The 230,686-nt window shown below is 52.4% G+C and carries 197 protein-coding genes and 4 tRNA genes (1 of these 201 running past the window's edge); 125 read left to right on the top strand and 76 right to left on the bottom strand.

The window, feature by feature from the left end; all coding sequences use genetic code 11:
- From HHO50_RS04555 to HHO50_RS04585, 7 genes are all read left to right on the top strand, one after another.
- A protein-coding gene (locus HHO50_RS04555; protein WP_255478597.1) for a Glu/Leu/Phe/Val dehydrogenase crosses the window boundary here: on the top strand, positions 1 to 1,382 show its 3' portion. Its footprint begins 43 nt before the window's first position; only the last 1,382 of its 1,425 coding nucleotides appear in the window; the start codon falls outside the window, past its left edge; its stop codon occupies positions 1,380 to 1,382.
- Between the two features lie 609 nt (positions 1,383 to 1,991).
- Positions 1,992 to 2,510, top strand: coding sequence for an RNA polymerase sigma factor (locus HHO50_RS04560; protein WP_181304827.1), 519 nt, complete (start codon positions 1,992 to 1,994; stop codon positions 2,508 to 2,510).
- A complete protein-coding gene (locus tag HHO50_RS04565; protein ID WP_181304828.1) occupies positions 2,494 to 3,132 on the top strand; it encodes a hypothetical protein in 639 nt (212 codons plus the stop codon). Before HHO50_RS04560 ends, HHO50_RS04565 begins: the two co-directional genes overlap by 17 nt.
- 664 nt (positions 3,133 to 3,796) lie before the next feature.
- Positions 3,797 to 5,284 (top strand): DUF5687 family protein, encoded by a 1,488-nt coding sequence (locus HHO50_RS04570; RefSeq protein WP_181304829.1) that lies wholly within the window; start codon positions 3,797 to 3,799, stop codon positions 5,282 to 5,284.
- A 38-nt stretch (positions 5,285 to 5,322) separates the two neighbouring features.
- Positions 5,323 to 6,015 carry an ABC transporter ATP-binding protein gene (locus HHO50_RS04575; protein ID WP_181304830.1) on the top strand — a complete coding sequence of 231 codons (693 nt, stop codon included), beginning with the start codon at positions 5,323 to 5,325 and terminating at the stop codon, positions 6,013 to 6,015.
- A 455-nt stretch (positions 6,016 to 6,470) separates the two neighbouring features.
- Complete coding sequence (locus tag HHO50_RS04580) at positions 6,471 to 7,073, top strand: hypothetical protein (protein ID WP_181304831.1); 603 nt, start codon at positions 6,471 to 6,473, stop codon at positions 7,071 to 7,073.
- Positions 7,074 to 7,178: 105 nt separating this feature from the next.
- Positions 7,179 to 7,871 carry a hypothetical protein gene (locus tag HHO50_RS04585; protein WP_181304832.1) on the top strand — a complete coding sequence of 231 codons (693 nt, stop codon included), beginning with the start codon at positions 7,179 to 7,181 and terminating at the stop codon, positions 7,869 to 7,871.
- A gap of 341 nt (positions 7,872 to 8,212) precedes the next feature.
- Here the strand turns inward: HHO50_RS04585 and HHO50_RS04590 are convergent, their stop codons facing one another.
- From HHO50_RS04590 to recF, 3 genes are all read right to left on the bottom strand, one after another.
- Positions 8,213 to 8,788, bottom strand: coding sequence for an acyl-CoA thioesterase (locus HHO50_RS04590; RefSeq protein WP_181304833.1), 576 nt, complete (start codon positions 8,786 to 8,788; stop codon positions 8,213 to 8,215).
- A gap of 112 nt (positions 8,789 to 8,900) precedes the next feature.
- Positions 8,901 to 9,227 carry a DUF721 domain-containing protein gene (locus HHO50_RS04595; RefSeq protein WP_255478599.1) on the bottom strand — a complete coding sequence of 109 codons (327 nt, stop codon included), beginning with the start codon at positions 9,225 to 9,227 and terminating at the stop codon, positions 8,901 to 8,903.
- Between the two features lie 311 nt (positions 9,228 to 9,538).
- Positions 9,539 to 10,651, bottom strand: coding sequence for a DNA replication/repair protein RecF (gene recF, locus HHO50_RS04600; protein ID WP_181304834.1), 1,113 nt, complete (start codon positions 10,649 to 10,651; stop codon positions 9,539 to 9,541).
- A gap of 138 nt (positions 10,652 to 10,789) precedes the next feature.
- Here recF and pdhA point away from each other — a divergent pair, with 138 nt between their 5' ends.
- The 16 genes from pdhA (at position 10,790) to HHO50_RS04680 (ending at position 31,692) form a co-directional block, all read left to right on the top strand.
- Positions 10,790 to 11,836 (top strand): pyruvate dehydrogenase (acetyl-transferring) E1 component subunit alpha, encoded by a 1,047-nt coding sequence (pdhA, locus tag HHO50_RS04605; protein ID WP_181304835.1) that lies wholly within the window; start codon positions 10,790 to 10,792, stop codon positions 11,834 to 11,836.
- Positions 11,837 to 11,933: 97 nt separating this feature from the next.
- Positions 11,934 to 12,656, top strand: a complete 723-nt coding sequence (locus HHO50_RS04610) for a tetratricopeptide repeat protein (protein ID WP_181304836.1) — start codon at positions 11,934 to 11,936, stop codon at positions 12,654 to 12,656.
- Positions 12,657 to 12,822: 166 nt separating this feature from the next.
- A complete protein-coding gene (gene ribH, locus HHO50_RS04615) occupies positions 12,823 to 13,305 on the top strand; it encodes a 6,7-dimethyl-8-ribityllumazine synthase (RefSeq protein WP_181304837.1) in 483 nt (160 codons plus the stop codon).
- 416 nt (positions 13,306 to 13,721) lie between these two features.
- Positions 13,722 to 14,105 carry a TraR/DksA C4-type zinc finger protein gene (locus HHO50_RS04620; protein ID WP_181304838.1) on the top strand — a complete coding sequence of 128 codons (384 nt, stop codon included), beginning with the start codon at positions 13,722 to 13,724 and terminating at the stop codon, positions 14,103 to 14,105.
- Positions 14,106 to 14,120: 15 nt separating this feature from the next.
- Entirely contained in the window at positions 14,121 to 14,684 is a 564-nt protein-coding gene (gene scpB, locus HHO50_RS04625) for an SMC-Scp complex subunit ScpB (RefSeq protein ID WP_181304839.1), read from the top strand.
- Between the two features lie 53 nt (positions 14,685 to 14,737).
- Positions 14,738 to 16,567 carry a pseudouridine synthase gene (locus tag HHO50_RS04630; RefSeq protein WP_181304840.1) on the top strand — a complete coding sequence of 610 codons (1,830 nt, stop codon included), beginning with the start codon at positions 14,738 to 14,740 and terminating at the stop codon, positions 16,565 to 16,567.
- A gap of 18 nt (positions 16,568 to 16,585) precedes the next feature.
- Entirely contained in the window at positions 16,586 to 17,302 is a 717-nt protein-coding gene (locus tag HHO50_RS04635; RefSeq protein ID WP_255478602.1) for a type III pantothenate kinase, read from the top strand.
- Positions 17,295 to 18,635 carry a hypothetical protein gene (locus HHO50_RS04640; protein ID WP_181304841.1) on the top strand — a complete coding sequence of 447 codons (1,341 nt, stop codon included), beginning with the start codon at positions 17,295 to 17,297 and terminating at the stop codon, positions 18,633 to 18,635. The genes HHO50_RS04635 and HHO50_RS04640 overlap by 8 nt, the downstream gene beginning before the upstream one ends.
- 339 nt (positions 18,636 to 18,974) lie before the next feature.
- Positions 18,975 to 19,541, top strand: a complete 567-nt coding sequence (gene lptC, locus HHO50_RS04645; RefSeq protein ID WP_181304842.1) for an LPS export ABC transporter periplasmic protein LptC — start codon at positions 18,975 to 18,977, stop codon at positions 19,539 to 19,541.
- Positions 19,538 to 19,696 (top strand): hypothetical protein, encoded by a 159-nt coding sequence (locus tag HHO50_RS04650; RefSeq protein WP_181304843.1) that lies wholly within the window; start codon positions 19,538 to 19,540, stop codon positions 19,694 to 19,696. The genes lptC and HHO50_RS04650 overlap by 4 nt, the downstream gene beginning before the upstream one ends.
- A 13-nt stretch (positions 19,697 to 19,709) precedes the next feature.
- A complete protein-coding gene (locus HHO50_RS04655; protein WP_181304844.1) occupies positions 19,710 to 20,975 on the top strand; it encodes a hemolysin family protein in 1,266 nt (421 codons plus the stop codon).
- An 83-nt stretch (positions 20,976 to 21,058) separates the two neighbouring features.
- The gene (locus HHO50_RS04660; RefSeq protein WP_181304845.1) at positions 21,059 to 23,164 is read left to right on the top strand and encodes a peptidylprolyl isomerase; all 2,106 of its coding nucleotides are present in this window, start codon (positions 21,059 to 21,061) and stop codon (positions 23,162 to 23,164) included.
- 166 nt (positions 23,165 to 23,330) lie between these two features.
- Positions 23,331 to 25,151, top strand: coding sequence for a tetratricopeptide repeat protein (locus HHO50_RS04665; protein WP_181304846.1), 1,821 nt, complete (start codon positions 23,331 to 23,333; stop codon positions 25,149 to 25,151).
- A 1,057-nt stretch (positions 25,152 to 26,208) separates the two neighbouring features.
- A complete protein-coding gene (recJ, locus tag HHO50_RS04670; protein WP_181304847.1) occupies positions 26,209 to 27,915 on the top strand; it encodes a single-stranded-DNA-specific exonuclease RecJ in 1,707 nt (568 codons plus the stop codon).
- A gap of 307 nt (positions 27,916 to 28,222) precedes the next feature.
- Positions 28,223 to 31,156, top strand: a complete 2,934-nt coding sequence (locus HHO50_RS04675; protein WP_181304848.1) for a prolyl oligopeptidase family serine peptidase — start codon at positions 28,223 to 28,225, stop codon at positions 31,154 to 31,156.
- Between the two features lie 164 nt (positions 31,157 to 31,320).
- Positions 31,321 to 31,692 carry a spore germination protein GerW family protein gene (locus HHO50_RS04680; RefSeq protein WP_181304849.1) on the top strand — a complete coding sequence of 124 codons (372 nt, stop codon included), beginning with the start codon at positions 31,321 to 31,323 and terminating at the stop codon, positions 31,690 to 31,692.
- 47 nt (positions 31,693 to 31,739) lie between these two features.
- Here the strand turns inward: HHO50_RS04680 and HHO50_RS04685 are convergent, their stop codons facing one another.
- Positions 31,740 to 32,495, bottom strand: a complete 756-nt coding sequence (locus tag HHO50_RS04685; RefSeq protein ID WP_181304850.1) for a glycoside hydrolase family 25 protein — start codon at positions 32,493 to 32,495, stop codon at positions 31,740 to 31,742.
- 181 nt (positions 32,496 to 32,676) lie between these two features.
- Between HHO50_RS04685 and lptB the strand changes: the two genes are divergently transcribed.
- The 3 genes from lptB (at position 32,677) to HHO50_RS04700 (ending at position 35,253) form a co-directional block, all read left to right on the top strand.
- Complete coding sequence (lptB, locus tag HHO50_RS04690) at positions 32,677 to 33,408, top strand: LPS export ABC transporter ATP-binding protein (protein ID WP_181304851.1); 732 nt, start codon at positions 32,677 to 32,679, stop codon at positions 33,406 to 33,408.
- Between the two features lie 130 nt (positions 33,409 to 33,538).
- Positions 33,539 to 33,694, top strand: coding sequence for a hypothetical protein (locus HHO50_RS04695; protein ID WP_181304852.1), 156 nt, complete (start codon positions 33,539 to 33,541; stop codon positions 33,692 to 33,694).
- 71 nt (positions 33,695 to 33,765) lie between these two features.
- Positions 33,766 to 35,253, top strand: coding sequence for a GH3 auxin-responsive promoter family protein (locus tag HHO50_RS04700; protein ID WP_181305244.1), 1,488 nt, complete (start codon positions 33,766 to 33,768; stop codon positions 35,251 to 35,253).
- Positions 35,254 to 35,573: 320 nt separating this feature from the next.
- Here HHO50_RS04700 and HHO50_RS04705 read toward each other — a convergent pair whose 3' ends face one another.
- The 3 genes from HHO50_RS04705 to gltX all read right to left on the bottom strand — a co-directional run bounded on the left by HHO50_RS04705 (position 35,574) and on the right by gltX (position 38,483).
- Positions 35,574 to 36,335, bottom strand: coding sequence for a TIGR00266 family protein (locus HHO50_RS04705; protein ID WP_181304853.1), 762 nt, complete (start codon positions 36,333 to 36,335; stop codon positions 35,574 to 35,576).
- 12 nt (positions 36,336 to 36,347) lie between these two features.
- A complete protein-coding gene (locus tag HHO50_RS04710) occupies positions 36,348 to 36,713 on the bottom strand; it encodes a hypothetical protein (RefSeq protein ID WP_181304854.1) in 366 nt (121 codons plus the stop codon).
- A gap of 231 nt (positions 36,714 to 36,944) precedes the next feature.
- Positions 36,945 to 38,483, bottom strand: a complete 1,539-nt coding sequence (gene gltX, locus HHO50_RS04715) for a glutamate--tRNA ligase (RefSeq protein WP_181304855.1) — start codon at positions 38,481 to 38,483, stop codon at positions 36,945 to 36,947.
- Positions 38,484 to 38,690: 207 nt separating this feature from the next.
- Here gltX and HHO50_RS04720 point away from each other — a divergent pair, with 207 nt between their 5' ends.
- Positions 38,691 to 39,662 (top strand): YihY/virulence factor BrkB family protein, encoded by a 972-nt coding sequence (locus tag HHO50_RS04720; RefSeq protein ID WP_181304856.1) that lies wholly within the window; start codon positions 38,691 to 38,693, stop codon positions 39,660 to 39,662.
- Positions 39,663 to 39,893: 231 nt separating this feature from the next.
- Here the strand turns inward: HHO50_RS04720 and HHO50_RS04725 are convergent, their stop codons facing one another.
- Entirely contained in the window at positions 39,894 to 40,277 is a 384-nt protein-coding gene (locus tag HHO50_RS04725) for a RidA family protein (protein WP_181304857.1), read from the bottom strand.
- Positions 40,278 to 40,325: 48 nt separating this feature from the next.
- On the opposite strand from HHO50_RS04725, the gene HHO50_RS04730 reads away from it, so the two are divergent.
- On the top strand, positions 40,326 to 40,727 hold the full coding sequence (locus HHO50_RS04730) for a hypothetical protein (RefSeq protein ID WP_181304858.1): 402 nt from the start codon (positions 40,326 to 40,328) through the stop codon (positions 40,725 to 40,727).
- 290 nt (positions 40,728 to 41,017) lie between these two features.
- Here the strand turns inward: HHO50_RS04730 and HHO50_RS04735 are convergent, their stop codons facing one another.
- Together HHO50_RS04735 and HHO50_RS04740 are read right to left on the bottom strand one after the other, a co-directional pair.
- Positions 41,018 to 42,286, bottom strand: coding sequence for a DUF1501 domain-containing protein (locus HHO50_RS04735; RefSeq protein WP_181304859.1), 1,269 nt, complete (start codon positions 42,284 to 42,286; stop codon positions 41,018 to 41,020).
- Between the two features lie 28 nt (positions 42,287 to 42,314).
- A complete protein-coding gene (locus HHO50_RS04740; RefSeq protein ID WP_181304860.1) occupies positions 42,315 to 44,339 on the bottom strand; it encodes a DUF1800 domain-containing protein in 2,025 nt (674 codons plus the stop codon).
- Positions 44,340 to 44,482: 143 nt separating this feature from the next.
- Between HHO50_RS04740 and HHO50_RS04745 the strand changes: the two genes are divergently transcribed.
- Entirely contained in the window at positions 44,483 to 44,920 is a 438-nt protein-coding gene (locus tag HHO50_RS04745) for a hypothetical protein (RefSeq protein ID WP_181304861.1), read from the top strand.
- 721 nt (positions 44,921 to 45,641) lie between these two features.
- Here the strand turns inward: HHO50_RS04745 and glmS are convergent.
- From glmS to HHO50_RS04760, 3 genes are read right to left on the bottom strand one after another with little or no spacing between them, the layout of a single operon-like run.
- Positions 45,642 to 47,480, bottom strand: coding sequence for a glutamine--fructose-6-phosphate transaminase (isomerizing) (glmS, locus tag HHO50_RS04750; protein ID WP_181304862.1), 1,839 nt, complete (start codon positions 47,478 to 47,480; stop codon positions 45,642 to 45,644).
- Positions 47,481 to 47,521: 41 nt separating this feature from the next.
- On the bottom strand, positions 47,522 to 48,931 hold the full coding sequence (locus HHO50_RS04755; RefSeq protein ID WP_181304863.1) for a DUF4270 family protein: 1,410 nt from the start codon (positions 48,929 to 48,931) through the stop codon (positions 47,522 to 47,524).
- Positions 48,915 to 49,727, bottom strand: coding sequence for a glycogen/starch synthase (locus HHO50_RS04760; RefSeq protein WP_181304864.1), 813 nt, complete (start codon positions 49,725 to 49,727; stop codon positions 48,915 to 48,917). The genes HHO50_RS04755 and HHO50_RS04760 overlap by 17 nt, the downstream gene beginning before the upstream one ends.
- 141 nt (positions 49,728 to 49,868) lie before the next feature.
- Between HHO50_RS04760 and panC the strand changes: the two genes are divergently transcribed.
- The 7 genes from panC (at position 49,869) to HHO50_RS04795 (ending at position 56,112) form a co-directional block, all read left to right on the top strand.
- Entirely contained in the window at positions 49,869 to 50,708 is an 840-nt protein-coding gene (gene panC, locus HHO50_RS04765) for a pantoate--beta-alanine ligase (protein ID WP_181304865.1), read from the top strand.
- An 84-nt stretch (positions 50,709 to 50,792) separates the two neighbouring features.
- Positions 50,793 to 51,140 (top strand): aspartate 1-decarboxylase, encoded by a 348-nt coding sequence (gene panD / locus HHO50_RS04770; protein ID WP_181304866.1) that lies wholly within the window; start codon positions 50,793 to 50,795, stop codon positions 51,138 to 51,140.
- A 12-nt stretch (positions 51,141 to 51,152) separates the two neighbouring features.
- A complete protein-coding gene (locus tag HHO50_RS04775) occupies positions 51,153 to 52,166 on the top strand; it encodes a lysylphosphatidylglycerol synthase transmembrane domain-containing protein (RefSeq protein ID WP_181304867.1) in 1,014 nt (337 codons plus the stop codon).
- 110 nt (positions 52,167 to 52,276) lie between these two features.
- Positions 52,277 to 52,762 carry a D-glycero-beta-D-manno-heptose 1-phosphate adenylyltransferase gene (gene rfaE2 / locus HHO50_RS04780; protein ID WP_181304868.1) on the top strand — a complete coding sequence of 162 codons (486 nt, stop codon included), beginning with the start codon at positions 52,277 to 52,279 and terminating at the stop codon, positions 52,760 to 52,762.
- A 26-nt stretch (positions 52,763 to 52,788) separates the two neighbouring features.
- Positions 52,789 to 53,469: a zinc metallopeptidase gene (locus HHO50_RS04785; protein WP_255478605.1), complete on the top strand. Its 681-nt coding sequence runs from the start codon at positions 52,789 to 52,791 to the stop codon at positions 53,467 to 53,469.
- Positions 53,470 to 53,883: 414 nt separating this feature from the next.
- Complete coding sequence (locus HHO50_RS04790; RefSeq protein ID WP_181304869.1) at positions 53,884 to 55,023, top strand: acyl-CoA dehydrogenase; 1,140 nt, start codon at positions 53,884 to 53,886, stop codon at positions 55,021 to 55,023.
- A gap of 168 nt (positions 55,024 to 55,191) precedes the next feature.
- Positions 55,192 to 56,112: an AraC family transcriptional regulator gene (locus HHO50_RS04795; protein ID WP_181304870.1), complete on the top strand. Its 921-nt coding sequence runs from the start codon at positions 55,192 to 55,194 to the stop codon at positions 56,110 to 56,112.
- A 1,629-nt stretch (positions 56,113 to 57,741) separates the two neighbouring features.
- Here the strand turns inward: HHO50_RS04795 and HHO50_RS04800 are convergent.
- The 6 genes from HHO50_RS04800 to HHO50_RS04825 form a co-directional block, all read right to left on the bottom strand.
- Positions 57,742 to 58,182, bottom strand: a complete 441-nt coding sequence (locus tag HHO50_RS04800; protein ID WP_181304871.1) for an STAS/SEC14 domain-containing protein — start codon at positions 58,180 to 58,182, stop codon at positions 57,742 to 57,744.
- A 206-nt stretch (positions 58,183 to 58,388) separates the two neighbouring features.
- On the bottom strand, positions 58,389 to 58,793 hold the full coding sequence (gene rnk, locus HHO50_RS04805; RefSeq protein ID WP_181304872.1) for a nucleoside diphosphate kinase regulator: 405 nt from the start codon (positions 58,791 to 58,793) through the stop codon (positions 58,389 to 58,391).
- A 222-nt stretch (positions 58,794 to 59,015) separates the two neighbouring features.
- Positions 59,016 to 59,183, bottom strand: coding sequence for a hypothetical protein (locus tag HHO50_RS04810; RefSeq protein ID WP_181304873.1), 168 nt, complete (start codon positions 59,181 to 59,183; stop codon positions 59,016 to 59,018).
- Positions 59,184 to 59,231: 48 nt separating this feature from the next.
- The gene (locus HHO50_RS04815) at positions 59,232 to 60,011 is read right to left on the bottom strand and encodes a geranylgeranylglyceryl/heptaprenylglyceryl phosphate synthase (RefSeq protein WP_181304874.1); all 780 of its coding nucleotides are present in this window, start codon (positions 60,009 to 60,011) and stop codon (positions 59,232 to 59,234) included.
- The gene (locus HHO50_RS04820) at positions 59,971 to 60,636 is read right to left on the bottom strand and encodes a hypothetical protein (RefSeq protein WP_181304875.1); all 666 of its coding nucleotides are present in this window, start codon (positions 60,634 to 60,636) and stop codon (positions 59,971 to 59,973) included. The genes HHO50_RS04815 and HHO50_RS04820 overlap by 41 nt, the downstream gene beginning before the upstream one ends.
- Positions 60,637 to 60,650: 14 nt before the next feature.
- A complete protein-coding gene (locus HHO50_RS04825) occupies positions 60,651 to 61,022 on the bottom strand; it encodes a phage holin family protein (protein ID WP_181304876.1) in 372 nt (123 codons plus the stop codon).
- Between the two features lie 236 nt (positions 61,023 to 61,258).
- Here HHO50_RS04825 and HHO50_RS04830 point away from each other — a divergent pair, with 236 nt between their 5' ends.
- Both HHO50_RS04830 and HHO50_RS04835 read left to right on the top strand, forming a co-directional pair.
- A complete protein-coding gene (locus tag HHO50_RS04830; RefSeq protein ID WP_181304877.1) occupies positions 61,259 to 62,347 on the top strand; it encodes a tetratricopeptide repeat protein in 1,089 nt (362 codons plus the stop codon).
- Positions 62,348 to 63,068: 721 nt separating this feature from the next.
- Positions 63,069 to 63,344 carry a hypothetical protein gene (locus HHO50_RS04835; RefSeq protein ID WP_181304878.1) on the top strand — a complete coding sequence of 92 codons (276 nt, stop codon included), beginning with the start codon at positions 63,069 to 63,071 and terminating at the stop codon, positions 63,342 to 63,344.
- Here the strand turns inward: HHO50_RS04835 and HHO50_RS04840 are convergent.
- Complete coding sequence (locus HHO50_RS04840) at positions 63,341 to 63,553, bottom strand: hypothetical protein (protein ID WP_181304879.1); 213 nt, start codon at positions 63,551 to 63,553, stop codon at positions 63,341 to 63,343. The genes HHO50_RS04835 and HHO50_RS04840 overlap by 4 nt on opposite strands.
- Before the next feature lie 642 nt (positions 63,554 to 64,195).
- On the opposite strand from HHO50_RS04840, the gene HHO50_RS04845 reads away from it, so the two are divergent.
- Entirely contained in the window at positions 64,196 to 65,338 is a 1,143-nt protein-coding gene (locus HHO50_RS04845) for a putative sensor domain DACNV-containing protein (protein WP_181304880.1), read from the top strand.
- 83 nt (positions 65,339 to 65,421) lie between these two features.
- Positions 65,422 to 66,195, top strand: a complete 774-nt coding sequence (locus HHO50_RS04850) for an HNH endonuclease (protein WP_181304881.1) — start codon at positions 65,422 to 65,424, stop codon at positions 66,193 to 66,195.
- On the opposite strand, the gene HHO50_RS04855 is transcribed toward HHO50_RS04850, so the two are convergent.
- Both HHO50_RS04855 and HHO50_RS04860 read right to left on the bottom strand, forming a co-directional pair.
- The gene (locus tag HHO50_RS04855) at positions 66,185 to 67,138 is read right to left on the bottom strand and encodes an HNH endonuclease (protein WP_181304882.1); all 954 of its coding nucleotides are present in this window, start codon (positions 67,136 to 67,138) and stop codon (positions 66,185 to 66,187) included. The genes HHO50_RS04850 and HHO50_RS04855 overlap by 11 nt on opposite strands.
- A 282-nt stretch (positions 67,139 to 67,420) precedes the next feature.
- A tRNA-Phe gene (locus HHO50_RS04860) sits at positions 67,421 to 67,496 on the bottom strand.
- 183 nt (positions 67,497 to 67,679) lie between these two features.
- Between HHO50_RS04860 and HHO50_RS04865 the strand changes: the two genes are divergently transcribed.
- The 6 genes from HHO50_RS04865 to HHO50_RS04890 all read left to right on the top strand — a co-directional run bounded on the left by HHO50_RS04865 (position 67,680) and on the right by HHO50_RS04890 (position 74,926).
- Entirely contained in the window at positions 67,680 to 69,032 is a 1,353-nt protein-coding gene (locus tag HHO50_RS04865; RefSeq protein WP_181304883.1) for a (Fe-S)-binding protein, read from the top strand.
- 96 nt (positions 69,033 to 69,128) lie between these two features.
- Positions 69,129 to 69,935, top strand: a complete 807-nt coding sequence (locus tag HHO50_RS04870) for a (Fe-S)-binding protein (protein ID WP_255478606.1) — start codon at positions 69,129 to 69,131, stop codon at positions 69,933 to 69,935.
- Between the two features lie 373 nt (positions 69,936 to 70,308).
- The gene (locus HHO50_RS04875) at positions 70,309 to 70,800 is read left to right on the top strand and encodes a hypothetical protein (protein ID WP_181304884.1); all 492 of its coding nucleotides are present in this window, start codon (positions 70,309 to 70,311) and stop codon (positions 70,798 to 70,800) included.
- 15 nt (positions 70,801 to 70,815) lie between these two features.
- Positions 70,816 to 72,744, top strand: a complete 1,929-nt coding sequence (locus HHO50_RS21425; protein ID WP_304621524.1) for an OmpA family protein — start codon at positions 70,816 to 70,818, stop codon at positions 72,742 to 72,744.
- A gap of 164 nt (positions 72,745 to 72,908) precedes the next feature.
- Positions 72,909 to 74,078: an AIR synthase related protein gene (locus HHO50_RS04885; RefSeq protein ID WP_181304885.1), complete on the top strand. Its 1,170-nt coding sequence runs from the start codon at positions 72,909 to 72,911 to the stop codon at positions 74,076 to 74,078.
- A 152-nt stretch (positions 74,079 to 74,230) separates the two neighbouring features.
- Positions 74,231 to 74,926 (top strand): DUF4476 domain-containing protein, encoded by a 696-nt coding sequence (locus HHO50_RS04890; protein ID WP_181304886.1) that lies wholly within the window; start codon positions 74,231 to 74,233, stop codon positions 74,924 to 74,926.
- A gap of 201 nt (positions 74,927 to 75,127) precedes the next feature.
- On the opposite strand, the gene HHO50_RS04895 is transcribed toward HHO50_RS04890, so the two are convergent.
- Entirely contained in the window at positions 75,128 to 75,604 is a 477-nt protein-coding gene (locus HHO50_RS04895) for a DUF4293 domain-containing protein (protein ID WP_181304887.1), read from the bottom strand.
- 276 nt (positions 75,605 to 75,880) lie between these two features.
- Here HHO50_RS04895 and HHO50_RS04900 point away from each other — a divergent pair, with 276 nt between their 5' ends.
- From HHO50_RS04900 to HHO50_RS04915, 4 genes are all read left to right on the top strand, one after another.
- Positions 75,881 to 76,324, top strand: coding sequence for a hypothetical protein (locus tag HHO50_RS04900; RefSeq protein WP_181304888.1), 444 nt, complete (start codon positions 75,881 to 75,883; stop codon positions 76,322 to 76,324).
- 203 nt (positions 76,325 to 76,527) lie between these two features.
- Positions 76,528 to 77,322: a tRNA pseudouridine(38-40) synthase TruA gene (truA, locus tag HHO50_RS04905; RefSeq protein ID WP_181304889.1), complete on the top strand. Its 795-nt coding sequence runs from the start codon at positions 76,528 to 76,530 to the stop codon at positions 77,320 to 77,322.
- Between the two features lie 827 nt (positions 77,323 to 78,149).
- Complete coding sequence (locus HHO50_RS04910) at positions 78,150 to 79,916, top strand: ABC transporter ATP-binding protein (protein WP_181304890.1); 1,767 nt, start codon at positions 78,150 to 78,152, stop codon at positions 79,914 to 79,916.
- A 132-nt stretch (positions 79,917 to 80,048) separates the two neighbouring features.
- Entirely contained in the window at positions 80,049 to 80,570 is a 522-nt protein-coding gene (locus HHO50_RS04915) for an effector binding domain-containing protein (RefSeq protein ID WP_181304891.1), read from the top strand.
- A 270-nt stretch (positions 80,571 to 80,840) separates the two neighbouring features.
- Here HHO50_RS04915 and HHO50_RS04920 read toward each other — a convergent pair whose 3' ends face one another.
- The 3 genes from HHO50_RS04920 to HHO50_RS04930 form a co-directional block, all read right to left on the bottom strand.
- A complete protein-coding gene (locus tag HHO50_RS04920; protein ID WP_255478607.1) occupies positions 80,841 to 81,086 on the bottom strand; it encodes a hypothetical protein in 246 nt (81 codons plus the stop codon).
- Between the two features lie 1,168 nt (positions 81,087 to 82,254).
- Positions 82,255 to 82,428, bottom strand: a complete 174-nt coding sequence (locus HHO50_RS04925) for a hypothetical protein (protein ID WP_181304892.1) — start codon at positions 82,426 to 82,428, stop codon at positions 82,255 to 82,257.
- Between the two features lie 410 nt (positions 82,429 to 82,838).
- Complete coding sequence (locus HHO50_RS04930; protein ID WP_181304893.1) at positions 82,839 to 83,243, bottom strand: hypothetical protein; 405 nt, start codon at positions 83,241 to 83,243, stop codon at positions 82,839 to 82,841.
- A gap of 412 nt (positions 83,244 to 83,655) precedes the next feature.
- On the opposite strand from HHO50_RS04930, the gene HHO50_RS04935 reads away from it, so the two are divergent.
- On the top strand, positions 83,656 to 84,078 hold the full coding sequence (locus HHO50_RS04935; protein ID WP_181304894.1) for a response regulator: 423 nt from the start codon (positions 83,656 to 83,658) through the stop codon (positions 84,076 to 84,078).
- Between the two features lie 613 nt (positions 84,079 to 84,691).
- Here the strand turns inward: HHO50_RS04935 and HHO50_RS04940 are convergent.
- From HHO50_RS04940 to HHO50_RS04975, 8 genes are all read right to left on the bottom strand, one after another.
- On the bottom strand, positions 84,692 to 86,056 hold the full coding sequence (locus tag HHO50_RS04940) for a sensor histidine kinase (protein WP_181304895.1): 1,365 nt from the start codon (positions 86,054 to 86,056) through the stop codon (positions 84,692 to 84,694).
- Between the two features lie 4 nt (positions 86,057 to 86,060).
- Entirely contained in the window at positions 86,061 to 87,104 is a 1,044-nt protein-coding gene (locus HHO50_RS04945) for an ATP-binding protein (protein ID WP_181304896.1), read from the bottom strand.
- Positions 87,094 to 87,507 (bottom strand): anti-sigma regulatory factor, encoded by a 414-nt coding sequence (locus HHO50_RS04950; protein ID WP_181304897.1) that lies wholly within the window; start codon positions 87,505 to 87,507, stop codon positions 87,094 to 87,096. The genes HHO50_RS04945 and HHO50_RS04950 overlap by 11 nt, the downstream gene beginning before the upstream one ends.
- On the bottom strand, positions 87,491 to 87,889 hold the full coding sequence (locus HHO50_RS04955; protein ID WP_181304898.1) for an STAS domain-containing protein: 399 nt from the start codon (positions 87,887 to 87,889) through the stop codon (positions 87,491 to 87,493). The genes HHO50_RS04950 and HHO50_RS04955 overlap by 17 nt, the downstream gene beginning before the upstream one ends.
- Before the next feature lie 11 nt (positions 87,890 to 87,900).
- On the bottom strand, positions 87,901 to 88,788 hold the full coding sequence (locus tag HHO50_RS04960) for an STAS domain-containing protein (RefSeq protein ID WP_181304899.1): 888 nt from the start codon (positions 88,786 to 88,788) through the stop codon (positions 87,901 to 87,903).
- A 347-nt stretch (positions 88,789 to 89,135) separates the two neighbouring features.
- Entirely contained in the window at positions 89,136 to 91,547 is a 2,412-nt protein-coding gene (locus tag HHO50_RS04965; RefSeq protein ID WP_181304900.1) for an ABC transporter permease, read from the bottom strand.
- Positions 91,548 to 91,558: 11 nt separating this feature from the next.
- Positions 91,559 to 92,248: an ABC transporter ATP-binding protein gene (locus HHO50_RS04970; RefSeq protein WP_181304901.1), complete on the bottom strand. Its 690-nt coding sequence runs from the start codon at positions 92,246 to 92,248 to the stop codon at positions 91,559 to 91,561.
- A gap of 240 nt (positions 92,249 to 92,488) precedes the next feature.
- A complete protein-coding gene (locus tag HHO50_RS04975; RefSeq protein WP_181304902.1) occupies positions 92,489 to 93,739 on the bottom strand; it encodes an efflux RND transporter periplasmic adaptor subunit in 1,251 nt (416 codons plus the stop codon).
- Between the two features lie 375 nt (positions 93,740 to 94,114).
- On the opposite strand from HHO50_RS04975, the gene HHO50_RS04980 reads away from it, so the two are divergent.
- The 14 genes from HHO50_RS04980 to HHO50_RS05045 all read left to right on the top strand — a co-directional run bounded on the left by HHO50_RS04980 (position 94,115) and on the right by HHO50_RS05045 (position 112,268).
- Positions 94,115 to 94,651 (top strand): YceI family protein, encoded by a 537-nt coding sequence (locus HHO50_RS04980; RefSeq protein ID WP_181304903.1) that lies wholly within the window; start codon positions 94,115 to 94,117, stop codon positions 94,649 to 94,651.
- 295 nt (positions 94,652 to 94,946) lie between these two features.
- The gene (locus HHO50_RS04985; protein ID WP_181304904.1) at positions 94,947 to 95,657 is read left to right on the top strand and encodes a pirin family protein; all 711 of its coding nucleotides are present in this window, start codon (positions 94,947 to 94,949) and stop codon (positions 95,655 to 95,657) included.
- Positions 95,658 to 95,664: 7 nt separating this feature from the next.
- Positions 95,665 to 96,600, top strand: coding sequence for a ring-cleaving dioxygenase (locus HHO50_RS04990; RefSeq protein WP_181304905.1), 936 nt, complete (start codon positions 95,665 to 95,667; stop codon positions 96,598 to 96,600).
- Between the two features lie 72 nt (positions 96,601 to 96,672).
- Positions 96,673 to 97,311: an alpha/beta hydrolase gene (locus tag HHO50_RS04995; protein WP_181304906.1), complete on the top strand. Its 639-nt coding sequence runs from the start codon at positions 96,673 to 96,675 to the stop codon at positions 97,309 to 97,311.
- A gap of 74 nt (positions 97,312 to 97,385) precedes the next feature.
- Positions 97,386 to 97,577: a GNAT family N-acetyltransferase gene (locus HHO50_RS05000; protein ID WP_181305249.1), complete on the top strand. Its 192-nt coding sequence runs from the start codon at positions 97,386 to 97,388 to the stop codon at positions 97,575 to 97,577.
- A gap of 41 nt (positions 97,578 to 97,618) precedes the next feature.
- Complete coding sequence (locus HHO50_RS05005) at positions 97,619 to 98,593, top strand: adenylate/guanylate cyclase domain-containing protein (protein WP_181304907.1); 975 nt, start codon at positions 97,619 to 97,621, stop codon at positions 98,591 to 98,593.
- Between the two features lie 306 nt (positions 98,594 to 98,899).
- Positions 98,900 to 100,279 (top strand): sigma-54 dependent transcriptional regulator, encoded by a 1,380-nt coding sequence (locus HHO50_RS05010; protein WP_181304908.1) that lies wholly within the window; start codon positions 98,900 to 98,902, stop codon positions 100,277 to 100,279.
- Positions 100,269 to 101,627 carry a PAS domain-containing sensor histidine kinase gene (locus tag HHO50_RS05015; RefSeq protein WP_181304909.1) on the top strand — a complete coding sequence of 453 codons (1,359 nt, stop codon included), beginning with the start codon at positions 100,269 to 100,271 and terminating at the stop codon, positions 101,625 to 101,627. Before HHO50_RS05010 ends, HHO50_RS05015 begins: the two co-directional genes overlap by 11 nt.
- Positions 101,628 to 101,954: 327 nt before the next feature.
- Positions 101,955 to 103,229 (top strand): carboxypeptidase-like regulatory domain-containing protein, encoded by a 1,275-nt coding sequence (locus tag HHO50_RS05020; protein ID WP_181304910.1) that lies wholly within the window; start codon positions 101,955 to 101,957, stop codon positions 103,227 to 103,229.
- A 550-nt stretch (positions 103,230 to 103,779) separates the two neighbouring features.
- Positions 103,780 to 105,816, top strand: a complete 2,037-nt coding sequence (locus HHO50_RS05025) for a transglutaminase domain-containing protein (RefSeq protein WP_181304911.1) — start codon at positions 103,780 to 103,782, stop codon at positions 105,814 to 105,816.
- 30 nt (positions 105,817 to 105,846) lie between these two features.
- Positions 105,847 to 107,760, top strand: coding sequence for a DUF3857 domain-containing transglutaminase family protein (locus HHO50_RS05030; RefSeq protein WP_181304912.1), 1,914 nt, complete (start codon positions 105,847 to 105,849; stop codon positions 107,758 to 107,760).
- Between the two features lie 80 nt (positions 107,761 to 107,840).
- Positions 107,841 to 109,856 (top strand): DUF3857 domain-containing protein, encoded by a 2,016-nt coding sequence (locus tag HHO50_RS05035; RefSeq protein WP_181304913.1) that lies wholly within the window; start codon positions 107,841 to 107,843, stop codon positions 109,854 to 109,856.
- Between the two features lie 171 nt (positions 109,857 to 110,027).
- Positions 110,028 to 110,711 (top strand): DUF2490 domain-containing protein, encoded by a 684-nt coding sequence (locus tag HHO50_RS05040; RefSeq protein ID WP_181304914.1) that lies wholly within the window; start codon positions 110,028 to 110,030, stop codon positions 110,709 to 110,711.
- A gap of 411 nt (positions 110,712 to 111,122) precedes the next feature.
- Positions 111,123 to 112,268, top strand: coding sequence for a Fic family protein (locus tag HHO50_RS05045; protein WP_219921443.1), 1,146 nt, complete (start codon positions 111,123 to 111,125; stop codon positions 112,266 to 112,268).
- A 93-nt stretch (positions 112,269 to 112,361) separates the two neighbouring features.
- Here HHO50_RS05045 and HHO50_RS05050 read toward each other — a convergent pair.
- Positions 112,362 to 112,435: transfer RNA gene (locus tag HHO50_RS05050), tRNA-Pro, on the bottom strand.
- 132 nt (positions 112,436 to 112,567) lie between these two features.
- Positions 112,568 to 114,355, bottom strand: a complete 1,788-nt coding sequence (locus HHO50_RS05055; protein WP_181304915.1) for an ABC transporter ATP-binding protein — start codon at positions 114,353 to 114,355, stop codon at positions 112,568 to 112,570.
- 147 nt (positions 114,356 to 114,502) lie between these two features.
- On the opposite strand from HHO50_RS05055, the gene HHO50_RS05060 reads away from it, so the two are divergent.
- From HHO50_RS05060 to coaE, 8 genes are all read left to right on the top strand, one after another.
- Complete coding sequence (locus HHO50_RS05060; RefSeq protein ID WP_181304916.1) at positions 114,503 to 115,603, top strand: Glu/Leu/Phe/Val dehydrogenase; 1,101 nt, start codon at positions 114,503 to 114,505, stop codon at positions 115,601 to 115,603.
- A gap of 475 nt (positions 115,604 to 116,078) precedes the next feature.
- Positions 116,079 to 117,251 carry a transcription antitermination factor NusB gene (nusB, locus tag HHO50_RS05065; protein ID WP_181304917.1) on the top strand — a complete coding sequence of 391 codons (1,173 nt, stop codon included), beginning with the start codon at positions 116,079 to 116,081 and terminating at the stop codon, positions 117,249 to 117,251.
- Positions 117,252 to 117,383: 132 nt separating this feature from the next.
- Positions 117,384 to 117,689 (top strand): YtxH domain-containing protein, encoded by a 306-nt coding sequence (locus HHO50_RS05070; RefSeq protein WP_181304918.1) that lies wholly within the window; start codon positions 117,384 to 117,386, stop codon positions 117,687 to 117,689.
- 8 nt (positions 117,690 to 117,697) lie between these two features.
- Positions 117,698 to 118,696 carry an isocitrate/isopropylmalate dehydrogenase family protein gene (locus HHO50_RS05075; RefSeq protein ID WP_181304919.1) on the top strand — a complete coding sequence of 333 codons (999 nt, stop codon included), beginning with the start codon at positions 117,698 to 117,700 and terminating at the stop codon, positions 118,694 to 118,696.
- Positions 118,697 to 118,727: 31 nt separating this feature from the next.
- Positions 118,728 to 119,276 (top strand): DUF1573 domain-containing protein, encoded by a 549-nt coding sequence (locus HHO50_RS05080; protein WP_181304920.1) that lies wholly within the window; start codon positions 118,728 to 118,730, stop codon positions 119,274 to 119,276.
- Between the two features lie 16 nt (positions 119,277 to 119,292).
- Entirely contained in the window at positions 119,293 to 119,622 is a 330-nt protein-coding gene (gene yajC / locus HHO50_RS05085) for a preprotein translocase subunit YajC (RefSeq protein WP_181304921.1), read from the top strand.
- A gap of 15 nt (positions 119,623 to 119,637) precedes the next feature.
- A complete protein-coding gene (locus HHO50_RS05090) occupies positions 119,638 to 120,618 on the top strand; it encodes a hypothetical protein (RefSeq protein ID WP_181304922.1) in 981 nt (326 codons plus the stop codon).
- 3 nt (positions 120,619 to 120,621) lie between these two features.
- Entirely contained in the window at positions 120,622 to 121,233 is a 612-nt protein-coding gene (gene coaE, locus HHO50_RS05095) for a dephospho-CoA kinase (protein ID WP_181304923.1), read from the top strand.
- Between the two features lie 517 nt (positions 121,234 to 121,750).
- Here the strand turns inward: coaE and HHO50_RS05100 are convergent.
- A complete protein-coding gene (locus HHO50_RS05100; RefSeq protein ID WP_181304924.1) occupies positions 121,751 to 122,917 on the bottom strand; it encodes a hypothetical protein in 1,167 nt (388 codons plus the stop codon).
- A gap of 734 nt (positions 122,918 to 123,651) precedes the next feature.
- Between HHO50_RS05100 and HHO50_RS05105 the strand changes: the two genes are divergently transcribed.
- From HHO50_RS05105 to HHO50_RS05135, 7 genes are all read left to right on the top strand, one after another.
- The gene (locus HHO50_RS05105) at positions 123,652 to 124,047 is read left to right on the top strand and encodes a hypothetical protein (protein WP_181304925.1); all 396 of its coding nucleotides are present in this window, start codon (positions 123,652 to 123,654) and stop codon (positions 124,045 to 124,047) included.
- Between the two features lie 359 nt (positions 124,048 to 124,406).
- Positions 124,407 to 124,685, top strand: a complete 279-nt coding sequence (locus tag HHO50_RS05110; RefSeq protein ID WP_219921444.1) for a heavy metal-binding domain-containing protein — start codon at positions 124,407 to 124,409, stop codon at positions 124,683 to 124,685.
- 54 nt (positions 124,686 to 124,739) lie between these two features.
- Positions 124,740 to 126,017, top strand: coding sequence for an efflux RND transporter permease subunit (locus HHO50_RS05115; protein ID WP_181304926.1), 1,278 nt, complete (start codon positions 124,740 to 124,742; stop codon positions 126,015 to 126,017).
- Positions 126,010 to 127,902, top strand: a complete 1,893-nt coding sequence (locus tag HHO50_RS05120) for an efflux RND transporter permease subunit (protein WP_181304927.1) — start codon at positions 126,010 to 126,012, stop codon at positions 127,900 to 127,902. Before HHO50_RS05115 ends, HHO50_RS05120 begins: the two co-directional genes overlap by 8 nt.
- Positions 127,889 to 129,139 (top strand): TolC family protein, encoded by a 1,251-nt coding sequence (locus HHO50_RS05125; protein ID WP_181304928.1) that lies wholly within the window; start codon positions 127,889 to 127,891, stop codon positions 129,137 to 129,139. Before HHO50_RS05120 ends, HHO50_RS05125 begins: the two co-directional genes overlap by 14 nt.
- Positions 129,117 to 130,460 carry an efflux RND transporter periplasmic adaptor subunit gene (locus HHO50_RS05130; protein WP_181304929.1) on the top strand — a complete coding sequence of 448 codons (1,344 nt, stop codon included), beginning with the start codon at positions 129,117 to 129,119 and terminating at the stop codon, positions 130,458 to 130,460. Before HHO50_RS05125 ends, HHO50_RS05130 begins: the two co-directional genes overlap by 23 nt.
- Positions 130,457 to 131,662, top strand: a complete 1,206-nt coding sequence (locus tag HHO50_RS05135) for an efflux RND transporter periplasmic adaptor subunit (RefSeq protein ID WP_181304930.1) — start codon at positions 130,457 to 130,459, stop codon at positions 131,660 to 131,662. Before HHO50_RS05130 ends, HHO50_RS05135 begins: the two co-directional genes overlap by 4 nt.
- Before the next feature lie 927 nt (positions 131,663 to 132,589).
- On the opposite strand, the gene HHO50_RS05140 is transcribed toward HHO50_RS05135, so the two are convergent.
- The 3 genes from HHO50_RS05140 to HHO50_RS05150 form a co-directional block, all read right to left on the bottom strand.
- Positions 132,590 to 132,664 (bottom strand) — tRNA-Val (locus HHO50_RS05140).
- Positions 132,665 to 132,801: 137 nt separating this feature from the next.
- Positions 132,802 to 133,179: a hypothetical protein gene (locus HHO50_RS05145; RefSeq protein ID WP_181304931.1), complete on the bottom strand. Its 378-nt coding sequence runs from the start codon at positions 133,177 to 133,179 to the stop codon at positions 132,802 to 132,804.
- The gene (locus HHO50_RS05150) at positions 133,180 to 133,359 is read right to left on the bottom strand and encodes a hypothetical protein (protein ID WP_181304932.1); all 180 of its coding nucleotides are present in this window, start codon (positions 133,357 to 133,359) and stop codon (positions 133,180 to 133,182) included.
- A gap of 662 nt (positions 133,360 to 134,021) precedes the next feature.
- Between HHO50_RS05150 and HHO50_RS05155 the strand changes: the two genes are divergently transcribed.
- From HHO50_RS05155 to HHO50_RS05165, 3 genes are all read left to right on the top strand, one after another.
- Positions 134,022 to 134,131: transfer RNA gene (locus tag HHO50_RS05155), tRNA-OTHER, on the top strand.
- A gap of 32 nt (positions 134,132 to 134,163) precedes the next feature.
- Complete coding sequence (locus tag HHO50_RS05160) at positions 134,164 to 135,351, top strand: AsmA-like C-terminal region-containing protein (RefSeq protein WP_181304933.1); 1,188 nt, start codon at positions 134,164 to 134,166, stop codon at positions 135,349 to 135,351.
- A 275-nt stretch (positions 135,352 to 135,626) separates the two neighbouring features.
- A complete protein-coding gene (locus HHO50_RS05165) occupies positions 135,627 to 136,283 on the top strand; it encodes a hypothetical protein (RefSeq protein ID WP_181304934.1) in 657 nt (218 codons plus the stop codon).
- A gap of 40 nt (positions 136,284 to 136,323) precedes the next feature.
- Here the strand turns inward: HHO50_RS05165 and HHO50_RS05170 are convergent, their stop codons facing one another.
- A complete protein-coding gene (locus HHO50_RS05170) occupies positions 136,324 to 137,319 on the bottom strand; it encodes an IS110 family transposase (protein ID WP_181304935.1) in 996 nt (331 codons plus the stop codon).
- Between the two features lie 578 nt (positions 137,320 to 137,897).
- On the opposite strand from HHO50_RS05170, the gene HHO50_RS05175 reads away from it, so the two are divergent.
- From HHO50_RS05175 to HHO50_RS05185, 3 genes are all read left to right on the top strand, one after another.
- A complete protein-coding gene (locus HHO50_RS05175) occupies positions 137,898 to 138,551 on the top strand; it encodes an ABC transporter ATP-binding protein (RefSeq protein ID WP_181304936.1) in 654 nt (217 codons plus the stop codon).
- Between the two features lie 214 nt (positions 138,552 to 138,765).
- Positions 138,766 to 139,959, top strand: coding sequence for a serine hydrolase domain-containing protein (locus HHO50_RS05180; RefSeq protein ID WP_370457522.1), 1,194 nt, complete (start codon positions 138,766 to 138,768; stop codon positions 139,957 to 139,959).
- A gap of 256 nt (positions 139,960 to 140,215) precedes the next feature.
- The gene (locus HHO50_RS05185) at positions 140,216 to 141,058 is read left to right on the top strand and encodes a TerB family tellurite resistance protein (RefSeq protein ID WP_181304937.1); all 843 of its coding nucleotides are present in this window, start codon (positions 140,216 to 140,218) and stop codon (positions 141,056 to 141,058) included.
- A 422-nt stretch (positions 141,059 to 141,480) separates the two neighbouring features.
- Here HHO50_RS05185 and HHO50_RS05190 read toward each other — a convergent pair whose 3' ends face one another.
- Positions 141,481 to 142,593 carry a mechanosensitive ion channel family protein gene (locus HHO50_RS05190; RefSeq protein WP_181304938.1) on the bottom strand — a complete coding sequence of 371 codons (1,113 nt, stop codon included), beginning with the start codon at positions 142,591 to 142,593 and terminating at the stop codon, positions 141,481 to 141,483.
- A gap of 71 nt (positions 142,594 to 142,664) precedes the next feature.
- Here HHO50_RS05190 and HHO50_RS05195 point away from each other — a divergent pair, with 71 nt between their 5' ends.
- Positions 142,665 to 143,039, top strand: coding sequence for a hypothetical protein (locus HHO50_RS05195; protein WP_181304939.1), 375 nt, complete (start codon positions 142,665 to 142,667; stop codon positions 143,037 to 143,039).
- A 217-nt stretch (positions 143,040 to 143,256) separates the two neighbouring features.
- On the opposite strand, the gene HHO50_RS05200 is transcribed toward HHO50_RS05195, so the two are convergent.
- On the bottom strand, positions 143,257 to 144,483 hold the full coding sequence (locus HHO50_RS05200; protein ID WP_181304940.1) for a Glu/Leu/Phe/Val dehydrogenase dimerization domain-containing protein: 1,227 nt from the start codon (positions 144,481 to 144,483) through the stop codon (positions 143,257 to 143,259).
- Between the two features lie 806 nt (positions 144,484 to 145,289).
- Positions 145,290 to 146,363, bottom strand: a complete 1,074-nt coding sequence (locus HHO50_RS05205; RefSeq protein WP_181304941.1) for an anhydro-N-acetylmuramic acid kinase — start codon at positions 146,361 to 146,363, stop codon at positions 145,290 to 145,292.
- Between the two features lie 107 nt (positions 146,364 to 146,470).
- Here HHO50_RS05205 and HHO50_RS05210 point away from each other — a divergent pair, with 107 nt between their 5' ends.
- Positions 146,471 to 146,779, top strand: a complete 309-nt coding sequence (locus HHO50_RS05210; RefSeq protein ID WP_066830613.1) for a helix-turn-helix transcriptional regulator — start codon at positions 146,471 to 146,473, stop codon at positions 146,777 to 146,779.
- A gap of 119 nt (positions 146,780 to 146,898) precedes the next feature.
- Here the strand turns inward: HHO50_RS05210 and HHO50_RS05215 are convergent, their stop codons facing one another.
- On the bottom strand, positions 146,899 to 147,852 hold the full coding sequence (locus HHO50_RS05215; protein ID WP_181304942.1) for a phosphodiester glycosidase family protein: 954 nt from the start codon (positions 147,850 to 147,852) through the stop codon (positions 146,899 to 146,901).
- Between the two features lie 293 nt (positions 147,853 to 148,145).
- Positions 148,146 to 149,420, bottom strand: a complete 1,275-nt coding sequence (gene hemA, locus HHO50_RS05220; RefSeq protein ID WP_181304943.1) for a glutamyl-tRNA reductase — start codon at positions 149,418 to 149,420, stop codon at positions 148,146 to 148,148.
- A 183-nt stretch (positions 149,421 to 149,603) separates the two neighbouring features.
- Between hemA and HHO50_RS05225 the strand changes: the two genes are divergently transcribed.
- Positions 149,604 to 150,791: a HAMP domain-containing sensor histidine kinase gene (locus tag HHO50_RS05225; protein WP_181304944.1), complete on the top strand. Its 1,188-nt coding sequence runs from the start codon at positions 149,604 to 149,606 to the stop codon at positions 150,789 to 150,791.
- Between the two features lie 43 nt (positions 150,792 to 150,834).
- Here the strand turns inward: HHO50_RS05225 and HHO50_RS05230 are convergent, their stop codons facing one another.
- A complete protein-coding gene (locus tag HHO50_RS05230; RefSeq protein WP_181304945.1) occupies positions 150,835 to 151,620 on the bottom strand; it encodes a carboxypeptidase-like regulatory domain-containing protein in 786 nt (261 codons plus the stop codon).
- A gap of 93 nt (positions 151,621 to 151,713) precedes the next feature.
- Between HHO50_RS05230 and HHO50_RS05235 the strand changes: the two genes are divergently transcribed.
- Together HHO50_RS05235 and HHO50_RS05240 are read left to right on the top strand one after the other, a co-directional pair.
- Positions 151,714 to 153,462, top strand: coding sequence for an amino acid permease (locus HHO50_RS05235; RefSeq protein WP_370457523.1), 1,749 nt, complete (start codon positions 151,714 to 151,716; stop codon positions 153,460 to 153,462).
- 154 nt (positions 153,463 to 153,616) lie between these two features.
- On the top strand, positions 153,617 to 154,039 hold the full coding sequence (locus HHO50_RS05240; protein WP_181304947.1) for a hypothetical protein: 423 nt from the start codon (positions 153,617 to 153,619) through the stop codon (positions 154,037 to 154,039).
- 20 nt (positions 154,040 to 154,059) lie between these two features.
- Here HHO50_RS05240 and HHO50_RS05245 read toward each other — a convergent pair whose 3' ends face one another.
- Together HHO50_RS05245 and dusB are read right to left on the bottom strand one after the other, a co-directional pair.
- Positions 154,060 to 155,004 (bottom strand): DMT family transporter, encoded by a 945-nt coding sequence (locus tag HHO50_RS05245; protein WP_255478608.1) that lies wholly within the window; start codon positions 155,002 to 155,004, stop codon positions 154,060 to 154,062.
- 180 nt (positions 155,005 to 155,184) lie between these two features.
- The gene (gene dusB, locus HHO50_RS05250; protein ID WP_181304948.1) at positions 155,185 to 156,183 is read right to left on the bottom strand and encodes a tRNA dihydrouridine synthase DusB; all 999 of its coding nucleotides are present in this window, start codon (positions 156,181 to 156,183) and stop codon (positions 155,185 to 155,187) included.
- Positions 156,184 to 156,239: 56 nt separating this feature from the next.
- Here dusB and HHO50_RS05255 point away from each other — a divergent pair, with 56 nt between their 5' ends.
- The 4 genes from HHO50_RS05255 (at position 156,240) to HHO50_RS05270 (ending at position 160,290) form a co-directional block, all read left to right on the top strand.
- Entirely contained in the window at positions 156,240 to 157,187 is a 948-nt protein-coding gene (locus HHO50_RS05255) for a CPBP family intramembrane glutamic endopeptidase (protein ID WP_181304949.1), read from the top strand.
- A 78-nt stretch (positions 157,188 to 157,265) separates the two neighbouring features.
- Positions 157,266 to 158,096 carry a phosphatidate cytidylyltransferase gene (locus HHO50_RS05260; protein ID WP_181304950.1) on the top strand — a complete coding sequence of 277 codons (831 nt, stop codon included), beginning with the start codon at positions 157,266 to 157,268 and terminating at the stop codon, positions 158,094 to 158,096.
- Positions 158,097 to 158,215: 119 nt separating this feature from the next.
- Positions 158,216 to 159,490, top strand: a complete 1,275-nt coding sequence (locus HHO50_RS05265; RefSeq protein ID WP_181305253.1) for a Glu/Leu/Phe/Val dehydrogenase — start codon at positions 158,216 to 158,218, stop codon at positions 159,488 to 159,490.
- Between the two features lie 113 nt (positions 159,491 to 159,603).
- Positions 159,604 to 160,290: a phosphatidylserine decarboxylase family protein gene (locus HHO50_RS05270; RefSeq protein ID WP_181304951.1), complete on the top strand. Its 687-nt coding sequence runs from the start codon at positions 159,604 to 159,606 to the stop codon at positions 160,288 to 160,290.
- Positions 160,291 to 160,569: 279 nt separating this feature from the next.
- Here the strand turns inward: HHO50_RS05270 and HHO50_RS05275 are convergent, their stop codons facing one another.
- Together HHO50_RS05275 and ribD are read right to left on the bottom strand one after the other, a co-directional pair.
- On the bottom strand, positions 160,570 to 161,052 hold the full coding sequence (locus tag HHO50_RS05275) for a GAF domain-containing protein (RefSeq protein WP_181304952.1): 483 nt from the start codon (positions 161,050 to 161,052) through the stop codon (positions 160,570 to 160,572).
- A gap of 197 nt (positions 161,053 to 161,249) precedes the next feature.
- On the bottom strand, positions 161,250 to 162,281 hold the full coding sequence (gene ribD / locus HHO50_RS05280; protein ID WP_181304953.1) for a bifunctional diaminohydroxyphosphoribosylaminopyrimidine deaminase/5-amino-6-(5-phosphoribosylamino)uracil reductase RibD: 1,032 nt from the start codon (positions 162,279 to 162,281) through the stop codon (positions 161,250 to 161,252).
- A gap of 77 nt (positions 162,282 to 162,358) precedes the next feature.
- On the opposite strand from ribD, the gene prmC reads away from it, so the two are divergent.
- The 7 genes from prmC (at position 162,359) to rfbA (ending at position 169,473) form a co-directional block, all read left to right on the top strand.
- Positions 162,359 to 163,216 (top strand): peptide chain release factor N(5)-glutamine methyltransferase, encoded by an 858-nt coding sequence (gene prmC, locus HHO50_RS05285; RefSeq protein WP_181304954.1) that lies wholly within the window; start codon positions 162,359 to 162,361, stop codon positions 163,214 to 163,216.
- Positions 163,217 to 163,355: 139 nt separating this feature from the next.
- Positions 163,356 to 163,949 (top strand): acyltransferase, encoded by a 594-nt coding sequence (locus tag HHO50_RS05290; protein ID WP_181304955.1) that lies wholly within the window; start codon positions 163,356 to 163,358, stop codon positions 163,947 to 163,949.
- A 7-nt stretch (positions 163,950 to 163,956) separates the two neighbouring features.
- Entirely contained in the window at positions 163,957 to 165,246 is a 1,290-nt protein-coding gene (locus tag HHO50_RS05295) for a nucleotide sugar dehydrogenase (protein ID WP_181304956.1), read from the top strand.
- Between the two features lie 9 nt (positions 165,247 to 165,255).
- Positions 165,256 to 166,278 carry a UDP-glucose 4-epimerase GalE gene (galE, locus tag HHO50_RS05300; RefSeq protein ID WP_181304957.1) on the top strand — a complete coding sequence of 341 codons (1,023 nt, stop codon included), beginning with the start codon at positions 165,256 to 165,258 and terminating at the stop codon, positions 166,276 to 166,278.
- 19 nt (positions 166,279 to 166,297) lie between these two features.
- Positions 166,298 to 167,344: a dTDP-glucose 4,6-dehydratase gene (gene rfbB, locus HHO50_RS05305; protein ID WP_181304958.1), complete on the top strand. Its 1,047-nt coding sequence runs from the start codon at positions 166,298 to 166,300 to the stop codon at positions 167,342 to 167,344.
- A 241-nt stretch (positions 167,345 to 167,585) separates the two neighbouring features.
- Positions 167,586 to 168,593 carry an SDR family oxidoreductase gene (locus HHO50_RS05310; RefSeq protein WP_181304959.1) on the top strand — a complete coding sequence of 336 codons (1,008 nt, stop codon included), beginning with the start codon at positions 167,586 to 167,588 and terminating at the stop codon, positions 168,591 to 168,593.
- A 4-nt stretch (positions 168,594 to 168,597) separates the two neighbouring features.
- Positions 168,598 to 169,473, top strand: coding sequence for a glucose-1-phosphate thymidylyltransferase RfbA (gene rfbA, locus HHO50_RS05315; protein WP_181304960.1), 876 nt, complete (start codon positions 168,598 to 168,600; stop codon positions 169,471 to 169,473).
- Positions 169,474 to 169,567: 94 nt separating this feature from the next.
- Here rfbA and chrA read toward each other — a convergent pair whose 3' ends face one another.
- The gene (gene chrA, locus HHO50_RS05320; RefSeq protein WP_181304961.1) at positions 169,568 to 170,743 is read right to left on the bottom strand and encodes a chromate efflux transporter; all 1,176 of its coding nucleotides are present in this window, start codon (positions 170,741 to 170,743) and stop codon (positions 169,568 to 169,570) included.
- A 100-nt stretch (positions 170,744 to 170,843) separates the two neighbouring features.
- A complete protein-coding gene (locus HHO50_RS05325; RefSeq protein ID WP_181304962.1) occupies positions 170,844 to 171,815 on the bottom strand; it encodes an isopenicillin N synthase family oxygenase in 972 nt (323 codons plus the stop codon).
- Positions 171,816 to 171,916: 101 nt separating this feature from the next.
- Between HHO50_RS05325 and HHO50_RS05330 the strand changes: the two genes are divergently transcribed.
- The 5 genes from HHO50_RS05330 (at position 171,917) to HHO50_RS05350 (ending at position 176,634) form a co-directional block, all read left to right on the top strand.
- The gene (locus tag HHO50_RS05330; protein WP_181304963.1) at positions 171,917 to 172,786 is read left to right on the top strand and encodes a hypothetical protein; all 870 of its coding nucleotides are present in this window, start codon (positions 171,917 to 171,919) and stop codon (positions 172,784 to 172,786) included.
- 314 nt (positions 172,787 to 173,100) lie between these two features.
- Positions 173,101 to 173,358, top strand: a complete 258-nt coding sequence (locus HHO50_RS05335) for a hypothetical protein (RefSeq protein ID WP_219921445.1) — start codon at positions 173,101 to 173,103, stop codon at positions 173,356 to 173,358.
- A gap of 175 nt (positions 173,359 to 173,533) precedes the next feature.
- Positions 173,534 to 174,634 (top strand): DUF3616 domain-containing protein, encoded by a 1,101-nt coding sequence (locus HHO50_RS05340; protein ID WP_181304964.1) that lies wholly within the window; start codon positions 173,534 to 173,536, stop codon positions 174,632 to 174,634.
- Positions 174,635 to 174,778: 144 nt separating this feature from the next.
- Positions 174,779 to 175,669 carry a carboxypeptidase-like regulatory domain-containing protein gene (locus HHO50_RS05345; RefSeq protein ID WP_181304965.1) on the top strand — a complete coding sequence of 297 codons (891 nt, stop codon included), beginning with the start codon at positions 174,779 to 174,781 and terminating at the stop codon, positions 175,667 to 175,669.
- Between the two features lie 59 nt (positions 175,670 to 175,728).
- The gene (locus HHO50_RS05350) at positions 175,729 to 176,634 is read left to right on the top strand and encodes a carboxypeptidase-like regulatory domain-containing protein (RefSeq protein ID WP_181304966.1); all 906 of its coding nucleotides are present in this window, start codon (positions 175,729 to 175,731) and stop codon (positions 176,632 to 176,634) included.
- 288 nt (positions 176,635 to 176,922) lie between these two features.
- On the opposite strand, the gene HHO50_RS05355 is transcribed toward HHO50_RS05350, so the two are convergent.
- A complete protein-coding gene (locus tag HHO50_RS05355; protein WP_255478609.1) occupies positions 176,923 to 180,015 on the bottom strand; it encodes a glycoside hydrolase family 3 N-terminal domain-containing protein in 3,093 nt (1,030 codons plus the stop codon).
- Between the two features lie 97 nt (positions 180,016 to 180,112).
- Positions 180,113 to 181,168, bottom strand: coding sequence for an LD-carboxypeptidase (locus tag HHO50_RS05360; protein WP_181304967.1), 1,056 nt, complete (start codon positions 181,166 to 181,168; stop codon positions 180,113 to 180,115).
- Positions 181,169 to 182,189: 1,021 nt separating this feature from the next.
- On the opposite strand from HHO50_RS05360, the gene HHO50_RS05365 reads away from it, so the two are divergent.
- Entirely contained in the window at positions 182,190 to 183,569 is a 1,380-nt protein-coding gene (locus tag HHO50_RS05365; protein ID WP_181304968.1) for a D-alanyl-D-alanine carboxypeptidase, read from the top strand.
- A 92-nt stretch (positions 183,570 to 183,661) separates the two neighbouring features.
- On the opposite strand, the gene HHO50_RS05370 is transcribed toward HHO50_RS05365, so the two are convergent.
- Complete coding sequence (locus HHO50_RS05370; protein ID WP_181304969.1) at positions 183,662 to 184,858, bottom strand: NlpC/P60 family protein; 1,197 nt, start codon at positions 184,856 to 184,858, stop codon at positions 183,662 to 183,664.
- A 423-nt stretch (positions 184,859 to 185,281) separates the two neighbouring features.
- On the opposite strand from HHO50_RS05370, the gene HHO50_RS05375 reads away from it, so the two are divergent.
- Complete coding sequence (locus HHO50_RS05375) at positions 185,282 to 185,761, top strand: GNAT family N-acetyltransferase (protein ID WP_181304970.1); 480 nt, start codon at positions 185,282 to 185,284, stop codon at positions 185,759 to 185,761.
- A 37-nt stretch (positions 185,762 to 185,798) separates the two neighbouring features.
- Positions 185,799 to 188,201 carry a TonB-dependent receptor gene (locus HHO50_RS05380; RefSeq protein ID WP_181304971.1) on the top strand — a complete coding sequence of 801 codons (2,403 nt, stop codon included), beginning with the start codon at positions 185,799 to 185,801 and terminating at the stop codon, positions 188,199 to 188,201.
- 257 nt (positions 188,202 to 188,458) lie between these two features.
- Here the strand turns inward: HHO50_RS05380 and HHO50_RS05385 are convergent, their stop codons facing one another.
- On the bottom strand, positions 188,459 to 189,751 hold the full coding sequence (locus HHO50_RS05385) for a M20/M25/M40 family metallo-hydrolase (protein ID WP_181304972.1): 1,293 nt from the start codon (positions 189,749 to 189,751) through the stop codon (positions 188,459 to 188,461).
- Between the two features lie 196 nt (positions 189,752 to 189,947).
- Positions 189,948 to 191,105, bottom strand: a complete 1,158-nt coding sequence (locus HHO50_RS05390; protein ID WP_181304973.1) for an AI-2E family transporter — start codon at positions 191,103 to 191,105, stop codon at positions 189,948 to 189,950.
- A 269-nt stretch (positions 191,106 to 191,374) separates the two neighbouring features.
- Between HHO50_RS05390 and HHO50_RS05395 the strand changes: the two genes are divergently transcribed.
- Positions 191,375 to 191,749: a hypothetical protein gene (locus tag HHO50_RS05395; protein ID WP_181304974.1), complete on the top strand. Its 375-nt coding sequence runs from the start codon at positions 191,375 to 191,377 to the stop codon at positions 191,747 to 191,749.
- 142 nt (positions 191,750 to 191,891) lie between these two features.
- Here HHO50_RS05395 and HHO50_RS05400 read toward each other — a convergent pair whose 3' ends face one another.
- Complete coding sequence (locus tag HHO50_RS05400; RefSeq protein WP_370457524.1) at positions 191,892 to 193,205, bottom strand: DEAD/DEAH box helicase; 1,314 nt, start codon at positions 193,203 to 193,205, stop codon at positions 191,892 to 191,894.
- Between the two features lie 265 nt (positions 193,206 to 193,470).
- Between HHO50_RS05400 and HHO50_RS05405 the strand changes: the two genes are divergently transcribed.
- Positions 193,471 to 193,974 (top strand): hypothetical protein, encoded by a 504-nt coding sequence (locus tag HHO50_RS05405; protein WP_255478610.1) that lies wholly within the window; start codon positions 193,471 to 193,473, stop codon positions 193,972 to 193,974.
- Positions 193,975 to 194,038: 64 nt separating this feature from the next.
- Here the strand turns inward: HHO50_RS05405 and HHO50_RS05410 are convergent, their stop codons facing one another.
- Together HHO50_RS05410 and HHO50_RS05415 are read right to left on the bottom strand one after the other, a co-directional pair.
- A complete protein-coding gene (locus HHO50_RS05410) occupies positions 194,039 to 195,544 on the bottom strand; it encodes an HTTM domain-containing protein (protein WP_181304976.1) in 1,506 nt (501 codons plus the stop codon).
- Between the two features lie 104 nt (positions 195,545 to 195,648).
- Positions 195,649 to 196,074, bottom strand: a complete 426-nt coding sequence (locus tag HHO50_RS05415; RefSeq protein ID WP_181304977.1) for a hypothetical protein — start codon at positions 196,072 to 196,074, stop codon at positions 195,649 to 195,651.
- Between the two features lie 181 nt (positions 196,075 to 196,255).
- Between HHO50_RS05415 and HHO50_RS05420 the strand changes: the two genes are divergently transcribed.
- Both HHO50_RS05420 and HHO50_RS05425 read left to right on the top strand, forming a co-directional pair.
- A complete protein-coding gene (locus tag HHO50_RS05420; protein ID WP_181304978.1) occupies positions 196,256 to 196,660 on the top strand; it encodes a thiol-disulfide oxidoreductase DCC family protein in 405 nt (134 codons plus the stop codon).
- Positions 196,661 to 196,989: 329 nt separating this feature from the next.
- Positions 196,990 to 198,369, top strand: a complete 1,380-nt coding sequence (locus HHO50_RS05425; protein ID WP_370457525.1) for an alanine/glycine:cation symporter family protein — start codon at positions 196,990 to 196,992, stop codon at positions 198,367 to 198,369.
- A 122-nt stretch (positions 198,370 to 198,491) separates the two neighbouring features.
- On the opposite strand, the gene carB is transcribed toward HHO50_RS05425, so the two are convergent.
- On the bottom strand, positions 198,492 to 201,305 hold the full coding sequence (gene carB, locus HHO50_RS05430; protein ID WP_181304979.1) for a carbamoyl-phosphate synthase large subunit: 2,814 nt from the start codon (positions 201,303 to 201,305) through the stop codon (positions 198,492 to 198,494).
- A gap of 383 nt (positions 201,306 to 201,688) precedes the next feature.
- Here carB and HHO50_RS05435 point away from each other — a divergent pair, with 383 nt between their 5' ends.
- Positions 201,689 to 201,871: a hypothetical protein gene (locus tag HHO50_RS05435; RefSeq protein ID WP_181304980.1), complete on the top strand. Its 183-nt coding sequence runs from the start codon at positions 201,689 to 201,691 to the stop codon at positions 201,869 to 201,871.
- A gap of 125 nt (positions 201,872 to 201,996) precedes the next feature.
- Here HHO50_RS05435 and HHO50_RS21500 read toward each other — a convergent pair whose 3' ends face one another.
- The 6 genes from HHO50_RS21500 to HHO50_RS05465 form a co-directional block, all read right to left on the bottom strand.
- The gene (locus HHO50_RS21500; RefSeq protein WP_181304981.1) at positions 201,997 to 204,960 is read right to left on the bottom strand and encodes an ATP-dependent DNA helicase; all 2,964 of its coding nucleotides are present in this window, start codon (positions 204,958 to 204,960) and stop codon (positions 201,997 to 201,999) included.
- A 328-nt stretch (positions 204,961 to 205,288) separates the two neighbouring features.
- Entirely contained in the window at positions 205,289 to 206,407 is a 1,119-nt protein-coding gene (locus HHO50_RS05445) for an alkene reductase (RefSeq protein ID WP_219921446.1), read from the bottom strand.
- A gap of 58 nt (positions 206,408 to 206,465) precedes the next feature.
- Positions 206,466 to 206,924: a MarR family winged helix-turn-helix transcriptional regulator gene (locus tag HHO50_RS05450; protein ID WP_181304982.1), complete on the bottom strand. Its 459-nt coding sequence runs from the start codon at positions 206,922 to 206,924 to the stop codon at positions 206,466 to 206,468.
- A 244-nt stretch (positions 206,925 to 207,168) separates the two neighbouring features.
- Entirely contained in the window at positions 207,169 to 207,408 is a 240-nt protein-coding gene (locus tag HHO50_RS05455) for a hypothetical protein (protein ID WP_181304983.1), read from the bottom strand.
- Between the two features lie 113 nt (positions 207,409 to 207,521).
- Positions 207,522 to 208,166 carry a DsbA family protein gene (locus HHO50_RS05460; RefSeq protein ID WP_181304984.1) on the bottom strand — a complete coding sequence of 215 codons (645 nt, stop codon included), beginning with the start codon at positions 208,164 to 208,166 and terminating at the stop codon, positions 207,522 to 207,524.
- A gap of 510 nt (positions 208,167 to 208,676) precedes the next feature.
- Positions 208,677 to 209,579: a helix-turn-helix transcriptional regulator gene (locus tag HHO50_RS05465; protein ID WP_181304985.1), complete on the bottom strand. Its 903-nt coding sequence runs from the start codon at positions 209,577 to 209,579 to the stop codon at positions 208,677 to 208,679.
- Between the two features lie 138 nt (positions 209,580 to 209,717).
- Between HHO50_RS05465 and HHO50_RS05470 the strand changes: the two genes are divergently transcribed.
- From HHO50_RS05470 to HHO50_RS05480, 3 genes are read left to right on the top strand one after another with little or no spacing between them, the layout of a single operon-like run.
- Positions 209,718 to 211,037 (top strand): TolC family protein, encoded by a 1,320-nt coding sequence (locus HHO50_RS05470; protein WP_181304986.1) that lies wholly within the window; start codon positions 209,718 to 209,720, stop codon positions 211,035 to 211,037.
- 19 nt (positions 211,038 to 211,056) lie between these two features.
- Positions 211,057 to 212,091, top strand: a complete 1,035-nt coding sequence (locus tag HHO50_RS05475; protein WP_181304987.1) for an HlyD family secretion protein — start codon at positions 211,057 to 211,059, stop codon at positions 212,089 to 212,091.
- A gap of 3 nt (positions 212,092 to 212,094) precedes the next feature.
- The gene (locus tag HHO50_RS05480) at positions 212,095 to 213,666 is read left to right on the top strand and encodes a hypothetical protein (protein ID WP_181304988.1); all 1,572 of its coding nucleotides are present in this window, start codon (positions 212,095 to 212,097) and stop codon (positions 213,664 to 213,666) included.
- A 435-nt stretch (positions 213,667 to 214,101) separates the two neighbouring features.
- Here the strand turns inward: HHO50_RS05480 and HHO50_RS05485 are convergent, their stop codons facing one another.
- Entirely contained in the window at positions 214,102 to 216,045 is a 1,944-nt protein-coding gene (locus tag HHO50_RS05485; RefSeq protein ID WP_181304989.1) for an LTA synthase family protein, read from the bottom strand.
- Positions 216,046 to 217,272: 1,227 nt separating this feature from the next.
- Between HHO50_RS05485 and HHO50_RS05490 the strand changes: the two genes are divergently transcribed.
- Positions 217,273 to 218,208 (top strand): hypothetical protein, encoded by a 936-nt coding sequence (locus tag HHO50_RS05490; RefSeq protein ID WP_181304990.1) that lies wholly within the window; start codon positions 217,273 to 217,275, stop codon positions 218,206 to 218,208.
- A 347-nt stretch (positions 218,209 to 218,555) separates the two neighbouring features.
- Here the strand turns inward: HHO50_RS05490 and HHO50_RS05495 are convergent, their stop codons facing one another.
- Positions 218,556 to 219,470 (bottom strand): pirin family protein, encoded by a 915-nt coding sequence (locus HHO50_RS05495; protein WP_181304991.1) that lies wholly within the window; start codon positions 219,468 to 219,470, stop codon positions 218,556 to 218,558.
- A gap of 362 nt (positions 219,471 to 219,832) precedes the next feature.
- On the opposite strand from HHO50_RS05495, the gene HHO50_RS05500 reads away from it, so the two are divergent.
- Complete coding sequence (locus HHO50_RS05500; protein ID WP_181304992.1) at positions 219,833 to 220,873, top strand: LLM class flavin-dependent oxidoreductase; 1,041 nt, start codon at positions 219,833 to 219,835, stop codon at positions 220,871 to 220,873.
- A 19-nt stretch (positions 220,874 to 220,892) separates the two neighbouring features.
- Here the strand turns inward: HHO50_RS05500 and HHO50_RS05505 are convergent, their stop codons facing one another.
- The 6 genes from HHO50_RS05505 to HHO50_RS05530 form a co-directional block, all read right to left on the bottom strand.
- Positions 220,893 to 222,119 carry a serine hydrolase gene (locus HHO50_RS05505; RefSeq protein ID WP_181304993.1) on the bottom strand — a complete coding sequence of 409 codons (1,227 nt, stop codon included), beginning with the start codon at positions 222,117 to 222,119 and terminating at the stop codon, positions 220,893 to 220,895.
- Positions 222,120 to 222,236: 117 nt separating this feature from the next.
- Positions 222,237 to 222,470: a hypothetical protein gene (locus HHO50_RS05510; RefSeq protein WP_181304994.1), complete on the bottom strand. Its 234-nt coding sequence runs from the start codon at positions 222,468 to 222,470 to the stop codon at positions 222,237 to 222,239.
- A gap of 22 nt (positions 222,471 to 222,492) precedes the next feature.
- Positions 222,493 to 223,452 carry a HipA domain-containing protein gene (locus HHO50_RS05515; protein ID WP_181304995.1) on the bottom strand — a complete coding sequence of 320 codons (960 nt, stop codon included), beginning with the start codon at positions 223,450 to 223,452 and terminating at the stop codon, positions 222,493 to 222,495.
- Positions 223,439 to 223,774, bottom strand: coding sequence for a HipA N-terminal domain-containing protein (locus HHO50_RS05520; protein ID WP_181304996.1), 336 nt, complete (start codon positions 223,772 to 223,774; stop codon positions 223,439 to 223,441). The genes HHO50_RS05515 and HHO50_RS05520 overlap by 14 nt, the downstream gene beginning before the upstream one ends.
- A complete protein-coding gene (locus tag HHO50_RS05525; RefSeq protein WP_181304997.1) occupies positions 223,761 to 223,991 on the bottom strand; it encodes a helix-turn-helix transcriptional regulator in 231 nt (76 codons plus the stop codon). Before HHO50_RS05525 ends, HHO50_RS05520 begins: the two co-directional genes overlap by 14 nt.
- A gap of 124 nt (positions 223,992 to 224,115) precedes the next feature.
- Positions 224,116 to 224,979, bottom strand: a complete 864-nt coding sequence (locus HHO50_RS05530; protein ID WP_181304998.1) for a restriction endonuclease — start codon at positions 224,977 to 224,979, stop codon at positions 224,116 to 224,118.
- A gap of 214 nt (positions 224,980 to 225,193) precedes the next feature.
- Here HHO50_RS05530 and HHO50_RS05535 point away from each other — a divergent pair, with 214 nt between their 5' ends.
- From HHO50_RS05535 to HHO50_RS05555, 5 genes are all read left to right on the top strand, one after another.
- Positions 225,194 to 225,946, top strand: a complete 753-nt coding sequence (locus HHO50_RS05535; RefSeq protein WP_181304999.1) for an FkbM family methyltransferase — start codon at positions 225,194 to 225,196, stop codon at positions 225,944 to 225,946.
- The gene (locus tag HHO50_RS05540; protein ID WP_181305000.1) at positions 225,946 to 226,245 is read left to right on the top strand and encodes a DUF4834 family protein; all 300 of its coding nucleotides are present in this window, start codon (positions 225,946 to 225,948) and stop codon (positions 226,243 to 226,245) included. Before HHO50_RS05535 ends, HHO50_RS05540 begins: the two co-directional genes overlap by 1 nt.
- 62 nt (positions 226,246 to 226,307) lie before the next feature.
- A complete protein-coding gene (locus tag HHO50_RS05545) occupies positions 226,308 to 228,725 on the top strand; it encodes a YfhO family protein (protein ID WP_181305001.1) in 2,418 nt (805 codons plus the stop codon).
- Positions 228,726 to 228,815: 90 nt separating this feature from the next.
- Positions 228,816 to 229,736, top strand: coding sequence for a 1-aminocyclopropane-1-carboxylate deaminase/D-cysteine desulfhydrase (locus tag HHO50_RS05550; RefSeq protein ID WP_181305002.1), 921 nt, complete (start codon positions 228,816 to 228,818; stop codon positions 229,734 to 229,736).
- A gap of 144 nt (positions 229,737 to 229,880) precedes the next feature.
- Complete coding sequence (locus HHO50_RS05555; protein WP_181305003.1) at positions 229,881 to 230,519, top strand: DUF4230 domain-containing protein; 639 nt, start codon at positions 229,881 to 229,883, stop codon at positions 230,517 to 230,519.
- Positions 230,520 to 230,686: the final 167 nt, after the last annotated feature.

Here is a 230,686-nt window from a genome sequence, read left to right on the forward strand (position 1 = left end):
TCCATTATTACTTTGACCAGGCAGCCCAACATTCCAAACTCCACCCCGGTATTATTGCGCAGATCAAGATCTGCAACAGTGTGTACAAGGTGAATTTCCCGGTAGAGGTAGACGGCCAGATACAGGTGTTTGAGGGAATACGGGCCCAGCACAGCCAACATAAATTGCCCACCAAGGGCGGAATCAGGTACAGCATGCAGGTAGACGAAGACGAGGTGGTGGCCCTGGCCAGCCTCATGACCTTCAAATGCGCCGTGGTAGACGTACCGTTTGGGGGCGCCAAGGGCGGCGTGAAAATCAACCCCAGAACGTCCTCGGTTGAAACTTTGGAACGGGTGACCCGCCGGTTTGCCTCAGAGCTCATCAAGAAAAACCTCATCGGCCCGGCCGTAGACGTGCCCGCCCCAGATTACGGAACCAGCGGCCGCGAGATGGCCTGGATTGCCGATACCTACCACGCTTTCAAGTTTGGCGAAACCAACGCCTTGGGCTGCGTAACCGGGAAGCCGGTAGGCCAGGGCGGTATCAGGGGCCGGAACGAAGCCACCGGTTTGGGTATTTACTTCGGGCTGCGCGAGGCCCTGCATGACGAGGCGGTGCTCAAGCCGTTGAACCTTTCCAGCGGGGTGACCGGTAAACGGATCATCATTCAGGGAATTGGAAACGTGGGCTACAACGCCGGCAAGTTCCTGCAACAAGACGGCGCCATCATCATTGGCGTGGCTGAGCGTGAAGGCGGTATCTACAACCCAGACGGCCTAGACATTGACAACATCTTCCATTACCGGAAACAGAATTCGAGCTTCCAGGGGCACCCCGGCGGCACGTTCATTGAAAATTCCGTTGAAATGCTGGAGTACGACTGCGATGTGCTGTTGCCGGCGGCCCTGGAAAACCAGATCCATATCGGCAACGCCGAGCGTATCAAAGCCAAGATCATTGCCGAAGGGGCCAACGGCCCGGTCACCCAGGAGGCCGAGCGCATTCTGCACGCCCGCGGCGTGGTCATTATCCCAGATTTGTACCTGAACGCCGGGGGGGTCACCGTGTCCTACTTTGAGTGGCTCAAGAACCTTTCCAACGTGCGGTTCGGCCGCATGGGCAAACGCGCCGAGGAAGCCAGCCTTAAGCGTCTGGTGAACACCATTGAGAAAACCACCGGCAAAAGCCTTTCTGCGGAAGAAAAGAAACTGATCATTCACGGTGCCGATGAGCGCGACTTGGTGTATTCTGGTCTGGAGGACACCATGATTACCGCCTACCAGGAAATGCGCGAGGTCACGCACCAGGTTAAAGCCATTACTGATTTGCGCACCGCCGGTTTCTATGCCGCTATTGAGAAGATAGGCGTAAGCTACCAGTCATTGGGTATTTTCCCGTGATGGGGAGAGGATAGCGGTTTTAAGGCTGTTTTCCTGAAAAGGCGGCCGAACCGGAAAGCCTCTTCAACCTAGGGTTGGGGAGGCTTTCCGGTTTACAAGGATGTTGGATTTATGCTTGTCCGCTTTCGCCTTATGGTGTTCCCCTGGAGGTACTGCTTTTTGCGTGGGTTCAGAAGCTTTGTTGTTTCATCTCTGGCGCTAAGCGCTCACGGCCGCGAGGCCCCGCCTTCTGCCTTTGAGCTGTGATCTCTCGCCTGGCCTTCAGGCCTGCCGCTTCCGCTCACGCCGGGTCGATCTCTAGGCGCTCAGCCCAATGGCTGGAAACGGAAATGCGTAGCCAGACCTCACAGGTTTTCAAAACCTGTGAGGTCTTCTGCCAAAACCGCTGGCGCGAGTCTCTGACTACCCTTGCTACACCGCAGTGAAACCACGCATTGCTGGATTTTCTTCCGCCTGGATTTACCCAAGGCCAATGACATGCTTTTCCATTTAAGGGCTATTTTCCTGAAAACGCCTCAAAAAGGGCAACTTATAAGTAGGCTTTTCTGATTTCGCGTGTAATTTACCGGCCCTCTACGCTACTAATAGCCACAACCTTTACGTACCACGTTGGAGAATCCGGCCTTACGCGCAGAATTTGTCAAGCTCATTGCCCAGGATCAAGCCCTGATCCATAAGGTGTGCAGCATGTACTGCCGGGATCACGAAGAGCGGAAAGATCTGTTTCAGGAGATTGTGCTGCAACTTTGGCGGTCTTATCCTACGTTTAAGCACGAGTCTAAGGTAAGTACCTGGATGTACCGGGTGGCACTGAACACCGCCGTCTCCAGTTTCCGGAAAGAAAGCAGGCGGCCTTACCACGGCTCCCTGTCAGACATGGACCTGCAGATTCCGGCCGCGCCAGATACCTCCCCTGAGTATGAACTGAAAATAAAATATCTCTACGCCGCTATTGACCAGCTCTCTCAGGTAGAGAAGGCGATTGTGATGCTGTACTTAGAAGATAGAAGTTACGATGAGATGGCTGAGATCATTGGCATTACCAAATCTAACGTAGGCGTGAAGTTGAACCGCATCAAAGCGAAACTAGAGAAGCTGTTAACCCCGGTGTATGATGAAATTAGATAGCCTCAAAGATACCTGGAAGGTGTACGCGGCCCAGGCAGCGGCGGCCCACCAGGTAACCGAGCACCAGATTGCAGGCTTATTAAAGGCCCGCACCGAAAATGCCTTGACCAAACTTAAACGCAACATCTATTTTGAGCTGGCAGTGCAGGCCTCTACGGTGTTGTTGTTTGGGGCCGGGGCGGTTTTCGCAGAAGATGACCCTGCGTTTCAGGTACTGTGCGTGGTGGTTATGGTGGTGTGTCTCCCGTTCCTGGGCTATTTCTGGGGGCGTCTGTCTTATGTGAAAGGACTGAACGTGACCACCGCCAACCTGCGGGCTACCCTCCGGAACCTTATTGAGATGCTGACCGGGCTCACCAGACTCTACTTCTGGACTAATATGTTGCTGGCTCCCCTGGGGCTGGCGGCCGGTCAGCTAGGATATCTTAAACTGGCCAAGGGTATTGACATCTCGCACCTGCCCTGGGAGCAAATGTACCTGCGCCTGACCATCGGGTTTGTGATTGGGGCCGTACTAGGCTATTTCTTCCTCAAGTGGTACATCAAGCAGATGTTTGGCGGCCATCTGAAAGCATTGAAAGCAGCTTACTGTGAGTTGGAGAGTGTGGAGGTGGCCGCGTAGGGTTTACTTGTTGTTTTAAAGGGTGTTTCTACCGTTGTCGTTTTCTGTGGATGATGCCTTTTGCCATTGCCATATGTGGGCTGGGTTTCACGAAATGCAGAAAAGCGTTTTAAAGCCGATTTCCATAAAGTAGGCTTAACGTGTGCTTCTTTTTCTCCTTTGTATTTTCCTATTCTATTTTGCTGCTGATGGCCAAGGGGAACCATGCTGCGTTGGTGAGTAGTGCTTTGTGCATGCCAATTGTTTTTGCTGGCGTAGCAGCCGGTTGATGCGAAACCCTTATGCTTGGTCTTTCCATCGTTGCCCTCCGTGCGCTCACGGCCGCGAGGCCCCGTTTTCCCCTCCCGCACTGCCCTTTCGGCCTGAGAAGTCTTTCTATCTTAGCTAGTGTCTGTCCAGGGCCAAAAGCGAGGCGCGCTCGGGGAAGACTGAAACTGGGGAAAGTAGTAAAGGCCATTGCAGCAAAGACAGTGCAGTTATTGGTTGTACAAGTTGTATTGCCTCTCTTTTTCTGCAAGGCTGATTCCCGTCGTGAGCAGGAATAGCGAACCTAAATAAGGAAATCTTCCTGCAGTTTTCAACAGAAAAATTGCCCCAATGCTGTAATATTTAAGCAGTTCGGGAGACTAACAGATCAAACAGCCTTTCTTACAACCCTACCGCTATGATCAGATTACTACTTTCTCACCAATGGAAAGAAGCCACCCGTTCCAGTGTATGGCAGAAGAACCTTGCCGTGAACCTGGTGCTGGGGTTCTTCATGCTCATTTTGCTGCTGTATGTGGTGGTGCTGAGCGTGTTCATGGACAAAATCATTGAGGCGGTTTGGCCGGGGAAAGATCCCGTGGCGGTTGTCAATGGGGCCTTGCTGTATTACTTTCTCATAGATTTGGCGTTTCGGTTTTTCATGCAGGAGTTGCCGGTGCTGGGCATTCAGCCGTATTTGCACCTGCCGGTAGGCAAAGGCAAACTGGTGCATTTCGTGCTCTGGAAATCCATTACCAGCCTCTTCAATTTCCTTCCGCTGCTGCTGTTTATTCCGTTTGCGCTCAAAGTGCTGCCAAGCGTGTATGGCATGGGCGGAGCCTGGATGTGGGTGCTGGGACTTTTCCTGCTCACGCTGGTCAATAACTTCCTGACCCTTTATTTCAAGCGGCTGTTGGCAGAAAAACCCCTGGCCTCCATAGGCTTTCTCTTGGCGGTGGTGGCGTTAGCCACGGTAGATTACTTGAACTACATTTCCTTGGGTGCCGCATCGGGGGCTTTCTTCAGTGCGTTAGGCGAAAATCTAGTCTGGGTGCTGGTGCCGCTGGCGTTGTTAGCGGGAGTATACCTAATGAACTACAACTTCCTGATAGCGCACACCTACCCAGAGGAAATGCGCATCCGGAAACAGTCTAAAGTAGGTGATTCTGCCGAGATTGGTTTTCTGCAGCGGTTTGGTGAGTTGGGAACCTTGATCAGCCTGGAACTGAAACTGATTCTGCGCCACAAACGGCCGAAGTCCACTACCATGATGTCGGTGTTTTTTCTGGCGTATGGGTTCATCTTCTACACCAACAAGATCTACACCGACGGTTTCGCGATGCTCCTTTTCCCGGGCATTTTCATGACCGGGTTCATGATGCTGAGCTACGGGCAGTTTGTGCCAGGCTGGCAAAGTGCCCATTTTGATGCCCTGCTTACCAAACGCCTGAGTCCGTATACCTTTTATCTGGCTAAATTCTGGCTGTTTGTGCCAGCCTGTACTTTCGCCTATCTCATCACGCTCTTGTATGGTTTCATGCCTGGCATCGGCGGAAAAATCATCCTCATCAACACGGCTTGTTTTCTTTATAACATTGGCATTAACACGTTTGTGGTGCTGTATCTGAGCACCTACAACAAAAAACGCATTGACCTAAGCAAGAGCGCTTCCTTTAACTGGCAGGGCGTGGGTGCCTCGCAGTTCATCATGATGCTGCCGGCCTTGGTACTCCCCATCCTTATTTATCTGCCGTTCGGGCTCATGGACAAACCTTGGTGGGGCATCGCCGCCGTGGGGGTGCTGGGCTTCCTGGGTTTTCTGTTCCACAAACAACTGCTGGGCGTGGTGGTGAAACGCTTTCAGCAAGAGAAATACGCCATTGCCGCCGGTTTCCGCCAGGCTTAGTTTTTACCTTGTTTTCTGAAAAATAGCCTCAAAACGATATGATAGAAGTTCGCGACCTCCAAAAGAATTACAACAGCGTAACCGTGGTGAACATACCGGCGCTTACCGTGCAGAAAGGGGAAACCATTGGCTTGGTAGGCAACAACGGCGCCGGCAAGACCACGTTCTTCCGGATGATCCTGGACTTGATCCGGCCTTCCAAGGGTGAAGTGTTCAGCAAAGGCGAAAACGTGCGGGCTACCGAAGACTGGAAACGGTACACCGGCTCGCACCTGGACGAGGGCTTCCTCATCGATTTCCTGACCCCGGAAGAGTACTTCGCCTTCATCGGGAAACTGAATGGCCTGACGCCCGGCGATGTGCAGGCTTTCTTAGACAAGTTCCGGGATTTCTTCAACGGCGAGATTCTGGAGCAGCGCAAGTACATCAGAGACTTCTCCAAAGGGAACCAGAAGAAAGTGGGCGTGGCCGCCGCCGTCATGTCTGACCCCGAACTGTTGATTCTGGATGAGCCCTTCGCCAACCTAGACCCTAGTTCCCAGATTCGGCTCAAAAACCTGTTGAAAGACCTGAAACGCCAGGGCATGACCCTGCTCATCTCCAGCCATGACCTCAGCCACGTCATTGAAGTCTGTGACCGCATTGTATTGCTGGAAAAAGGCCAGGTGGTAGAAGACATGAAAACAAATGAAACTACGTTGCAGCAACTGGAAAGCTACTTTAATGTCTAGAGTTGTTTATGGTTGGTGTGAGAAGCCGGTGCAGGAATGTACTGACTTTTTTGTGCGCTTCCGTCTTTGGCCGTTTTCATAAAACAGGCCGAAAACGGGAAATTAAAATGCACAGGGTTGGCTTACTATTTTAGGGTTTTGCTTTTAGCTGAACCAATACCGGTTTTTGCAAGCAGGAAAAGGAGTGAAGTTGTTTTTTTCTTTCTTGCAATTTGTATTAATGCATAAAAGCTACTTGCTGAACATGAGAAGTGTTATGGGTGAAACCGCCCTGAGCGGCTGGAATCTGGGGGTGGGGTCTTGGTGCTTTCACAGGAGCAGCAACTGGCAGCAGGTCTCTTTCTATTGCTCCGGATAGATCGTCTATTCGGCAGTCCAGTTCCGGTTATTGGGCGTTTTCGACTGATAAGCCGAATAGACTTCCGTATATACCATAGTTAGCTCAAATAATAGAAATGAAAGAAAAATTATTTATTACGGTTGCCTCATTCCTTTTCTGTATCAGCACATTTGCACAAAAGCCGGAAATGGTCTATTACAACAAAAGCTGGGGTCTATTGGGTAGTACAGAAACGCTCCTGATTCCGGATAACTCAGGCTATCTCTTACAGCGAATATACTTAGGAAAGTTGGCAGGCTCGACAATCGATACTTTGCAAATAAAAGAAGGGAAACTGAAAGGAAAGAAGTTTGAAGTTTCCCTAACTGACAAAAGAATGGCTCTACACTTCACTGGGAAGGACAGTTGGAAAAAGAATCTAAAATTTAAGGAATTCGATTCCTGCAGTACATTTGTGAACCAAAGGCAAAACTCATATTATTCTTGGAACTTACATTACGACTTAGAACAATCTGCCAAAAAGAAGCTAGGCAATTCAAATGCTAAATGGGAAAACAGGCCAAAGCACGATTTAGAAGTCTTTTCTGTAAATTCTGTCAAAAGCGACAAAAGTATTTTTAGTAGGATGTGTCATGAAGAATTCAAACAGATTGCGGATTCAGTCTACAAATCAAACTATGCCTTGCTCAATGATATCGCATTAGGAGAAAGGAATTAGTAAAAAATAAAAAATTACTTGAGCTAACACTGTATAAACGTCACCTCGGCCGACGGCCTCCGCCGCCGCTTACACGAGGCCGTTGCGCGAAAACAGAAAACAACAATGATAACAGCAAGAGACCTATTATATCAAGCTTTAGACTATGACGGGTTTTGGAATACTTCCAAAAGTAGGATAGCTTCCAGACCATCACAATTACGTAAACTTCAATTAGAAAAACTTTTGGTTGGTTTTGGCATATCAAAAGTTAATGCTAAAAGTCACCATGCCCAGGTAAATAACGAACACACCATACAAATGGTAGACGTTGTTTCTGGGCATCATTCTAAATCAATGAATAGAACTGAGTACATAAAAACTTTGAACAACTTCAAATATTTTAGTACTGGAGAATTTATTGCTGACGCTTCTAAAGAAAAGTATCAAGGTGTTATAGACGGAATTATTTCTACCGCCAAAAGTATTTTTCCAGAACAATTGGAAAAGATAAATGAACAACCAGTAAATCTTACGGCTTTGTTTCGTGATTTATATCATTTTAGGCTTAGCATATACCACATGGCTAAATACGACTTCAGTAAGAAAAGAATGAAACTGTTTTCAATTGAAGACGATTATGCTTTGTATTTGCGAACAAGGTTTATTGAATCAATGGATGCTAATTTATCCGAAGTTGATGAAATTGTTTGTCTGCTAATTGACCCTGAAAAAAGAAGCCTTGAAGAAAATGAAATTGATTACCCAAACCATAACTTTGAAATTATAGATAAGGAGTGGGAAAATAAAAGTCGTTGACGAAATCTCCGCACAACAGCAGCTTTATAAAAGCAGGGCGGAAGGATATGAATTGAACAAATTATCTTTAGTCAACAACAGCAAGGACATGGAGAGGCAGGACAAATTTCCCTGCCTCCATAAGGCTGTAAAGCGTTAGGTTTTATTTAACATAAAGTTGCCTATCGGCTCAACCTTCTGGTTCTCTCTTACTATATCCTATAGGTTTTACAGATACTATTTTGCAGACTATGTAGGAAGGATGATGCGGAAGCGTTAAGGAGAACAAATCTGAAAGCAAGTCACATCTAGGATAACGAGGCATTTTTGGCCTGTTTTTACCAAAGCAGGCCAAAAACAGCTTACAATTTAAACCCCAGTTGGCACCGTTGCCCGGCCAGTGTAGAAATATTTTGGCGCAATTCCAGATTAGTCTTAATTTCCTTGAACTCGCGCTCAGACCGGGCTTTGATTTCTTTGCGCTGGATGGCCTCCATGAAGCGGCGGGCATCATCGGGGGTTTCCAGGAGCAGGCCGGGTACCTTGGCGGGTTTGTCGTCTTCGCCCTTGGCGACCATGGTAAAGTAAGACGTGTTGGTATGCTTCACGAAACCGGATTTCACGTTCTCGGCAATGACTTTAATGCCTACCATCAGCGAAGTTCGGCCCACATAGTTGATGGAGGCCATCAAACTCACCAATTCGCCCACTTCCACGGGCTGCAGAAAGTTTACGCCGTCTACTGTTACCGTTACGCAGTAATTACCGGCGTGTTTGGCCGCACAGGCATACGCCACCTTGTCCATAAGCGACAGCAGAATGCCCCCGTGAATCTTCCCCCCGAAATTGGCATAACTGGGAATCATCAACTCGGTGAGGGTGGTGCGGGAGTGGGAAACTGGTCGGTAAAAGTCTGGTTCTTGTAAAAGCTGCTGCATGGCCGTTTGTGGGCTGTTTCCCCAAAAGTAAGGCAAAACGGGAGAATGGTAGTTCGGCTTCGTTCTTCTATTTCAAGGGAAACAGGATCAATGTTACCGCAATTACGGGCAATTAGAGGAAGACCACGTCGTCAATCACCTGTTCGCCCATCTCAGAATTGATCAAGACCATCACTTTCCCTCTGGCCATGTTCAATTCATGCTTCAGCGGGGCCGAAGTAAGGCGCACGTATAGTTTGCGGTTGCGCACAAACACTTCCTGGGTTTTCAGGGAGATGGCTTTGCCCATGATTTTCTCCCAGGAACTTACCAACCGCACCTCGCTCAGTTTCCCGTTCAGTTTATAGGCTTTCAGCATGGCATCAATGCTATCTTTCAGGGAGATAGTATCGGCTTTGCGCATGAACGGACTTCTGGGGTTAAGCGGACGCAGGGACATAAGGGCTCTTTTTTAGTGGTGCTACGGCGCTAAGGTACTGTATTTGCAGGCGCTTTGGTGAGGCTTTGAATAGATGAATTTACCCACTTGGTTATCCCCAAATCCAGGTCAGTTATGCACGTCGGTTTTAGGTCTGATTATCAGGAAACAAGCCTAAAACACCTTTCCTTCATACGAGAGTTGTCTTCTTTTTACGGTGATGCAGGAGATTTATTTAGCAAAGAGATGCTAGTGCTTGTTGGCAAAAGCATCAACTTAGGTGAACAGCTCAAATCGCAAAATGATGCTAAAAACTAACAACTAAACACTAACTACTCCTCCTCAATGGTCTCAGCGGTACCTTCTGAGATTCTGAACCGGCGGATGTTGGTAGAGAGCGGCCGTAGGATTTTGTCGGTACGTTCCAGGTGGGTATCGGTCAGGAAAATCTGGCCGAAGGTGTTGTTGGCTACCAGTTGCATGAGCTGTTCAATGCGTTTCTGGTCAAGCCGGTCAAAAATATCGTCTAAAAGCAACAGCGGTTTCTGGCCGTTTTTCTGGGAAAGTACCTCAAACTGAGCCAGCTTAAGCGCGATGACGTAACTCTTCTGCTGCCCCTGTGACCCAAAGTTCTTCACGCTCTTGCTGTCCATCAGAAACACGAAATCATCTTTGTGCGGGCCCACGGTGGTGCGTTGCAGCAGCAGGTCTTTGCGCTGGCTCTGGTCTAGTAAGTACGCGTAGTTCTGCCGGGTCAATTGGCTCTGGTACGCCAAGGTCACTACTTCATGGGAATCTGACAAGTGGCGGTAATGGCGCTGGAACACGGGCTCAAACGTTTCCAGAAAGGCGGCCCGCCGAATGCTCAACTCCGTACCCAACGGCATCAGCTGTTCATCCAGCACTTGCAGGTACTCCTTGTCTACGTAGCTCTTTTCATAGAACTGCTTCAAAAGTGAGTTGCGCTGTTTGAGTACGTACGTGTATTGGATAAGCAAATCAAGGTAGGAGTGGTCCAGTTGCGCCATGAGGCTGTCAAAGAACTTGCGGCGTTCTTCGCTGCCTTCCCTGATTAAATCGGTGTCATACGGTGAGATCAAGACCACCGGGAACTTGCCCACATGCTCACTCACGCGGTCATAAGGGGCTTTGTTTAAGGTGATAATCTTTTTCTGACCCGTCTTTAAGTAACACTGAACCGCACTTACTTTTTCATCGGTTTTAAACCGGCCTCGTACAATAAAGTAGTCTTCGCCCTCTTTGATATTTTGCAGGTCTGAGGAGGTAAAGGCGCTTTTGGTGAGCGAAAGGTAATGGATGGCATCCAGCAGGTTGGTTTTGCCGCTGCCGTTGTTTCCAATGAAACAGTTGATGTGCGAAGAAAAAGGCAAAGTGGCTTCCTCGTAGTTCTTGAAGTGCAGGACGTGTAGATTTTCGAGGAGCATGAACTTGTTTACAGATTTTTACTTAATTTCGCATGTTATAATACCTTACAGAAGGGAGCCCGGGCTAAATCTACTCTGAAAAAGCCGGTTGGCAAGCTCTGATTTTTTGACTTAACCCTTACGAACCAACATACAAGTATGGCAGAGACGAAAGCAGCGAAGACGAATGATGCGAAAACGGCAAAGGTAACCGCTGCCCCAGCATTTTCAAAAGAGACCTACATGCGCTGGTATGAGATGATGCAACTCATGCGCAAATTTGAGGAGAAAGCCGGCCAGTTATACGGCCAGCAGAAAATCAAAGGTTTCTGTCACCTTTACATTGGGCAGGAAGCCTGTGCGGCCGGTGCCATCACCGCCCTCACCAAAGACGATAAATGGATCACCGCGTACCGCGACCACGCCCACCCGCTCGGGTTAGGCACCTCGCCCAACGCTGTCATGGCCGAACTGTACGCCAAAGCCACCGGCTGCTCTAAAGGCAAAGGCGGTTCCATGCACATTTTTGACAAAGAGGTAAATTTCGTAGGTGGCCACGGGATTGTAGGTGCGCAAGTGCCGCTTGGTGCCGGTCTGGCTTTTGCCGAGAAATACAACAAGACGGGCAACGTGTCCATCACGTACATGGGTGACGGTGCCGTACGCCAGGGTGCGTTGCACGAGGCCTTCAACATGGCCATGCTCTGGAAACTGCCCGCCATCTTTGTGGTAGAGAACAACGGGTATGCCATGGGTACCTCGGTACAGCGTACGTCTAACGTGACCGAACTGTACAAGCTTGGTTTGTCTTATGACATGCCCTCTGAGGCCGTGAACGCCATGCGTTGCGAAGACGTGCATGACGCCGTAGCCCGCGCTGCTGAGCGCGCCCGCGCCGGGGAAGGCCCAACGTTCTTAGAATTCCGGACTTACCGCTACAAAGGCCACTCCATGTCTGACCCGGCTAAGTACCGCACCAAAGAAGAACTGGAGAACTACCGCAACCAAGACCCCATTGAGAGCGTGCGTTTCACCATTCTGGAAAACAACTTCGCCACGGAGCAGGAACTAGAGGAAATTGACAACAAAATCAAGGCGCAGGTACAGGAGTCAGTTGACTTCGCGGAGAACTCTCCCTACCCAGAGGCAAGCGAATTATACACCGATATTTACGTAGAAAAAGACTATCCTTACGTGATGGACTAAAAAACCGCGCCCGTGGGAACCCCGCATAACAATTTGGGGTTCAACGGGCAAGGCTTTTTCTCAAGAACAGCATCTAAATCCTATTTTATAATTACTGATGTCAAATAACACAATCAAGCGCGAAGACGAACTGAAGCGGGAAGGCGAGTACGAGCTATTGGAAAACCCAGATGCGCTAGCCGACCGACTGTTAAAGTCTGAGAACTTTGTGGAGCGTAACAAAAACCTGTTCATCGGGGTGTTTGTGGCGATTGCCCTTGCCGTGGTAGGCGGGTTCCTGTATTACCAGAACCAGCAGACAAAGAACCAAGAAGCCTTAGCCGCCATGTTCCAGGCCGAGTACTATTTAGAGGCTGATTCTCTGAACAAAGCCCTGAACGGCGATGGCCAATACGAAGGCTTTAAAACCGTGGCCGATGAGTACGGCAGCACCAAAGCCGGTAAACTGGCTAACTTCTATGCCGGAATCGTTTCTTTGAAACAAGGCAAATACCAGGAGGCGTTGAACTACCTGGAAGAATTCAAGTCTGATGACCTTTTGCTGCAAGCCCGCGCCTACAGCCTGCAAGGCGATGCCAACCTGGAGTTAGGCAAAAGAGAGGAAGCCGCTTCCCTGTACAAGAAAGCCGCTGAGCACAAAGCCAACGACTTTTTCTCACCGCAGTACCTCCTGAAAGCGGCCGTAGCCTATGAAGCCGGTAACCAGTTCACCCAAGCCATTGAGGTGTATGACCGCATCATCGCAGATTATCCGCTAAGCCCAGAGGTAAACGATGCCAAGAAATACAAGGCCCGTGCCGAGGGATTAGCCAAGAAATAAGGCTCTTTGGAGTTCCATCAAAACAGAGCGGCGGCCGGAATTATTTTCGGCCGCCGCTCTGTTTTTTTATGCAAATTTGCGTACAACCGTTTCCGGGCTGGTTTTGGCAAAAAGAGCCGAAAACGCAGAGCCCAGGGAAACCCAATCTCTTAAAACTCCTTCAAAAATGGCAAGCGCCCTTAAAAACCTCAGTGCCTACAACTCAGATAACCTGCCAGACATCTCTGGTAAGAAATTTGGCTTGGTGGTGGCAGAATGGAACAAAGAAATCACCGATACCCTGTGCAAAGGAGCCTATGACACCTTACTCCAGCACGGGGCCAAGCCCGAGAACATTTACCGGAATACCGTGCCGGGCAGCTTTGAGCTCACCCTGGGCGCCCAGTTCCTGGCCCAGAGCAACGAGATAGACACAGTCATCGCCTTAGGCGTCGTCATCAAAGGCGAGACCAAGCATGATGATTATATCTGCCATGCCGTAGCCCAAGGTCTCACCCAAGTGGCGCTCAAGTTCAACAAGCCCGTTATCTTTGGTCTGGTGACCACCAATGATGAGCAGCAAGCCTGGGATAGAGCCGGCGGCAAGCACGGCAACAAGGGCGTAGAAGCCGCGGCCACCGCCATCCAGATGTTGAACTGGGTAAGCTAAGCAAATCAGTTATTCTTTAGAACAGGAAGGCCAGCTAGACAGTAGCTGGCCTTCCTGTTTTCTTACAGGGGCAAATGAAGAACAATTGTAAACATGCTCTTACAAAAACAGGAAGATGTAGAATTCAGAGCGCCTGTTTAGGATAGAACTAACTTGGTTTAGGAGCAGAAAAGAGGAGAATGTAGAGACTTAAAGCTAATGTGCCATAAATTTTAGCTATCAATTTGATACTCTGTTTAGTTTTCCGGAATAATAGCTGTATTTTTGCGCAAAAATTAAGCAGCCGGAACTTTTAAAAATCAGAGGATTATATAAATTCGGTGTATTTCTAAACTGAGTAAATCTGCTGGAATAATGGACTGTCTGCTCTTGCATACTAACAAACTATAGCTTAACCGTTACGAACCCCTAAAGCCATGAGTGAAGAAAAACAGCGGTATTCCCAAGAGGAATTGAACGAATTTCAGGAAATCATCATTGAGAAACTAACAAACGCTCGCAGAGAGGTGACTTTTATTAAGGAAACCTTGAGCCGCCGGAACGATGCAGGAACTGATAATACCGCCTCTACTTCTAAAGTATTGGAAGATGGGGCAGATACGCAGGAAAAAGAAAGCTTGAACCAGTTGGCGTCCCGGCAGTTGAAGTTTATCCAGCAGTTAGAGAATGCCCTCATCCGTATCAAAAACGGAAGCTACGGCGTTTGTATCAAATCTGGTAAACTGATCCCGAAGGAGCGTTTAAAGGCCGTGCCGCACACGCAGCACACCATTGAGGCCAAGATGAACCGCAACGACTAACCAACCGCACCTAATTTGAATCTATTACTGAACCATCTTCAGGCGCTCATATTTTGCGCCACCTCGCCCGTGTCTATTGAAGATTTGCAGAAATGCCTTTCTGAAGCACTGGTGACCGAGGTGAGCGTGAGTGATGTATTGGAGGGAATTGAGCAACTCAATGCTCAATTCTCTACCGATGCCTTTGCCTTTCAGATTTACGCCATTGGCGGCGGGTATCAGTATTTAACCAAACCGGCTTATCAAGATTCGGTTAGTATCTTGCTCAAGCATAAGTCTAAGAAGAAGCTTTCGGCTTCAGCCTTGGAGACCTTGGCCATCATTGCCTACAAACAACCTATTACCCGCTCCCAGATAGAGCAGATCAGAGGCGTGAGCTGTGACTACGCCATTCAGCGTCTGCTGGAGAAAGGCCTTTTGGAAATCAAAGGCAAAGCCAACACCATCGGCCGTCCGGTTCTTTTTGGCACCAGCCAGAAGTTCATGGAGCATTTCGGCATTAACCACCTCAAAGACCTTCCGCAACTCAGAGATTTGGCCCCGGAAGAGAACACCATCGGTGAAACCGCCGACCTGTAATTTAGAATCACATCCTTTTATACAGTAGCGATACTGCAGTTTTTCACAACAACATGGCAAGAAACGAAGACACGCCCCAAGAAGGCAACGACCGCGCACGGGATAATTCTCGCGGCGGCGAAAGAAAAGTATTTGGCAGAGGCACCCGCTTTGACCGCCCGGCTCCCGGCGACCGCGAAGGTGGCTTCCGCAACCGAGACAGAAATTCAGACAATTCAGATAGACCAGCCGGTGACCGCGCCCGTTCAGAAAGACCGCGCCGCGAAGATGACCGTGACGGAGATGTAAACACCAACCGCGAAAACAGAGAACGCGCGCCCAGAAGAGAAAACGACCGCCGTCCCGGCGATTTCCGTCCGGCAAGCGGCTTTGAAAGACCAGACAGAGGCAACGACCGTCGGGACGACAGACCGCGCGGGGATAATGACCGTTCAGACCGTAGACCAGCCAGAGAAGGCGGGTTCAACCGTTCTGAAGGCAAAGACACCCGCAGCGGTGGTTCTTTCCAAGACCGCCGGGAAGGCAACAGAGGCCCGGCCCGGGGCGGGGAGGAACGTGGCGGCGAACGTCGTTCTTTCAATAACCGTGATGACCGGGGCGGGGAGCGCCGTGGTGCAGACCGTCCGTCTTTTGGCGCTGGCAGAGATGACAGCCGCCCAGCCCGTGGCGGTGACCGCCGGGAAGGAGGTTTCTCTTCTGACCGCAACGAACGCGGTAGTTTCAACCGCGGCGGCGATGACCGCAGAGAAAGAAGCGGAGACAGAGAAGGCAGCGGCTTCAACCGGGGCGGTGACCGCCGTGATGATAGAAGCGCTGACCGTCCTACAGATAGACGCAATGACGCTCCCCGCGAAAACCGGCCGTTTTCCGGAAATCGGGACGAAAACCGTTCTGAGCGTCCGGCCCGCCGAGAAGGTGACCGACCATTTGACCGCAACGCTCCCCGTGAAAACCGGGGCCGCGATGACCGTTCTTCGTCTTTCCAGAAACGGGATGACCGTCCGGAGCGCAGTAACAGCCGTCCAGACCGCCATGACCGTGCTGGCAGAGACCAAAACAGAGGTTCAAAAGAGGGCCGTTTTGGCCAAAACAATGAAGAAACGCAAGAAGCGCCTTTCTACAACCTGAAACGCTACGAAGAGCGCCGGAAGAAAAGAGATGACTCCTACGGAAACGAAGACCTGCGCCTGAACCGCTACATCGCTAACGCCGGTATCTGTTCTCGCCGTGAGGCCGACGAACTCATCGCCGCAGGCGAAATCAAGGTAAACGGAGAGGTGGTAACGGAGATGGGCTATAAAGTAGCGCCCACTGATACCGTGCAATACGGCCGCAAAACCCTGAGCCGCGAGAAAACGGTGTACGTGCTCCTGAACAAACCAAAAGATTTCCTGACCACTACTGATGATCCTGAGGGCCGTAAAACCGTGATGGATCTGATAAAGAATGCCTCCAAAGAGCGTATGTTCCCGGTAGGCCGTCTGGACAGAAACACCACCGGTTTGCTGCTTTTCACCAATGACGGGGAACTGGCCCAGAAGCTGACGCACCCTTCCAACAAGATCTCCAAGATCTACCAGGTGGAGCTGGACAAGCCCATTACCCAGGAAGATGTGAAGAAGATCCAGGAAGGCATTGAGCTGGAAGACGGCAAAGCCGAAGTAGATGACGTGGCTTTGTTAGGAGGCAGCAACAAATTCTTAGGCTTAGAAATCCATATTGGCCGGAACCGCATCGTGCGCCGCATCTTTGAACACCTGGGCTATGACGTAGTAACGCTAGACCGCGTGCAATATGCAGGCTTGACCAAGAAAGACCTGCCAAGAGGCAACTGGCGCTTCCTGTCAGAAAAAGAAGTAGTTCGGCTGAAATACTTTATGTAATCTGTCATCGTTCCTAGAATGCTGAATCTGGCAATAGACCGGGGGAACACCCGCATCAAGGCCGGTCTTTTCCAAGACGGGCTTTTGGTGCAACAATATACCTGCCCAGACTTTCCCGCCTTAGGGAAAGAACTGGCGGGAATTTCCCTGCAAAACGCCATTATGTCTTCGGTGAGTCAGGAATCCGCAGCGTTGGTGCAGCATATTCCGGTGACGGGGCACCGGGTTTTGTTCCATGCCCAGACCCCGGTGCCGGTGCACAACCACTATGGAACACCTCACACGTTGGGCGTAGATAGGTTAGCGGCCGCAGTAGGGGCACAGTACCTGTTCAAAGGGCAGCACTGCCTGATTATGGACGCGGGCACCTGCATTACCTATGACCTGCTAGACGCTGATGGTACCTTCCAAGGGGGAAGCATTTCGCCGGGCATTACCATGCGGTACCAGGCGGTGCATACCTTCACCGGCAAGCTGCCGCAATTGGAAGGTTATGAGCTACCACCCAGGCCAGGCAAAACCACCGCTGAGGCTATAAAAGGAGGAATTCTTTACGGCGCGGTGGCCGAGGCAGAAAGCATGATCCAACATTATGAGCGTCAATACAAACCACTAACGGTTATTCTGTGCGGCGGCGACGCCCCGTTTTTTGAAAGTACAGTAAAAGCACGCATCTTTGTCATTCCCGAATTGGTTTTAATCGGGTTAAACCGAATACTTGAGTATAATGTATAAGCCTTTCCGCGCTCTGTTATTGATCTCTGGCCTAGCAATTGGGTCACAACACCTACAGGCGCAACAGCTCTCCAACTCCCCTTATTCCCGCTTTGGCGTGGGCGATATGGTGCACGGCTCCACTTCCATCCGGAGTGCCGGCATGGGGCAGGTAGGGGTAGCCACCGGTAGTGCTGGTCTCATCAATGACCAGAACCCGGCCTTGCTGTACTACAACAGCTCCGTCACGTTTGAAGCCGCTGTGGCTTCTGAACTGAAACGGTTATCTGATAAAAACACCTCGCAGGTAGACGGTACCGCCAATCTGGGGTACTTGGGCCTTTCTTTGCCCATCTCCCGTAGGTGGACTACTTCTATTGGGTTACGGCCCTATAGCCGGGTAAACTTCTCTACCATCTCCAGTGCCCCGGTGGCCGGAGCCGAAGCCACGGTTACTTCTTACAATGAGTACACCGGCAGCGGCGGTCTAAACGAAGTGTACTTTGCGCACGGCATCAGAATCGCCAACGGCTTAACTGCGGGCGTGTCTGGGTCTTACCTGTTCGGGACTATTGACCGGCAGGAATCCACCATTCTGGTAGACAGCCAGGATTCTACCAGTGCGCTGCAAAAGACCTTGATTCACACCACCTCCAGGTATTCTGGCCTTGCGTTCAAAGGAGGGCTGCATTACCGGAGAAAAATAAGTGACAAAGCCAGCTTGGCCATAGGAGGAACCTACACCGGCAAAGCCAACATAGAAACCGACCGGCAGACCGCGCAGGAACGCCGGTATCTGGATGAGTCGGTTATCTCCAGCCTGGTGACGGACAGCCTGGAAGGCTATACCACGGTGCCGCAGATGTTACAGCTAGGCTTGGCGTATGACAACAACAAGAACTGGTCTGTAGGGGCAGATTATACCCGCGTGACAGGATCAAACTACAGAGGCTTCAGCTTAAACAAGGAGGCAGGCCGCCAGGAATTAGGCGACGGCTACAGAATTGGCGTAGGAACGGAAATCACGCCAGATGCCGGTTCTGTGAGTTCTTACCTGCAAAGAGTAACCTACCGTTTTGGCGGCTACTATGGTAATTCACAGATCAACGCCATCTCAAGAGGAAACACTGTTGCCAGCCCGCATGACCTGCAGGACATGGCCCTTACCTTCGGCTTCTCCCTTCCGTTGGGAAGAGGCGTACGGCCGCCAGATTATACCCAGGCTTTGCTGAACACCAGTTTTACGGTAGGCCAGTTAGAAGCCAAGAACACCGGACTGAAAGAACAGTACTTGCGGGTAAACATAGGCGTGACCTTCAACAACAGATGGTTTGTGAAACGGAAGTTTGATTAGAGCATGTTTAAATTTTGGTTTCGTAAGCAAAAACGGCAAGCGTGAGGTTCTGCGAAAACGGTTCTTGCAATGGCCGTTTGCCGCACGAAAGACCAAGTTTAAACATCCGAACCTGTTTAGAATGTTTCATTAACTGGCATTTAAAGAAATTCCTTTGGTGCAAGCGTCCACTTATGACATCGTTTTTAGCCTGCTTTTATGAAAACAGGCATAAAACTCTAAACAGCTTCATCCCTTAGCACTCAAGTTCACGTTACACTCCAGACAAAAGAAAGACAGATACCAGGCCCCTCAATCTACTGCTGATTTTTGGGTCTGGTATCTGAACCGTTTAAAGGAATGAGTACTTTGATTCAAATTCTGTTGAAAACATACGGGGGCACCAGAGCTTCTCTCTTAGCAGCGTTGCTCCTGAGCGCGTTCAGCTGGAGTTGCCAGCAGGGAGAAGAGACCATCAAACCCATTGAGTACAACGGCCCTTCCTCAGAAACCTACAACCAGGTAACCATTTACAGCGACTCAGCTAAAATGAAGCTGAAGTTGAGCGCCCCGGTAGAACAACAGCTACAGAACGGAGACATCATCTATCCCAAAGGCATGTACATCACCTTTTACGAGGAAGAAACGCCTACTACCATCATTACCGCCAAATACGGTCGGTATGACAAAGCCAAAGACCAATACTTTGCCCGCAATGATGTGGTGGTAAAGAACATTGTAAAAAAAGAACAGCTAAACACCGAGGAACTATTCTGGGAGCGTCAAAAGCAAAGCATCTTCACAGACAAGTTTGTACGTATCACCAGTGTAGATGAAGTAGTGACCGGGGTAGGCCTTACCGCCAAACAAGACTTCTCTGACTATACCTTAAAACAATTCTCCGGCTCTTTTGTGTTGAAACAATGAACTTAAAGCAAACCATATACATGGCGCTGGCCGTCGCTTTCCTGGTGATTGGCGTGCATCAATCCATGGTGAATGGGGTGGTGGAAAGTTATTGGATCATTATGTTATCTATTATCTTTCTCATGCTTTTCCGTATGAACAAGGCAAAACCCTGATTTTCCCTGCTTCATGGACTCTGACAATTCGTACATAGCTGCCGCGGCAGGACTTCTGCTGTTAGTGCTCTTCAGCGTGGCAGAGATAGCCATGCGGCAGATAGGGCGGGCTTACATCCGGTTACAGGTCACGGAGAACCCCAACTCCCTGCTGGGCTTTCTCCTGTGCCGCGAAAAAAGGACAATGCTCACCATCCAGTTAGGGCTGGGGCTGGGCTTGTTACTGCTGGGGCTTGGTTTGTTTGGGGGTTTTTCGGCTGTTTTTCAAAAATACCTCCCAAACCAGGTGGCCCTTGGGTTGGCAGGCCTCGCTACGGTAGTGGCCACATGGCTGCTGTTTCTGCTGTTGGGAATACTGGCAAGCCTGATTTCTCCGGCCCGTCTGCTCAAGGGCGTGGCCCCGTTCATCGCCTTTTCCTTTGTGCTGTTCTACCCCGTCACGTTGCTCATAAACGCCGTTTTAAGCCTGTTTTCTGAAAAAGACGGCGAAAATGACGCCGAAGTGTTGGCCAACGCGCTGGCGTATCAGCCTTTCGCCGTAAGGCTGCATACCCCCGATGAGATAGTGCTGGCGCCTTCCAGTGAGGTAGACAGCAAGATTTTCAACAAAGCCCTGGAGTTCAAGAATGTGAAGGTGCGGGAGTGCATGGTGCCGCGCACCGAGATTGACGCCATAGAACTGGAAGACGGGGTAGAGGCGCTTCGGCAGGCGTTTATTGAGACCGGCCATTCCAAAATCCTCATCTACCAAGACTCCCTGGATCATATCTTAGGGTACTGCCATCAGTTCTCGCTCTTCAGCAACCCCGCCACCGTTGAGGAAATCCTGACGCCCATGGAGGCCGTGCCCGAAAACCTGCTGGCCCGCGAGCTCTTTGTGAAATTCATTACCGAGCACCGCAGCATTGTGCTGGTGCTGGACGAGTTTGGCGGTACCTCAGGCATTGTGACCCTGGAAGACGTGATGGAAGAGATTCTGGGCGATATCAACGATGAGTACGATGAGGAAGATTTGCTGGAGCAAGCCCTGCCCGAACCAAACTCCTACCTCTTCAGTGCCCGCCAGGAAATTGATTACCTCAACGACAAATACAATCTCCACCTCCCCGAAGGCGACTATGAAACTTTAGGCGGCTTTATCTTGTCTGTACTGGAGGAAATACCCTCAGCGGGCGACGTAGTAGTGGTTCCGCCGTTTGAGATACGCATCCTTTCCATGGACGAGCACCGCATCAATACGGTACATCTTACCGTAAGGTTAGCCTCCCCAGAAGAATAACCTGCGTTATAGACACTTATATTTTGATTTTATCACATATTGCGATTATTTTGCATAACGCTTAAAATACGTTTACTACTTACATGGCATTAATTAACAAGATTAGGGAGAAGTCAGGGTTTGCTATTGGCGCAATTGCTATTGGCTTGCTCATTTTCATTGTGTTGGGAGACCTGCTAGGGCCTAATTCACGGTTGTTCGGGAACGATATGGTGGTAGGGGAGGTTGCCGGGCATGAAGTGTCTGTGCAGGAGTTTGAGGCCATGTTTGAGGAGGCCAGAAATAACTACGCCAGCCAATACGGGCGCCAGCCTTCAGAGGCAGAGACGGCTTCTCTGCGTGAGCAGACCTGGAACCAGTTAGTGTTCAAGTATGCCTTTGAAGAAGAGTTTGAGAAAGTAGGCCTGGGCATTTCTGAAGACGAGCAGGTAGACATGGTACAAGGACGTAACGTGCACCCCGCCCTGAAACAAATGTTCACTGACCCCCAGACCGGGCAATTCAACGTAGAGCAGGTAAAACAGACGTTGCGCAACCTGGGCAGCATGCCTCCAGAGCAACAAGCCGCCTGGCGTAAATACGAGCAGGATCTGGCCACAGACCGCCTGCGTAACAAATACTACAACCTGTTCACGTTCTCTAACTACGTGACCACCGAAGAAGCCAAGCGCTTCAACGCCGAGCAAAACACCAAGGCGAGCATCACCTCATTGTTTGTTCCTTACTTCAGCATCGCAGATTCAACGGTGAAAGTAACCGATGACCAACTGAGCGAGTACCTGAACAAAAACAAGAAGAAATTTGAAGTAGAAGAAGGCCGTTCCATCACCTACGTAACCGTGCCGGTATCTGCTTCCGGCGAAGACAGTGCAGACTACAGCAAAGAAACCGCTGAATTGGCTGCCCGTTTTGCCGCCACTGAGAACGACTCTCTGTTTGTGAAAGCAGAGTCAGATACTCCGTTCAACCCAGCCTACGTGCCCGCCAATGAGTTGCCGGAAGAACTGAAAACCCAAACCCTGGAGCAAGGCAAACTGTATGGCCCTTTCGCCCAGAACGGAAACTTCAGCCTGTATAAGATCATGGACGTGAAAGAAGGCGGCCCCGCTTCTGTACGCGCCAGCCACATCTTAATCAAGCCAGACAACACCACCCCAGAAGCCAAAGCCGCCGCGAAAGCCAAAGCCCAGGGTATCTTAAACCAGATCAAAGGTGGGGCGAACTTTGCTCAGTTAGCGGCCCAGCACGGTACTGACGGAACTGCCTCTATGGGCGGTGACCTGGGTTGGTTCACTGAGGGCCGGATGGTGCCAGCCTTTGAGAAAGCCGTATTTAGCGCTCCAGGGGTTGGGCTGTTGCCAAACCTGGTAGAAACCGACTACGGCTACCACATTGTGAAAATCACGGAGCCTAAAACTACCAAGACCTATCAGGTAGCACAGGTCACCCGCGCGTTAACCCCAAGCGACAATTCCCGTGAGTTCGCCTTCGGCCGGGCCGGTGCCATTGCCGCCAACAGCTCAGACCTGGAGTCTTTCAACAAAGCAGTAGCCAGTGAGAAAGGGGTGATGAAAGCCGAAGCCAAAAACATCACCGCGGCTGACCGGGCCGTGAACAACCTACAGAATGCCCGGGAACTGGTGCGTTGGGCTTTCTCTGAAGACACCAAAGAAGGTTCTGTCTCTCCGGTAATCACCATGGATGACCAATACGTAGTAGCGGTGTTAACCGGCAAACGCGAAAAAGGAACGGCCAAAGTAGAAGATGTACGGGAAGAACTAACTGCTCTGGTTCGCAATGAACTGAAAGCGGAGAAAATCAAAGACAAATTGGCTTCCCTTTCTGGCCCGTTAGATCAGATAGCGGGTAAATACGGCCCAGATGCCATTGTTCGTCCTGCCAATGACGTGACCTTGGGTGCCGCTAACATCCCGGGTTTAGGATTTGAGCCAGTAGTGGTAGGGAAAGCATTCGGCCTGAAACCAGGGCAGCGTACCGCGCCAATTGACGGAGAAGGCGGCGTGGTGATTGTGGAACTAGCCAGCATCAGCCCTGCCACTCCGGTTGCCGATGTAGCTTCTATCAAACAACAATTGCAAGGAACCCGCGCCGGACGTGTACAAGGTGCCCTGTATGAGGCCGTACGCAAGAACGCCAAGATTGAAGATAACCGCGTTCGGTTCTTCTAAGACCAACCGTTTATAAGAAACATTGCAAGAGCCGCGCCACCCAGCGCGGCTCTTGCGTTTTAAAGCTGTCCTGTTTGGCGTCTGTTTTTAGAAAAACGGGCTTAAAACAGTATATTGAATACCCGTAGAATACGTTAAGGGAGAATAGCTTAGCTGGAGAATAACCATGAAGAGATTATTGTTGATGTGGGCACTGGTGGTAGGATGCCTCACAATGGTTGTGCCGCCTAGTAGGGCCCAGGGAGTTCCAGAGCAGATGGCCTTGGCCAAAGAATACCTGCGCCAAAACGAATTCGGCAAAGCCGAGGCCCTGTTCAGCAAACTAATAGAGCATGACATCCAATTTGGCTTGGTGTACCCAGATTACCTTAAAACCCTGCTGGCCCTACGCAACTTCAAAGAGGCCGACAAACTGGTGAAGCGGGCGCAAAAGAAATATCCGGGCGTGCCCGCGTACGCCATAGATGAAGGGCGCGTCCTGCAAGCCGCGGGCAACGCCGCCGCCGCCGAGAAGGCCTGGGCGCAGGTAGTGCAAACCACCACCCCAGAGAATGTGTATGGCGTGGCTACCGCGTTCCAGCAGGCAGATCTGTTTCCCTACGCAGAGCAGGCCTACCTGAAGGCCCGGCAACTGAGCGGAAGCGAGAAGACATTCGCGGCACAGTTGCTACAGCTGTATGCTTACCAACGCAAAACAGATCTGTTGGTAGACGAAGTATTGCGGCAGGTGAAAAGCAACAGCGTGCCGCTGATGTATGCCCAGAACATGCTGCAAAACACCCTGCGTGACGAGGAATCCCTTGCCATGCTGGAGCAGCGGCTCATGACCGACGTGCAGGCCGAACCAGATGCCACGCCCGTACAGGAACTGCTCATCTGGACGCTGCTGCAACGCAAGGACTTCGGCCCCGCCCTGCTGCAAACCCGCGCGCTAGACCGCCGCACCCAGGGCGGAGGTGCCCGCGTACTTTCCATGGCCGACATCAGCCTTCGGAACAAAGATTACGAAACCGCCATTGAGGGCTATACCTACGTGATGCAGCAATACCGTTCCGGAGATTTGTACCCCATCGCGCGGCAGCGCATCATTCAGGCCCGCGAAGAACAGGTGAAGAATACGTTTCCGCTGGACAAAGAGAAGATAAAGCTGCTGGCGCAGGAATACGAAGCCCTTCTGCAGGAACTGGGCCGCAGCGACCGTACCGCCGAAGTCATCAAAGAACTGGGCGAACTGCAGGCCTTCTATTTAGAGGCGCAGCCGGAGGCCGTGAAGAACCTGCAGGAAGTCATTGCCATGCCCCGGGCAAAACCCAACGTAGTGGCCGAAGCCAAACTGATCTTAGCCGATGTGTACCTGCTACGCGGAGAACCGTGGGAAAGCACGCTGCTCTACAGCCAGGTAGAAAAAGCGCACAAAGAACAGCCGCTGGGCTATGAGGCCAAACTCCGCAACGCCCGGCTCAGCTACTACAAAGGCGATTTCGAGTTGGCCCAAAGCCACCTGGATATCCTAAAACTAGCCACCAGCCGCGAAATCGCGAATGATGCCCTGGACTTGAGTTTGCTCATCATTGACAACACGGGTATGGATACCTCTATGGCGGCACTCAAGGAATACGCCGCCATTGATTTCCTGGTGTTCCAGCACAAGTACCCCGAGGCGATGGCCGCCTTGGACAAACTGCTCACCAAATACCCCGGCCACAGCCTCACCGACGAGATCTATTTCCAGAAGGCAGAACTGCTGCAATTGGTAGGGCAGTTTCCGGAGGCCGCCCAAAACCTGCAACTGATCATTGACAACCCCAAATACGATATCCTCTCAGATGACGCGCTTTTCCTCTTAGCCAAACTAAACGAAGAGAACCTGAAACAACCCGAGAAAGCCCAGGAACTCTATAACCAACTCTTGGTGAAGCACCCAGGCAGCGTGTTTGTAGCCGAGGCCCGGAAACGGCTTCGGAAGTTGAGGGGAGATAAGGTCTAACAGCAAAGTCCCGGGTTGTTTTAAAGCTGATTTTCAAAAACCAGCCTGAAAACAACCCGGGGCTTTTACCCAAAGCAGGGAGGCGGAATGCGTAACCTTCCACCACAATAAGTACGGAGACAGCATTCCGTTATCCTATTTTTCCTCCTGGAAGGATCTTGTGGGCAAACCAGAATAGCCTTGATGGAGCGCAATTGCCGTTCGCCACCAAGATCCTTCCAGGAGGACAACAAGAAAAGTATGTCAAACTAATTGTGTCCGCGTACTTGGCAGGATTTGCCTTTTCCCCAACAACACGGTGGAGCGTACCCACTTATTTTCGGGTCATTTTTAGAAAATAGGCTGTAAGCGGTATTGGCGCAGACGCTCGCAGGTCTAAAGACGCTGCAAGGTCATTTGAGTGGGCGGTATAGCGTGGGGAGACAGAACCCACCCCTACCCCCCCTCTGAGGAGGGGAACACGCCTTACGCCTTTGAAGGAGAAGGGAATGCGTGCAAGAGACAAGGCAGTGCCTTCTACAGGTTCTATCAGAACCTCCCCTGCTACTTTCCCAGTTCCAGTCTTCCCCGGGCGCGCCTCGCTTTTGGCCCTAGACAGACAAAACTAAGAGCAAAGGACTTCCCGGGCCCAGAGGGCAGTGCGAGAGGGGAAGACGGCCCCCCGCGGCCGTGAGCGCACGGAGGGCAGCAATGCAACAACCAAGCGTAAGAGCCTCGCATCAGCCAGCCACCACGCCAGCGAAAGCAAGCTGCGTGCACAAAGAAAGCCACTACGCTTTTCAGGCCTGTTTTTCAGAAATCACCCCTAAAACGCTAGTCCCGGAAGAAGATAAACAGAATGGCCAGGAACAGGAAGAAAGACAGGTACATGAGGCTGTCTACCAAGCCATAGTCTTTGTACTTATGGTAAAACTCTTTTAATCTTTTCACGGGAGTAACGCTATATGGAAGGTTCTGTCGTTTAAAAACACCAAGGTACCGAAACGAGTGCCCGGTTCTCTCACAGATTTCGTATTTTTGTGACCTCATTTCACAGACCAAGCCGCAGCAACAACCGATGCAGAAACGATGGGTAGTAAAGGACGCGCCGGACGCCGCAAAAGTACAGAAGATAGTTGATAGCCTGAACATAGGCGCCACGTTGGCGGCCATTCTCTGCCAGCGCGACATTTGCACCTTTGACGAGGCAAAAGCCTTTTTCCGTCCCTCGCTGGAAGACCTGCACGACCCATTCCTGCTCAAGGACATGGACAGAGCCGTGAACCGGTTGGTAGAAGCCTTGCGCCAACAGGAACGCATTCTCATCTACGGCGACTATGACGTGGACGGCACCACCTCGGTCGCGTTGGTGTACGGATTTCTGCAGTCGTACTTCCAGGATAGGATTGAGTACTACATCCCAGACCGCTACGCCGAAGGCTACGGCATCTCGTTCCAGGGCATTGATTGGGCTCAGGAAAATGGGTACAGTCTGATTATCTCTCTTGACTGCGGCGTGAAATCCATTGACAAGATCGCGTATGCCAACACCAAAGGCATTGATTTCATTATCTGCGACCACCACTTACCCGACGATGAACTGCCCCAGGCCGTGGCCGTGCTGGACGCCAAACGTGCCGATTGCCCGTACCCGTACAAAGAGCTGGCCGGTTGTGGCGTGGGCTTTAAGTTCATGCAAGCCTTTTGTCAGCACCAAGGCATTAACGAGGAACCGCTTTTTGAGCTGCTGGATCTGGTAGTCGTGAGCATTGCCGCCGACATTGTGCCCATCACGGGCGAGAACCGCATTCTGGCCTACCACGGCTTGCAGCGCCTGAACAACGGCGTGCTGCGCCCCGGCCTGCAAGCCCTCAAAGAACTGGCCGAGCTGCGCAGTGAACTGGATATCACGCAAATCGTCTTCGGGTTTGCACCGCGCATCAACGCCGCCGGGCGTATGGGCGATGCCAAACGCTCGGTGGCCATGCTGTTGGCCAAAACGAAGGAAGAGGCCGATGAGATGGTGAAGAAGATCAATGTCTCCAATTCAGAGCGGCGCGGCCATGACACCAGCATTACCAAAGAAGCGCTGCAGATGATTGAGGAGGATGATTTCCTGCGCAGCGCGCGCTCTACGGTTTTGTTCAAAGAGAACTGGCACAAAGGCGTAGTGGGTATTGTGGCCTCGCGCTGCATTGAGAAATACTACCGCCCTACCATCATCCTCACCGAGTCTAACGGCAAAGCCACCGGCTCTGCCCGTTCAGTACATGGCTTTGACGTGCACCAGGCTATTGTGGCTTGCGCAGACCTGCTGGATCAATTTGGTGGGCACATGTATGCGGCCGGGCTTACCTTACCGGTAGAGAACGTGCCTGCGTTTAGGGCGCGTTTTGAGCAAATTGTGGTAAATACCATTCTGGAGGAACAGTTGGTACCCATGGTAGAAATTGACATGCCGCTGGAACTGAGCCAGATCAGGCCCAACTTCTTCAACATCCTGAAACAGATGGAACCCTTTGGCCCGGGCAACATGGCCCCCGTGTTCATGAGCACCTGCGTGTATGACACCGGCTCGGCCCGGGTGGTAGGAGACGCCCACCTGAAACTTCGCCTCACCCAAGACGGCGAAACCTTCTTTGACGCCATCGCCTTCGGCATGGCCGAGTACTACCCGCGCATCCAGAAAGGCATTCCGTTTGATGTGTGCTATTGCGTGGAGGAGAACGTGTTCCGGGGGACTACCACGTTGCAACTGCGCATCAAAGACATCCGCTTCGCGTAGGAAACCCAAGCGCGGTTTATAGCCCGTTTTTCCAAAACAAGGCCTAAAACAGAGATGAAGAAGGGGCCGTGCCTGGTGGTTGCCCTTTCCCTTCTGCCTGCTATGATTCCAGAAATGTACGGACAGGTCTCGACCTGTCCAAGGTTCACCGGCAACCGTGCTTTTCCTTCGTTTTAAGCCTGTTTTCCGGGAATTAGCCCTAAAACCGATGCGGCCAGGATTTAGCGGAGAACAAGTTCGCATCTGTGCTTCAAATAATATAAATTAGGCTTTCCTACCATCCTTCTACCTACAACCTTCACTTAGTATGAAACCTAAAATTCTTTTGGCGGGGCTCTTGCTGAGTGCTGGCGCATTTACCGCGCAAGCACAGACGCCAGCCAAGAAAGTGTTGACCCATGATGTCTATGACGCGTGGAAAAGCATTGAGGCAGATTCCCTTTCCCATGACGGGAAATACCTGCTTTATGCCGTAAACCCGCAGGAAGGCGACGGCATGCTGCATCTGAGAGATTTAGCCCAGAACTCCGGCAAGACGTTCCCCCGCGGGTACCGCAGTGCTTTTACCTCTGATAGCCGGTTTGCCATCTTTCAGGTAAAACCTACCTATGCCGCTACCCGCCAGGCCAAACTGAAGAAGAAAAAGCCCGAGGAGATGCCCAAAGACTCGTTGGCCATTCTGGATTTAAGCAAAGGGAGCGCGCAATATGTAGCCCGGGTGAAGGCTTACAAACTGCCTAAGCAAAACGGCGAGTGGCTGGCCTATCATTTAGAGGCTCCATTAGCTGCTAAAGCGGCTAAAGACACCAGCAAAGCTACTACGCCAACCCCCGCCGCCACGTCAGGCAGAAGCGCGGGTAGGGGCGCTGGGGCAGGTGCGTCAAGGCAGGAAGACCCAACGGAGTTGGTGCTGCGTCATTTGCCTACAGGCCAAGAATATCGGTTTGACCGCGTCACTGATTTCCTGTTCTCAGAGAAAGGTAACATGCTGTTCTTTGTGAAAGCCGGTAAAGATGCTAAAAGCAATGGAGGGGTGTTTTCTTTCAACACCGCCGCCCGTAAAACCATGCCGGTAGACAGCGGCCGCGTTACCTACAAGAACTTGATTTCTGACAAAGCCGGTGAGCAATTGGCCTTTGTTTCCAGCAAAGACAGCACGGGCAAAGACATCCGGTATTTTCAGCTGTTGCACTGGACAGCCAAAGACAACCGGGCCCGCGTGGTTGCCGATACTACTTTCAAAGGAATGCCTGCCAAATGGATGGTCAGCGAACACGCGCAGCTAGGCTTCTCAGAGAAGGGTGACCGCCTGTTCTTCGGCACTTTCCCAAGGCCCACCCAATACGAGAAAGACACCACCAAACTAGACGAGGACAAAGTTAGCTTAGACGTTTGGACGTACCGTGACCCGCTCATTCAGCCTATGCAGCTAAAGCAACTGGAGCGCGAACAGAAACGCTCGTTTTTGGCCGTGTATGATGTAAAAGGCAAGAAAATAGTACAGTTGGCTACACTGGAAATCCCAGATGTGTCTTTGAACCCCGGGCGTACCGCCGATGTGGCCGTAGGAAGCAGCAATGTGAACTACCTCATGAGCGTAGGCTATGACTCTCCTTCCCGGCAAGATGCCTGGCTTATTGATTTAAAAGACGGAAGCCGGAAATTAGCCGTGAAAGACACCCGCGGCACGCCAAGACTTTCGCCCGCCGGAAAATACCTGTACTGGTATGAGCCATCTGACAGTTCCTGGAAAGCCATGAGCGTGAAGTCTGGTACGCCGGTTAACTTGACCAAGAAGCTGAAGGTGGCCTTCTACGATGAGCAGAATGACATGCCCGCCCTTCCGGATGAGTATGGCCTAACCGGCTGGACGAAAGATGATCAGTACCTGCTGGTGAATGACCGCTACGACTTATGGCGACTAGACCCTACCGGAAAAGCAACCGGCATAAACATCACCGACGGGTATGGACGCCAAAACAATCTACAGTTCCGTTACCTGAGCCTCAATCCAAGCCAGCGCGTGGTACCGTCAGAAGACAAACTGCTGCTGCGTACCTTGAACCTCAAGACCAAAGATGCTGGTTTCTACACAGATTACGTGACCAAAGCCGGAGCTCCGCAGAAAGTCATGATGGAGCCATATAGTTTTGTCAGCGTTCGGAAAGCCAAGAACAGTGACCGCCTCGTTTTCCGGAAAGCCAGCTTCAGAGAGTACTCAGACCTGTGGGTAACCAATACCAATTTCAATACGCCGCAGAAAATCAGCAATGCGAACCCGCAACAAAGCGAGTATTTGTGGGGCAACGTAGAATTGGTAGACTGGAAGTCAGATGATGGCGTTCCGCTGGAAGGCTTGCTGTTCAAACCAGAAAACTTCGACCCGAAGAAAAAATACCCCATGGTGGTGTACTTCTATGAGCGCAACGCCGAGACGCTGCACAACTACCGCTCTCCGGCGCCTAGCGCTTCTACCATCAACATTCCGTTATTCGTGAGCCAAGGCTATCTGGTGTTTGTGCCAGACATTATCTACAAAGACGGCTATCCGGGCGAGAGTGCGTATCACAGCATTATACCGGGGGTGCAAAGCTTAGTGGCGAAGGGGTTTGTAGACGAAAAGAACATGGCGCTTCAGGGGCAGAGCTGGGGCGGTTACCAAGTGGCGTATCTGGTAACGCGTACCAATATGTTCAAAGCGGCCATGGCCGGAGCGCCTGTGAGCAATATGACCAGCGCCTACGGCGGAATCAGGTGGGAGACGGGCATGAGCCGCCAGTTCCAATATGAGCGCACCCAAAGCCGCATTGGCGGAACGTTGTGGGAAAAACCCATGCACTACATAGAGAATTCGCCGTTGTTCTATGCGCCAAAAATAGAGACACCGCTCATGATGATGGCCAACGACAATGACGGGGCCGTTCCGTGGTACCAAAGCATAGAAATGTTCATGGCTATGCGCCGATTGAACAAACCGGTTTGGTTACTGGTCTACAATGGCGAGGCCCACAACTTGATGCAACGCAAGAACCGCAAAGACCTCTCGGTGCGCATGTCCCAGTTTTTTGACCATTATCTGAAAGGAGCCCCAGAACCAACCTGGATGAAGAAAGGCGTTCCTACCCTGGTGAAGGGCAAAGAGTACGGTTTGGAACTAATTGAGGAGCCAGCCATTGCTACGCCAACTCCTGGCCAGCAGCCAACTACCTCTACTACTGCCCAACCTGCTACTATCAGGTAGTCGTTTTTAGGCTCATTTTCATAAAGTAACTCAAAAATGCCCAGTCTCCCTTGAAGAGTGCTGGGCATTTTTAGGTAGGCCTCAATCCTGTTTTCACGGCAGTTTACCAGAAGACAACTTTTCCCTGAAGAGTTCTGTACAGAAGTGGAGAAAAGGAAACGGATATGACAACATCACCTTCAGAAGATAAAAACATGGGCGGCATTGTAGCGGGCAGTTTAACCCAAAATGCTTCCATTAAGAACATCTTTGGGGAGCCCATAGAAACACAGGGAAAAACCATCATTCCGGTGGCACAGATTGCCTTGGGGCTGGGCGGCGGGTACGGGCAGGGACAAAGGAAAGCGGCAGAACCGGAAAACGCCGAAGGGGAAGGGTCTGGTGCCGGAGCAGGACTGTACACCATCCCCAAGGGGGTGTTCGAGATCACCGACAAGAAAACCAGGTTTATTCCGGTGGTTTCTCCCCAGACATTTCTCCTAGGAACAGCCTTGGGTTTGGTGATGGGCTGGCTCCTGGCAAAGCGAAGAAAGTAGTCTCCTCTGTCTGTTTTAACCCTAATTCCTGAAAAAGAGCCTGGAAACTATTTAAACTGCGCGATCACCTCCCTAGAGGGCAAAGCGGCGGGTACGCAATGGGCGCTCAGATCTTCCAAGTCGCCGTAGAACCAGTTCACGTCTACTGGGGCGTCAATTCCGCTTACAGTGCCTTTTTCAGAATACTGCCAGAAAGCCATCTTATCGCTGGGGTGGGTAGAAGGCTCTACGTTCTGGTAGCGGGCAATCCAGAAATGGTGGTTGGGAAAGTGGCCCCGCAACTTGCGGTCATAGAACCGCTGGTAGGTATAAATGATGGGCTTCACCCCGTAATGTTCTTCAACGGCAGAGAGCCATTGGCGGATATCGCGGCGCATGTGAGCATCAGGTATGTCCTCGGCATAAGTCTCCACATCCAACACGGGAGCAAGATCACCGGGCTGTAAAGAAACGGTATTGAGGAAGTGGGCAATTTGCTTTTCTACAGGCACCCACGGTAAGTAATAGTGATACGCACCGCGTTTGATGCCTTGCTGACGGCTTTGTTCCCAGTTTCTGTCAAAGAAAGGGTCTTTCAGGAAATCGCCTTCGGTGGCTTTAATGAAAGCGAAATTGATGTTTGAGTCTTTCACATGTTTCCAGTCTACCTCTTGCTGGTAGCGGGACACGTCTATGCCATGCAAATAGGAAGACGGGCCGGAACCCGCGCTAAGCAAAGTCAGGCAGAGAGTAAACAAGGCTGCCGCCACTCCCAAGGGGCGGGCAGCTTTCCTAAGCAGGAGAGACATAGAGAATGCAGACATGGGCTAAAGAGTAGTAAAAGGTATGGCTTAATGACAGCTTTTGCAACTATTCTCCCGTGTGGCCAAGCATATTATTTGATTAATTATACTCAGGACTAAAACCTTATGTTGCAAGGGTGCGTAGCGGTGGCACTTTCATGGTTCCATACCACATCTGAGGTTTATTCGTTACTTTTAGGCAATGATTTTACGTTCCGAAAACCTGTTCAAAAAATACAAGTCTCGCACGGTGGTAAACGATGTGAGCGTAGAGGTAAACCAAGGCGAGATTGTGGGGCTGCTGGGGCCAAACGGTGCCGGTAAGACTACCTCTTTCTACATGATTGTGGGGCTGGTAAAGCCAAACTCCGGACGTATCTTCCTGGATCAGGAAGACATCACCCAATTACCCATGTACCGGCGGGCCAAAAAAGGGGTAGGTTATCTGGCGCAGGAAGCATCGGTGTTCCGCGACCTGACGGTGGAGGAGAACATCTTGTCGGTGCTGGAGATGACGGATATGAGCAAGCAGGCGCAACGCGAGAAAGTGGAGGAACTGCTGGAGGAATTCTCGCTTACGCACGTGCGCAAAAACAAAGGCGTGGTGCTGTCTGGGGGAGAGCGACGCCGCACCGAGATTGCCCGCGCCCTGGCTGTAGACCCGTCGTTCGTATTATTGGATGAGCCTTTTGCGGGGGTAGACCCCATTGCGGTAGAAGAGATCCAGACCATTGTAGCCAAGCTCAAGACCAAGAACATAGGTATTCTCATCACCGACCACAACGTAAACGAAACGCTCTCCATCGTAGACCGCGCGTATCTGCTGTTTGAAGGCAAAATCCTGAAAGCCGGCACCGCCGAAGAACTCGCCGCCGATGAGCAGGTGCGCCGCGTGTACCTGGGCAAGCACTTTGAACTCAAGCGGAAGGTATGATTGATTGTTGGTTCTTGGTTCTTGGTCTAAGAAGTTAGACTCCTCTTTGTCATCCTGGAAGGATCTTGTGGGCGAACGGCAGCGGCGCTTGAACAAAGTCTTTCTAGTTTTCCAACAAGATCCTTCCAGGATGACAAAGAGGGGAGAGGTGGTTTCTTGGGCTAAAGCACCGGAGAGAAACCTATTAACCGAAGAGCAGTACAAGCACATATTCCAACGCTTGCAGCGGTTGCCCCTCTTGACCAATAGCCTCATCAAATTGACCAACAACAACCTGAAAACATAGCAAGATAAACAACAATCAACAACTAACAATTAAAAGGAGTGGAGATAATCAATTCGCTGGTGACGTGGGTAATGAAGAAGAGGATTCACCAGATAGACCTCTTCAGGAAGTACCCGCACGATGTGCAGAACGAGTTGTTTACGAACCTCATTACCACTGCCAGAAGCACTGAGTGGGGCCAGAAATACGGTTACTCAGATAAACTAAGCGTGCGCGAGTTTCAGGAGCGGGTGCCCATCTGCGCGTATGAAGACCTGTACCCGTACATTGAGCGCGTGATGCGCGGGGAAGACAATGTCCTGTGGCCCAGCAAAGTAGAGTGGTTCGCCAAATCATCGGGTACTACCAATGCCCGCAGCAAGTTCATTCCCGTTAGCCCCGAAGCCCTGGAAGACTGTCACTACAAAGGAGGCAAAGACATGCTTTCTATTTACGTGAACAACTATCCAGACACCAAGGTATTCGCGGGCAAAGCCCTTTCCATTGGCGGCAGCCATCACCCCAACGGTTTTAATTCCAATACCCGAACCGGTGATATCTCGGCGGTGATCATGCAGAACCTGCCCATTTGGGCCGAGGCCATGCGTACCCCGCCGCTCAAAGTGGCGCTCATGGATCATTGGGAAGAGAAGATAGAGAAGATGGTGGAGATCACCGTCAAAGAAAACGTGACCAGCCTCTCTGGCGTGCCCACCTGGACGTACGTGCTTTTAAACCGCATTTTAGAAAAAACAGGCGCAAAAGACATTACCCAGGTGTGGCCAAACCTGGAACTGTTCACCCACGGAGCCGTTGCTTTCGGCCCCTACCGCGAACTGTTCCGGCAGTTGATTCCCTCTGAAAAGATGAAGTACCTGGAGGTCTACAATGCCTCGGAAGGCTTCTTCGGGATACAGGATGAGCCCAGCCTCAAAGACGAGATGCTCTTAATGCTGGATTACGGCGTGTTCTACGAGTTTATTCCCATGGAAGAAGCAGACCAAGAGAACCCGAAAGTGCTGGCCTTAGACCAAGTAGAAGTAGGCAAGAACTACGCCCTGCTTATCTCTACCAACGCCGGTCTCTGGCGCTACAAGATTGGCGATACCGTTAAATTCACCTCCTTAGATCCGTACCGCATCAAGATCTCGGGCCGTACCAAACACTTTATCAATGCCTTCGGTGAAGAAGTGGTGGTGGAGAACGCAGAGACGGCTATCACCAAGGCCTGCGAAGCCACGGGTGCCACCATCACCAACTTCACGGCCGCGCCCGTGTATTTTGAAGGCAAGAGCAAAGGCGGCCACCAATGGATCATAGAATTCTCCCGGCAACCTTCCAGCTTAGAGCAGTTCACAGAAGTCTTAGACCAAACGTTACGCACTGTCAACTCAGACTATGATGCCAAACGCCAGAAAGACCTGGCACTGCAAGCACCGTTGATTACGGTAGCTCCCGCCGGTGCCTTCCTGAACTGGCTTCAGCACAAGGGCAAGCTGGGCGGGCAACACAAAGTCCCTCGCCTGGCCAACAACCGGGACTACCTGGAAGAGATTCTGGAGGTGAATAACCTACGGTAGATGTCATTTCCCTGTAGGAGCAATCCTGGTGGTTGCCCTTCACGGTTCCCGTTGCATCGGGCGTCTCCCTTCGGCTGCTTCCTCAATCTACCGGTGCATTTATGACTGGTTTTTACCCACGAACACAATATTATCGGCTACCGTGTAGGGCAACCACCAGGGATTGCCCTACAGGGAAATGCGTAGGGAGGCGAAGGGAAAACGTGAGGCAAGGCACTGCCTTATCTCACTCCTGTTTTAGGCCTGTTTTCTTCAAAAGAGCCCTAAAACCCAAAGCACCGCTTTGGGCGGTGCTTTGGGAAAAGATATATCTAGAACGATTACTCCAGGAAGCTGCTCAGCAAGCCACCTTCTTTATTGGCATTCCCGCCGTGCGGCATCAGCGCTTGGATCAGTTTCTTCACGGGCATAGACTGGATCCAGACGCGGCCGGTGCCTCTGAGGGTGGCCAGGAACAGGCCTTCGCCGCCAAAGACCATGGAGCGTAAGCCGCCCGCCCGCTGGATGTCGAAATCAATCCCGTTCTCATAGGCCACTACGCAGCCGGTGTCTACCCGCAGGGTTTCGTTGTGCAGGTGTCGTTCAATCACGGTGCCGCCCGCGTGGATGAAGGCCAAGCCATCGCCGGTCAGGCGTTGCATGATGAAACCTTCGCCCCCGAAGAAGCCCGCGCCCAGACGCTGGTTGAAGTGCATCGCAATTCTGGTGCCCAGCGCCGCGGCCAGAAAGCCGTCTTTCTGCACAATCAGGCCCTGCGGAAACTCGGTCAGGTTGATGGGCATAATGGTGCCGGGGTACGGAGCCGAGAAACCTACCTTCGCTTTGCCGTACCCGCGGTGGGTGAAGTGCGTCATAAACAAAGACTCGCCCGTGATGGCGCGGCTGCCCATCTGCACCAACTTCCCGAAAAAGCCGGAACTTGGGTTGGAGCCATCGCCCATTTTGGTTTCAAACTGGATGCCGTCTTCCATGAAGACCATGGCACCGGCCTCGGCTATCACGGTTTCCTGCGGGTCTAGCTCCACTTCCAGCACCTGAATGTCTGAGCCGTAAATGCGGTAATCTACTTCGTGGGATGTCATAAGGGTTTAGGTTTATTTTTTCTTCGGTTTGGAGTCAGATGGTTTCTCTCCTTTGCCAGAGATGTCCTCGTCTGCATCATCGTCTAAAGATGCCCCTTTTTTGAAGAAATCCTCCTCATTCTCTTCCTCGTCCACGGTTTCCTCAATTAGATAATCCTCGTCTTCTTCCTGCGCCCGCTTCTTGCCCTGGTCACCCACCAGTTTCTTGTCAGAGACGTTTCTGTCCAGGAAAGAATTCAACTGGTCAATGTTGAAGTTAGAGGTAATATCTCCCAGGGGATTGATCTTGATCTCGAAGCCTTCCAGCTCAGGATGCACCTTCGCTTTTTTCTCCGGCTTGTTTTCTGGTTTGTCCTTATCTGATTTCTTCTTTGCCATAGTAGTACAGTTTGCGTCCAGGCTGCAAAGCCGCCTGTTCTGGTGTTTTTACTACAAACGGGAAATCTGGAAGAAGGATAAACGAATTAAAAAGAATCCGCCGTCATAAGCAAGCAGTAGGGGCTTGTTTATGACGGCGGATGGAATCTTAAAAGCGTTTTAAGGCTGTTTTACGGAAAACAGGCGCAAAACGCAGACAAAGCGCTTCTCTATTTTAGAGGAAGGTGAAACTTAGGCGGCGTACTGGGCTAGTTTGGTCAACGCAGCGTCAATACGGCTTTCGGTTTCTTCTCTCCCGATGATCTCAATAATGGCCATCAAGTCTGGGCCTGCTTCTACGCCGGTGAGGGCAATTCTCAAGGCTTGCATTACCTGGCCAATCTTCAGACCGTTACGCTCTAAGATTTGCAGCAACAAAGCTTTCACCGCATCGGCGTTGAAGGCAGGCAAAGAGGCAAGTTCGTTTCTGAATTGCTCAAAAGCCCCGGCGGCCGCGGCCGACCATTTTTTGGCGGCTACCTGCTCATTGTACTGGGTGGGCGCCACGAAGAAGTAGGAAGCTTCTTTCCAGAAATCCTGCGGAAAGGTCACGCGCTCTTTCATGAGGCCCACAATCTTCTCGGCCCGCTCTGGCGAGCAGTCAATGCCTTGCTCCGGCAAAGCCGCCAGCAGGTACTGGGCTAACTCCGCGTCTGGTTTGGCGCGCAGGTACTGCTCATTGTACCAACGGGCTTTCTGAATGTCAAAACGGGTGCCTGATTTCCCGATGCGCTCAATGCTGAAAGCCTCAATCAATTCCTCCATAGAGAAGATTTCCTGCTGCGTGCCGGGGTTCCAGCCCAAAAAGGCCAGAAAGTTCACGAAACCGTCTGGTAGGTAACCTGCCTCGCGATAGCCGCTAGATTTCTCGCCGGTTACCGGGTCTACCCAGTTCAGCGGGAATACCGGGAAGCCCAGTTTATCGCCGTCGCGCTTGCTCAGCTTGCCGTTTCCGTCGGGTTTCAGCAGCAAGGGTAAGTGGGCGAATTCTGGCATGGTATCTTCCCACCCAAAATAGCGGTACAGCAATACGTGCAGCGGCGCACTGGGCAACCACTCCTCGCCTCTGATCACGTGGGTGATTTCCATCAAATGGTCATCCACAATGTTGGCCAGGTGGTAAGTAGGCATCCCATCAGACTTCATCAGTACTTTGTCGTCAATGGCCGAAGAATGCACCATCACCCAACCTCTGATCATGTCTTTCAGACGAACTTCTTCTTTGCGTGGTACTTTCAGACGGATCACATAAGGGTCTCCGCTTTCCAGGCGGCGCTTCACCTCATCCTCAGGTAGGGTGAGGGAGTTCTTCATGGTGGCGCGGGTGATGGCGTTGTACTGCGGGGTAGCCACTTTGGCGGCTTTGAGGCGCTCGCGCATTTCCTCCAGTTCCTCGGCGGTGTCAAAGGCGTAGTAGGCGTGGCCGGCGTTTACCAGTTGCAGGGCGTAGTCCATGTACATGGGCTTGCGCTCAGACTGGCGGTAAGGCGCGTGCGGCCCGCCGTGCACCGGGCTCTCGTCTAGCGTAATGCCGCACCAGGCCAGGGAATCAAAGATGTATTGCTCGGCGCCGGGCACAAAGCGGGTTTGGTCAGTATCTTCAATGCGCAGCAACATTTTGCCGCCCATTTTCTTCGCGAACAGGTAATTATACAGCGCCGTGCGCACCCCGCCAATGTGCAGCGGCCCGGTGGGGCTAGGGGCAAAGCGTACTCGTACTTCTCTTTCCATGTTGTATAGGTATGTCAATCGAGGTGCAAAAGTACGGTATTTCGCGCCTTTGGTAAAGCTTTTACGCGTAAATCCTTAGAAGTGTGCCAACTAATGCGCGAAGGCGGCAAGCGGAAACCTCTGCAATTCCAGCGGTGAAAAGAACTGTCACGCAAGAAGTTTGTAACCTGCCGCTATTAGTACGTATGAAGAAGGAAAACCAACCACATGCTCAAACGGAAGCTAACAGAAGCTTGGGGGATCATTGTAGAAGTCTGGCTTGATTTCCTGGACAATAACTCTTTTCAGAAAGGGGCCGCGCTGGCGTATTACACCATTTTCGCGCTACCGCCCATCCTCATTATCATGATCAACACCGCCGGGGCGGTTTTTGGGCGCGATGCCGTGCGCGGACGCGTGTATGAACAACTACGGGAATTGGTGGGAAGCCAGGGCGCGCTGGATATTCAAGACATGGTGGAGAACATCAGCCAGTCCTCTGACTTTACCTTTGCCACCGTAGTGGGGGTGTTTACCTTTCTGGTGGGGGCCACGGGCGTGTTTGTTTCTTTGCAGGAATCTCTGAACCAGATTTGGGGCGTAAAGCCGAAACCCCGCAATGAATACCTGAAACTGCTGCTGGATAGGCTGTTGTCGTTTGCCATGATCATGGCCATTGTTTTTCTGCTGCTGGTGAGTTTGATGGTACATGCCGCCTTAGTGGCCATTACTACTTTTCTGGCCGACCAGATAGATCCTTCGCTGTTGCAATTAACGCAGATAGCCAACTTTGTGCTTTCCACGGGCGTGGTGATGTTCCTGTTCGCCTTGATTTACAAATTCCTGCCCGATGCCAAAATAAAATGGAAAGATGTATGGAAAGGCGCGTTGGTGACCTCCCTGCTTTTCTCACTAGGCAAGTCTTTGATAGGTATATACTTAGGCAACAGTGATTTCGCCGGTATCTACGGCGCCGCGGGCTCGGTGATAGTGGTGCTCACGTGGGTGTTCTACACCTCCCAGATTATTTTCCTGGGCGCCCAGTTTACGCTGGTGTATGCCCGGCGCTACGGGGCCAACATTTACCCTTCCACCTATGCGGTACGGGTCATCAACAAAGAAGAGGAAATAGGGCATGCCCCCCTGAACGATGAACCCGGCCCCAACGAGGCCAAAGCCAAAGGAGAGGATTGCGATTAAATAAATTTGGAGATTTGGAGATGTGAAGATTTGAAAATTTGGAGATGGGTAGATGGAAAAATGTTTAGAAGCATTCCCCCATCTCCAAATCTCCCCATCTCCCCATCTCCTCATCTCCACATCTCCAAATCCCCCCATCTCCAAATCCCCCCATCTCCAAATCTCCTCATTTTCAAATCTCCCCATCTCCCCATCTCCCCATCTCCTCATCTCCCCATCTTCAAATCAGCGTTACCACTTCACCGCAATACAGGAGATTTCTACGTTCACGTCTTTGGGCAGGCGGCTTACTTCCACGGTTTCGCGGGCGGGCGGGTTGCTGGTGAAATAGCTGCCGTAGGTTTCATTGATCGCCCCGAAGTTGCCCAGGTCTTTCACGAAGATGCTGCATTTGACCACGTGGCTGAAATCCATACCGGCTTCTTGCAAAATGTACTGCAGGTTCTTCATCACCTGGTGCGTTTCGGTCTGGATATCGCCCTGCACCAATTGGCCAGTGGCTTGATCCAGCGGGATTTGTCCGGAGACATACAAGGTGTTGCCCGCCATTACTGCCTGGCTGTACGGCCCAATGGGAGCGGGCGCAGATTTGCTTTCTATAAGGTTGGTTGCCATAAACAAAAAGGTTAATTAGTATCTTTATGCCGCTAAAGGTACAGAAATATGAACACATTGGTTTTGGCGAGCGCCGAGCAGGAGGCAGAGGTGAGCCTGAAATTCTACAACAGAGCCTACCTCCATTTACAAGACCCCCAAGAACTGAAAGCCTGGCTTCCGCAAGCGGATTTGGTCATTGATTTACTGCTGCACGAACACCCAGAACGCCTGGCCCAATACAACCAACAAGGCAAAGGCGAGAAACTCACCGTCTTCTTCAACGCCAACAACCTAGAACTGGCCGATTTCGCGTCAGCCTATGAGCCCCTGAATTTCCATTTATGCGGCCTGCAAGGAGAGCCTTTGATTAACCGCGAAGCATTGGAAGTGAGCCTGCTGCGCGAAGAGTCGCAACGTGCCGTAGACAAAGCCTGCGTGTTTCTGGCCACGCTCTATAAGTTGGTGTAACCGGAAAAGGTACAGCCGATCAGTCACTGATTTCAGCCTGTTTTACCAAAACGAAGCCCAAAACAGGAGCCCTAGCTTGCATCCCGCGCGTGTGGAAACGGGCAACTTCTGACCACGGAAAGAAAGTCTTGAAAAGCGGCGAGACGCCGTAGATAACTCGCGTTCGCGTTTTGCGAGCGAGAAGGATGCGCTGCCATTTTAAGCTTAGTTTTGCCAAAACAGGCGTAAAACGGAAGTATGTAGTGTTTCTAAGTTCTTTTTCAGAAAACAGCCTTGAAACGGCCACTTACTTACCTGTGGCGCATCACGCCTATTTTTGGCCCAGTCCAGTCAGGAAACAGAACTTTGTCATTCTGGAGGTTGAGGTGTTTACCGGCTACTTCGCTGAAAACGCTCCTGAAATCGGTGGTGACGGGGAGGTCGCGGCCGTCTTCCAGGTTTTCTACGGCTAGGGGTGGAACGTTGCCGTGGACCAGGCCGCCGTTTACGTCATTGCCTAAAATGAACAGGCAGGAGCCGCGGCCATGGTCGGTGCCGTTGCTGCCGTTCTGGTGCACGGTGCGGCCGAACTCGGTCATGGTCATCACGTCCAAGTCATCTTGGTAGGCATCTAAATCAGTCCAGAAAGCAGTGATGCTTTGGCTCAAATCGTTCACGTTGCGGGCGAACGTGCCTTGGGCGGTGCCCTGGTTATAGTGCGTGTCCCATCCGCCAGATTCGGCGAAGGCTACTTCCAAGCCTACCTCCATTTTCACCAGTTGCGCAATCTGCTTCAAAGAATTCCCGAGGGGACTGTTGGGATACACGGCCTTGTTGGCCGGGATATAGTTTTTGGTGTCTGCCTTCTGGAGGATTTTAAGTGCCTCAAAACTTTCTTTCCCGGTTTTGTTCAGCAGCGAAGAAGACGTTTGGTCATACAGGTCTTCAAAGTTTCTGGACGCTACATTGGCGGCGTTTGGGTTCCCGCGCATCTGAATGGCAAAATCCTGAAGGTTGTTGATGGCAACCGCTGCGTTATCGCCGTAAAATGAACGAGGCAAAGAAGAAGTAAGGCTTACCGCCTGGAACGGCGTGGCGGCCTCATGGCCCAGCAAGCCAACCGCCCGGTTCAGCCAGCCGCTGGCCGTTCCTTTGTGGAAAGGCGTGCCGGCCTCCATGTAATCCTGGGCATCAAAATGGGAGCGGGTAGGATTGGGCGAGCCCACGCCGTGCACAATGGCCAGCCGCTTTTCCCTAAACAAAGGCTCAAAGGCGCGCATCGCCGGGTGCAGCCCGAAACGTCCGTCTAAGTCCAGGAGGGGGTTGGCAGAGGTCTTGGCGGCGGTCATAAACAAGCTGGGGCGGGCCCTCTGTAAATGGACATCGGTGAACGGCGTCACGGCCATTAAGCCATCCATGGCGCCGCGCTGGAAGATGCAGACCAGGATTTTGTTTTTCTTGTACGGCAATAAAAGTTTGCTGCTGCTGGCGGCCTGCGCCAGAAAATTAGGAATGCCTCCCAAACTGGCCGCAAAAAGCGCCAGTGCCCCTGATTTTATAAAACCTCTTCTGGTAGTCATCACACTCTTTTTTGATTCTGTTGATACATTACCTGCGCTGGAATTCGGGGGAGCCGATGATGATGCCTACCACTTGGGCTAACATGGGCGTGTTACCGGTATTGGTCTGTCTAACTGTGGTCATAGCAGGATCACTTTTCCCCAGGTTCTTTCTGCGGGCACCTTTCTTCGGTTTCTTTTGGGGAACCATCATCTCCTCGTCTTCCAACTCTAGCATTTCAGCTTGCGCGGCAGATGGATTCCTGTTGGCAGCGGCATCTACTTTTTGCCCGAAGCTGGGGTCTTTGAGCGAAGGCGTTAATCGTTTTATGGTCTCATCCAGGTCGCGCTCCGGCAGCAGGTATTTGCTGTAGGTGAGCAACGCTGCTTCGGCGCTTTTGGGTTCACGGTTTTGGTTGAGGGCCATCAAATCTATGGAAATGCCCGGAATTTTCTGCGAGGCCAGGGCCAATCCGAAGTTCATTCGATTCAATAGGGAGCCGGTATTAATCCAGTAAGCGCCTTTGTCCGGGAAGCCGGTGGGGGCCTGGTAGAAGTACATCCGCTCGCCCATTTTCGTGATCCAGGTGTAGAGTTGATAAGGAGCTTTTACCTCGGCATTCAGGCTACGCACCGAACTAATGGCCAATTCAAACGGCGACTTTGTTTTCTCCCGCAAGGCTCCTTTGCTCCAGAACTCGGGTGCCGTTACCATGGTCAACAGTACCTGTTGTATGTCGCCGTTCTTCTCCGTGAAAGTCTTGGCCATTTTGTCAATCAGGCTCTTGGGAGGCGCGTCATTCACAAACCGAACGGCTAGTTTGGTAGAGATAAAGGTAGCCGTGGCCGGATGATGGGCTAATAACTGAATCAATTGTACCCCTTCCTCGTACCCGCCATTGGCCGGAAAGGTGGTGCCCAGTACTACTTTCTGGCCTTTGTCATGCCGGTTGGCGGCAAACAAAAAGTCGCCTTCCTGCACAAAACCCTGCTTGGTCAACGCCGCCGTACGTTTGGGGTTGTTGATGGTGGCGCTAGCGTTATTCAAACTGTAACGGTCTACCGCAGGGTTAATAGTCCAGCCGGTTAATACGCGGGCGGCTTGGGTGACATCTTGCTGCGTATAGCCTCCGTCAACGCCCAGGGTGTGCAGTTCCATGATTTCCCGCGCGTAGTTCTCGTTCAACCCTTGCGCTTTCTTCGCCTTTTTAACTTTCTCTGCTACCTGCATCTGCTGCATGGAAGTGTCCTGGGCCTGCCTTTGCTCCAGCAGTTGCAGTTGGCGCTGTTGCCTTTGTTTCTGGGCCGGAGTAAGTGCTATGGTGGAGGTGGTGCTTTTAAAATTGTCTAAGTACGTGAGCATGGCCGGCGACTTAGCCGTGGCCAGCAAAAGCGTCTCAAACGTACGCAAAGCATTAGGCCGAATGACATCCCGTTCATACGAGGTCAGGTACAGCGCGCTGTTTTTATTGGTAAGTGATACGTTGAAATGGTTAAACCAGAAACTGCTGAGGACTTCCTGTAATTGGTTCTCTGAGTAAGCGGCTCTCAGAATTTTTTGATTGATTAACTCCTGGTACAGTACCCGCTGCGGTTTAAACCCTTTTTGCTGCATATACGCTTCCAACTTGCCTTTGTATTCCCGCTTGCTTTCTTTGTCTGCCGCCTCTATTTTGATGTCATCTTTAGCAATTATTCCCTCCTTGATAGCCATGCGCAGCACCTGCCCTCCTTGCGGGAAAGTTTGGGAAATTTGCTCGTTCGTCATCTTCAGGGTTTCAAACCGGGCTAATCTCTTATCCAAACCATGGTTTGGAAGTTCGGCCTGAAGCTGCTGCATGAACCACTTCTCCAGTCCCATTTCCACCACTGCCTCTACCTGTCCCGGCCTGGCCCCGTACGTAAAACGGCTGAGTAAGTGCGCGGCCGCCTGGCGTTCCGTTAACCCCGCTTTCTTGTAAGGAAACTTCGGGGTTTTGGTTGCCAACGTGTTTGTACCTCCGAAGGAAGATAGAGATAAACCTCCCACCACGAAGAACAGAACGATAAAAGAAAGTTTAAAAACGCTTTTCATATGCCGTAAAGGTGAAATGCCGGGAAAGGGGGAAATTACTTTCGGTTCAGAATGGCTACTCTCTTGAAAGTTGAGCCACTTTGTTTACAATAGATTAAAAAAGTGGTAAAAGGTTTAAAACCTGAGAATAAATTTTTGTCTGTATGTCTCTGCCTCTGTTAAAGTTAGGATTCTATTCTCTTGCAAGCGGGAGGGCAGATGAAGGAAGAGTCATTAAAGCGCTGCATAAACAATCCACAGGCATTCTAAAGTTAGCGACGGACGAAGGGGGCAAGGTTGAATGCGGGATTTCATCTTTAAAGGATAGCGTTTTGGGGCTGTTTTTCATAAAACAAGCCATAAACAGGAAGGGGGGAAAGTCCACTCTAACCAATCTCGGTTTTACCTCTTTTTACGTAAAACCTCTCATTCTGAAGCGTAATCCTTTAGGGAGGAGGCTGGGTAATTTAGGTTTTAAGGGCGTTTTTGTAAAAACAGGGCTAAGAGCATGTTTAAATTTCATCTTTGCGCTACAAACGGCCATAAAAAGAACCTGCGGAAGCGTTTTTCTGGTCATTTTCGCCAGCAAACCTGAAATTTAAACAAGGAAGCTGTTTAGAGTTTCTGGTCTGTTCTTATAAAACTAGCCTGAAAACGACGGTACAAGCATCTGCATGCGGCAGTGTACCGCTAAACCTCTTGTTTCTGGCCTGTTTTTATACAAATAGCCTCAAAACAAAAGTATAAACGGATGCTTGCCCCAGGGGAATTGTTTTAAATGCCGGTTAATGAAAACTCTAAACAGCTTCAAGCTCTAAAACAGCAAGGTGGGGGAAAGGACGTACCTACTCCCAATATCAAATAATTTGAGCGTGTTAGGCCCGCATCTGCTATGAAGTAGAATTCTGAGTGGGGAGGTTAGCTGATGTCTTACTAGGGCACGGATTTACTTGCGTGACTATTTTTCAGGTATTTACAACTGACCTTCCGCAGAAAGCGACCTCACCCCAGTCCCTCTCCAACGGAGAGCGAAGCCCCGCTGATGCGTTTTGGGGCTCTTTTGCGCAAAACGGGCCTAAAACGGGGACACCTGTGCGGTCTCCAAAACCTCACAGGTTTAGAGTCAACTGGCGCGAGACTCTAGTCTCGTGACATAGGAGGAAGCGAATCTCCAGACTCGCCGGGAACCACTGGCTTGATGGCGTAACATCAGTTATAAGTCACCAAAATAAATCCGCGCATAGATGCTAAAGTGAAAAAAAATATAGCAAACAAAAAGGGGAAGCCATTTGGCTTCCCCTTTTCACCTATAGAATGGTATTCTTATTCAACTGTCACAGACTTGGCTAAGTTACGCGGTTGGTCTACGTTACAGCCCCGCATGACAGCAATATGATAGCTTAACAACTGTAAAGGAATTACAGAAAGAAGAGGCATTAGAGCTTCATGGGTACTAGGCACCTCAACCACAAACTCGGCCATCTGCGGAATCACGGTATCGCCTTCGGTCACGATTGCAATTACCCGGCCTTTGCGGGCTCTTACCTCTTGTACGTTCGAAACAATCTTCTCGTAAGAACTGTCTTTGGTGGCAATGACCACCACGGGCATGTTCTCATCAATCAGCGCAATAGGGCCGTGCTTCATTTCTGCCGCTGGGTAGCCTTCTGCGTGGATGTAGGAGATCTCTTTCAGCTTCAGGGCACCTTCTAACGCTACCGGGAAGTTAAAACCGCGTCCCAGGTAAATGAAGTTGGTGGCGTCTTTGAAGATCTCAGAGATGGCTTGGATCTCTTTGTCTAGCTGAAGGGCTTGCTCTACCTTGGCCGGAATTTTCTCCATCTCCATCATCATGTGGCGTAGGGCAGAAAGCTCCATGGTGCCCCGCATCTCGGCCAACATCATGGCAATCAGGGAGAGAACCGTTACCTGAGCCGTGAAAGCCTTGGTGCTGGCAACCCCAATCTCTGGGCCGGCGTGGGTATAAGCGCCAGCGTCGGTGGCACGGGCAATAGAGGAACCTACCACGTTACACACCCCAAAAATCATAGCACCTTTTGACTTGGCTAATTCCAGGGCGGCAAGCGTATCGGCGGTTTCACCGGATTGCGAGATAGCGATGACAATGTCTCCCTCGCGAATCACCGGGTTCCGGTAACGGAACTCAGAGGCATATTCCACCTCTACCGGGATACGGGCGAACTCTTCAATCATGTATTCAGCCACCAGACCAGCGTGCCAGGATGTTCCGCAGGCCACAATGATAATGCGGTCGGCGTTTTTGAAGCGGGTGGCATATTCCCTGATGCTGGACATGGTCAGTTGCGTGTTCTCCGCTACCAGGCGGCCGCGCATGCTGTCCAGAATAGAACGAGGCTGCTCAAAAATCTCCTTCAGCATGAAATGCGGATAGCCGCCTTTTTCAATGGCTTCCAGTTCCAGTTCCAGTTTCTGGATGTAAGGCGTCTGCACCACGTCTTCTTTAGAGCGGATGTCCAATACGCCATCTCTGATCACGGCAATCTCGAAATCATTGAGGTACACTACTTCATTGGTGTACTCAATAATGGGAGTTGCGTCTGAGGCCAGGAAGTATTCTCCTTTGCCTACCCCAATCACCAAGGGGCTCCCTTTGCGGGCAGCTACCAATTGGGTAGGGGAGTCATGCGACAGAACCACAATGGCATAGGCACCCACTACTTCATGCAGGGCCAAGCGCACCGCTTCCGCCAGGGAAACGTTGCTGTTCTTCTGCACATCCTCAATCAGGTTGATGAATACCTCAGAGTCTGTGTCACTGTGGAATTCGTAGCCTTTGTTGCTCAAGTGCTGCTTGAGGGAAGCGTAGTTTTCAATGATCCCATTATGGATGATGGCGATCTTCTTGGAGTTGGAGTAATGGGGGTGGGCATTGGCATCATTCGGCTCGCCGTGGGTAGCCCAGCGCGTGTGGCCTATGCCAATGGTGCTGCTGGTGTCCTGGGTGCCAATATGGGCTTCCAGATCGGCTACTTTGCCTTTCTTTTTAAAAACTTTAAGATCGCCGTCATTTAGCAAAGCCACACCGGCGCTGTCATAGCCCCGGTACTCTAAACGCTTCAATCCTTTCAAAATAATGGGGCAGGCTTCTCTCTGTCCAACGTACGCTACTATTCCACACATGGTACTGTTTCTACTGTTTAGCTAGGGGTATATCTAATTTTTTATTGAGCAGTTGAATAGAAGAGTCTAAGCCTGATCCGGCGTTCAGCGCTAGGGCTTTGGTTTGCCTCAAGAATAGCCCGGTTCATGGTCTGCGCGAAATTGGTCGGCAGGGAACGCTCGCTACTCACGTTTGAAGGCAAAAGAATCAGCCCGTTGTTGGGTCTTCTGTTGTACAGCAGGCTCTGCATGTAGCTGGTGATGTTGACTACATAGACATAGCCGCCTTTTTTTCCTCTATACTGGAGGGTAGCCGGTGCGTTGCTGCCCTCTGCCAGCAGCACAATTGGAACTTCTTGTTGATTCAGGGCTATTCTGTTAGAAGCAGTGGCCTCCACCACGGAAATTACCGGCGGGAGCAACGCAGAGTCGCTTTTGGAGAGAACCGATGATTCCAGCACCGGAATAATCAGTTCGGCTTTGTTAACCGCCAGGTTTTTGTCTGAACCCGGAATATTCTGGCGCAGGTTCGCAATATAAGGCAGTTCTATCTTAGTGACTAAACCCGCACCCGCCTGCAAGTAGGTACGGTTGCCCGCATTGCTGGAAGACAAGCTGTTGGCGTTGTTGGTCAAGGAAGCCAGCACGGTTCCGGCTCTGTTTGCCTCAATCTGGTTGTAATACCGGTCTGTGAAGAGCAAAGTGGTGGTCTTGGCTATGTTTTTCTTGGACTTGTAATACAGCATCAGGTTGGTATTGTTAGAAATAGGCAAGAAACCAAGAATGCTCCCCTGCGGGTCAGACCCGTTGGCAGGCACCAGGGCCAAGCCATTGATGGTGCTGATAAACGCATCTCTGCTGGTGGTTTGCGCCAGTGTCCCAAGCACCTCGTTCGCGAAAGTGCCGGTGAGCTTTATCTTCACCAAGACCGGAAGCGTCTGACTGGTGTCTGTGGTGCTTCTGTACGTGGTGTTTGGCCGTGGGGTAAAGGTAATGGAGCCTACCGCCGTATTGTTGTACGTCAAGGCTTCATTGATGAAATAGGTCTCATCATCTCTAAAGGCCTGGGTAAGCCGATGCACATGCATGCCTATCGCTTTGGTGGTGTCACCAAAAGCGTAGTTATAATCCAGGTTGATGACCAAGGAGTCGGCTCCTCTGGAAACATCAATAGAATCTGGATGCGCCGGGAAGGAAACAGGGGCAAATTCGGCGTAGGTTCTGGCGGTCACGGTTCCAAAAACCGGATCAGAGATTTTGCCCACCTGTACGCGCTGGGCGCCCAAGCCAATAATGGAGTCTTTCAGTAAAACAGTTGAAGCTCTTACAGTAGAGGTGTCTGTATAAGAAGTCCCAATCTGGGTGCCAGGTTCCTGCAGTTCCAGGCCAATGGCAGTAGGGTCTTCGCAAGAAGCAAAAAAGAAAGAGGAAATAAAGAGTACAGCAGCTGCTTTACTAATTCGCAAGTTCATTATACAAGTTATAGTAAGAATCCAGGGTATTTTCGTCTGAGCTAATGGTGTTGATCTGCTTGGTATTGTTGTACTCCTGGAACATGGCGTTTAAGTTGTCACTGAAATCTTCGTTAGACTTAATGACCATGTCGGCGTACTGCATTCCCATTTTAATGAAAGCCCCAAAATCACCAGATCCCAGGTTCACCAGCATGTCATCTTCAATGTCCAGCATTTTGGCTTTTTCCAGCAAATCGCCCTCAAATTTATGGGTGAACTCACTGTTGTAGACCGAGAAAATAGACTTAGAGGTCTTGAAGATAGGATCGTTTTTGTAGGTGCTTTTGAGGTACAACGGAATCAAGCTGGTCATCCAGTCATTGCAATGCACAATGTCCGGGGCCCAGCCCAGTTTCTTCACGGTTTCCAGAACTCCCTTGCAGAAAAAGATGGCGCGCTCATCATTGTCTGGGTGAAACTTATTGTCTTTGTCCACCAGAACGGACTTCCGGTGGAAATAGTCTTCGTTGTCAATAAAATAAACCTGGAGCTTGGCATTTGGGATAGAGGCTACCTTGATAATCAGGGGTTTCTCCTCTTCGCCCACGGCAATGTTGATGCCGGAAAGGCGAACCACCTCGTGCAAACGGTTCTTACGTTCGTTGATCAAACCAAACCGAGGCACAAAAATCCTTACTTCCATCCCACGCTCTTGCATCGCTTGTGGCAACATCCTCAGGAATTCCGCTACTTTTGTGGTTTGCAGAAAGGGATCAATCTCAGTGGCCGCGTATAAGATTCTCAATTTGGACATAGGGTTGGAGTGATTAAATAAAACAAGCAATAGTAATTGCGAGATGCAAAATTAAGCAATTATCGGCTGATTCTCAATTTATTTGAATTAAATGATACCTTTGGCGTTTTTGGCTACACAATCTTAAACCGGGCAGCCCCCATGTTGCATCTTTCTTCTTTATCTGATATTCGGCGGCACACAGAACAGCTTCGCCGGCAGGGCCAACGCATTGGCTTTGTGCCTACCATGGGTGCGCTGCACGAAGGCCATCTGTCTTTGATAAGAGCGGCCAAAAGCCAGAACGATATCATTGTCTGCAGTGTGTTTGTGAACCCCACGCAGTTCAATAACCAGGAGGATTACCGCCTGTACCCCCGGCTGCCCGAGAAAGACGCCCAGATGCTGGCCCAGGAAGGGTGCGATGTCTTATTCTCTCCTTTAGCCGAGGAGATGTACCAGCACAAGTCCAAGCTTTCCTTTGATTTTGGCGAGCTGGAGCAAGTGATGGAAGGCGCGCACCGTCCGGGCCATTTCAACGGGGTAGCCATGGTGGTGAGCAAGTTGTTCCATCTGGTAAAACCGCACCAGGCGTTTTTCGGGCAGAAAGATTTGCAGCAGTTCGCCATTATCCAACAATTGGTGCTGGATCTGAGTTTTGACCTGGAATTGGTGTGTTTTCCTATCATCAGGGAAGAAGACGGCTTGGCCATGTCTTCCCGCAACCGGCGCCTCACAACAGAGCAGCGGGAAGCGGCCCCGCAGCTCCACCAAGCCCTGCAATTGCTGCGCACCCAACTACAGACCCTGTCTGTCTCTGAAGCCAAACGGGAAGCCGAGGCGTTTCTGGGCCGTTTTCCCCAAATCAAGCTAGAATACCTGGAGGTGGTGCACGCGCAGACGCTACAACCACTGCATGAGATTGCGGCGGATGTTCCTGTGGCGATTTGCCTAGCCGCTTTTCTGGGCGAGGTACGCCTGATTGATAATCTTTTGCTGTAAAGTGACGGTTGCTTCAAAAGGAACGTACCTGCCTGCTTGTATCATAAATAATCTCTAACTTTGTGCGTTTTTTAGATTGTTTTGATGCAGATTGAAGTTCTTAAATCCAAGATACACCGGGCCAAGGTAACGCAGGCCGAGTTGCATTATGTGGGAAGCATTACCATAGACGAGGATCTGATGGATGCGGCCAACATGGTTCCCCATGAGAAGGTAACCATTGTGAATGTGAATAATGGCGAGCGGTTTGAAACCTACATTATAAAAGGGGAGCGGGGCAGTGGCATGATCTGCCTGAATGGCCCGGCAGCCCGCAGGGTGCAGGTAGGTGATATCATTATCATTATTTCCTACGCCCTCATCAATTTCGCAGATGCCCGCAGCCACGAACCAACTGTCATTTTCCCAGACCAGCACAACCGGCTTGTATAAGCTTCGCCCGGCATGAAGAAAACCCTAAACGTACTCAAGTACCTGCTCCTGTTAGCGGTTTCGGTTTTCTTGATGGCCTATGCCTTGCGCAGTATCAACTTTACCGCCGTCAAGGCCGAGCTTGCCCAGGCCAACTATACCTGGATAGTGATCACCTTGCTTCTTTCAGTAGCGGGTTACGTGAGCCGGGCCATGCGCTGGCGCATGCAGTACATTCCACTGGGGTTTAAGCCAGACACGCAGCAGACGTATCATGCCTTGATGGTAGGCTACCTGGCCAACATCGTGTTGCCCCGGGCCGGGGAGGTGATCAGGTGCACGTTGTTGAAGCGCTCGGCAGATGTGCCGGTGAATGTTTCTCTGGGAACGGTTATTACCGAACGGGTCATTGATCTGGTGATGCTCCTCCTGTGCATGGGTTTTACGCTATTGCTGGAGTTTGAGCGCGTGAAAGATCTGTTCCTGGGGATTTTCTCTGAGAAATTCACTGTCCTGCAGCAGAACCTGCAGACGTTGTATCTGTTAGGTGCGGTGGCGCTAGTGGGTACTACCATCATGGTTTGGTACATCTACAAGAATATCTCCAGGCTGAAGCAAAACGCTTTCTTCAAGAAAGTAAGCGGTTTTGTGCGGGGCATCTGGCAGGGTATTTTCAGCATAGGCAAGATGGAGCAGAAAGGTGCGTTCATTTTGCATACCCTCTTCATTTGGGTCACCTATTATTTGGGCAGCTACCTGGCTTTTTTCGCGCTGCCGGGCACAGAGGGGCTTTCCTGGCAAGCCGGAATGGCCATTCTGGTGGTAGGCGGGTTGGGCATGTCGGCCCCGGTGCAGGGGGGCATTGGGGTGTACCATATCCTGGTGAGAACGGCGCTTCTGCTGTATGCCGTGCCCCTAGACAAAGGAATGGCCTATGCTTTGGTCACGCATACCACCGGCGCTCTGTTGGTGGTGGCCATGGGCGGCATCAGTCTGGTGGCCAGTCTGGCCCAGGCGAAGAAACAACCGGCCCGCCAAATCGCCTAGGCTGTTTCCAGCCTGTTTTTCTTATATCAGCCCAGAAACAGAAACCTGGCTTCTTCGTTGTGTCTAACGGGGCTTGTCTTCCATTACTCGTAATATAACCAAATCCTGCTATGCTTCCTTCGCAAGAGAAAATCGTCTCCCTTCCCCAGCTTTTGTCTGCCGTGGAGGAGTGGCGAGCCCAGGGCCAGAAGATTGTGTTCACCAACGGCTGCTTTGACATTGTGCACATGGGGCACGTAGATTATCTGGAGCGGGCGCGGCTTTTAGGAGACAAATTGGTAGTTGGGCTCAACACTGACCAATCTGTCAGTAAATTAAAGGGGTCTTCCAGGCCATTGCAGGACGAAATGTCACGTATAAGGGTAATGGCATCCTTTTGGTTTACAGATGCAGTAGTATTGTTTGAGCAGGAAACGCCGCTGGAATTGATTAAGGCAGTACAGCCAGACATATTAGTGAAGGGCGATGATTATGCCCTGGAGAATATAGTAGGGCATGAGATTGTACTGGCCAGGGGCGGAGCCGTAAAAACAATTCCGCTGGTGAAGGGGTATTCTACTTCACAGGTAGTAAGTAAGATATTGGAAAGCCAATAAGTGTTAACCTTAAAAGAGAGAAAGAAATGGGCGGTATTTGGATTATAATGATTGCAATGATGCTGGCCTCGGCACTGGTCAGCTGGACGTTGAAGAGTAAGTTTGAGAAATACTCCAAACTGGGGCTAAGATCTGGGTTAAGCGGCCGTGAGGTGGCGGAGATGATGCTTGCCGACAATGGGATTACGGATGTACGCGTTATTTCCACGCCGGGCCGGTTGACCGACCACTACAATCCGGCAGATAAAACGGTGAACCTAAGTGAGAGTGTGTACGAAAGCCGGAGCGCGGCGGCGGCGGCAGTGGCAGCCCACGAGTGCGGGCACGCCGTGCAGCACGCCAAAGCCTACACCTTCCTGAAGTTCCGCTCTGCCATGGTGCCCGCGTTGAGCATCGCCAGCCGGTACATGCAGTGGATTCTGTTATTAGGGGTGATCTTGATTCAATCTACTCCTATTCCGTTGGCGATTGGGGTGGCCATGTTCGCCTTAACCACGCTCTTCAGCTTTATCACGCTGCCGGTGGAGTTTGATGCCAGCAAACGCGCCTTGGCCTGGATGGATACCCGCGGCGTAGTGACAACCCAGGAGCACGGCATGGCCAAAGACGCCTTGAAATGGGCCGCCATGACGTACGTAGTGGCCGCTATTGGCTCACTGGCTACGTTGCTGTACTATGCTTCCCTATTGATGGGGCGTAGAGACTAAAAACTTTTAAGTCAGTTATAGGTAAGAGAGGAGGGCAGATGCCTTCCTCTTTTTTATTGAAGCTGTTTAGCGTTTTAGGCCTGTTTTCATAAAAGCAGCCCAGAAACGCCGGTGCAAGCACATGCTTAAGCCAGGGTACGGGTAAATTTCCTGTTTTAAGCCTGTTTCCCTAAAAGTAGCCCGAAAACGGTGGCGTAAGCGGACGCATTCCTTTATAAGCCAGTTGGTGGAAACACCAATCAGGTTCATTTAGATGAGTTCTGTTTCTAAGCGGGCAAGAAAGAAGCATGTATAAAAGCTAACATTTGTTAGTTTTGTTAGGAGGTTAAAATAAGTAGGCTGCTTGCATACTATATTTTGATTAATTTTGTTTACTATTCAACACACCACAAGTACTCATACTTAACGCATTATATGGACTTTAACTTAACGGAAGAACATTTAGCCGTGCAGGAAGCTGCCCGGGACTTTGCCCAGACAGAACTGTTGCCAGGAGTTATTGAGCGGGACGAGCACCAGAAATTCCCTGCGGAGCAAATCAAAATGATGGGCCAACTGGGTTTCCTGGGCATGATGGTAGACCCTAAGTACGGCGGCGGCGGCATGGATACTGTTTCTTACGTGCTGGCCATGGAAGAAATCTCCAAAGTAGACGCTTCGGCCTCAGTGGTTATGTCCGTGAATAACTCCCTTGTTTGTTGGGGGCTGGAAAAATACGGAAACGAAGAGCAAAAGCAAAAGTACTTGCCGCGCCTGGCAACCGGCGAAATCATTGGCGCCTTCTGTCTGTCTGAGCCGGAAGCAGGTTCAGACGCCACCATGCAGCGCACCACTGCCGTAGACATGGGCGACCATTACCTGCTCAACGGCACCAAGAACTGGATCACCAACGGCAGCACGGCAAGCGTGTACCTGGTCATTGCGCAGACCCACCCAGAATTGCGCCACAAAGGCATCAATGCCTTGATTGTGGAGAAAGGAATGCCGGGCTTTGAGATTGGGCCTAAGGAAAACAAACTGGGCATTAGAGGGTCAGACACCCACTCCTTGATGTTCACCGACGTGAAGGTGCCCAAGGAAAACCGCATTGGCGAAGACGGGTTCGGGTTTAAGTTTGCCATGTCTACCTTGAACGGCGGCCGTATCGGGATTGCCTCGCAGGCCTTGGGCATTGCCTCAGGAGCGTATGAGCTGGCCTTGAAGTATTCAAAAGAGCGCAAAGCGTTTGGCGTGCCTATCTCGCAGCACCAGTCCATCCAATTCAAACTGGCCGACATGGCCACCAACATTGACGCGGCCCGTCTGCTCTGCCTGCAAGCCGCCGCCGACAAAGATGCCCACCGCGACTACTCCAAATCTGGGGCCATGGCCAAAGTATTTGCCTCCAAAGTAGCCATGGACACCACCGTAGAAGCCGTTCAGATCCATGGTGGGTACGGGTTTGTGAAAGAATACCATGTAGAGCGCCTCATGCGCGATGCCAAAATCACGCAAATTTATGAGGGAACCTCAGAGATTCAGAAAATAGTAATCTCTAGGGAAATACTGAAATAAGAAATTGGTTTAACAACGTTAGAAGGGGAATTTTTAGTATATAGTATTTGTCTGTTTATAAATATAGAACTTTTCTGTTTGATAACTTAAAAGATTAGTACTAATTTTAAGGCGACAGACAACTTAAAAAATCAACATAAATTAAAACCTTTTAATAAGTGCCCCTACATGGAAGATTACAATAAGATAATTGAATCCCTGAAAGTGCGCTACATCAAGTCTAAAAACCTGATGTTACAGCAGCCGCTCACGGTGCGTAACTACTATGACGTTGGAAACAACCTGATCTTAGTGCACAACGGCATTGTCGCTTTCGGAGATGATAAACAAGTAGCGGAAGAAGGGCAATTGCTCTTTATTCCGGGCGGACGGAGTACCAAGCTTTATTATGGCGATACCGAGAGTAGGGTTATCTCCAATGATGACTACATCACCACCAAAGATAAGTTCTTCAAAAGCAACAATGATCTTGACCTCATCGGCGAAGCCGATGACAGCCACAGCTTTGTAAGCTTTGAGGCCAAGGTATTTGACTCTGTGAACTTCTTCACTTCCCTGGAAGTGCCTGCGTTTGTGATTACCAGCAACAAGTTGGCCACCCTGGTGATTAAGATTGTAGAGGAGAGCATGCAGGAATTGCCAGGCAAGGAGCGCATCATCAGCCTCTACACCGAGCAGATGGTGGTGGAGTTGATCCGCTATATCTTAAAGAACAAGATGTTTGTGGAGCAGTTGGCCACCAACAGCACCTACTTCAAAGACCCACGCCTCATTGACCTGTTCAACTACATCAAAGAGAACCTGGGCGGCGATTTGTCCAACAAAGTACTCAGCAACGTGGCCAACGTGTCTGAAGACTATGTAGGCCAGTACTTCAAGATGCTGACCGGGATCAACCCGCAGGATTACATTGAATACCAGCGCATGGAGCGGGCCGTGTTCTTGCTGCGCACTACCAAGAAAAGCATCAGGGAGATTGGAAAAGATGTGGGCTACAAAGACACCGCTTACTTCTGCCGTCGCTTTAAGATGATGTTCGGGATTCCGGCCGGTAAAATGCGCCGCCGTGAGTCTTCTATGAACGTGTAGTGATCTCATATGTGTGCATGAAGGAAAAGCCCGCCAAAAGCGGGCTTTTCTGTTTAAAGGGTGTTTTTGGGAAAAGAGCTCCAAAGCAAAGCCTTATACGATTCGTCTTATGGTAGGTAGCTACCAGTTATTGTTGGGTTTGTGGGGAGTGTGGGTAAAAAGTTAATGGAGGGCAATCTTGGTTTTGCGCCCCTTTTTAGATTGCCATTGGTCAAATTGATGCCCCTAATGTTTCCTTTCTGCGCATTAGTTTCTTTGAGGAGATTAGCAACACCTTTTGCTGTTCCTTTGGCTTGTCCACTTTTGCGTGGGTATGAGCAGGTGCACAGAATATGCTGTTCCCTCGGCATGTCCGTTTGTTTCGTGGGTGCAAGTGCTGTATTGTTTTATAGTTTCCGCTAAGCGCTCACGGCCGTGGGGCCCCGTCTTCCCCTCTCGCACTGCCCTTTCGGCCTGAGGAGTCTGTTCCACTTAGTAGAAGTCTGTCCAGGGCCAAAAGCGAGGCGCGCTCGGGGAAGACTGGAACTGGGGAAGTAGCAAGTGCAGTTGTTGAGCGGCTATTAATGGTATTTGTCTTATTCCCCTGTAAAGCCGTATTCCCCTCCTCGGAAGGGTAGGGGTGGGATTTGGCACTCCACCGCAATACCGCCAACCTGCTCCAGCAGATTGCGGTGGTGCTCGCGTTTGTATGTTTTGCTTCCCACCGCAATACCGCCAACTCACAACACCTTGCAGTGTCTTCAGACCTGCAAGTGTCTCTGCCAATTCCGTTTCAAGCCTGTTTTCCCTAAATCTCCTTTAGAACACGTTACCCTTCTACAGCAGATACTCCCCCTTTGAAGGGGGCGAAGGGGGATGTTTACACCTGCTGATCCACGTATTGCTGATACTAACACAATAACTCCCACTTAAAAGACCTCGTAGCGTCTTTAGACCTGCGAGCGTCTGCGCCAGCTCCGTTTCTAACCGCGCGCCAACACAAGCTGAAGGGCAGAACAGAAGCTCTCCTCCTACATTAGGAAGCTCATCTTGTAGGGAAACTTTTGCTAATGTCGCTGTTCGGGCCTAACCTGCCTGCTGCGGAGTTCCCCTCCGTAAGAGCGGGGATGGTGTTTTGCGCGTTTTGGGCCTGTTTTGCGGAAAACGAACCTGAAACGCACCAACCCATTTCCTCGGCCTGTCCCCCGAGGACGGGAGAAAAGCGGGTTAAGCTGTCCTTCCCCTACTTTGGCTTGTGGGGGATAAGCCAAGGGTACAAGCGGCTGTTTTTTCCCCTGCAAGATGAGATTAGGGGGTTGCGGGTGGTGGTAACCATGAAGCAAAAGAGCTTCCAGGCTGTTGAAAGGAGAAGGTGCTAGGGGGCTTACCTTCAGCTACTTCCTATAACTGAAATTCCGCGCTCCTGCTAGTGGTTCTCGGCGAGTCTGGAGACTCGCTTCATCCCGTGGCGTGAGACTAAAGTCTCGCGCCAGTTTACTTTCTAGCTGTCAGCTTCCGCGGTGCCGCCTGTTCCAAAGGCTTGGTAGTGTGCGCAGTTCCTGCGAGCGTCTCGACCAATGCCGTTTTAGGTCTGTTTTCCGCAAAACAGACCTAAAACGCAGCAGCGGGGTTCCCCTCGCCGGCGGAAGGTTAAATACTAAGATAGTCTCTGGTTTCTTTCCGCTGGAGGCGGCTCCTGCGGAGCCATGCCCGGGCGGTGGCCAGGTCTGCGAACACTTCCGCCTCAAAAGACTGAACATTGGCGTAGAAGGCATCGGCGGTGGCCTCCGCAAAGGTTTCTGGTTTAACCACCAACGCATAGTACTGCAAACCGGCCTTGGCAGCCTGCGGCGACCATTCCTCCAATGTCCAGTCCAGGGAGTGGCTCCAGGAGCCCACCATGTCACGGGTGTCTATGAGCATGGCGTTGTAATCGGCCTTTTCCAGGGCTTCGGTGTAGGCCTCCATGCCAGATCGCACCATCTCTGGAGTGGAATAGCCTTGCCAGCTGGCCTGAATCCATTGGTTCTCATGGTCTAAGGAAATGGTGAGGTACACGTTGCCAAAAGCATTCACAAGTTCTGATCTCATAACACTACGTTTAAATGACACATTGAAAATAGAAGGCAAACCGCAAGGGCTGCCGTCCATGCGGCAGCGAGGGTTGCCTTTGCCCTAAAACCACCTGTTTCTGGTTTTGGAGGTTTTCTCAAGAACCAAGCCAAAAACAGAAACGGGGGCAACAGGGCGGATACGGATGGGGGTAGAGCCGGGGAAACAGATGGCCGCGCAGGCTTTCAGAGAGACCAATCGCCGGCGGCCTCTGGTTGGTACATGACCTCCTCTACCTGGTAGGTGAGCAGACCGCTGGGGGTGGGGCATGCCACTTCCTGGCCTACCTGCCGCCCTAAGATGGCGCTGCCCACCGGCGACAGGACAGAGATTTTGCGGGTGGCCAGGTCTGCGTTCTTGGGGTAGGCAATGGTGAGTTCCAGCACGGTGTTGCTTTTCTTTTCGCGCAGGCGTACCAGTGAGTTCATGGTCACTACATCTACCGGCACCTCTTCGGGCGGAATAATTCTGGCCGTACGCAGTTCTTTGCACAGGTTTTCTATGTTGGCAGGTGCGCCGGCGGTACGTTGGGCCTGCACGAGCAGGTGCAGGCGCTCATAGTCTTTCTCGGTTAAAAGGATTGAATTCATAGGAATAGAATTTAAGTTTTCTGGTTAGATGAGCCCCATGGCTTCTGATGCCGCACGCGTGCAGATAACCTCCGCAAGGCGAGGGTTATGCTGGAATCTGGTTAAAAGCGGGCGGTATAGAATGGAACTGCCCTCAGGCGCAAAAAACCTGAAACTGCTACGTGAGTAGTTTCAGGTTTTTTGCGCCTGAGGGCAACGCTGGCGTGGGCCGGAGTTCCCGGCTTAGCTGTTAAAAGCTTTGGGGGCGGTAAAAAAGCAAAGGCAATAGCCGTTCAGGTCATCATGCTGGGAGGCATGATGCGACGCTGCTACCAAACCAATAAAAGGCTTGATGATAGTAGTTCGTATTTTACTGAAAGACGGCACGGTGTTCTTTATGGTAATTACCAAAGATAACCCTAAGATTCCTCAATAGCAAGCGAAAGGGCGCGCCGGCCGTTACTCCTGCGGCAACACCATATTGAACCGCTGCTTCACCTCGCTTACCTCTGAGATAAACTGGGGGCTTTTCTCAATGTGGTTGCCTACTACCAGAATATCGGCCCCGGCTTTCCAGGCGGCTTCGGCTTTCTCAGGGGTGTTTACGCCGCCGCCCACCAGAATGGGCACAGAAACAGCTTGGCGCACCGCTTGGATCATGGCGGCACTCACGGGGTACATGGCCCCGCTGCCGCCGTCTAAATACATGTACTGCAAGCCCAGCATCTGGCCGGCCAAGGCGGTGCAGGCGGCAATAGAGGGTTTGTCATGCGGAAGAGGCGTGGTGCCGCTCATGTAAGAGGCCGTGGTCTGACGACCCGAGTCCACCAGCATGTAGCCGGTAGGGTAAAGCGACAGGCCGCTGCTTTTCAACAAAGGAGCCGCCGCCACGTGCTGACCAATGAGCAGGTCTGGGTTGCGGCCCGAGATAAGGGAGAGCAGCAGCATGCCGTCGGCCTGGGCGTCTATGTACAGGCCGCTGCTGGGAAACAGAATGACCGGGATGGAGCTGTGCTGCTTGATGTAGCCTACAAAAGAGGCCTGGTCTGGGTTGGAGATCAGGCTGCCCCCCATGAAAAAGAAATCCACCTCATGCCGGTGGCTCAGGGCTAGAATCTCCTGGCAACGGGCTACGGTGAGGTGGTCAGGATCCAGGAGCACCGCCAATCGTTTGGGGCGGTTGGCGATGTCCTGGGTGCTAGAAGCCGGAAAGAGGCTGTGATTGAGGCGGTTGGGCATTCGTGAGATCGTCAGGCGGTAACTGGTAGCGGTCAGTGGTGTTCTCCACTAAAAGCGGTTGCGTTGGGTTAGGGTGCGGGGCGGTGGCAGAACTCTGCAGATGCTGTTCCACCAGTTTGGTGAGGTACACCATGGCCAAAGCCGCCAACTGCTGCTCCAATATCTTAAATAAATCTGATTGGAAAAACGCTTTGAGCCCAGAAGTTTCTGGTTTGCGTTTTTTGTTTTTGACCCGGCTGTACGCGGCGGCCACCGTGCCGGTGGCGGGGTGGTACACCGATGGGTAGGTGCGTTCAATGGCACTGTAGAGCGGCTCATCATCCTCTACGTCTGGAATAGTAGAAATCCAGTCGCGGTCTTCGGCGCCTTTGAAACGGGCCGGGTTCTCCAGGCGGCTGCCTTTCTTTTTCTTTTTGGGCTTGTCTTCTTTGCCTCGGCCAAAGGCCCTGCTGAGAAGATAGATACCCGCCAACACGCCGCCGGCAATGGCCACGCTTTTCCCTATTTGCTGACCCTGGTCTTTCAGGTCAGTGACATCGCTGAGTAAGGCATTTTTATATTCTTCTTTTTGGCGTTCCAGAAACTCCCTTGGGTCATCAAAAAGCGGATTGGTTAGTTCGCTCATGGCAGCAAATATAGTTAGATGGTTTGATCAGATTCATCGGTCTTGTAAATGGTATTCCGGAACGCCTTGTCGGCCATGCCCTGAAACACCTTCTTGTCTAGCCCCACCAGTAAAATGACGAGCAAGATAAGGTAAAAAAGAGTGACTATCCCGAAGCCCCAGAAACGGCTGTCCAGAAGGTCGTTCAGCCACATGGCCAGAAAGATGTTGAGGAACAGCAGCATCAACAAGCCCACCACCCCCAGCAACACCCCGTGGATGGTGCTTACAAAGATACTTTTCAGCTTAGTTTGGAGATCAAGTTTGACCAGGTCAATGCGGGTATCTATGTACCCCATCAGGTTTGCTATGATGCTGTCACTTTTGCTTTTGTCTTCGGTAGCCATGTGTTTTCAAGTTGAGGGTGCCTGGTAGATATACGGAACATCCAAGGAAAATATTCCAGAATTTACTTTCTCAGATTTTCATACGGAATAAGACTTCTTACGGATAAAAAAAAGGATAAGATACCTGTTGCCGTTTTAAGGCCGGTTTAAAGAAAAGAAGGCAAAAACAAGGCAAGACGTACCCACGCGGCAAGGCTATCTCGTACTTTTGCAGACAGCTTAGCCCCCCCGCATCTTTGAGCAAGAACTACTACCATACTTTAGGAGTCTCCTCCAACGCCTCCGCCGCCGAGATCAAAGCGGCCTACAAGCGCCTGGCCCTGAAATTCCACCCCGATAAGAATCCGGGCAACGCCCACGCAGAAGACCGCTTCAAGCAGGTGAACGATGCCTACCAGGTGCTTTCCAACCCGCGCCGCCGCGCCGCCTTTGACCTGCAGCAGCAGTTTGAACGGCACCGGCGGCAAACCCAGACCTACGCCTCTCCCCTGGACACCTACACCCGGAACCCGGCCGGTTTTAAGGAGCGCCATTACCGCCAACGCCCCAAGCAGCACACCCACTTCTCTTCCCGCGATCTTCAGATTATACTAGGTACCGTGGTCTTGACGGTGCTCCTGATCATAGGCGTGAATATTGGCTGGAACCAGATAGCCTCTGGCCGCGCCATGGAGCAGGCGCGGGAAGCCGAAAAGCGGCGCCTTTGGAAACAAGCCGATGCAGCCTATTCTGCCGCTATTGACTACAAACCAACCCTGCAAGAGGCCCGGCTGCGGCGCGCGGCCCTGCGGCTTACGTACCTGAACAACCCCACCGGAGCCATTGAAGATTATTCTGCCGTGTTGGAGGAAAACGAAAAGCCACGCGCCGCCTGGTACGCCGCCCGCGGAAAAGGCTACCTGCAAACAAAGGAATACCAGAAAGCCCTTCGGGATCTGAACAAAGCCCTTGCCTTAGACACCACCCACACAGAGGCTTACCTGAACAGAGGCATTGTGCACCTGCAACTGGAAGATGACTGGCCCGCCGCCGAAGCAGATTTAAGCCGTTTTCTGCAAAACGCCCCAGATTCAGCGGGCCTTGCCACAGAAGCAATGCTGTACCGTTCTTTCGCGTATTTCAGAATGCAGGAGATAGCCAGCGCCTGGGAAGACACAGAGCGGGCACTGCGGCAAGACTCGGCCAACGCCAAGGCCTTTTACCTGCAGGCCAAGATCAGGCAATCGCAGGGACAGGCGAAAAAAGCGTGCGCGCTACTGGCGAAAGCCGCCAAACTGGGGTTTGTCCTGGCCGCCGAAGAGATGCAATACCAGTGCCAGCCGTAGTGCCCGGCCATCTCTCCGTGCCACGTTTTCTTTCGTTTTACGGCAGCCTTGGAAAGGGAATGGTTTCACTCGCCCGCGTCCCGCGAGGGTGAGCTAAGTAAGTGAACAGAAATAAGTCTACCTTTTCTTCTCCTTGTCCTCCTGAAAGGATCTCGGGGGCGAGCGGTAGTACCGTCCAACCAAAGCTTTGCTAGTTAGCCCACAAGATCTCTCCAAGATAACAAAATGAGCATTCTGATTTGTCCTGCTACTTACCTTGGGCCTCTGGCCGAGGTGGGGTATTTTTTAATAAATTGTGTAGCGGCGAGACGCCGCATGTAGTTCACACTCGCGGGACGCGGGCGAGAGTTGCTGTTTTTAGGCTATTTTAAGAAAAACAGGCTTAAAATAGTACCCAGGAAAGAAGAAGATTAGATAATAAAACGACGGGCAAACCAAGTGAAAAAGACCATCGTTGTAGAGGTGAATCTGCTATCTCAGTTGCCGGGAAGGCTGCCTGTTTCTTATGGATAAAATCTCAGAACGAAGTGAAACAAGGACGGGGATTGCGTTCCTAAGCGACAGAAGATAACAGCATTACCAGGAATAGTACCGGGTGCAGGGCGAAGAAACAGGGAGAAATTTGCGCACTTCCGGCACCGGATCAAAATAAAAAAACCGTACCTTAAGCACTAAAGCAGTCTTTTAGAGCGTAAGAGAGTACAAAAAGGCCCATGCAGAGATGGAAATAAAAGTGAAGGAGTTCAGCCAATTGCCCCTGACAGATCAGATCAATTATGTGCAAACCACGGGTAGGTACCTACATGCCCGCCTGAAAGGGTGGTGCCACATCAGCTTATATTTCATGGGCACATTCTACGCCGAGGTCTGGCTTCTGGAGCATTGCGGCAGTATTGGCATGATCAGGACGTTCACCTCACAGGAGCAACTGGAGCCTTACCTAAAGACCACCTCCATGGACAAGCTGGTGCAGGAACTGCTGCGCGAAAACAGCTAACCCAGGTTTCTATCAGTACCGTTTTTAATCCCAGCCACGTACCTTACGGGGTTCTCCCTACCACATAGTCTTCCTACTCTATACACGCGCACCGCCTGTAAATGGGTTTCCAGCAAAGGCTGTAATTCTTTGAATGGTCGTGCCTCGGCTTGCCGTACCAGACTTCTGATCTGGATGGAGGCGTACCTGGTTCCGGAAGCATGACCCAACCGGTGAAGTTGTATGCGCCGTTAAGAGCTTGTTTAAATTTCATCTTTGCGCTGCAAATGACCATAAAAAGAACCTGCATTCGCGGTTGCGTCGCACCGTAGCGCGGCTCCAAAAACGCTTCTGCAGAACCTTTCTCTGGTTAGTTGAGCCAGCAAACCTCAAATTTAAACAAGCTCTGAGGTGTTTTGGGGCTGTTTTCAGGAAACCAGGCTAAAAACAACTGGTTTCCTGCGGCGGCAGAACGCAGAGCGTTGCCCAGTAGAGCGGAGGAGTGGCTGGTGCTGTCTGTACGCAGCTGGTGAAACAATTTGTGCCGGGGGCTTGTACACAGGCAAACTTAATGTAAGTTAGAATCTGAGATCAGCGGAAACTCTCCTCCTCGTAAGAGCTTGTTTGAATTTTGGCTTCGTAAGTGAAAACGGCCGGTTAAGGTTCTGCGGAAACCTGTTTTTGAGCCTCGTGGCGGTGCTGCGAAGGCGATAAAAGCGCGAACGCAGGTTCCCTCTAGGGCCGTTTGCAGCACAGAAGGCAACGTGTAAACATGCTCTAAAAGAGCACAGCCTTGTGATGTCGCACATTGGGGAGGAGAGAAATCAGTAAAGCCGCTACCCAGATTTCCTTTAAGAATCACAGCTGATTACATGATCCGAAAGACCACCTACGCTGCGGCCAGAACCGTAGCGCCTGCTATAGAAATCCATTTTGCCCAGCAACAGGCCGAAGCCCGCCAGCACGGCGAGTTAAATCTGGCCCCCATCCCGTCCGTAAAGATCATAGAAGCGTTGATTGACGTGGCTTTCTGGGCGAGCCTGAGAAAAGAAGAAGGACAGTCTCCCAGAATCTCCCTCGCTTTCTTGCCGCCTGAACAAGCCGGTAAACCACTTTTATTTGCCCAGCGGCTTCCGCTTACCGCCTACAACCTCACCAAGTTGGGGCCGGGCGTAGAACGGGCAGGCATTCACCTGGGCGTGTGGTTTGAGAAAGGCGACCTGTACATCTGGGGCACCACCCGCGAAATCCTCAGCTTTTGCTTTGTGTTGGATGTTTCTGAGCCGGGTTTGCTGGTGGTAAAGCATAGGCGGTTCCATGGGTTTGGCAAGTTCGCGAACGTAGCGGTGCTGAAAGGAGACGTGATCAAGATCATTGATGAGCACAGCGACAGCCTGCCTGATTGCCCCGAGGTGCTAACGTCTCTGCTGGGGTTCACTAACCCGTCTACCTGGAACGACTCGGTCAATATCTTGGTGCAGCTAGCCGTCTCTATGCGCGCGCACGGAAATGGCGGCACGCTGCTGGTAGTACCTACCGGCTCAGAAACCTGGCAGGAATCTATCGTAAAACCCATGCAATACGCCCTTTCGCCGGCGTTCTCTGCCCTAGCCGATTTGATGCGGCAGGAAAAGGAAGACCGCAACCGCAGTATCTGGCAAGGTGCCCTGCGCCGGGAAATTGACGGCGTAGCCGGTCTTACCGCCATTGACGGGGCCACCGTCATCAATGACCAGCATGAAGTCCTGGCCTTCGGCACCAAGATTGTGCGGGCCTATGGAAACCAACCCGTAGAGCAGATAGTAGTCACCGAGCCCGTTCTGGGAAACGAGGCCCTTATCATTCACCCCAGCAACAACGGCGGCACCCGGCACCTCTCCGCCGCCCAGTTTGTCCACGACCAACGCGACGCCACTGCCTTGGTCGCCTCCCAAGACGGCCGCTTCACCATCTTCAGCTGGTCTCCCTGCGAGATGATGGTACACGCGCATAGGGTAGATACGTTGCTGTTGTAAGGTGTTTTAGGGGTTGTTTTTGGGAAGAATGCTGAAAGTATTTGAGTAGTTATTTGTCTACGGCTGATCTTATTTCTTGATATATGAAGCAAGGCCAAAGTCTTTGGACTAGGGAAGAACTAATTTTGGCAATCAATCTGTACTGTAAATTACCCTTCGGAAAACTTCATAGAAATAACCCAGAAGTAATTCAGTTAGCACACTTGATTGGCAGAACTAGCAATTCTGTTGCTTTCAAGCTGGTAAACTTCGCGAGCTTAGACCCAAGTCTCCAAAAGAGAGGTATCAAAGGGGCTCAGAACACAAGCAAGTTGGACAGGGAGATTTGGAATCAATTTAATCAGAACTGGGATGAACTGCCTTATGAGAGTGAAAAGGTTAGGGCGAAGTTTGATCATTCAACAGTAGAGGAGGTCTATCAGATTGATGAAGCCGAGCTTCCGAAAGAGGGGAAGGTGAGAGAACAGATTGTCAAAGTGCGGGTAAACCAAGCTTTTTTCAGGCGTACTGTTCTTGCGGCATATAATTCTACTTGCTGTATTACCGGCATACAAATTCCCTCTCTGCTAATAGCTGGACATATAAGGCCGTGGGGAATTGATGAGAAGAATCGGCTGAATCCTAGAAACGGATTAGCCATAAATGCCTTGCATGATAAAGCATTTGAAGCTGGTCTTCTAACAATTACTCCTGATTACACTGTTAAGATATCCTCTACTCTTAAGGGAAAAGAAATTGCTATTGCCAAGGAAGACTATTTTCTAAAGTATGATAAAGAGAAAATAATCCTGCCCTCTAAATTCTTGCCAGATAGGAGCTTGCTTGAATACCATAATAATGAAAGGTTCATCCCTTAAACACCATCTCCCGGTGCCAAGTCAAATTCTCCACGCTCGGGTAATGGATCGCTCCAAAAGGTAAGTTCAGCCGTTTCCCTTCCAACTTCTTCAAAGCATAGGCATTCTCCTCATCTTCGGCAATGGTGGGCGAAACCACTACTTTCAACTGACGGTCTACTGTAATCAAACCCCGGTCAAAAGCGCGGTGCAGATTGGGGCACAAGGCGAGCCCATTGGTTACACGGTCATCGTTGCTTCGGCTGAAAGGCACAATATGGCAGGCGTCTACCATAGAGAAGCCGTGGGTAGAGATGAGGCGCATGCCGGTAATACAGCAGGTAAAGTTGTAAACTTGCGGCACCAGTTTCTTAAATAAGCCGCCTCTCACAAACTGCTGTTCTTCATCAGGTGCAACTTGGGTAATTGTATAGGTGGCCGCACTTTCATTCAAGATATAATTCTCCAAGTCATGGAGATAACCTCCTTTCTCTTTGCCATGCTGGTAACTTTGCGCAATGGTGGGGAAGTAACGGGCAAGCAAGGTGTTTCGCAGGATATTGCGGGTGTCTGGAGCCAGCAGGAGCGGGTAGAGATCCTCGGCGAGATACGCATACTCTACCAAGCCATTCAGCACACTAAAGCTTTTGATGGCCGAATATACTTCCTTGCCTGGCCAGGTCTTCACGAACCAGAAACCCTCCTTGCCTAAATGGTAAAAGGGCAGATAGAAATCTGGGTTGTGGCCAGTGGTCACCAGGAGCGCGAAGTTCTCTTTAAAAATGCCTACCAGTTCTGCCGTGATGAAAATCTTGTTTTCCCGTACTTCACCTTTCTCAAACAGGTCTATCAGGCTAAGTAGCAACACCGGTTTGTGTGGGGCCGGGCCGTACTTGGTGCCGCCTTGGCGCAAACGGGTGAATTTGTGGAGGTAGAACTTCAACGGATCCGGGGGAGCAGGCATGGCAGCTTTTATGTTCAGCCGGAAAGTAAAGGATAATCTGTCTTTTTACAATAACTGTTCCCAGATGATAGCATTCGTTTTACAGCGATTTTTTCGAAAACAGGGCTAAACTAAGAAGTAAAGCCTCATCCAAATATACACCCCAATAAGATACGTTGCTAGATTGCAAGAAGAGCGCACGTCAAGTCTAAACAAAACCTTTCCGTTTCTGCCCTCTTTTCCCCAAAACAGCCCAAAAACAAAAATCCCGCTCCATTTCTGAAGCGGGATTCTCTTTTCTGCTGGTGGTGATGATTGGAATCGAACCAACGACACAAGGATTTTCAGTCCTTTGCTCTACCGACTGAGCTACATCACCAGCACCTTTCTGGAAACCGTTCCGGAGGCGTTTCGCTGCCGTTCTGGTTAAAAAGTATGCAAATGTAAGGAGCCTGCGCGGATTTGCAAAACTTAAGGCAAAAAAATCTTTTATGCCCTTTTCAGAATACTTTGTTAAATTCGTTCGTAGTACAAGCAGTTTCCATGACTAAATTTCCTTTCTGTGATCAGTAATATACTCTTTTTGATTGTGGCGGCGCTAGGTATCGGTCTGTTTGTGTGGCAGATCCGTAAGATAACCCGCAACATTAACATGGGGCGTGACAAGAAGATATCTGGTGACGTTTCTGAGCGAATCAAGACTCTTTTACTGGTGGCGTTTGGCCAGCAAAAAATGTTTAAGCGGCCTTTGCCTGCCGTGCTCCACCTGTTTGTGTACGTGGGTTTCCTGGTCATTAACGTGGAGGTCATTGAAATTCTGATTGACGGGATCTTCGGGACGCACCGGGTGCTGGGTGTTCTGGGGCCCGTATACAGTGTGCTCATGGCCATCAATGAAGTCTTGGGACTGCTGGTGATTGTGGCCTGCGTTATTTTCCTGGCCCGCCGGTACGTGACCAAAGTGCCGCGCCTTACCCGTGGGGCCGAGATGCGGGCCTGGCCGAAGTTAGACGCTACCGTGATTCTGGTCACCGAGATTGTGCTCATGCTGGCCTTGTTCGCCTTCAACATCGCAGACCAGAAACTGGCGCAACTAGGCGGACACACGCTGCCGGGAGTTTTTCCGGTAAGCGGCCCCTTGGTGAACCTGTTCGGGAGCGACGTGAGTACCTTAACTGTCATTGCCGGTATTGGCTGGTGGGTGCACATTGTGGGCATTCTGGCCTTCATGAACTACCTGCCCAGTTCCAAGCACTTCCATATCATCACGTCTTTCCCCAATGTGTACTACACTAAACTGGAGCCGAAGGGCCAGTTCAGCAATGTGGAAAGCATTACGCACGAGATCAAAGCCATGCTGGACCCCAGCTACGTGGTGCCGCCTGCCCCCGAGGGAACCGATCCGCAGAAGTTTGGGGCCAAAGACGTGGAAGACCTCACCTGGAAACAACTGCTGGATTCCTACACCTGTACCGAGTGCGGCCGGTGCACCAGCGTATGTCCGGCCAACCTCACCGGAAAATTATTGTCGCCCCGCAAGATTGTGATGGATACCCGTGACCGGATGGAGGAGAAAGGCGAGTCGCCGCTCATCTTTGACCCGGCTAAGTACACCGAGGAATCAGAGCGCGTGAAGGCCACGGAGGAACGCACCTTGCTGCGCGGCTACGTGACGCCAGAGGAGCTGTGGGCCTGCACCACCTGCAACGCCTGCGTAGAGTCTTGCCCGGTGAACATCAACCAACTGTCTACCATCATAGACCTGCGCCGCTTTCTGGTGCTGGAAGAATCGGCGGCGCCGGCGTCTTTGAACACCATGTTCAACAACATTGAGAACAACGGCGCGCCGTGGGCGTTCTCGCCCAGTGACCGCTTCAACTGGGCCGACGATTTGTACACCGTTTCCAAAAACTAGCCTAAAAACAGAATCTTAGCTAACAAGCAGTAGTATTTGTGCGGCATGCCGAATAAATTGCACAGGAGCACATTTTCTACTTAGCACTTACCCTAGATGGCAGAGAAAAAACAGATACAAGTACCCGTCATGGCCGACCTGGCCTCCCGTGGCGAAACCCCCGAAGTGTTGTTCTGGGTGGGCTGCGCCGGGGCCTTTGACGACCGCTATAAAAGCGTTACCCGCGCTTTCGTGCGCATTCTGGAGCACGTCGGCACCAAGTACGCCGTGTTGGGCATGGAAGAAACCTGCACCGGAGACCCCGCCAAACGTGCCGGAAACGAGTTCCTGTTCCAGATGCAGGCCATGACCAACATCGCCACGCTGGACGGCTACGGCATTAAAACCATCGTCACCGCTTGTCCGCACTGCTTTAACACCATCAAGAACGAATATCCGGCCCTGGGCGGAAACTACGAGGTGATTCACCACAGCACGTTTTTGCAGAACCTCATCAACGAAGGCAAAGTGAAGATTGCGGGTGGCGGCGAGTTCAAGGGAAAGCGCATCACCTTCCATGACTCTTGCTACCTGGGCCGCGCCAATAACATCTATGAAGCGCCGCGTGAGGTGTTAGCCGCCTTAGACGCCGACCTGGTGGAAATGAAACGCAGCCGCGCCAACGGCCTGTGCTGCGGAGCCGGAGGTGCCCAGATGTGGAAAGAGCCGGAACCAGGCAACAAAGACATCAACGTGGAGCGCGCCGAGGAAGCCATCGGCACCGGCGCCACCATCATCGCCAGCGCCTGCCCATTCTGCATGACCATGATGGCCGATGGCGTGAAAAGCCATAACAAAGAAGACAGCGTGCAGGTGTTTGACATAGCCGAACTCATCGCGCAAGCTGAAGGCATTAATGCTTAGTACGTATCAGGTAGCAAGTATCACGTAGCATGACAAATGTTGCTTTAAGTCTCAACATTCGTACGTAAGTACAGAGACAAAAACACGTATATGATCATGTCATCCTGGAAGGGGCTCGTGGGCGAACTAGGAAGGCTTAAATAAGGTGCTATTACCGCTTGCAACCAAGATCCTTTCAGGATGACAAAAAAATGTTTGGAACTATTTAGTCCCAAATCAGATAAGAAGGTATTGAAAACCGCAAGCTATAACCTCGCGGCATGAACAAAGAAAAGCTGTTTAGCGGCTGTTTTCAGAAAAACAGCCGCTAAACGTACAATAACAGCAGGGAACAAGTCTTGTGTCTTGCTACCTGCTACTTGATACTACCAAAATGTACGTTCCTTTTGAACAATTGCCGGCGTATAGCCGAGTATGGGTGTACCAGATAAACCGACCGCTTACCTTAGAGGAGGAGGCGCGTTTGAACCACCTGTTACGGGATTTCGTAACGGAGTGGAGCAGCCACGGCCGCAATTTGCAGGCATCTTTCACCATCAAAGAGCACCACTTTCTGTTTCTGGCCACCAATGAAGAAGTGGCCTCGGCCAGCGGGTGTTCCATAGATAAATCAGTCGCATTTTTAAGGCAATTAGAACAGGAGTTTAACGTTCAATTATTTGACCGTACCCAGTTGGCATTCAGGCACGAAGGCGGGGTGCGGCTGATGCCCTTGGCGAAAATAAAAGCCGAGGTAGCGGCCGGCGCCTTGGCGCCGGATTCGCTTTATTTTGATACCTTGATTCCCACGGTGGGGGCGCTCCAGCAACAGTGGCCCAAACCGGCAAAAGATACTTGGCTGGCTCGGTACTTTCAGGGCCAATAACGCATAGGAATGCACATGATGCGACAGAACAGAACCCTTGTACTAGGAGTGGCCTTGTCTTTGGCAGTGGCGGCTTGCGGGCCTTTCCGGAGCTCCGTGCAAAAAGGCAACAAGAACTTTGACAAAGAAGAATACCAGCCCGCTATTGAGCACTACCAGGCGGCGCTGAGCAAAGGCCGCACCGGGGCAGAGGTCAACTTCAAGTTAGCCGAGGCTTACCGTCTCTCTAACCGTCTGCCGCAGGCCGAGCAATACTACAAAGCCGCCTTAGATGCCCGTAAAACCGAGGAAACCATGTTCCGCTACGGCATGGCGCTCAAGGCGAACGGCAAATACGAAGAAGCCGCCACCCAGTTACAGAGTTATCTGGCGGTAGCCTCTAACAAGACGTTCATCAAACTGGCGCAGCAGGAGGTAAACAACCTCAAGCAGGTCGCCTCTATTGTCAACACCCCTACCTACCAAATCGTGAAGCCGGTACCGGCTGCCAATACTGCCGCTTCTGAGTTTTCGCCGGTTATTCTCAACAACGAGGTCATTTTCTCCTCCAGCCGCGAGGATGTGAAGTACAAAGGCAATGGCGAAGGTTTCCTGAACCTCTACGTGGTGCCCGTCGCAGATACCGGAAATGCCGCCGCTTCAACGGTAAGGCCTTTTGCGGCGGCTTTAAATGCCCCGGAAGTGCACGATGCTTCTCCTGCTTTCACCAACGAAGGCCGCACCATGGTCTTCGCCCGCAGCAACACCGGCAAGAAGAGCGGAACCGCCAACGTAGACCTCTACATCTCGCAATACAAAACCGGCGAATGGTCTGAGCCGCGTCTTGCCAGTTTCAATGACCCGCTAGCCTGGGATTCTTCCCCCGCTTTCTCACCGGACGGCCGCACCCTATACTTCTCCTCTGACCGCCGGGGCGGACAAGGCGGCCGTGATATCTGGAAAACCACCCTGGATGCCGGAGGGCGTTTCTCCCGTCCGGAAAACCTGGGGCCCACCATCAACACGCCCGGCAATGAGTCGTTCCCGTATGTAGCCGCAGACAGCACCTTGTACATCGCCTCAGACGGACACCCCGGTTTGGGCGGATTGGATGTCTTCCGCATCAGCGGAGATTCTGTGATTAACATGGGTACGCCCATTAACTCCATCGGCGATGACTTCTCTATCCTGATTACCGGCGAAGACCAGGGTTTTTTCGCCTCTAACCGTGCTGGGGGACAAGGCGGCGATGATATCTACTCCTTCGTGAAACGCCAGCCTAAACTGGTCAACTTCTTCGTAGACGGCCGCGTACTGGAACGCAATGAAACCACCAACACCACCACGCCCATGGCGAACGTGCGGGTGACCTTGCAGAATGCCCAAGGCGAGAAAGTCACGGAAGCCACCGCCGACGCCCGCGGAAATTTCACCTTCCAATTAGATTCAGCCAGCGTGTATTCTGTCATTGCGGAGAGAAGCGGTTATTTTGCGGCTCGTCAGCCAGTAGTCACCCAAGGCAAAACGCCGCCACAGAGTCAATTGACGCAACCCGTAACAGACATCCGCTTAACCACCACGCTTACGCTTTCCAAGATTGTCCGGAACAGGGCCATTGTGGTGGAGAACATCTTCTACGACTATGACAAAGCCGATATTAGGGCAGACGCGGCAGTAGAACTGGACAAGTTGGTGCAGACATTGAGAGATAACCCCGCCATCACCATTGAGCTAAGTTCGCATACAGACAGCCGCGGCGTAGACATCTACAACCAAGACCTGTCGCAACGCCGGGCGCAGAGTGCGGTGAATTACATCATCTCCAAAGGCATAGACGCTAAACGCATCACGGCCCGTGGCTACGGAGAGTCCAGACCAGTCGTACGCAACGCCCGCACCGAGGCCCAGCACCAGCGCAACCGCCGCACTGAGTTCACCGTGACACGCATTGATGAACAGCAATAAGCGATTGCTAGTATCATCCGTTCAACATATCGAAATACAAAAGAAAAGCCTCCCATAACCGGGAGGCTTTCTTATTTTTGCGGCAGCAAAGGACAGAACTGCGTTTAGGGGCTGTTTTTGCCAAACCAAGCCGAAAACGGCCTTTGACCTCAACCACTACCACCATGGAAAACCGGTATCTGCAACGGGGCGTCTCGGCCTCCAAAGAAGATGTGCACAACGCCATCAAGCACCTAGACAAAGGCTTGTTCCCGAAAGCGTTCTGCAAAATCATCCCAGACCTGCTGGTGGGTGACCCCGAGTTCTGCAACATCATGCACGCCGATGGCGCGGGTACCAAATCGGCCCTGGCGTATCTGTATTGGCGCGAGACCGGTGACTTATCCGTCTGGAAAGGAATTGCCCAGGACGCCATTGTCATGAACACCGATGACCTGCTCTGCGTAGGGGCGACCGATAATATTCTATTGTCTTCCACCATTGGAAGAAACAAGAACCTAGTGCCCGGCGAAGTGATAGCCGCCATCATCAACGGCACCGAGGAAGTTCTGCAGATGCTCCGCGACAACGGCATCGGCATCTATAGCACTGGCGGCGAGACCGCCGATGTGGGCGACCTGGTGCGCACCATCATTGTGGACAGCACCGTAACTGCCCGCATGAAACGCAGCGACGTTATCTCCAACCATACCATTCAGCCCGGCGATGTGATTGTGGGTTTCTCGTCTTACGGCCAGACCACCTATGAAACCGAGTACAACGGCGGCATGGGCAGCAACGGCCTCACCTCGGCCCGGCACGATGTATTCGCTCATTATTTAGCCAAGAACTATCCCGAGAGCTTTGACCCGGCCGTGCCGTCTGATTTGGTGTATTCCGGGAACTGCAACCTCACCGATGTCAACGAGGAAACCGGCTTAACCGTGGGCAAGTTGGTGCTGTCGCCTACCAGAACCTACGCGCCGCTGGTGCAGGCCATCTTAAAAGACTACCGCAGTCAACTGCACGGCATGGTGCATTGCAGCGGCGGGGCGCAAACCAAGGTGCTGCACTTTACCCAGAACGTACACATCATCAAAGACAACCTGTTGCCCGTGCCGCCGCTGTTCCGGCTTATTCAAGGGCAGAGCAATACCAGCTGGCAGGAAATGTACAAGGTCTTCAACATGGGCCACCGGTTGGAGCTGTACGTACCGGAGGTTATCGCGCAGGATTTAATCAGCATCAGTCAATCTTTCAACCTGGAGGCGCAGGTGATTGGCAGGGTAGAGGCCAGCGAGAAAAACGAGCTCACCATCCAGAGCCCGTACGGCCAGTTTTACTACGAGGGATAAACCTTAGCATAGAAGAACACTTAAGAAGAATCCTTTCGGTTTAGGGGCTGTTTTTGGTAAAACAGCCCCTAAACCGAAAGGATTTTTTTGTCTCTATATAGGTTTGGCATACTATTGGATTTAGGCCTTTGTGGCTCTTACTCACTCCTGTTATGAAACGTCTCTACTTCCTTCCTTTTCTTTTGCTGTGCCTGGTGCCGGTGCTGCACGCGCAGCCTACCCTAGATGCCGCTCTACTGGTGGAAACCCAACGCGGCGAATATTTCCACCTGACCATTGGCGGCCGTCTCATCAATCCGGCGCCTTCTACCAGAGTTGCCGTCGCAGATTTACCGGCGGGCCGACACATCTTGCACCTGCGGGTATTGGGCAGAAGCCGCCGGGCGCAGAACATTACCGCAGAAATCATGTTACAGAGCGGTTTTGAAAGTGTGTATGTGTTGGCGCCCACGGTGCCGGGCCGGGCTTTCCCGTTGGTGTTGCGCAAAGTAGAGGACGTGCCTTTGTCTCAGCCTGCTGCCCCGCCAGCTACCGGAAATGACATCTGCCGCTACGTCATGGAAAAGCCAGATGTAGACCGTGTGCTGCGGTTCATGAAAGAAGAAGGCTTTGACGACCGAAGGCTGGAAATCGCCAAAGGCGAAATAAAATTGGCCGGAGGCATCATGACCGAAGACCTCTATTTGCTCATGAAAGCCATCAGTTTTGAAAACCGAAGAGTAGAGTTAGCCAAATTCGCGTATGATTATGTCTGCGACCGCCAGCGGTTCAGCCGCGTGTTAGATGCCCTAGAGTCCAGTCTCAATAAACGCGAGTTGCAGGATTTCGTTTATAAAGCGATAAAATAGACGCTGGTTAGAAGCACAAGACGTTATTCCCAGAAATCGGGCTCCTTTCCAGAAATAGCCCCTAAACAGAGCGGCTCCGTTTAGAAAAACGGAGCCGCTCTGTTTAAAGCATGTTCAAGGCTTCATGAAGCATAAAGCTTGGCAAGTAGAAATCTTGTGTTAACAACTGATAACTAACAACTGATAACTAACAACTATCTCTTACCGCAAACGATCCATAGAACGAACCAAATCTTCATCGCGCTTGATGAAGCGGTTAGCCAGCACGTTCATCAATAAGCCGAAGGCTGGCAGATAAAAGCCGGACAGGTATTCGCCCTGGGTCTGCGTTTTGACCAGGTCTTCGCCCACGTAAGACGAGAAGTAGAAGGCGCAACCCATCAGGGCGGCCATCACCAGGGAGTTCAGCAAGCCCAGTTTCATTTGGGTAAGACGGCTCTTGTACTGGAAAATCTCATACAGGGCAATCAAGCCGGCTACGGCGGCCAATATGGCAATAAAAATAGTGTTCTTGGAGTCAGCGCCTGCCCCTCCGTTCACAGGCCCCAATGAAAAAGCGGTTAAGGCGTATTCCTGACCATCGGCGGGGTTAGTCTTGGCCCAAATGGGCAAAAAGAACATGGCCACCATGGCTACTACAATCAAAAACAGGAAAACGCTCTGGACTCTCTGTATCATAAATTTGTTTTGGTTTCGGTATCAATCGCAAAACTACACAAAACTTGTGAATCAAGAATAGCCCTTATTTTATATCCTTCCGCCCGGTAGTAAAGTGAAAGATGTGGTATATGTGTTTGTCCAATAAAGGCTTAAGTTCTCTGTAGAGGAGGTGAACTGAACTGCCTGGCTTTTGCCTATCCCCGGAACGGCGGTCGGCGGTTCATAAAAGAGCGTTGGGCTTCTGTTTTTGGCATGAACGTTGCAAACCCAATGTTAACTCTAAAGCCTAAAAAGATGAAACGATTGGTACTGTTCAGTTTGGTAAGTTTGCTGTTGTTGGGGAATGAAGTAGCTTCGGCGCAGCCGATGGAAAAGAACCCTATCATGGAAGCCAGGGCGAAACAAGCTTCCAAAGCAGAGAAGCAGCGCGCCAAAGCACTAGCCAAGGCTGCCCGCCAAAACGAAGCCTACCAGCAGGAAATGGCGAAGGCCAAGGAAAAGTATGAACGTGACCAAATCAACCTGAAAGAAGATTATAACCGCAGGCAGCATACATTACATGATAAGCTGGCCAAATCTACCGCCGGAGCCAGGGCCTTTGAGCAGGAAGTGGCCCGCCTCAAAGCCGATTACGAGCACGACAGGCAGCAGTTGCAGGAGCGTTATGAACGCAAGCGTGACCAGCGGCAAACTGCCTGGCAGTCGCAAAGAAGCTCTGTCTCTTTGGTAAGAATGTAAAAAGTACTTGTAGGTATGATCCATCCGTCAGCCAGAGCGGCCTCTTTGAAAGGGGCCGTTTTTTTGTGCAGATAACTTTTTGGGAAAGAGCAGAGACCCGTTTTAGGGCTACTTTCTATAAAACAGCCACAAAATAGAGTCGCTTTCTCTTTGGGAATGAGGCAGGCCCCGGGACTCAGGACGTATTTGCGTATCTTTGTGGCATGCGGTATTTTTTAGAAGTGGCGTATGACGGCACCCGGTTTCACGGCTGGCAGACGCAGCCCAATGCGCTGGCCGTGCAGGAAGTGCTGGATGATTGTTTACGCAGGGTTTTCAGGTTAGCCCAGGTGGAGACGGTAGGCAGCGGCCGCACCGATACGGGCGTCCATGCCACGCAGCAGTGGGTGCACGTAGACCTGCCGCAGGTGGTTCAGCCAGAAGAGATCCAGTATAAGCTCAGCCGTATTCTGCCGCCAGATATTTCGGTGGGGCAGGTGCTGCCGGTTGGGCCCGAGGCGCACACCCGCTTTGATGCCATCAGTCGGACGTACGAATACCGCATCACGTTGCAGAAAGACCCATTCTTGGTCAGGTACGCCTACTATCTATCCAGAAAGCCCGATGTGGTTAAAATGAACGAGGCCGCGCTTGCCTTGCTGCAACTGGAAGATTTCACCACTTTCTCCAAAGTAAAAGGCGATACCAAACATTACCGCTGCACCATTACCCAGGCCCATTGGCAGGAAGAAGGCTCGCAACTCATCTTTACCATCAAAGCCAACCGGTTCCTGCGCGGCATGGTGCGGTTGGTGGTAGGCACGCTGTTAGACGTGGGCAAGGGCAAGCTGACCGTGGCGCAGTTCAGAGAGGTGATTGAGCGGCAGGATCGTCGTTTGGCCAGCGGGGCCGCCCCCGCGCAAGGGCTGTTTCTGCACCGCGTGGACTATCCGGTAGATTACTTCGCGCAACAGCGGGTGCTTTTTGAGCAGGCGGCGGAAGCTGCCATGGAAGAGTAGACTTTATCTTTGATTTCGCGGTTTTGTGCATGCCGTTTGCTGTTGCTAGCGTAGTGGCTGGTTTGTGCGGTGCCCTTATGCTGAGTTGTTTCATCGTCTCCCTCCGTGCGCTCACGGCCGCGGGGCCCCGTCTTCCCCTCTCGCACTGCCCTTTCGGCCTGAACTGTCTTTTGCACTTAGCTACTGCCTGTTCAGGGCCAAAAGCGAGGCACGCTCGGGGAAGACTGGAACTTGGAAAGGAGGAAGAAAGTGTTGACTGAACTTTCTTCCTCTTAGTACATCTGCTTTCTAAAGCAGATACTCCCCCTTTGGAGGCCCATCTTGTAGGGAAACTTTTGCTGATGTCGCTGTTCGGGAGTTCCACTCCCGAACCTGCCGGGGAGTTCCACTCCGCCGGGAGCCACGGGCAAAAGAAGGGGAGTGGAACTCCGGAAGAGCGGGTTGATTTTCTGGGATTTTCATAAACTAAATAGCCGCTCATTTTTCCCTGCAAGATTAGCTTTGAAGGGGGCGAAGGAGGATGTTTACACTAGTTGATCACCCGCATTCCTACAACTGCGTCTCCACATCTACGCAACACCACCCACTCCAAAGACCGCGTAGTGTCTTTAGACCTACGAGTGTCTGGGTCAGTAGCCGGAGTAAAGCTCCATTTATTCCGTGCTTTATTGCGTACTTTTGTGCCGGAAAGCGTACGTTCTTTCGGGGGCTTTTTCTGGGAAAGAGGCTCTAAACGCTTTTCCCTGGGTTTGTGCTGCACCTGCTTCTGCCTGTTCTACGTTAGCAGAAACGAAGTGGCACGTTTATCATACTAGCGACATCCATCCATGAGTGAAATAGGAGGCAGCAAAACCGGGAGCGCGTTTGACTGGGAAGTGCTGCGGAAGATATTCCGGTTTGTGAAACCGTACCAGAAGGTGTTTTATCTGGTCATTTTTTTAACGGTCGCCTCGGCGGTTTTGGCAACTGTCCGGCCATTCCTCATCCAGGAAATGGTGGACAAGCAGATCCTGCAATACAACTGGCAGGGCGTGAACCGCATGTTCCTGTGGCTTATTGTGCTGCTGGTGGCCCATACCGCCGTGTCATACTTCCACACCTACTTCGCCGGTTGGCTGGGGCAGTACGTGGTGCGCGACATCCGGGTGAAACTGTATGAACACATCCTCAAGCTTAGGCTGAAGTTCTATGACCGCACGCCCATTGGGACGCTGGTGACGCGTAACGTGAGCGATGTGGAAACGCTGTCAGACGTGTTTTCTGAGGGTTTGGCCGCCATGATAGGTGATGTGCTCCAGCTTATCTTCATCCTGATCTACATGTTCTGGATTGACTGGAAACTCACGTTGGTCAGCCTTTCCATGTTCCCGCTGCTCATCATTAGCACGTACATTTTCAAGGAGAAAGTGAAAGACTCGTTCCAGGAGGTGCGGGGCGCGGTGGCCAGGCTGAACGCCTTTGTGCAGGAACATATCACGGGCATGATGGTGGTACAGATCTTCAGCAATGAGGAGCGGGAAATGAAGAAATTCCAGGCCATCAACAAAGAACACACCCGCGCCAACATCAAGTCTGTTTTGTACTACTCCATCTACTTCCCGGTGGCCGAGGTCATTGGCGCCGCCGGAACGGGCCTGTTGGTGTGGTACGGGGCCAAAGGCGTGATTCAGGAAACGGTTACCTTGGGGTCGCTCATCGCCTTTATCATGTACATAGGCATGTTCTTCAGGCCCATCCGGCAGATTGCCGATAGGTTCAATACGCTGCAACTGGGCGTGGTGAGTTCTGAGCGGATCATGCGGTTGCTGGAAAGCAAGGAGATGATCTCAGACTCGGGCACCTATGCCCCCAAAGAAATCAAAGGCGCGGTGGACTTTGAGAACGTCTGGTTTGCCTACAATGACGAAGATTGGGTGCTCAAAGGCGTTTCGTTTGCCGTGCATCCGGGCCAGACAGTGGCGCTGGTAGGTGCCACCGGAGCCGGTAAGACATCTGTCATCAACCTATTGAGCCGCTTCTACGAAATCAACAAAGGTACTATCAAAGTAGATGGCCGGGACGTGAAGGAATATGACCTGGAGGTGTTGCGCCAGCAGATAGGCGTGGTGCTCCAAGATGTGTTCCTGTTCTCCGGCACCATCGCCGACAACATCAGCCTAGGCAACAAAGAAATCACCGAAGACCAGATGTGGGAAGCCGCCCGCCTGGTGGGGGCCGACAGATTCATTGAACGCCTGCCCGGTGGCCTGCACTACAACGTGATGGAACGCGGCGCGACCTTGTCTGTGGGGCAGCGGCAGCTGATTTCGTTTGTGCGCGCCATGGTGTACAACCCTAGGATCATCATTCTGGACGAGGCCACTTCCAGCGTAGATTCTGAGACCGAGGAGCTGATTCAGTTCGCCATTGGGCAGTTGATGCAGGGCCGTACGTCTATTGTGATAGCCCACCGCCTCTCCACCATCCAGAAGGCCGACAACATCATTGTGCTGGACAGGGGCGAGATCAAGGAAAGCGGCCGGCATGAAGAGCTTATCCAGTCGGGTGGGTACTACGCCCAGTTACACGAGATGCAGTACAAGAACTTTGTATAGAGAGTGCCCCGTTTTAAGGCTGGTTTTAGAAAAACAGCCTTAAAACGGGTGGGCCATACAAGCGAGGCATTGGTGTTTATAGGTTACCTTTGCCTTCTTTACAGCAGCTCAAAAGAAATAAGATAGAATCAAATGAGGAAGTTCTTGATTTACCTGGCGGTAATAGTTGGCGTGGCGTTGGTGGCGTACACGTACATGGGTGGCTTTGCCGAGGTAAAAGTTTCGCAGGCTATGTCATCGCCAGCGGTGATTGCCGGTAAATATTATGAGGGCAGCACAGATTCAGAGGAGTTGGGGCAGATTTACCAAGAAGTGGGCAAAGCCGTAGAGCAGAAGCAGCTCACCGGCGACTTTGCGGGCATTTACTACAACAATCCCAACCAAGAGTCTAAAACGGTGAAGGCCTTTATTGGGGTAGCCGTGCAAGATTCCAGCGTTGCCTTGCCCACCGGGTTTACGGTTAGGGCAGTGCCTGCGGGCAGGCCGGTGTTGAAGGGGGAACTGGATGCCAACATCACCATCGCGCCCAAACGCATTTACGGAGCCCTTTTTGAGTACGCAGAGGAAAACAAGCTTGCCTTGCAGGAGTTCTACGTGGAACGTTTCCCCGAGGGAAAACCTGCCGTGATTGAAGTAGCCTTGGCAAAGAAGTAAACGTCTGTTTTAGGGCTGATTTAGCGAAAACAGCCTTAAAACGTAGGGCAGGGCCTCTGGGAGTCATTTCCGGAGGCTCTTTTTGTAGCTGCTTTCAGTTGCTGTAAACTCTTGTCACCCTCTTTCGCAGGCGTACCCGCTGAAGCGGGCAGTTTATAGAAGTAATGCAAAAAAGAAGGATCAGCTTTCTACGGCTGATCCTTTCGTTTACGCGTCATGGCTTGCGCCTTATCTATTATAAATCATCCCCGTGTAGGGGTACAGGTTCTGTTAGCTGCGGGTATTCATAATCCTGAACGCCTCGGCTCTGGTAATCTCTTTTTCCAGCAGCAGTAGGTTGTTCGCATTAATGATCAGGAGCAGAAATTGGTTTTTCAGGTCATGGTAGTAAATCAACATGGTCAAGTCTTCATAACCACGTTTGAAAATATTTCTGGCCTTTGTTCTTAAATTATATAGTTCCAATTTTATCTGCCTCAGTTTACCTGCCATAACGCTCAGCCTTCTTTCTTCCATGGGCTTGTTGAGTAGTTATACTGAAATGGAGGTAATGGGGTTACGGTAAAATGATAGAATAAAATTGTATTATGCAGGTGTGATGCCTGGTTTAATTATATGTAACTAGCTTATGTGTTGAACATTGTGAAAAATATTTACTTGTTCAGGGAAATATTGTTTAGGCTTTTTCTTGGACAATGGTTAGCGAGTAAGAAAGTAGAAGAAGTTGCTGGTCGCTAATTCTCTGCTGCAGATGTATGTTGTTTGCAAGCAAGGAAAGGTAGGCGCTGCTTTGCCACACCCTTTGATAAATAACATTAGGAGCGGCCCCGCACAGAATGACCCATGGAATGTGAGACATTCTGTGCTTGCCTGCTGTTACGCACTCCTGCTGGTGGTTCCCGGCGAGTCCGGAGACTCGCTTCAACCCTAGTCACGGGACTGGAGTCTCGCGCCAGTTATTTCCATACCTGTGAGGTCTTTAAGACCTCACAGGTATTTGCGGTTTGGGTTCTTTTTATGAAAAACAGGCCCAAAACGCAGCAGTGGGGTTCTCTTCTACTGGCTCATCCCACCCCACAGGATTTTTGCGCGCATTTCGTTCCCCCTTTGAGGGCCTAGGATGACAAGGTCAGTTGAGGAACCCAGAACCATGGAGCAAAGCATAGAACCCCCGGGAGCAGCATCGGGAAGGCGTGAATCTGCACGAGTATTCATCCTCGGCCTTTAAAGGCTCATCTTGTAGAGAAAAATCTTTCCTTGCTGTTCGGGAGTTCTACTCCCGAACCCGCCTGCTGCGGAGTTCCACTCCGCCGGGAGCCACGGGCAAAAGAAGGGGAGTGGAACTCCCCGGCAGTAAGCTTTCGGAGTGGAACTCCGAAAGCGCGGTTTGATTCTCTGGAATCTTTTGGAAATAAATAACCGTTCCTTTTTCCCTACAAGATGAGCTTCAAAGGGGATATCAGATATCGTTCTTCACCATGCTGGACTTATGGGGTAGGGTCAGCTACTGGAGAGGGGCTAGGCTATCTCTAGCGGAAGGTCAGGGGGTAGTAAATCTGTTAGAAAGTGTTCGGCCAGGGGTGGAAGAATGGGGTGGCTGCGGGAAATAGGGAGGGGAAGGTGGGGCAAAAAAAGACCCCAGCACCGGTGAGGCGGGGCTGAGGTCTCTGTTCGTGATTCCTTTTCAATTCTCTGAGAAGGTATAACCACAGAAGTTATAGATCTCAGCCAGAGGGGCTACTGGTGGCATGGTTTCTTGCAGCACCAGCGGGGGATTATGGGTTGATTCAAAACCCCAGCGGTTGCGGTTGCAGTAATGCAACTCTTTCGGTAATTCCAGTTTTCGGTGTTGTCCCATGATATACCTCCTGCTATTAAGATTGAAATACTAGGTGTTACCCCTACCTAAACACGTCACTTTCAATAAATTTACTTTTAGCCCAGGCACCCTTGAACATCATTTACGCGCAGAGCACTTATGCCTGCCATGAAAAGAACTTAGGCGGATGGGTGCCACCGCTATCTCTTCTGGGGCACTGGGGCTGGCAATAGTGATATCACTAAAACGGCCCTTGGGCGAACAAAGAACGCTGAAAACAGTTCGGCAGTATCTCCTGCGGTTTGCATAGTCCTGCCCCCGGTATTATTTGTTTCCCCTACTTTACGGCTGCTTAGCAGGTAATGGAACTAGCCGGTTCCCTGCGGGCATGCCCAGGCATGAGGTCGTAGTTGTAGCGTCATTTGCTAAAAGCATGCCATAAACAGAGGCTAGATATGCCTCGTCAAATCTCTGATTCTGCTACGCAGTTGGTCAAGGTGGTTTTGCTGTTGCTTCTGCTTGTCAATTTCCTCCAGTTGGTGCAGCAGCACCTGCATCTCGGCTAAATAGGCAGATCGGTCTTTCTTTAATCCTGCCGGAGGTACGTTCTCGCCCTCTTTCCCTTCTGTTTTGAACACATTGCCTTCGCCATAGATCACCCACCGCGAGTTCAGGTCTGGCAACTGCTTTAGCAAGGCCACCAAGTCATCCATGCAATAGTCTTCTCCCTGCAGAATGCAGCCCACAATATCTGGAGGCGTTTGGGTGAGTTGGCTTAGTTGGTACACATCTACCTCTTTTATACGCATGTAGAAATTGAGTCTGGCGCTGGTCTGCTGAAGGTTAATAGCCATAGGGTGAGTAGGTTAGAAGTACGGGTAAACGGTACCGCCCGATCTTGGTACAAAGGAAATGGCGTATCAGGAGCGGTGTCAATTCTTTTTGCTCATACGCAATTTAAGGAACTTGCGTTGAAGTGCCCGCGTCTGCTAGAGGCAGGTTTTACCACCGGGGGCCAAGAAGAATCCCAGCGTTGTTATAGTACTTATTACAGGAAAGCCTCTCCAGGAAGAAGAAGCTTTTACGGCTTGAGAATCAGAAAATAGGGGCAAAAGAGAGGCGGTGGCAATAGAACATGGCCGTAAACACCTGCCTTTTAACTTGATAAAATTAAGTTAAACAAAGATTTACTAAACTTGTATTATATTTGTTCCATAGACACATACGGGTAATTCTGTCTTGCCCCCTCTATAACAAAGAATTTATATGAAAACCCAGTTTGAGCCGTTGGATCTGATCATGTTGGTAGACGATGATGACACCACCAACTTTGTGAACAAGCGATTATTGACCAAACTGGGGGTAGCCCGGGAGATTCTGATCAAAAAGAATGGAGCCGAGGCCTTAGAGTACCTGCAGAAGTCCGCCCAGGATGGCGCGGCATACCCAGACCTTATTTTCCTGGATATCAAAATGCCGGTAATGGACGGGTTCAGTTTTCTGGACGAGTACCATAACCTTGCGCTGTCTGAGAACGGCAGCATGATTATCCTGATGTTGACCTCTTCGGCCAGCTTTTATGACCTGGAGCGCCTGAAAGGCTATGCCTCAGTGAAGAAGCATTTCTCCAAAGCATTAACGGAGAGCGATGTCCGGGATATCATGAATGATTATTATAAAAAGAACTAGTACCCCTATTGAAAGACTGGTGCGCCTTAGCAGGAGACGGTGGAGCACCAGAACCCACCCCTGCCCCTCCAAGGAGGGGAATACGCCTTCTTCTTTATAGCGCGGAGTTATTTCGTGACTTTTGATAAAGCTTCAGTAAGTCACGGAAGTACTGCTGATGCGTTTTAGGGCTGATTTTCAGAAAATGGACACTAAACGCATCAACGTGCAGATCAGATGCCAGTAGAGACCAGGCGCTGCCTTGTCTCTACTGGCACGCATTGCTTCTACGGTTGGTTTTACTGCGGGTGCAGACATTCGCCCCAGCGTTTTGGGGCTGTTTTGGGGAAAATAGGCAAGAAACGGCAACTTCCGCGGCATAGTAAATGAGAGTTCCCCCACAAACTTCTGCTCCTTTCCCCAGTTCCAGTCTTCCCCGAGCGCTTACCGCCAAAGATGAAACAATACAGCACCTGCACCCACGAAACGAACGGACATCCAAGGGAACACCGTAAGGCGTGCACCTGCCAACCTCTCAATAGAAACTAGTCCCAAGCAGAGGCCAAAGCGCAGAAAAAGCCAATGTATAAGTAGGTCTTTCTCTTTGGTGGGGTACAAGGCTTCCTGATCTACTTTATGCAAGAGCACTTATCGGCTGGGGCACCAACTCTGGCTCAGAGGGCCAGGTGAAATGCATGGCGGTTCCCCGGCCTTCAGACTGCACCCATACACGGCCCTGCTTCTCCTGCATGATTTTGCGGACAATCGCTAACCCAATACCGGTGCTGCCCGGGTGGTTCACGTCGTTGGTGGTCTCAAACAACTCAAAGATCTTTTCCTGGTCTTCCGCCGGAATGCCCGGGCCATCATCTTCCACCACAAACTCCCAGTGCCGGTTCTTCTGGAACGCCTTCACCCACACGTGCCCGGCGGGCAGGTCATGGTACCTAAGGGCATTGCTTAAGAGGTTCCCGAAAATCTGCTGTAAGTAGATTTCCTCTGCTTCAATAACCGGTAAATCAGGGGGGATGTGCAGCTGGAACCCCGCTGGAACAGTGAGGCTGGCGATCACGTTACGGACTAATTGCCCTACTGAGACAGGTTTCTTCTGTATCTGTTGGCGGCCCGTGAGGGAGTACGCCAGAACGTCACTGATCAGGTGCTCCATGCGGGAGGTCTGCCTCTGAATCATGGGCATCACGGCCAGGGCCTCTTCTTTGTTGTCTTCCTCCAGTAAATCAGTAACCGCAGAGGCCAGGCCCAGGATATTTTGCAGCGGAGCTTTCAGGTCGTGCGTAATGGTATGGGCAAACTCGTCTAAGGTTCTATTTACCCGCTCTAACTGCTGGTTCTTGGATTCCCGTTCCTGGAGCAGGGCGTGGATCTCATGGTTAGAGGTTTGCAGTTCCTGGTTCAGGTGCTGGATTTCCTGCAATTGGTATTCGGCCTCAATGGTGCGCACCTGCAGTTGCTCCATAAGCTCAATGAGCTGCTTGTTCTGGCGTTTTATCTCGGCGTAAGGCGATATCTCAGACTCATTGTTGAAGTAGTTGGCCCACCCCTGGATGATGGCTTTGTTGATAGGCGGGTGGTTGGCCGGAATACGCTTCTGGAGCCGTACGCGGGTGCCCTTCTCAAAATCACTGTCCAGCGAAAAATAGTCCACCAGTTTGCGGGAGCTGTAGATGCCCTGGCCTTTGCCTCCGGCGGGGGGGTATTTCCTGTCCAGAATATCCTGCACGTTGGGGATGCCCCGGCCTCTGTCTGCGACAAACGCCTCCAGAGACAAAAGTCCCCGGTTCTCTACCATGCTAAACCGAATGGTTCCTTCCCCCACGTGCTCCAGAACGTTACGGCAGATCTCAGAGACGGCCGTGGCAAACTTGGTCTGCGAGGCAACGGGTAGCCCCGAGAACTCAGAAAGCTGCATGGTGCGTTTGTAGGCCAATACCACATCCAGTTCGTTCTGCAGCTTAATGATAGTGATAGGTTGATCCATGGGGTTAGTCAGTAGCCCGTACCACCACTACCAAAGTATCATCGGTGGTGCGGGTGTTGTCTTTGTAGAGTACTGCCGCTATCAACGTAAGATCATGCCTGGTCAGTTCCGGGTACTTGGTTAAATCCCAGCGGCTTTTCAGGCCGTCTGAGTGCAGAATCATGAGATTGCCCCGTTCCCAGGTAAGCTGTTGGTCATTGAGGGTGTTGGGCATGCTCATGCCCAGGGTGCCATTGTAAGAAAGCAGGCTTTTGGGCTTGTCAGGCATGATAAGACGGCCCGCAATATTCCCGATGCCGCAAAAAAGCAAGGTGCCGTCCTCGGCATTCCAGTGCGCCAAAGCCCCTACGGCTCCCCGGGTTCTCTTGATGGCGGCATGTACGGCCCGCAGCATCTCAGAAGGGGCTTGCTTGGGTTGTTGCTGAAAGGCGTGGAGGGCGTTGGTGGCGGCCTCGTGGGCATGTTCCCCGTGGCCCAACCCGTCCAGCACCATCAGGTAAGCGCCCTGGTGCGACAGGCGCAGGCCCCAGCCATCGCCGCTTACCTTTTCGCCGGGTTTGGGCACCAGCACCGCGCCCACCTGAAACTTTTGCTCACTTCTGGCCGCCCCCTTAGGGGCTTTCCCCTTCCGGTAAATGCGGGAGAGAATGACCGTGCCTACGCCGCGTTGCGAGTAGATGTCAAAGAAGTCTGATTGCCGTTTGATGGCACCCAGGCCCTGGCCCATACTGCCAAACGTAGAAACGCCGTCTTCCATCATGCGCTGCGGGTCGCTCATGCCGGGGCCGTTGTCCAGGCAAAGCAGCTCAATGCCGCAGGCTTTCCCGTTCTCCTGGCAAATAGGTTTGACTAAAAGCTCACCGCCTTTAGAGCTGGCATGTTTTACCAGATTGGTGGCCATCTCGGTTACCACTAGGCTTACGCGGCCTACTTCGGCTTCTGAGAAGCCAGCGGCTTCGGCTATCTTTCCAATGTCACGCCGGACAATGTTTTGGAAGGTGCGGTCTGCGAGCGGGAAGTAGTGATGTTCAGCGAAATTAAAGTCCATTTTTCCACCGGATAATTGTGACCGTGGTGCCTTTGCCGGGTTCGCTCTTGATGTCGAACTCGTTTACGAGGCGCTTGGCGCCTGGCAGCCCCAGTCCTAAGCTCTTTCCGGTAGAATAACCGTCTTTCATGGCTAAGGTTACGTCTTTGATGCCCGGCCCTTCATCTGTGAAAATAAGGCGCACCCCGGGTATGCTGTTTCGGCTGACAATCTCTAGCTGCGTGATGCCGCCGCCGCCGTAGCGCAGCATGTTGCGCACCAATTCACTGGCCGCCGTAATGAGCTTGGTTTGGTTTACCAGGCTCATGCCAATCTTGGTGGCCAGTTCTTTGATCCGGTTCCGGAACAAAACAACGTCCTGTTCTTTCTGGATGGAGAGCTTCTCTTTAGACAAAACTATCATAGAGGCCTTCTTCGTCAGTGTCTAGTTGGCCAATTTTGGTGCGCAATAGTTCCATGCCTTGCTCCACGTCTAATGCCGTGTGTACGCCAGAGAGGGTAAGGCCTAATTCTACCAGCGTTATGGCTACCGCCGGTTGCATGCCTACCACTACGGTGGCGGCATCCATGATTTTGGACATGGACGCAATGTTACCCAAGATGCGGCCCATGAAAGAGTCCACAATGCTTACGGCAGAAATATCAATCAATACTCCTTTGGCTTCGGTCTTGCTCACCATGTTGATGAGGTCGTTTTCCAGCGTGAGGGCCAGCCGGTCATACAAATCCACTTGGATGGTTACCAGCAAGAAGGGGCCCATCTTTAAAATAGGAATTCTTTCCATGGAGCGGCTGGTTAAAACCCGAAGTTCTGTTTAGAGCCTGTCTGGCCGGTTTGCGCAGCCTTTGTCACCTGTATGTTCAGCATGGCGAAAGACATCTTCAAGGCACTGGCCAACGAGGCTTTGGTGTAGATGTTGGTAAGGTCAATGCCCAAGTGCACAATGGTTTGGGCAATCTCGGCCCTGATTCCACTGATGATGCACTCGGCCCCCATCAGTCTGGCGGCGCTTACGGTTTTGATCAGATGCTGGGCTACCAGTGAGTCAACGGTTGGCACGCCAGAGATATCCAGAATGGCGATGCGGCTACCGGTGGCTACAATCTCCTCTAACAGGGCTTCCATCACCACTTGGGTGCGGGCACTGTCTAAGGTGCCAATGATGGGTAACGCCAGAATGCCCTCCCACACCCGGATAACGGGCGTAGAGATCTCGCTCATCTCATTGGTCTGGCGCAGGATCACCTCTTCCCTGCCTTTGATGTAGGTCTCCATGGTAACCAGGCTGAGGCTATCCATGATTTTGTTCATGGCGATGATCTCTTTGTAAAGGATGGCTGGCTCTTCTCTGAAGCGCTCTTCCAGCATCTGGCTCAGCACCTCTTTCAGGCTCAGGATGTACGAGCTGGTTTCACGGGGAGAGAAGCCCTGGCGTGCCCGGGAAATAGAAATCTCGTTTAGAATATCATGAATGGGCTCATACCCGGCTGAGTCTGTATCTTCGGCCTGCGCAGAGGAAAAGGCTTTGAGCAGCGAGGTCAGGAATTCTTCTGATTGCTGCTGCAATTCTGCCACACTCATGAGATCATCCCGCAGGGCGGCATCTTTGGTCTGGTTGGCCATCCAGACCTCCATGATTTGCTTTTTCTTTGCTTTCAGGGCAGCGGCGCTTTCTTTATTCATAAGGGGGTTAGTTGTCGGTTGGGAAGACAGTGTAACGTTTTACGCCTCTTTTTCAGAAAACAGCCCATAAACGGTGGGTGCGAGGCTTGCGGGTAAAAGTAAGAAATAAAGCGTCTAAACGGGCGAGATACTTTTTTGTTTTTAGAGCATGTTTAAATTTTAGATTGGTAAGCGAGAATTTAAACATGCTCTTAGAAAAGCCCTTGCCTGCCAGCGGTAAAAACGAAAGTCCCCGCCGGGAAAACCAGCGGGGGCTTTTGTCCAGAGAGTGGTGAGCCAAACCCAGGCAGGTGGCTGCCGTTCTGTTTTGGGGCTGTTTTAGAGAAAACAGCCCTAAAACAGAAGTTCTACTCCGTCTTGAGCGCCCGTACCGGATTGGAGACCGCCGCCCGCAGGGCCTGTACGCTCACGGTAGTCAAGGCAATGAATAACGTCAACGCTCCGGCCGCTAAGAACACCCAATAACTAATGTCTATGCGGTAGGTGAAATCCTGCAGCCATTTGTCCATGAAGTAATAGGAGATGGGGGCGGCAATGACAAAGGCTATCAATACCAAGGCGGCAAAATCCCTGGAAAACAAGGCCACAATGCTGCCCGAGGAAGCGCCCAGAACCTTGCGCACGCCCACTTCTTTGGTGCGCTGGGTTACCATGAAAGACACCAGGCCGTACAACCCCAAACACCCAATGAGAATGGCAATGACTGAGAAGATCTTAAAGAGGGTAGCCTGCCGCTGCTCTTCTTCATAAAAGCCGGCAATGGTGTCGTCCAGAAACTCATAGTCAAACACGTCATGGGGGTAGGCGGTAGACCAGACTTTCTGCAGATGGGCAATGGCAGATTTGGCGTCTTTCAGCTCAATTTTGGCGTTGACGCAATAGTAGAAGTAATTCCAGGTTGACATGGCCACGGGGTCAATGGTCTCATGCAGAGAGCCTACGTGGTAGTCTTTCACCACCCCCACAATGCGGCCTTCATTCTGCCCGCCGTTCACTACCATTTTCTTGCCTAGGGCTGCAGGGGCGCTTTTTTCCCCTACCTGTCTCAGGAAAGTCTCATTCACCACAAACTCATTGATGGTGTCAGACTTCGCGTACATGCGGCCCGCTACCAGCGGAATGTTGAACGTCTTGAGGTAAGACTCATCGGCAAACCTGAAGTTCACGTTGAAATGGCGTTCTACGGAGTAATCATCATAGCTGAAAGACATGTTCATGGTCACATCTGCCGAAGGCGGTGAAATGGCAAACGTGGTGGATTTTACACCCGGGTGGGCTTCCAGTTGCTGGCGCAGGGGCATTAAGTCTTCTGCTTTCTGGGCGGGCAACGGAATGGTGACAATGGCCTCTTTGTCAAACCCCAGGGGCGCCGTTCTAAAGAACTCCATCTGGTCATGTACTACTATGGTGCAGATGATGAGCACCTGGCAAATGGTAAACTGCAGCACCACCAACGCCCTGCGCAGGGAAAGACCTGCGGTACGGGCGGTGGCCACCTTGCTTTTCAACGCCGAGATAGGTTTGAAGCCAGAGAGAATGAGTGCGGGGTAAAGACCCGCAAAAAATGTGACCAGAATGAACACCGCCGCTAAAAAGGCGGCGGCCGCTGTATTCTCCAGAAGGGAGAAGGTGATGTGCAGAGCCAGCAACTGGTTCAGGTACGGCAACAGTAACTCTGTGAGCACCACAGAAACCAGCAGGGAGGCAAGGGCAATGACGCCAGTCTCGCTAAGGAACTGCACGACCAGCTGGCTTCGGCTGGCCCCCAGCACTTTGCGCATGCCCACTTCCTTGGCGCGGCGCATGGCCTGGGCGGTGGCCATGTTCACAAAGTTGATACAGGCAATCAACACCAGGAATGCCCCAATGGTGGCCAGTGCCCACAGCGTCTTCATGCTTACGGTGCGGTCACTGTAGTTGGAGTATCCCTCATGAAAGTGCAGGCTGGAAAGGGGCTGTAGCGTAAACCATTCCTTTTCGCCAGGCCTGCGGACACGGTATTTGTTCGCGATTTCATTGATACGGGCCTCCGCTTGCTTGGCCGAGGCACCAGGGGGAAGGGCAAAATACACCTGCTGACTGCTATTGGTGCTGTTCCAGCCGCTTGTGCTAAACGTGCTTACCTCTTTGCTTACCTCATAGGGCACTAGCATGACAAAAGGAATGTCTGTGTTGGCGGGGGCGTCTGGGATCACGCCTTTCACTTGCAGGTTGGTCTTGCCATTCATGCGCACCACCTTGCCCACGGCATTCCCCTCGGGGAAAAACTTTTTGGCAATAGATGCTGTGAGCAGAACAGAGTTGGGGTCTTTTAGCGCTTGCCTTGCATCTACGCCGTTGGTGGCAAAGTCAAAGAGATCAAAGAAGTCAGGCTCCACAAACATGATGGAACCTTTCTCCCTGAACTTTCTGGGGGCTTGGGTAGTGTCGCTGGGAAGGATGGCGAAGGTGCCGCCCTCTTCCTCGTGCATGTGGGTTGCCGGCTTCAACTCTGGGAGCGAGGCCTTGAGGGCGGCCAGCAGGGGAACAGGGGTGCCCGCCGAGGTGTGGTGCCCATTCTGGTCATCAGAGTCAATGTTGATGCGGTAGATACGGTCTGCCTTGCGGTGGAACCTGTCAAAGCTCAGCTCATGCCGTATCACCAGAAACAAAAGCAAACTGCAGGTAATTCCTAGCGCCAGGCCCACCACGTTGAGGCTGGTGTAGCTCAGGTTGCGGCGCAGCGTGCGCACGGCCACCAATAGATAGTTCTTAAACATAGTAACCGCTATTACAGGATAGCCAGTTCTTTCACATTCTCAGAGATGATCTGCCCGTCAAACAGGTTCACAATGCGGTGGGCGTAGTCGGCATCGGTGGGGGAGTGGGTGACCATCACAATGGTGGTGCCTTGCTCGTTCAAGGTGCCCAACAACTGCATCACTTCCTGCCCATGCGCCGAGTCCAGGTTACCGGTGGGCTCATCGGCTAAGAGCAATTTGGGCCTGGCCACCACGGCGCGGGCAATGGCCACCCGCTGCTGCTGCCCACCCGATAATTGCTGCGGGAAGTGGTTGCGGCGGTGCGCAATCTGCATCTGCTCCAAGATCTGCTCCACGCGCTGTTTGCGCTCGGCGTTGCCCACTTTCAGGTAAATCAAAGGCAATTCCACGTTTTCATACACCGTCAGTTCATCAATCAGGTTGAAACTCTGGAACACGAACCCCAGGTGCTCTTTGCGCAGATTGGCCCGCTGCCGCTCACTGAATCTGGAGATCTCCTTGTCCAGAAAATAGAACTCACCGCTGGTAGGGTTGTCCAGGAGCCCGATGATGTTCAGCAGCGTAGATTTTCCGCAACCCGACGGCCCCATAATGGCCAGGAACTCGCCCTGTTTCACGTGGAGGTTCACATTCACCAGGGCAGTGGTTTCCACTTCATCAGTGGTATATTTCTTCTGAAGGTTGACGGTCTTTAACATATAGCTTACTTGTTGATTGTTAATTGCTTATTGTTTTTGTGAAGTGTGTTTCCCCTTGCAGGAACCCTGTCTATGGCCCGGATTTACTTCCGTGCCTTGAGGAGTTCTCTATATTGTAAGGCACGGAAGTAAATCCGCGGCATAGTTGCGTGCCCAATTCAACGCAGGACTCAGAACTCAGAACTGGAGCTGAGGTAGTCTGTTTAAGGGCTACTTTCTTAAAAGTAGCCCTTAAACAGACTACCTCAGCTCCAACTTGTCTTTGTCATTGAAGGCGTCATAAGAAGAGACAATCACCTGCTCGCCGGGTTTCAGGCCTTCCAGTACTTCGTAGTACTCAGGGTTCTGGCGGCCCAGCCGGATGTTGCGTTTAGCGGCTACTTTTCCCGTTTCATCCAGAACGTAGGCCCAGGCGCCGCCGGTGCTTTGGTAGAAACCGCCTCTGGGCAGCAGTACCGCCGGGGCCGGATCAGATAATTGGAGCCTGATTTGCAAGGTCTGGCCTCGCCTGATGCTTTCGGGCACTCTGCCAATAAACTTCATGTCTACCGGAAACCGGCCGTTGGTTACTTCGGAGTACACCAGAGAGATTTCCAGCGGATAGGTTTGGCCGTTGTAAGTGAAGCTGCCCTGCTGCCCGGCAAACACGCGGCTCACGTAGTGCTGGTCTAACTCGGCTTTTACTTTGAAACCGCTCAAGTCATCAATCTGGCCAATCACCTGCCCCGGCTGCACGGGCGTTCCCAATTCGACCTGAATAGAAGAAAGTTGCCCCGAAATAGGCGCTTTGATGTACAGGTTCTTGAGGTTGTCTTCCATCATCTGCAGGTTGCGGCTGGTGCGGGCAATGGTGGTCTCCAACTGGGCAATCTGCTGGCGGGCATTGTTCTCCTCAAACTTCTGCGACTCCAGTTCAATGGCCCGCTCGGCTTTGAGGCGCTCGTATTCTCTCCTGAACCCGAAGAACTCCTGCTGGGAGACGGCCTTGGCTTCATAGAGGGAGATATTGCGCTCATACACATCTTTGGCCGCGTCTACCTGCGCGTCCAACGTGGTTAGTCGGCGTCTTAGGTTAAATTTGTTTTGCTGGAGGCTCAGTTTAGAACTCTGCAGGTTGTTGATGAGGTCGTTCATGAGCGTTTCCTGGTTCATGAAATCCAGCACCAGCCGGTTGTTGGTCAGTTTGAGGATAAGGTCGCCTTGGCGCACGGGTTTGCCGCCTTCCAGGTACTTCTGGTCTACGGTACCGCCTTCCACGGCCGGAATCATAATGGTCTTGATGGGGTGCACCGTGCCGTCTACCGGAATAAACTCCTGAAAAGAACCCTGGCTTACCGAGGCGATGGTGGTCTTTTGGGTCTCTACGTTCAGCTTGGAGCTGTTGTCGGCAAAGGCGATAAAGTAAGTGACCAGTCCAATCAGAACAACAGCCAGCGCGTAGCCGGCAATCTTCTTAGGGGGCCAGCGCTTCTTTTCTATGATACGATCCATGGGAATACACTCAATTTCGGGTTACCTCTGCCAATTGCTGTGCCATTTTCATAAGATGCTGAGTAACAGCCGGTATTCAAGATTGCTGCTTTCAAATGTGTCCGCTGGCGTACACTTTTTGTTCATGCCCGCACAGCCTCCAGCTACAATGGACACTCCTGTTTTGAGCTGGTTTTAAGAAAAACAGGCCTAAAACAGGCTAGGCAGAGTAGTTGGTTACACGTGAGGTGCTAAGGCCTTGACAAACCATTAAAAATAAATTTGAAACTTTCGCCTTCTTATGTATGTATATACATTAAATGTACATACATTTGTCTTGTTCTCCCAGGGGAACCATAGAAACAATCATTTTCAAACAAAATAGAAAGTAAGATTATGGCAACTACAAAATGGGCGCTAGACCCAATGCACAGCGAGGTTCAATTTAAAGTAAAACACCTGATGATCACCACGGTGACCGGTTATTTCCAAAGCTTCAACGTAGAGGCCGAAACCGCCGATGAGCAGTTCACCAGCGCCGGCAGCGTCATCTTCACCGCCGATGTCAGCTCCATCAGCACCAACAACGAGCAACGCGATACGCACCTGAAATCTCCGGATTTCTTTGATGCCGAGACGCACGCGGGCATCCGGTTTGTGGGCACCAACTATGAAAATATTGGCGGTGACCAATACAAACTGCACGGCGACCTCACCATCAAAGGCGTGACCAAACCCGTGACCGTGCATGTAGAGTTCGGCGGTATTGTGGTAGACCCTTACGGGCAAACCAAAGCGGGCTTCACCGTAACCGGTAAAATCAGCCGCAAGGAGTTTGGTTTGACCTGGAATGCCGTGACCGAGGCTGGAAGCGTGGTAGTAAGCGACGAGATCAAACTGCAGGCCGAGATCCAATTGGTGAAACAAGCCTAGAGTGCTTCTTTGGGCAAGAGCCGTTTTAAAGGTCTTTTGCCCAAAGTAAGCTAAAAACGAACTTGGCTTAACTTGTTCATTCTTAGGCGATGACCGTACAACCCTTCAAAAAACGGGAGTCATATAAAAGTAATGATTTCCCGCGCCCGCGTCCCGCGAGTGTGGGTTGCCTGCGGCCTCTGGCCGCTTCTATTTCTATCCAATGCGGCGGGACACCGGAGTTATCTCACACTCGCCAGAGGCGAGCGAATGTTAGGTTTATCATTACTTTTCCGGGACTACCCCCAAAACGTGTATGCAATTTGAGCGCTATAATCCCGCAGACAGAGGCCTGAAAGACCTGGGCTGGTTGCAAAGCAATTTCATCTTCAGCTTTTCTGGCCATTACAATCCGGTGCGGGCGGGTTTCGGGTTGCTGCGGGTTTTCAATGATGACTATGTACAGCCTGAGAATGGGTTCGGTATTCATCCGCACGCCAACATGGAGATTATCTCTGTGATGCTGGCGGGCTCTATGAACCACATAGATTCTTTGGGCTACAAAGAGGTGGTGCACAAAGACTGGGTGCAGATCATGAGCGCGGGCAGCGGCCTTCGGCACGAGGAGCATAACGTGGGCCAGGCTGAGGTCAATTTTCTGCAGATCTGGATAGAGCCCAAGCTGCAGAACATCACACCCCGCTACCAGCGCCGGTACTTTCCGGAGGAGAAGCGGGTAAACCAATTGACCACCATCGTGAGCAACGAGGAAGGCCAGGGCCACTGCTGGATCAACCAGAACGCGAAGCTCTCCTTAGGCTACTTTGCGCAAGGCCAGCCGCTTTCTTATCAGTTCAAGCCGTTGAACAAGGCCGTGTTCGTGTTCAATATCAGCGGTACGCTCCAGGTGAATGGCCAGCCGCTACAGCCGCGCGAGGCCATTGGTATTTGGGAAACAGATCAACTTTATTTCACTTTTGAAACCGATAGCCGCTTCTTACTCATCGAGGTGCCTATCAATCATTGATACTACCATGGAAAACCAGATTTTAGGTCTGCACCACATTACGGCCATCGCCGATCAGGCCAAAAAGAACGTAGATTTCTATACCAAGGTGCTGGGCCTGCGTCTGCTCAAAAAAACCGTCAACTTTGACGATCCGGGCACCTATCATTTGTACTACGGCGACGAGAAAGGCAGCGCCGGTACCATCCTTACGTTCTTCCCGTACGAGGGTGCCCGCCGCGGCAGCGCCGGAACCGGGATGGCCACCAACATTGCCTACTCCGTGCCCGAGGGCAGCTTTGATTTCTGGATCGACCGTTTTGAGAAATACAACGTCCTCTACAACAAGCCCTCAGAGAAGTTCGGGGAGAAATACCTGACCTTCCTGGATCCGGACGGCCTGAAACTGGAATTGGTCATCCCCAAAAGCCACGATGCCCGCACCGCCTGGGAAACCGAGGAGGTGAAAGCTGAGGTAGCTACCAAGGGCTTCCATGGCGTGACCTTGACTTTAAGAGACATCCGGCAGACCGCCGGGGTCTTGACCGAGCTTTTGGGCTACAAACTGCTGGAGCAAAGCGGCCACCGTTACCGCTACCTCAACGAGAACGTAGCCGCCGCCGCTGTCATTGACCTGGTGCAACTGCCCAACGAAGCCCGCGGGATTGGCGGGGCCGGTACCAACCACCACATCGCGTTTAGGGTGAAGGACGAAGACGTGCTCCTGCATTTCCAGAAGAAGATCAGCGGCAGCGGCCTCAACATCACCAACAAGATTGACCGCAACTACTTCTATTCGCTCTACTTCCGGGAGCCGGGCGGCGTGCTGTTTGAGATAGCCACTGATAACCCAGGCTTTGGGATTGACGAGCCGTGGGATCAGTTGGGCCAACGCCTGCTGTTGCCCCCGCAGTACGAGCCGCGCCGCACCGATATTGAGGCTGTTTTGCCAAAACTGGGCTAAAAACGGCAATCGTTTTCATTTACTCATGGAGTGGTTTTCCCTTCAGACAGCCACCTTTTGACTTGTTAACCCATGTATACGCACCAGAAGAAAGTCATCACCCAGGGCAAACCACTGGCGGAAACCGGTAAGGCCCTGATCATGATCCACGGCCGCGGTGCCAGCGCGGAGAGTATTCTTTCCTTAGCCGAGCATCTGCCGGTAGATGACTTTTCGCTTTTCGCGCCGCAGGCCACCAACCATAGCTGGTACCCGTACAGCTTTATGGCACCCGCAGCCCAAAACCAACCGGCGCTAGATTTGGCTTTAGAGCAAATAGACCATGTAGTGCAAAGCATTTTAGGCGAAGGAGTCAGCAGCCAGGACATTTACCTGTTGGGTTTTTCGCAGGGGGCTTGTTTGACCGCAGAATACGCCACCCGCCACGCCCAACAGTTTGGCGGCTTGTTGCTGTTCACGGGCGGTTTGGTAGGCCAGCAGTTGGAACCTACCCAGTACCAAGGCGATTTTGCCAGCACTCCGGTGCTCATTACCACCGGTGACCCAGACCCGCACGTGCCCGTGGGCCGGGTGGAAGAGACCGTGAAAATCATGGAAGAGCGCGGCGCTGTGGTGACCAAGAAGATTTACCAGGGCAGGCCCCACACCATTTTGCAGGAAGAAATAGACCTGGCCCGGCAAATTCTTTCCAAAGCAGCAGCAAATAGCTAAATTGAGCCTAACACTAGCTGTCAACCCCATGGACTTAGCTCACTGCCAATAACGAGGCCGCCCGCCGTTTTGAGATCACACTAGAAGGCCATACCGCTTTCATAGACTATAAACTGCGGCTGGGCGTAATGACCGTTTTACACACCCAAGTACCAAAAGAGAGGGAAGGCCGGGGCATTGCGGGGGCATTGTCTAAGCGTGCGCTAGAGTACATGGCCGCATACCTCAAAAAGCCCCCCGAGTACCAGTATTTAGTCAAGCACTAATGTTAAAGGCTAAAATAAAGGTGAACGTTAACTCAGTGGCTATGCCCTTCCAAGTAGATTTCAAAGGCGAGAAGATTGTTCCGGTGGCAGAAGGGCAGTCTATTCTTGAGGCGTCCTTAGCCGCCGGTATCCCGCATTATCATGCCTGTGGGGGCAAAGGACAATGTACCACTTGCCGGGTGCTGGTACAGGAAGGAGAGGAGCATCTTTCGGAGTTGACCAGCTTTGAGAAAACCATCAAAGCAGTCCGGAAATTCCCAGATAACATCAGGCTGGCCTGCCAGGCACAGGTAACCGGCGAAGGCGTAAAGGTGCACAGGTTAATAAAAGACGATACAGACCGTTACATTTTCATTAACAGTGCTGAAGAGAACAGCACTGAGGTCATGGGAGTGCGTAGAAAGCTCGCGCTGTTTTTCATTGATATTCGCAATTTCACCCCCTTTATAGAAGCGCACCCCCCTTTTGATGTCATCCACATCATGCGTCGGATTTTCACCCTCCTGCGGAACGCAATTGAGCAGTATGGCGGTAGAATTATTGATACCGCCGGAGATGGCCTGTACGCGGTATTTGGCCTGGAATCCAAGATCAAGAAGGCGGCCGAAGCAGCCGTGTTGGCGGGGCTCAAAATCATGGAAGATGTGAAAATCTTCAACAACACCTACATGCGTCCTTACTTTAACCATTTCTTTGAAGTAGGCATTGGCGTGCACGTAGGCAGCGTGATTTATGGCAATGTGGGCATTGGGCTGAATAATAACTTGACCGTGATGGGCTACCCGGTAAACATTGCCGCCCGATTGCAAGCTGCCACCAAAGAATTGAACAACAGCTTTGTGATCTCTGAAAGAGCCTTCAGTCTTTTAAAAAATCCGCCTTACGTGACAAGTAGCGCCAACATCAATTTAAAAGGAGTAAGTAGTGCCTTTGAAGTAAGGTTGATTGGGAAGCCTTTTCAGTACATGGCAACATTCTCAAAGCCAGAACAGGGGCCGGTAGGCAATTCGGGCTAAGGTTTTGCTTTAATGATGTTTTCCAAGTTGATCAGGTCTGTTCTAAGCCCCTTTTTTGGAAAACAGCCCAGAAGTAGGGGCAATCCCGGGTGGTTGCCCATCGCGCATTTTGTTATCGTGCGAAAAAGGCACCACCAGGGATTGCCCCTGCATAGTGCAGTGTTCACCAGCGGACACTTTTTGTTCAGCGGTGAACACTGAAATGTCCGCCGGTTTTGTAAATTCACCCTGCCAGCCGCAAAAACGCATTTCCCTCCATCTGGCACAGTTTAGGTTTATCTTTCTAAAAACGTAACCAAAACCGCCGTGGAACAGAGCCTGGGTAAAATCTTGATCATAGATGACAACGAGGACATTCTCTTCTCCGCTAAAATGCTGCTGAAGAAACATGCCCAACAGGTACTCATTGAGAAAGATCCGCGCAAAATCCCGTTCCTGCTCAACCAAGATACCTATGACCTCATCCTGCTGGACATGAACTTCCGGGAAGACACCACCAGCGGCAACGAAGGCTTTTACTGGCTGAAGGAAATCCTGGCGAGAGACCCCAGTGCCGTCGTGATCATGATTACCGCTTTTGGGGATGTGGAAATGGCCGTGCGGGCCCTCAAAGAAGGCGCGACCGATTTTGTGCTCAAGCCCTGGCAGAACGAGAAACTGATTGCCACCTTGTCTGCGGCGGCCAAGCTGAAGACTTCCTACAAAGAAATCACCACGCTCAAGAAAACGAACTCGGCGCTGGCCTCGCAACTGAGCCAGAACGTGAATTTGGTAACAGGGCAAAGCCCGGCCATGCAGCAGTTGTTGCACCTCATGAACCGCGTAGCCAAAACCGATGCCGATGTGTTGCTCCTGGGTGAAAACGGAACCGGAAAAGAAGTCATCGCCCGTAGCCTGCACCAGCAGTCGGCGCGCGCCGATAAGGTGTTTATCTCCGTAGACATGGGTTCCCTCACAGAGACGCTGTTTGAAAGCGAGCTTTTCGGGCACAAGAAAGGCGCTTTTACAGATGCCAAAGAAGACCGTGTGGGTAGGTTTGAGATGGCCAACGGCGGCACCTTGTTCCTGGATGAGATCGGCAATTTGTCCATGGCCATGCAGGCCAAGCTACTCACCGTGCTGCAACGCCGTGAGGTGATTAGAGTAGGCACAGGCCAGCCCATTCCCATCAACGTGCGGCTCATCTGCGCCACCAATATGCCCTTGCAACAGATGGTGCAGCAGGGCCGTTTCCGGCAAGATTTGCTGTACCGCATCAATACCATCGAACTCAATCTCCCTGCTTTGCGCGAGCGGCTGGAAGATCTGCCGCTGCTGGTAGACTATTTCCTGAATCGCTACGCCCAGAAGTACAAGCAGCCCGCCAAATCGGTGTCGGCGGCGGCGTTGGAGCGGTTGCGGCGCTATAACTGGCCGGGCAACATACGGGAACTGGAGCACGTGCTGGAGCGCGCTTCCATCATTTCAGAAAACCACATCCTGCAGCCGCAGGACTTCTTCTTTCTGCAGATGCAACCCCCCTCTTTTGCGGAAAACGTGCGCCAAACGCATAATCTGGACGAGGTGGAGCGGGCCACCGTGGTCAAGGCCATGGGCAAGCACGATGGCAATATTTCCAAAGCCGCCAAGGAGCTAGGCCTGTCCCGCGCCTCACTGTACCGCCGTCTGGAGAAGTATGGGCTTTAAGAACTTCCGGTTTCAGGTAATCTTGCGGGTGCTGCTGCTGGTAGCATCGGTGTTCCTGTTTTTCAGGCTCGATTTTAACTCTTCGTTGGTGGCTACGCAGGTGACCATGGGCATTTTGATTTTGGGGCAGACCGTTGCCCTGATCCTGTTTATTGAGCGCACCACCGAACGGCTCATCAAATTCCTGAACACCATCAAGTACGACGATTTCTCTGAGGTTTTCTCTTCGCGCGGCGAAGGGAAGGTTTTTGACGAACTCTACCAACGCTACAATGAGGTCATTGGGAAGTTTAGGGACATCCGCTCAGAGAAAGAAGCCACCACGCAGTACTTTCAAACCGTAGTGCAGCACATCGGCATCGGGATTATTACTTTCAAGAAAACCGGCCAGATTCAGTTGGTCAACAATGCGGCCAAGCGGCTGTTGCAGGTACCGCACCTTGCCCACGTGGAACACCTTCGCCCAGAGGCGCCGCAGTTGGTAGAGCAGCTGCTGCAATTGCCGGCGGGGCAGAGTGTGGTATTGCAGCTGAAGCGCGGCAAAGAGCGGGTGCCGGTGTCTTTGTTTGTGGTGGACTTGGTCATGCGCGGCGAAGACTTCCGGCTGGCGTCTATCCAGAACATCCAGCGGGAACTGGAAGAGAAAGAGATGGAAGCCTGGCAGAACCTGATTAGGGTGCTCACGCACGAGATCATGAATTCGGTGACGCCTATTTCCTCGCTGGCGGGCAGCGTGGCCGCTGACATTGCAGATTACCTGGAGGCGCAGCCCGGCAACCAGATCCAGTTGCAGCGCGAAGAAACCGAAGACATGGGCGCGGCCCTACAGACCATTGAGCGGCGCAGCCAGGGGCTGGTGCGGTTTGTGCAGGATTTCCGGAGCCTGGCCCGCGTGCCGGTACCCAGGAAACAGTTCTTTTGGGTGCCCCAGATGCTGAAGCAACTGCAGACGCTCTTTCAGGAGGAACTGGCCCATGAGAAAATCCAGCTGTTGGTTACCTGCCCTTCCGCCAACCTGCAACTGCTGGCAGACCGCGAACTGGTAGAGCAGGTGCTCATCAACCTCATCCGGAATGCTATTCATGCCCTGGCAGATCAACCGGTCAAAACCCTGCAGATAGAAGCGTTTGCAGACCAGGACAGCCGCGTGGTCATCCAGGTCACCGACAACGGCAGCGGCATTGCCGAAGAGGCGCTGGAGCAGATCTTCCTGCCCTTTTACACCACCAAGCCCACCGGCACCGGCATTGGCCTGAGCTTGTCCCGGCAAATCATGCGGCTGCACAAAGGCTCCTTAACCGTCAGTTCAGAATTGGGCGAGGGCACTACCTTCACGCTGCGTTTTTAGGCTGTTTTAGGGAATCTACGCAAAAAGAGAGCAACGGAGAGGAGGAAGCCCCGCTGATGCGTTTTAGGGCTATTTTGCAGAAAACGGGCCCAAAACCCGAAAACCTGTGAGGTCTCCAAGACCTCACAGGTTTAGAATCAACTGGCGCGAGACTACCGTCTCGTGCCAAAGGATGAAGCGAGTCTCCAGACCCGCCGGGAACCACCGGGGCAGGAGGGCGTTTTTAAGCTGTTTTAGGAAAAAGAGGCTAAAATCGGGAAGCCGGGGCTGTAGGAAATATGGGGCAGATGTGTATCTTTCCTGAGCTAAGTCTCTGCTATGTCTTTTATGGCCCTTAAACCTGCCCGCCTACCGTTCTTTCTGGTGTCTCTGTGGCTGCTTTGGTTCTGCCCAGAGCAGACCGCGTACGCCCAAAGCGGCGGACATGGAAGCGTGGCCGGAACCGTGGTAGATGCGCAGACAAAGCAGCCGCTGGGGTTTGCCACCGTCTTCATCGCCCAAACCACCTATGGCACCAACTCTGCGGAAAACGGTACCTTTAAACTGACTTCTTTGCCCGCGGGTAGCCATGAACTGGTGGTGTCTTTTCTGGGCTATGAAACCCTGTCGCATACTTTTACGCTGCAGGCAGGGCAGCAATTATCCTTCCGGTTTGAGGTAAAGCCCAAGGCCAATACGCTGCAGGAGGTGGTGGTACGGGCAGACACCAACTGGCGGCATAACTACGGCGTCTTCCTGAAGAACTTCCTGGGCCAATCGGCCAATGCGGCCCAGACCGAAATCATCAACGCCGAGGTCTTGTATTTTCACTTTGATCCGCAGGAACGGGTCTTAACCGCTGAGGCCGCCCAACCTTTGATTATTGAAAGCAAGGCTTTGGGCTACCGGCTGCACTTTGTGTTGGAGGCGTTTAGGGCAGATTTCAAGAATTCGCACGTTTTTCACGCGGGTCACCCCCGGTTTGAGGCCCTGAAGCCCCGCAGCAAGGCCCAGCAGAAACGGTGGGATGCGGCGCGGCTGAGAGCCTACCGTGGGTCGCTCATGCACTTTACGCGCGCGCTATACAACAATGCCCTGGAGGCCGAAGGGTTCAATGTAAGGCGGCTGCAGCGGTTACCCAACCCCAACAGGCCGCCGGAGGCAGAGATACAGGCCGGGTTAAAGCGGGCCAGAAGCCAAATGGGCGCAGGCATGACGGTCACCTATGCGGGGAATGAGAAAGAAGACAGCCTCACGTATTGGATCCGCATGTCCCGGTTGCCTAAGACGGTGGCTTACTTGCACAAAGATCCTGTTCCGTATGACCAGCTGGTGGTGCGGGAAGCCGGTAGCGGCAAGCGCCGATTGCAGTTTGTAGACCACCTGAACGTGGTGTACACCAAGGAGAAGGAAGAACTGAACTACCTGCACCAAAGCGCCTTCGCCAAACGCCGCACACCCACTTTCCAGACCTCCCTGCTCACCCTGTTGGAGCCTTACACCTATATTGAGCCCACCGGCATGATCCTGAATCCTTACTCACACCTGGTGGAAGAGTACTGGGCTTTTGAGAAACTGGCCGAGATGCTTCCCCTGGATTATACTCCTGCAACAGAAGAATAAACCAGGCAGCCTTAAAGCATATTTAAAATTTGCCTTTCGTGCTGCAAACAGCCATAGAGAGAACCTGCGTTCGCGTTTTCCTTGCCTTCGTAACGCTGCTGCTAGGCTCAAAAACCGCTTCCGCAGAACCTTAACTTGCCGGTTGAGCTTACGAATCCAAAATTCAAATAAGCTCTTATTGGAAAAGGACAAAATCTGCGGGAGCGGAAGAAATCACGCGAAATATTTTCTGGATTCTTGGCGCACATAGTAGTTTATAACTGGAATAGTTACATATTGTGTCCAAATTCCAGAGAGAAAATAATTTATCCTGTTTTGTGAAAAAGAGAAGGTAACTCAGCGGGAAGTTGGCGCGTGCGTTGCTTCGCCTTTACGTGTCTGTTGCCTTCAGTATAAAAGTATTACCCTATTCATGCGCGCTTCCAAGGGAGCCTTGCGGCGGGTTGAATTAGATATAAAAATAAGATTAATTCCTGTTTTCTCTTCAAGAGAAGCTATTCCTGTAGTACATACTATAACTTATTGAATACATACCTAAAACGCCCGCTCTATGCCCAACTCTACCCTTTTTAACACGCGGTCATACCTGACCGTGGCCTTCTTTCTTTTCTATTTTACGGCTTTCGGCCAGGAAACCCCGGTTAAATTCGGGAAGGTGACCGAAGAAGAACTCAACATGAAGGTGTATGACAAAGACACCAGTGCCGCCGCCGTTATCTTGGCAGATTACGGCCGTTCTTACTTCACCTACAACCAAGGTTTCAAAGTGAACTTTGAGCGGATTCTGCGCATCAAGATTCTAAAGAAAACCGGCTATGACTGGGCCAACATGGTGGTGCCCTACTACCAGCGGAACAGCAGAAAGGAGCTGGTAACCAACATCAAGGGAGTGACCTACAACCTGGAAGCCGGCAAGATGGTGAAAGTGAAAATGGAAGACAAAGCCGTTTTTGACGAGAAAGAGTCGGCTAACTGGTTTAACAAGAAATTTACCCTGCCGACGGTAAAAGAAGGGTCTGTGCTGGAGATAGCCTACACCGTTACCTCAGATTTTATCTTCAACCTGCGCGACTGGGCCTTTCAATCTTCTATTCCGGTGGTGTACAGTGAGTACCGGGCCTCTATTCCGCAGTATTTTGAATACAAACAGGTACCCCAGGGCTATGAGCCTTTCGTGATCAATGAGGCCTTGCCCGGAAACACTAATTTCACCGTGCGCTATAGTGGTCAGAATGTGGGGAGTGGGTTTAACTCCTCTCGTACTCCCGGTGGTTCAGAGACCATCAATGCCACTACCGTTGACCACCGGTGGGTGATGAAAGACGTACCGGCCATTGCGCCAGAAGCCTTTATCACCACGCTCAATGATTACGTGTCTAAGATTGAGTTTGAATTGGAGTGGGAGCGCTATCCAAATGAAATCCCTAAAAGACACGCCGGCAACTGGAATGACCTCACCGAAGAGTTGATGGCCGATGAGCAGTTCGGGCTGCAGCTGAACCGCACGGGTTTCTTCAAAAACGAAGTAGCGGCGCTGCCTGCCACCACAGATACCCTTACCCGGCTGAACACCATCTATGAGTTCGTGAAGAAATCAGTGAAATGGAATGGCCGGGGCGGTAAATACACCACCAACACCCTCCGCAAGGCCTTTGACACCAAAACCGGGAATTCGGCAGACGTTAACCTGCTGCTGGTGTCTATGCTGCGCGATGCCGGGTTTGAGGCTCATCCGGTGATTCTAAGCACCCGCGACAATGGGCGCGTTCCGTTCTCCCCGGTGTTGAGCAAGTTCAACTATGTGGTGGCCCATGTCAAGGTGGGGAACAAAGCAATCTTGATGGATGCCACAGATCCTTTGATGCCCTTGGGCTTGCTGCCTAAATACTGTCTCAACGGGCAGGGGTGGCTTGTCTCTAAAACAGCCAGCGATTGGGTGGAACTCCAGGCCTTAGACCGCACCACCGAACTGGTGAACGCCGAACTTCAGGTGTTACCCACCGGAGTACTAAACGGGAAAGTAACGGAGTCCAGAAGTGGCCTCTGGGCGGTGAGCCAGCGGCACAGCGTGCAGGAAACCGGCGAAAGCAAGTACCTGGAGAAACTGGTCAGCAACCAGAACCAGTTTGAACGCAAAGCGCCCGTGCTACAGAACCTTAAAGAAGTACACAAACCCTTTGGTGTGCAGTATGAATTAACCAGCGTGGGAGATGATCAAGCCAAAGACATCATTTACCTGAACCCCATGCTCTTGAAGGCCCAGCAGGACAACCCGTTCAAGAACGCCTCCCGCAAATATCCCGTGGACTTCGGGTATCCTACGGAAGAGGTCTACATCTGTAACTTTACCATCCCAGAAGGTTATGCGGTTGAGGAGATGCCAAAGAACATAGTGCTGGCCCTGCCTGAAAACGGCGGAAGGTTCACGTACATGCTACAGGTCATTGGGAACAGGATTCAGGTCATGAGCAAAGTGACCATCTCCAAGCCTGTTTTCTATGCCGGCGAGTACGAATACCTGAAGCAGTTTTACACCCAGATGGTGGCAAAGCACGCGGAGCAGATTGTCTTGAAAAAGAAAGGGTAATCTCGTTTATAGCCTATTTTTCTCAAAACCATGCAAAAACGATTTACAGTACTCCTGCTCTCCCTGCTGGTGAGTGCCACCTCCTGGGCCGGAGACACGCCTTCTTATGCGGCGTTCACCATCAATGCGGCCTTGTCTACAGGTGCTGATGCGGTGATCCGCACTGAGGAAACCACGTTTACCGTGAACTCACCCAAATCTGCCACTGAGAAAATAAAGGTGGCGATAACGGTGCTGAATGAAGAGGGGAAAAAGCACGCCCAACTGGTGGTGCGGTATGACAAACTCAGGAAGGTAGACTACATCAAAGGAGCCGTCTATGATATGCTGGGGAAGAAAACCGGAACTCTGAAAGCGTCTGATATCAAGGATTACAGCGCGAACGGTGACGGAACCCTTTTTGGCGATGATAGGGCAAAAGTGGCAGGGATCTCTCATGCATCCTATCCTTTTACGGTAGAGTATGAGTACCAGACCACTACCAGTAATATGTTGTTTTATCCTTTCTGGAGCCCGGTTTCAGCAGAAAAAGTAGCCGTAGAGCATGCTTCTTTTGTGGTAAACATGCCAACAGACATGGTATTGCGCTACAAAGAGCAACACATGCCGGGGCAAGCCAAAATAAGCCAGGAGGGAAACCAAAAGGTATACCGGTGGCAGGTAAAGGATGTGGCACCTATTGAAGAAGAAATGTACGGCCCTGAGTTCTTTGACATCATTCCGGTGGTAAGAACCGCGCCTACTGCTTTTGAGGTAGAGGGCTATGCCGGCACCATGGAATCTTGGCATACGTTGGGAGAGTTCCACCACAAGCTGAATGCCGGCAGAGACCAATTGCCGGAAGCAACCAAACAGCAAATTCTGGCGCTCACCAAAGGCATCACCAATCCCAAAGAGAAAGTAAAGGCTATTTACCAGTTCATGCAGAACAAGACCCGGTATGTGTCTATTCAATTAGGGATTGGTGGGTGGCAGCCCTTTGAAGCCTCTATGGTAGACAGCAAAGGGTATGGAGACTGCAAAGCCTTGAGTAATTATACCAAAGCCTTGTTGGAGGCGGCTGGCATTCCCAGCCATTATGCCATCATCTATGGTGGGGCAGACAACCAGCCGGTAATAAAAGATTTCCCCAGTAGGCAATTCAATCATGTGGTGTTGTGTGTACCCATGGCGAAAGACACTGTTTGGTTAGAATGTACCAGCCAGACAGATGATGCGGGCTATACCGGTTCGTTTACGGGTGATCGGTACTCGCTACTGGTTACCCCTACCGGCGGAAAACTGGTTTCAACACCGCGGTTCACTGCGTTAGATAATGTGCAGAACCGCGCTGTTAAAGTGAAACTTAACGCACAGGGGGCCGCCACCGGAGAGGTTTTCACCAATTACACGGGCCTTCAGCATGAGGGGCGTAACAGATTGGTTCAGAGTTATAGTCCAGAAGAGCAACTGAAATGGCTCTACCGAAACACCCAAATCCCCGCGTTCGAGATCAAGAGTTACAACCTGGAGAAAGTGAAGGACACGCCGCAGGTAAAAGAGAAACTGCAACTGGAGTTGCCCAAACTGGCATCGGTGAGCGGCAGACGCCTTTTCATTACCCCCAACCTCATGAACCGCTGGACGAGCGTGCCCGCCACAAACGAAAGCCGCAAGCAGGACGTGATCTGGCCCATGTCTTTCCATGACGTAGACAGTGTGGAGTACGACCTACCGGCCGGGTACAAAGCCGAAAACATGCCCAAGCCCGTGAAAATCGCCTCGGCCTTTGGCGAGTACCAGGCGCAGGTGCAGATAAATGGCAGTAAACTCATCTACGTGCGTCAACTTACCATGCACAAAGGCCGGCATGCCGCCGCCAAGTACATGGAACTGGTGAACTTCCTGAAACAGGTGTCCCGCGCCGACCAGCAGCAAGTGGTGCTGGCCGCCGAAGCCACCTGATTTTATCTGAGCCTGCAAGAAAGAAACTCCTTGCAGGCTTCTTTTGCCTCCAACCTCAAAGACTAACCCCTTTCCTCTATATGACCAACGTTTTAAAACCCTGGCTGGCCCTGCTGTTGTTTGTGCTAGGCGCAAGCACGCCCGGTTATTCTGAAGATCCTTTCAAGCTGGGCCAGGTTACGCCCGAAGAACTGAAGATGACCGCTTACGCCCCAGACACCAGCGCCGCGGCCGTGGTCTTGTATGACCTGGGCGAGTCTTCCTTCCTTTTCTCCAAAGGCACCCAACTGCAGTTCAAACGCATCACCAGAATCAAGATCCTGAAAAAGAACGGCCTGGATCAGGCCGATTTCGTTATTCCGTACTACCGCCGCGCCGATGGCAATAAGGAAGAGGTGCTCAACGTGAAAGGGGTGACCTACAACCTGGAGAACGGCGAAACGGTGAAGCTGAAGCTAGAGGACAAAGCCATCTTTGACGAAAAACAGGATGCCAACTGGTACCTGAAAAAGCTGACCCTGCCCGGCGTAAAGGTGGGTTCTGTGATTGAGTTGACCTACACCATCAAATCAGACTTTATCAAGCTGCTGCGGGAGTGGGAGTTCCAGCACACCATTCCGGTGAAGTGGAGTGAGTACCGGGTGGGCATGGTGCCTTTCTTTGAGTACAGCCAGGTCTTGCACGGGTTTCATCCGTTTCACATCAAAGACGCCAAAATTGAGCGGAAAACAGTAGCCATCACCTGGAAAGATGAGGTGGGCCTGGCCAATATTGAGCAAAGGGGGGCGCTCTCCATGTCGGTGGTGCAGTACCAGTGGGTCATGAAAGATGTGCCCGCCTTCACCCAGGAGCCTTTCCTTTCCAGCGCCAAAGACTACCTTTCCAAACTGGAGTTTGAACTCTCCAAAGTGCAGTACCCAGAACAGAAGCCGCAGTTTGTGTCAGGAGACTGGGAAAGTTTCACCAAAGAGCTCCTGAAGGAGGAGGAATTTGGCGGACAACTCACCAATACCGCCTACCTGAAGAAAACCGCCGATGGTTTGGTGGCCGGGAAAACCGATTCGTTGGCCAAGGTGAAGGCCGTGGTGGAGTTCGTGCAACAAAACATGCACTGGGACGGCAAGCACCGCATCTACACCGAGAACCTGCGCAAAGCCTTTGACAAACAACGGGGGTCTTCTTCTGAGGTAAACCTGCTGCTGACCGCTCTCCTGCGCGAAGCGGGCGTAGCCGCGCAACCCATGCTGGTGAGTACCCGCGAGCACGGCCGGCCAATGGTGGGTTCGCCCATGATCAGCAAGTTTGACTACGTGATTTCCTACGTGTCTGTGGGTGGCAAAAACTACCTGCTGGATGCCACTGAAAAAGACCTGCCCTTCGGGATGCTGCCTTTGCGGTGCCTGAACGACCAAGGCTGGGTACTGCAAGCCCCCGCCGGAAAATGGGTGCCCCTCACGGGCGTAGAGAAAAACGTGCAGTTGGTTTCCGGTCGGCTTAAAATACAGCCCAACGGCGAAGTAACCGGTACCTTAACCGAAGATTACCTGGGCGTGCCTGCCTTGCGCGCCCGTTCCGCCATCCGGAGCAAAGGACAGGAAACGTACCTCAAAGAGTTCGCCAATGCCGGGCCAGACTGGGTGCGGGAAGGAATAAAGATCCAGAACCTGGAGAACCTGCAGGAGCCTTTCAAGAAAGAGTACCAACTGAACAGAACCGGAGACAGTGCCCCGTCTTCGTTGCTCTACCTTTCGCCCATGCTCACCCACGGGCAGGACGAAAATCCGTTTAAACTGGCCACCCGCCAGTTCCCCATTGACTTCGGCACGCCAGTAGAAGAAACGTATATGTTCACGTACCAATTACCCGAGGGCTATGAACTGGAAGAGGTGCCGCAGTCTTCGGCCGTCACCTTGCCCGGCAACGCCGCTAAATTCTCGTATATGACGCAGATGGTCAACGGGCAACTGCAAATCATCAGCAGGCTCAACATCAACAAAACCTTTTTTGAGGCCTCTGAGTACGGGAACCTGCGGGAATTCTACAACCGGATGGTCGCCAAACACGCCGAGAAAATTGTGCTGAGGAAAAAGGGGTAGAGGTTGTTTTAAGGCCGTTTTGCTGAAAAAGCCCCTGAAACGACCCAAACAGATAGTCTCTGCTTATATGGCCACGTACAGGAGAAGCCTTGCCTATTGGTAAGGCTTCTCCTGTGAAAAGGAGAGGACTTATAGCCTGCGCTACAGAGGGAAGAAAATAAAAAGAGTAAGATGAAGGTAAGGCTGTTCCTGTTTTTTATACTAAGTGGGCTGTTCCTGTCAAAGGAGAGTGCGGCCCAACCAGACAACTACAATTACTGGCTGCAGTATTCCGGCTCGTATTGGTTCAGCCCCCGCTGGGTAGCCACCGCCAACCTGCAGTACCGCACCTACAACCCTATAAAAAACCCTCGGGTAATTTTTACCGGGGCTGAGGCTACGTACAACTTCAAAGAAGCACCTGTTTCCTTGACTGCCGGGTATGCCCATCTGTTTAACCGCAACTACGTCACGGCTGAAAAAACCGAGTTCGCCCATGAGAACCGGTTGTACCAATCCATCGCCATCCGGGGTAATCTCTGGAAGGCTGGCATCACGCACCGGTACCAGGTAGAGGAACGCTGGCTCACGCAAGGTTACCAAACGCGTTTCCGCTATTTGGTGGCTCTCCGCATTCCTTTGGGGCCGAAAGAGCAGGAAGTGCGCCCGTGGTACGGTATCCTGCGCAACGAGGTGAGGGTGATTATCCGTGACCAACCCTTTGACTCCAACCGCGTCTTCGGCGGACTGGGCTACACGTTCAGCAAGCACTTCACGCTGGAAGGTATGTGGATGTCTCAATTACATGGCGGCGGCACCAAGCACCAACACTTTGCCATGTTCACGCTCAAACATGATTTCGGGCAGATGGAGTAGGTCGTGGAGTATTGGTTTGGCTTTCTTATTTATTCAGTACGCGGGCAAAATTAGTTTGACTTACTTTTCTGTTGTCATCCTGGAAGGATCTTGGTCGCGAACGGCAATAGCGTTCCATCAAAGCTATTCTAGTTCGCCCACAAGATCCTTCCAGGATGACAAATAGTATAAAGTAATCCTGTCTCAGTACTTAGAAATATATAGTTGTTAGAAAGTTGAGTTATTACTTACTCAAATACTGGATGTTTGACACTATGCATATTGATAATGACATATGTGTTTGCATTAGTACTATCAAAGATGGTATTGACCGAAAGGAAACTAAAATTCATCTTAGTTTCCTTTCAGTGCCGAAAGGAAACTAAGATGAATTTTAGTTTCCTTTGTGCGTAAGTGTAACTAGCCGAATTTATGATAGAATTAGAAAGATATAAGTCAGGCCGTTTTGAGAAAGGTGTTGGAGGGTATAAGTACTTTATGCCCACTCTTATAAATGAGCAGTGGACTTGGAGTAGTCCTGAAGTTAACGCGTTATTAGAAAAGGCTGCTGTAAAGTTAGGGGAGCTGAACTCATTTGCCCGCATGGTACCAAACATTGGGTTATTCATTCATCTCCATGTTACTAAAGAAGCAGTAGTGTCAAGTAGGATTGAAGGAACTCAAACAAATATGGGAGAGGCACTTTTACCAGAAGAAGACATTTCTCCTGAGCGGAGAGACGACTGGAGAGAGGTGAACAATTATGTCAAAGCTATGAACATAGCTATAGATGAATTAGAAAGGCTTCCAATATCTTCTCGCCTTTTAAGGCAAACGCATGGCATCTTATTGAATAGCGTGAGAGGGGAGCATAAGCAACCCGGTGAATTTAGAACTAGCCAGAACTGGATTGGTGGGAGTAGCCCTTCTGACGCGGTTTTTGTGCCACCCCATTTTGAATACATTGGTCAGCTAATGAGTGATTTGGAGAATTTTCTCCACAACACAGATATTGCAGTTCCTGCCTTAGTCAGAATTGCTATTGCGCATTACCAATTTGAGACAATCCATCCGTTTCTAGATGGAAATGGGCGAATAGGGAGGCTACTGATAACTCTCTACTTGGTGAGTGAGCAAATCTTAAGCAAGCCTTTGTTATACCTTTCTAGCTACTTTGAAGAAAATAGAAGCTTGTATTATGATAACCTAACTTTTGTAAGAACTAAAAATGACATGACTCAATGGCTTAAATATTTCTTGGTAGGCATTGAGCAGACAGCTACAAAAGCAGTAAGCACCCTTCAGCAGGTACTAGAGCTAAAAGACAAGTTAGAGCAACAAATCACAGCTGATTTCGGGCGTAAATCAGGATCTGCACTGGTGGTGCTTCAGCATCTATTTCATAATCCTGTTCTCCATGTAAGTGATATTGTTGAGGCATGCCAGTTAGGTAAAAAAGCCGCAAACTCTGTAGTAGCTGACTTTGAAAGGATTGGGGTGCTTAGGGAAATGACGGGGCAAAGCAGAAATCGCGTTTTTGTTTTTGATCAATATTTAGATTTATTCTCTACAAGATAGGTTTATCCCTGTTTTTCAGAAAGCAGGGGTAAAACAGGAGTGCAGAAAAAAAGCCCGTTGCTCTGGAAAGAACAACGGGCTTTCTGCTTTTCGTCGGAATGGCAGGATTTGAACCTGCGACCTCCAGCACCCCATGCTGGCGCGATACCAGGCTACGCTACATCCCGATTAGTAGTATCTGCTGCAAATAAAACAAAAAATGAGAAGCCAGAAAAGCAGATGCAAAAATTGTCTGGTAAAATTTAAGAAAGAAACATGCGTTTTGGGCCTACTTTCCTAAAAACAGGCCCAAAACGGGTTTATTCCATGTCCTCGGTCTGGAGTTGGCGCTCATACAGGGCGCGGTACAGGCCGTCGGGTTCCAGCATCAGTTCTTCGTGGGTGCCGTGCTGCACTACTACGCCATCGTCTAAGACCAGAATGCGGTTGGCTAGTTTCACCGAACTCACGCGGTGCGAGATAATGATGGAGGTGCGGTTGGCCATCACGCGTTGGAGGCTGTTCAAAATGGCATTCTCCGTTCTGGTGTCTACCGCCGAGAGCGAATCATCCAGAATCAGAATTTTAGGTTCCCGGGCCAGGGCGCGGGCAATGGACACGCGCTGTTTTTGGCCGCCGGAAAGCGTGATGCCGCGCTCACCCAACACGGTGTCAAACTGCGCCGGGAAGTGTATGATGTTTTCGTAGACATCGGCATCTTTGGCGGCCTGTCGCATTTTCTCCTCGGGCAGGGCGTCTACCCCAAACCCGATGTTGTTTCTGATGGAATCTGAGAACAGGAACACGTCTTGCGGCACGTACCCAATCTGGCTGCGCAGGTTGGTGATGTTGTAGTTTCTTATGTCTTCGCCGTCAATCAGAATCCGTCCGCCGGTGGCGTCATACAGGCGGCACACCAACGCCGCGATGGTGCTCTTGCCGGAACCGGTGTTGCCAATCACCGCCAGCGTATCGCCGGGATTAATCTGGAACGATAGTTTCTTCAAGGCCTGGATGCCGGTATCTGGGTACACAAAATCCACCTCGTCAAAGACAATGGCCCCTTTGATGTCTTTCTCCAGGTTCTGTTGCGAGATGATATCGGTTTTGGTGTTCAGGAACTCATTGATGCGCTGCTGCGAGGCGGCCGCCCGTTGCACCAAGGAAGTCGTCCAGCCCAGCGCCGTAACGGGCCAGGTAAGCATGTTCACGTAGATGAGGAACTCGGCAATAACCCCCGGCGTAATGTCCCCGTTGATGACTTCCTTTCCGCCGTACCACACGGTAATGATGGTACTCAGGCCAATCAGAAACAGAATAAGCGGGAAGAACAGCGAGTTCACGAAGTTCAGCTCCAGCGATTTGTCTTTGTACGTGTCGCTGGCTTTGGTGAAGTTGGCGTGCGAATCCTGCTCCCGCACAAACGATTTCAGTACCCTGATGCCCGAGAACGCCTCCTGCACAAACGTGGTAATGCCGCTCAGGCTTTTCTGAATCTCGTCAGACTTCCGCTCAATGATGTTGTTCACGTAGTAAATGCTCACGCTCAGAATAGGCAGCGGCAACAGCGTGTAAATGGTCAACTCCACGTTCACCGAGAGCATGTACGGAATCACCATCAGGAACAAAACCAAGAGGTTGATTCCGTACATGATGGCCGGGCCCAGGTACATGCGCACGCGGCTCACGTCCTCAGAAATGCGCGCCATCAAATCGCCGGTGTTGTTGCGGCGGTAGAAGGAGAGGGGCAGGGTCTGGTAGTGGGCGTAGATTTCGTTTTTGAGGTCGTTTTCAATCAAGCGGCTCATGACAATGATGGTCTGCCGCATGAAAAACAGGAAAATGCCGCGTAACAAGGCCATGAGCACAATCACAGCCCCATAGAACAAGGTGCTGCGCGCGAAAGAGTCATACACACGCTCCTGCTGGGCGAAACCCTCGTGCAGTTGGTACATGGTAATGCCCTCGCGCACCAGGTCAAACGCGTGCCGCACCACCTGGGCTGGAATAATGGCGAAGATGTTGGAGACAATCACAAACACAATGCCCCAGAAGAAGCGGAACTTGTATTTGAGCAGATATTTATTGAGGTATTTAAGCGATTTCACAGGCTACGTTTAAAGAAAATACGTACTAACACTTGTTAGGAATTTTCTTGGTCTTCAAAAATATAAACCTAATTTTGCATCAAAATTACCGATTCGCTTCCCCAATATCTAACAAAAGAAAGTCGGTATTTCAAGGTAAAACAAATCATGATAGAAGTTAAAGAACTAACCGCTGAGCAGGAAACGTCCGTTTTCAGCCAAATAAGTGAATACAACCATGAGCAAGTGGTGTTCTGCCACGACCATGACACCGGCCTAAAAGCGATCATTGGCGTGCACAACACCGTGCTGGGGCCTGCTTTGGGCGGTACCCGTATGTGGACATACGCAACTGAGGCAGAAGCGCTGCGCGATGTGCTGCGTCTTTCACGCGGGATGACGTTTAAATCGGCCATCTCGGGCCTGAACCTGGGTGGCGGAAAGGCCGTGATCATAGGCGATTCCAAGAAAGACAAGACCGAAGCCCTGATGCGCAAGTTCGGGCGGTTTGTGAACAACCTGAACGGCAAGTACATCACCGCCGAGGACATGGGCATGACCACCCAAGACATGGCCTACATTGGCATGGAAACCAAGTACGTGGCCGGTTTGCCAGAATCACAAGGCGGCAGCGGTGACCCCTCGCCGGTAACGGCGTACGGAACGTACATGGGCATGAAAGCCGCCGCCAAAAAAGCCTGGGGCAATGACAGCCTGGCCGGAAAGAAAATCTCAGTACAAGGCACGGGCCACGTAGGGGGTTATTTGATTGACTACCTGGTGAAGGAAAACGCCCAACTGTTCATCACCGACATGGATCAGGATCGCTTAGCGCGCATCTCAGCTGCTACCGGTGCCACCGTGGTGGGCTTAGATGAAATCTATGACGTAGACGTGGACATCTATTCGCCGTGTGCCATGGGCGCCACCATCAATGACAATACCTTGTCGCGCCTGAAATGCCAGGTGATTGCCGGTTGCGCCAACAACCAGCTCAAAAACGAAGACGTGCACGGGCCCGCCTTGGTAGACATGGGCATTGTGTACGCGCCAGACTTCCTCATCAACGCCGGAGGTATCATCAACGTGTATTCAGAAGTGAAAAAACTGAACCGCGAGTGGGCCATGCAGCAGACCGAGCGGATTTACCACACCACGCTGAACATCTTCGCGAAGGCCGAGGCCGATGGGACGCACACGCAAAGAGCCGCCACAGAACTTGCGCAGAAACGCATTGATGACATAGCCAAAATCAAGCAAACCTATTAATTCCCACCTCCCAAAGGAGGAGTAAAGACAGTGAATGCGTTTTCGGACTGGTTTGAAAAAACCGGGCCGGAAACGCATTCTGCCTTTATAGCTTTTCCACTGCCGTAAGTTTCCAGATACGTGCCTATGGATGATGGATAATCTCTGACTACCCCCGCTGCGTTAGCAGCTACATTTCGCCATCCCGCTGGCTCAAAAGACCTCGTAGTGTCAGAAGGTTCTGCGAGCGTCTATGCCAATAGCCTTTCCGTTACGCCAATCATCAATACCCGTTTTGAGGCTGTTTTTTACAAAACAGCCTCAAAACGGCACAGCCTTGGAAAGGAAATAAAAAGAATACCGTTTGCTTCTTGGGCACCAAGTTCAGACCTTTGCGGCTGAATTGGGGACAGAGGCGTATAAGGCTGTAAGGCCAGTGCGTCAACCTCAACATTTACCGTAATTTTCACGTTCACCACGTTCTTTCCTTATTATCATGCTCAACCGCAGAATACTCCGAATCAAAGCGATGCAAGCCATTTACGCCTACGTGCAGGCCGAAGGGTCTGACTACCAGTTGGCCCTGGACTTGATTTCGGACAGGTTTGCCCCCGACCTGATGGCCATTGAGGCGCAGGACAGAAGAAAGCTGGAAGGCCAGAAGCAGATTGCCAGCCTGCTGTTCAAAGAATGGTACCAGACCCGCAAATTTGATACGGAAGAAAAAGACCGTGAAATCTTAGATGCCACCCAGGCCGCCGTTAACTTCTACCAGAACTCGCTCCGCAAAGACCTCAAGTTCTTCGGGAACCAGATGCTTGCCGCCGCAGAGGAAATCTATGACCGCTACCTGCTCACCCTAATGGTGGCCCAAGAACTGGTGCACCAGATAGAAAACGAAGAGCAGAAGGCCGCCACCCGGTTTACCGAACGAAAAGACGTGAACCTGCGCAAACTGCTGGACAACAAAGCCCTGCAAAAGCTGCTCGGCAACAAATTCCTGGAGCAGCGCGTGATCCGGAGAAACCTGAGCTGGGCCGGAGACATGGAGGTGATCCAGAAAATCTACCGCAACAACCTCAAGAAAGACGAGGAAGTGCTGGCCTATCTGGAGATGGTGGAGCCAACCTATGCCCAAGACCACGAATTGCTCAAACATATCTTCAAAAACGTTATCTTTAAGGACGAGAACCTGCAGACCCTGTTTGAGGAGAAAGACCTGAACTGGGTAGAGAACAAGTCGGTGGTGAAGAACCTGGTGAACAAATCCATCAAGATGCTGGAGGAGAACACCGATGAGCACCTCGCCCTGCTTGATCTGTCGGCCAGTTGGGAAGACGACAAGGCTTTCTTTGAGGAACTGTACTACGAGACCCTGAAGGACGACGAGAAGTACGAGGCCATGATCGCTGAAAGCGTGCAGAACTGGGATGTGGAGCGGGTGGCTTTGATGGACAAGATCATCTTGAAGATGGCCCTCTGCGAGATGCATATTTTCAGAAGCATTCCCGTGAAAGTGTCTATTAATGAATACATTGACATCTCCAAGGTGTACAGCACGCCTAAAAGCAAGCAGTTCATTAACGGGGTTTTGGACAAACTTTCACAGGATCTGCTCGCGAGCGGTGCCATCCGGAAATCGGGGAGAGGCTTGCTGGATAACAAATAATCCCGGCGGGTTTTCGTTCGTAAGAGTAGAATGGGCATTCAACGCTGCGTTTTGGGCCTGTTTTCATGAAAACAGGCCCAAAACGCAGCGTAGGCCCACAGATAAGAACCTATTAAACACTACCTATACACTATGGGCAAAAAAACCAATGCTATCCTTGCCTTTTCCAGCGGTATCGCCACAGGTGCGGTACTGGGCATCCTGTTTGCGCCGGAAAAAGGCCGTGAAACCCGTGATAAACTGAGTTTTCAATTAGAGAAATACCGCGCCAGGCTTTTAGAGCTTTCCAACGACCTGATTGCCGGAAGGGAAGAGCAGGGTTCTGCCGCCAAAACCGAGGGGCAGCGCGTGATCAAGGACGCCCGTGACAAAGCCGAGCGCCTTCTGATGGACGTGGACTCCCTGATCAATGAAATAAACAGTAAAAAGGAAATATAAGCCTGCCCATGACAACCGTTACCCTTATTCCCGGCGACGGGATAGGTCCTGAGATCACAGAAGCCGTGAAGGCGATCTTTGCAGCCGCACAAGTGCCCATTACCTGGGAAGAAGAAAATGCCGGTCAAACCACGTTTGACTCCAAAGGTGAGTTGATCCCGCAATCGCTTATTGACTCGCTGGAACGCAACAGAATCGCCTTGAAAGGGCCTATCACCACGCCGGTGGGCAAGGGCTTCAAGAGCATCAACGTGCAGTTGCGCCAGAAATTTGACTTATACTCCAACGTGCGCCCGGCCAAAACCACGGCCGGCGTGAAAACCCGCTTTGAGAACGTAGACCTGGTGCTGTTCCGGGAGAACACCGAAGGCCTGTACTCCGGTCTGGAAACCTATGATGAGCGCCTGGGTATCTCAGATTCTATTGCCCGCGTGACGGTAGAAGGCTGCCACAAAATTGTGCGCGCCGCGTTCCAGTACGCCGTGAAGCACAACCGCCCCAAAGTAACCGTCGCCCACAAAGCCAACATCCTGAAATCGGCGGGAAGGCTTATTCTAGAGGCTGCCGCCGATGTCTCCAAAGAGTTTCCGGAGGTGCAGTGGGATGAGAAAATCATTGACAACATGTGCATGCAGCTGGTAAGCAAACCAGAGCAGTTTGAGGTGATTGTGACCACCAACCTGTTCGGGGATATCCTTTCTGACTTGTGCGCTGGTCTGGTAGGTGGCTTAGGCGTGGTGTCTGGGGCCAACATTGGCGATGACATGGCCATTTTTGAAGCCGTGCACGGCTCTGCGCCGGATATTGCCGGCAAAGGTCTGGCCAATCCTACGGCGTTGCTGCGTTCGGCCCACATGATGTTGCAGCACATGGGCTTGCACGAACAAGCCGACAAGATTGAGAATGCGCTGGAGAAAACCCTGCTCAACAAAGAACAATGCACCCGTGACCTAGGCGGAACGGCCTCTACGTCAGAATTTGCGCAGCATATCATTTCTAATTTGTAACTTGTCCTATTCATTAATAGGCTTAATTTTTATGAAAAAGCAATTTATAATCGCGTTACTAGTAGCCGGCGGCCTTTGGACCTCTAGCTGCGAGAAAAAAGCAAGTACAGATGAGACCGCTACTGCCACGGAGCAGAACGCGTCTGAAGGCAGCGCCCCGGTGGCCGCCAACGATCCCGCTACCAACCCCAACGTGGCCAGCCAGGAAGCCGTGAACCCCAATGCCCCTAAACCGGTCATGACGTTCAAGGAAACCGAGTTTGACTTCGGGGACATCACCGCAGACAAAAAAGTAGAGCACACGTTCACCTTCACCAACACCGGTCAGGCTCCTTTGGTCATTGAGAACGCCTCTGCTACCTGCGGCTGTACTGTGCCGGAATGGCCACATGAGCCCATTGCCCCCGGCCAAACCGGCAAAATAAAGGTGGTATATGACCCAACCGGAAGAACTGGTCAGCAGTCTAAGCAAATCACCATCACCGCTAATACTGACCCGCAGATAAACCAGGTAAGTATCAAAACCAACGTCATCGGCACAGTGCCACAGGCAGGAGCGCAAGGGCCTGTTCGTTTATAATTCTTAGAACAACCTTATGCTAACCATATTATTGCAAGCCACCCCAGAAGGGGCAAACCTTTACTCTAATTTCCTGTTCATCGGGCTAATCATTCTGGTGTTTTACTTCTTTATGGTGCGCCCGCAGCAGAAGAAAGCCAAAGACCAGAAGAAGTTCCGTGAAGAGCTGAAGCGCGGCATGAACGTAGTCACCGTTGGTGGCCTGCATGGCCGTCTGCTCAGCGTAGACGATGACACCGTTTGGATTGAAGTAGACAAAGGCCTTAAACTGAAATTTGACAAAGTAGCCATTGCGGTAGAAGCCACCAGCCGGGTGAATGCCAATACCACCACAGAAACCACTTAACCCGTAAACACCACCTTGCCATTCAATAGAACAAAGCACGCCCTCCTCTGGTTACTGAGACCCTTTTCGCCCAAGCAGAAACAGTACTGGAGGGTGGTAGTGCTTTGTTTTCTTACGGCGGCTACGTTCTGGCTCCTGAATGCGCTAAACAAGAGTTACACGGCCCAGGTCTCTTATCCCATCCAGTTCAAGTATGACCCCCAGGCCCTGGTGCCGGTAAAACCGTTGCCTGAGGAGGTGGTCATCAACGTGACCGGGAAGGGATGGAAACTGCTCCGGAAAAACCTGCTGTTCAAGGTGAGGCCGGTAGAACTCACCATCCGGAACTTGCCGTACGTAAAGCGGTTGCCCGGCCCGGCATTACGCCCAGCTATCTCCAACGTGCTGGACGGCCTGAGCCTGAACTTTGTGGTGACCGACACCATCAGCTTTGATTTTGACCGCCTGGTCACCCGTAAATTCCCGTTGGCTATTGACACCAGCCAGGTAAAGGTAGCAGCGGGGTATGTGTTTTCTGGCCCTGCCCAGGTGCGCCCAGATTCAGTGACCTTTACCGGCCCAGAACAGATCCTGAACCAGTTTCCTAGCCCTTTCCTCTTAGCGCTTCCTTCTGAAAACCTCACCACGCCGTTTAACGGCGATGTGCCGGTAAACCATGAGTTTACCTCTTTGGTGAAAGCAGACGTGAGCGAGGCCGAAGTGCAATTCAATGTCATTGCCCTGGAGCGGAAAGAGATAATGGTGCAGCCCGTTCTCCAGAATTTTCCGGCGGGGTACCTTTTGCGGTTAGTAAACGGGCCCGTAGTGCTGCACTATTCCTATCTGCCCCAAAACCGGAGTTTAATGCAGCCTGATCTTTTTCAGGTCGCGCTGGATTTCCAGAAGTTCAACCCGGCAGATTCTACCATTGTGCCCACGGTGCTGCAGAAATCGCCAAACGTAAGACAGGTAGCGGTGATGCCCGGCAAAGTGCAGATTTCCTTAACGCCCCAGTAGCCCATGTTAAAAATAGGCATTACCGGCGGCATAGGCTCAGGCAAGAGCATAGTATGCAAATGCTTCCAGTTGCTGGGCGTACCGGTGTATGACTCTGACACCCGCGCCAAGTGGGTCATGAACCATGACCCCGAACTGCGCGAACAACTCATCTCCACGTTTGGGCCAGATACCTTTGATGCTCAGCAGCACCTGAACCGCCCCTACCTAAGCCAGAAAGTTTTCCATAATGCCGCAGAACTGGCAAAGCTGAATGGGCTGGTGCACCCGCAGGTTCGCAAAGACTTCTACCGGTGGGTTGACCAGCAGCCACAAGCGCCTTATATTCTGAAAGAGGCGGCCCTCATGTTTGAGTCCAACGCCTACACGCAGGTAGACCACGTGCTTACCGTTTCGGCCCCGTTGCCCCTCCGGTTAACCCGCACCCTCCAACGCGACCCGCACCGTACCACCGCCGAGGTAGAAGCCATCATGGGCAAGCAACTCTCAGAAGAAGAACGCGTCACCCGTGCCCCATTCGTGCTGTACAACGATGATACCCACCTGGTACTGCCCCAGGTAGCGCACCTGCATGAAACTTTCTTGAAGTTAGCTGCTGGCAAAAGCGCTTGCTAGTTTATCGGGATGCGTTTTATGGGGGTTTTTCTCATTTGAGCGTAAATCTGCTCGTGTACCTGCCTCCCCATGTGATAGCTCACCTGTTTTTGGGGGAGTTTGGGGAAAACAGGCTTAAAACGGAATTGGCGTAGACGCTCGCAGATCCTCCGGACGCTACGAGGTCTCTTGAGTAGGCGGTATTGCGTGAGGAGGCGCAGATGTAGAAATGCGTGAACCTACAGGTGTAAACATCCCCCTTCGCCCCCTTCAAAGAGGGAGTATCCGCTTTAGAAAGCATAAGTATCAAACCAATGGAAATGTGCTCTACAACTTTCCCCAGTTCCAGTCTTCCCCGGGCGCACGGAGGGCAGCAATGCAACAATCAAGCATAAGGGCTTCGCATTAACCAGCCACCACGCCAGCAACAGCAAAAGGCGTGCACCAAAAGCATCAAAGAAAACATACCATCTTTCCTTAGGAGAAAGCTATTCCGTTTTAAGGCTGTTTTATGAAAATCAGCCCTAAAACAGCAACCTTACTTAATAATTGGGTACCGGGTGAACGGTTTGGACGGATCAAATATCTTGCGGTAAGTGACGTGGGTTTTGTAGATACGGGCTCCTAAACCACGGGTTACCAACATCATTTTCGGGTTGAAATCTCCCACCCAGTTCATCTCAATCTCGCGGGCACCGTACGCGTTCAGGGGGCCTTGGGCATGCACGATCATGTAGGAATCCACTCCTTTGGCCTGGAATTCGGGCACCACGCCAAAAATGACCCCAAATACCTTCTTGTCTGTTCGTTTGTTGTAGCGCCAGCGGTGATAGAGAAACTTAAGCTTAGCAGCGAAGTTGAACTTGCCGTTCAGGTGTTTGAAGAGCTGGTTCAATTCCGGCAGCATGATGAAAAAGGCAATGGGTTTGCCTTCAAAATAAACGAAGTTGAGGAGCTGTTCCACCATCACGGGTTTCATGCTCTTCACCATCTTCATGGCCTTTTCCAGCGTCATCTCATTGATGCCCGAGTGCCCGGCCCATGCTTTGTTGTACACCTCCAGAAAATCCTGCGCCAGTTTTTCCAGGTTGTTTTTGGAAGGGTGTTCAAAACTGTAGCCGGGAATGGCATCCAGCGCTTCGGACCGTTGATACACCTTGTCGCCGAACCGGGCGTGCGTATCCATGTAATAGGTGTACTGCTTGAAATACACCTGAAACCCGTAATTCTCAAACAGCTGCTGGTAATAGGGCGCATGGTAAAACATGCCGTAATTGGGCTGGGTGAACCCCTGCACTAGGAGCCCCCACCACCGGTCTCGCTCCCCGAAGTTGATAGGGCCGTCCATGGCTTCCATGCCCTGCGCGGCTAACCAGTTTTTACAGGCATCAAACAGCATATTGGCCGCCGTCTGGTCATTGACACATTCAAAGAAGCCCATGCCGCCGGTCACGTACTCAGACGCATTCTTGGTTTTGTTGTTCACAAAAGCGGCAACCCGGCCAATGGTTTTTCCCTGGCTATCCTGAAGAATCCACCGGATGGCGGTGCCGTTCTTGAAGTTAGGGTTCTGTTTGGGGTCAAAAACCTGTTCAATGTCCTTGTCTAGCGGCCTGATCCAGTTGGGGTGGTCTTGGTAGAGGGCCGAAGGAAGATCTAAAAAGGCTCTGACGGTGGCAGCGTTTTTTACTTCAAGTAAGTGCATAGACGGGTGGGGCTAAGAAAGACAAAACTACGCAATTGCGGTAGAAGTGCCATGGCCACGCCACGCTCTCTTTGGGCAAGGCGGCCCTGCCTGGTGCTGTGGGCATGGCAGCACCAGGCAGGGCCGCTTTGAATGCATATTGCGGGTGATCATGCGGGCTAATGAAAGCCTCTTCTGAATATCAATGCCTGGCATGTATACGGGTTTGGGCATAATTGCCAACCTTTTTCCAGTAAGATGTGAGGGGCTTCTTCCGTGGTAGCCATCTGATATAACTATCTCTTCTCCTTTCAGGAGGACAAAATAGATAGCTCATTTGTCCTGCTACTTATAGGCTAAGTAACTGATGTTCCGTCCTCCTGCTGGTGGTTTCCGGCGGTCTGGAGACTCGCTTCATCCCCGGTCACGAGACCGGAGTCGCGCGCCAGTTAACTCTAAACCTGTGAAGTCTTGGAGATCTCACAGGTTTCCGCGTTTTAGGGCTGTTTTCCGAAAAGCGGCCCCAAAACGCATCCCCAACTCCTCTCCCACGAGTGGGGGGCGAGGCTTCAGCGGAAGGGCAGTCATGAAGTATCAAATGGTTGAAGTGCACCGATTTTTATAACTATAAACCAAAATTATATTAGAGCAGATTGCTCACCTCTGTATACTTTTGTGAAAAGTAGCATCAAACGTTTGGCAACTCTCTGTGGTTGTTGACGTTTTGGTATTGGATTATATCCTTTCCGCCCCACATGAAAGCACTGCAGAAATTTGTTCACCTAAGTTTGATGGTCGCCCTCTCCCTGGCTTCTATGGGCTTCCGCGGGGCTGTTTCGCAATGTTCTGGTGGGGAAGGGAGTGCAGTAGGCTTTTTCGCAGAGCCAAACTGTTGCTGCAAAAAGGCAGCGAAGAAGCCCATGGAAGCCTGCCATGACCTGTCCTGTGTCATGCAGCGGGGAGTGGCCACGCAGGCAACCTTTACTGCCGCTACCCAACAAATAGCCAAGGTTGAGAAGGAGCCTATCACGTTCCCTGACTTTGCCGAACGAATGCGGCCTTCCATTCTTGAAACCGAACCCCATTTCACTTTGCCGCCTCCGTCCTCCGGCAGGTTCATTGGCATTCTATATCAAACTTTCCTTATTTAGTATTCCCTTCCCTGTCTAGGAGCGCCAGCGATTCCTCTCTGTTCATGCTAAGTAAGCGGACAAAATTAGTTTGACTTACTTTTCTCCCAGACCGTAAATTCCTTAAGGCCGTTTTTTAAGAAAAGCCAGGATCCTTCTTGGTCATGTTGCTGGCGTTCATGCCCCGGTATGCCCGGTTCTTCCCTGTAGAACCAGCAGTTGGCCAGGGATGATCAGGTCTGGAATTTACGCCCGCCCTATACCCGTGTTTTGGACTGCATCACGCAGCCCTACAGTATTCCTCTTTGAGAGCTTCTGGCTGAAAGAAGCTCTCAAAGGGGAAAAACTCTCTTTTTCATTCATCTATACATTTCCATTTCATGAGAACCCTGAAATCAAACTTTGCCGTGGCCTTCTTTGGCCTAACCCTATTCTCCGCCTGCAACGGTTCCGCAACCGAGCCGAAAGCCGTAGAAGGAACAGAGACAAACCAGCAGGTGGCCGGGGTCACCTACACGTGCCCCATGCACCCCGAGGTGGTGAGCAACGAGCCCGGCAAATGCCCTAAATGCGGCATGTTCCTGGAAGAAGTGAAGTCCGGCGAGGAGCTGGACTCTGCTGCGGCCGCCCATGGGCATGAAGCGGGCGATCAGCATTGATTTTTTCCATTCCTTCTTCCCGGCGGCTAGGCCGGGGGATTTTCCCTCCAAGGCATGATTGCTAAACTAATTTCCTTCTCCCTGCGCAACAGATTGGTAGTCCTGCTGATTGCGGCGGGCATGTTCGGCTGGGGAGTGTATTCGGTGACCACGAGCAAGGTAGACGCCATCCCTGATTTATCGGAAAACCAGGTGATCGTGTTTACCGAGTGGATGGGCCGCAGCCCTCAGATCATAGAGGATCAGGTGACCTACCCGCTGGTGACCAACCTGCAGGGCATGCCGCAGGTGAAATATGTGCGCGGCGTGTCCATGTTCGGGATGAGCTTCATCTACATCATCTTTGAAGACCAGACCGATATCTACTGGGCGCGGGAAAGGGTGCTGGAGCGCCTCAACTACGCCAACCGCCTGCTGCCCCAGGGCGCCATCCCCACCCTGGGGCCGGACGGAACCGGCGTGGGCCATATTCTCTGGTACACCCTGGACGCGCCGGGCATGGATCTGGGCGAGCAGCGGGCCATCCAGGACTGGTACGTGAAATTCTCGCTCCAGAATGTGGCGGGCGTGAGTGAGATCGCCTCGTTCGGGGGCTTCCAGAAACAGTACCAGATCACAGTAGACCCCAACAAGCTAACTTATTACAACCTGTCGGTGCCGCAGGTGATGGCGGCGGTACGGGCCAACAATAACGAGGGCGGGGGCAGCAAGTTTGAGCTGAGCGACATCGGGTACATCATCAAAACCACCGGGTACCTTAAATCCACCGAGGAGATAGAGAACATCCCCATCACCACGCAGAACACCATTCCGGTAAGCGTGCGTGACATTGCCACCGTGCAGATGACGGGCGAAACCCGGTTGGGGATTTTTGACCTGAACGGCGAAGGCGAGGTAGTGGGGGGCATTGTGGTGATGCGCTACGGCGAGAATGCCGAGGAGGTGATCAGGAACGTCAAAACCAAGATGGAGGAGGTCTCCGCCGGGTTGCCCCAGGGCGTCAAGTTCAACATCGTCTATGACCGCAGCGGGCTGATCAATGAATCGGTGAACTCGGTGAAGACCACCCTGCTAGAGGAGATGCTGGTGGCCTCCTTTATCGTGTTCCTCTTCCTTTTCCACTGGCGCAGTGCGCTCATCATCATCATCCAACTGCCCCTTTCCATCGCCATCGGCTTTATCCTGTTGAATATGTTCGGGATCACCTCCAACATCATGTCCCTGACGGGGATCGCCCTGTCCATTGGGGTGATTGTGGATGACGCCATTGTGATGGTGGAGAATGCTCACCGGCATCTGGCCGATGCCCAAACCAAAGAAGACTATGGATAACGAAACGCGCCTGTCCATTATAGAGAAAGCCGCCAAGCAGGTGGGCCCCAGCGTATTTTGGAGTACGATCATCATCATCACCTCTTTTCTGCCGGTGTTTCTGCTGACTGGGCAGGAGGGGCGGCTGTTCAGCCCATTGGCCTGGACTAAGACCTTTATCCTGATTGTGGATGCTTTCGTGGCCATCACGGTTACCCCGGTGCTGCTTTCCCTGTTGCTCAAGGGCAAGTTCAAGCCAGAGAGTGCCAACCCCCTTAACCGCGCGCTGGAACGGGTCTATGGGCCTGTGCTGCGCTGGTGCCTGGAATGGCGCAAAACCACCATCGGGGTCAACCTCCTGGCCCTGCTCATGAGCATTCCCATGCTCATGAGCCTGGGCTCTGAGTTTATGCCGCCGCTGAATGAGAGCTCCATCCTGTTCATGCCGGTGACCCTGCCCGATATCTCCAACGCTGAGGCCAAGCGCATTTTGCAGGTGCAGGACAAGATCATCAAATCGGTGCCAGAGGTGGCGCAGGTGCTGGGCAAAGCCGGCCGGGCCAGCACCGCCACCGACAACTCCCCCATCAGCATGATTGAGACCATCATCCAACTGAAGCCGGAATCTGAGTGGCGGGAGGGGATGACCAAGGCCAAGATCATCGCTGAGCTGGACCAGAAGCTGCAGATTCCGGGCGTGATCAACGGCTGGACGCAGCCCATCATCAACCGCATCAACATGCTGGCCACCGGTATCCGGACAGACGTGGGGGTGAAGGTGTACGGCCAAAGCCTGGATTCCATCGCGGTGGTGTCAGAGAGGGTGCGCAATGCCCTGCAAAACGTGGAAGGCGTGGAAGATCTGTACATAGAGCCCGTGACCGGCGGAAAGTACCTGGAGATCCAAACCCGGCGCGGGGAGTTGGGGCGTTACGGACTGTCGGTGGATGACGTGAACAGCGTGGTGGAATCGGCGTTGGGCGGCATGACCATCGGGAATACCATTGAGGGCCGCCAGCGTTTCTCCATCAGCCTGCGTTTGGCCCAGGAATACCGCAACAGCCTGGGGCGCATCGGCCGCATTCCCCTCCAGTCGGCCACGGCTGGCACAGTGCCTTTATCGGCCGTGGCCGATGTGCGGTTTGTGGACGGGCCTCCCATGATCACCTCTGAGAACGCGCAGTTGCGGGGCGCGGTTCTGTTCAACGTGCGAAACCGCGATCTGGGCAGCACCGTGCAGGAGGCGATCCAGAAGCTCAACGGGGAATTGACAGACCTCCCGAACGGGTATCGGCTGGAGTGGAGCGGGCAGTGGGAAAACCAGATCAGGGCCACGCAGACCCTGAAGATCATCATTCCGCTGGTACTCCTCATCATCTTCCTGATCCTGTACTTCTCCTTCAAGTCCTTCAAGGAGGCCTTGCTTAACCTGGTCACCATTCCTTTCGCTTTGGTGGGCGGGGTATTCATTATCTATTTCTACGGCATCAACCTGTCGGTGGCGGTGGCGGTGGGGTTCATTGCCCTGTTCGGGATGGCGGTGGAGACCGGGATGCTGATGGTGGTGTACCTGAATGAGGCCATGAATGCGTTGGTGGCGGCAAAAGGGAATTCCAGCCAAACCATCAGCAAGCAGGACATCCGGGAATACGTCTTCCAGGGGGCGGCCAAAAGACTGCGGCCCAAGATCATGACCGTTTCCGTCTCGCTCTTTGGCTTGATTCCCGTGCTGTGGGCCACCGGGGTGGGGACAGATGTGATGCTACCCATTGTACTGCCCCTGATTGGAGGGGTGTTCACTTCTTCCATCCACATTCTGCTGGTGACGCCCGTGGTGTTTGAGATGACCAAGCTCTACGAGTTAAAGAAACACGGCAAACTAGAGATCTACGATGTTAAACACTAGAATATACGTATCGGCCTTGCTGCTGTTGCTGGCGGCGGGAGGAGCCTGCGCCCAAACCCCGGTGCTGCCCTTGGACACCGTGCTGAACCGAATTTACCGGAACAACCCCATGCTGCAAGAGTTTGAGCTTAGGGCCCAGGCGCAGAATGCCATGGCAAAGGGAGCCCGCAGCCAGATGGCCCCCATGGTGGGGGCCGGCGTGTTCATGTATCCCTACCCGGGGCAGACGATCATGGAGGAGCGGGACAAGGGCATGCTGATGACGGTGGTGGAGCAGGACATCACCAACCCCGCCAAGCTGAAGGCCCGGGAAAAGTACCAGCTTTCTAAGGTGGCCATGGAAGAGGCCGGGCGCGATAACACCTTCAACCAGCTCAGGGCGCAGGCCAGAACGGCTTATTACCAGTGGGTGGTGCTGGAAAAGAAAAATTCTGTGCTGCTGGAAAGCCAGCGCATCATGCAGTTCATGCTCAAGCTGGGCAAAGTCCGCTATCCTTATAACCAAAGTTCGCTGGGCAGTATCTACAAGGCCGAAGGACGGTTGGCGGAAGTGGAGAACATGCTGGTGATGAACGACAGCGAGATCACTAGGATGAACATCCAGCTGAACCTGCTGATGAACCTGCCGCCGGAAACCCGCTTCCGCATTGATACCACGGTTCAAACCTCGGTGCTGACGGTTCTGCCCGACACCGTCTCCTTAAGTGCCGCCCGCAGCGACATCCGCCAACTAGACCGCACCATTGAATCCATGCAACTCAACCTACGGTTGGAGAACCTACAGCGGAAGCCCGATTTCGGGATACGGTTCGAGAACATGATGCCCCGCGACAAGATGATGCCCCAGGTGTTCACCGTGATGGGGATGGTGTCTATTCCCATCGCGCCCTGGTCTTCCAAGATGTACAAGGCCAACGGCAAAGCCATGCACCTAGAGATACAGGGCATGCAGAAAGGGCGGGAGAACCTGATGAACGAGGCGCGCAACATGGTGGCCAGCATGGCTCTGGAACTGCAGACCAAGCGCATCCAAGTGCAGAACTACGAGCAGAAGATCATCCCGGCTTTGCGGCGCAACTATGAAACCACGCTCCTCAGCTATGAACAGAACACGGGGCAGCTGCCGCTGGTGATTGATGCCTGGGAAGCCTTGAACATGGCGCAAATGGAATACCTCAACAACCTGGAGCAACTCTACCTGATAGGTGTCAATTATGAGAAAGAACTGGAAAAATAAAGTAAGATGGCTGCTGGTTTTGCTGGTGCCACTCACTTTCTCCGCCTGCCAGGACAAAAGCCACGAAGAAGCCGAAGCTGCCCATGCCCTGGAATACACCTGCCCCATGCACCCGCAGATTGGGCAGGACAAACCCGGTTCCTGCCCCATCTGTGGGATGGACTTGGTAGCCAAACAGCTGGCCAATGCCCCCACCGTGGCCGTCAGCTCAGACCTGGATTATCTGCTGCAACCCACCAACCAAGCGGTGGTCTCCTCCATTCAGACCACCCAGCCGGTGCAGCGGCAAGTAGAGAACGAGATTACCATGAGCGGGGTGGTAACCTATGACACGCGCCGCCAATACCTGATTCCGGCCCGTTTTGGGGGAAGAGTGGAAAAACTGTACGTACAGTTCAACTACCAGCCGGTACGCAAAGGGCAGAAGTTGTACGATATCTACAGCCCAGAGCTGGTGACGGCGCAGAAAGAACTGCTGTACCTCCTGCAAAATGATGCTGGCAATTCAACCCTGATCGCCGGGGCGCGGCAGAAGCTTCGCTTGCTGGGTGCCACGGAAGCCCAGATCAAACAACTGACCCGGACGGGCCGGGAATCCTATACCTTCTCGGTGTACAGCCCTTACACGGGGTACGTGCTGGACCCTTCCGTGACGGCGGCTCCCACCCTTGCCCCTGCCAATGCTAGTAGTGGAGATGGAATGGGCGGCATGGGAAGCTCCTCCAGCCCGGGTGGTACTGCGGGCGGCGGAAGTATAACAGCGGCACCTGCGCAGGGTACGGGTTTTGCCATCCGGGAAGGCATGTACGTGACCACCGGGCAGGCCCTGCTCAAAGTGGTAGACGCCTCGCAGGTGTGGGCCCAGTTCAACGTGCCCAGCGGCTTGGTGGGCCAGCTCCGGAAAGGAACCCCTATCACCATCACCTTCAACCAACAGCCCGGCGGCGACCCGGTGCAGTCCACCGTGAACCTGGTGGAGCCGGTCTATGAGGCCGGGCAGAACTTTGCCCAGGTTAGGGCTTCGCTCCCGGCGCGGGGAAAATCCATTTTGATCGGCCAACTCCTCACGGGCAAAACCGCTTACAGCACCGGCGCAGCCTTATGGGTTCCCCAAGAGGCGGTACTGGACTTAGGCACCCAGTCCGTCGCCTTCCTTAAAGTCAAGGGGGTATTCAAGCCAACGGCTGTCCAGGTGGGGCAGCGCGCCCACGGTCAGGTAGAGGTGCCCCAGGGCTTAACTGCTCAGGACGTAATTGCCGCCAATGCCCAGTTTCTGGTGGACAGCGAAAGTTTTATCAGGGTAACAGACAACGACAGATGAAAAAGGCACAGAATACATTCCTCGTTTTCCTGGCGGCGCTCTTTTTGCTGTCCTGTGTTGAGCAGCACGAACACCACGAAACGGCAGAAGCGGGTACCACTTATACCTGTCCCATGCACCCCCAGATTGTTGAAGACGAACCGGGTTCCTGCCCCATCTGCAACATGGACTTAGTACCGGTGAAAAAACAGGCCCCGGGAAGTACGGCGGCGAGCATCATGTTGAGTGATAACCAAATGAAGCTGGGGAACATAACGGCCCGGCCGGTTAGAATGGGGCAGGTGGGAAGCAGCACGATTCTTACGAGCCGGTTGGTGGTAGACCAAACCCAGGCTGACCTGATCAGTAGCCGGGCCACCGGCCGTATTGAGAGGCTGTACGTGAAGGAGACGGGCCAGCCCATCCGGAAGGGCCAGCCGCTGTATGACCTCTACAGCGAGTCCCTGCTCACCCTGGAACAGGAATACCTGCTGGCCTTAGATCAGGTGCAGGCATTCCCCGGGGAAACGCAGTTCGCCTCCATCCTGGAGGCCGCCAGAAGAAAGCTCTTGCTGACCGGGTTGACCAATGCCCAGATCAACAGAATCGCCCGTTCCAAGCGCCTGGATGCCCGCATCACCTTTGCAGCCCCTGTCTCCGGCACGGTGACGGAGATAACCGCCGCCGAGGGAGTGTACGTGGCCGAGGGCAGCCCACTGTACCGGGTGAGCCGCCTCAACACCATCTGGGTAGAGGCCGAGCTGTACGCGCAGGAAACAAACCAAGTGACGGTAGGCACTCCCGTGGAAGTAACCGTCCCCGGGGTATCCACCCCCTTGAAAACCAAAATCTCCTTCATCAACCCCGAGTTCCGGCAGAACAGCCAGGTGGTGGTGGCCAGGGCAGCGTTGCCTAACCCCAAAGGGACATTGATCCCCGGCACCCAGGCTACCATCCATCTGCCAGCCCCAGTAAACCGGGCCTTGACCCTTCCGCTGGATGCGGTAATCCGCAATTCCCAGGGAGCGCATGTCTGGGTGAGAACCGGGGAAAACACCTTCAGTCCCCGGATGGTGACCTTGGGCGAGGAAAGTGCCCACCAGGTGGCCATCGCCAGCGGACTGAGCACCAATGACACGGTTGTGGTCACGGGGGCTTACCTGCTTTACAGTGAGTTCGTCTTAAAGAAAGGCGCAGAACCTGTGGCGGGCCACAGCCATTGACAAAGCAAGGGCCGCCAGTAGGTTAATTTGGCATGAAAGATTACAGCACTGATTACCAAGTTGGCCAGGATCTTCAACTTACTTCCATTCTCCTATAAGAATGATACGTGTGCAGGGCATTGGCAAACTTGCGGTAGGGTAATCTGACCTTCGCCGCGAGCCCTAGTCCCTCTCCTGGGGAGAGGAGCCCCGCTGAGGCGTTTTGGGGCTGCTTTTCAGAAAACAGGCTCAAAACGCGAACACCTGTGAGGTCTGTAAGACCTCACAGCAGTAGACCTACTATTATTGTTGTGCGCAGAGTTAGCGGGAGCGCTCTACGCACCCTTGGACAGCCAATCTCCTGATTGGCGAACCATCGGCGCAGACGCTCGCAGGTCTAAAGACGCTACGAGGTCTTTTGAAGCGGGCGGCATCGCGGAAGCAGTCAGTTAGAAAGTACTGGCGCGAGACTCCAGTCTCGTGACCGGGGATGAAGCGAGTCTCCAGACTCGCTGGGAACCACCGGCAGGATGGTGTAAAGTCAGGTTGGAGTAAAGTCAGGTTGGAGTACCATTCTAACAGCAGAATGGAAGGAAATGATTGAAATTATGGTTCAGGGAAAGCTCACATTATCCATCCTGGCCACCATTGAACAAGCTACCGGCTACAACCTGCTTTAGGATCTTCCCGGGCGGCGGCAGACACTGGAGGTACGGGTGAATAATGAACCGGTTAGTTGATGGAGGAAATCCTGCCCAACAAAAATCTTTCTATAACGATGGGGCTAGGGACAATTCTTAGAAATTGGGTTGCTTCTTAAGGAGAGGCGCAAGCCAAGCCGGCCAAATGCCTTGGAGCTTATTGTGAAAGCTGCCCAAAAAGAAGTAAAATGTCTGTAAATGAAAAAAGCACTTACAAGTTTTACCTCGTAAGTGCTTTTCTATGAAGTGGGGCGTGCTGGATTCGAACCAGCGACCCTCTGCTTGTAAGGCAGATGCTCTGAACCAGCTGAGCTAACACCCCTTCTTTTTATTTTTGAAGACCTTTTGTTCCCGTTTGATGATGCAAATATGGGGGATGTTTTTTTATCTACCAAATGATGTTCTCAAAAAATCGTTAAAATTTAGTAGAAACACTTCTTCATTGGAGACGTGCGTAGCTCAACGTATATTTAGCGGCTGAAAATCAGAAAGTTTGTGGGAAACAGGAAAAAGGTAACCCGATATTTTTTTTGGGGGGTAGCAGGAATTTTTTTGATCATGGCCTTGGCGGGTGGGGCGCTCGCTCTCTATCAAGATAAAATCATCCGGCTGTTTGTGGCCGAAGCCAACCAACACATCAAGACCAAAATTGCGGTAGAGAAGATAGAGGTGACCTGGTGGGAACAGTTTCCGCAGGTGGCCATTAGGCTGCAGAACGTAGAGGTGACGGAAGCCGTGCCCGGCAGTACCGCGCCTTTGGCCAAACTGAAGAACGTGTACGCCACCTTTTATCCCTGGGATCTCTTGGGCAGTTCTTACCGCATCAGGGAAATTCATTTAGAGGACGGGGAGGTACACGCCAGAATACTGGCCAACGGAAAGGTGAATTACCGCTTCTTCCAAAGCGCAGATACGGTACAAAGTGAGACCATGCAGTTCCACCTGCAGCACATTGTCCTCAAGCATGTGCACGTCACGTACCAAGACGCTCCCCGCAGGCAGGTGTATGACGTTCACGCGCGCGCGCTAAGGGCCGCGCTGGAAATGGAAGGATCAGTCCTGCAGCTGGAAGCCAGCGGGAACACGCGCATCAAGAACATCAGAATTGGGCTTAACGAGTTCCTGAATGGGAAAGAAGTGACTCTGGCTAGCAGGCTCAGCATTCATACAGAGCGGCAGACCATTACCCTTCAGCCTTCAGAGGTACAGATAGGGAAAGCAGTGTACCAGTTGGGCGGCCAGATTGCGTACCGGCAGAAAACGCAGGTAAACTTAACCGTGAACGGCAAGAACACCCAGGTGCAGTCACTATTGGCTTTGTTGCCAGCCCGGTATTCAAACCAATTTGGCCAATACCAAAGCGACGGCGATGTCTACTTCAAAGGCAAGGTGAAAGGCGAGGTGTCTTCCCAAAAGAACCCGTTCCTGGATTTTGAGTTTGGGGCTAGGGATGCCTCTTTTTACCACCCAGGCTCCCGGGAGAAAGTGGAAGGGGTAACGCTGGTGGGCCGCTTCACGAACGGGGCGCAGCGGAACAGCCAGACCTCCCGGCTGGAGGTCCGCCAGATACAGGGCCGCCTGCGCGGGAAACCCTTCAGCGGAGAGGTCATCTACCAAAACTTCGTCAACCCAGACCTACACCTAAACGTAAATGCCCAGCTAGACGTGGCCAGCGTTTTGGGGCTGTTTCCGGGAAAACACCTTGAAAAGGGAAGCGGGCAGGCGCAGGTGCGATTCGCCTTTACGGGGAACCTGCGCACGTTCCGGGCGAACCCTGTTAGCCCCGCCATTAAAGCCCGCGGCGAAGCCACGCTACGGCAGGTGAGTCTACAGTTTCGGCAGCATCCCATCTTGTTTAAGGGCTTCAATGGTACCTTGTTGCTTAAGAAGAATGACGTAGCGGTTTCAAAGGTCAAGGGCAAAATAGGCGACTCAGACCTTCTGGTGAACGGGTATTTTAAGAATGCGCTGGCCTGGCTTTTCTTTAAAGGGCAAAAGCTTAGGATAGAGGCCGATGTGGCTTCCCGGTTCCTGAACGTAAACCAGATTCTGGCGGCTTCCGCCGAAATGGGCAGTAGTGCCACGGCGGCGCCTGGTGAAAAAGGCGGCTCTGGGGCGTATGCCTTCAACATGCCAGCCCAGTTGGAGCTAGACCTGAATACCTCCGTCCAGCGGTTGACGTTCCGGCGGTTTAGGGGCCGTCAGTTGTCCGGGCGCATCCAACTCAAGGACAAGGTGCTGACCACGCCGGGCATGGCCATGCAGGGCGTGGGTGGGCGCTTTAGAGTAGCTGGTCGCATGGACGCCCGCAGCCCCCTGATTAAGGTGACTTCCACGGCCCACCTGGAGAACATCAACGTAGATAGCCTTTTCTACGTGTTTGAAGATTTTGGGCAGACGTTTATCATGCAGCGGCACCTGCGCGGTGAACTCACAGCCCAGATTACGTCAGACACCTACCTGGATCATCGCCTCAGGCCCCGCACAGACCTAGTGCGGGCCGAGGTCAAGACCACCCTCCGGAACGGGCAGTTGATCAACTTTGCCCCCATGCAGAAGCTCAGCCTTTTTGTAAAACGCGGGGAGTTGGCAAATCTTCGGTTCTCAGAGATGAAGAACAACTTTTACATCAAGAACCGCATCGTGTACATTCCAGAGATGGAGATCAAATCCAACACCAGCCGGTTGTCAACGATTACCGTCTCGGGCACGCACACTTTTGACCAACTCATGGATTACCGCGTGCGCATCCCGCTCAAAAGCCAGCGCCGCGACAAAGATGAGCGCTTTGGGGTAATCGCCACCAGTTCCGCCAACAACCCCAACCTTTTCCTCACCATCAAAGGCAAGGAGGGCAACTTCAAAGTGGCCTATGACCAGCAGAGAGTAAGGCAGAAAGTTGCCGCAGACCTGAAGCGAGAGAAAAAAGTAGTCAAGGATATCTTGCGGGGCAAGAAGAAAGAGGAAGAGAAAAGAGTAAAGCCTTCGGCGGAATACTTTGAGTTCTGAGAAAGAGGCAAGTGGCGTTTTAAGGCTTTTTTCTAGAAAGTAGGCTATAAACGTTGACGCAACTTATACTTTGAGAGCTATATATTATATTCGGTAGTTCAGTTACGGTTATCTGTCAAAAACGGATGTAAACAGGATGTTTCAGTCTAACCATAGGGCTGATAACCGGAGTTGTTCCTTATACAAGGTAGTTGGTGGTAATAAATAACATGAAAGTTTTATGGAAATTAGGCAAATAATGAATCTATATCTGACAAGCTATTTCCTATAACTAAATGAAAAAGATAATACTTACCATAGTCCTTCTACATCTTTATACATTCACTTTCGGTTGCATGTGTACTAAAGCTCCTGAAACTACCTTAGAAGACTGGGCGAAAAGTGATTTAATTCTTATAGGAAAAGCAACTGAAATAATTGAGAACTCAAGGTTATTCGACAAAGGTGGACAGCAACTAAGAATCATCAACTTCCAAATATTGGAGGGCTTTAAAAATATTGAGAAAGAGCAGAGAATAATTTCTTTTGACTATTCAGACAATTCCTGTCAGTATACTTTTGAGGTCGGTAAAACATATGTTATTTACGGACATCAAATGCCCTCTGGACTAGCTTTTACAAATTCTTGCACAAACACTAGGAAACTTCCCGACAGCTTCGCACAACTTCCAGCGATAAAAGAGCTAAGGGAAATTTCTAAAGAAAAGGACATTAAACAGCCGAAGGGGCAAACTTTCGCAATGATTGAAACCTCGACTTTAGAAAAGCTCCAAAGAGATGGTAGCGAACTTGCAGAGTCAAAGGATAGGATAAAGTATTTGTATTATGCTCTTGGCGTCTCAGCATTTTTTAATGTCATTTTAGGTATTCTGGCATATAAAAAGAGAAAAATTACTACCACCAACATTGTGTTCTATGGTAAAAGCAAGTAAAACCGCATAAATTTACCAAGAACCGATTCCTGAAGTCTTCTCACACCTGTAGGCACACGTAGGGCGTGTTGCGCTGGATGACGGCGAACATGCGGCTCACTATTTTGTTCTTGATGGCGTTCAAGACGGCCATGGGGTGCTTGCCCTCCGCCGTTTTCCTCTCATAGTACTTCCGGTACTCGTTGCCCGCCTTGATGCTGGTCAAGGCGCCCATGGTCAGGAGGGCCTTTATCTTCTTGTTGGCGATCTTGGACACCTTGGTCCTTCCTTTCACGCTGGTGCCTGAGCTGTACCTGAAGGGCGCAAGGCCTGCGTAGCAGGAGAACTTGCGCCAGCAGGGGAAGCGGGTGAAGCCCCTGGTGAGCACGAGCATCTGGTTGGCCGTCTGCTCACCCACGCCCGGCACCGTGCACAGAAGCTCCTTCTTCTCCCTCAGTTCCTGGCGCTCTGCGATCCTGCGGTTTATCTCCGCCTGCACCTCCTTCAGCTTCTTGTCCAGCAGCGCCACCATCTCCTTCTCGACCTTCAGCAGGAACCTCATGTCCAGGCAGCCCTCCAATACTTTCAATTCCTTGATTCGGGTCTTATGCGCCGACTTTTCCTTCAGCAGCCGCTCCCGCTGGGAGGAGAGCTGGCCCAACTCCAGAAGAAGGCATGGGGCGGCTTGGCCGAAGGTGAGCTCGTCCAGGTTCCTTTTCAGGTAGCGGGCGATCATCAGCGGGTCCGCCTGGTCGTCCTTGCCCCGGACGATGCCCATGGAGCGCCTGATGCGGTAGGCGTTCTCCGAGACGAATCTGAGCCCCTTCTCCGAGAGGAATCTGCCCAGGCCGACGGAGTAGACGCCCGTGTCCTCGAAGCCGAGGATAAGGCCGTGGTCCGGGCCGGGGCAGAGCTTGGCGGCCCATCTGGCCAGTTGGCCGAAGCCAGCCTTTGTGTTCTTGAATTGGGAGTGGCAGTGCCCGTTGTCGGGGAAAAGGGCGGTGGCATCCAGCGTTAGCTTGCTGACGTCGATGCCGATGAAAAGGTTTTTTTCCATATCTTTCTTCTAGGTTTAAAAGAAGGTCGGGCGACTGTCACCTTTAGCAGGCATGCAGGCCTAGTGTTCTATCTTGTCAGGGCCGACCGGAAGAAATGGGGAGAGGACTAACACAATGTAGGGGCATGAAAACCCATATAAACGTTTAGTTCTCCTCTCCCATTTCAAATATAGGAAATTGCACTCTCGCAGATGAGCAAATATAAAGGTATAAACGCCAGCATCGGCCGACGGCCTCGCCGCCGTTTATACTAGTCCGTTAGCAGAAATTAAAAAAATGAATATTAAATCTATCCGTATAATATGGACTTTCTACACAGCCTTTGCCGTACCCTCCATGGCGATAACATTGTCTTGCCTAAGCCTTAATATTGAGTCGGGTTTGCGGTTATACTCAATTATTTTCTGGTTCAAGGTAGCGACCCTTAGCTTGATGTTCCTTGCTGTGAACAGCTATAAAAAGCATGAGTATTTTTATTATTATAATTTAGGTGTATCTAAGGTGAAACTATGGGCCTCAACCCTCTCATTTGACTTTTTTATTTTCCTATTCCTAAACTTTCTGCCCTACTAAACCGATGATTCACAGACTAGAGGCAGACAGTATTCTTCTGGAATTGGGTGGCCGTAGAATTCTCTCGGATATCTACTTAAGTTGTGAGACAGGTAGAATAACAGGCCTGTTGGGCAGAAACGGGCAAGGGAAATCATGTCTTATGAAGGTGATTTATGGCAGCCTGGAATGTAGTCAATCAGTCCGTTTTGACGGGAAGTTCCAATCAGCAGCGTTTAAGCGGCCTGATTTATTGCTTTACCTCCCACAGTTCAATTTCATACCCGCATGGCTCACGCTGAAACGGGTATTCAGTGACTTCGGTCTCGATTATGCACCGTTCGAAAATAGGTTTCCTGAGTTTGCTGGCAGACACAAATCATCTATGAAAAGCCTCTCAGGCGGCGCCCGTAGGCTGGTGGAAATATATGCCATTGTTAAATCAAAGTCGCAGTTCGCCATGCTCGATGAACCTTTCACGCATTTGAACCCCATTCAAATCGAGAAAGTAAAAGAGTTTTTACTCGAAGAGAAAAGCAACAAAGGGTTATTGCTCACCGACCACATGTTCAGACACATTCTAGACATAAGTGATGATATGAATTTACTTACTGATGGCCGGATTCATTTGGTGAAAAGCATCGAAGAAATAGAAACACTTGGATATGCCAGAATATAACATGAACTCTTTTAAAAGCTAAGGGAATCAGGCAGTGATTTTATGGAAGTCAGCTTGGTAGTAGATGCTGGATTTGACGATAGCGAAAGCTTGTTTTAACAGCTTGCTACACCTAAACGTCAGCCCCGGCCTTCGCCCATCGTTTGGCATAGACGTAAACGAACATTTGACCTTGCTTGTTCAATGAACAAAAAATGGCACCAAGAAGAAAGCTGTGATACAAACCAAACCCATAAAAAAACTCCGCCACCAACTTCTTTCCTTCTTATGGCTGGGCCTCTTCGCCTGTCAAACCAACACAAGTACTACCTCCTCCCAAACCACTTCGGCGAACGCCAAGGTGTATTACCCAGCGAAAGGCGATAAGTGGGAGCAGAGAACCCCCGAGCAGGTAGGCATGGATCCGAAGCTGTTGGCAGAGGCGGTGGCGTATGCCCAAACCCAGGAAACCAAAATGCCCAAGGATTTCTCCACCCAGGAAGAAATTTTCGGGAAACTGCTGGGGCCAATTCCTAAAGACCGGGCGGGTACCAACGGCATCATCCTGCGGCACGGCTACATTGTGGCTGAGTGGGGCGACACCAAACGCGTGGATCCTACCTACAGCATCGCGAAGAGTTTTCTGTCTACCATTCTGGGCGTGACGCTGGACAAAGGCATGATCAAAGACATCCATGACCCGGTGGCTAACTACATCAAAGACGGCGGCTATGACTCAGGGCCCAACCGCAAAGTGACCTGGCGCCACCACGCCCAGCAGACCAGTGAGTGGGAGGGAGAACTCTTCGGGAAAACGCACACCTTTGTAGGCAAAGAGGAATTTGGCAACGGCGAACGCAAACCCCGTGGACTGAAGGAACCCGGTACTTTTTATGAGTACAACGATGTGCGCATTAACCGGCTGTCTTTGTCATTGCTGCGGCTCTGGAAAAAGCCCTTGCCCCAGGTGCTGAAAGAGCAGATCATGAACCCCATTGGCGCCTCAGACACCTGGCAGTACCTCCCGTACAAAAATTCTTACGTGGAAGTAGAAGGAAAAAGGCTGCCCAGCGTAAGCGGCGGTACCCGCTGGGGCGGTGGCCTCTGGATCAATACCCGCGACGAGGCCCGCTTCGGCTACCTGTTCCTGCGGCAGGGCAAATGGAAAAACCAGCAGATTGTGTCTCAAGATTGGGTACAGCAAGCGACTACGCCCGGCCCGCACGGCCCAGATTATGGCTACCTCTGGTGGCTGAACACGCAGAAAAAACAATGGCCCAATGCGCCAACTACCAGTTTTGCGGCCTTGGGCGCAGGTTCCAACACCATTTGGGTAGACCCTGAGCATGACCTGGTGGTGGTCTGGCGCTGGCACGGTACCAACGGAGACGAGTTTTTTAAGCGCATTCTGGCCTCGGTAAAAAAGTAAGGGCTGGTTTCCATTTGAGGTTTGCCAGCGAAAACGGCACAAAAAGGTTCTGCGGAAGCGTTCTTGGAGCCGCGTAGCAACGCTACGGGGCGACGCGCAGGTTGTTTGCAGCACGAAAGACAACGTTTAAACATGCTCTAAAGAGGAATGTGAGTGGCAAGTGGCGTTTAGGGCCTGTTTTTAGAAAAACAGGCCCTAAACGCCAACCCGTTTTTAACCAGATCGTTTGTGTAATTCTACACCAACGCATTGAACTATGGCTGAAGAAACCACCACCCTTTTAAAGGATTACTCTGATCAGGAAAAAGGAGCTTACCTGGGCGCATTGGCCACCATTGCCTCGGCAGATGGGCATGTGTCTGAAGACGAGATCACTTTTCTGCAACTCATGAGCGAGGCGGCAGAGTTACCAGAGAACTTGCAGCAGGAGGTTCTCTCCATCGCTAAAAATCCCTCGCAGATAAGCCTGCAACGGTGCCTGGATGTGCTCAAAGGCAGCCCGCTGCGGTTCTCTTTTGTCACCGATATCATCAGCTTCGCGAAGTCAGACGGACAATATACCCCAGATGAGCAGCAGCGCATTGCCGAGGTAAGCAACTACCTGGGCATTGACCAGAAGCAGTTCAGCATCCTGGATCAGTTTGTAGACAAAGCCAACCAAGCCCAGGAGCAGGGCGAAGACCCTACCTCCCCATCGTTCCTGAACAAAAGCGGCTTTGGCGACATGTTCAAGAAGTCTGGGATCTCACCAGGCATGGTAACCGGCATGCTGGGCATTTTGGCTCCTATTGTAATCAGCGGCATGATGAACCGCCGTCGGCCCCATGGATACGGTGGTGGTATGATGGGAGGAGGAATGATGGGCGGCGGCATGGGCGGAGGCCTAGGTGGTTTGCTGGGTGGCCTGTTAGGCGGCGGCATGATGAACCGCGGGGGCATGTACGGCGGCGGCCGAATGGGCGGCTTAGGTTCTATGGCCTCTATTCTGGGGGGCTTGGGTGGCCGAAGCGGTTACGGCCGGGGCATGGGCTCCGGCGGCTTAGGAGGCCTGCTAGGCGGTATTCTGGGCGGCGGTCGTAGAGGAGGATCAGGCTGGTAAGAAGAGGAATTCCTGCTTTAGGCCTGGTTTTGTAAAACTAGCCCCAAAGCAGGAATCTCTCTTCGTATTCACATCAGTTGATGGTGGCATTCTTATAGCCATACCAGCGGTAGGCGCAACCCTTGTGGTTGCCCTTTGCTGTTCACAAAAGCAGCACACAGGATGATACCGTCCTCTGTTTCTAAAGCTGTTGCTGTTACGCGTGTCAAACCAACGCCCATGTTTTTTTGCTACCGTGCGGGTAACCACAAGGGATTGCCCTACCTCTGTCATCCAATTCTTAACTCACAGGGAAGATCGAATACAAGAGAGGAATGCAAAACCGAAAGATTCATCTCCACATCTCCAAATCCCCACATCTCCAAATCTCCAAATCCCCACATCTCCAAATCTTCAAATTCCCACATCTCCAAATCCCCACATCACCCATTCTGCTTTACATACAGCGTTTGGGTGGGGTGCGCGAATTCAGCCCCGTGTTTCTCCACCATCCCCACAATCTGGTAATTGATTTCCTCTTTGATGTTGATGTACTCGTCCCAGTCAACGGTGTCTATGAAGTACAGCACCATGATTTCTTTGGCGTGCGGGCTTAAGTTCATGAACCGTACGCGGCCCTCCTGGTTGGTGCGCGGGTAGTTGTCAATAAAGTGCTGGATGTCTGCGACAATGGCCTTCAGCTGTTCAGAGGTGGTGCCGTAGGTAAGCATAATGTCAAACTTCACCCGCCGGAAGGTGCGCAGCGTGAGGTTATCCAGCGGTTTGTCAATCATGCTTTTGTTGGGCAGCGTCACGTAACTTTTCTCCAGCGTTCTGATGCGGGTGCTCCGGAAACCTATTTTCTCAACGGTGCCGGTGATCTCGCCCACCTGTACCAGATCGCCTACCACAAACGGATGATCCAGGAAAATGGTAAATGAGGCCAGCAGGTTCTCCAGGCTTTCCTTGGCGGCAAACGCGATGGCCAGACCACCCACTCCCAAACCCGCCACCATGCCCGCCACGTTCACCTTGAACACCGCGCCCAGAATAACGAAAAACCCAATAATGACGATGATCACCTTGGTGAAATCCACGAAGAACGGCACCAGTTGGTCATCCAGTTTGGAAAGTGTTTTGGCCGCCCGCTTGGAGAACATCATCCCGAAGAAATCTACCAGGCGCATGGTTACCCACGTAAGCGAGCAGATGAGGAAGATGCTGTAAATGCGCTGTAGAACCCGTTTTAGGCCCAGCTCCTCTTTGCCCGGCAACCCTAATTGGGGAGGGTAATTCAGCTGTTCAAACGCAACGTAGAGGAACACCAGAAACGCCAGCACTTCCAGAGGAGTCACCAACAGACGCTTGAACTCCTCGTTGGTGACTTCCTGATTGATGCGTTTAATGATCCCCTTAAAGAGAATGGTGGAAAGAAGCCCCGAAACAACCGTTTTAAACAGGAAGCCGCTCAGCATGATCCCCATGAAAATAAGGTACTGCTGCACCGTATTCCCCAGAAAAACAAAGCGTAGAATATCTGAAACCTGGTTCTGCATTCGTTAAATGTTTGCCCTCCTGCAACCAATGCGTGGGCGCAGGGGTCTTATAGGAAATGAAAGGCAAATCTATGAAACGAAACTTCTTATTCCAGCTTTTCGCCGGACTGCTGTTCTTCAGCTTTTCGGCCTGCCAGATCATAGATTCTGAGGCCGCGGAAGAGGAAGTCCCGCTGACCGGCGCACAGTGGCTGGCCTATTCTGAAATCCAGTGCGGAGGTAACCCCTGGGGTTACTGCAACACAAACCCAGACACAGAAGTCTGCGTGAAAAAGTATGTGCAAGACCAGGGTTTTACGGTGCTGGAGATGGCCATGGCACCAGCGCCTGCCGGTCTTATTGTCTGTGAAGCCTGTCACTGCCCCTCCGGCCGAACCTTCAACGTAAGGGTACAAGAGCAGGACGTGACCAAACTGTTGGCCGTGGGGTTTAAAAAGGTCGTCTAAAAAAATAATGATTTCACTCGCTCGCGTCCCGCGAGTGTGAGATTAAGTATATTCTTAAAGTTTCAAGGACTTTCGCCTTTCTAACTGAGATATTCGGCTCATTGGAGCACGGCATAACCGTAGTGATGAAAAGACGAAATCCTTCGTTTTTGCTTTGTTTTCCAGAAACTCGGCAAAAATGAAGGCTTTTATTTTGGAGATAATTTAACGACAGGGATTAAAGCAGTTGGCTCAACGCAATCTCAAAGCAGGTTTTGGCAATCTCGGTTTTCTGCGGATGTCGCTCATGGGCTTTCTCCAACGCTTGCCTAATGGTGCGGGAAATATCAGTGAAGATGGCCTCATCAGTGATTTCCACGTCTTGCTCCATCAGATACGCGAACACGCGGGCCATGCCGCAGTTGGCCACAAAGTCTGGGATGACGGAAACCTGCTGATCGGCGAACTCGCCGGTGGCTCCGAAGAAAATCTCTGGATCTTTGAACGGTACGTTGGCCCCGCTGGAAATCACTTCCAGACCGGCCCGCTGCATACGCTCCACCTGATTGGTAGACACCAACCGCGAAGCCGCCGCCGGAATGAAGATTTCCGAAGGCAAATCCCAGATGCGGGCGTTCACTTCCTCAAAAGAGAGCAGGTCATTGGCGAGTAACGAATTGCCCACGCGGTTGAGGAACAATTGGGTGATTTCGTCAAAAGAGAGGCCTTCTTCCTTGATTAAACCACCGGCCCGGTCAATTATACCCACCACTTGCACGCCCTCAGAAGCCAGATAGTAAGCCGCCGCGGCGCCCACGTTTCCCCAGCCCTGGATAATGGCCCGTTTGCCCTCCAGTTCGCCGCCCCACAGTTCATAATAGTGCGAAACGGCTTTGGCTACGCCGTAACCGGTAATCATGTCGGCCACGGTGTATTTGCGGGCGAGGGAAGGGGAGTAGTGGGCATCTTCCAGCACTTTGCTCACGCCTTGGCGCAACTGGCCCAGTTTGTTTATTTTCTGTGGCTCAGTAGCCTTGAAGTGTCCGTTCACAATGCCTTCCTGCGGATGCCAGAGGCCGTATTCCTCGGTAATGGGAATTACCTCATGGATTTCGTCCACGTTCAGGTCGCCGCCGGTGCCATAGTAGTTCTTGAGCAGCGGAAACACCACGCGGTACCAACGTTCCAACACGCCCTGCTTGCGAGGGTCTGCGGGGTCAAAGTTGATGCCTGATTTGGCGCCGCCAATGGCCGGGCCAGAGACCGTGAACTTCACTTCCATGGTTTTCGCCAGAGATTCTACCTCGCGTTTGTCCAGCCCTTTGCGCATGCGCGTGCCGCCCCCGGCCGCCCCACCCCGCAGCGAATTGATGACTACCCAGCCTTCGGCCTCTGTTTCAGAGTCTTTCCACTCAAAGACAATTTCGGGGCGCTTGTTCTCAAATTTGGCCAGTAGGTCTTTCATAGCAGCGTGCGGTGTTTTGGATGTCTGGGTTCAAAGGTACAGGATAACGGTTGTTAGTTAAAAGCTGATGGCGGAAAAGATGCCGATTTGCTGGTAGGTGTAATTTTCGTTTCAAGGCTGTTTTTGGAAAAAGAGGTTTAAAATGCTCTTGCTGCCAGGACATCCTTGAGCCAGCGAAGAAGCTAATGCATGTTCTTTTTATGCACGGAATATGCTGTTCCCTTGGCCGTTTAGTGCTTAGATATTAGTTTGTGCATGCCGTTTGCTGTTCCCTTGGCTTGTCCGCATGGTGCGTGGGTGCAGGTGCACGGAATATGCTGTTCCCTTGGCTTGTCCGCATGGTGCGTGGGTGCAGGTGCGGCTCTTTTCATAGCTTCCGCTAAGCGCTCACGGCCGCGGGGCCCCGTCTTCCCCTCTCGCACTGCCCTTTCGGCCTGGGAAGTCTGTCGCTCTTAGCTATTGTCTGTCCAGGGCCAAAAGCGAGGCGCGCTCGGGCAAGACTGGAACTGGGGAAAGTACTTGTAGAGACCAGGCGCTGCCTTGTCTCTACCACGCATTCCTATCTCCTCCAAAGGCGTATTCCCCTCCTCGGAGAGGTAGGGGTGGGTTTACACCAGCGTATCTACGCATTCCAGAAGCTACTGGTACAGACGCTCGCAAGTCTTTCAGACGCTACGAGGTCTTTTGAGCCGCCGCCATTACTGTGGGCATGCAAAAACTCCCCTCCTAGTTTTAGGAGGGGTGCCCGAAGGGTGGGGTGGTAAAATGCAGTTTGAGCCTCTTTTCAAGAAATCAGCCCTAAAACGCTAGTTCCAGTAGATGGCCCCGCCGCAATTGTCGTGCCGGGCACCGGTGACGCTGCGGAGGCAGTTGGGTTCCTGCCGCCAACGCAGTACCCCCAGAAACGCAAAGATGAGGGCTTCTTTGAAGTTGACCAGTTCGGGCTCCGGCACTACTACGTCATAGGTGGGGCCTAGATAAGATCTGATCTGCTCTACCAGAAACGAATTGAACGCCCCGCCGCCGGTCAGCAGCAAGTTCCCTTTTCCTTGCGGGGTGTATTGGTGCACAGACTGTGCGATTTGCCAGGCAATGTGGTGGCAGGCGGTGTGCAGTTTGTCCTGCACGGAAGCCCTGGATTCCTGTAGGGTGCGCAAACTATGGGTATCGGCCCACTCCTTCCCGATGGATTTGGGAAAAGGAGCCGTGAAATACCTTGGTTCATTGAGCTGGTCGAACAGGGCTTGTTGGAACTGGCCGGAGCGGGCCATTTCCCCGCCTTTGTCATACGGCTGGCCCAGTTGCTCGGCCAGGGGGTTCAAGAGCATGTTGCAGCAGGAGATATCAAACGCCACCCGGTGGTCTTGGCCTTCCTGCGAGATGTTGGAGATGCCGCCCAGGTTCAGACAGAAATCATACTCAGAAAACAGAAGCCGGTCGCCAATGGGGACCAGGGGGGCGCCCTGTCCGCCCAAGGCGATGTCTAGCGTGCGAAAGTCACAGACCACGGGAAGGCTGGCGGCGGCGGCCAGGTACGCGCCACTGCCCACCTGAAACGTGATGTGCAGCTGGGGCTGGTGAAAAACCGTGTGGCCGTGTGAAGCCACAAAATCTACGGCTAACTGGTGGCGTTCAGTGAAGTTCTTCACCAACTCGCCCAGGTAATGGCCATAGGCCCGGTGGGTGGCAATTATTTCGGCGGCGCTCACCTCTGTGAGGCCCGCCAGACGCTGTTCCCAAATATTTGAATATGGAACTGTTTCAGTATTAAGTATTTTATATATCCAATTATCTTCTTTATACGTAAATCTGCAATAAGCCAAGTCAACTCCGTCTAACGAAGTGCCCGACATGATACCTATAACATGGTAAGTCGCCATGCGTTAAAGTAACGTAATGTTCCGGTCCTAAGCAAAACGGGTTTCCCGGCGGGTTTTAAAAGGCGCGGTGGACGCGTTTATTGTAGTACTGTTTTTTGTGTGTCCTTATGAAAAGTTTATTATCCAGAGTGGAATCTAAGAAGATTGATAAGGCGGCGTCCATGCTGAAGGTATTGGCGCACCCCAAAAGGTTGGCCATCGTGGATCTTCTGGGTAAGGAAGACAAGATGACGGTGACGGAGATCTACCAGTACCTGGATCTGCCACAGGCCATCGCCTCCCAGCATCTGATCACGCTCAAAGACAAGGGCGTGCTCTCGTCGTTCAAGGTGGGCACCAAAATCTATTATTCCTTATCTATCCCCAAGCTGATTGATGTGATAGACTGCCTGGAGGAGTGTTGCGGCGATCTGTAGCCTTCCTGTTTGCCTCGTAGTCTCCCCCGCGTCAAGTAAGTAGTCCCCGGAACCGTTTCCAGCCTGTTTTCAAGAAAGTAGGCCAGAAACGGTTTTTATTTTTACCCAGGGGTAGGAATTTACTCTTTGTACTTGAGTACCAACACCGCCGGCACCGGTCGCTGACCTTCTTTGTCTGAGGGTTTGATGGTGTCCTTTCCTTTCACGTACAGCGCACTGGAGCCGCCGCCATCTAAGTTCAAGGCTTCTTGGCAGCCTAAGTCCACCATCAGTTGGGCCAGCTGGTCTAGCGTGGCGCCTTCGGCGATGCCTTTGTTGCGGCCTTCCACCATCAGGATAATCAGTTTGTTGTCGGGTGTGTAGCCCATGACGGTACGGGGGTTGGGGCCTCTGAAACTGGCACCACCACGCATTTCCTCCTCGGCGGTGATGTGCACTTTGCCGTTTTGCACCAGCACCGGGCCTCCGCCCACGGCGGTTTCCGGTTTCCAACGTCTTATGCCTTTAACCGTGCGTTTGGAGGGTTCCGGGGCGGGTTGGCCGTTGGCAGCTGTACCATAGGGCGCGGGCAGTTCCATGGTTTTCTTTTTCTTGCCCACGTTGTACGCCCAGGCCACATCGGCGGTGCGGTTCCGGAAGAACCCGATGGCCCCGGTGGTGGGGTGATACGTGAGCGTGTCAGGGCCTTTGGGGTTTTTGCGCTTTACAGAGGCTTGCGGGGCCAGCACGTTGCCGTTGTGGATGACCAGGTTGAGGTTGCTGTTATCGGCGAAGGAGAAGAACGTGGTGTTCACGACCGCTAGCACGTTGCCGGGTTCCTGGGTATAGTATTGCTGGGGCGTGTACCGCTGGCCGTTGCCTACTCTGGTGAGGACTTCCAGTTTGGGGTCTTTGAGGTCAGCTTCCAGGTAATAGGCTTTAAACGGTTTGCCGTCCAGCGAATCTGCCGTGGAGAACACTTTCACGGAGGCGGGCAGGCCTTGCTGGTGTTCTACGGACGGTGTCCATTTCACTTGGGCGAAACCGGTGCAGGAGAGAAGAACGGCGGTGAGGGAGAGAAGCAGCTTTTTCATGCCGCCAATATAAAGAGTTGGTTTGTGGTTTGGGTAAGGGTGCGGTAACTGTTTTTGGCCTGTTTTCAAGGAATCAGGTCAAAAACGTAGGGGCAATCCCTGGTGGTTGCCCTGGCGTTTGCTGATTTCTGATATCGCAGGACAGGTCGCGACCTGTCCGTACATGCTCTGGGAGATAAAATGGGGGAAGGAAAAGGGCAACCACCAGGGATTGCCCCTACAAGACACAAAAAAAGCGAGATGCTCCTTGAAAGAACATCTCGCTTTTAGGGCTGATTTTATGAAAACAGGCGCTAAACGGAGGCCTCAGAGGACTGTTTCTCTAAATCAAACAAATCAGTGAGGACGTCAATGAGGGTTTCGGCCTCGCCGCGTTTGCAGGCGGCTTTGAGTTGGAGTACCGGCAACTTGATGATTTTCTGCATCATGGATTTGGTGACATCGTCCATGTGCTTGGCTTCCTCCGGCGTAAGCTTTTTCATGAAGCGGGCCATCTCTTCCTGGCGGATGGTTTCCAGGGCGTTTTTGAGTTTCTGGATGGTAGGCGATACGTTCATCTCCTTGCTCCAGTCCTCAAACCCAGCGATGGATTCCTTGATAATCTGCTTTACCTGCGGTACGGCATCCAGGCGGCGCTGTAGGGCTTCAGAGGCTTTGTTCTGGATGGTGTCAATGTTGTACACCAACACCCCCGGAATCTGCTCTATCTGTGGCTCTACGCTGCGCGGAACGCTTAAGTCAATGAAGAATTTGTAGGTTAACACGTTCAGGCGGCTCACCATTTCTTTGGTGAAGAACGGTTCGTCACGGGCCACCGAGGAGATGATGACATCGGCCTCTTTCATGGCTTCTACCAGATTCTCAAACGGAACCATTTCCATGCCGCACTCCTCGGCCAGAATCTCGGCTTTGGCTTTGGTGCGGTTAGAGATTTTCACGTTCTGGAAATCTGAGTCATGCAAGTGGCGGCATACATCGGCCCCAATCTCGCCCAAGCCAACTACCAACACCTTCGGGTTAGGGATATCGGCCGTGAGGCTTTCTACCAATTCCAGGGCAGCGTACGAGGTAGAGGCGGCTCCGTCTCTGAAGGACGTTTCCTGTACCACGCGCTTGTTGGTGAAGAAGATGGTGTGCAGCAGGCGGTGCAGGAACGGGCCGGCGGCCTGGCTGTCCACGCTCCACTGGTAGGCGTGTTTCACCTGGTTGGAAATCTGCATGTCGCCCACCACCTGCGCGTCAAGGCCCATGGCCACGTTGAACAGGTGCTGCACGGCATCTGCGTGCTCATTCACGATGGTGAAGTAGTCCAGGTACTGGGAAATATTGGCAATGCCCTTGCTGATGCCCAACAGTTTCACGATGTCGTGGCTGTAGTCATCATCAGACGTATAATAGACCTCCGTGCGGTTGCACGTGGAAAGCACTAAAATGTCAGTTGCCTGAATGAATTCTTTGAGCGTTTGCAGGAACTGTCGGCACGACCCCTCATCCAAGGCGATAAGCTCTCTTATGTCTAAGGGAGCTTTTTTATGTGAAAGACTGACGGCTCTGAAGTTGTGAAGCATACGGCAGTTTAGAAATAGGATGCAAAATTACGGTGCTTACTTTTAAGAATGAATAATATTCGTATCTTTCTTCTATTTATACACATTACAAATTACGGTACGTAGACGCTTCTTTCTGCTATCTTCGTTTAGGGAGAACACCATCCTTAGACGGACGTATCTGTTCTAGCGTTGCCTTTGTACATGATTCCAACCTCCATTTATTCCAAGAAATCAAGGTTAAAGCTGCTCATCATCGCGATTGCGCTGTTCATTGGCGCGGCCACGGTCATTTACACCAACCTGCTGGTAGCCAAGCTGTCTGAGCGTGAGCAACAGTTGATTGACTTGTACGCCAAGGGGTTGCGCTACATGATTAACGCCGAGATTGACTCTGACAACCTGGTTTTCATTCAGGAGGAAATCATTGACGCGAACCGCTCGGTGCCCGTGATTCAGACCGACGAGAAAGAGAATGTCATCGCCTATAAGAACCTTGATATCCCCGAAAAGATTTCAGAGAGCCGCAAAAAAAGGCTTTTGCAGCGCGAAATAGCCAAGATGAAGGCGCAGCACAAGCCCATTGAGGTCTCTTACCAGCAGGAGTTCAAGAACTACATTTTCTACAAAGATTCTGAGTTGCTCACCCAACTGCGCTACTACCCCTACGTGCAGCTCACGGTCATCGCCTGCCTTTCGGTGATTGCCTACTACGCCTTCAGTTACTCGCGCAAAGCCGAACAGAACCGCGTGTGGGTGGGTCTGGCCAAAGAAACTGCCCACCAGTTGGGCACACCGCTTTCTTCTTTGATGGCCTGGTACGAGTACCTGAAAAGCAGTCCCCGGTTTGAGAACGAGCCTATCATTGACGAACTGGGCAAAGACGTGCGCCGGCTGGAGATTATCACGGAGCGTTTCTCCAACATCGGCTCGGTGCCGGTGCTCAAGGACGAGCCGCTGCAACGCGTGGTAGAAAACGCCATCGGGTACCTGCGCAACCGGGTTTCCAACAAAGTCGCCTTCGCCATAGAGTCTGAGTTTCCGCCCGAGACCACGGCCAAGGTGAACATACCGCTATTTGAGTGGGTGATTGAGAACATCTGCAAAAACGCGGTAGATGCCATGGAAGGCAAAGGCAGCATCACCTTGCGCCTGGTGAAATCCAACATCAAAGACGCCATCGCACTGGACATCCAAGACACTGGCAAAGGCATCCCCAAGACCAAGCAGGAAGAAGTATTTGTGCCCGGCTACACCACCAAGAAACGCGGCTGGGGCTTAGGCTTGGCGCTGGCCAAACGCATTATTGAGAATTACCACCAGGGGCGGCTGTACGTAAAGTCCTCTGAGGTAGGGAAGGGCACCACGTTCAGGGTGGTGTTGAATAGGTAAGGCGTTTTGAGGCCGTTTACAGGGAAACAGGCTTGAAACGGGTTTAGGAGAATAAGCTTTTTATTCTTTGGATCAAGCCTGTCTTCTTGGAGGCCGGTGGTGCGCTTTTGAATTCACGTTTGGGAGAATCAAATCCTGTTACCATCACTTCGCCAATGGATATTGTGTTACTTGTGTTAGAAAATAGCCTGACAATTATGTTGCCGTGTTTAGGGAGGTCTTTTAGATGTATTTCCTGGTATAAATAACCAATATGAGAAAATATAAGGTTTAACTCGTTTTCTGGGAAGGTATCAGGAATAGGTAAGGTGAATTTGCCATCCTTGTCAGTGGAAGCGGCAATAGCTGTGCCTTTAAGAAAGACCGTCACCCCAGGTATGTGTCCTTTTGTGGAAACGTCCAGAACCACACCCTTTACTATTCTGCTACTGTCAATGGTTAACGGCAAGGCTATTTTTGCGAATGTTTTGTTCTTCATGGCTTGAGAACCTTGCTCCAACGCAGGGAAAGAGGTGGATTCCTTGGCCTCGGCGGTCTTTACGCTCAACCAGGCGGCCATACCCAATGCAAAAGCTTGCCAAGTCCAACGCTGCCGGGCTGTTGGTACTCCCCGCATTTCTTTTTCCTGTTGGTCGCTCCGCAGCCGGGCGCACACGCGGCTATCCGCCTTCTCTAGCCAATTTACCACTTCCGCATCAGACATCGCCGTGAAATCCACTACCGTTTTGGAGCAGTTTTGGCAGAAACGGCCCTGAAACGCAGGCGTCATCGCATTCCAATCCTCATGGCAGGGCTGGGGCACAGAAACGGTGAGGCGGCGGGTGGGCATACGGGAGGGGTTTGTCTAAATATACGGGCCTGGCGGCACATTCAGAATATTTTCCTTAACTTTTCCCCTGAATTTCTACACCCAACTATACAAGTGAGTCTAAAAAGTCTTTTCCGCCGCAAGAGTCTGAACGCTGTTTTGCATACCCCGCCCGCCGATGTGGCCGCCCACGTTGGAACGGTAGACGAGGGGCTGGAACGTAATTTAACAGTCCGGGATTTGACCTCCCTGGGTATTGCCGCCATCATTGGGGCCGGTATTTTCAGCACCATCGGCAACGCAAGTTACGAGGGTGGGCCGGCGGTATCCATGCTGTTCGTGTTCACGGCCATCGCGTGCGCGTTCTCGGCGTTGTGCTACGCCCAGTTTGCGGCCACCATTCCGGTGAGCGGCTCGGCGTACACGTACGCGTACACCTCGTTTGGCGAGTTGGCGGCCTGGATTATCGGTTGGGCGCTGATTATGGAATACACGGTGGGCAACATTGTGGTGGCCATCTCGTGGAGTGACTATTTCACCGGCCTCATGAGCGGCATTGGCTGGGATATTCCGGCGTGGCTCACCATGGGCACGCAGAGTGCGCACAAAGGCTACGAAGAGGTAATGGCGCTCTTGCAATCCGGACAACCCTTGTCGGCGGCAGATCCGGTGCAGTTGGAAGCTTATAACACGTGGTTGGCCGCCCCTGACTTTCTGGGCGGGAAACTGGTGGTAGATTTGCCTGCTTTCATGATTAATGCCGTGATTACCGCTTTGGTGTACATTGGCATAAAAGAGTCTAAAAACGCCTCCAACCTGTTGGTGGTGCTCAAAATGATAGTGGTGTTGGTGGTGATTGCGGTGGGTGCTTTCTACGTGAACCCGGCTAACTGGAGTCCGTTTGCGCCCAACGGCATTGGTGGCGTGTTGAAAGGCGTATCAGCGGTATTTTTCGCCTACATCGGGTTTGACGCCATCAGTACCACTGCCGAGGAATGCAAGAATCCGCAGCGCGATTTGCCCCGCGCCATGATTTACGCGCTCATTATCTGTACGGTCTTGTACGTGATTATCACCCTGGTGCTTACGGGTATGGTGCCGTACAAAGAACTAGCCGTGGGCGACCCGTTGGCGTACGTTTTCACGAAAGTAGGCGTAGACTGGTTGGCCGGCGTAGTGGCGGTGAGCGCGATTTTCGCGATGGCCTCGGTGTTGCTGGTGTTCCAGATTGGGCAGCCGCGTATCTGGATGACCATGTCCCGCGACGGTCTGTTGCCGCCCGTCTTCTCTAAAGTGCACCCGCGCTTCAGAACACCGTCTTTCTCCACCTTGGTGACCGGGTTCTTCGTGGGCGTGCCCGCCTTACTCCTGAACATGGATTTAGTGATTGACCTCACCAGCATCGGGACGCTGTTTGCCTTCGCGCTGGTGTGCGGCGGTATTCTGATGATTGACCCGCAGGGCACCTCAGATGCCCGCTTCAAGGTGCCGTACCTGAACGGCAAGTTTCTGGTGCCGCTCATTTTGGTGGTGGCCGGTGTGTTGGTGATGCTCTACAACCGGGTAGCCATAGATGCCTTCTGGGGTGCCGTGGCCTGGAACGGCGGGTATGAAGGGTTCCGACACGAGATTCCTATGCTGTTTTTCCTGATTTCCTGTGTGCTCCTGGCCTGGGTTTCCTTCCGGAAAAACCTGTCTTTGTTGCCAGTGCTGGGCCTTTTGACCAACCTGTACCTCATGACGCAGTTGGGCGTGAATAACTGGATGCTGTTCACCGTCTGGTTGCTGATTGGTCTGGCTATCTACTTCGGGTACAGCTTCAAGCACAGTAAATTGGCCACCCGCACGCAAGCCGGGCAGTAATCCTGTCATCGGCTTTGCCGAAGCCAGTACGAAAAGGGGCTAAAAACGTTTGTAAATATTTCTTTCTTCCTGATCGGGTGGTATCTTGCGGATACTTCGGGCGAGGCGGCGAAAGCAGGCTAAGTGGTGGAGGTGTGTAAGAAAAGTTGAGGCCGTGGTTGAGAGAGATGTTTTAGAAAGTAACCTGCACCTGACGTACCGCAGAGACCTGGACATCCTGTTTCTGCGTTGGTATAGATATCCCACCTCGGCGCAACTGCGCGAAGGCTACCTGTCGGCGTTGGAGATGGCCCGGGAGGTGAAGGCCACCTACTGGATGTTCGACCTGCGCAGCCGCGGCAAGATTTCCGAAGAAGATGAATCCTGGATGCTCCAGACGTTCTTCCCTCAGATTGAAGAGGAGTTTGAGTACCAGGGCTATTTTGCCAACCTGGTCACGCCCACCCACTTTGCCCACATCCGGGATACTATCGGGCTGGATTATCTGGAAAACTACGGCAAGCTGACCCAATTAGGCGTTTTCCAGTCTGAGCAGGAAGCCGTGGCCTGGCTCCTGAAAAGCCGCGCCGACCGCTGAACTTCTCCGCTGTTTCAAGGCTATTTCGCCCGATTCACCAGTAAAACGCCCGCCAGAATCACGGCCATGCCCACGTAGTGCATCAGATGGATGGTTTCGCCATCGGCTACGCCCCAAATCAAGGCCACAATGGGCATGAGGTACGTGGAGGTGCTCGCAAACAGCGTGTTGGTCATGTGGATGAGCTTGTTGTAGAACACCAACCCAATAGCCGTGCTGAACACCGCCAGCAGCGTGATGTAGCCCAACGCCTCCCAGGCCGCCGGTTGCGTGGCCAGTTTCTCAAACGCCGAGGTGGTGCACAGATAAACAAACGCGATAGGCCCCACCGTCAACAACGCCAGACTCGCCATGGTGAGTGGCTTGATGCCCGCCAGGCAGTGCTTGATGACGTTCAGGCTGCCGCCATACAGCACCGTGGCCAGTACCACATACAGACCGTACAACGCATTGGACGAAGTTTCCTGGGCGCTGCCCGAAAATATCAGCACCGCCGTACCCGCAATCCCAATCAAAATGCCTACTACCCGCAGCAGCGTAATCTTCTGCTGAAAGAAGATAGCCCCAATTATGAGGGTGAACAGCGCCGTCAAGGAGTTCAGGACACCCGCCAAGCCACTCGCCAACTGCGTCTCAGCGTAGGCAAACAGAAATGCCGGAATCAAGTTGCCAATCAGCCCGCTTAACAACAGAAACTTCCACTGCCCCGAATTAGGCGCTTTCAGCCCCTTTAACGCGAAGGGCAGCAAGGCCAGCGTGGCAATCGTAATCCGGATAGCGCCCAGTTCATCCGATGAAAAAACGGCCAATCCTTTCTTAATTAGAATAAACGAGGTGCCCCAGATAAGCGCCAGGCCAATCAATATCACCCACGCCAAGGGCGGAGTAGAAGTAGAACTTGTATTAGTAGGGGAAGTAGCAGTAGTGGTAGACACAGAAGTAGCGTACTGAAAATGAAAGGGCAAAGGTAAGGGATGTGCAGGCGTTTTAGCACTGTTTTACTTAAAACGGCTCTGAAACGGGATTGGCACAGACCTGCGAGCGTCTGCGCCAACGACTGATGCCCCGGAAAAACAAAAATCCGTTTCAGAGCCGATTCCCGAGAATCAACCCCGAAACGGATTCCATAAAAAACTACAAAGACCTTACACCTCGGCGTACTCCATAGAATTCGCAATCTCGTCTAAGATGGCGTAAATCTCCTGCGGGTCTTCGGTCTGCACCAGACGGGTGCGGTAGCTTTTTACATTAGGGAGGCCTCTGAAATAGTTGGCGTAATGGCGGCGCATCTCAAAAATGCCCAGGCGCGGGCCTTTCCACTCCAAACCTTTGTCAAAATGCATCTTGCACATGGCAATGCGTTCCTGGATGGTAGGCGGGGCCAGCAACTCGCCGGTTTGCATGTAGTGCTTGATTTCCCTGAAAATCCAGGGGTAACCAATAGAGGCGCGACCCACCATAATACCATCCACGCCGTAGCGCTCTTTGTATTCTATCGCTTTCTCCGGCGTGTCAATATCCCCGTTCCCAAAGATGGGGATTTGGATGCGCGGGTTCTCTTTTATTTTCCGGATTAGCGTCCAGTCAGCCTCGCCTTTGTACATCTGCACGCGGGTGCGGCCGTGTACGGTGAGGGCTTTGATGCCGATGTCCTGCAAGCGTTCGGCCACTTCCTCCACGTTTTTGGTGGAATCATCCCAGCCCAGACGGGTTTTCACGGTCACCGGCAATCCGAACGGTTCTACCGCCTGCACAATGGCCGAGGTCATAGCCACCATCTTGGGGACGTCGCGCAGCAAAGCAGCTCCGGCCCCTTTGCAGGCTACATTTTTCACCGGACAACCGTAGTTGATGTCAATTAAATCAGGCCCTACTTGCGCTGAGATAATCGCCGATTCCCGCATGGAATCAATATCTGAGCCGAAAATCTGGATACCAATGGGTTGCTCGTAATCAAAGATGTCCAGTTTCTGGCGGCTTTTGGCGGCATCCCTAATCAAACCTTCAGAGGAGATGAACTCTGTATACATTAAGTCGGCGCCGTTGGCCTTGCACACCGCCCGGAAGGGAGGGTCGCTGACGTCTTCCATAGGGGCCAGCAGCAGCGGGAAGTCCGGAAGCTCTATCTTGCCGATTTTTACCACGTGATTGAGTTTAAATATTTCGCGTAAATTTACCTCATTAAAACCACTTCGCCTATATGAAAGGTTTCATCTCGCCTAGCCTGCATCCGTTTAAGTCACTTTTGCTGTTTACCGTGTTTGCCATGGCGGGCCTGTTCATCGGGAATTTCCTGGCGATGCTGCTCATTAAACTCTTCTGGGGCTTCGGGCTGATGGACATCTCCAACATGCTGGCCCGTCCCGCAGATTACCCCCAGAGCCGCAGTGCGTTGGTGCTGTTTCAGGGCGTGGTGCACTTGGTGGGTTTTACCATTGCCTCGCTGATGTTCCTGCGCGTGAACGCCCATCGGCCCGCCGCTTTTCTTTCGCCCAGGGCTACGGTGCCGTTTCATCTGCTGTTGGGCAGTGCCGTGCTCATGCTGGTCATTTTGCCGGCTGCCTCCTGGCTGGTGTACTGGAATGCGAATGTTGATTTCCCGCCGTTTTTAGATGCGTTTGAGCAATGGGCCAAGGCTAAGGAAGACCTTCTGCGCGAACTGACGCTGGAATTAACCAAGATAAACACCATTCCGCAGTTGATATTGGGCATGGTGGTGTTTGCGGTGCTGCCCGCCATTGGTGAGGAACTGGCGTTCAGGGGCATTGTGCAAAACGAATTACACCGCTGGTGGAAGAACCCGCACGTCGCCATTTGGGGAGCGGCCATCATCTTCGGGGCCATTCACATGCAGTTCTACGGCGTGGTGCCGCGCATCATGTTGGGCGTGTTGTTTGGCTATCTGTACTGGTGGTCGGGCAATATTTGGGTGCCTATCATTGGACATTTTATGAACAACGGGTTCATGGTGCTCATGATGTTCCTGGCGCAGCGCCGGGCCGTATCCATCAACGTGGAGTCAACGGAGCCGGAGTCTTTGACCTTGTCCCTAATTTCTATGGTGCTGACGGCCGTTCTGCTGTACGGTCTGTACACGGCGTTCCGCCGATTACCGGCCCCGGTGGAAGAGGACACCTCCCGTTTCTAAGCCATTTTAAAGGAATCAGCCCCAAAACAGCCGCCGGAGGTTTTTCTCCGGCCACTAGCAACCTACCAAGCCTTGTCCATGGAAGAAATCAGAAAACCATTGAATAACCTGCAACTGCGCCTATTAGCCGGGGTCATCGGTGGAGCCGTTTTCATTGGTGCCATTTACCTGAGCGAGTGGACGTTCTTCGTGCTGTTTCTGGCGCTCACGGTGCTGGGGTTGCTGGAGTTCTACCGGTTGCTCGCCGCCAAAGGGTTTCAGCCGAACCGGGTGATTGGCGCGTTGCTGGGCGTGGGGTTGTATGTGTTGGGTTTTCTGGTGAAGCGCGGCGATGTCTCCAGTGACTGGCTCTTTTTGCTGCCGCCGGTCATGCTGCTGGCCTTGGTGGCCGAGTTGTACCGCAAAAAAGAGCAGCCTTTCACCAATGTGGCGCTTACGCTGGTGGGTGTTTTTTACATAGCGGCTCCGTTTACCATGCTGCACGTACTGGCTTTTCTGCCAGGCAGATACAGTTGGCAGATTATTCTGGGCGTCATGTTCCTGATTTGGGCCTCAGACACGGGAGCCTACGCCGCCGGGAAAAGCTTTGGGAAAAATAAATTATTTCCGCGTATTTCGCCCGGCAAAACCTGGGAGGGCTGGGTAGGCGGTGTGCTGCTGTCTTTGGGCGTGGCCTGGCTGCTGTCTATGTTTTACCACGATTTAGCACTCTGGCACTGGCTGGGCGTGGCGGTGTTGGTGTCGGTGTTCGGGGTTTTAGGCGATTTGGTGGAATCCATGCTGAAAAGGAGCCTGGACGTGAAAGACTCCGGCACCTTGATTCCGGGCCACGGCGGTATTCTGGATAGGTTTGACAGCCTCATTCTGGTGGTTCCCTTTCTGGTGGCTTTTCTGGAATTGGTGAAATAAATATTACTTCGGGATAAAAAGGGCTAACGTTAGTTTCATGTTATAAATTTGGTAATTTTGCCGCCAATAAACCTCGCAGAATTATCAAATTTATAATTATGGCAGCATACAATAGTAAGATGGCCTACAAAGAACCCGCTCCCATTAAGGACAAGGAGAATCCGTTTGAGTCCATGATGTCCCGTTTCAACATTGCGGCGGAAGTGCTGGGCTTGGATGATGATACCTATGAAGTCCTGAAATCGCCTACCCGTCAGGTAATCGTGAACCTGCCCGTAACCATGGACGATGGCAGCGTGAAAGTTTTTGAAGGTTTCCGGGTAATCCACTCTAATATATTAGGCCCCTCCAAAGGCGGTATCCGCTACGACAAAGGCGTTTTCCTGGACGAGGTGAAAGCCTTGGCCGCCTGGATGACCTGGAAATGTGCCGTGGTGGATATCCCGTACGGCGGTGCCAAAGGCGGTATCATCTGTGACCCTACCTCCATGTCGGCTGGGGAGTTGGAACGCCTGACCCGCGCCTATACCGTGGCTTTGATTGATACCTTCGGCCCAGACCAGGACATTCCGGCCCCCGACATGGGCACCGGGCCAAGAGAGATGGCCTGGCTCATGGATGAGTACTCCAAAACCAAAGGCATGACCGTAAACTCCGTGGTAACCGGTAAACCGTTGGTGTTGGGTGGCTCATTGGGCCGCGTGGAAGCTACCGGTCGCGGCGTGATGGTATCGGCCATGGCCGCCATGGAAGTGCTGGGCATGAACCCTACCCAAACTACGGCGGCGGTACAAGGCTTCGGGAATGTAGGTTCCTGGGCCTCTAAGTTGCTGGCTGAGCGGGGCGTGAAAATCCTGGGCGTAAGTGATGTGAGCGGCGCGTACTGGAATGAGAACGGAATCAATATTGACGAGGCCATCGCTTACAAGAACGCCCACCACGGCCGTCTGGAAGGCTATGCCGGAGCAGAGCCCATCAGCAATGAAGAGATGTTGACCTCCAAGGTTGATTTGCTGGTGCCGGCGGCGGTGGAAGACGTGATCACTGCCCGTAACGCCGACCAGATCCAGGCCCGCCTGATCGTGGAAGGCGCGAACGGCCCAACGTCGGCGAACGCCGATACCATCATCAACGAGAAAGGCATCATGGTGGTGCCGGACATTCTGGCCAACTCGGGCGGGGTGACGGTTTCCTACTTTGAGTGGGTGCAGAACCGCCTGGGTTACAAATGGAGCCTGGACATGGTGACCGAACGCTCTGACCGGATTATGACCGAGGCCTTCAAGAAAGTGTACGCCACCTCCCAGAAATACAACGTGCCCATGCGGATTGCCGCCTACATTGTGGCCATTGACAAAGTGGCCCAGACCTATAAATTCCGGGGCGGTTTTTAAGCAGCGTTTCCCTTAGGAACGATTAATGACAACTAATCTTGCCGCCTCTCGTCTTTTTTTAGACAGGAGGCGGTTTTTTTTATATTTTTGCTGTTCAGCCCAACGCGTGTCTAATGAAGATTCATAAAGAAGGACGAAAGATTCTGTTTTTTACCCTGTTAGGATTGCTGGTCGTAAACATGGCGCTTTACTACTTCAACAGCGAGCACGTAACATTCAACAGAATCTTCTCCGGCGTTTCGTTTGTCGTTTTTCTGCTCATCCTGCAGTTTTTCCGCAGCCCTTACCGTAACCTGCTCCTGCATGAAGACCTGGTAGTGGCGCCCGCCGATGGCAAAGTGGTGGTGATTGAGAACGTGGAAGAGCCTGAGTACTTCAACGATGTACGCAAGCAGATTTCCATCTTCATGTCGCCCATCAACGTGCACATCACGCGGAACCCGGTGTCTGGCGTGGTGAAATATTTCAAGTACCACCCGGGCAATTACCTGGTGGCCTGGCACCCCAAATCCAGCACCAAGAACGAGCGCACCACGGTGGTGGTAGAATCACTGGCCGGCCCCGAAGTGCTGTTCCGCCAGATTGCCGGCGCCATGGCCCGCCGCATTGTCTGGTACGTGACCGAGGGCGATGAAGTAAACCAGGGCGAGGAGTTCGGGTTCATCAAGTTCGGTTCCCGCGTAGACATCTTTGTGCCCGTAGACACCGAAGTGAAAGTACAACTTGGTCAGAAAACCAAAGGCGGCCAAACCGTCATCGCGCAACTGAAAACGAAGCCTTCCGGGTCATTCTTCGGGTAGCCTTTTAGTATCAAGTAGCACGTATCACGTAGCAAGACTTTTTTAAATTGATAAAAAACGAAGAAGCCTCCTCCGGTAAGGAAGAGGCTTCTCTGTTTCAGGGCTGTTTTCAAGGAAACGGCCTCGAAACGCAATGGCGCAACAAGCAAGTACTATTGATGTAAGCCCAATAAGCCTCTTCCGGTAGGAACGCGGCCTCTTCGTTTCAAGGTTGTTTCCCTTGAAACGGGCCTGAAACGCAAATTCAGAAGTCATGCTAAGCACTACCTGATACTAGCCTCAGAACCAGTTCTCGGCCAGCTTCATGAGCTGCTCCAGGAACTTCCGGTCTACGGCATCGAAGTCATTGAGGCGGTCGCTGTCCACGTCCAGCACCATTTTCACTTCGCCGTCTTTGAGCACCGGCACCACAATCTCAGACTTGGAGGCGCTGCTGCAGGCAATGTGCCCCGGGAAAGCCTCCACGTCCGGGACCACAATGGTCTCGCGGCGGGTATAACAGGCCCCGCACACGCCCCGGCTGAACGGAATGCGGGTACAGGCCACCGGCCCCTGGAACGGCCCCAGCACCAGTTGGTCTTCCTTCACCAGGTACACGCCCACCCAGAAAAACCCGAAGGTCTGCTTCAGGGCGGCCATCACGTTGGCAAGGTTCGCGATTAAGTCGGTTTCTCCGGCTACCAGCGCTTCTATCTGGGGAAGCAATGCCTGGTATTTTTCTTCTTTGGAGAGGGTATCGTCAATGAATAGGTCTTCGGCCATGGAGTAATGTGCTAATTTTTGGATGTGCTAAGGTGCTATTGCTCTATGCTGCGCACTATTTTCTAGAACCACAAAGGTAGCGGAAGGAGTTTTGGGGAGCAAAGTTTCTGTTTAAAGCCTGTTTCCCAGGAAACAGCCCCAAAACGCAATCCCAGAAAGCTCCCCTCTCCGCGGGAGAGGGGCCGGGGGTGAGGTCCTTACGCATTCCGGTAAAACACCAGTTCATTGGTACCCACCATCCTTCGGGAAACGGACGGCAGAGCAGGCAACTGGGGGGCTTTGACGCCGTCGCCCAAGGTGACAGGACTTTTAATCACCCTGATCTCGTCCCACAGATCGCTTTGCAGCAGCGTCTCCAGCAGAGCCGTTCCCCCTTCCACCAGCACCGACTGCACGTTCCGCCGGTACAGGTCGGCCAGCATCCGCTCCAGGAAGATGCCCTCAGAAGACAGGGTGACAAACTCGGTCTGGGCCATCGGTTCCCTTTCCTGAAGGGTGTAGAGTAGCGTTGGGTGTGAATCGTCCAACAAATGATGGGTGGCGGGAAGCTGCAGTTGCTTGTCGATGGCGATTCTAAGCGGCGCCGGGCCGGGCCAGTGGCGCACGTTCAGTTGCGGGTTGTCGTGGAGGGCGGTGCGCGTGCCCACCAGAATGGCCTGCTCCTGGGTGCGCCATTTGTGCACCAGTTGCTTGGCCAGCGGGCCAGAAATCTGGCAGGATTGATAGTTGGGCAGCGCAATGAATCCATCGGCAGATTGCGCCCACTTCAGCACCAGGTAAGGACGTTTCTGGGTCTGGAAAGTGAAAAAGCGGCGGTTCAGTTCCTGGCCTTCCTGCTCCAGTACCCCTATATGCACTTTGCAACCCGCGTCTACCAGTTGCTGAATACCTCTACCCGCTACCAAGGGATTGGGATCGGTGTTGCAGATGACCACATCGCGCACGCCGTGCTGAAGCAGGAAATCGGCGCAGGGTGGGGTTTTGCCGTAGTGGGAGCAGGGTTCCAGCGTCACGTACACGCGGCTGTGGGGCAGCAGGCTTTTGTCTTGCACGCTGTTGAGGGCATTCACCTCGGCGTGCGGACCGCCGTATTGCTGGTGCCAGCCTTCCCCAATTATCTTCTTCTCGTGCACCACCACGCAGCCCACCATGGGGTTGGGGCGAGCCCAGCCTGTTCCCAGGGCTGCCAAGTCCAGCGCCCGCCGCATGTATTTCTGGTCTGTATTCATCTGCTGTATGTACGCACCACTTATTTTCCTTGCCCGAATATCGGGTGTTTTTTCAGAAATTGCCCAAAACTACGTGTATGCTAACCCTTGATGCTGTTTTAGAGAACCTTTCCTCCCGGTTAGAAACCCTTTACGAGAAACCAGAAGCCCGCACCATCGCCGAATGGACGCTGGAGCACGCGCTAAAGGCAAGCCGTTTTGAACTTCTGCAGCGCCGCAAGGAAGAAGTCTCGCCTGAACTACAAAAGCAGCTGCAAACCTATCTGGAACGGCTGCTACAGCATGAACCCCTACAGTATGTGTTGGGAGAAGCCTCTTTCTACGGTAGGGAATTCTACGTGAACCCGGCGGTGCTCATTCCCCGTCCCGAGACCGAGGAACTGGTGCAGCGGGTCATCAAAACCTACCAACATCAGCCGGAAGTGAAATTATTGGACATCGGCACTGGCAGCGGCTGTATTCCTATCACCTTGGCCGCCGAACTGCCCACATCGCAGGTGTGGGGCCTGGATACTTCTCCAGAAGCCCTCACGGTAGCGAAATCAAATGCGGAGAAGTTGGCTCAGAACGTGACTTGGTTGCAGCAGGATATTTTGCAGGAGATTCCCGTTCTAGAAACCCATTCCTTAGACGTGGTCATCAGTAATCCACCGTACGTGCTGGAAGAGGAGAAAAGCCTGATGCGGCAGAATGTGCTGGAATTTGAACCGCATCTGGCGTTATTTGTACCCAATGAAGATCCGCTGCTTTTTTACCGGAGAATCGCGGAGGTGGCGCAGCAACTGCTTAAACCCGGCGGGAAGCTGTTCTATGAAATAAATGAACGCTTCGCCCAGGAGACAAAAGCTATGTTGCAGCAGTTAGACTATCAGGACGTACAGGTTCACCAAGATTTACGCGGGAAGGACAGAGTAGCGGAGGCGGTTTGGCGGTAAATTGTTTTTTGAGGCGAGATGAATACAGCCGCTTTACCGGAAATTGTTATAAAAACCCCTACATTTGCGGCGGCAAAACCTGATACCCAAGTAGAACGGTTATTCGTAAAGAGCTCGTCTCTTTCAAAGTCCTATTTCCATGACAAATGCTTTTCTTCCGTACACTGCCCATGAAACCGCCGTCATTGACGAAGGCTGCCGCATTGGAGAGGGAACCAAAATATGGCATTTTTCGCATATTATGTCTGATTGCGTGATAGGTAAGCGGTGCAATATCGGGCAGAATGTGGTGATTTCCCCCGGCGTCATTTTGGGGGAGAATGTCAAAATACAAAATAACGTGTCGGTGTACACCGGCGTGGTGTGCGAGGACGATGTCTTTCTGGGCCCTTCCATGGTGTTTACCAACGTGCTGAACCCCAGAAGCGCCATCAACCGCCGGGGGGAGTACCTGAAGACCTTGGTGCAAAAAGGCGCCAGCATCGGGGCCAACGCCACCGTGGTATGCGGACATACCATAGGGGCTTTCGCCCTCATTGGAGCCGGCGCGGTGGTCACCAAAGATGTGCCTCCTTACGCGCTGGTGTACGGCAATCCCTCCAAACAACACGGCTGGGTAAGTGAGGCCGGTCACAAGCTCGCCTTTGACCAGCAGAATGAAGCCATTTGCCCGGAAACGGGCGAAAAATACTTTTTAGACAACAACGTAGTAACTAAATCATCCCTCAAATAGATTAACTGTGTACCAACAACTCCTCAACAAAGAAGCCAAACTGGCGGTCATCGGATTAGGATATGTAGGGCTTCCTATTGCCCTGGAGTTCGCCAAAAAGATAAGTGTGATTGGGTTTGACATCAACGCCCAACGGGTAGAGTTGATGAAAAACAACGTAGACCCAAGCGGCGAGTTGGAGTCTTCGGCGTTTGAAGGATGTGATATCACCTTCACCCATGACCTGGAAATACTAAGAGAGGCCCGGTTCTTTATTGTAGCCGTTCCAACGCCAATAGATGCGTATGCTTTACCAGACCTAAAGCCTCTCCTTGGGGCCTCTACTTCCGTAGGGAAAGTCTTGAAGAAAGGGGATTATGTAGTATTTGAATCTACCGTATACCCAGGCTGTACCGAGGAAGATTGTATTCCAGTATTGGAGCGCGAGTCTGGCTTGAAGTTCCCCGCTGATTTCAAAGTGGGGTACTCCCCGGAGCGCATCAACCCCGGTGATAAGGAGCATACGCTTACCAAAATCGTGAAAGTGGTGTCCGGTTGTGACGAAGAGTCGCTGGATGTCATCGCCAAAACATACGAACTGGTCATTGAGGCTGGGGTGCACCGTGCTTCTTCCATTAAAGTAGCCGAGGCCGCCAAAATCATTGAGAATACCCAGCGTGATGTGAACATCGCTTTAATGAACGAGCTTTCCATCATCTTTGACCGCATGGGCATCAACACCTATGAAGTGTTGGAAGCCTCTGGCACCAAGTGGAACTTCCTGAAATTCTTCCCGGGTCTGGTGGGTGGTCACTGCATTGGCGTAGACCCGTATTATCTGACCTACAAAGCCAAAGCGCTGGGCTATGATTCCAAAATCATCTTGAGCGGCCGTACCATCAATGACGGCATGGGCGCGTACGTGGCCAGCAAAGCCATCAAGATGATGATTAAAGAAGGCAAAGCCATTTCCAAAGCCAAAGTGCTGGTGATGGGCGCAACCTTCAAAGAGAACGTAGAAGATATCCGGAACTCCAAGGTAGCCGACGTGATCAACGAACTGAAAAGCTTCGGGGTGCAGGTTGATGTGGTGGATCCGTACGCGTCTTCTCAGGAACTGGAGCACGAATATGGTTTTGCCCTGACGGAGAACCCGAGCAACGACTACGATGCCGTGGTGGTGGCCGTGAACCACAGAGATTACGTAGGCCTGGAGGAAAGCTACTTTAAGAGCATCTCTTCAGATAGCCCTATTGTGATTGACCTGAAAGGGATTTATCGCGGGAAAATAAATACCTTGCCGTATTGGAGCTTATAAACGATTACTATGAGTAAGATTCTTGTTACCGGCGGAGCAGGCTACATTGGCTCCCACACGGTGGTGGAGTTGGCGCAGGCTGGCTATACCCCCATCATTGTTGATAATTTCAGCAATTCAGAAGAGCGCGTGCTGCAGGGCATTAACCAGATTCTGGGCAAAGAAGTGACCTGCCACCGGGTAGACTGCACAGATGCCGTCGCTTTACAGGAAGTCTTCTCAAAAGAAGGCGATATTGCTGGGGTCATTCATTTCGCGGCGTACAAAGCGGTGGGTGAGTCGGTGAAAGAGCCGCTCAAGTATTACCATAATAACATAACCGGACTTATCACGCTGTTGCAGGTGATGGAAGCGAGCAAGGTAACGCAATTGGTTTTCTCTTCTTCCTGCACTGTGTATGGAGTTCCGGAGAAACTGCCAGTAACCGAAGAAACCCCTACCCAGAAAGCGAACTCGCCGTACGGCAATACCAAGAAAATTGACGAGGAAATTCTCCAAGACGTAGCCAACAGCGGAAGCTATGCCGTGAAGTCCATTGCTTTGCGTTACTTTAACCCTGTGGGCGCGCATGAATCAGCGTTGATTGGGGAGTTGCCTTTGGGAGTGCCCAGCAACCTGGTGCCTTTCATCACGCAAACGGCTGCCGGTATCCGGGAGAGTTTAACCGTGTTCGGAACGGACTACGATACGCCTGACGGAAGTAATATCCGGGATTACGTGCACGTGGTGGATTTAGCGAAAGCACACTTGGCGGCCATCAAACGGTTGGAGAAATCAGACGCGGTGCCGTACGAGGTGTTCAACATCGGCACCGGAAATGGAAGCTCCGTGCTGGAGGTCATCAAAGCCTTCGAGAACGCCACCGGGCAGAAGTTCAACTACAAAATCGGGCCACGCCGGGCAGGTGACGTTCCGGCTATCTACGCCGATGTAACCAAAGCCACGCAGGAACTTGGGTTTAAGACCTCCTTGTCGCTGGAAGACAGTCTGGGAAGCTCCTGGGCTTGGCAGCAGCAACTCACGAAGAAATAAGAATTCAATACGTAATAGAATGAAAATATTAATTACCGGAGGAGCCGGGTTCATCGGTTCGCACGTAGTTCGGTTGTTCGTCACCAAATACCCGAACTATCAAATCTTCAATCTGGATAAACTGACGTACGCGGGAAATCTTCAGAACCTGACAGATATTGAAGACGCTCCCAACTACACCTTTATCAAAGGCGATATCACCGATCAGGAATACATCAACCACCTGTTCCAGGAATATCAGTTTGATGCCGTGATGCACTTGGCCGCTGAGTCGCACGTAGACCGTTCCATCACCGACCCGATGGCGTTTGTGCGCACCAACGTGAACGGAACCTGCAACCTGCTGCATGCCGCCAAAGAACTCTGGAAGTCGGATTTCACCGGAAAAATCTTCTACCACATCTCCACCGATGAGGTATATGGTTCACTGGGCGAGGAAGGCATGTTCACCGAGGAAACTGCCTATGACCCGCGGTCGCCTTACTCCGCTTCCAAAGCCAGCTCAGACCACTTCGTGCGGGCGTACTACCACACGTATGGCTTGCCGGTGAAAGTGTCTAACTGCTCTAACAACTACGGCCCCAACCACTTCCCCGAGAAACTGATTCCGTTGGCGCTAAACAACATCAAGAACAACAGACCGGTGCCGGTTTACGGTAAAGGCGAAAATATCAGAGACTGGTTGTACGTGATTGACCACGCCCGCGCCATTGATGATGTGTTCCACAAAGGCAAAGAAGGTGATACCTATAACATTGGCGGCGTGAACGAGTGGCGCAACATCGACCTCATTCACCTGCTCTGCGACATCATGGATCAGAAACTGAACCGTGAACCCGGCACTTCCCGCCAACTCATCACCTTCGTTACTGACCGAGCCGGCCACGACCTACGCTACGCCATTGACTCTTCCAAAATCATGAACGAGCTGGGCTGGGCACCATCCGTAACGTTTGAGGAAGGCTTGGAGAAAACGGTAGAGTGGTACTTGCAGAACGAAGAGTGGCTGAACAACGTGACCTCCGGCAGCTACCAGGAATATTACAACGAGCAGTATGCCCGCTAAAATAAAATGAAAGGCGTTTCGGGGCTGTTTCCATGAAAACAGCCCTGAAACGCCTTTCCTGTTTTGCCACTTGTCGTTTAGAAGGAAGTCATCTTCCGCAAGTGGTTTAAGTTAAAGTATAAAAGAGTACGTAGGAGTAGGCATTGATAAATGAGAACAGCGTTTCAGAGCCGTTTTACTCAAAACAGCCCTGAAACGCCTCGATTCCTAATTCTTAATTCCAAATTCTTAATTATCAGCAGTGTACGAACATCCTTTTCATAGCGGCTCTCTGGAGCAAACGTCGTTTCTAATCACCGGCGGGGCCGGATTCATCGGCTCTAACTTGGTAGAATATCTGCTGAAGTACAACGCCAAGAAAGTACGCGTACTGGACGATTATTCCAACGGCTTCCACAAAAACCTGAGAGCTTTCCAGGATAACGAAAGACTGGAAGTACAAGAAGGCGACATCAGAGACCTAGAGGCTTGTATGAAAGCCTGCGAGGGCATGGACGTGGTATTGCACCAGGCGGCTTTAGGTTCTGTGCCTAGAAGCGTTAAAGACCCGGTGACATCCAACGCAGTCAACGTGGGGGGCTTCGTGAGCATGCTCATGGCCGCCAAGGAGCAGAATGTGAAACGTTTCGTCTACGCGGCTTCTTCCTCTACCTACGGCGACAGCAAGTCGCTGCCTAAAGTGGAAGACCAGATTGGCAAGCCGCTGTCTCCTTACGCGGTAACCAAATACGCTAATGAGCTCTATGCCGATGTTTTCGGGAAAACGTACGGCATGGAAATCATCGGGCTGCGGTACTTCAATATCTTCGGGCCGCGCCAAGACCCTAATGGGGCTTATGCGGCGGTGATTCCGTTGTTCATTGATGCCGTGCTGAATAACCGCGGACCTAAAATGAACGGCGACGGCGAACAAACCCGTGACTTTACCTTCGTGGAAAACTGCGTGGAAGCGAACATTCGGGCGGCGTTAGTGGAGAACCCAGAGGCCATCAACCAGGTGTACAACATCGCCGTGGGCGATAGAACTTCTTTGAACGACTTGTTCAATATTTTGAAAGCGGAAGCCGGGGTTGACGTGCAGCCCGAATACGGGCCGGAACGCGCCGGAGACATCCGGGACAGCTTAGCCGATATTTCCAAGGCGCAGCGTTTATTGGGCTATAACCCGCAAATCAGAATCCAGGAAGGGCTGCAGAGAACCTTGGCCTGGTTCCGTGATAACCAAGATTTCATCTACAACCAGAAATAAGAGCATGAAAGGAATCGTCTTAGCCGGAGGCTCAGGAACAAGGTTACACCCGCTCACCTTGGCTGTTAGCAAGCAGTTGATGCCGGTGTACGACAAACCCATGATTTACTACCCGCTGTCCACCTTGATGCTGGCCGGGATAAAAGACATCTTAATCATTTCCACCCCGCACGACCTGCCCATGTTTGAGCGTCTGCTGGGCGATGGTAGCCAAATTGGCTGTAACTTCAGCTACCAAGTGCAGGAAGTCCCCAACGGACTGGCTCAAGCATTTGTGCTGGGCGCCGATTTCATCGGGAACGACAAAGCGGCCTTGATTCTGGGAGACAACATCTTCTACGGTTCGGGCATGAGCAAGCTGCTGCAAGCCAATAATGACCCCGAGGGTGGCGTGGTGTATGCCTACCACGTGCAAGACCCGGAGCGTTACGGCGTGGTGGAGTTTGATGAAAGCATGAAAGCCATCTCCATTGAAGAGAAGCCCAAGCAGCCGAAGTCCAGCTACGCGGTACCAGGCCTTTATTTCTACGACAATGACGTGGTAGACATCGCCAAGAACCTAGAGCCCAGCCCCCGCGGTGAGTACGAGATTACCGATGTAAACAAAGAATACCTCCGTCAAGGCAAATTGAAAGTGGGCATCCTAGACCGTGGAACCGCTTGGTTAGATACGGGTACTATCCAGTCATTAATGCAAGCCGCTACGTTTGTACAGGTGATTGAAGAGCGCCAGGGACTGAAAATCGGTTCCATTGAGGAAGTAGCCTACCGGATGGGCTTCATCAATGCCGAGCAACTACAGCGCGTAGCCGAGCCATTGCGCAAAAGCGGTTATGGGGATTACCTGCTGAGCGTCTTGAGAGAGCAGAACAGCTTGTAACATTACTAAACCTAAACGGAAAGCCCTGTGAGATTTAATCTTACAGGGCTTTCCGTTTTAAGGCTGTTTCCTTGTAAACGGCTTAAAAACACCCTTACCCCGGAAACACCAGGCCCACCACCAACCCCGCCAAAATCAATGCAGGGGCAGGAATTTTCGTCCATTGCAAAAGCGCAAACGTGGCCACCACCAACCCGAAATTGTATGGCGTGTTCTCAATGGGATGGTACAGCATGATGGCCGCCGCGCATACCATACCGCAGCCTACAGCATTGACGCCTTCCAGTGAGGCTTGAATGACGCGGTACTTCCGGAGTTCTTCCCAGAACCGAATCACGAAGAAGATGAGGAAAGTGCCCGGCAGGAAAATGGCAATCGTGGTCACCACACCGCCCAGAATCTGCGCTCCCCAACCGTACGGCCGCATAGACAGGGTACCGATGTAGGAACAGAACGAGAAAACCGGGCCGGGCAACGCCTGCACCAACGCAAACCCCGACAGGAACTCCTTGGAATTAAGATAGCCCTTGAACTCCACAAACTCGGTGTACATGACGGGAATCAAGACCTGGCCCCCGCCGAAGATAAGGCTGCCGTTCCGGTAGAAGTTCTCAAAGAGCAGCACGGCCCGCAATTGCGTAAATCGGCCGAGTAAGGCCGCTGCAATCAAAACACCCAGGAACAGCAGGAAATTGGCCCATTCCACCTTCATCGGTTTCTTCTCCAGTACGGGTTGGTTCTGGAACCGCAGGGCCGTCAAACTTCCGCCTATCAGCAACAGCAGCGGCAATACCCACGGCGACCGGAAAAAGAACGCCAGAATAGCCGAGATGACCATAATCACGATGCCGCCTTTGGTAAGCACCACCTTGGAACTGATGCGCCAGGCGGCAAAGGCCACAAAACCCACCGCCATGGGCTGGATAAAACGCGTGAAGCCCAACGGAGCGCCTCGGTCTTGCAGAAAGGAGATGATGAGGCCTGCGGCAATCATGATGACCGCGGCAGGCGCTATCCAGACCAGGAGCGTGAGGTAGGCCAGGTTAGGCCCGCCTACTTTAAACCCGATGGCGGTAATGGTCTGAGTGGAGGAGGGGCCGGGCAGAATCTGGCAAAGCGCGTTCAGTTCCAGCAATTCTTTCTCCGTGATGTAGCCTCGTTTTTCCACCATCAGGCGCAGCATCATGGCAATATGCGCCTGAGGGCCGCCAAACGCCGTGAGCGAGAGCGAAGCCACATCCTTCAGGAAGAGATAGTTACGAGGGCGCAATAGGCTAGTGGGTTGAGAAGCGTTTTAAGCCAGTTTTCTAAAAATAGGCATAAAAACGAAAGGAGCCCCAAAGGCCCCTTTCTATGTTTCTGAAAACAGATTATTTTTTTAATCCTAACTCTACCAAACGCTCGTTCAGGAACTCGCCGGCGGTGATGTCGGGGAATTGTTTCGGGTTCTGTTCGTCAATGCAGCCTTCCAGGCAGGTCAAGTCCATCTCAGAGCGCGGGTGCATGAAGAACGGGATAGAGAAGCGGGACGTGTGCATCAGCTCGCGCGGCGGGTTCACCACGCGGTGGATGGTAGACTTCAACTTGTTGTTGGTGTGGCGTGAGAGCATATCGCCTACGTTCACGATCACCTGCTCGGGCAGGGCCGTAATCGGAATCCACTTGCCGTCGCGGCGAAGTACTTGCAGACCATCGGCGGAGGCACCCATCAACAAGGTGATGAGGTTGATGTCGCCGTGCTCGGCGGCGCGAACGGCATCGGCGGGAACCGCGTCTGGGTTCTCGATGGGGAAATAGTGGATGGCGCGCAGGATGCTGTTGCCGTTGTGTACTTTGGCATCAAAGTAATCTTCAGACAAGCCTAAGTACAGCGCCAGGGCGCGGAGCACTTGCTTGCCGGCGGCTTCCAGGCGGCTGTACGCCTCCAGGGCTACTTCCTGGAACTCCGCTACTTCGGCGGGCCACACGTTGTCTGGGTATTCTTCTTTGATGGGGTCGTTGTCGGTTACTTCCTGGCCCACGTGGTAGAACTCCTTCAGGTCGCCGGTGTTGCGGCCTTTGGCGTGCTCTTTTCCTTTGCCCACGTACCCGCGTTGTCCGGCCAGACCGGGTATCTCATATTTCTGTTTTACGTCATCGGGCAGAGCGAAAAACTTCTTGATGGCCGCGTATAGTCTATCGGTCAGTTCATCGCTCAGGCCGTGGTTTTTCAACGCGGCAAAGCCGATGTTCTGGTGCGCATCGCCCATGCCCTGCACAAAAGCCGCCTTGCGAACCGGGTCGCCGGAGGTGAAATCAGCTAAGTCTAACGAAGGGATTTCCTCTAATAATTTATCGTTCATAAACCTGTCTTGACGTGTTTTTGAATGCCATTTAAAATATGCTGCAAGGTACGAAATTTCTATCTTTGAAACATTCTGCGTATTTATACGAAAACCCTACTATGAAAAAGAAACATCTATCTTTTATGGCAGTAGCCGTAACGCTCCTGGCTTCTGCCTGCGACGGAAAACGGTCTGTTGAAACCACTGAAACCAACCAAACCGCTACCGCAGACACTGCGGCGATGGTGCATGACACCGCCGGGGTGCAGCACCAGGGCGCGATGGGCACGCCCATGGAAAAAGGCGGCCTGAAAGTGTATTCCTACAGCAACTCGGTTGATTTCCCGGAGGCCGACCTGGACTTGAACCAACCCGAGGAGAACGGCAAAGTAACCGGCGACTCGGTGCAGTTTAACTACGAGGTGAAGAACTTCCAGCTAAGCCAGCAGACCACCGATGCGGGCACCCACGAGCACGCCAACTCCAAAGAAGGCCAGCACATCCACAACATCGTGGACAATGAGCCTTACACCGCGCACTACAAGCCAACGTTCAAGAAAGCGATTAAGCCGGGCCAGCACGTGGTCTTGTCGTTCCTGTCCCGTTCGTACCACGAGAGCATCAAGCACGACGATGCGTATGACCTGCGCGTCATCAACGTGGGCAACGTTCCGGCCAACACTGCCAAGTTCAACGAAGACGGCCAGCACCTTTTCTACAGTCGCCCAAAAGGCGAGTACAAAGGCGCTGATACCCGCAAAATCATGCTGGATTTCTACCTGGTGAACACCAAACTAGCCAAAGACGGAAACAAAGTACGCGCCACCATCAACGGCAACGAGTTCCTCTTAGACCAGTGGCTGCCGTACTTGGTAGAAGGCCTGCCTATGGGCGAAAATACCTTCAAACTGGAATTGATTGACGACAAAGGCCAAGTGATTCCGGGCCCGTACAACACCGTAGAACGCAAAATCACGCTGGCGCAATAACCGTTTCCAGCCCCAGCAAAAAAGCCGCCCCTAAACAGGGGCGGCTTTTTTGCTGGGGCTGGTTTGGGAATATGCGGGTGCAATGTGGTGTAGAGACAAGGCTTGTCTTGTTTCTACTAAGTCTGCCTATAATGGTCTACCTACTATGGCGCGGATTTACTTCCGTGACTTATGGAAACATGCAAGAAAGTCACTTCCGCGCCATAAGCAAACAGAAGTCAAAAAAAGGTGGTTTTAGAGTTCCCTTCTGTTTTAAGCCTCATTTCTGGAAATGGGGCAAAAAGTGCTATCTTCCTTCTGCTAAATAGCTATCTATGAAAAAAACAGCCGCTGGCGCCATGGTCTTGGTGCTTTTGTTCAGTTCGATGCCTTTGTATGCCCAAGAGATGGGAAACACTTACGTGAACAACCCCGTGGTGAAAAGCGGCGTCGGTTTGGGGTCTGTGTTGGCTGTCGTCACTTCCTGGACTAGAAACCGGTCTCTCTTGTGGGCCATTTTTCACGCTATCATTGGGTGGGTTTACGTGGGCTATTTCCAGATTACCAGGAGGCCAGAAGAGCGAAGATTCTAAGCACTGGCGCTACTTACCTCAAACATCACGTTGGTTGAGCCGCGCTTTTAATCGTATTAAATTCCCTAAGTAATTAGATAACGCACTGGTCTTTTCCGTTTCAAGGCTCTTTTACAGGAATGAGCCCCGAAACGAAAACTTACTTTTGGGCGAGCATCGTATTTACAACATGACCATGAAGAACCCTGCCATTCCCCTGACACTTACCTTTGACTCCACTCATAGTATCACCGCCACCGGCAAACACGTCCGCGACGGCCTTTCTACCGTGCTGCGTACTGGCGATTATCTCTGGCTCAGTTGCGACGAGCAGACCACGCTGGAGCGCCTGAAGAAAACCGGCGATCACACCTTCGGGGAGCACGTGCACTTTGACCTGACGGAGTACCTGGACTTGCCCGACAGCAAGAATTCTGAGATTGACATTGAAGGGCTGGCCGTGAGTGGCGGTTATCTGTGGCTGGTGGGTTCGCACAGTCTCAAGCGCAAGAAGCCTCGCAAAGAAGACCCCGTGAAAAAGCAGATAGAGCGCCTGGCCAAAGTGAAAGGCGAAGCCAACCGTTACCTGCTGGCCCGTATTCCGCTGGTGCAGGATGTGACTACCGGCGAGTACACCCTGTGCAAAGAATGCACCGATGCCGATGACGCTTCCAAAACGCTGCGGGCCGCACAACTGATAAGCGCCGGTGAAAAGAACCAACTCATGGAGGCCATCCAAAATGACATTCACCTCGCCCATTTCCTCCCGATTCCCGGGAAAGACAACGGATTCGACATAGAGGGCTTGTCCATTCACGAAGGACGTGTTTTTGTGGGCTTGCGCGGCCCAGTGCTGCGCGGTTGGGCCATGGTGCTGGAATTTGAGTTGGAAGACGCTGCCGAAGTAGGTTTCCTGCAACTGAAAACCAACGCCGAGGGCACGTTCTACAAAAAGCACTTCCTGCACTTGGCCGGACAGGGAATAAGAGAGCTTCGCGCCAAAGGCGATGACCTCTACATCTTGGCGGGCCCTTCCATGGATTTGGACGGCACCATTGCCGTATACCGCTGGCCCAAAGCCATGAGCAGTTCCCGCAGCGGCGAACAGGTGGTGCACCGGAAAGAACTGGAGCACCTGTTTGACGTGCCCCACGGCAGCGGCCCCACCTCGGGCCAGGACAAAGCCGAGGGTCTGGCCATCTATGATGATGAGCACCTGCTGGTCGTGTTTGACAGCCCCACCGATGCCCGCAAGCCCGACGAAAACAGCGTGGTGGCGGATGTGTATAAGATATAGCGAAACAATAATATTAAGTTCAGCAAATAAGCGGCAGCAGTGTACGTTGAAGAAGATGATTCCTCTTTTCAACTCTTCTGTTTCGGGGCTGTTTCCCTGTAAACGGCCCCGAAACGGATTTCCTTTTCCACTTTTCCATCCGGCATGAAACCAGCGATACTCCTGCTTTTTGTATTCCTTCTGTCTGTGGGCGTAGGGTTTGGTCAGGTGAAAGGCGTGGTCACTGATAAAGCCACGGGTAAGCCGGTGGCGTTTGCCAACATCTGGGTGGAAAATGAGAACCTGGGCACCACCTCCTCTGAGAAAGGCGAATTCAGCTTCAGCCAAACCAACCTATCAGGCAAGACGCTGGTGATTTCCTGTCTGGGATACGAAAAAACCAAAGTCACTATTCCGGCGGGAACGCTGCGGGTTTCGCTGGTGCCAACGGCCGTGGCCTTGGACGTGGTGACCGTGAAGAAAAGCACCAAGCGCCGCAAGTTTGTCATCAACCAGCTGGACGAGAACACTGAATACTCCTTCGGGAGCAACGGCACGCCCTGGATTGTGGCGCAATACATTCCGTACAAACCTGGGTATGCGGCCACACCTTTTCTGGACGAGATTTCCCTGGTGACTTTGAGCAATGTGAAGAACGCCACGTTCAAGCTGCATCTGCTGCGGGTAGGGGAAAACGGAGCGCCGGGTAAAGACTTGATTTCAGCACCACTGATAGGCGTGGCGCAGAAAGGCATCAAAACCGTGAAGCTGGATGTGAGCCAGTATGATGTACCGATGCCGGAGAACGGACTGTTCATCGCCTTTGAATGGCTCATCCTCAAGCAGAACCGCTACGAAGCCGTAGACCCCGAAACCGGAGCCAAAGAAGTCCCCGCCAGAGTCTCCTATGAACCCAGCATCCGGAGTTATGGCCCAGATAACCGCAGTCCCAACGGGTGGATTTACCACCAGGGCAAATGGGTAAGCACGAACCAACGCGAAGGAGACGCCATCACCTCGGCCACGCCGCACTTTCAACTCACGCTGAGTAATTGAGGAGGAATTTGTTCTGCTTTTGGCCTTATTCCTGAAAATCACCTCATAAACGGAATCCAATGAGAATACATCCCTGTGGGTTGGTTTTGTTGCTTATGCTTTTTGCCGAAACGGTTCTGGGCCAAGTTCAGGGAATCGTGGTGGATAAAGCCACGGGCAAGCCGGTAACCTACGCCAACATTTGGGTGGAGAACGAAAATCTGGGCACCACCTCTTCTGAGACCGGTGCTTTCTCTTTCGCAGATGCGTCTGCGGTGGGTAAAATGCTGGTGGTTTCCTGCCTGGGTTATGAGAAGGGCCGGTTTCCCATTAAGTCGGGTTCCATGACGGTGGAGTTAGTACCGGCAGCGGTGGCCTTGCAGGAGGTAACGGTAAAGCAAAGCGCTCAACGGCAGAAAGTGGTAGTAGGCAAGTTGGAGCGTACAAAGCCTGCGCACTGGTACGCCACTGGAGGTACCCCTTGGATTGTGGCAGATTTTGTTCCGTATGCGGCCCAGTATGAGGGAACGCCGTTTTTAGACCAAATTGCCTTTGTTCTGTGGAGCAAGGTAGACAAAGCCAAGTTTCAAATCAGGCTGTTAGAGGTCAGTGAGAATGGGCAGCCGGGCAAAGACTTGCTTCCTAAGCCGTTGATTGGTGTCGCTCCCAAAGGAATAAATATGAATGTAGCGCTAGATGTAAGCGAGTATAATTTACAAGTTCCAAAGGACGGATTCTTCATTGCGTTTGAGTGGTTCATCATTCCAGAGAATGGCTATGAGCACACGTATACGATGAAAGGAAGCAAAAAGAAGCTTAAGCGAACTTCTTATGAACCGAGTATCCTAACGCACCAATTACTGCAGGAAGAACGCAACGGTTGGATTTACATGAAAGGTAACTGGAACAACGCGGGCGTGAAAGGACATGATGGAGAAATGCACATGAACCGGGCTCCGCAGTTCCAAATCACGTTGAGCGATTGAGGATTTAGGTAGGGGCAATCCCTTGTGGTTGCCCTTTCAATTTGCAAAGTTAGGCCAACAAAGTTAAGGCCTATTTCCTCGGCAGAAGTACGCCGTTACAGGGTAACGAGGCTACATGGCTGGTCTGTAGCGACGTTACCCTGTAACGGCGTACGCATTGCTTCTTAACCCGATGATAAAAGGGCAACCACAAGGGATTGCCCCTACAAACCTCCTTTCAAAGCAAAAGGCCCGCTCTGTTAATTCAGAGCGGGCCTTTTGCCTTAATTAATTGTCTATAACTAAATCTTACCGTCCGGTAGTTGAAGTAGCCGAGGCAGGAGCTGTATTGCCATTCTTGGCTTTCGCCATGGCGTCATACACCACTTGCATCACCTGCGTGCGGGTGTTGAGTTTGCTTAGCACCGAGCTTTCGCGGGTGGGGTGCACGCGGTTGGACATGAAGATGTAGACAATTTGGTTCACCGGGTCTACCCAGCTGTAAATACCCGTAAAGCCGGTGTGGCCGAAGCTTTCTGCCGGGGCGCTTGGGGCGGCGTTTCCGTTGACGGTACCGGGTTTAGACGGACGGTCAAACCCGAGGGCGCGGTAGTTGTCTGGGCAGAACTGGCATTTGCTGAACGTGCTCACCGTTTTGTTGGCAATGTAGCGTTTACCAGCGTAGATACCGTCATTCAGGTACATCTGCATCACTTTGGCTAGGTCATTCGCGTTCCCGAACAAACCGGCGTGGCCGCTGACTCCGCCCAGCATGGCAGCTCCTTCGTCGTGCACGGTGCCATGCAACAGCTGCTTCCGGAACAGGGTGTCTACCTCGGTGGGCACGATGCGCGACAGCGGGTAGTGTTTGTAAGGATTGAACGTAAGGGTGGTAGCGCCCAGGGGCTCGTAGATGTTCTTCTTCAGGTAGGTTTCAAAGTCCTGGCCGGTGATGTTCTTTACTACCAACGGGGCCAGAATGAAAGACAAATCACTGTACACGTACCCCGGCTTCTCGTTCAGCGGCGACTCTTTGATTTGCTTGTAGATATCCTGGGCGTGGTCTTTGTGGATGAACAGGTTCTGGGCGACCCTGATCGGGAATTTGGCCGAGGAATCTGGGCTGAAGACACTGCTTTTCAACTCGCCGTTCTTCTTCAGCTCCTCTCTCCAGAACGGAATCCAGGATTTCAGGCGGGCCTGGTGGGTGAGAATGTCGCGGTACTTCAGGCTTTCTTTGTTAGAGCCTTTCATCATGGGCAGGTACTCGCCCAAGGTTCTGTCCACGTCAAACTTGCCTTCGCCGTTCAGTTTCATGTAGGCCGCCAGAGCCGTGGTGATTTTCGTCACGGAAGCCAAATCGTACAAATCGGTGTTCTTCACTGGCGTCTGGTTCTCGTAGGTATGGTACCCGAACGACTTGGCGTAAATCACTTTCCCGTTTTTAGCGACCAGCACCTGCGCACCTGGCGTGGCTTTGGCCCGAATGGCCTGGTTCACCAGGGTGTCAATCTGCGCGAAATCCTGTGACCGCAGACCAAGGGCCTCTGGTTGCGTGTAGGCCAGACGTAAACCGCCTTCGGTCTTCAGACCATTGGTCATCCTAAAGTAGTTGGACACGTTCACGGGCAGCTTGCCCTTGGCACCCACACCGCCAAAGATGATCTGGGCGGCTACGTCCTGGGTTAAGGCATTCTCCTGGTAGGTGGCCAACACGCCGTGCGCTTTGTCAATGTCCTCAAAACGGTTAAGGCTGTACACGTTCCCGAACACGCTCACAATGGTTTGCTTGGAACGGATCAGGTCTTTGAGGAACAGGTTCATCTCGGCGGTAATCCCGAAGGTTCCGTTGCCCGAGGCTTTCAGTTGCAGTCTGTGCACTCCTACCAGAATGGTGTTGTAGTCTTTCAGTTGTTCTTTCAGGGCCTGCAGATCGGCGATGGAGCTGGTAGGCGGCAGAAAGAAGTTGTCTACTTTGGCGTATTTGGCCAGGCTGCGCTGAAATTCAGTCTCGGTGCCGGTTCCCATGGCCAGCGCGGCAATCTTGAGCGTGTCCAGCGTTTTAATGGGCAGCACGTTGTCTTTGTTGCGGAGCAGCGTGAGGGAGGCCTCGGTTAACTGACGGTTGATGTAGCTTGCCGTGGGGTTGTTCAGGTCGGCGATGAGATTTTTGGTCTCAATGGGCTGCCACTTGTCCAGGCCCGCCCACTGTTTGGCGGCCAGCACTTTCTTGCAGCGGGCATCCACCTCGGCCTGCGTGATTTCCTTGTTCTTGATGGCTTTCTTCACCTCCTCAATGGTGGTTTTCACGTCCATGGTGTTCAGGAGCACATCATTGCCGGCCAAAAGGGCTTTCACGTCCACCACGCCGGGCGGGTAGAATTTGGCCACGCCTTGCATGTTCAGGGCATCGGTGAACACCAGGCCTTTGAAGCCCATCTCTTTCTTAAGCAGATCACTCACAATGTTCTTGGAAAGGGTGGAGGCCAGGTCTTTGGTGTTGTCCAGCACCGGAATGTTCATGTGCGCCACCATCAAACTACCCAGCCCGTTTTTCATCAATTCCCGGAACGGGTACAGCTCCGTGGAGTCAAGGCGCAGTTTAGAGAAATGTAGCACCGGCAAACCGTAGTGCGAGTCTACGTTGGTGTCGCCGTGGCCAGGGAAGTGTTTGGCGTTGGCCAGCACTTTGTTGTCTTGCATGCCTTTCACGTACGCCAGGGATTTGCTGGTCACGTTGTATTTGTCTTCGCCGAACGAGCGGAACCCAATCACGGGGTTGTTTGCGTTGTTGTTCACATCCACCACCGGCGCGAAGTTCACGTGAATACCCAACCGGCGGCACTGGCGGGCGATCTCGGCGCCCATGTCATAGATCAATCTCTCGTCTTCAATACCACCCAAACTCATCTGGTACGGGAACGACACGGTGCTGTCCAGGCGCATGCCCAAACCCCACTCGCCGTCAATGGAAATCATGAGCGGCACCTTACTTTCGCGCTGATAGCGGTTGGTCATGTGCGCCTGCCGCACCGGCCCGCCCTGGAAGAAGATCAACCCGCCCACCTTGTAAGTGGTGATCAGCCGACTGATGGAGTCAATGTGCACCTGGTTTTTGTTGGAGTACACCGGAATCATGATCAGCTGCGCGATGCGCTCCTCGGGCGTCATGGTCTTGAACACCGAGTCAACCCAGCGCTGGTTCGCGCCCAGATGCGGGGGATCAGTCTTGGGGTTGAACACCGGAACGGCAGGTTTCTTAGGGGCCGCTTTTTTGGCGGCAGCGGTCTTCTTGGGAGTCGCTTTGGCGGATTTGCGCTTGCCGGTCTGCCCGTGCAAGGAAATGGCACCTACCAGGAAGAGGCAAACAAGGGCGAGGGAAAGGAAACGATGTTTTTTCAAGGCAATAGACAAAAATAAAGAAGTGTAGGTAGCGGAAGTAGCTGCAAATTACGGCAATTATATCAAAAACAGACCCAAAGTAAGTTAAAGTTCAGAATCAAGCCACGGCACCCTGTAATAACCTGATGGTTCCGGCGGTGGCGTCTATTTCGGCCTCAGCCCCTATTGGAATCGTGAATTTATGCGTGATGTGCCCAATCATGGCGCCTGAGTACACCGGAATCTTCAACGGCTGCAGGTGCTGTTCCAACACTTCTTCCAGCGTGAGCGAGCCATAATTGCCATTACCGGGCCCGCAGTCTGAGCACTTGCCAAACACCACGCCTTTCACCTGATCCAGCACACCGGCCAGTTTCAACTGCGTGAGCATGCGGTCTACCCGGTACACGGCCTCGTTGGTGTCTTCCAGAAACAAAATGGCTTCTTTCCAGTTGGGCAGGTAGTCAGAACCGATGATGCCCGTGAGCACCGTCAAATTGCCGCCCACCAGCTTGCCCTTGGCAGTGCCGGGCGTGATGGTGGTGATGCGGTCTTTGGTGAGGGCCAGGTTATCACCTAGTTCTTTGGGATTTTCAAACAGCACCGGGCGGCCGTCAAACAGCACCCGCCGGAAAGAATCTACCGAAAACTTGTTCCAGGTAGCCGAACCCACCGGGCCATGAAAGGTCACCAAGCCCGTTTTGGCGTTGATGGCCAGGTGCAGCGCCGTGATGTCTGAGTAGCCGATGAGCGGTTTCGGGTTCTTCTGGATAGTTTTGTAATCCAGCAAAGGCAGCAATCGGGCGCAGCCCCAACCGCCGTGGATGGCCAGAATCCCCTGCACGCTTTTATCCGCGAACATGGCGTTCACGTCCTCGGCCCGCGCCTGGTCAGTACCGGCCAGATACCCGAACCGGTCGAACACGTGTTTCCCCAGCTTCACTTTCAGCCCCAGCGCCTCCATGGATTCCTTGGTAATCTGCACCACTTCTTTGCTGAACGCCGCCCCCGCCGGACAGATAAGGCCCACCGTATCGCCGGGTTTCAGGCGCGGCGGGACAATGGTTTTAGGCGATTTCTCTGGAGAAGGGCTGGAAACGAAGCTCAGCAGGGGAAGCGAGGCGGCCGCCATGGAAAGGGAAGCCAGCACCTCGCGGCGGGTACGGTTAGTCATGGTTGAACGGGTTTAGGGATGGCGGAATTCGTGCCGGTTAAAATAAAGAGATTGTTTCTGTTTCGAGCGTTTTCAAGCCGTTTTTTCAGGAACAGGCCTGAAACGTAAGTGGAGTGACGCATTCCGTCCCCTTTGAAGCTGATCTTGTAGGGGAAAATTGTTCTTTGCTGTTCGGGAGTTCTACTCTCGAACCTGCCTGGTGCGGAGTTCTACTCCGCTGGGAGCCACGGGCAGAAGAAGGGGAGTAGAACTCCCCGGCAGCTAGCTTCCGGAGTGGAACTCCGAAAGAGCGGTTGAGGCGTTTTGGGGCCGTTTTTCGGAAAGCGGCCCCAAAAGCATGAGCGGAAGCACTTCTTGTTTTTCCCTACCAGATCAGCCTTGAAGGCCTAGAATGAGTACTCGTGCTGATGTTGGCGTTCCCTAATCGTTCTCCTTTGTTTCATTGTTGCCGCTGAAGGCTCTTCCTCCCGCTTTGTCATCCTAGGCCTTCAAAGGGGGACGGAATGTGCGCAAAAATTTTATGAGTACGATCAGCCAGTAGAAGGGAGGAACCCAATTGATGCGTTTTGGGCCTGTTTCGCAGAAAACAGCCCCAAAACGCGGTTATTTAGATGGGTAGAAACCAGGCACGGTCTTGTCTCTTGCGCGCATTGCTTTCTGTCGTTAGACTTTTCTACGGATGTCCTCCCTCGCGTTTCGGGGCCGTTTTGCGGGAAACAGGCCGGAAACGGCATCGGCGCAGACGCTCGCAGGCCTGAAGACGCTGCGAGGTCTTGGGAGCGGGCGGCAGCGCGGAAGCGGGGAGTTGGAAAGTTACTGGCGCGAGACGGTGGCCTCGGGGCAACGCACGGCCGCTTCATCCCCAGACTTGCCGGTAACCATCGGCAGGATGACGGGGCAGCAGGAAGCTAAGCGCTTGAGGAAGATCATCTACAGGAAGTGAAAACCCTAAAATTTTCTGGTAAATTCTTGACGATACCGAATTCTTACGCTAATTAGAGGTTCTAAACCAGTTCCTGCTATGCACATCCAACTTTCCGGCTTCCGCTGGCTCCCGCTCCCGTGCCTTTTCCTGTTCTTTCTGTTAGGCTGCAGCACCGCCAGGCAAGCGCCGGCCGTTGTCACCGCGCCCACTCCGCCGCCCGTGCCGCCGTACGGCCCCCACGTCATCAGACGGCAAGTGCTGGAATCTGAGCTTGGGATAAACCGGTTCGTGGGTTTCGCTTTATATGACCCCGCTCTGGGCAAGATGGTGGTGGAACACAACGCCGATAAATATTTCGTGCCGGCCTCCAACACCAAACTGTTCACGTTCTACGCCTGCCTGAAGATGCTGGGCGACTCTATCCCGGCGCTCAAGTACGTGGTGCGTGGCGACTCGCTCATCTTCTGGGGCACCGGCGACCCTACCTTCACGCACATGGACCTGAAGAACACCAAGGCCTATGACTTCCTGAAGAACCGCAAGGAGAAGCTGTTTTACCTGGAGGCACCCTTCGCCAGTACGCCCTTCGCCAACAACTGGGGTTGGGACGATTACAACTACTACTACCAACCCGAGCGCAGCATTTTCCCCATCCACGGCAACATTGTGAAGTTCGCCCGCAAAGGAGGCCCCACCCAACGCTACACCACCACCCCGGCCATCTTCAAACCCACCCTCAAAACCGACACCGCCCGCTACCCCCGCAAGGATGCCTTCGTGCGGGCCTGGCGCACCAACGAGCTCACCTATTACCCCAAGCACGCCGCCGCCGATTTCTCCGTGGAAGTACCGTTCATCCCGTCGCCAGACATGACCGTGCGGCTGCTCGCCGATACCCTCAAAAAGAAAGTGACGTTGCTGAAGAACCGGGCTTTGCCCACCGGGGCGCAGACCTTCTACGGCCTGCCGTCAGATACGGTGTACAAACGCATGCTGCAGGTGAGCGATAACCTGTTTGCCGAGCAGTTGATGGTGCTTTGCTCCGGTACTCTGTCAGACACCTTGTCGGTGGAGCGCGCCATCCGGCACGTGGTGAAAAACTATTTATCAGACTTGCCAGACGCGCCGGTGTGGGTAGACGGCTCCGGTTTGTCCAGCATGAACATGTTCACGCCCCGCAGCATCATTGCCCTGTTGCAGAAACTACAGCAGGAGCGCCCGGCCGACCGCCTGTTGCCCCTCATGGCCACCGGCGGGCGCCCCGGCACTTTCCGGGCCATCTACAAAGCCGAGCCGCCGTTTGTCTTCGGGAAATCCGGCACGCTGGGGCACGTGCACAACCAGAGCGGCTACATCAGAACCAAAAGCGGGAAACTGCTGCTGTACAGCTTTATGAACAACAACTTCAAAGTAACTTCCGGCGACATCCGCAACGAGATGGTGCGCATCATGACCGAGGTGCACGAGAAGTATTAAGAGAACGAATCTTAGATTGAAAGCCCTGCTTTAAGGCTGTTTCTATAAAAACGGCCTTAAAACAGGGCTTTTGTATGAAGGAAAAGGAAATCCTACTGGAACAACGAAGCCGTGCGTAAATCTATGAGCGAGGCCTGGGGAGAGACCCGCTTGGCGCGCAGGAAGCGTTTGAGCTCAGAGGCGTCATGGTTGGGGGCGGCAGGATCCATGCTGTTGATGCGCACCCGGCCTGCCGAGTGGATGAACTCGTTGTTCCCGATCCACATGCCCACGTGCACCACGCGCTCATTTTTGCCGTCTTTGGCCGGTGACCCGAAGAAAAGCAAATCGCCGGGGCGCAGGTTCTGGAAGCCGTCTTTGGTGTCAACCAATTCACCTACGTGTACCTGCTGGGAGGCATCGCGGGGGAGCACCAGGCCATTCATGAAATACACGGTTTTGGTGAAGCCGCTGCAATCCACGCCTTTGAACGAGGTACCGCCCCACAGGTAAGGCAAGCCCAAAAGCCGTTTGCCGGTCTCCACCAAATTCTGTTCGGTAGGTTGGCGGGTGGCGGCCCAGTCAGTATATTTCTGCACTTCAGTAGAAGAGACAAACGCGGTACGGCCATCGGGAAAAGAAACCTCGTGGAATCCTTTGCCCTGGCTTTTCAGCACCATCACATCGCCGTACACCAAGTCAGAAACGGTGGCACCTTGGGTGTTTGGTGCGGCGTAGGCAAACCCGTATGGATTGGTGTAGAGCAGTTTTTCGCCTTGCTGCCAGGTAGCAAAGGTGGTTTCGTCCATGAGTTTGATGCCGCTGCCGTCTACCCAGGACAGGTACTTGTCTGGGGTTTGCACCAGGTACCAGCCGCTTTTCTGTTTCCAGACGCGTAACGGGGTGCCCATGGTGGCTTGGGTGGCTAACTCGGCCGGATGCTGGGGTTCTGAGCGCAGGTTGGCCACGGACAGCGTCACTACCGCAAAGTGGTTATCTTTCAGCCCGGCCTCTGGCAATACCTGAATCCTGTCCTGGAAAGAGATGCCGGCCGTCTGCAGCCGCTCCAGCAACGCGGTTTTGGCAGCGGGCATATTGGTCTCGCCGGTGAGTACAATTCCGTTGGTTTTCACGTCAAACAGCGCTACCCGTTTGTCAGGGGCAAACTGCTGGCGCACCGCTTCTACATGGGGCGCAAGCGCCGAAGGCACCACCGCAGGGGCGGCACCGGAGGAGATTTCTGAGGGTGTTTTGCTGCCCGCGCAGGACATCAGAAAGCCCAGGAATAAAACAGCGAGACTTTTTTTCATAGAAGTAGACCTAGAGGGCCAATATAAGCTTTTGGAGAACAGGTTGGCAAGTAATTCTTAATTAATTTTAAAAAGTGTTCTGCTCCATGTTGTTTCCGTCGCAGACAAGTCTTTCCAGCCTAGGGTACAAAGAAACTTTATAAGAAGGAGGCTATTTCCTGGTGAGTTGGTTGCCTGTATATCCGCGCGGCGGCAATCAACTTGTGTTTCTTCTTCTAAACCGGGAAAGAAGGCAAACGGTTCCTTAAGCGCACTTGCAGGCACTAGGGCAATGAATACACATAGAAATGAGAAGCCTTCGGGCGGCGGCACAACCCAACAAACCCGCAGGGTGTTGTGCCCGTTTTCAGGCTGTTTTCTAGGAAAGGGCCTGAAAACGCAAGGCGCTTTGCGTACCTTTGGGGCTTATATTGATTTAGTTTTATGAATTCCGCCTCTACCATCGCCCCCGTTTTAATTATTGACTATACTCCCGCCCATGCCGCACGTTTTAGGGAACTCAACCAAGCCTGGATTGAGCGTTACTTTGAAATGGAGGAACTTGACCATAAATCCCTGGGTGACCCAGACGGCTACATCATTGCCAAAGGCGGCCATATTTTCATGGCCGAGTATAACGGCGAACTAGTAGGAACCTGCGCTCTGATCAAGGTAGATGACCAGACCTATGAACTGGCCAAGATGGCCGTGACCGACAAAGCCCAGGGGCTGAAGATTGGGAAACGCCTGGGCGAGGCCGCCATTCAGAAAGCCAAAGAACTGGGAGCCGCCACCCTCATACTACTCTCTAACCAAAAATTGGAAACAGCCCTGCACCTGTACCGCAAACTGGGTTTTGCGGAGGTGCCCGATGAACTGAAAGAATACAAACGCGCCGACATCAAGATGGAACTGGCGCTCTAACTCTTAGATATCCCTCTTATTTCTTATAGTTCTTTTTATGAAATCTCTTCTATCTCTGTTGCTGGTGGCGGTACCTTTGGTGGCATCGGCGCAGAGTGCCGTGGTGCAAGACCGGGCGAATCTCCAGCCGCTGTCAGGCGTGCGGGTGGTGCCCACGCAGGGCGGTAGCGCCCTCCTCACAGATGCCAAAGGCCGGTTCAGCACCAGGGGGTTCCAGGAAACCGACAGCCTTCGGTTTGAGCGGACAGACTACCAGACCCGCACGTTGGCGGTAAGCCAATTGGCGGGCCTGCGGTACCAGGTTGGGCTCACAGAACGCAGCTATTCCCTGAACGAAGTGGTGGTGTCGGCCAGTAAATTTGAGGAGAAGCGCGCCGATGTGCCGCAGCAAATTCAGGTACTGAACGCGCGGGAACTAGCTTTCCAGAGCAACCAGACCACCGCCGATGTGCTGCAACAAACCGGGCAGATACTGGTGCAGAAAAGCCAGGCAGGCGGAGGCAGCCCCATTCTGCGCGGATTTGAAGCCAATAAGGTTCTGATGGTGATTGACGGAGTGCGCCTGAATAACGCCATTTACCGCGGCGGGCACCTGCAGAACGTGATTACGGTAGACAATGCGGCACTGGAGAAAGTGGAGGTGGTGTTCGGGCCGGGTTCGGTGGTGTACGGTTCAGATGCGTTGGGCGGCGTGGTGCATTTCTACACCAAGAACCCCGTGCTGGGTGACAGCTCGGGTACCCGCGTGACGGGCGGGGCCTTCACGCGTTACGCCACCGCCAATCAGGAGAAAACCGGGCACATGGATTTCTCAGTGGGCGGGCGCAGATGGGGAAGTTTTACCAGCTTCACCTATTCCGATTTCGATGATTTGCGCCAGGGCGCAACCCGCAATCCTCTCTACGGCAACTGGGGGCTTCGGCCTTTCTACCAAACGTGGCAAGACGGGGAAGATGTGATGGTGCCCAATAAAAACATCAACCTGCAAAGATTCTCCGGATACCAGCAGTACGATGTGTTGCAGAAAGTCTTGTTCCAGTCCTCGGCTACCACCTCGCATTTACTGAACCTGCAGTTTTCCACTTCCTCAGACATTCCACGGTACGACCGCCTCACCGAGGTAGATGCCCGAGGCACTTTAAACCACGGTGAATGGTACTACGGCCCGCAGGAGCGTTGGCTGGCGGCGTATACATTTGCGGCCCAAGGCCGAGGCTGGCTGGAGGATGTGCGCGTGACTGCCGCCTACCAGAGGGTGGAGGAAAGCCGCCACAACCGCCGCTTCAACCGGGGGCCGCTGCAGAACCGCTTTGAGCACGTGGACGTCTACACCCTCAACGCTGATGCCAGCCGCCTGTTGGGCGAACATGAACTGCGGTACGGCCTGGAAGGTACGTACAACAAAGTTTCTTCCCGCGCCTATGGTTCAGACCTTGTCACCGGTGCGCGCACGCCCTTGGATACCCGTTACCCCAGCGGCGGCTCAGACATGCGCACCGCGGCGGCGTATGTCACCCATACCTGGGAAATCACGCCGCGATGGATACTTTCTGATGGGATTAGGGTGAGCCGGGTAGAACTGAACGCCGATTTTAGGGACAAAAGCTTTTTCCCGTTTCCGTTTGATGAAGTAAGCCAAAAGAATACCGCCGTCAACGGCAACCTGGGCTTGGTGTATCAGCCGGGGCATGAGTGGCGGTTTGCCGCCGTGGCTTCCTCGGGCTTCAGGGCGCCCAACGTAGATGACCTGGCCAAGGTGTTTGAATCGGTGGCCGGGCAGTTGGTGGTGCCTAACCCCGACCTGAAACCAGAGTACACCTATAACGCTGAACTCACCATCGGGAAAACCGTGGCCCAAAGCGTGCGGGTGGAAGGCACCGGTTTCTACACCTGGTACCGCGATGCCATCACCACGCAGCCTTTCCTGTTCCAGGGACAACCCGAGTTGGCGTACAACGGGCAACGCAGCCGCGTGGTGGCCAGCGTGAACGCGAACAAGGCCTACGTGTACGGCTTCACCGGGTCTGTGAACGCAGACATTACCCAGGCCTTCCAATTAACCTCTACGCTCACCTACACCCGGGGCCGGATCAAGGCAGACCCGGTGAATACTCCCTTAGACCACATTCCGCCGGTATTCGGGAAAACGAGCCTATTTCTGACCTTGCCTAAGTTCCGCACAGAGTTCTTTGTGCAATACAACGGCTGGAAACAACTGGAGGACTACAATCCCGTGGGCGAAGACAACCTGCAATACGCCACGCCGCAGGGCGTGCCGGCTTGGTACACGCTGAACCTGCGGACTGCCTACCAATTTCACCCAAGACTGCAATTCCAGGCGGCACTGGAGAATATGCTGGATCAGTTTTACCGGGTGTATGCCTCGGGCGTGAGCGCGCCGGGAAGGAATCTGGTGTTGACTTTACGCGGAAATTTCTAAGCGGAAAAGCAGTTCTGTTTTGGGGCTGTTTTGCCAGAAACATGCTTGAAACACCCCTCCAAAAACATGCTTTCCAAGATGACAAAAGAGGAAGGAGTTTAACGAGAAAGCCTTGGCATCTCTTGCCAGGCAACCATGCAACGAGGCTCCGTTTCAAGGCTGTTTAACTAAAAACAGCCTTGAAACGGAGCCTCGTCCTTTTACAGTCTCTTTCCCAGCGTCTAAAATCTAACAACTGACAACTAACAACTAAAACCTTACTGCACCTGCGTTTTGTCTACGCGCTTAGGGGTTTTCTTGCCCTGCACAAAGTCTTTGGCACCCAGGGCGATGGCTTTGACCATGTTGGTCATGTGGGCCATGTCTAGGCTTTCCACTTCATCGTTCACGGAGTGGTAGAGTTTGTCCTGGTCAATCTGTACCGAGGAAATGGTGTGGGCCGGAACGCCCAGGCGGGCCAGGGTGGCATTGTCTGAGCGGTAGAACAGGTTCTGGCTGGGGTACGGGTCTGGGTGGAAGTTGTAGGCCGTGCCTTTCACGGCCTGCTGTAACAGCGTCCCGAAGTCTGATTTCTCAAAGCCGGTGATGTAGGCGCTGTTAGGCCCAAACTTGGAGCCTTTGCCAATCATCTCAATGTTGAACATGGCCACAATCTCATCGGGGTTCAGTTGCTGGGAGAAGTACTGGGAACCAAAACCACCGATTTCCTCGGCCGTGAAGGCCACAAAAATAAGGGTGCGCTCTGGTTTGGGTTGCTTCTTGAAGTGTCTGGCCAGCGTAATCACCGCAGTTGTGCCAGAGGCATCGTCATCGGCCCCGTTGGCGATGGAGTCACCGGCTACGGGTTGCATCACGCCAATGTGGTCATAGTGGGCCGAGAAAACCACGAACTCATTCGCCCGCTTGCCCGGAATCATGCCCGCCACGTTCGCCAGGGGCATTTCCTCTGCGTCATTCTTGATTTCAATGTTGAAGGATGTTACTTCAGTAAGCGGAGAAAGCACGAAGATGAGCGTGTTGCCTTTTCCCAGTTCCATCACCGGTCTGGCCTGCCGGAACGACCCGGCATAGCGCTTGAATATTTCCTGATGTTTGGGGTGCACCACTACCAGCACGTCTTTGCCCAACCTGCGGGCGGTGGTAAGGCCTTGCCTGAAATCATCGTTCTCGCCAATGAACACGGGCTTGGGGGCTTTTTCTTCCCACTCAAATTTGCGGTGCCCGGTGCTGTAAAAAAAATCCTCGGGGTTGAGGGACTGCTTGTTAAGGGTCACATCGGCTTTGCCGGGTTTTAAGGCGTACATTTTGAAGTCCTGCCGGAAATCTGTGTCGCCGGTTAAAGGCTTCAGCCCGATGGCTTTGAACTCATTGGAAATAAATTCGGCGGCTTTCTCAATGCCGGGCGTAAACGTCTGGCGGCCCATCATGTCATCGGCGGCCAGGGTACGGATGAGGCGGGTCACGTCTTTCTGCTGGATGCCTTTCTGCGCGAAAACCGCAGTGAGGGGCAGCAGGGCGAGGCAGAGGGCAAAGGCGTTCTTAAGAATCATAGGTTTGGCGAAGGTGAGATGACAACTGGAAGACGGGGTAAAGATAGTCTCTTCTGTAGAATTTAGCCTATACGGCTGCCTTTTGGATAGAATCGTTTGTTTTATCCCCCCTTGGCTGGCTTTCTGAGAGGGTAGCCGTTGGTTTTAAGGCTGTTCTATCTAAACAAGGCGTAAACTGGGGTTGAGGTAGGACGGTTTACGAGCCGGGTTCTGCTGGCATGTTTTGTGCATTGGTAGGGCGGTTTTCTTCCTGGGCAATGGCTTCTTCCTCGCCTTTCACCTCAACGCCGTGATCCCCCAGCACATCTTCAATGTAGAGCATTTTCACCAGCACCATCAAAACCGCTACCAAGGGCACGGCTAAGAGCAATCCCCAGAAACCGGCTATAAGCCCCAGCACCAACTGGCCCATAATGGTCAAGATAGGCGGCAGGTCAATGATGCGTTTCTGCACCAAAGGCGTGAGCACGTACCCTTCCAGGCTCTGGAGCACCACAAAAAACAGAATCACGGCAAGGGCTTTGCCGGGGTCTTGCACCAAGGTCAGCGCCACGGCGGGTAGCCCGGCTATGAAAGGGCCAATGTTGGGAATGAACTCCATAAGCCCCGCAAACACCCCCAGCAGCAGAGGCATTGGCACACCAATGATCCACAAGCCCAGGGTGGTAAGCGTGCCAATCACGGCCATGGCCAATAAGGTGCCTTTAAGCCAGCCCCACAGGGTGTACCGCAGCACATGGACGACCTCCCGGGCCCGGGGGCGGCGGGGCTTTGGCACCAGCCGGACTAACCCATTGGCGGTTTCCTGCGGCGAGATGGCTAAATAAATGCCTATCACCAGCACAATCAAGATATTGGCTAATACCCCAAAAGTGGAGTAGAAAACCGAAAAGACGTTTTTCATGACAGTGCCAGAGCCTTGCCCTTTCAAAAGTTGCTCCGGCGGCGGAATCTGTCTCAGTAACTGCTCTCCGTAAGGCAAAGATGATATCTTCGCTTTTAGCCCCTCTAACGTAGCCGGAAGGTTCTGGCGCAACTCTTCCCCTTGCTTAGACAGGGTAGGGCCTAAATACATGAGAAACCCTGCCAACAAGGCCACCAACAACAGACAGACCACCCCCAAAGACCACTTGTACGGCAACTTCAGGTGCCGGTGCAGGAAACTGCTGAGACCGTGCAGAAGAATGCCAAACAAGATGGCGGCAAAGAAGACCAGAAACACCTGAAACGCCAGCTTGATTACGGTGTAACCCAGAAAGAGCACGATCACCAGGAGTGCCACAACTAATACTTTGCGGAGGAACACCTGCAGGTGGTCTCGCGAGCCTGGGGTGGGAGAGACAGGAAGCGGCATAGGAATAGGGAATATGTATTTGGTTGTTTCTAAGGTCTTTTACGGAATAAAAGTCTAAAACGGTATATACTATCTGTAATATATTAAGGCCGTTGGGCGGTGCCTTTCCAGAGAAGATGGATCTGAAAAAATATAAGAAAAGTTAGAGGGGAACGCAACTATTCGGGCGCGTTTGCGATAAAATGAATTCGCCGCTCAAGCAAGACGGCGAGCCAGGGCGGTTTGCTTTGGGAACGAAACGATCTAAACATCTAACATCTTAAAAAATTATGGAAAATCAATTTAACAATCAGCCAGGTTCTGCAGCGCAAGATGCCACTTCTTACTCACAAGATTCAGCGCAGAACTCATCCAGCAACCAAGGAAAAGGCGGCATGATGGGGGCCCTTAGCAACATCCAGATGCCACAGTCTGTGAAAGACCTGGGAACTACCGTTTCCCGTTCATACAGCGGCATGAGCACTACCCAAAAAGTATTAGGTGGTGCGGCTCTTCTGGGTGCTTCTTACTGGGTAGCCAGCAACCAAGGCTGGATTGGACAAGCCAAAATGCCGAAGCTTGGCAAAGCTGGCAAGAAAAACAAAGCTTCTAAAAACCAGTATGCCTCTACTGACCAACATACTTCTGGCCAGTACGATTCTTAATCTTTTTAAGAATAGCTGACAACTAGCTAGAAAGAGGAGCACCGCTCTGAGAGTGGTTAACTCTTCTTAGAAACTAGTGTATCAGAAACAGAAAAGCCGAGCACTTTTACGTGTTCGGCTTTTCTGTTTTTAGAAGGAGCGTTTAGCTTCTGCCCCGGCCTCCGGATGGATTTCTGTTTCCGCCGCTGCTGCTCTGGCCGCCGGAAGAGGCCCGGCGCTGATCTGGGCGTCTGTTACCCTGGGCGCCGCCGCCTCTAGGGCCTCGGTTTTGCCCACCGTTGCCGCTGCCGTTTCGGGCTGCTTTATCCGTCGCTTTTCCGCCGGCCAGCGGAAGTTTGGCATAATCTACGTGGAAAGGCTGATCCTCTTCCACCGGAATCGTTTGTTTGGTGAGTCTCTCAATGTCCCGCAGGTAGGCCAGTTCGGTGTCATCGCAGAAAGAAAGGGCCATTCCCTCGGCACCCGCCCGCCCGGTACGGCCAATGCGGTGCACGTACGTCTCGGGTTCATTGGGTAGGTCTATGTTGATGACGTGCGTCAGGTCATCAACGTCAATGCCGCGGGCCGCAATGTCAGTGGCTACCAGGGCTTTCAGTTCATTGTTCTTGAATTGCGTCAATGCTTTCACGCGGGTGCTTTGGGCCTTGTCGCCGTGGATGGACTGCGCCGAGATACCTGCTTTGGAGAGTTCTTTGGCAATGCGGTCTGCGCCGTGTTTGGTGCGCGAGAAAACCAACGCCCGTTGAATCTCATCGCCCTTCAGAAGATGTTTCAACAACGCCCGCTTGGTGGTTTTATCCACGAAGTATATTTTTTGGGAAATTTTCTCAACGGTGCTGGATACCGGCGTCACCTCTACATACACCGGGTCGCGCAGAATGCTGGCCGAAAGTTTCTGGATTTCCTGCGGCATGGTGGCCGAGAATAGAAGCGTCTGCCGATTAGAAGGTATCTGGGCAATCACTTTGCGCACATCATGGATAAAGCCCATGTCCAGCATGCGGTCGGCCTCGTCCAGGATAAAAGTCTCTATGTGTTTCAGGGATAAAAGTCCCTGGTTCATTAAGTCCAGCAGACGGCCCGGGGTAGCCACCACAATGTCTACGCCGCGTTTAATCTGCTCTACCTGCGGTACCTGGCCCACGCCGCCAAAGACAACCGTGTATTTTATTTTGGTGTAGCGGCCGTAGGCCTGAATGCTGTCACCGATCTGCAGCGCCAACTCGCGGGTTGGGGTTAAGATAAGCGCTCTGATGGCTTTGGCCGGGTGTGCCGGGCCAGCCTCATGCAAACGCTGCAGCAACGGTAAGCTGAACGCCGCGGTTTTACCGGTTCCGGTCTGGGCGCAGCCCAACAAGTCATCGCCGTTCAATACCGGCGGAATGGCTTGTTCCTGAATGGGGGTGGGGTTGGTGTATCCCTCTTCCTGCAAGGCTTGCAAGAGAGGTTCAATCAAATTTAGTTCTGAAAAAGTCATTATAAAGAATAATGGCCGTAAAGTAGTGGCCAGGCATGAATAAAAAAGATACCAAGCTGGCACCTATCCTTAGAAGACACAAAGATAGGGAAAAAGATTCAGTCTCTGTTTTTGGCCTGTTTTGGGCAGACTAAGCCAGAAACAAGCCTCTGGGTTTAAGCGGCGTTGGGGCAGGACAACCTTCGCGGCTAAAAACGGTTTAAACCATGTAACAGAACAGGAGCACGCGTAAACTCAAAAGAATATGGAACGTGAAACTACCCCTAAGCGGAATAAAACTACCAGAAAGGCATCTAAGAAAAGGCTGAACAAATGGCTCCGGTCTGGCCTCAGCGGGTTGGCCGGGGCCGTTGCCGTTACCCTGGTGCATGAAAGTGTGCGCCGGTTTTACCCCAATGCCCCACGTATGGACATTTTGGGCATGCGGGCCATTGCCAAGGGCTTGCGCTACGCGGGCCAGACTCCGCCAGACCATGGCAGACTGCACACCTGGTCTCTGGTTGGCGATATTGTCTCCAATAGCTTATACTACAGCTTAACCGGCACCGGTAAGAAAGCCTGGTGGCGCGGTACTATCCTGGGTGCGGCGGCGGGCGTAGGCGGCGTGATTTTACCAGGCCCCATGGGCTTAGGTGTGGCCCCCAGCGCCAGAACCAAACAGACCCAGGCGCTCACCATCGGCTATTACCTGCTGGCTGGTGTAGTGGCCGGTGGCGTGGCTAAGTGGCTGCGGAAGGTGAAAGTGTAAGTAGTGGATGACTTTCAATAAAAGCCGTTTAGGGGCTGTTTTTCCAAAAGTAGCCCCTAAACGGCTACGGCTTGCAATGACAGAGCACCTCGCGCTTTACGGGCTCTGTTTTGTAGTTTGGGAGCGAGACTTCCTTCATGTAGATCACTGACAGCTCGTTGATTTGTTCCTGGGGAGGGTGAGACTCATTCCAGCGGCGCAGCAGGTAAAAACAGTAGTAAGGCCGCATGTACTCATTGGGCACAAACAGGTAATTCTCTGAGTATTTACGCCAGCGGTCGTTTTTGAAGAGGCTCACCACCGAGGCAGGTTTGGCGGTATCTGGTTCTTTGCCCTGTTGGTTTAGATCAACTTTATGCTGGCTGTTGGTGATTCCTTCCAGCACGTACCAGCCATCTTCTTTGAAAACGTTGGGGGCGAACATGCTCCAGTTCTGGTCTAACCTGGGCATCAGGGTGGCCCAGTGCAGATTAGCCGGTACCTGGAAAGAAGGCTTGCCCAGGGTACTCAGGTTCCACCAAAAAGCCAGCACCAAGCAAGCCAGCACCAGACCCTCTCTCATGTATTTGAGGTGGTAATCTTCTGCCCAGCGCGGCTGATTCCACTTCACCTTCATCTGCAGTTCTACCGGGGAGCGCATGCCTTTCCCCAGCCTGGCCCAGCGTTTATGCAGCTTGTTGTACCCTGCCCGCAGATACCGGTCTACCGTGTCCATAACCGGAGTAGGCAGCAACCCTATCACCGCCGAGATACTGATCAGGTAAAACAAACCCACAAACAAAGACAGACTGATGCCTATGTGCAGGCCCGCAATGACTACAAAGAACAGCATCCTGAACCACGTGGTACGCCACGGAATGAGCAACACAAAGGGCAGCCACAGCTCTGCAAAGTACGTGGCGTGCGTAAGCTGCTTCATGAGCAGCGGGAACTGGTAGAGAATTCGCCCCCCGGGCATCAGGATCTGGTCAATGCTGAGGGCGTAGTAAAGGGCGGTGCCGTCAGTAGTCCAGTCGGGCCCGCTTTTCAGTAATGCGGTGAACACGTACACCCAGGCCACCTGCAGAAGATAGGCCGCTGAGGCCATGCTGAGGTAGTGGGGCGATGTTTCTGAGGTAAGGGAACGGCGCGCATCTACGGAATAATGCCGGTGCCAGGGCAAAAACATTCCCCAGAAAAGCAGCATCCGGAGCAGGCTGTCGCCAGATTGGGTGATGAGCGGGTTGCGGTTGTGCAGCGAGACCAGCAGAATCCAGGAAATGAAGGTGGCCCAGCGGGTGTGATACCCCAGCAGAAGGCAAATGGCCGCCGCCGCCGCAAGAACAAAGAGAACCAGCTGAAACTGCCACAGGCCGCTTAGCGCATGCAAAGAGAAGAAGTACTGGTTCCAGGCATTGGCATGCAGCACATGCAAAGGCAACACGCCCATGTTGGAATAATGCGCCTCCATATCAGAAGCCCTGATGCCGATGTCCAATAACAAGACACTGGCTACCCATATCCGCATAAAAGAAAGTGCCCGGGTATCTGTATAGAATACGCGATGCAGATACTGTCTAAGTAGATGCATAGAGAGGAGGGTTGAAAAAAGAGGGAAAACAGAAAAGGCAAAACCATTGGGCCTTGCCTTTTCTTCCATATCACAACGCTTCTAAGAACGTTTATTCCAATTTACTAGCGGCTGGTAGTACCACCTGTAGTTCCGGTAGTGGTGCCAGTGGTTCCACCAGTAGTACCAGTAGTTCCGGTAGTAGTACCTGTAGTGGTGCCGGTTGTACCAGTAGTTCCAGTGGTGCCGGTAGTACCAGTGGTAGTACCTGTGGTTCCGGTTGTACCAGTTGTAGTACCTGTAGTTCCGGTTGTACCAGTTGTGCCAGTGGTAGTGCCCGTAGTTCCGGTAGTGGTACCAGTGGTGCCATAGGTAGTGCCTGTGGTGCCGCCGCCAGTGGTTCCGGTAGTACCGGTAGTAGTACCAGATTCGGTGCTCATGTCAGTAGAAGTGGTGTCTGTGGTGGTTTCACCGGTACCAGAGCATGACGTTAGTGCCGAAGCTGCTGTCATGGCGGCAACTGCGAACATGTTTACAAATGTCTTTTTCATAGTTTTGACAGGTTAATGAATGGTGATAAATGGTTTACTTTTTCAAGTTCATCGTTTTACGCACAGTTCTTAGAAAGGTGCCATATTTGAATGAAAATTATTCATTTGCAGAGAAGTTCTTTAACGATTACGTACTTTTACGCGTACCAATACAGACCTTCCTCTATAATCCAAAGGCTTTATGCTTCCTTCTTCCCCTACTATCCTGTTTGATGGCGTCTGTAACCTTTGTAACGGATTTGTGCAGTTTGTGATCAACCATGACCCTAAAAGTTATTTCCGGTTTGCGTCCTTGCAGTCTGAGGCAGGGCAGGAAGTACTAAGCACGCATGGCTTGCCAACTGGGCACTTCAAAAGTGTCTTGCTGGTGGAAAACGGACAGCTCTATACCCGTTCTGCCGCCGCGCTGCGCATTGTGCGCCGCCTAAGCGAAGGTTGGTCTTTGCTGTATGCGCTGGTGCTGGTACCTCCCTTCCTCCGCGACCCGCTCTACGACTGGGTTTCGCGTAACCGGTACCGGTGGTTTGGACGGCAGGAAAGCTGTATGCTGCCCACCCCAGCCCTGAAAGCCCGGTTTCTCTCCTGAGATGCCACGCATAAAAGGCATTGAGTAGCTTGGGGCTTTACTCCAGACGGCTATCAATGTCCCAAATCTTGCCTTCCTGGCAGGGTGAATGCGCGGTAAGGTAAACCGATAAACTGTTTTGGGGCTCATTTCCTGAAAACAGGCCCAAAACAGAGCGTATCTTCCCCAATAGAAACGGACGGAAACCATTTTGCCTACATTTTCTCTAGTTGATCTATAGAGATAACTGTTTTTAACCCGATTTTGTGAAAAGAAGTCAGAAACGGCACTTACTTTTACGCCCTGCTTTGTGACGGCAGGCTTATTCATTTTAATTTGATAGAAACGTAGTGGAAAAAATAGATGCTTTTTTAGCCCAGGCCAGTAATTTGGCCTGGGGCATGCCGTTGCTACTCCTGCTCATGGGCGGTGGTTCCTTCCTGATGCTCTACTGCCGCCTTATCCCGTTCCGGATGATGGGGCATTCCCTCCATATTCTGCAGGGGAAATACCAAGACCCTAACGCAGCCGGGCAAATCACGCCGTTCCAGGCCATGGCCAGCGCGTTGGCTTCTACCATTGGCATGGGAAACATAAGTGGCGTGGCCGTGGGCATTGCCATGGGCGGCCCCGGCGTGCTGTTCTGGATGTGGGTGAGTGCCTTTGTGGGCATGGCCACCAAGTTCTTTACCTGCACGCTCTCCATCATGTACCGGGGCCGCAACGAACTGGGCGCGGTGGAAGGCGGGCCCATGTACATGGTGACCGAAGGCTTGGGAAAGAAATGGAAGCCTTTGTCCGTTCTGTTCGCTTTTGCCGGTTTGTTCGGGACGTTGCCCATGTTTCAGGCCAACCAGCTTACCCAGATCATCACCGATGTGGTGCTGAGACCCAGCGGCATGGTGGGCGAAGACGCCTTTCTGTCTAATTTGTTTATGGGCATGGCCATGGCACTTTTGGTGTCTATTATTCTATTTGGCGGCCTCAAGCGCATTGCTGCCGTGGCCACCAAGCTGGTGCCGCTCATGGTGGTGCTGTACACCGGCTCGGTGCTCTACATCATCTTCTCCAACATAGCCGCCGTGCCAGATATGTTCGCGCTTATCTTTGAGGATGCGTTTACCGGTAACGCCGTTATGGGCGGGGCCGTCATGCAGGTCATTATCATGGGGGCCCGCCGCGCGTCCTTCTCCAACGAAGCCGGTATTGGTACCGCCGCCATGATGCACGGCGAGTCGCAGAACAACGAGCCGGTGCGCGAAGGCCTGGTGGCCATGTGGGAACCGTTCATTGACACCATTGTGGTCTGCACCATGACGGGGCTGGCCATTCTGGTGACGGGCGTCTGGGAAACGAACAGCGGCAACGGGGTTTCCATGACAGCCCAGGCCTTCGGTGCCGCCATGCCGCACGTGGGCAAGTACCTGTTGGTGATCTGCGTGTTCATTTTCGCGTTCACCTCGTTGTTCTCGTACTGCTACTACGGTTCTAAGTGCTTTACCTACCTGTTCGGGTTCAAATACCGCCGCCTGTACGACTACTTCTACATCTTTACCATCATCATCGGATCCATTGTGACCATTACCTCGGTCATCAATCTGGTAGATACCGCCTTCGCCCTCATGGCCATTCCTACCATGGCCTGCGCGCTGGTGCTGTCGCCTAAAGTGATGGCCGCCTCCAAAGATTACCTGGCGAGGTTGAAGGCGGGAAAGATCCAGCGGTTTTAGAACTGCGCGGAAAGAAAATCAATGTTTGCGTTTCGGGGCTGTTTTTAGAAAAATAGCCCCGAAACGCAAAAGGCTGCTCCGCTTGGAACAGCCTTTTCTAGTACTCTAGTTTTGCTACCAACTTACATACTCAGATACAGATTCCGCTCAGCGTAGATCTTGGTGAAGTAGTCGTCTTCCAGGTTGTCAATGAAGTAGATGGCCTCACCGGTAGATTTCATCTCCGGCCCCAGCTCCTTGTTCACCTCGGGGAACTTGCTGTGGGAGAACACCGGTACCTTAATGGCGTAGCCTTTCTTCACCGGGTTGAAGGTGAAATCGGTTACCTTTTTCTCGCCCAGCATTACTTTGGCGGCGTAGTTCACATACGGCTCCTGGTACGCTTTGGCAATGAACGGCACCGTGCGGCTGGCGCGTGGATTGGCTTCAATGATGTACACAATCTCATTCTTGATGGCGAACTGGATGTTGATCAAACCCACAGTATTCAGCGCCAAGGCGATTTTCTTTGTGTACTCGTCAATCTGGTTCAGCACGTTCTCGCTCAAGTCAAACGGCGGCAACACCGCATACGAGTCCCCAGAGTGGATACCGGCCGGCTCAATATGCTCCATCACACCTAAAATGTGCACGTTTTCGCCGTCGCAGATGGCATCGGCTTCGGCTTCAATGGCGCGATCCAGGAAGTGATCCAAAAGTACGTGGTTGCCGGGGCTGTCCTTCAGGATGTCCAGCACCTGGGCTTCCAGTTCCTTCTCATTGATCACAATCTTCATGTTCTGGCCCCCCAGTACGTAGCTGGGGCGCACCAGCAGCGGGAACTTCAGGTCTTTGCACACTTCCAAGGCTTCCTCGGCAGAAGTCACGCTCGCGAAGGGCGGGTACGGGATGTTGTTCTCCTTCAGGAGGGTAGAGAAGGCACCGCGGTCTTCGGCTAAGTCCAGGCTTTCATAGGTGGTTCCCATGATCTTGATGCCGTAACGGGTCAATTTCTCGGCCAGTTTCAGCGCGGTTTGTCCGCCTAGCTGCACAATAACGCCTTCGGGTTTCTCGTGCAGGATAATGTCATAGATGTGTTCCCAGAACACCGGCTCAAAGTACAGCTTGTCTGAAATGTCAGAGTCTGTACTCACCGTTTCTGGGTTGCAGTTGATCATGATGGTTTCGTACCCGCACTCACTGGCCGCCAGAACCCCGTGTACGCAGGAGTAGTCAAACTCAATGCCCTGCCCAATGCGGTTAGGGCCCGAGCCCAGTACCACCACTTTTTTGCGGTCAGAGACTTTGCTCTCGTTCTCGCCGTCAAAGGTGCTGTAGTAGTACGGCGTAACGGCCTCAAACTCAGCGGCGCAGGTGTCTACCATCTTGAACACGCGGTTGATGCCCATGCTGGTGCGTTTCTCATGCGCCTGGCTTTCTTTGCAACGCAGCAGGTACGCCAGCTGACGGTCGGCGAAGCCTTTTACTTTGGCGGTGCGCATCAATTCCACCGGAATGGTGTCAAGGGTGTATTTCAGGATCTCGCGCTCGGTGAGTTCCAGTTCCTCAATCTGCTGCAGAAACCAAGGGTCTATCTTGGTGACTTTCTGGATGGTGCTGGTGGCTACGCCGAATTTCATGGCGTCTTTGATGGTGAACAGACGATCCCAGCTAGGGTGCTCCAGGCTGTACATGAGCTGGTCATAGTTCGTTTTCTCCTTGCCATCGGCACCCAGGCCGTTCCGCTTGATCTCCAGGCTCTGGCAAGCCTTCTGCAGGGCTTCCTGGAACGTACGGCCAATGCCCATGACCTCGCCTACCGACTTCATCTGCAGACCAAGTTGTTTGTTTGCGCCTTTGAACTTGTCAAAGTTCCAGCGCGGTATTTTCACAATCACGTAGTCCAATGCGGGTTCAAAGAACGCCGACGTGGTTTTGGTGATGGAGTTTTTCAGTTCGTCTAAGTTGTAGCCAATGGCCAGTTTGGCGGCTACTTTGGCAATCGGGTACCCAGTCGCTTTAGAAGCCAGCGCCGAAGAGCGGCTCACGCGTGGGTTAATTTCAATGGCAATGATGGTGTCATCCTCGGGGTTCACGGAGAACTGTACGTTACAGCCGCCGGCAAACTGCCCAATACCGTTCATCATCTTGATCGCCAAATCCCGCATCTGTTGGTAGATGGTGTCTGGCAACGTCATGGCCGGGGCTACGGTAATGGAGTCACCGGTGTGAATGCCCATGGGGTCAAAGTTCTCAATGGAGCAGATGATGATCACGTTGCCGATGTTATCGCGCAGCAGCTCCAGTTCGTACTCTTTCCAGCCCATGATGCTTTGCTCCACCAGTACCTCGTGGGTAGGGCTGGCGTGCAGACCGCGGGTAAGCGCCGCATCAAATTCTTCTGGAGTATTCACAAAACCACCACCGGTTCCCCCCAGGGTGAACGACGGACGGATCACGAGCGGGAAGCCGATTTCCTGGGCGATTTCCTTGCCTTCCAGGAATGAGGTAGCCGTGTTGCCTTTGCAGACGTTCACGCCCAGCTCAATCATTAACAGGCGGAATTTCTCGCGGTCTTCAGTGGTCTCAATGGCGGCAATGTCCACGCCAATGATCTTTACGCCGTATTTTTTCCAAATACCGGCTTTCTCGCAGTCAATGGCCAGGTTCAACGCCGTTTGTCCGCCCATGGTAGGCAGAACGGCGTCAATCTGGTGCTTCTCCAGAATCTCAATGATCGACTTTTTCTCCAGCGGCTTCAGGTACACGTTGTCCGCAGTGATGGAATCGGTCATGATGGTGGCGGGGTTGGAGTTGATGAGGGTTACCTCAATCCCCTCTTCACGCAGGGAGCGGGAGGCTTGGGAGCCAGCGTAGTCAAATTCACAGGCCTGCCCAATTACGATGGGGCCGGAACCAATGATTAAGACTGACTTAATGGAATTATCTTTCGGCATTAGTAAAGCGGTATGTATAAATTGCCCAAAGTTAAAGTAGAAAGTTGAGAATTAGCCAATAATCTGCTTTGGGCGGGTGAATTATTCACTTCTTTGTCTAAACTGCTTGGAAATCAGCTTGAACGCAGAAGCCGAATTGGAACAACAAGAGAGTAGGGGAGAGTTCACCCGAAGCAGAAGAATGAAGAGCTAGGCTGCTGAGATGTACTTAGGAGCGAATATTGAGAGGAAGCTTGCGGTTGAATAGGTGCGTTTCAGGGCTGGTTTCTGAAAAGCAGGCCCGAAACGGTTAAGGTTACGAAAACGATACGCAGCACACTCGCGGGACGCGCGCGAGTGGAATCATTACTTTTTTGGGACAATTAAATTGATGTGAGGCTTCAATGGATAGAAAGCTTGAAGTTAATCAGGTGCGTTTCGGGACTGTTTTCTGGAAAATAGCCCTGAAACGTAACCGCTCTTCCGGAGTTCTACTCCGGAAGAAACCTGCCGGGGAGTTCTACTCCCCTTTCTTGCCCGTGGCTCCCGGCGGAGTGGAACTCCGCAGCAGACAAGTTCGGGAGTAGAACTCCCGAACAGCAAGAACCATAGTAGCAGCACTAGCCGTCATCCCTTACCTCTTTAAAGGGGAGCGAACGTGCAATGCAGGTGCGTTTCAGACCCAATTTCCAGAAAATAGCCCTGAAACGCTTTACGATGGCGAGAACGATACTCCCCGGCGCTCCCGCTCAGAGGCCAATTCCAGCTTTGGTAAGAGCGTTTTCAAAAGCCAGTGCTCCATTTCCTCACCCGCATGGAAAGGCGTGATGTCTACCGGCAATTCGTCTTTAAGGTGCTGCATACGGGCCGTGTGGTGCACCCGAGAATCGAGAATCACAAAAGCGCCTTTGTCTTTCTCGCGCCGCACCAAACGCCCGAAGCCTTGCCGAAGCTTGTGTTGGCTGGCCGGATAGTAGAATTTACTCCAGAACAGTCCACCCTCTACTTCGCGGCGGTGCGCCACCAACGGATTCCCCAGCGATGGATTAGGCAACCGGAACACAATTACCTGCGAGAGCGTGACGCCCGGGAAATCTACCCCCGACCACATGCGGTCAAGTCCCAGCAGCACCGAATGCTCTTCCTGCCGGAAACGTCTGATTTCCCATAGACTGGTTCCTTCCTGTTTGAGCAATTCAATGTCATAGGCGGGCAAGCGGGAGTGCAGCCAACGGTAAGCATCTTCCATGTCCCGTCGGCTGGTGAAAAGCACCAGCGTTCTGCCATTGAGGGCCACAATGCACTTGAACAGCGTTTCCATGGAGGTCTGCAACCAAGCCTGCTTCTGGTCTTGCGCCATCTTGTGTTCATAGCAGGGAATGAACGCGGGCACCACGGCGTGTACCTTTTCCTGCTGCTCATAGTTGAACGGCGAGAGGTAGCGTACTTCCTGCGCAAACGGCTCCTGGCGGCCCAACTGGTTCCTGAAGTACTGCGTGTTGCCGCCCACGTACAGCGTGGCCGAGGTGAACAGCAGACTAGGATAGACGTTCTGCAGCTTCTCCATCTCGTCCTGCAGGTAGTACGGCATCTTGCTCACCGACCAGTTCTGGCCGCTCTTTTCCAGTACATGAATCCACTTACGGGCCGGAAAATCGCTGGTGATTTTCTGGAGCGAATCAGCGAACTCGGCGGCTTTCTCTTTGTAGGTTTCCAGGCGGCTGAAGGTCTTGTCCTCGGGCTGTTTCAGGAGGCGCAGGATGCGGTCTATCTTACCGGCCACAAACTGGATGGCCGTGAGCAGCTCCTGCAACGCCTGTTCAATAGCGGCGCTGAATTCTCTCTTTACCCAACGGCCATTTTCCTCCAAGGCCACTTCTTCCTGCCAGCGCTGCTCGCCTTGAATAGGCAAGGCCTGAATGAGTTCACCGCTCGCTCTGATGGTGTCGCAGTCGCGGTGGATGGAATCAATCTCAGTTAATACCAGCTGGGCCGTTTCTGATTCCACGTGATTCACTACCCGTTCCGCCACAATGTCCAGGAAGCCTTTTCGGTAATCTTTGCCCAGCATTGGACGCAGCAACCGGGCTTCCACCACTCCCAGGCTGAAGTTCATGCTCAGGGCGCTTCGGGCGAAATCGGGGAACTGGTCGGCCTCGTCAATGATGCAGTGCTTAATCAGCTCGGTGAGCTTGGGCGGCAACTGCAGCAATTTGTGGTGATTGGTCACGATGATATCGGCCGCGTAGGCCAACTCCATGTGGCGGGCGTACGTGCACTTGGCGGGTTCCAGGCAAAGCTTGGGCACGCAGACTTCCTGCGCGTTGGCCTCCATGAGCAGGCGGTAGGTGTCTGGTAGCAGCGCCCTGATGTTCTGCGGAATCTCCTCCACTTCGCCCTGGGTGTGGTGCACGCGCAGCACCAAGTAAAGCCAGCTCAGCCCCTCGCGGATGGTGCCTTTTTCCTGCACCACCAACTCGTCATACAAATCCAGCAGGGCGGATATACAGAGATAGTTGTTCTTGCCTTTCACAATGGCAGGCCTTAAGTGCGTGTGTAAACCACCCTTGAAACGCAGCCGCGGAATTTCGCCCTGCATCACCTGTTCCTGCAGGTTCTTGGTAGCCGTGGCCACCACTACTTTTCGGCCGGGGTTTAAGCGCAGCAATTCGGCGGCCGCCATGAGGTAGCCCATGGTTTTACCGGTGCCCGTTCCGGCTTCGGCCACAAACGTGCCTTTGTCGGTGAGGGCCTTGTTGCAGAACTGGGCGTACTGCATCTGGGCGTAGCGCTCCGGCAGGCTGTGTTGTTTGTACCAAGCGTGCAGGGCATCATGAATGAGCTGGTCAGAAGGTTGGGCGATGTCTACCCGGGGTTTTACCGCGGTGGTGTCTGTCACGGTAGGCAGCCAGGAGGAAAGCAGCTTCCGGAGATGGTAGGGCGCCACCGGCACGGCTGAGGTAAGCGGCGGCGTGAGCCAGTGCAAGTCCAGCGGCTCCAGCGTTTCAATGTGTTCGGCGGCGGCTTGCAGGGTGCGCCAGGCGCTGCCCATGTACACGGTGCCCAAGTCCAGCACCTGCCGCAGGAGTTGGAGGAACAGAGGCGGGGCACCGAGTTCGTCTTCCGGGGTGCTGGGGATTTTATGCAACAGCACTTCTAGTAGTTTGAAAAGCTGGGTGTGCAAAGCCGCCAAGGCGACGTGCATGGGCTGCGAAGCGGGCTTTTTCTGGGCGGCACTGGAAAGCGCCACCACGTCTGCCAGCTCCATCAGGTTCAGGTGCGGCAGAAAGAACGAGGACAGCACGGCCAAATCGGCAAGGACGGGCGGCGTGGGCATGCCCGCCAGAATGTAATGTTTCAGCCAGGTTTGCTCATGCCGTTCCTGGAAGAAAAACACGTGCGTGAATGAACTCAGGTGTTCCTGCACCTCGGCTTTTACATCTTGCCAGAGGGGAGCGCTTTTCGCCTGTTCTTTGCTAATTTTGGACTGCTTCTGCACGCTGCGGCCAAACTCCACCTCGGGGTTGACGAACCATTCCTTCAGCACCGCATTTCCTTTTTGCAAAGACAATACCCCCACCTGCAGCAGCCCATGTTTGGAGCCATAGGAGCCAGTGGCGAATAAATGCACCAGGGCAAAGGATGGGGAAGCAGCTTTCATCAGGATCTCTTTCACACGTCTAGCAGAGGGCAAAGGTACTCTAAGCTAAGGGATTTGTGTCAAAATAGTACTGGATGCTAAGCTGGTTAGAGGGGATTGTTTTGAGCCTGTTTTCTGGAAGTAGGCTGAAAACTGATAAAGACTTTGCCGGTACTATGGCGCGGATTTACTTCCGTGACTCTCGCTGACGGTTCAGAAAGTCACGGAAGTAAATCCGCGCCATAGAAAAGATAAGAAGGGGATTTGTTTCAAGCCTCATTTCTACAAAACACCCCTAAAACGAAAAAAGCCGCACATAACGCGCGGCCCTTTTCTATATATGCAGTTGTGTTGTTCCTGATGATTAAACAGCCGAAACTTCCGCCAGGGTAGGGTAGTCGGTGTAGCCTACTGCGCCGGTGTTGCTGTAGAAGGTGTTATAATCCGGGGCGTTCAGCTCGGCGTTCTCCGCGATACGCTCTGCCAGGTCTGGGTTTGCGATGAACGGTCTGCCGTAGGCCACCAGATCAGCGAAGCCATCTGCCAACACTTTGTTGCCGGTTTCCTGCGTGAAGCCGCCGTTGATGATGAGCGTGCCGTGGTACAGCGGACGGAAGTGCTTCGCGATTTCCTTGATGGCGTAAGGCAACTCGGCTACTTTGGGAGAGGCCTCGGTGAGGTGCAGGTAGGCCAGGTTGTAGTCGTTCAGGCGCTGCACGATGTACTCAAACGTAGGGGCGGTTTCCTCGTCCACGGTGATGCCGAACTGCTCGTGCATGGACGGGTTTAGACGAACGCCTACGCGGCTCAGGTCAATCACTTCTTTCACCGCGTCCAGCACCTCAAAGAAGAAGCGGGCGCGGTTCTCAGCGGTTCCGCCGTAGGCATCGGTGCGCTGGTTAGAGCAGCGGCTGAAGAACTGGTGGAACAGGTAGCCGTTGGAAGAGTGAATCTCCACGCCGTCAAATCCGGCTTCTACCGCATTCACGGCAGCTTTCTTGAAGTCTTCTACAATGCCTTTGATTTCCTCGGTTTCCAACGCGCGCGGCGTCACGGTTGGTTTGAAACCATCGGCGGTGAACGCCTGGTCATTGGGATTGATGGCCGATGGAGCCACCGGTAAGGCGCCGTTGTGGAAATCTGGGTGCGACATGCGGCCCACGTGCCACAATTGCGCGAAGATTTTCCCGCCTTTTTCGTGGACGGCGGTAGTCACCCCTTTCCAGCCTTCTACCTGCGCGGCAGAATAGATGCCCGGGATGTTGATGTAACCGATGGCCTGCGGACTTACCGGCGTTCCTTCTGAGATGATCAAACCAGCACTGGCGCGTTGGGCGTAGTAGTGGGCGTTCAGCGCGGTAGGAACGTTCTCTGGGTTATTAGACCGGCTGCGCGTCATGGGGGCCATGACTAAACGATTGGTCAGTTGCAAAACGCCTTGGTGGTAAGGTTGCAGCAGCGGTTGATTCTCTATCTGATTCATCTTTTTATTTTGTGTTAAAACATAGGTTGTATATACAACTATCTAGGTAAAAAATATATTAGCGCTCGCGTTCTCTCAGTTTGTCCATCAGCTCGCCAACCTGGATGGCTTCCTCTTCGCTGATTTGGCTGTATTTCTCTTCCAGGTTCTGCATGATGGTGTCAGTCTGTTTCAGCAGTTCCAGGCCTTTTTCGGTGATCATGATGTCCACCTTGCGGCGGTTATCGGCGCACTGGCAACGGGTCACCAAGCCTTTCTCCAATAGTTTGTCTACCAGGCGGGTGGCGTTGGAGTCACGGTCTAGCATGCGCTCCTGAACCAAACCCAACGTGGCCGGATTAGGGTATTGTCCGCGTAAGATGCCCAGCACGTTGTTCTGCTGCAACGATATCCCATACTGCTTCAGTTGGCAGGAAAATGCTTTTTGCAGCCAGTTGCCCGTGAACATGACGTTCACCACCATGCGGCGGTAAGGGCTGCCAAATGTCTTCTGCTTCAATTCGTCCTCTAATTTCATGGGCTTACTGCCGTTGGTTCAGCAAATATACAGTGCTCTGTTGTATATACAATTATTGTAGGGGTATAGTTTCAGGAAGACCCAAAAAAGAGAAGCGTTTACATGCGCAAAATGGGAATTGCGTTTATGGCCTCTTTTAGGTAAAACAGCCTCAAAACAGCCTTGTAAGCAGGCTTAAGCCTGTATAAGAGACCTCTCCTTACTCCGCTTTTACGGTATTTCTAAGGTAACCTGGTTTCTGCGCCTAAACCAGTTTTGGCCCTGCCGGAGGAGCTATGTAACCAGTGGTAGCCGGAGATTCCACGGTGCTGTCCGGGTCGGCGTCTTCGGTGATGTCGGTGGTGGCATCATCGCGGTCTTTCGCTTCCTGATCGGCGGGCTTGTTGGTTTCACAGGCGGTTAGCAGAAACAGGCCGAAAACGGCGGCAAACAAACTGTTTTTCCAAAGAGAGTGGCTTGCAACTGGTGTGGTTTCCTTTTTCATAGCGGTAGGTTACGTCGGTTCGTGTTTTTGCTCTACGGAAAACGCAGGAATGTTGCCAAGAAAGCGGGCAGCCAAAAGTTACATCGGCTGCCCGCGAGGAGTGAACTATCCATTTATTGAGCCAATACCTGCTCCAGTGCCGGGGCAAGGTCTTCAAACTTGGCGTACCCTCGGGTGACCAGATACAGCTTGTCGCCGTTCTGCGCCACCATGGACGGGAAGCCCTGGATACCCCAAGCCTGCGCCTGGGCAAACTCCTGCTGGGCTATCAGGCGGTATCTCTCATCCGCAAAGCGCTCCCCGAACTGCTCTTCTGATAGGCCCGCTTCCTGCGCCAACGGCAAATAGGTTTCCATCTGGTTGAAGTCTTTGCCCTCTTTGAACTGCAGGTCTTGTATGGCTTTGGCGTATGGCACCTGTTGGTCTGGGTGCAGTTCTTTGAAGATGCTCAAGGCAATGGCGGGCGGCTCTGAGTTGGAGAGGTACGTGCCTTTGTCCAGCACCTCCCTGAAATAAGGTTCTCCCATTTTAACCCCGGTGATCTCACTGAGCCGGGGCAGGGCTTGTTTGATGTAGCTGGCCATGTTCCCCATGGGCCCCACGCGGTCACCTAGAATCATGCCGCCACTCAGCACCTCAAAATGAAATTTATCGGCGTACGCCGAATGCAGTTGCTCTATTTGTGGCCCCATGGCGAAGCACCATCCGCAAAGCGCGTCTGAGATGTAAAAGAGAGTGGGTTTGTTATTGGTAGTCATGAGTTCTGAGTCTTGAGTCAATAGTTGAACGGAAGATATAGAGAAGCGTTTTCGAGCTGTTCTCAGGAAAAGAGGCCGAAAACAGGCTTTGCAAAGGTACGGGGATGGAAACAACCGTCTTGTCCAGAGTCGGTTTCTGGAAGTAAACGGGTGTAACAGGACAAGTTGAACTATCTAGTTTCCAGGAGGGCAAGAAGAGATGTTGTTTGTGCCAGTCAATTGATAGTTGAGTTATTATATGAATTTTCTGGCGAAAGCGTAGGCTTGTGTCCACGTATATTCCAGAGCAGCCGGGAGTATGCTGGCGCCAGGGAATCTTCCTGCTTAGGGAAGGCTTTTCGTTCGGTTTGGGATACTTCCTACCCAACCTGAGCAGGGTGCTACTTTCCGTTTAGGGGCTGTTTTTCCAAAAACAGCCCCTAAACGGCGGCATGAGCCCACGCTTTCGCCAGAGAGAATGGCTTTTTCAGATCAGGAAGGAAATACCACACGGGTTCAGTTTCAGGAACCTTACCCCATCACCCTGTTCCTGAATTCCTTGGGCGAAACGCCGCTGTTGCGCTTGAAGAACTTGCCGAAGGCGGACTGGTCTGAGAAGTTCAGTTCCTGGGCAATCTGCTGGATGGTAAGGCCGGGTTGCTGCAGCAGCAGTTTGGCTTCGCTGAATAGCAGTTGGAACAGCAGGTCTGCCACGGTCTGGCCGCACAGCCGCTTCACAATCTGGGTGAGGTAATGGGGCGTGATGTGCAGTTTCTCGGCGTAGAACTCCACGTGGTGCTGGGTCTTGTAGTGCAGCACCAGCAGTTCCAGAAACCGCTGGAAATACAGTTCGTCGCGGCTTGGTTTGGCGGTGGGGTCTGGCTGCTCTGCCTGCTCAATGATGTTGCTCAACTCCAGGAAGAAGATGTGCAGGGCGTTCAGCACCATTTCCTGGTAATAAAGATGGCGCTGCACGGTGACTACCTCCTGGAGGAACGCTATGCGCTGGGCCAACAGCTCGCTTTGCTGGGGAGACAGCTGCAGCAAGGGGGTCTTGTGCATTTTTACCCCGTATTTCACCCGTTTGTACACCATCTCTGAGGAGAACATCGCCTCCACGTACTCTTGGCTCACATACAGTACCACGCCCTTAAAGTCAGGGCTTACCTCCAGTATCTTAAAGAAGTGCCCGAAGGAAAGCAGGATGATATTGTTCTGGCCCACGTCATGCGCCTTAAAATTAATCTCCAACGCGGCAGTTCCATTTAAAACCAGAATAAACATGGAAGACCTGAGATAGACGCGGGTGCCCACGTGCTGGTGCAACGCCGCAGCGGTCAGCTGCATGATTTTGACATTGGAAGGTTCTTCTGTAGTTTCAGAGGCCCCTTGGAACAATTCTGCATCGGTCTTGATGGCGGAGTCTTCTTTCATCTGGCCCAGGGTTAGGGGCTAAAGGTAAGCAAAATAGAAGGCGGTTGTTTCACTTTAAACCAATTTTGCCCAAGATGGGAAGAAGGGCGTGCGCCCCAAAAACCCGACCTTTGCCTTTAGATTTATTCCTGTAAATGTATGCACAAGGTTCTTCCTTTTCTCTTTACTTTTTTCCTAATCTCCGGCCTTCAGGCAGCGGTGGCGCAAGAGCCGCAGAAGCGCCTAGTGAGTTTGCAAGACTTGTTTCGGCTAGCCGATGAAAACAACCGCACTCTGAGAGTGGGCACCTACAGGGAGCAACTGGCCGAGGAGCAGATTCAGCAGCAGAAAAACCAACGGCTGCCGTCTATAGAAGCCTCGCTTTCCTTTACCTACAACGGCGACGGCTGGATTGCCGACCGCGATTTCTCCAACGGCATGCGCGCGCCCATCCCGTCTTTCGGGAACAACTTCGCGCTGGAGGCCACGCAGGTGCTCTACGCCGGTGGGGCCATCAAAACCTCAATTGAAATGGCGAAGCTGAGTAAGGTGATGGCCCAGCTAGACAAAACCCAAGACCGGCAAAACATCAGGTTCCTGCTGGCGGGGCACTACCTGGAACTGCAGAAGCTCCAGAACCAGAAGCAGATTCTGCGGCATAACCTGCAGCAGACCGACAAATTGCTGGCGCAGATTAAAAACAAGGCCAGTCAGGGAATTGCCCTCAAAACCGCCGTGACCCGTTTTGAGCTACAGAAGCAATCGTATGAACTGGCGCTGCTCAAATTGGAGAACAACGAGAAAATCATCCACCATGAACTGGTAGAAACCCTGCAGCTGCCCAAAGGCACCACCCTAGAAATAAACCCGGCAGTGGAACCTGCCCAGATGGAGACCTCTATGCCCGCGCCCTGGCAAAGCCTGGCTCAGGAGAACGCCCCCGTTTTGCAGCAAATGCAGGTGCAGGTGCAGCAGGCCCAGCACCAGGAGACCTTGGCCCGCGCCGATAAAAAACCGCAGGTGGTGGCTTTTGCCGGTGACCAGCTCAACGGCCCCGTCATGATTGAAGTGCCGCCGCTAGACAAGAACTTCAACTACTGGTATGCGGGCGTGGGCCTCAAATACAACCTGGCCAATCTATACAAAGCCAAAACAAACCTCACCGCGTCTAAGCTGTCCACCCAGAAAACCAGGGAAACCCAAGCCTTGGCACAGGATAGACTCATGACCGAGGTGGAAACTACGCGCATTAGGCACCAAGAGGCGCAGGAAGTCTATGAAACCCAACTCAAGAGCGTGCAGCTGGCCACCGAGAATTACACCGTCGTCTATAACCGCTACCTCAGTGACCTGGTCTTGATTACCGAGATGCTGGATGCCAGAAATGCCAAGCTGGATGCTGAATTGCAGGCCGCCAACGCCCAAATCAACATCCTGTTCCACTACTACCAACTCAAAAAACTTACCGGAACCCTTTAATCATTACAGACTCTTTTTTATGAATCGCAAAACCAAAAAGTTCATCTATAACCTGGCGGCGGTGGCCCTTATTGGGAGCGGTCTGGCCTACGTGGCGTCTAAGTTCATCCATTTGGGCAACGTAGCGTACACAGACAATGCCCAGGTGAAGCAGTTGATTGTACCGGTCAACGCCAGAGTGTCGGGGTTTGTGAAGGAAATCAGGTTTCAGGAGTACCAGGCCGTGCAGAAAGGCGATACCTTGGTTATACTAGAGGACGCCGAGTTCCGGTTCCGGTTGGCGCAGGCGCGGGCAGATTACCAGAACGCCTTGGCGGGCAAGCAGGTGGTGACCTCATCGGTGAACACCGCCCAGAACAATATCTCTGTCTCTAACGCTGGCCTGGCCGAGGTGAAAGCCCTGTTAACCCACGCCCAGAAAGAGCTCCAGCGTTACCAGAACCTGTTGGCCCAGGAATCTGTGACCCGGCAGGAGTATGACCGCGTGCACACCCACTTCCTTTCCCTCAAAGCCAAATACCAGGCCCTGCAACGCCAGAAACAATCTACGGTCTTGGCCAAAGACGAGCAGCGTGTGCGCCTTTCCCAGAATGATGCGGGCATTGCCTTAGCCGAAGCGGCTCTTGACCTGGCCAACCTGAATCTCTCCTACACCGTCATCACGGCCCCCACGGATGGCTACACCGGCAGAAAGAACCTGCAGGCGGGCCAACTCATTCAGCCCGGCCAAACCATTGTGGACGTAGTAGACCAGAACGAGAAATGGGTCATTGCTAATTACAAAGAAACCCAGACGCACCACATCAAAGAGGGCCAGGAGGTGGAATTGGTGGTAGACGCGTTGCCCAACGTGCGCTTAAAAGGCGTGGTGAAATCTATGGCCACGGCCACGGGAGCCAGCTTCTCAGTGATGCCGCAGGACAACTCGGCGGGCAACTTCGTGAAGGTGGAGCAGCGTATTCCGGTGCGCATTGAACTAACCCAGACTAACCGCCCAGAGCACTTACGGCAGCTGCGGGCGGGCATGAACGTGGAAAGTACCGTTAACTACTAGGCTATGCACGCTCCTTCCGGCCCTTTTATTATTCCGGCCATCCACAACGTGGTGCCCGAGAGATGGAAGCCTTTTCTGCTGATTCTCTTTGTCATTGTATTCCAGTTTACGGGCGGCATCTACCTGGCTACGGCCAACCAGATGGTGGGGGCCACCGCCTTGTTGCAGGAAGACATCTTAATGGCGGGCTACGCCTCCCTGGCGGGCATGGCGCTGGTGTTTACCTTCATGCTCAGGCTCAAGATGCGGTTCACCACCAAGCATGCCTTTTTGGTGTGCGGCGCGGCGCTTATTGTCTGCAACCTCATTTGCCTGTACACCCACAACGTGCCGGTGCTGGTGACCACCTGTTTCTTTGCCGGTATGTTCAGGATGTGGGCCACCTTTGAGTGCAATTCCACCATTCAGTTATGGCTTACGCCGAAGCGTGATTTGAGTATTTTTTTCTGCTTTATTTACCTGTTGGTACAGGGCAGTATTCTGTTGTCTGGCATTACGCATCTGTACGTGGCGCTTTTCTCCAACTGGCAGTACATCCATTGGTTTATTATGGGCGCGTTGCTGGTGGTCATGCTGGTGACGCTGCTGCTCTTCAACAGCAACCGGTTCATGCGGCCTTTCCCCTTGTTCGGGATTGACTGGCTGGGCGGGGCCATGTGGGGCCTGATCCTGCTGTGCGTGAATTTCATCACCATCTACGGCGAGCATTATGACTGGTGGCAAAGCCAGGAGATTCAGATAGCTACCCTTTTTCTGGCGGTGCTGCTGGCCTTGAATCTGTACCGGGCCTCGTTTATCCGGCATCCGTTCATCGCGCTGCAGACCTTTCAATACAAAGCGGTGTATTTGACGTTCTTCTTATACCTAGTGGTGGATATTCTTTTGGCCCCAGCCCATCTGGTGGAGTCTATATACTTTGAGAAGGTGTTGCAGTATGACGCCCTGCACCTGATGCAGGTGAATTGGATTGGCTGGGCCGGGGTGCTGGCTGGCGCGGTGTTCACGTACTATTTCTTCGCGTTAGCCAAGAACTCCTACAAATCCACGTTCCTGATTGGGTTTGCGGCAATTATGGCGTACCTGCTCTTGATGTACTTTTCTGTTGACTACCAAACCACGCAGCAAATGCTGGCGGTGCCTATTTTCCTCCGGAACTTCGGGTACGTGGTCATCGCCATCGTGCTCATCACCAACCTGACCAAAGTGCCTTTCCACCATTTCTTCCAGGCGGTGTCGGTGCAGGCGTTCATCAGCGCGGCCTGCGGCGGCGCGTTGGGTGCGGCGGTCTTGCACCACCTGTTCAACGGCATCGCGGCTAAGAACTTCCAGCTGCTGTCGGCTAATTTTGACCGCGTAAATCCGCAGCTGGCCAGTACCGCGCCCATACAGTTAGGTGCTTTGCTGCAGAATCAGGTGCTGATGGTTTCGTTTAAAGAAGTCTACGGCCTGCTGCTGATGGCCAGTATTGGGTGCTTTGTGGTTTTCCTGTTCTACAACTACCCATATGCCCCGGTAAAAGCCCTGTACCCCAGAATGCGCGCCATCAGGAGAATGCTGCGGCGGGAACTGGCGTAACGGAAAAGGAGAGCACACAGGCTCTCCTTTTTTGTTTTGGAAGGTGAATGGATTGTTCAGCCACCATGCGTTTCTGGGCTGTTTTCCGCAAAACAGCCCAGAAACGCATGGTGGCTAACTATAGCGCGGAAGTAACTTCCATGAATTACGAACTGACCTTACGCACTGCTGGTGGTGGTTCCCGGCGAGTCTGGAGACTCGCTCCTTTGATTCTAAACCTGTGAGGTCTCCAAGACCTCACAGGTTTCTGCGTTTCTGGCCCGTTTTCCGAAAAATAGCCCAAAAACGCATCGGCGGGGCTCCCCTCTCCACGGGAGAGGGGCTGGGGGTGAGGTCTCTCTTTCAGATTGTTCTGGAGAAGGCAAGTGTGTTTTTTGGCTCAGTTCCAGAAAAGAGCCCGAAAACAGAAAACAATCAGCAACCAACAATCAACAATTATTTCACCGTCAACCGGTTTTCCAGCATGCGGTTGTTGTACTGCTGAATGAAGGCTTTGAGCTTGTTCTCCATCGCGGTACGCACTTGGGGAAGTTCGTCTTTCAGGTTTTGCTTCAGCAATTTGTCTTGCTTGTAGTTGAACAGCCCCAGCGTTCTGGTGCCGTCAAACTGCAGGAAAAAGTCGTTCTCTGTCCACTGGTAGCCGCCCTGGTAACTGATGGCGAAATTGCCTTCCTGGGGGTTGAGCATGTTCTTCCCGAAGGAAAAATACGGCTGGTCGTAGCCTAGGTAGCCCAGCACGGTGGGCATGATGTCCAGTTGCTGCACCACGCGGTCTTGCTCCACGCCTTTGAAATTCGCATCGCCGGGGGCGTAGAAAAGGACGGGCACGGCAAAGTTCCCCAGCGCGGTCTGGTACTCGGGATAATAGGTGTAGGTTGCGGAATGGTCGGCGGTAATCACGAAAAGCGTGTTCTTAAACCACGGGGCCTGGCTGGCTTTCTGGAAGAACTTTCGCAAAGCCATGTCGGTGTACCCGATGGTCTCGAAGATCTCGTAGGGCCCTTTCTTGAATTTGCCCTGGTAGCGGGCCGGGAGCTTGAACGGATGGTGCGACGAGGTGGTGAACACCGCGCTCATAAATGGCTCCTTAAACGTGTTCAGCTTGCCGGCCATGAACTGCAGGAACTCCTCGTCCCAGATGCCCCACATGCCGTCAAAGTCATCGGGGTTGCCGTACTCGGTCATGCCGTAGTATTCCTGCACGCCAATGAGGTTCATGAACGCGTCAAAGCCCATGGAGCCGTTGGGCGCGCCGTGGAAGAAAGAGGTGTGGTAGCCTTTGGCGCCCAAGGTGCGGGGCAGGCTGGGCAGGTTGTTGCTCACGTACTGCGTCAGGACAAACGGCTCCTGGATGCTGGGGATGCTGGTGAGCACGCTGGGCAGCGCGTCAATGGACTTGCGGCCGTTGGCGAAGGAGTTCCAGTACACTTTGCTGTGTTGCATGAGCGAGTCCAGAAACGGGGTGAAGCCCGTGTAGGTGCCGTTTTCCAGGTGCCGGTTGTAGCCGCCCACCGCCTCCTTGCTGAAACTCTCCAGCACAATGACCACCACGTTTTTAGGTCGGAACTTAGCAGAGTCAGCGGGCTGATGGATGGGGTTGTACAGCTGCGCGACTTCCTGCTCAGAAAAGTATTCCACCCGCTGGTAACTGGTCTTGTTGATGGTTCTGATGATGGAGAAAGGCGTGTTGAGCACGATGTACATTTCCTGCGGCCGCTCCACAAACTCGCCGGCGTTGCTCAACGTGATGGGCCGCGTGCTGTGCCGGAACCCGCCGCGCATGGCCCCAATGCTCAGCCCCACCGTAAGCACCAGCAGCACCGTATGCCACGGATAATAGAACCATGGGTTATAGGTAGGCGCTTTCTCCAGTTTGATGCGGTTGTACAGCCAGGCCAGCAAGGCCACCAGCCCCAACCAGATTAAGGCCACATACCAAAAATCGACTAAGAAACTGGAAGCGAACCCGCCCCAATCCTCGTTCGCGAATTCCTTCACCACGCTGCCGGTGGTGCGGCGCAGCGTAAAGCGGTAATAAATGAAATCAATGCAGTTAAGCGCCAAGCCCAGGCTATTGAACACAAGGAACACCCACTTCACCACGGTTCGGTACACTGGGTGGTGCCGGAACCGGAACGGCAACACCATGAGCGCGATGAACAGCAGATTGGTGTACAGCACCGCCGCCAGGTCAAAGCGCAGTCCGCCCCACATGAGGTAAAGCAGGTCAGAGAAGGAGGTTTCGGCAAAGAAGCCGCGGTTGAAAAAGTAAAAGAGAAGCCGACACACGGTATAAAGCAGCATCACCGCCCCCAAAGCCAGCAGCATCGCTAGGTGCACACTCCGCCGCAAGGCCCTCGGCTGAAAAGATTTTATCATGTTCTAAGGTAAGAACCGCAAATTTACTGAACCTGACGCAGATATAGAAGCAAGGTGTAGAGGAGGGAAGCAACTTGTGAGGGAAGGCGAATTCTGGGGAAGATGTGAACCCAGGTAAGGGCTTTGCTTTCTGAGCGAAAGATTTGAGTTACAGGATGGGCTTTCTTGCCGCGTGCTGGTAACCACCCCCAGCCCCTAAAGTAGGAGGGGAGCTTCTGTTCTGCCCCTCAAACTGATGTTGCGTAGACGCTCGCAGACCCTCCCGGGCGCTACGAGGTCTTTTGAGTAGGCGATATTCGTTAGTACCCGCAATACGTGGATCAGCAGGCGTCAACACTCCCCTTCGCCCCCTTCAAAGGGGGAGTATCTGCTAACGTAAGGGTAACGTGTTCTAAAGGAGATTTAGGGAAAACAGGCTTGAAACGGAATTGGCAGAGACACTCACAGGCTTGGTAGACGCTACGAGGTCACGGTATGGCGGAGCGAAACAGAACCCACCCCTCCCCCTCCAAGGAGGGGAATACGGCTTTACAGGGCAATAAGGACAATATAACTTGTACAACCAATAGCTGCCACTGCCCTTGCTGCAATGGCCTTTACTCCTTTCCCCAGTTCTAGTCTTCCCCGAGCGCGCCTCGCTTTTGGCCCTGGACAGACAGCTACTAAGAGAAGAGAACTTCCCAGGCCGAAAGGGCAGTGCGAGAGGGAAAGACGGGGCCTCGCGGCCGTGAGCGCATACCGCCAAAGCTGGAACAACACAGCACTTGCACCCACGAAACGAACGGACAAGCCAAGGGAACAGCAAACGGCGTGCACCTGCTAATCAGCAGTTCCAGACAAATGCCAAAACGTAGAAACCAGCCAAGATACTTACCCGCAACGGTGACACCCTACTCCCTTGCCCCAAAGGCATGCTGAAGAGGACAGACAAAAACCGATCTTGCAACACCGGACACCTTTTAAGGCTCATTCCAAAAAAGAAGGCAAAAAACACCTTATCCCCGAAGGAATTCTTAAAGATAGTATTCTGCCAGAAAGGGCTGGAAACCAGCTGTGGAGAAGAGGCGAAGCCTTGTAGCTAAAGGAAAACAGATTAACTTTGGCCTGCATTGGCATGCTTTTGGCGAGAGGGCTTTAGTATAGGACGGCATCCGCTTTTCTGAGGTTGAATTCCGTTTCACGCGCCAAATCATTCCCGTATTTTCTTTCTGGTTTCTTAAAACAGCTATGCGTAGAGTTCTGAGTTTTAGTGGCTACTGGCAATTCTCTGCGGTAGTGTTGGTGGCGTTGCTGGCGGGTTGTACGGCCCCCAGGTCGGTGATCCATTCTGGACGGGTTACGCCGCATGGCGAGTTCAAAGTAGGAGCCAACTTCGGGGGGAATCTCTCTACGGAGCCCATTGGGCAGTTGAAAGACGTTACCGAAGATGCCATTGTGGCCCTGGCCAACCGCGATTCTGTGTATTATGACGGGTTGGTGCGGTCGGCCACCAAAGCCGCCATCGCCTATACCCTGGATCCGTTCGGGCCAACGTTTGATTTTTACGTGCGCTACGGGGTGCTGCCCCGGGTAGACGTGGGGTATAAATACGCCTCTGGCGTGCACGTGCTAGATGCCATGTACCAGTTCATGGGCCCGGTGGCCGGAGTGTCTACCCGAAGCGCCAATGAAAGGTGGTACGGCAGCGTGGGACTGCAGTATGCCGGGCAGAGCTCAAACATCTTAGATAAACTTTTCCTGGACAAGCTTTCGCCGGTGCTGCAATTCACCGCCAAAAGAAGAGACGTGCTGGTGCCGTTGGTGTTCAGTAGGTCGTTTGGGGCCGATGAGGAATTCGGGAATATCTCCTTCGGGGTGGCCTATAACCACACCTTTGTGGAATACGGCTTGGTACCGGGCAAACTCTATGAGAAAGTAGGCGGCGGCAAAGCCGTGCAGATTGAAGGCCTCACCAGAACGCAGAGTTTTCCGTCTTACGGCCTGTTCGTGAACGCTAAAATTGGGGCGAAGCGCATTTACCTTCTGCCCGCCCTTTCTATGTTCTACCAGAGCTACGGCACCTATGAACTCCTGAAACAAGAAAAAGCCGACTTCTCCGGCATCACCATTGTGCCTTCCATTGGGGTGCAGATTGGGCTGGGGCAAGGCAAGACCGGCAGGTAAAGCGTTTCTGTTTTAAGGCTGATTTCCTAAAAATAGGCCTAAAGCGGCTGCTTGTAGATGAAGTGAAATAACTTTTAAATCCTGTGGTAATTGGCGCAAAGCAACAGTTACCACAGGATTTTTGCTTTGACAGGAAGTCTGCCGCAAAATATAATGTAAGGTTTGCCTTTTGGCCGAACTGCTGCGGAGTTCTACTCCACGGTGAACCACGGGCAGTTTGCTTCCGGAGTGGAACTCCGAAGGAGCGGTGTTTCTGTTTTGAGGCTATTTTCCTGAAAATAGGCCTAAAACGCTTTCTGCTGTTCACCAGGCAGCTTCCTGAGCCAAGCCAGAAACGGTTTTCTCCCTCAGGAAAGAGCTTCGGGGGCGGGACTGCCGGCGGGGCGCGATTTGTCTTCGGGGAGCGGAATGAATTCCTGGTTGTCGGTGGGCGGTAACAGGATGCGGCCTTCCTTCCAGTCGGCTTTGGCCTGCTCAATGCGGTCTTTCCGGCTGGACACAAAATTCCACCAGATAAACCGTTGGCCCAGCGGCTCGCCGCCCAGCAGCATGAGCGTGGTGGGTTCTTTGGCTAAAATAATAGGGTCAACGCCTTTGCTGAAAACCAGCATCTGCCCCACGGTGTACGTATGTCCGGAAACCTCCACGCTGCCTTTGGCCACGTAAACGCCCCGTTCAGAATGCTCCTGCGGCAACCCGAAGCGCGCTCCCCGGTCCAGCACCACGTGCAGGTAGAAAAGCGGCGAGTGCGTCTTCACCCCGTTTCTAAGGCCGTAGGCATCCCCGGCAATCAGGCGCATCCAGACGCCCGCATCGGTGTAGATGGGCAGTTGCTCGGGCTGGTAATTGTCGAAGGCCGGGGCGGCTTCCTCGTCTTTCTCGGGCAGGGCCACCCAGGTCTGGATCATCTCCAGGTTGCCGCCCGCCAGCAGGGCCGGGTCTTCAAACCGCTCAGAATGCGCGATGCCGCTGCCGGCCGTCATCCAGTTCACCTCGCCGGGCCTTATGATCTGCTCCACGCCCAGGCTATCGCGGTGCATGACCTGTCCGCCAAGCAGGTAGCTGACCGTAGACAACCCAATGTGCGGATGCGGCAACACATCCAGGTTCGTGGCCAGGGAAGGCTGCACGGCTACCGGGCCCGCGTGGTCCATGAAGATGAAAGGGCCCACCATCCGGCGCAGGCGGAACGGCAGAATCCGGCGCACGTCCATTCCGGGGGCCAGCGCTGCTTTACGGGCTTCTATGACAATGTCCAGCATAAATAAGAAAAGTGGTTCGTTGCCTTAAGGAACTAAATGTCAGGCAGAATGACAAGCGGCACACCCGTTCAGCGGGATATAAAAGCTTATTCTCAGACAGTTCCTCTGGGGCAGCGTACGCTGAAAGGTCTGTTTTAGGGCTGTTTTCCCGAAAACGGGCTCAAAACCGGTTTTCCACGGCGGGCAGCCCCAGCAGACGCTTGCGCCGGAGAAACAAGCTCTGAGTTGGGGGGTACAGCGTTCCCCGCCGTTTCTGGGGCATTTTCTGAAAAACAGGCCCCAAACCGCAGCTTTTCCGTTTTTGTGCCGTTACAACAGTTTGTCTTCGTTCCTTTGCGCTACAAAAGAGAAGTAACCTCCCTATGGAAATCGGCATCACCACCTTCGTAGAAAACACCCCAAATCCCGCCACCGGTCAACTGCTGCCCCCGCACGAGCGGATGCGCAACCTGATGGAGGAAATCGCCCTCGCCGACCAGGTGGGGCTGGATGTCTTCTCCATCGGGGAGCACCACCGGTCAGACTTCGTTGTTTCCTCCCCGGCCGTGGTGCTGGCCGCAGCCGCGGTGAAAACCAAGCGCATCAGGCTGTCCAGCGCCGTGACGGTGCTCAGTTCCGATGACCCGGTGCGGGTGTTCCAGGATTTCGCGCACGTGGATCTGCTGTCTGAAGGCCGCGCCGAGATCATGGCGGGGCGGGGTTCCTTTATAGAGTCTTTCCCGCTGTTCGGCCAAGATATGAACGACTACAATGAACTGTTCTCTGAGAAACTGGAGCTGCTTATTGCCCTCAACAAAAGCGAGAAAGTAACCTGGTCTGGCCAGCACCGCCCCGCCATAGACAACCTGGGCGTGTACCCCAGGCCGTACCAGCCCGAGCTGCCCATTTGGGTAGCCGTGGGCGGCACCCCGGCCTCGGTGATTAGGGCCGCCCAGCGCGGCTTGCCCATGGCGCTGGCTATTATTGGCGGCCTGCCCGAGCGGTTTGTGCCATTCACTGATCTGTACCGGAAAACTTACCTGCAGGCAGGCTTTCACGCAGATAAACTGCAACTGGCCATCAACTCGCACGGCTACCTCGCCGATGACTCGCAGAAAGCCGCCGCTGAATTCTACGGGCCGTACGCCTACCTCATGGGCAAGATTGGGCGCGAGCGCGGCTGGTCTGGCATGAGCCGCGAGCAATTTGACCTCATGCGCGGCCCCGAGGGCTCCTTGCTGGTGGGCAGCCCGCAGCAGGTCATAGACAAGATACTCTGGGAATATGAGTTGTTCGGCAATACCCGTTATCTCTTCCATATAAGCGTGGGCACGTTGCCTCATGCCCAGGTCATGCACGCCATTGAATTGTTAGGAACCGTGGTAGCGCCAGCCGTGAAGAAAGCGGTGGGGAAACAGGGGTGATTTGCTGCGTTACCAGATCTTACAACCGCGCCGTAGCCGTATTCTGCTGGTTTAGGATGCTATCTGCAGGGGCCGGATACAGGAATTTGCGTAGTTCCTGCAGGTAACTGAAGCTGCCGTTGGGCAGATTGCTGAGGATAATGAGGGCGCTGTGCTCTTTGGGGTTACGCAACAAGTAGGTAGAAAAGCCGTGCCACAAGCCGCCGTGGTACACGGCGGTGTCGCCGTTGTCCAACGGCCGTATGCGCCAACCGAACCCGTAATCCTCCTCCTGTTTTTTCTTCTTTTTGAGAATAGAGCCGGTAAACGCCTCTTTCAGGGTTTCTTTGCTCACCAGTTTTTGGGTGTAGAGCGCCTGATCCCATTTGTAGAGGTCTTCTACGGTAGAGTAAATGCCTTTGTCGCCCAGCACGGTGTCTAGGTAATCTGAGGTGCGTTTCTGGCGGAAGCGGGTGTGGCCGGTGGCTATTTTGCCGGTAAGGGTGGCTACCTCTGGGCTGTAGGTGAAGGTCTGCTTCATCTCCAGGGGTTCAAAGATGCGCTCCCGCAGGAAAGTGGCGAAGGGCATTTCAGAGACTTTTTCCACAATAGAGGCCAAAAGGCTGTACCCGGTGTTGCTGTAGTCAAAGTGGGTGTTGGGCGGATAATACGGTTGGGGACGGTGCGCCACCATTAGGTTAATGACATCTTCGTTCGTAAGGTTCTTGTTGCGGTCTGGCCAGAGCTTGTCGCTGAAATACGTGTAGTTAGACAAGCCGCTCTGGTGGGTGAGCAGCTGCCGGATGGTAATGCCGTGGTACGGGAAGTTGGGGATGTACTGCTGCACGCTGTCCTTGTAGCTCAGTTTGCCCTCGTCTTTCAGCATCATGATGGCCATGGCCGTGAACTGCTTGGACACCGAGGCCAACTGAAAAGCGGTCTCCACGGTAAGGGAATCCTTCTTGTAAAAATCGGCAAGGCCGAAGGCATTTTTGTAGATGACCTGGTCATACTTGGTCACCAGCACCGTGCCGTTAAAGCCCCTTCTTTTGTGAAAATGCTTAAAAACGGAATCTAACTGCTGGGTCAGTTTCCGGACACTATCAGGCGTAAACGAGGCCGGAATAGCGATCTGCTCCCTGGTGTCATCATCGCCTCCCCACAAGCTGTTCTTCTTGCCTGACTCCTGGCAGCCGACCAGGAACAGACAGAAAACGGATGCAGTGATGCCGCTAAGAAGCAAGTGTTTTGTTTTGAGAAAAGCCATACCTGAAAATGCCAACACGAAAACGGACTCTAAAGATAAGGCAATGAAAGAAAATTTTACTATAAAAATGTTTCGGTGGTGGGCCAGAGAGGGGGGCCTGGTAAGTAAACTGGCAGATTATGGGTTCGCCAGAACTTGATCATAGTTGGATCCAATAATCGCTTTCACATCTCCACCAGGCCCGGGCCGCAGCACCTTGATGCCCAACGGCTTCATCATGTGCTGATGATCCTGCTCTGCCGTGCAATTTATAGGAGCGGGATAGTTGGCGGCGGTAGTACCAGTGGAAGCCTGCTGCGCGGAGGCAGAAGAAATGGTGAAGGCAAGTAGGAGGTAGAGGACTTTTTTCATGAGAGCCGGTTATGTCTTCAAGTCAGCTAGAAATCTCCAACTGGCGTTGCTTCACCTCCAGCAATTCATGGTAGTTTGTCTTTAGGTCTTCTGGCAGAAAGCTGATGTCAATAAAGTTGTGCCAGGCAGGAAGAGCTTTTGAAAATCGTTTGAAGATGTTCTGCATGGCTCGTGCTTCAATTCCGGCGGCACCCATAGCAATCTCAAAGTCCTTCCGTTTCAGTTTTCGCTTCTTGCCATTGAGGGTTAAAGCCAGTTCTTCAGTATCACCTTCTACCACTAATTCAGAGGCAACTAAATCATAGGCGGGGCAAAGATGATACTGCTGGTTTGGGTCTTTGAGCAGAGAGAAGTTTTTCAGGTGCATGTCATTATTGCCGGTCAGGAAACTGAAGAGTACCTGTTCATAAAAACTGATGCTATCAAATCCAGGGTTGGCGGTGTGCTTTAAAATGACTTTGGCTATTTGCTCATAAGAACCTTTGTACTTGTGCTCGGTGAGCCGTTCCGTCAATTGGCACATGTCTTCCATGTGTAGTTTTAGGTTTTTAGACCGGTCCACTCTTTTGGTGATGTACGCCAACTGACCCGAGGCTAACCGGATAAGAGAATGATTCACCGTCTTTACTTTCGCCAGCGCGGCCAAGTGCATGGTAACATCTTCAATCTCGGGAAGGTGGCGGTAATGCTGTGTCTGTGGTTTCAAGATATAGTCGCCCCACAAACCAACGATGGCAAATTTCTTAGAGGAGAAGTTATCCCGTAAAGCTTCAATGCTTAACGACAGCTTGGGCTGAACACCCGTGATAGTAGTCTGATTCTTGATAATCTGCTCGGCCAGGGCAAACATATCGGTATCTGTGTAAGGAAGCTCGGGAGGAATTGGAGTGCCATAGATGCTCTTGCTGCATTTAGGGTGGTACTCTGTTTCTGTCACTTTGAGTTCCTGGTAACAATACAAGCAACGGCTATTCTTCATCATTCTTCTCCTCCATGGCTACTACAGAAACAGCCCCAATACAATCTCTGCAAGTAGCCATCAGAATGCCCATGCGGTCTCTGGGGTTGAGTTTCCAGTTCTTCTCAGCGATGTCTAAAAGCCAGCCTTCCGGAATGAGGCCGTCAAAAAAAGGGAACAGCATATTGTTAAGATAGGGCTTTTGAGCAAGCGGTAGGGTGAGACTGATGGGTTCTGCCTGCGGAAGTGCGAGATAGGCTGCTTCATACCTGAAGTGGTAGCCCTCACTGTCTTCGATAAGAGTGCCTGCCCAGTGTTGGTACATGTAGATATTAGCCTTCTTCATGCAGTAAATCTTCTCTGTTGGCAGGCACTGCCCCTAGTTCATAGCCAAACAGCTTCAGTACTTGGTTTACTTTGTTCATTTGCAGCGATGATTTGCCTTGTTCCAAATCTCTCACAAACCGAAGGCCCACGCCCGCTTTAAAAGAAAGCTCCTCTTGGGTAAGACCTAAACGCTTCCTTCTTTCTTTGACAAAGCTTTGTAAGTTGTTTTCCTCCATTTTATACCCGTTGAGGTATAAAGATACGTAAAGTGTTTGACTTTATACCTTAACGGGTATAAAATGACTGATTGAATAGGTGTTTATACCCTATTGGGTATAAAATGAGAGTTCATTAGGAAACTTAAATGTTTTTAAACCAATCTGGTTTTATTTTTACCTCTTCCACTAATTCCACTATAACACCTAATCGTAGTTCTTTAAGTTTTTCAGCAAAGTCATTGCCGTCAATTAAATCTATAGGTATTGCTCCATCACGTTGGGCTTCTTTTTTTGCTTCACGTGTAAAACTACCTGTTGTCATAATCAAGCCTTTTTCAGCACGTCCGCTCATTGCTCCTCTAAAATCTCTGATAATAGATGAAGAAACAGAACCTTGATATCGTTTTGCTTGAAAGACAACGTGAAAAGAAAGTATGCCTCCTAATCGTATCATTCCTTTTCCATCAATTCCTCCATCATTAGTTTTTCCAGTTACTTCAACATTCACGAATCCTAATTCTCTCAATATTCTTTGACATAGCCTTTCAAACTGGTCAGGCTCAATACTTTTAATGGTATCTATTAATTTGCTTTGCCATGTAAATTCTTCAAGTTCTTCTGTCGTACCTTGAAGTTCTGTTGATTCTTTACCCTCTGTTTTCTTAGAAAGGCTTTCTTCACGGTCTTTCTTTATAACTGACCTTTTGACTTCCTCTTTATTAACTTCAGTTGTTCTTTGTCCTTCTTCAGTTAAAGCCCAAATTCCCCTTGAAGAATTCTCAAGTAACCCATATCTCTTAAGGTAATTTCTTGACCAAGCAAGGCGATAGGTTAGCTTGGTCGTGCTTTCTCTGTGGATTTCATTTGTAGCTTCTTCGGTTAGATTCAAAAGCCGTGCTACCTCTTCTTCAATTTCACTTACTGCTCCTGAACCTCCTAAATTCTTTAAAGCATTTAAAGTAGGGTTAAATAGGTCGTCGAACTTGTATTTAAAATGCTTGTCCATTAAATTCTGTATTTCTTCAAAGTCAGGTGATATATAGAAATTACTTTCTCTACATGTCTATCAGATTTTACTCATAAGTTTGATAGCTTTTCAAGTTACTGGATTAAGGTCAAGAAAGAAAAGAATCCAACTTCCATTTCCCGCCTCTTTCCTCAAAACAACCCCTAAAACGCACCCCTTTGTTTTCTCCCCCCAGATTCCTGAACTTTACCGCGTGAAACTTCTCCGCAAAATATTGGTCAAGGCGCTCGGGTTTGAGGGCTATCTGCGTCTGGTCAGCCGGATGTACATCATCATGGTGGGCTCGGGCCGGGGCCGTGAAAAGTACCCAGAGCTGTTCTTCCTGCGCAAAATCATCCGTCCGGGGTATACGTGCCTGGACATCGGCGCGAACCTGGGCTACTATTCCACTTTCCTGTCCAGACTGGCCGGGCCGAACGGGAAAGTGCTGGCCGTGGAGCCGGTGCCGTTGTTCGGGCGCATCTGGCGAGACAACGTGCGGGCCAGCGGGGTAGACAACCTCACGTTGCTGCCGTATGCGTTGGGCGGCGAGAACATCCCCATTGAGATGGGCACGCCCGTGCGCGACGGCCTGGTACACCACGGCATGACCAAAATCGCTAGTTCGGCGCAGGAGCAATACGCTCAGACCTACCAGGTGGAAATGCGCGTCCCAGATGAACTGTTCGCCGATTTAGACCAACTGGATTTTATTAAATGCGACGTGGAAGGCTATGAACACCAGGTGTTTGCCTATTTGCAGGAAACTATAAAACGGCACAAGCCGTTGATTCAGACAGAGCTCAACGGCACAGAGAACCGCCGCGCCGTGGTAGACATACTCACCCGTTTAGGCTATGCCGTGTACACGTTATCGCCTAAACACACGTTATCTGCCTGTAGCCCCCAAGAAATTGACGCCTACCAGGGCGGCGACTTTTACTTTAAACCAAACCCATACGCCTAGTGAAATTCTTTTTGATTATGCTGGCGGTGATGTTTCTGATGCGGTACTTGATGCCGTACATCATCCGCTTTCTTCTTAAAACGTTCGTGCAGAAACAAATGCGCAAAGCGCAGGAATACGCGGCTTTCCAAGGCCAGCCGCACGCGCAGCAAGCCTATAAACAGCAATACAGCCAGCAGAGTAGAAGCCAGTCTTCTGCCGATGGCGGCAAGGTGAAGGTAGCCTACGTGCCCGATGAGAAGCGAACGCCCAAAGACTTCCCCGGTGGCGAGTACGTAGAGTATGAAGAAGTGAAATAAACTGAGTATCTTTCAAGCCCGATGCCCAACGCATCGGGCTTTTTTATTGCAATCAAACCACAATGGCCTCACCTAAACTAGATTTCAACCGCCACGTGTTGCCGCACCTGCTGGTGCTTCTGTTTTTCCTGCTACTCATTGTAGCCTATTTCTCGCCCATTTTCTTTGACGGCAAAACCCTCATGCAGCACGACGTGGTGCAGTTCCAGGGCGGGGCCAAAGAGATAGCCGATTTCCGGGAACGCACCGGCGAGGAAGCCCTCTGGACGAACTCCATGTTCAGCGGCATGCCCGCCTACCTCATCAGCGTGCAGTTCTCCGGCGATTTGTTCCAGTACGTACACTCGCTTTTCACCGTCGGGTTGCCGCTGGTGGCCTCCAATATCTTCATCACGCTGGTGTGCGCCTATATCATGTTCGTGGTCTTCGGCCTGCGGCCAATGCTGGCGGCAGTTGGCGCTATCGCCTACGCGTTTGTGTCTTACAACTTCGCCATTCTGGAGGCCGGGCACAACACTAAATCACTCGCCATTGCCTACTTGCCGCTGGTGCTGGCGGGGCTCTGGTACGCGTACCGTAAAAACCTGTGGCTGGGTGCCGCCTTGTTTGCCTTCGGGTTGACCATGCACATCCGCATGAACCACTTGCAAATCACGTATTACCTGCTCTTCATCGTGCTCATCTTCGGCATTGTGGAGCTGGTGACCTGGGCCAAAGAAGGCCGCGTGGCGGATTTCTTCAAGCGCACCCTCCTCCTGGCCCTCGGCGCAGCCTTGGCCGCGGGCGTGAGCTTCGGGCGTATTTACACCACCGCCGAGTACGGCAACTATTCCATCAGAGGCGCTTCTGAATTAACGCAGGGCAAAGATGCCTCTGAGATGGGTACCGGCTTAGACCGCGAATACGCGTTCCAGTGGAGCTACGGCGTAGGCGAAACCATGACGCTTTTGGTGCCTAATTTCTACGGCGGAGCTTCGCAAAGTCCGTTGGAGAAAGACTCTGAGACCTATAAGCAATTAGCCCAAGGCGGCGTGCCCGAGGCGCAACTCCAGAACGCCACCATGCCGTTCTACTGGGGCGACCAATCCTTCGTGGGTGGCCCGGTGTACATGGGCGCGATTATCTGCTTCCTGTTTGTACTGGGCTTATTGGTCACGCCGCGCCGTTTGTGGATATGGCTGTTGAGTGCTACTATTCTGTCGTTCTTCCTGAGCTGGGGCAAGAACTTTGAGGCCTTCAACTACTTCATGTTTGACTACTTCCCGGGGTACAACAAGTTTAGGGCGGTAAGCATGGCGCTGGTCATTGCGCAGGTGACCATGGTGCTGCTGGCGGTGCTGGCTTTGTGCCGGGTGCTCCAGAACCAGCCGGTGGAGAACCTCCAGAAGAAACTCTTCACCGCGCTGGGCATCACCGGCGGGCTCTGCCTTTTGCTAGTGCTGTTCAGCGGCATGTTTGATTACGTGGGTGCGGTAGATGAGCAATTGGCCCAGTACCAGTACCCAATCCAGGCTATACGGGAAGACCGCGAATCTATGCTGCGCGGCGATGCCCTGCGTTCTTTGATTTTTATCTTGTTGGCCGCCGGCACGCTCTACCTGTACATCAACCGGAAAATGACGTCGTTCATGGCTACCGCCGTGATTGGCCTTCTCATTCTGGTAGACCTCTGGACGGTAGACAAACGCTACCTCAACAACGACGATTTCCAGAAAGACTACAGCAAAACGTACTTCCAACCCACCCCCGCCGACGTAGCCATCCTGCAGGACAAACAGCTGAGTTACCGCGTGTACAACGTGGCCAACCCGTTCAACGATGCCCGCACCTCGTACTTCCACAAGTCCATTGGCGGGTACCACGGGGCCAAGCTGCGCCGCTACCAAGACGTGATTGAGCAGCACATCGCCCAAGGCAACATCCAGGTCTTGAACATGCTCAACGCCAAGTACGCCATCACGGGTCAGGCAGAACAGCCGGTGCAGCTGATTCCCGGTTATTTGGGCAACGCCTGGTTTGTGCAGGAAATACGCGCCGTAAACTCCCCAGACGAAGAACTAGCGGCTCTTAAAGGCATTGACGCCAAGAACGAGGCCATTGTAGATGTCTCTAAATTCCCGAACGTGAAGCCGCAGACGTATACCACCACCGGTTCTGTCATCACCTTGGTGGAATATCAGCCTAATTACCTCAAATACGTGGTAAACGCCGCCCAGCCCGGCCCCGTGGTCTTCTCTGAGGTGTACTACAAAGACGGCTGGCAAGCGTACATAGACGGCAAACCGGTAGACCATTTCCGGGTGAACTACATTCTGCGCGCCATGAACGTACCGGCGGGTAACCACGCCATTGAGTTCAAGTTTGAACCGGAGGAATACGCGCTGGGCAATACCGTCGCCCTAATCTCCTCGCTGCTATTGATGGCAGGTCTGGTGGGTGCCGTGGTCTACGGCTTCAAAAGAAGACCGGCCAACGTTTAGTTGATTCAAGTGACAGTGCCCGTTTTGGGTTTGTTTTAGCAGAAACAGGTCAAAAACGGGCCCTGCTGTTTTCACGCCAGACGCACCTGTATGCCCGTTCTCCTGCAAGCTCTCTCTGACCCGCTCCTTACCCAAAAAGGAGTAGAACTTTCGGTGCTGCGCGAGGATCTGTTGCACCCAGGCATTCCCGGTAATAAGTGGCGTAAGCTGAAATACAACCTCCAGGCGGCGCGGGAACAAGGGTGTGAAATGCTGGTTACCTTCGGCGGGGCCTTCTCCAACCACATTGCCGCCGTAGCCGCTGCCGGAAAGGCGTTCGGGTTTGCCACCGTTGGCTACATCAGAGGCGAAGAAACGCTGCCTTTGAACCCCACGCTCCAGCAGGCTTCCGCTTGCGGCATGTACCTCCGTTACCTCAGCCGCACCGAGTACCGCCTGCGGAATGAGGCCCGTTTCCAGGCCGAAATTCTGAAAACGGCCCCAAAACCGTACTTGCTCCCCGAAGGCGGCACCAACCTCCTGGCCGTCAAAGGTTGTACTGAGGTTGTGACGGAGTTAACAGAGCCTTGGGATGTACTTTGCGTCGCCGCAGGCACTGGCGGAACATTGGCGGGAATGGTGGTGGGAGCCGGCGGGAACGGCAAAGTCATTGGTTTTCCTGCCCTCAAAGGCGGCGAGTTCCTGCAGGCAGAAGTCACCGATCTGGTGCAAACGTTCGCCGGACAGGCCTACCCAAACTGGGAACTGCAAACCAATTATGCCTTCGGCGGCTACGCCAAACACACGCCGGCACTGCTCACGTTTATGCAGCAGTTTCACCAACACCACGGCATTCTGCTAGACCCGGTGTACACCGGCAAGATGCTGTACGGCGTGTTTGACCTGGTTCGGCAAGACTACTTTGCTGTTGGAACGAAGATCATAGCGGTGCACACGGGCGGGCAGCAGGGCTGGGCCGGGTACGCGCAGCGGTACGGTTTGGCGTGGCCTACGGCCGATATTATCCAATAGCCGCAAGGTGCTTGTCCTCCCGTGAAAAGCAACTGACAAAACCGGAACCTCTTTCTAGGCTACTTTCCTGAAAACTGCCATAAAACGACAGGGCAACTTTCGGGGCGGTTTTTGCATATAAAAGAGGGTATCTACTTTTCTTCCATGCGACTCCTCTTTGTTCTTCGTAAGCTTATTCCCTGGGTTCTGTTATTGGTGGTGGGCGGTTTGGCCTGGCGTTTTTTGCTGGCGCCGGTCAAGAATTTCCTGAATCCTGAGAAGGAACCCGCCGTGGAAGTGACGCATAACACCATCCTGACCAAGATTGAGGAAATGGGCAAGTTGGAGTTGGTGCGCTTCAACTTCAAAGACGTGGTGGAGTACAAGAAGGAAGTGTCGCAGTTTTTGCCAGATTCCAAGGTGGCCTTGATTGTGGGCGGCGAGGCCGTGGGGTGTATTGACCTGCGGCAACTGCAAGCCAGTGACTTACAGTTTATTGGGGATTCTGTGCTACACGTGAGTCTGCCCGCCCCAGAAATCTGCTATTACAAGATAGACCATACGCAGTCCAAGGTGTTCGGGAAAGAGAATACGTACTTCCAGGATGCTGAGCTGGTGGACGAAGGCTACAAATACGCAGAAGCAAATGTAAAGCAAGCGGCCTTGAACAGCGGTATTCTACAGCAGACGTCGGTGAATGCAGAGAAGATTCTGAAACCGATGTTGGAGAGTATGACGGGGAGAAGGGTGTACTTGATGCCTCGGCAGAAGATGATTACCCCGCCGGTGCCGAAGAGAAGGTAAGGCCTCTACAGGAGATGATTTGGTTCCTGCTTGTTAAGTCGTTCTAGGCTAAGAAGTGGTGCTTATGATTTGAATCTCTTTTGAGCAGGCAGTTTGCTGTTGCTTTGGCTGCTTCTTGTGTGGTATTAGCTGGTGCACGCCTTCTATTATTCCCTTGGCTTATCTGC

The organism is Rufibacter sp. XAAS-G3-1, assembly GCF_013623775.1.
Classification (GTDB): domain Bacteria; phylum Bacteroidota; class Bacteroidia; order Cytophagales; family Hymenobacteraceae; genus Nibribacter.

What these genes read in the sequence shown, in the direction of transcription:
- HHO50_RS04565 (WP_181304828.1), top strand. Translation starts at nt 2,494, where the DNA reads ATGATGAAATTAGATAGCCTCAAAGATACCTGGAAGGTGTACGCGGCC.
- HHO50_RS04570 (WP_181304829.1), top strand. Translation starts at nt 3,797, where the DNA reads ATGATCAGATTACTACTTTCTCACCAATGGAAAGAAGCCACCCGTTCC.
- HHO50_RS04575 (WP_181304830.1), top strand. Translation starts at nt 5,323, where the DNA reads ATGATAGAAGTTCGCGACCTCCAAAAGAATTACAACAGCGTAACCGTG.
- HHO50_RS04580 (WP_181304831.1), top strand. Translation starts at nt 6,471, where the DNA reads ATGAAAGAAAAATTATTTATTACGGTTGCCTCATTCCTTTTCTGTATC.
- HHO50_RS04585 (WP_181304832.1), top strand. Translation starts at nt 7,179, where the DNA reads ATGATAACAGCAAGAGACCTATTATATCAAGCTTTAGACTATGACGGG.
- HHO50_RS04590 (WP_181304833.1), bottom strand. Translation starts at nt 8,788, where the DNA reads ATGCAGCAGCTTTTACAAGAACCAGACTTTTACCGACCAGTTTCCCAC.
- HHO50_RS04595 (WP_255478599.1), bottom strand. Translation starts at nt 9,227, where the DNA reads ATGTCCCTGCGTCCGCTTAACCCCAGAAGTCCGTTCATGCGCAAAGCC.
- recF (WP_181304834.1), bottom strand. Translation starts at nt 10,651, where the DNA reads ATGCTCCTCGAAAATCTACACGTCCTGCACTTCAAGAACTACGAGGAA.
- pdhA (WP_181304835.1), top strand. Translation starts at nt 10,790, where the DNA reads ATGGCAGAGACGAAAGCAGCGAAGACGAATGATGCGAAAACGGCAAAG.
- HHO50_RS04610 (WP_181304836.1), top strand. Translation starts at nt 11,934, where the DNA reads ATGTCAAATAACACAATCAAGCGCGAAGACGAACTGAAGCGGGAAGGC.
- ribH (WP_181304837.1), top strand. Translation starts at nt 12,823, where the DNA reads ATGGCAAGCGCCCTTAAAAACCTCAGTGCCTACAACTCAGATAACCTG.
- HHO50_RS04620 (WP_181304838.1), top strand. Translation starts at nt 13,722, where the DNA reads ATGAGTGAAGAAAAACAGCGGTATTCCCAAGAGGAATTGAACGAATTT.
- HHO50_RS04630 (WP_181304840.1), top strand. Translation starts at nt 14,738, where the DNA reads ATGGCAAGAAACGAAGACACGCCCCAAGAAGGCAACGACCGCGCACGG.
- HHO50_RS04635 (WP_255478602.1), top strand. Translation starts at nt 16,586, where the DNA reads ATGCTGAATCTGGCAATAGACCGGGGGAACACCCGCATCAAGGCCGGT.
- HHO50_RS04640 (WP_181304841.1), top strand. Translation starts at nt 17,295, where the DNA reads ATGTATAAGCCTTTCCGCGCTCTGTTATTGATCTCTGGCCTAGCAATT.
- lptC (WP_181304842.1), top strand. Translation starts at nt 18,975, where the DNA reads ATGAGTACTTTGATTCAAATTCTGTTGAAAACATACGGGGGCACCAGA.
- HHO50_RS04650 (WP_181304843.1), top strand. Translation starts at nt 19,538, where the DNA reads ATGAACTTAAAGCAAACCATATACATGGCGCTGGCCGTCGCTTTCCTG.
- HHO50_RS04655 (WP_181304844.1), top strand. Translation starts at nt 19,710, where the DNA reads ATGGACTCTGACAATTCGTACATAGCTGCCGCGGCAGGACTTCTGCTG.
- HHO50_RS04660 (WP_181304845.1), top strand. Translation starts at nt 21,059, where the DNA reads ATGGCATTAATTAACAAGATTAGGGAGAAGTCAGGGTTTGCTATTGGC.
- HHO50_RS04665 (WP_181304846.1), top strand. Translation starts at nt 23,331, where the DNA reads ATGAAGAGATTATTGTTGATGTGGGCACTGGTGGTAGGATGCCTCACA.
- recJ (WP_181304847.1), top strand. Translation starts at nt 26,209, where the DNA reads ATGCAGAAACGATGGGTAGTAAAGGACGCGCCGGACGCCGCAAAAGTA.
- HHO50_RS04675 (WP_181304848.1), top strand. Translation starts at nt 28,223, where the DNA reads ATGAAACCTAAAATTCTTTTGGCGGGGCTCTTGCTGAGTGCTGGCGCA.
- HHO50_RS04680 (WP_181304849.1), top strand. Translation starts at nt 31,321, where the DNA reads ATGACAACATCACCTTCAGAAGATAAAAACATGGGCGGCATTGTAGCG.
- HHO50_RS04685 (WP_181304850.1), bottom strand. Translation starts at nt 32,495, where the DNA reads ATGTCTGCATTCTCTATGTCTCTCCTGCTTAGGAAAGCTGCCCGCCCC.
- lptB (WP_181304851.1), top strand. Translation starts at nt 32,677, where the DNA reads ATGATTTTACGTTCCGAAAACCTGTTCAAAAAATACAAGTCTCGCACG.
- HHO50_RS04695 (WP_181304852.1), top strand. Translation starts at nt 33,539, where the DNA reads ATGACAAAGAGGGGAGAGGTGGTTTCTTGGGCTAAAGCACCGGAGAGA.
- HHO50_RS04700 (WP_181305244.1), top strand. Translation starts at nt 33,766, where the DNA reads ATGAAGAAGAGGATTCACCAGATAGACCTCTTCAGGAAGTACCCGCAC.
- HHO50_RS04705 (WP_181304853.1), bottom strand. Translation starts at nt 36,335, where the DNA reads ATGACATCCCACGAAGTAGATTACCGCATTTACGGCTCAGACATTCAG.
- HHO50_RS04710 (WP_181304854.1), bottom strand. Translation starts at nt 36,713, where the DNA reads ATGGCAAAGAAGAAATCAGATAAGGACAAACCAGAAAACAAGCCGGAG.
- gltX (WP_181304855.1), bottom strand. Translation starts at nt 38,483, where the DNA reads ATGGAAAGAGAAGTACGAGTACGCTTTGCCCCTAGCCCCACCGGGCCG.
- HHO50_RS04720 (WP_181304856.1), top strand. Translation starts at nt 38,691, where the DNA reads ATGCTCAAACGGAAGCTAACAGAAGCTTGGGGGATCATTGTAGAAGTC.
- HHO50_RS04725 (WP_181304857.1), bottom strand. Translation starts at nt 40,277, where the DNA reads ATGGCAACCAACCTTATAGAAAGCAAATCTGCGCCCGCTCCCATTGGG.
- HHO50_RS04730 (WP_181304858.1), top strand. Translation starts at nt 40,326, where the DNA reads ATGAACACATTGGTTTTGGCGAGCGCCGAGCAGGAGGCAGAGGTGAGC.
- HHO50_RS04735 (WP_181304859.1), bottom strand. Translation starts at nt 42,286, where the DNA reads ATGACTACCAGAAGAGGTTTTATAAAATCAGGGGCACTGGCGCTTTTT.
- HHO50_RS04740 (WP_181304860.1), bottom strand. Translation starts at nt 44,339, where the DNA reads ATGAAAAGCGTTTTTAAACTTTCTTTTATCGTTCTGTTCTTCGTGGTG.
- HHO50_RS04745 (WP_181304861.1), top strand. Translation starts at nt 44,483, where the DNA reads ATGTCTCTGCCTCTGTTAAAGTTAGGATTCTATTCTCTTGCAAGCGGG.
- glmS (WP_181304862.1), bottom strand. Translation starts at nt 47,480, where the DNA reads ATGTGTGGAATAGTAGCGTACGTTGGACAGAGAGAAGCCTGCCCCATT.
- HHO50_RS04755 (WP_181304863.1), bottom strand. Translation starts at nt 48,931, where the DNA reads ATGAACTTGCGAATTAGTAAAGCAGCTGCTGTACTCTTTATTTCCTCT.
- HHO50_RS04760 (WP_181304864.1), bottom strand. Translation starts at nt 49,727, where the DNA reads ATGTCCAAATTGAGAATCTTATACGCGGCCACTGAGATTGATCCCTTT.
- panC (WP_181304865.1), top strand. Translation starts at nt 49,869, where the DNA reads ATGTTGCATCTTTCTTCTTTATCTGATATTCGGCGGCACACAGAACAG.
- panD (WP_181304866.1), top strand. Translation starts at nt 50,793, where the DNA reads ATGCAGATTGAAGTTCTTAAATCCAAGATACACCGGGCCAAGGTAACG.
- HHO50_RS04775 (WP_181304867.1), top strand. Translation starts at nt 51,153, where the DNA reads ATGAAGAAAACCCTAAACGTACTCAAGTACCTGCTCCTGTTAGCGGTT.
- rfaE2 (WP_181304868.1), top strand. Translation starts at nt 52,277, where the DNA reads ATGCTTCCTTCGCAAGAGAAAATCGTCTCCCTTCCCCAGCTTTTGTCT.
- HHO50_RS04785 (WP_255478605.1), top strand. Translation starts at nt 52,789, where the DNA reads ATGGGCGGTATTTGGATTATAATGATTGCAATGATGCTGGCCTCGGCA.
- HHO50_RS04790 (WP_181304869.1), top strand. Translation starts at nt 53,884, where the DNA reads ATGGACTTTAACTTAACGGAAGAACATTTAGCCGTGCAGGAAGCTGCC.
- HHO50_RS04795 (WP_181304870.1), top strand. Translation starts at nt 55,192, where the DNA reads ATGGAAGATTACAATAAGATAATTGAATCCCTGAAAGTGCGCTACATC.
- HHO50_RS04800 (WP_181304871.1), bottom strand. Translation starts at nt 58,182, where the DNA reads ATGAGATCAGAACTTGTGAATGCTTTTGGCAACGTGTACCTCACCATT.
- rnk (WP_181304872.1), bottom strand. Translation starts at nt 58,793, where the DNA reads ATGAATTCAATCCTTTTAACCGAGAAAGACTATGAGCGCCTGCACCTG.
- HHO50_RS04815 (WP_181304874.1), bottom strand. Translation starts at nt 60,011, where the DNA reads ATGCCCAACCGCCTCAATCACAGCCTCTTTCCGGCTTCTAGCACCCAG.
- HHO50_RS04820 (WP_181304875.1), bottom strand. Translation starts at nt 60,636, where the DNA reads ATGAGCGAACTAACCAATCCGCTTTTTGATGACCCAAGGGAGTTTCTG.
- HHO50_RS04825 (WP_181304876.1), bottom strand. Translation starts at nt 61,022, where the DNA reads ATGGCTACCGAAGACAAAAGCAAAAGTGACAGCATCATAGCAAACCTG.
- HHO50_RS04835 (WP_181304878.1), top strand. Translation starts at nt 63,069, where the DNA reads ATGGAAATAAAAGTGAAGGAGTTCAGCCAATTGCCCCTGACAGATCAG.
- HHO50_RS04845 (WP_181304880.1), top strand. Translation starts at nt 64,196, where the DNA reads ATGATCCGAAAGACCACCTACGCTGCGGCCAGAACCGTAGCGCCTGCT.
- HHO50_RS04850 (WP_181304881.1), top strand. Translation starts at nt 65,422, where the DNA reads ATGAAGCAAGGCCAAAGTCTTTGGACTAGGGAAGAACTAATTTTGGCA.
- HHO50_RS04855 (WP_181304882.1), bottom strand. Translation starts at nt 67,138, where the DNA reads ATGCCTGCTCCCCCGGATCCGTTGAAGTTCTACCTCCACAAATTCACC.
- HHO50_RS04870 (WP_255478606.1), top strand. Translation starts at nt 69,129, where the DNA reads ATGGCAGAGAAAAAACAGATACAAGTACCCGTCATGGCCGACCTGGCC.
- HHO50_RS04875 (WP_181304884.1), top strand. Translation starts at nt 70,309, where the DNA reads ATGTACGTTCCTTTTGAACAATTGCCGGCGTATAGCCGAGTATGGGTG.
- HHO50_RS21425 (WP_304621524.1), top strand. Translation starts at nt 70,816, where the DNA reads ATGATGCGACAGAACAGAACCCTTGTACTAGGAGTGGCCTTGTCTTTG.
- HHO50_RS04885 (WP_181304885.1), top strand. Translation starts at nt 72,909, where the DNA reads ATGGAAAACCGGTATCTGCAACGGGGCGTCTCGGCCTCCAAAGAAGAT.
- HHO50_RS04890 (WP_181304886.1), top strand. Translation starts at nt 74,231, where the DNA reads ATGAAACGTCTCTACTTCCTTCCTTTTCTTTTGCTGTGCCTGGTGCCG.
- HHO50_RS04895 (WP_181304887.1), bottom strand. Translation starts at nt 75,604, where the DNA reads ATGATACAGAGAGTCCAGAGCGTTTTCCTGTTTTTGATTGTAGTAGCC.
- HHO50_RS04900 (WP_181304888.1), top strand. Translation starts at nt 75,881, where the DNA reads ATGAAACGATTGGTACTGTTCAGTTTGGTAAGTTTGCTGTTGTTGGGG.
- truA (WP_181304889.1), top strand. Translation starts at nt 76,528, where the DNA reads ATGCGGTATTTTTTAGAAGTGGCGTATGACGGCACCCGGTTTCACGGC.
- HHO50_RS04910 (WP_181304890.1), top strand. Translation starts at nt 78,150, where the DNA reads ATGAGTGAAATAGGAGGCAGCAAAACCGGGAGCGCGTTTGACTGGGAA.
- HHO50_RS04915 (WP_181304891.1), top strand. Translation starts at nt 80,049, where the DNA reads ATGAGGAAGTTCTTGATTTACCTGGCGGTAATAGTTGGCGTGGCGTTG.
- HHO50_RS04920 (WP_255478607.1), bottom strand. Translation starts at nt 81,086, where the DNA reads ATGGAAGAAAGAAGGCTGAGCGTTATGGCAGGTAAACTGAGGCAGATA.
- HHO50_RS04925 (WP_181304892.1), bottom strand. Translation starts at nt 82,428, where the DNA reads ATGGGACAACACCGAAAACTGGAATTACCGAAAGAGTTGCATTACTGC.
- HHO50_RS04930 (WP_181304893.1), bottom strand. Translation starts at nt 83,243, where the DNA reads ATGGCTATTAACCTTCAGCAGACCAGCGCCAGACTCAATTTCTACATG.
- HHO50_RS04935 (WP_181304894.1), top strand. Translation starts at nt 83,656, where the DNA reads ATGAAAACCCAGTTTGAGCCGTTGGATCTGATCATGTTGGTAGACGAT.
- HHO50_RS04940 (WP_181304895.1), bottom strand. Translation starts at nt 86,056, where the DNA reads ATGGATCAACCTATCACTATCATTAAGCTGCAGAACGAACTGGATGTG.
- HHO50_RS04945 (WP_181304896.1), bottom strand. Translation starts at nt 87,104, where the DNA reads ATGGACTTTAATTTCGCTGAACATCACTACTTCCCGCTCGCAGACCGC.
- HHO50_RS04950 (WP_181304897.1), bottom strand. Translation starts at nt 87,507, where the DNA reads ATGATAGTTTTGTCTAAAGAGAAGCTCTCCATCCAGAAAGAACAGGAC.
- HHO50_RS04955 (WP_181304898.1), bottom strand. Translation starts at nt 87,889, where the DNA reads ATGGAAAGAATTCCTATTTTAAAGATGGGCCCCTTCTTGCTGGTAACC.
- HHO50_RS04960 (WP_181304899.1), bottom strand. Translation starts at nt 88,788, where the DNA reads ATGAATAAAGAAAGCGCCGCTGCCCTGAAAGCAAAGAAAAAGCAAATC.
- HHO50_RS04965 (WP_181304900.1), bottom strand. Translation starts at nt 91,547, where the DNA reads ATGTTTAAGAACTATCTATTGGTGGCCGTGCGCACGCTGCGCCGCAAC.
- HHO50_RS04970 (WP_181304901.1), bottom strand. Translation starts at nt 92,248, where the DNA reads ATGTTAAAGACCGTCAACCTTCAGAAGAAATATACCACTGATGAAGTG.
- HHO50_RS04975 (WP_181304902.1), bottom strand. Translation starts at nt 93,739, where the DNA reads ATGGATCGTATCATAGAAAAGAAGCGCTGGCCCCCTAAGAAGATTGCC.
- HHO50_RS04980 (WP_181304903.1), top strand. Translation starts at nt 94,115, where the DNA reads ATGGCAACTACAAAATGGGCGCTAGACCCAATGCACAGCGAGGTTCAA.
- HHO50_RS04985 (WP_181304904.1), top strand. Translation starts at nt 94,947, where the DNA reads ATGCAATTTGAGCGCTATAATCCCGCAGACAGAGGCCTGAAAGACCTG.
- HHO50_RS04990 (WP_181304905.1), top strand. Translation starts at nt 95,665, where the DNA reads ATGGAAAACCAGATTTTAGGTCTGCACCACATTACGGCCATCGCCGAT.
- HHO50_RS04995 (WP_181304906.1), top strand. Translation starts at nt 96,673, where the DNA reads ATGTATACGCACCAGAAGAAAGTCATCACCCAGGGCAAACCACTGGCG.
- HHO50_RS05005 (WP_181304907.1), top strand. Translation starts at nt 97,619, where the DNA reads ATGCCCTTCCAAGTAGATTTCAAAGGCGAGAAGATTGTTCCGGTGGCA.
- HHO50_RS05015 (WP_181304909.1), top strand. Translation starts at nt 100,269, where the DNA reads ATGGGCTTTAAGAACTTCCGGTTTCAGGTAATCTTGCGGGTGCTGCTG.
- HHO50_RS05020 (WP_181304910.1), top strand. Translation starts at nt 101,955, where the DNA reads ATGGCCCTTAAACCTGCCCGCCTACCGTTCTTTCTGGTGTCTCTGTGG.
- HHO50_RS05025 (WP_181304911.1), top strand. Translation starts at nt 103,780, where the DNA reads ATGCCCAACTCTACCCTTTTTAACACGCGGTCATACCTGACCGTGGCC.
- HHO50_RS05030 (WP_181304912.1), top strand. Translation starts at nt 105,847, where the DNA reads ATGCAAAAACGATTTACAGTACTCCTGCTCTCCCTGCTGGTGAGTGCC.
- HHO50_RS05035 (WP_181304913.1), top strand. Translation starts at nt 107,841, where the DNA reads ATGACCAACGTTTTAAAACCCTGGCTGGCCCTGCTGTTGTTTGTGCTA.
- HHO50_RS05040 (WP_181304914.1), top strand. Translation starts at nt 110,028, where the DNA reads ATGAAGGTAAGGCTGTTCCTGTTTTTTATACTAAGTGGGCTGTTCCTG.
- HHO50_RS05045 (WP_219921443.1), top strand. Translation starts at nt 111,123, where the DNA reads ATGATAGAATTAGAAAGATATAAGTCAGGCCGTTTTGAGAAAGGTGTT.
- HHO50_RS05060 (WP_181304916.1), top strand. Translation starts at nt 114,503, where the DNA reads ATGATAGAAGTTAAAGAACTAACCGCTGAGCAGGAAACGTCCGTTTTC.
- nusB (WP_181304917.1), top strand. Translation starts at nt 116,079, where the DNA reads ATGCTCAACCGCAGAATACTCCGAATCAAAGCGATGCAAGCCATTTAC.
- HHO50_RS05070 (WP_181304918.1), top strand. Translation starts at nt 117,384, where the DNA reads ATGGGCAAAAAAACCAATGCTATCCTTGCCTTTTCCAGCGGTATCGCC.
- HHO50_RS05075 (WP_181304919.1), top strand. Translation starts at nt 117,698, where the DNA reads ATGACAACCGTTACCCTTATTCCCGGCGACGGGATAGGTCCTGAGATC.
- HHO50_RS05080 (WP_181304920.1), top strand. Translation starts at nt 118,728, where the DNA reads ATGAAAAAGCAATTTATAATCGCGTTACTAGTAGCCGGCGGCCTTTGG.
- yajC (WP_181304921.1), top strand. Translation starts at nt 119,293, where the DNA reads ATGCTAACCATATTATTGCAAGCCACCCCAGAAGGGGCAAACCTTTAC.
- coaE (WP_181304923.1), top strand. Translation starts at nt 120,622, where the DNA reads ATGTTAAAAATAGGCATTACCGGCGGCATAGGCTCAGGCAAGAGCATA.
- HHO50_RS05100 (WP_181304924.1), bottom strand. Translation starts at nt 122,917, where the DNA reads ATGCACTTACTTGAAGTAAAAAACGCTGCCACCGTCAGAGCCTTTTTA.
- HHO50_RS05105 (WP_181304925.1), top strand. Translation starts at nt 123,652, where the DNA reads ATGAAAGCACTGCAGAAATTTGTTCACCTAAGTTTGATGGTCGCCCTC.
- HHO50_RS05110 (WP_219921444.1), top strand. Translation starts at nt 124,407, where the DNA reads ATGAGAACCCTGAAATCAAACTTTGCCGTGGCCTTCTTTGGCCTAACC.
- HHO50_RS05115 (WP_181304926.1), top strand. Translation starts at nt 124,740, where the DNA reads ATGATTGCTAAACTAATTTCCTTCTCCCTGCGCAACAGATTGGTAGTC.
- HHO50_RS05120 (WP_181304927.1), top strand. Translation starts at nt 126,010, where the DNA reads ATGGATAACGAAACGCGCCTGTCCATTATAGAGAAAGCCGCCAAGCAG.
- HHO50_RS05125 (WP_181304928.1), top strand. Translation starts at nt 127,889, where the DNA reads ATGTTAAACACTAGAATATACGTATCGGCCTTGCTGCTGTTGCTGGCG.
- HHO50_RS05130 (WP_181304929.1), top strand. Translation starts at nt 129,117, where the DNA reads ATGAGAAAGAACTGGAAAAATAAAGTAAGATGGCTGCTGGTTTTGCTG.
- HHO50_RS05135 (WP_181304930.1), top strand. Translation starts at nt 130,457, where the DNA reads ATGAAAAAGGCACAGAATACATTCCTCGTTTTCCTGGCGGCGCTCTTT.
- HHO50_RS05145 (WP_181304931.1), bottom strand. Translation starts at nt 133,179, where the DNA reads ATGAATTTCCCTGATGCGGTAAGAACTGCCCAAGAGATCCCAGGGATA.
- HHO50_RS05165 (WP_181304934.1), top strand. Translation starts at nt 135,627, where the DNA reads ATGAAAAAGATAATACTTACCATAGTCCTTCTACATCTTTATACATTC.
- HHO50_RS05170 (WP_181304935.1), bottom strand. Translation starts at nt 137,319, where the DNA reads ATGGAAAAAAACCTTTTCATCGGCATCGACGTCAGCAAGCTAACGCTG.
- HHO50_RS05175 (WP_181304936.1), top strand. Translation starts at nt 137,898, where the DNA reads ATGATTCACAGACTAGAGGCAGACAGTATTCTTCTGGAATTGGGTGGC.
- HHO50_RS05185 (WP_181304937.1), top strand. Translation starts at nt 140,216, where the DNA reads ATGGCTGAAGAAACCACCACCCTTTTAAAGGATTACTCTGATCAGGAA.
- HHO50_RS05190 (WP_181304938.1), bottom strand. Translation starts at nt 142,593, where the DNA reads ATGCAGAACCAGGTTTCAGATATTCTACGCTTTGTTTTTCTGGGGAAT.
- HHO50_RS05195 (WP_181304939.1), top strand. Translation starts at nt 142,665, where the DNA reads ATGAAACGAAACTTCTTATTCCAGCTTTTCGCCGGACTGCTGTTCTTC.
- HHO50_RS05200 (WP_181304940.1), bottom strand. Translation starts at nt 144,483, where the DNA reads ATGAAAGACCTACTGGCCAAATTTGAGAACAAGCGCCCCGAAATTGTC.
- HHO50_RS05205 (WP_181304941.1), bottom strand. Translation starts at nt 146,363, where the DNA reads ATGGCGACTTACCATGTTATAGGTATCATGTCGGGCACTTCGTTAGAC.
- HHO50_RS05210 (WP_066830613.1), top strand. Translation starts at nt 146,471, where the DNA reads ATGAAAAGTTTATTATCCAGAGTGGAATCTAAGAAGATTGATAAGGCG.
- HHO50_RS05215 (WP_181304942.1), bottom strand. Translation starts at nt 147,852, where the DNA reads ATGAAAAAGCTGCTTCTCTCCCTCACCGCCGTTCTTCTCTCCTGCACC.
- hemA (WP_181304943.1), bottom strand. Translation starts at nt 149,420, where the DNA reads ATGCTTCACAACTTCAGAGCCGTCAGTCTTTCACATAAAAAAGCTCCC.
- HHO50_RS05225 (WP_181304944.1), top strand. Translation starts at nt 149,604, where the DNA reads ATGATTCCAACCTCCATTTATTCCAAGAAATCAAGGTTAAAGCTGCTC.
- HHO50_RS05230 (WP_181304945.1), bottom strand. Translation starts at nt 151,620, where the DNA reads ATGCCCACCCGCCGCCTCACCGTTTCTGTGCCCCAGCCCTGCCATGAG.
- HHO50_RS05255 (WP_181304949.1), top strand. Translation starts at nt 156,240, where the DNA reads ATGAAAGGTTTCATCTCGCCTAGCCTGCATCCGTTTAAGTCACTTTTG.
- HHO50_RS05260 (WP_181304950.1), top strand. Translation starts at nt 157,266, where the DNA reads ATGGAAGAAATCAGAAAACCATTGAATAACCTGCAACTGCGCCTATTA.
- HHO50_RS05265 (WP_181305253.1), top strand. Translation starts at nt 158,216, where the DNA reads ATGGCCTACAAAGAACCCGCTCCCATTAAGGACAAGGAGAATCCGTTT.
- HHO50_RS05270 (WP_181304951.1), top strand. Translation starts at nt 159,604, where the DNA reads ATGAAGATTCATAAAGAAGGACGAAAGATTCTGTTTTTTACCCTGTTA.
- HHO50_RS05275 (WP_181304952.1), bottom strand. Translation starts at nt 161,052, where the DNA reads ATGGCCGAAGACCTATTCATTGACGATACCCTCTCCAAAGAAGAAAAA.
- ribD (WP_181304953.1), bottom strand. Translation starts at nt 162,281, where the DNA reads ATGAATACAGACCAGAAATACATGCGGCGGGCGCTGGACTTGGCAGCC.
- prmC (WP_181304954.1), top strand. Translation starts at nt 162,359, where the DNA reads ATGCTAACCCTTGATGCTGTTTTAGAGAACCTTTCCTCCCGGTTAGAA.
- HHO50_RS05290 (WP_181304955.1), top strand. Translation starts at nt 163,356, where the DNA reads ATGACAAATGCTTTTCTTCCGTACACTGCCCATGAAACCGCCGTCATT.
- galE (WP_181304957.1), top strand. Translation starts at nt 165,256, where the DNA reads ATGAGTAAGATTCTTGTTACCGGCGGAGCAGGCTACATTGGCTCCCAC.
- rfbB (WP_181304958.1), top strand. Translation starts at nt 166,298, where the DNA reads ATGAAAATATTAATTACCGGAGGAGCCGGGTTCATCGGTTCGCACGTA.
- rfbA (WP_181304960.1), top strand. Translation starts at nt 168,598, where the DNA reads ATGAAAGGAATCGTCTTAGCCGGAGGCTCAGGAACAAGGTTACACCCG.
- HHO50_RS05325 (WP_181304962.1), bottom strand. Translation starts at nt 171,815, where the DNA reads ATGAACGATAAATTATTAGAGGAAATCCCTTCGTTAGACTTAGCTGAT.
- HHO50_RS05330 (WP_181304963.1), top strand. Translation starts at nt 171,917, where the DNA reads ATGAAAAAGAAACATCTATCTTTTATGGCAGTAGCCGTAACGCTCCTG.
- HHO50_RS05335 (WP_219921445.1), top strand. Translation starts at nt 173,101, where the DNA reads ATGAAAAAAACAGCCGCTGGCGCCATGGTCTTGGTGCTTTTGTTCAGT.
- HHO50_RS05340 (WP_181304964.1), top strand. Translation starts at nt 173,534, where the DNA reads ATGAAGAACCCTGCCATTCCCCTGACACTTACCTTTGACTCCACTCAT.
- HHO50_RS05345 (WP_181304965.1), top strand. Translation starts at nt 174,779, where the DNA reads ATGAAACCAGCGATACTCCTGCTTTTTGTATTCCTTCTGTCTGTGGGC.
- HHO50_RS05350 (WP_181304966.1), top strand. Translation starts at nt 175,729, where the DNA reads ATGAGAATACATCCCTGTGGGTTGGTTTTGTTGCTTATGCTTTTTGCC.
- HHO50_RS05360 (WP_181304967.1), bottom strand. Translation starts at nt 181,168, where the DNA reads ATGACTAACCGTACCCGCCGCGAGGTGCTGGCTTCCCTTTCCATGGCG.
- HHO50_RS05365 (WP_181304968.1), top strand. Translation starts at nt 182,190, where the DNA reads ATGCACATCCAACTTTCCGGCTTCCGCTGGCTCCCGCTCCCGTGCCTT.
- HHO50_RS05370 (WP_181304969.1), bottom strand. Translation starts at nt 184,858, where the DNA reads ATGAAAAAAAGTCTCGCTGTTTTATTCCTGGGCTTTCTGATGTCCTGC.
- HHO50_RS05375 (WP_181304970.1), top strand. Translation starts at nt 185,282, where the DNA reads ATGAATTCCGCCTCTACCATCGCCCCCGTTTTAATTATTGACTATACT.
- HHO50_RS05380 (WP_181304971.1), top strand. Translation starts at nt 185,799, where the DNA reads ATGAAATCTCTTCTATCTCTGTTGCTGGTGGCGGTACCTTTGGTGGCA.
- HHO50_RS05385 (WP_181304972.1), bottom strand. Translation starts at nt 189,751, where the DNA reads ATGATTCTTAAGAACGCCTTTGCCCTCTGCCTCGCCCTGCTGCCCCTC.
- HHO50_RS05390 (WP_181304973.1), bottom strand. Translation starts at nt 191,105, where the DNA reads ATGCCGCTTCCTGTCTCTCCCACCCCAGGCTCGCGAGACCACCTGCAG.
- HHO50_RS05395 (WP_181304974.1), top strand. Translation starts at nt 191,375, where the DNA reads ATGGAAAATCAATTTAACAATCAGCCAGGTTCTGCAGCGCAAGATGCC.
- HHO50_RS05405 (WP_255478610.1), top strand. Translation starts at nt 193,471, where the DNA reads ATGGAACGTGAAACTACCCCTAAGCGGAATAAAACTACCAGAAAGGCA.
- HHO50_RS05410 (WP_181304976.1), bottom strand. Translation starts at nt 195,544, where the DNA reads ATGCATCTACTTAGACAGTATCTGCATCGCGTATTCTATACAGATACC.
- HHO50_RS05415 (WP_181304977.1), bottom strand. Translation starts at nt 196,074, where the DNA reads ATGAAAAAGACATTTGTAAACATGTTCGCAGTTGCCGCCATGACAGCA.
- HHO50_RS05420 (WP_181304978.1), top strand. Translation starts at nt 196,256, where the DNA reads ATGCTTCCTTCTTCCCCTACTATCCTGTTTGATGGCGTCTGTAACCTT.
- carB (WP_181304979.1), bottom strand. Translation starts at nt 201,305, where the DNA reads ATGCCGAAAGATAATTCCATTAAGTCAGTCTTAATCATTGGTTCCGGC.
- HHO50_RS05435 (WP_181304980.1), top strand. Translation starts at nt 201,689, where the DNA reads ATGGATAGAAAGCTTGAAGTTAATCAGGTGCGTTTCGGGACTGTTTTC.
- HHO50_RS05445 (WP_219921446.1), bottom strand. Translation starts at nt 206,407, where the DNA reads ATGAATCAGATAGAGAATCAACCGCTGCTGCAACCTTACCACCAAGGC.
- HHO50_RS05450 (WP_181304982.1), bottom strand. Translation starts at nt 206,924, where the DNA reads ATGAAATTAGAGGACGAATTGAAGCAGAAGACATTTGGCAGCCCTTAC.
- HHO50_RS05455 (WP_181304983.1), bottom strand. Translation starts at nt 207,408, where the DNA reads ATGAAAAAGGAAACCACACCAGTTGCAAGCCACTCTCTTTGGAAAAAC.
- HHO50_RS05460 (WP_181304984.1), bottom strand. Translation starts at nt 208,166, where the DNA reads ATGACTACCAATAACAAACCCACTCTCTTTTACATCTCAGACGCGCTT.
- HHO50_RS05465 (WP_181304985.1), bottom strand. Translation starts at nt 209,579, where the DNA reads ATGAAAGAAGACTCCGCCATCAAGACCGATGCAGAATTGTTCCAAGGG.
- HHO50_RS05470 (WP_181304986.1), top strand. Translation starts at nt 209,718, where the DNA reads ATGCACAAGGTTCTTCCTTTTCTCTTTACTTTTTTCCTAATCTCCGGC.
- HHO50_RS05475 (WP_181304987.1), top strand. Translation starts at nt 211,057, where the DNA reads ATGAATCGCAAAACCAAAAAGTTCATCTATAACCTGGCGGCGGTGGCC.
- HHO50_RS05480 (WP_181304988.1), top strand. Translation starts at nt 212,095, where the DNA reads ATGCACGCTCCTTCCGGCCCTTTTATTATTCCGGCCATCCACAACGTG.
- HHO50_RS05485 (WP_181304989.1), bottom strand. Translation starts at nt 216,045, where the DNA reads ATGATAAAATCTTTTCAGCCGAGGGCCTTGCGGCGGAGTGTGCACCTA.
- HHO50_RS05490 (WP_181304990.1), top strand. Translation starts at nt 217,273, where the DNA reads ATGCGTAGAGTTCTGAGTTTTAGTGGCTACTGGCAATTCTCTGCGGTA.
- HHO50_RS05495 (WP_181304991.1), bottom strand. Translation starts at nt 219,470, where the DNA reads ATGCTGGACATTGTCATAGAAGCCCGTAAAGCAGCGCTGGCCCCCGGA.
- HHO50_RS05500 (WP_181304992.1), top strand. Translation starts at nt 219,833, where the DNA reads ATGGAAATCGGCATCACCACCTTCGTAGAAAACACCCCAAATCCCGCC.
- HHO50_RS05505 (WP_181304993.1), bottom strand. Translation starts at nt 222,119, where the DNA reads ATGGCTTTTCTCAAAACAAAACACTTGCTTCTTAGCGGCATCACTGCA.
- HHO50_RS05510 (WP_181304994.1), bottom strand. Translation starts at nt 222,470, where the DNA reads ATGAAAAAAGTCCTCTACCTCCTACTTGCCTTCACCATTTCTTCTGCC.
- HHO50_RS05515 (WP_181304995.1), bottom strand. Translation starts at nt 223,452, where the DNA reads ATGATGAAGAATAGCCGTTGCTTGTATTGTTACCAGGAACTCAAAGTG.
- HHO50_RS05520 (WP_181304996.1), bottom strand. Translation starts at nt 223,774, where the DNA reads ATGAAGAAGGCTAATATCTACATGTACCAACACTGGGCAGGCACTCTT.
- HHO50_RS05525 (WP_181304997.1), bottom strand. Translation starts at nt 223,991, where the DNA reads ATGGAGGAAAACAACTTACAAAGCTTTGTCAAAGAAAGAAGGAAGCGT.
- HHO50_RS05530 (WP_181304998.1), bottom strand. Translation starts at nt 224,979, where the DNA reads ATGGACAAGCATTTTAAATACAAGTTCGACGACCTATTTAACCCTACT.
- HHO50_RS05545 (WP_181305001.1), top strand. Translation starts at nt 226,308, where the DNA reads ATGGCCTCACCTAAACTAGATTTCAACCGCCACGTGTTGCCGCACCTG.
- HHO50_RS05550 (WP_181305002.1), top strand. Translation starts at nt 228,816, where the DNA reads ATGCCCGTTCTCCTGCAAGCTCTCTCTGACCCGCTCCTTACCCAAAAA.
- HHO50_RS05555 (WP_181305003.1), top strand. Translation starts at nt 229,881, where the DNA reads ATGCGACTCCTCTTTGTTCTTCGTAAGCTTATTCCCTGGGTTCTGTTA.